The following is a 230,686-nucleotide window of genomic DNA, read 5'->3' as shown; positions in this document are numbered from 1 at the left end:
CCGGCCGCACCCACGGCTGCGGCAGTGCGCCCTTATCTGGCGGAGTTTCTCGGTGACGATCGTGTGGTCGAGATTCCCAAGCTCGCCTGGTGGCCGATTCTGCACGGCATCATCCTGCGCACCCGTCCGGCCAAGTCGGCTGCCAAGTACGCCACCGTCTGGCATGAAAAAGACGGCTCCCCGCTGCTGCACTGGACCACGCGCCAGGCCACCTTGCTGCGCGGCTGGCTGGGCGAGCGCGGCCACAATGTACTGGTGCTGCCGGCCATGCGCTACGGCACGCCATCCATCGCGGCCCAGCTGGATGCGCTCAAGAAAGACGGCGTGACGCGCATCCTGATTCTGCCGCTGTACCCGCAGTACTCGGGTACGACCACGGCCAGCGTGTTCGATGCCGTCTACGACTGGGCCAGGACCCAGCGCCATATTCCCGAGCTGCGTTTTGTCAATCGCTACCACGACGATGCCGGCTATATCGAAGCGCTGGCACAGCGCATAGAAGCCCACTGGCGCGGCCACGGCCGCGGGGACAAGCTGGTCATGAGCTTTCATGGCGTGCCGGAGCGCACCTTGCATCTGGGCGACCCCTATCACTGCGAGTCGCACAAGACGGCACGCCTGCTGGCCGAGCGGCTCAAGCTCGCCTCCGACCAGTATCTGGTGACCTTCCAGTCGCGCTTTGGCAAGGCCAAATGGCTGGAGCCCTATACCGAGCCCTCGCTGATTGCCATGGCTCAGGCCGGCACCCGGCGCGTCGATGTGGTCTGCCCCGGCTTCACCAGCGACTGCCTGGAAACGCTGGAGGAAATCAAGCAGGAAGCGCGTGAAGCCTTTTTGCATGCGGGCGGCCAGCAGTTCGAATACATAGACTGCCTCAACGACAGCGCCCCCTGGATTACCGCGCTCAGCGATATTGCCCAGCAGCATATGCAAGGCTGGCCCACCGGGCGCGAGGACGATGCCCAGCTCAATGCCCGCGCCCGGCACGCCAAGGCGGCGGGCGCGCCGCAGTAGGCGCCCATCCAGCGAACTGGCACGGCATGTGCTGCCTCCGGCAGCATGCATATTCACGCCCGCTCCATTCGCTATTTCGACATGATTCGCCGTTGCGGCTCCATACGGGAAGCCGCACGCCATCTTCATGTGGCTTCGTCGGCAGTCAACCGCCAGTTGCTGCAGCTTGAGGACGAAATCGGCAGCCCGCTGTTCGAGCGCCTGAGCTCGGGCCTGCGGCTCACGGCCGCTGGCGAAGTGTTTTCGCGCCATGTGATCACGGTGCTGCAGGACGAGCACCGCCTCAGCACCGAGCTGGAGCTGCTGCGCGGCGTGCGCCGCGGCTCGGTCAGCGTGGCTGCCGTGGAAGGCCTGAACGCCGATCTGATGCCGGCCGTGCTCACGCAGATGCACAGGCGCTATCCCACGATTCAGATTCATGTGCGCACCTGCGGCTCCCAGCAGGCGGCACAGGCAGTGATTCAGGGCGATGCGGACGTGGGCATAGGCTTTTCGGTCAAGCGCCACGACAATCTGCGCCAGTGCACCATGGGTCGCTTTGCGCTGGGTGCCATCGTGCCGCCCAAACACCCGATTGCCCAGCTGGAGCGCGTGGACTTTGCGCAATGCGCGACCTTTCCGCTGATTCTTCCAACGCCCGAACTCTCGATGCATGACTTGCTGCAGCCCTTGCTGGCGCACCACAAACGTGCATTGCAGGTGTTGCTGGAAACCTCGTCCATCGAGCTGGCCAAGAGTCTGGCCGAACGCGGCGTGGGCATTTTTTTCCAGAGCCGCCTGGGACTGGAGCGCGAACTGCGCGAAGGCCGGCTGGTCCATGTGCCGCTGGATACCCCCACCACGCTGTATTCCGAACTCGGCGTCTATGTGCGTGCAGGACGCACGCTGCCATCGGCACTCGACGCCTTCAACCGCATCGCGGCCGATGCCATAGAAAGCCGCGAGGACGAGGAAAGCGTCGCCCTGCGTGAATGGGTGGCACGCACGCAGACCGCCGCTGCGGCGGCTTCCGCCAGGAGCTGAGCTCGCCCTCTCCCACGCCTGCACCGGCATTGTGCGTATCGCTTCTCGCGAATGCACCAATGCCGTGCAGCGCTTTACCTATCAGCGATTAGCGCTCACATTTTTAGATCACCCCGCAGCAAAAGCTGCGCTATCCAGCACGGACTGCGCTTTCTAAACTGACTCCAGTTCTTCCGTTTCTGGACGCCATTTGTGAGCACCTCTGCCCTCCCCCTCATCGACATCAGCGGCCTGCGCAGCCATGACCCTGTGGATCAGCACCTGGTGGCCGAGCAGCTGCGCCAGGCTTGCGAACAGCGCGGCTTCTTCTATATCACCGGCCATGGCATAGACCCGGCACTGATCAGCAGCCTGTTTGCCGCCAGCCAGCGCTTCTTTGACCTGCCCATGACCGAAAAGCTGGCCGTGGACAAAAAGCTCTCCCGCTGCAATCGCGGCTATGAGCCGCTGCGTGCCCAGACGCTGGAGAGCGGCGCACCGCCCGATCTCAAGGAAAGCTTCTACGCCGGCGCCGAGGTCGCAGCCAACGATGCACGCGTGCTGGCCGGCCGCTTCAATACCGGCCCCAACCAATGGCCCGAAACCCTGCCCGACTTCCGCGCCGTGATGCAGAACTACTACCAGGCCGCCTATGGCCTGGGCGCGACCATCGTGCGCGGCCTGGCCTTGTCGCTGGGCGTGCCGGTCAGCCACTTCGACGGCTACCTCAAGGAGGCCGCCGCGACTCTGCGCCTGCTGCACTACCCGCCCCAGCCTGCCAACCCTGAACCCGGCGAGAAAGGCTGCGGCGAGCACACGGACTTCGGCGGCGTGACCTTGCTGCTCCAGGACGAGGCCGGCGGCCTGCAGGTCTGGGACAAGGACCTTGGCAGCTGGATCGACGCGCCCCCCGTGCCCGGCGCCTTCGTCGTCAACATCGGCGATCTGTTCGCGCGCTGGACCAACGACCGCTATGTCTCCACCTTGCACCGGGTCATCAATGTCTCGGGGCGCGAACGCTATTCCGTACCCTTTTTCTTCACGGGCAACCCGCTGCACAAGGTGGAATGCATTCCCACCTGCCTGGACGAGGGCGAGCAGCCCAGATACCCGGCCGTGACGGTGGAACAGCACCAGATCGAATGCTACCGCCGCACCTACGGTTGACGGAGGACACGATGACAAGCTCACGCAATATGGTGCTGATCCACGGGGCCTGGCAAGGCAGCTGGGCTTTTGCGGCCTGGACGCCGCTGCTGCAGGCCCGGGGCTGGAAGGTGCTTGCGGTCAATCTGCCGGGCAACGATACCGCCGCCGAAGACGACAGCTGTGCCAACCTCGACGGCTACACCGCCCATGTGCTGCGCGTGCTGGAGTCGTTGGACGGCCCTGCCGTGGTGGTCGGTCACAGCGGTGGCGGCATGACGGCATCTCAGGTCGCCCAGGCCGCCCCCGAGCGGGTCAGCGCCCTGGTCTATCTGGCCGGAATGATGCTGCCCAGCGGCATGAGCTATGGCGATGTGATCGCGCAATGCCGCGCCGCCGATCCGGGCTTTGACTACCAGGGCATAGGCCCGCATCTGTCCTGGAACGAGCAGCGCAATGCCAGCAGCGTGCCGCTGGAAGCCGCCATGGCCTTGTTCCTGCATGACTGCCCTCCGACCGCTGCGCTCAAGGCGGCCAGTCGTCTCTGCGTTCAGCCCGAGACGGGCCGGTCCATGGTGAACCGGCTCAGTGCCGAGCGATTTGGCCAGGTGCCACGCATCTATGTGGAATGTCGCCAGGACCGCTCCGTGACGCTGCCGCTGCAGCAACGCATGCAGCAGCTCACACCGGGCGCCAGGCGCATCAGCCTCGATTGCGGCCATGTGCCCCAGCTGGCCTGCCCTCAGGCCCTGAGCGACGCCTTGCTGCCGGTTCTCAATGAGATCCACTCAAGACCTTTCATGAGACTGCGCATGCCGCTCATCAATGTATAGCAACCAATTGCCCCGAATTCGCATTCTTCAGGAGTTATTCATGACGCGCCCCACTACTTTCTTCAAACGTCCCATCCTTGCCGCCATGCTCGTCGCCTGTGGCGCAGCGGCCCAGGCGGCCGACAAGCTCACGGTACAGCTCGACTGGCTGCCCGGGGGCGACAAGTCCTTTGTCTATGCTGGCGTGCAGCAGGGCTTTTTCAAGGACGAAGGCCTGGACGTGAAGATTGTTCCCGGCCGAGGCTCTGCCGATGCCGTGACCAAGGTGGCCTCGGGCTCTGCCGACGTGGGGTTTGGCGGCATCTCGGCGCTGATGATGGCCGCAGCCGAAGGCAGGATTCCCGTCAAGGCCGTGATGTCGCTGTATTCCAAACAGCCCGATGCGCTGTTCACGCGAGCCGACAGCAAGATCAGAAGCCTCAAGGACATGGAAGGCAAGACGGTGGCCATGCCCACCTTCTCCTCGTCGAATGCACTGTGGCCCATCGTGCTGCAGAAGAACGGAGTGGACGCCAGCAAGATCAAGGTCATCAAGTCGGACCCGGCCACGCTGGCTCCCATGCTGGCCCAGGGCCGCGTGGACGCGACCATCAACTGGGTGACCGTGGCTCCGGCCTTCGGCGCCGTGCTCAAGCAGGCCGGCAAGGAGCTGTCGGTCCTGCCCTGGACGCAGTTCGGTCTGGACGGCTATGGCTGGTCCGTCATGGCCAACGACAAGACCATCAAGGAACGCCCCGAAGTGCTCAAGCGCTATGTGCGGGCACTGGGCAAGTCGCTGGAGTTCTCCATCCAGAATCCGCAAAAGGCGGCCGAGTCGCTGAAGGCTCAGGTGCCCGAGGCCGACACTGCCGTGGTCAAGGCCGAATTTGAAGCCTCCATCCCGCTGCTCAGGAACGAGATCAGCCAGCGCGACGGCCTGGGCAAATTCGAGCCCCGGCTGCTGGCTGCCACCTGGGGCTGGGTGGCCCAGTCCATGAGTTACGACCTCAAGAAGGTCGACCCGGAAACACTGGTGGATCGCCGCTTTCTGAGCCAGTAAGTCCGATGCGAAGGCGGCGCAGCGCCGCCCTCGCCCTCCCGCTCTTGTTCTTTCCTTGATCGCCTGCCATGCAATACGTAATCGATCTGAACGCGGTCACCCAGACCTTTGTCTCCAGCGATGGCAGCCCTGTCACGGCCCTGCAGGGCGTGGACCTGCATCTGCGCCGCCACGAATTCGTCTCGCTGATCGGCCCCTCGGGCTGCGGCAAGTCCACCATATTGCGCCTGATTGCGGGCCTGATCCGACCCAGCAGCGGCGAGGTACGCATCTTCGATCTGCCCGTGACCGAACCACGCGACGAGATCGGCATAGTGTTCCAGAAGCCCACGCTGCTGCCCTGGCTCTCGGTGCTGGACAACATCACCTTTCCCATGCGCCACAAATACGGCCATGTGGAAATGAAGGAAGAGGCCCGCGCCCAGCAGTTGCTGGAGATGATCGGCCTCAGGGACTTCGGCCACAAGCGGCCCCACGAGCTCTCGGGCGGCATGCAGCAGCGCGTCGCGATTGCACGCTCCTTGCTGCATGACCCGGACATCCTGCTGATGGACGAGCCTTTTTCGGCGCTGGACGCACTCACACGCGACGAAATGAGCCTGGAGCTGCTGCGCATCTGGAACGAGCGCCCCAAGACCGTGGTCTTTGTGACCCACTCCATCCAGGAGGCCTTGCTGCTGTCCGACCGCATCGTGGTCATGAGCGCCCGCCCGGGCCGGGTGGCCGACATCATCGATGTGCCGCTGGCACGCCCGCGCAGCATGGCCACCCTGGCCGACCCCGTGTTCACCGAAATGGCCAACGAGATTCGTCTCCAGGTCTTCAGCAAACACCCCGCACACGCCTGAAGATCTTCCCGCAGCCCCAAGAGCCCCCCCTATGTCTGCCCTCCTACAACGCCATGCTTCGCTGCTGGTTTTCCTCGCCGTCCTGCTGTTCTGGGAATGCGCCTGCCGGCTGGCGCATATCCCCGAATACATTTTTCCCGCTCCCAGCCAGATCTGGCGCTCTGCTGCCGAGATGGGGTTGCAGCGCTGGCTGGAGCATGTCACTGCCACCTTGCAGGTCGCGCTCATCGGCTATGCGCTGGCGATCGCACTGGCGATTCCGCTGGCCATCGCCATCACGCGCTCGCAGCTGCTGTCGAAAATCATCATGCCCTGGCTGGTGGTGATCCAGTCCACCCCCATCGTGGCCGTCGCCCCCATCATCGTCGTCACGCTGGGCGCCGGCCTGCTGCCCCGTGTGGTCATCACCACGCTGATTGCCTTTTTCCCGCTGGTGGTTTCCACCGCCCTGGGCCTGGCTTCGGTGCCGGCAGAGCTGGTGGAGCTGTCGCGTTCGCTGCGCGCCACCACCAGCCGCCAGTACTGGCAGATTCGCATGCCGTTTGCCGTGCCCTATGTGTTTTCGGCCCTCAAGGTCTCGATCACGCTGGCCATTGTGGGCGCCGTGGTCGCCGAGTTCGTGGCTGCGGAAAAAGGACTGGGCTATCTGATTCTGTTTGCCACCTCCTCCTTCAAGGTGCCCGTGGCCTTTGCCGCACTGGCACTGCTGGTGCTGTGCAGCCTGCTGCTCTATGGTGGCGTGCAGCAGCTGCACAAGCGCCTCTTTCCCTGGAGCCAGAGCACTCCCGCCTGATCAACACAAGGACCGCCGCCATGACAGACCAGAACTTCCCCCCTCAGGGCCTGACGCCCTCTGCCGAACAAATCCAGCGCAATCTGCGTCGCGCTCAGGCCGTGGCCCAGCGCGCCACGCAAATGGGCCACCACCCCTTCGGCGCCGTGCTGGTGGGCCCCGATCAGGAGACAGTGCTCATGGAGCAGTGCAATATCGACACCGTCAACCACGCGGAATCGACCCTGGCGCGCATGGCGGCCACCAACTACACAGCCGAGTTTCTCTGGAGCTGCACGCTCTACACCAATGTGGAGCCCTGCTGCATGTGCGCCGGTACGGCCTACTGGGCCAATATCGGCCGCATCGTGTTCGGCATGACCGAGCACCGCCTGCTGGAATGCACGGGCAGCCATGGCGAGAACCCGACCATGAGCGTCTCTTCGCGCTATGTCTTCGACCATTGCCAGAAGGCCGTGGAGCTGATCGGCCCCGTGCCCGAGATGGAGGCCGAGATCGCCGCCCAGCAGCAAGTCTTCTGGGCGCAGCGCTGAGAACCACGCCAGCAGGACGCTGCCATGCTGCTCACCCATCCCTCGTCACCCCAGGCCGCGCAGGCCCTGGCCCGCAAGCTCGGCAATGCCGCCTGCTTCATCGCCGGGGGCACGCTGCTGCAGCAGTCATGGGCAGAGCCTCGTCTGGCGCCATCGGCCACGCATTTCATCAATGTGATGCACTGGCCCGAGATGCAGCAGATCAGCCTCGGCCCGCAATACCTGCACATCGGTGCAGGCATGCGGCTGGAGGCCGTCCGCCGTCACCCCTGGGTGCAGCAGCACGCGCCCGTGCTCGTCCAGGCCCTGGCTCAGCTCGGGGCCATGGGGATACGCCACCTGGGCACCCTGGGCGGCAATATCGGCTGGGGCGAAGGCGACTGCTGCCCGGTATTGCTGGCCATGGATGCGCAGGTCGAGTTGACGGACGGCAACCTGCAGTCGCTGGCGCAGACGCTCAAGCTCATAGACCGGCCTCTGATGCTGTCCTTCCTGCTGCCGCGCAGCGATGTGATGGAGCCCCGGCCACTGGTGTTCGAGAAGGTCGGCTATCGCGCGGCATTCTCCCCCGCGCGCCTGCGCATGGCCTTGCGCTGGAGCGATGCACAAAAGCGCCTGAGCCTGGACCGCATTGCGGCGGCAGCCCCGGGCATAGGCGTGCACCGCCTGCAAGCCACGGAAAAGCTGCTGAGCTATGCGCAGGAGCTGCAGATCCGCCCCTCCCTCGGCGATATACGCACCACCTGCGAGCAAAGCCTGCCTCCCGATCTGGCCCGGATTGCCAGCCGCCTGATTGCCGGACATTGCGGGCTGCTGGCCTGAACCTCCATGGAATTTCTCACTCCTCATCACATCCGCGAGTTGGGCCTGGAGGCTTTGCCGGTCCGGCCTGATGCCACGGCCAAGCTTGGCGGCAACCCGGGCTTTCTGAGCGACCGCATTCAGCCGGGTCAGCTGCGCGGCGCGATTCTCGGCAGCCCTCATCCCCATGCGCGCATTCTGCGCATCGATACCAGCGCCGCCCAAGCCCTGACAGGCGTCCATGCCGTGGTCACCCATGCCGATATCCCCGGCATCAAGCACTATGGCTTGCGCAAGGTGGATCGGCCCGTGCTCTGCATCGACAAGGTGCACCATGTGGGTGACCCGGTCGCCGCCGTTGCGGCCGTGGACATGGAGACGGCGCGGCAGGCTCTGGCACTGATCCGCGTCGAATACGAACTCCTGCCCCCTGTCTGCGACCCGGTCACCGCCCTTGACGGGACAGCGGCCACCGAGCAGCCGGTCCATCAGGACGGCAATCTGCTGCATGCCTGCAGCCATCGTCAGGGCGACATGTCTGCGGCCCGGGCAGCCACCGTGCACCGGGTGCAGGACAGCTATGTCACGCCGCGCCAGATGCATGCCTTTCTCGAGACCGAAGGCGGTGTGGCCGAGCCCGATGGCGCGGGCGGCCTGCGCCTGTTCTTCGGCGGCCACAACCCCGCGCGGGACAAGCAGGTCATCGCAGACATGCTGGGCCTGCCGCACGACAAGGTTCATGCCGTAGGCACGCCCGTGGGCGGCTCCTACGGCGGCAAGGACGAGCTGACGATTCAACCCATCGCGGCCCTGCTGTCCTGGAAGGCGCAACGCCCCGTGCGACTGCACCTGACACGTCCGCAATCGGTGGATCTGGGCGTCAAGCGCCATCCCATGCAGATCGACATGCAGACCGGCTGCGACGCACAGGGCCGGCTCACCTACCACCAGGTGCAGATAGTGGCCGACACCGGGGCCTACGCCACGCATGGCCCCGAGGTGCTGGATGCCGCGCTCGAGCATGCCCCCGGCCCCTACCGGTATCTGGCACTGGACCTCGGCGCCAGGCTGGCCTATACGAACAACGGCATCGCCGGTGCGTTCCGCGGCTTCGGCGCCGTGCAGGTGCAATTTGCACTCGAGCAGCAGATGGACAGGCTGGCTGCGCTGGTCGGCATGACAGCTGACGCGTTTCGCGCCCTCAATCTTGCCGCTCCCGAGGCCCCCGGCCCGCTGGGCCAGCATGTCGTGCCGTTTGACGGCTCCCAGCGCGCGCTCGATGTCGCCCGCCAGCAGGCGCTGTGGCGCGGGCCGCATCGCTGGGCCAGCGCGGACGGCCGCCATCTGCACGGCGTGGGCCTCACATTGATCCACCGCAGCGACGGCTTTGGCAAGGGCGGCCCCAGTGACTGCCGCATGGAGCTGGCCCTGGCCGCCGACGGTGCGATTGAGCTGCGCTGCGGCTTTACCGAGCTGGGACAGAATCTGGTCGGAACCATACAGAGCCTGGGAGCGCAGCATCTGGGCTGTGCTGCCGACGCCATCCGGCCGGTGCTGGGCGATACCCGGCTGACGCCCGACTCGGGCCCGGTGGCCGCATCGCGCGCCACCACGCTGGTATGGCGCGCCTTGCAGGAGGTGGCCCGGCCCTGGCAGCAAGCCCTGCTCCTGAGCGCCGCAAGGCTGCTGCCTGATGTCCCTCTGCGCTGCGGCGCACGGGGCCTGGAAAGCGCTGCGGGCCTGTGCCTCAGCTACGCCGATCTGGCAAGGGCATCGGGCGAACAAGCGCCCTGTATCTCCATCGACCTGCGCGCCGATGACCCGGAGGGCAACGCGCATGACACCCACTTCGTCTTCGGAGCCTGCGCCGCCATTGCCCAGGTACGCGTCGACACCTGGAGCGGCATGGTCCAGGTGCAGCGGCTGGTGATGTGCACGGCGCTGGGCCCCGTGGCATCGGCTCAGGGCTATCTGGGCCAGATGGAGGGCGGCGCCCTCATGGGCCTGGCCATGGGCACACAGGAGGAGCTGACTTGCCTGGACGGCCACTACCAAGCGCGCAACCTCGACAGCTATCTGATCCCCACGCTGGCCGATGCCCCTGACATGCAGGTGCTGGCGATCGAGAACCTTCCCAAGGGCGACCCCATAGGCCCGCGCGGAGCCGGCGAAATCAGCGTCAATCTGGCCCTGCCCGCAGTCGCCAATGCACTGGCCACCGCACTGCAGCACCCCATCACGCAACTGCCCATGACCCCGGAGCGCGTGATCGCGCTGCTGGAAGTGGGCGCGGAGTCCTCCACACCATGACGACGACCCACATCCCGGAGCACGGCGGCAAGCCACCCGCAGCCAGCGCAAAGGAGGCCTCGGCTTTTGTGCTGCAGCTGAATCTGAACGGCCAGCCAGTCAGCGCCAGCTGCAGCCCCGATACCCGGCTGCTGACCTTGCTGCGCGAGCACTGGCATCTCACGGGGGCCAAGCCCGGCTGCGAAGTGGGACGCTGTGGCGCCTGCATGGTCTGGCTCAACGGCGAGCCCGTGAATGCCTGCCTGCTGATGGCCTATCAGATCCAGGGCCAGACGGTGCGCACCATCGAGTCCGTGGCACAGGACAGCGCCAGCGAACCCGTGCGCGACGCGCTGGCGCGCTGCGGCGGCGTGCAATGCGGCTATTGCACCTCCGGCATGGTCATGAGCATGAGCTGGCTGCACCAGCAGCAGCCCCGCCCCACGGCTGCCGAGGCCGAGGCCCAGATGTGCGGAAACCTTTGCCGCTGTACGGGCTATGGCGGTATCCGGCGTGCCGTGCAGGAGCTGTTTCCTCCCACGCAAAGCGCATGATTTATCGAAATTAATAGCTTCAATCGCTTATCCACCAAGAGATTCAAGCACTTTTAGCCATAAACATCAAAAACCACGCTATTTGCTCGCCGGTTCATGACCCCAGGCAATAAGCAGACAAGTTTTTCTTGGTTGGCCCTGTCGCGGCAAGGCCGGACAATAGAGGCCCTGGGCATAGCCATGCCCCTGACGAATCGGCTTTGCCGACTCCTGCCATGAAACACTCTCTGACACGCTATGCACTGGGTCTGGGCTTGACCCTGGGCGCCAGCAACTGGGCGCTCGCGGCCCAGCCCCTGCTCAACCCCGAACAGCTGCAGCCGCTGCTGCAGCAGGCCGATGTGCGCCTCATCGATATCCGCGACCCCAAAGCCTTCGAGGCCGGCCATATCGCCCAGGCCGCCAATGCTCCCTACGGCAAATGGCGCGGCCCGGCCACCAATCCCGGCGAGCTGCCCGACCAGGCCAAGCTGGTGGCTCTGGTCCAGTCCCTGGGCCTGACGCCGGCCACGCATGCCATCGTGATCTCCAGCGGTGCCGATGCCACGGACTTCGGTGCCGCGGCCCGCGTGTACTGGACGCTCAAAAGCCTGGGCCTCAAGGAGCTGTCCATCGTCAACGGCGGCATGAAGGCCTGGGAGGGCGCAGGCAAGCCCCTGGGCAAGACCCAGGTGCAGATTGCGCCCAGCAGCTACGCCCCGACTTTTGACGCCAACTGGCTGGCCACCCAGCAGGATGTGGGCAAGCATATCGACCTCTCCAATGCAGCCCTGGTGGACTCGCGCCCCGACGCCTTCTATCTGGGCAAGACGCGCGCTCCCGCCGCCAAGCTCTCGGGCACCCTGCCCGGCGCCCAGCAACTGGATTTCAACCAGTGGTTTGTACCGGGCACCTCACGGTTCGTGGATACCGCCAAGGCACGGGAAATCGCCGCCAAGGTCCAGCGCCCGCAAGGCCAGGACATGGTGGCCTTCTGCAACACCGGCCACTGGGCGGCCACCGACTGGTTCGGCCTGTCCGAAATGGCGGGCCTGCCCAATGTGAAGCTGTATGCGGGCTCCATGGTGGACTGGACGCAATCCAAGGACGCACCGCGCATGGCCAACCAGCCGGGCCGCGCCCAGTCATTGGCCTATGACGCCCAGAAATGGTGGGAAAAAACTTTTAAATGACTCCCCTGAGTCGCTTCGCGCCTTCCCCTAGCCGGGCGCCCCCAAGGGGACAACAACTTCGCTGCAAGGCGGCCTTTGCTCGTTGTCTCTGATCTGGGTGCATGCCCTTTGCGGAAAGTGCGTCGCAGTCCTTACCCATCAATTCCATAAAAACACATGAAACGACTTCCCATAACGGCCTTGCTGGCCGTTTTCTTTGGCTGGCTGCTATGGTCGGTCTCGGTGCGTCAGGCGGCGCTGTTTGCCGTCGGCATAGGCCTGGGCGCGGTGCTGGCCGGCAAGCGTTTTGGCTTCACCACGGGCTGGCGCATGCTGGTCGAGGAAAAAGACGGCAGCGGCATCTTTGGCCAGCTGCTGCTGCTGGCGCTGGCTGCAGCCCTGGCCATGCCTTTGCTGGGCCATTTCCCGGAGCTGACGGCAGCTCTCGGCCCACCCAGCATCAGCCTGCTGGTCGGTGCCTTTGTCTTCGGCCTGTGCATGCAGATCGCCGACGGCTGCGGCAGCGGCACCCTCTACAAGGCGGGCATGGGCATCCCCATGAACACCGCCATACTGCCCCTGTTTGCGATCGGCAGCTTTCTGGGCAGCCTGCACCTGGGCTGGTGGCTGGACCTGGGCAACACCGCTCCCGTGGGTCTGGTCACGCAATGGGGCTGGGCTCCGGCGCTGATCGCCACGCTGGCCGCACTGGCCGTGATCGCGGCAGGCGTGGCCCTGTATGTGAAAAAGGCCAATGCCGCCCTGAACCGCCCGGCCAAGCCGCTGCTGGTGCGCAAATGGCTGGTCGGTGCCGTGCTGCTGGCCATCCTGGCCACGCTCAACCTGATCATTGCGGGCCAGCCCTGGGGCGTGGTCTACGGCTTTGGTCTGTGGGCCGCCAAGATCGCCAATGCCACGGGCGCCGTCGATCTGGCCAGCAACTGGTTCTGGAGCCAGCCCGGCAATGCGGCGCGCCTGCATGAGACCGTGCTGCTGGACGTGACCAGCATCACCAATATCGGCATTCTGGGCGGCGCACTGTGGATTGCCGCCGGCAAGCCAGCGGCAGCCAAGGCACTGACAGGCACGCAATGGGTCGTGGCCCTGGTGGCGGGACTGGTGCTCGGCTACAGCTCGCGCCTAGCTTTCGGCTGCAATGTGGGCGCCATGCTCTCGGGCATCTCCACCGGCTCCATCCACGGCTGGATCTGGGTGCCGCTGGCATTTGCGGGCACCATCTTCGGCCTGCGCATCCGCCGCCATTTCGGCTTCTGAGCAAGGAACAATCATGACCTCACCAAACACCTTGCGCACCGTATTCTGGGCCGTGCTGCTCGTCTTTCTGGCCTGGGACTTTCATACATCGCCGGCCATCGACCTGCGCTTCGAAGCGCCGCTGATTGCCGCCGGCTCCGGCCAGGCCGCTCAGGGCGGACATTGCTCCATGCCTGCCGGCAAGTAAGCGCTTCGACCCTACCCGACGCCCTGCCCAAGGATTGGTCAGGGCGTTTTTCTTTGGGGCCTGCTCAGGCCTGGGGCTTTTCCAGCTCGAAGCCCGCAGCCTCCCAGGCCGTCAGGCCACCGCTCAATGGCCGGACGTTGTGAAATCCCGCACGCTGCAATTGCCTGGCCACGCGCGCGGCGGAGATCTCGTCGGGGCAGTCGCAATACACGACCAGGCCATGCTCATGCCGCTCGCGCGGCAGCAAGTGCTCGTAGGCCGCCCTGCCCTTGCCCTGATGCTCCAGCCAGGAGCTGGCACCGGGAATATGACCCTGACCGAAGAGCAGGGGTTCGCGCACATCGATCACCGTCGGCGTGATGCCCTGGGCATTGAGCCCCGCCAGTTCCTCGACCGACATGCGCGGCATCTTCAGCGAGCGCACCACGCGCTGCCTCTGCCACCATTTGCGCGCCACGAAGACTGCGAACGCCACGCACAGCAGCAGCAGCCCCCATTTGCCCAGCGCCGTCAGCACATCGAGCAGATCCTGCACCGTGGAGCTGAACAGCGAGCCCAGAAACACCGCCGAGCCCACCCAGATCAGGGCCCCCAGCGTATCGAACAACACAAAGGTGCGCAGCGGCGTGCCCACCACACCGGCCAGCGCACTGGCAATGGAGGCAAAGCCCGGCACGAACTTGGCCACCAGCAGGGACTTGGCACCCCAGCGTCCATAGACGGACTCGGTCTGGCGTATGCAGGCATCGGGCGAGAGCGAAATGCGGCAGATACGTCCCAGCACCCTGTGCCCATAGGCCCTGCCGGCGTGGTACCAGAGCACATCGGCTATCAGCGCTGCGGCTACCGCAATCACGGTGAGCCAGCCCAGGCGTGCCAGGCTGCCCCCCTCCAGCGCTCCGGTCACCACCAGCACCGGATAGGCCGGGATGGGTGCGCCCAGCTGCTCCACCAGCACATTGAGAAAGACAATGCCGAAGCCGTATTCCCGAATCAGATCCACGACAAAACCCATGACCCACGCTCCTTACCCCTACCAGGGTTAGCCACCGATGCTAGCGAGACGCAAACATCCCCGGAGCTGCGAGGTTGTTGCGCTTCAAGCCTGGTGCAAATGGGACAGAACGGCCTCGAAATGCGCGCTCACATTGAGCGCCGGCGCATGGCCGCAGTCCGGCACTTCCAGCCAGGTCAGCAGACCTCGGGCACCAGGGCCGCGCTGCTGCATCTGCTCGGCCACCGGCTTGAGCACCAGATCGGACTCCTCGCCGCGCAGCAACAGCACAGGCAATTGCAGCGCGTCATAGTGATCCCAGAGCAGATAGTCGTTGTCATGCTCGGTGAACTGCTCGATCATGCGCGGGTCGTAATGCGGGGTGACGCGGCCGTCATCGCAACGGCGCGTGCTGGTCTCGGTCAGCTTGCGCCACTCGAAATCGCTGAGCCAGCCATAGGGCCTGTAGGCCGCGCGGAAAAAGCCTTCCAGCTCGGCGACGGTGTCGAACACCGGCGGCTGGCCCGCGTAGCTCTTGATGCGGGCCAGCGCGGCCTCGGCCAGTTCAGGCGCATTGTCGTTGAGCGTGAGCGTGAGAATGCGGTGCCTGAGATCCGGCTCGAACAGGCCGGATGCGCAGACCGTGCCTATCGCTCCGCCCATGCTGGTGCCCACCCAGTGCACCTGCTGCAGCGCCAGCGCATCCATGAGCTCGCGTGCCAGCCTGGCATAGAAGCGCAGCTGATACTCCTCGCGCGAGTTGCGGCTCCATTGGCTCAGGCCGCGGCCCAGCGTATCCGGGCAGATGACGCGATAGCCTTGCGCAGCAAGAAACTGCGCGAGTGCATCCATGTCGCGGCCCGTGCGTGCCAGGCCATGCCAGGCGATCACCGTAGCCTTGGTCGGGCCTTGCGGCTGCCAGTCAAGGTAATGAATCTCGTAGCCAGCGCAGTTCGCATAGCGGGATGCCGGCACGATGGCCGCAGAAGCGCAGTTGTTGGGCATGGCAGGTTTCAGCATCAAAAAGGCCTCTAGTGCATATGTGATAAGCGCTATCAGCTATCAACTTCGGTAGGCGACCGGCAGCCGTAGCCACCGGCCGGTCATGCGTATCAGTCCGGCACGCGGATGGCTCCGGCACTGACCTCTATCCTGTCGGCCGCTGCCGGCGTGCCGGCAATCAGCGGCAGATTGGCCGGCTGTATGGCCGGTGCCTGGCCCGGGTGGCCACCACGCGGCACGGTGCGCACCACCTGGCTGGGAGGCAGCGCCTTGCCGTTGGCAAGGTGGTCATACATGGCATCGAGCGCGCGGTTCAGATAGACATGCAGCGGGATGTAACGCGTGTCGTAACCCGGCAGCACGGTGGGCAGGCCGATGAAGCTGTCGAAGTGCTGGGCATTCGTGACCTCCACGTAGCTGAGCTTGCTGGCAGCGCCTTCCACTTTCCGGTTGAGCGCCACATAGGGCCGCGTCGTGTGGTTCACGGGCAGCAGCGCATCCGCACGGCCATGGACGATGATGGCCGGCTTGCCCTGCAGATTGCCGTTGCGCCTTGTCTCGTCGACACCGGCCTGCAGCGCCCTGGCGGCGCCATCATTGCCTGTGACGAGATTGCGCAGGCACAGCGCACCCGGCGTGTTCCAGTCGGCCACGCCCGAGTTCGTCGAGACGGAGAGGAAGTCGCGCGCGGCACCGAACTTGCCCTTGTTGTTGATGAGCTGCACCCCGCTCGATGGTGGCACGCCGTTGCCCGTGGAGAACATGCTGGCCAGCGCCTCTGGGGCCAGCGGCGTCACTGCGCCCGCAGCTGTCGCACCGGCATAACTGTAGCCGCAGAGGTTGTCCTTCACGCTGGCGCGCGAGAGCGAGTTGGCAAAAGTGACCGACACGGCCGGCGCCACCTCAAAGGCGGCCAGCGAGGCATGCAGCTCGCTGGACTCCGGTTCCCAGCCATAGTCGCGCAGCTTCTGCAAAGCTTCTTCGGCCTGGGCCGCCGTGGTCGTGGCGTTCAGCAAACCGGCAGTCCTGAGCGCCGCGCAGCGGTTGGGCGCAATCGGCAGAGCCGTGCTGGCAAAACCCGAGGCAAATGCAGCCGCATAGGGCGAGCCGCTGATCGATGCCGCCAGCGAGGCGCAGGGTTGATAGAGGTTGGCATAGCTCGTGAAGTCCACCAGCGTCTTGCCCACCACGGGCAGTGCCGTGCCGCCGCGCTGCACGGTCACGCCGGGGCTGGCGGGCAACTCCACCGCAGGCTCTGACACGGCCACGCCGTCGATCAGCCCCTGCGAGTCCTGCTCGGCGGCGGCAATCGCCGCGCCGCCGCCGTTCGAGATGCTTGATGCAATGACGATGGTGTTGCTCGGTTTGAGCGTCCGCAGACGCTCGCCCAGAATATTGCGGTCCCCATAGCGCTCGTTGAGCACGTAGTAGGCGAACTCCACGGCCTGCAGTGTGGTGCGGCCCCAGTCCTTCTCTGGGTTCTGGCCCGAGTGCGCATGCTTGAAGGCAAAGCGGTTGGGCGTGGCAGTGTTGAAGACGGCCAGTTCGCCAGCCGTGAGCCCCGCATTGAATGCAGCCTGCTTGCCCGCTGCGGCAGCCGTGCTGCGCGTGCCGTCGATCAGCGGCACGGTGTCGCTCATGAGGTCGTGCGGAGCGGCGCCCGTGCCCTTGTCGGAATAAGCCACCGCGCAGCCGCGCTTGAGCCCCCATTCGCCTGTGGTGATGGCGCCGTACACGCCGCGCGAGCCCGAAGCTGTGGCGGTGATGATGCAGGCCTTCCTGGGGTCGAAGCTGTCCGGCACCTGCACCATGAGCGTGACGTTCTGGCGGCCCGTGCCGTCGTCCGAAAACGCGATGTACTCGGTGCCGGCAATCCTGCCTTCGCCGGCCGTCACCCGGCCCTGCGCATCCACATTGGGGCCGTAGAGCGTGCCATAGCCACCCGCTGCCGTCATGTCCAGCATGGCGCGGTAATTGGTGTAGATGGCCAGGCGGCGCAGCTCGGCCGCCGTGGGCTGGAGCGCAATCGCAAAGCCTGGCGCCGTGGCCACGGCCAGGCCGCTCTTGCCCAGGCCCGCGGTCAGCAGATCATCGCTGCTGCCGTCATAGCCCTGTTGCCGCACCGAGCCCAGGTAGCCGGGTTTGGCATTGAGCTCGCCTCCATCGCCTCCCCCGCAGGCGGTCAGCACGGCAGCCGCCAGCACCGCAAGGGCCGTGGGCGGCAAGGCAATCGCATAGGTCTTCTGCATGGGCTTTGTCTCCTGTCGTAGTGAAGGCAGTCAGAGAAGGGATGCCAGGGAAAGATGTCAGGGTTTGCGCGCCGCAGCCGCGCGCAGCCGCCCCACCACGCCGGTAGGGAAGTAGTAGACCGAGAGCACGAACAGCAGGCCCAGCCACAGCAGCCAGCGGTCGGGCGACAGCAGCGCGGCCAGCCATGGCAGGCTGGCGCTGGCCTCGCTGGCCAGGCGCAGCAGGTCCTGCAGATAGCTCTGGGCGATCAGGAACACCACAGCGCCTATCACCGCGCCGTAGATGGTGCCCATGCCGCCGATCACCACAATGAGCAGACAGTCCATCATGATCTCGAACGAAAGCGAGGTATCGGGCCCGTTGTAGCGCAGCCAGACGGCCAGCATGGCGCCGGCCAAGCAGGCGAACAGGGCCGACAGCACGCTGGAGGTGGTGCGGTAGACCACCACGCGGTAGCCAATGGCCTCGGCACGGAATTCGTTCTCGCGGATGGCTTGCAGCACGCGGCCGAACGGTGAATTGACGATGCGCAGCAGCATCAGTACCAGAACCACGGCCACGGCAAACAGCAGGTAGTAGCTGATGATCCTGCCGTCGATGAGGATGCCGAAGATCTCGTTCTCGAACGGCTCGAAGCTGGGCGACAGCCATTCGGGCATCTTGAAGGTCAGGCCATCCTCGCCTCCGGTCCATTCGGACAGCTGCGAAGCCAGGGTCTGAAATGCAGCCGCCACGGCCAGCGTGATCATGGCGAAGAAGATGGCGCGCACACGCAGGGAAAACAGGCCGATGGCCAGGGACAAGAGCAGCGACACCAGCAGCGCCGCCCCCAGTCCCAGGGCCAGCGCCCCCCAGCCCGGCCCCAGCCTGCCTGAGGCAATGGCCACACCATAAGCACCTATGCCGAAAAACATGGTGTGGGCAAAGCTGACGATGCCGGTATAGCCGAGCAGCAGGTCAAAGCTTGCCACCAGCACCACAAAGATCAGCACCTTGGCCGCCACATTGAGCGCCTTGACACCGGGAAAGAGAAACGGCGCCACGGCCAGGCCCGCGAAGATCAGCAACAACACCACGGCCAGCACGCGACTGCGCGGCATGTCGCCGGAGAGCAAACGGTTGAGCATTCTGTTCTCCTTCAGCGGTTGGCGACCGGATAGATGCCTTGGGGACGCCACAGCAGGACGGCCACCATGAGCGCGATATTGGAAAACAGCGCCACCTTGGGCACCAGAAAACCCGCGTAGTTGGCCATCAGTCCCACAAGCAGCGCACCGATCAGCGCGCCGCCCGTGCTGCCCAGACCGCCGATGATGATGACGATGAAGATCAGCACATTGACCTGGGCGCCCATCTGCGCCACCACGTTCTGCTGGTACAGGCCCCACATCACCCCGCCCAGCCCGGCCAGGGCCGAGCCCGCGACGAACACGGCCACGAACAGTCGGCGCACACGGTAGCCCAGGGACTCAACCATCTCGCGGTCCTGCACGCCGGCGCGGATCAGCAGGCCGATCTTGGTGCGCGACAACATGAAGGCCAGCACGGCAAACACGGCGGCGCCCACCAGCACGGCGAAGACCCGGTATTTCTCCACGGCCGCATCGCCCAGCAGCCAGGCGCCCTTCATGGCTTCGGGCAGTGGCAGCGGAATCTGCTGCGGACCCCAGATGACCTTGATCAGCTCCTCGCCGATGATCATGCCGCCCATGGTGATGAGAATCTGCTTGAGGTGCTGGCCGTAGACGGGCCGCACGATGAAGCGCTCGAAGGCCAGGCCCAAGGCCCCCGCCACCAGCATGGCCATCACCATGGCGGGCAGCACGGCCACCAGGTTGCGCCACAGCTGCGCCGAGCCCGTCCAGTCGCCCATGGCACCGAGCACGCTGGTGGCAACGAAAGCTCCGAGAGCGATGAACACGCCATGGCCGAAGTTGAGCACGTCCATGAGGCCGAACACCAGGGTCAGCCCCGAGGCGATGATGAAGATGATCATGCCCATGGCCAGGCCGGCCACCGTCAGCGTAAGCCAGGTGCTGGGAGAACCCACCAGGGGCAAGGTAGCCAGCGCCAGCAGCGGCACCAGCAGCAGCGGCTTGTAATCCAGGTCCTTGCGCATCATGTCTTCACCTCGACGCGAACTTTCATATCCATAGCAGCCTGCGCTTGACCAGCAAGCGCTCGATCTGTTTTTTGCTTTGATTTTGGTAACTTCATAGCGCCAGCCCCAGCAGCGACTGCTGCAGTTCCTCGTCGGCCGCAAGATCTGCCATGCGACCCGCGTGCACGACACGGCCGTTGTCCATTACGGCCACGCCGTCGCCCAGGCGCTTGGCGAAGGCAAGGTTCTGCTCGACCAGCAGAATGCTCACGCCGCTGGCCTTGAGCTGGGCGAAGGCCTCGATCATGTTGTTGATGATGGCCGGAGCCAGGCCTTTGCTGGGTTCATCCACGATGAGCAGATCGCGCGGCTCGACGATGGCGCGCGCCACGGCCACCATCTGCTTTTGCCCGCCGCTGAGCTTGCCGGCCGGGTGGTCCCAGAATTTCTGCACGGCCGGGAACAGCTCGTAGATCCAGTCCAGGCGCGAGCGGTCCATGCGCGCCGCATGCGAGGCCGAGCGTGCAGCCAGCAGCAGGTTTTCCTTGACCGTGAGGTCGGCAAAAATGCCCATGTTCTCGGGCACATAGGCGATGTTGAGCTGGGCAATCGCCGGCGTGGCCAGGCGCGTGATGTCCTTCTGCCCAAAGCGGATGCTGCCCTGCCCGGCCTGCCACAGGCCCATGATGGTGCGCAGCGTGGTGGTCTTGCCCGCGCCGTTGCGGCCCAGCAGCATGGTGACCTCGCCGCGCGGCACGGCCAAATCCACGCCGTGGAGGATGTGATAGGCGCCGATATGAGTGTGCACGCCCTGGAGCTCCAACAGTATCTCTCTCATGGCTGTTCTCCTCTTCCCCCGGACGGAGGAAGGCCGGGCTGGAGGGAAGCGTCAGTGCCGCCAGCGGCATCCTGGGGCGTCAGCCCCAGGTATGCCTGCTGCACCACGGGCGAGGCAATGACTTCGGCCGGTTTGCCGTCAGCCACCAGCGTGCCATTGGTCAGCACGATGATGCGGTCGGCCAGTTCGCGCACCACATCCATCTTGTGCTCCACCAGCAAAATGATCTTGCTGCGATCCTTCTTGAGTTCGCGTATCAGGTCCAGAATCACCGGCGCCTCGTCATGGCTCATGCCCGCCGTGGGCTCGTCGAACATATAGACCTGCGGCTCCAGCGCCATGAGCAACGCCACCTCGAGCTTGCGCTGGTCGCCATGCGGCAGGGCCGAAACCGGCTCATCGCGCCGCGCCCACAACGCCACCTGCTCCAGGATTTGCTGCGCGCGCGCCAGCAATGCACGGTGGTCGCTCCAGATGCTCCAGAGATTCATGCCGCGCCGGTGCGCGCCCTGGCGCGTGGCCTGCACGGCCAGGCGCACGTTCTCCAGCACCGACAGGGCCGGGAACAGATTTGTGAGCTGAAAGGCACGCCCCAGGCCGGCACGCGTGCGCGCCGAAGGCGGCAGGCCCGTAAGGTCACGCCCCTGCAGCGACACCCTGCCCTCCGTGGCCCGCAGCTGTCCCGAGATCAGATTGAAGTAAGTGGTCTTGCCCGCGCCATTGGGGCCGACGATGGCCGTCAGCGTGCCCGGCTCGAAGGAGCAGGTCACGCCGTTGACCGCTACATGGCCGCCAAAGCGGATGGTAAGCTTGTCAGTGGTCAGCATGAGAAATCGGCAAATACAGCCCCTAGCGCCTTACACACAAGCGCATGCAGCTATCAAAAAGTGAACTGGACCTTGCCCGCGCGCTGACCAAGTCAGAGACGCCGAGCAAGAGCCGCCTCGCGGCGATGGCGTCGTTCCCTTCCCATAGCGCGAAGCGCGTAGAGAGAGGGGAAAGCGGCGGGGCCGCCTAGGCGCAGCCGCTCAGGGGGTGATCACCGTCCATTCCGAATCGGAACGTTCATTTCTTCAGGCTTGATCTCGCGCACCAGCTCGGGCACGCCCCAGGCCATGGCCGGATCGTTCTTGATCCTGAAGTGGTACATGCTCTGCATGGCCTGGTGATCTTCCTTGCGGAAGGTCATGACGCCCTTGGGTGTCTCGAAGCTCATGCCTTCCATGGCCTTGATCAAGGTGTTGGTCTTGGTGTCGCCGCCAGTTTTCTTGAGTGCCGTGACGATGGCCATGGCGGCCGAGAAGCCGCCCGCCGTAAAGAAGTCGAGCGGAGCCTTGAACTGCTTGTAGCTCATGGAGACCATGGCTTCGTTCACCGGATTCTTGGGAATGCCGAAGTAATAGTAAGTGGCACCCTCCATGCCCGGCAGATTCTTGTATGCGGCCATGGCGGGCAGTATGTTGCCGCCCGTCGCAATCTCGATGCCGTAGCGCTTGAGGTCCATGTCGACGATCTTGAAGGGGTTGCCGGCACCGGCCCAGACAATCCAGATCACCTTCTTGCCCGGAACATCCTTGAGCCTGTCGATCAGGCGCTGAGCCCCGGCCGTGAAATCGGTGGTGGCTGCAGGCAGATACTCCTCATGCACCAGCTTGCCCTTCTTGACCGCTTCCTTGAAAGCCTTGACGCCGTCGCGGCCGAAGGCATTGTCCTGGGCCAGTGTCGCAATCGTCACGCCGGGCCTGTCGATGGCCACGGCATTGCTGATCGCGTCCTGGCTGGAGTTGCGGCCCGTGCGGAAGATGTACTTGTTCCACTTGTCGCCAGTGATGGAATCGGCCACGGCGGGCTCGACGATCAGGATCTTCTTGTACTCCTCGGCCACGGGCAGCATGGCCAGCGCCACGCCCGACGCGCTGGGGCCGACAGCCAGATCGGCCTTGTCGTCCGAATAGGCGGCGGCCAGCAGGCTCTTGCCCAGATCGGGCTTGCCCTGGTCATCCTTTTCGATAAGCACCAGCTTCTTGCCTGCCACCGTCATGCTGCCGCCCGTGGCGTATTCAAGCCCCATCAGCAACCCGGCCTGCGTCTGTTTGCCGTAGGCCTCCAACGGCCCGGTCTTGCTGTAGACATGGGCAATACGGATTTCGGATTGCGCCAGGGCGCCGGGAACATGAACCACCATGGCCGTCAGAACGGCCGCCTGCAGCAGGCTGCGCTTGTGCATGTGTTGTCTCCTTGAGGATGGATGCGGTGTGTCCGCTTGTCTTTCTATGGTGTGCAGACAGCAGTCTTCGTGCCAGTCTGGTTTTCCTCTGAGTTCTGTTTCAGCTCGCATCCTGGTTGACTGAAAATCAGACAAAAAATGCCTTTAAAAAAGACACTGCATGCTTTTCATACACTTCTCCAGGCTCCACCTCGGCCGAGGTTCAAGCGCCATGAAAAAGGATCACCGAGGTGATCCTTTTAGCTTTCATGCGGCATCGCGTTTTCTGTCCAGCTCCAGCAGTCGCACGGCGTTGTCCTTGAGAATGCCGGGCATGACCTCGGGCTTGAAGCCCGCGACCTCGAAATCCTTCATCCAGCGCTCGGGCGTGATCAGCGGGAAGTCGCTGCCGAACAGCACACGGTCCTTGAGCAAGGTGTTGGCGTACTGCACCAGCTGCTTGGGGAAATACTTGGGGCTCCAGCCCGAAAGATCGATCCAGACATTGGGCTTGTGCAGCGCCACCGAGATTGCCTCGTCCTGCCAGGGAAAGCTGGGGTGGGCCATGACGATCTGCATATCGCCGAAGTCCACGGCCACATCGTCCAGCAGCATGGGGTTGCTATAGGCCAGACGCAGGCCGCCGCCGCACTTCATGCCGCTGCCGATACCGCTGTGGCCGGTGTGGAAGATGGCGGGCAGCTTGTAGTGGTTGATGACCTCGTAGATGGGCCAGGCCATGCGGTCGTAGGGATGGAAGCCCTGCACCGTGGGATGGAACTTGAAGCCCTTGACGCCGCATTCGGTGATCAGGCGCTCGGCCTCGCGCGCGCCCATCTTGCCCTTGTGCGGGTCGATGCTGGCGAACGCCACCATCATGTCGCTGTTCTCGCGCGCGGCATCGGCAATCTCTTCGTTGGGGATGCGGCGGCGACCCAGCTGCGCCTCGCTGTCCACCGTGAACATCACCAGACCGATCTTGCGCTCGCGGTAATAGGCAATGGTTTCGGCGATCGTCGGGCGCAGCGAGCTGCCGAAGTATTTGTCGGCCGCGCGGTCGTACTCCTCGCCATAGCTGTCAAAGGGATTGCGGCAGCTGACTTCCGCATGGGTGTGGAAGTCGATGGCGATCAGATCTTGATGGTTCATGGGTGGGTCTGCCTTGGATATTGAGTCAAATCAGCCTCAAGCGCTTGTCACGCCTGCGGTACCTGCTCTCGAAATTGAATGAAGAAATCAATGCTGGACGGATTGGCCATGGCATCGGGGCTGGCCACCTTGGCGGCGTCCGCGCCCAGCAGCAGCTTGCGCACCGGCACCTCCATCTTCTTGCCCGTGAGGGTGCGCGGAATCTCGGCCACCTGAACCACCACATTGGGCACATGGCGTGCCGAAGCCTTGGTCTTGATGGCGTTCTTGATCTGGGCGGTCAGCTCGCCTGTCAATGCCTGGCCTTCGGCCAGGGTCACGAACAGCGGCATGAAGGAAGGTCGACCCAGGTATTCGAGGTCGACCACCAGGCTGTCCTTGACGGCGTCGAGTTCCTCGACGACACGGTAGATCTCCGCCGTGCCCATGCGTATGCCGAAGCGGTTGATGGTGCTGTCCGAGCGTCCGTAGATCACGGCCGTGCCGCGCTCGCTGAACTCGATCCAGTCGCCATGGCGCCAGCAGCCGGCAAATACGTCGAAATAGCTGTCGTGGTAGCGCGCCCCGCTCTCGTCGTTCCAGAAGAACACGGGCATGGAGGGCATGGGCTCGGTAATCACCAGCTCGCCGACTTCGGCAACCACCTTCTGGCCCTGTTCGTTGAAGGCATGTGCGGCCACGCCCAGTTCGCGGCACTGGATCTCGCCCGCATTGACCGGCAGTATGGGCGCGCAGGCCACAAAGCCCGAGGCGATATCCGTGCCGCCGCTGATCGAAGCCAGCCACAGATCGCTTTTGACGTTCTCGTAGACCCAGGCATAGGCATCGAGAGGCAGCGGCGAGCCCGTGGAGTTGATGGCGCGCAGCTTCTCGAACTGGCGCCCCTTCTTCGGCGAGACGCCATCCTTCATGCTCTTGGTGAGGAAGGCCGCACCGCAACCGAAGATGCTGACTTGGTATTGGTCTATGAAGTCCCAGAGCGCATCGTCGCTCGGCGCCGTCGGGTTACCGTCGGACAGGACCACGGTCGCGCCGGCCAGCAGGCTGCCTATCATCAGATTCCAGACAATCCAGCCCGTGCTGCCCAGGAACATGAAGCGATCGCCGGGCAACACATCGTGCTGCAGGCGATTGGTCTTGAGATGGGTGAGCACGATGCCGCCATGGCTGTGCACCATGGCCTTGGGCAGGCCGGTGGTTCCCGACGAGTAGACCACCCATAGCGGATGGGAGAACGGCAGGCGCTCGAACTGCAGCGGCGCTGCATGGCGCGTTGCATCCGCCCAGCTCATGCAGTCACGCCAGGGCACGGCAGCATGTCCGGCATCGCTGCCGAACAAGGGCCCCGGCACATGAATCACCTGCGCGATATCGGGCAGACCCCGGAGCACTTCGTCCAGCACTTCACGGCGGTCGAACTGCCTGCCGGCATAGGTGTAGCTGTCGGTCGCGAAAATCAGCTTGGGCGCAATCTGCTGGAAGCGGTCCAGCACCACGGAAACGCCCATCTCCGGCGCGCAGCTGGACCAGATGGCGCCGATGCTGGCACAGGCCAGAAATGCCACCACGGTCTGCGGCACATTGGGCAGATAGGCCACCACGCGATCGCCACGCCCTATGCCCAGACCGCGCAGGCTTGCCGCCAGGGCGCCCACATCGCGCTGCAGCTGCTGCCAGGAGACTTCGACTGGAGTCTGGCCCTCGCAGCGCGCAATGATGGCCGGACGCTGATCGCTGGCCTGGCGGAAGATGTGCTCGGCGTAATTGAGCCGGGTTTCGGGAAACCACTCGGCACCTGGCATCTTGCGGCTGGCCAGCACCTGCGTCGGGTCACCATCGGCCTGAATGTCGAAGTAGTCCCAGATGGAGCGCCAGAAGCCTTCGATATCCGTCGCCGACCATTGCCACAGCGCCTCATAGTCGGAACAGTCACGGCCACGGCTGTCGCGCAGCCAGTCCATGTAATGCCACAGGCCGCTTTGCTCCTGCTGTTGCTGCGTGGGCCTCCACAACTCCTGCCCTTGTACCAATGCCATGCTGTCTCCGGACTTAAATTAGATATTTTTTATAACTATAAAAACAAACCAAGTCCTACCCACCAAGGGCAATCCCTAGCATGACTCAGAAATTCAGCTTCTCGAGCCGGTCGTAGAGCTTGGCGCGCGATATGCCGAGCGTCCTTGCAACGGCCAGCTTGTTGCCTCCATGGGCCTGCATCGCGGCCCTTATCGCACGGGCTTCGAGCTCGGCCATCTGCTCGGCAAGCGGCTTGAGCAGATCGCCCGTCGCAGCCATGGGTTCCTGCGCCAGGGGCTGCCGATGCGGAACCTGCAGCTCTACCCCAGACGAGCGCAGCACCTGTGCCAGCAGGCCTGCATCAATGTGCGAGTCATCGCAGCGCATGGCGGCTTGCTCCAGCACATTGCGCAGTTCGCGAATATTGCCGCGCCAGGCCTGTGCGACCAGCAATTCCAGTGCCCCCTTTCCCAGCTCCGGAGGAACCATGTCGTTGCGCAGCGCCAGGTCCTCGCAGAGCATTTCCACCAGGGCCGGGATGTCGCTGCTGCGCTCGCGCAGCGGCGGCACGCGCACGGGCAGCACATGCAGCCGGTAGAACAGGTCTTCCCGGAAGCGCCCGTCGCGCACCATCTGCAGCAGATCCCGAGAGGTGGCGGCCACCACGCGTACATCGAAATGCACGATCTGGTTGGAGCCCAGCGGCTCGATCTCTCCCTCCTGCAAGGCCCGCAGCAGCTTGGCCTGCAGACTGGCGGGCATGTCGCCGATTTCGTCGAGAAACAGGGTGCCGCCATCGGCGAGCTTGAACTTGCCATCGCGCGTCTTGCGGTCGGCTCCGGTGAATGCGCCCGGAGCCACGCCGAAGAATTCGGCCTCCAGCAGCGTTTCGGGAATGGCCGCGATATTGACGCTCACAAAAGGACCGGCAGACCGCGCCGATGCGGCATGGATGGCATGGGCCAGCACCTCCTTGCCGGTACCGGTCTCGCCCAGCAGCAGCACCGGGCTCATGGACTGGGCCGCCCGCCGCGCCTGGCGCTTGACCTCGACCGCAGCCGGGCTGCTGCCCACAAAGCTGGCAAAGCTGTATTTGCTGCGGCGCGAACCTTGTACGGACGCCTGCAGGCTGCGGCTGCGCTGGGCAGCCAGCTCGCGCCGCGCTTCATCGAGATCGCGCTGCAGCATCGCAAACTTGCTGATCAACGGCTGCAAGGTCGTCTCGGGCTGATCGAACAGCACAATGCCGATGGCACCGATCACGCCACCTTCATCGTCATGCAGCGGCAGGCGGCTGACGACAAAGGTTCCGGCGCTGTTGGTCAGCAGATCGATCAAGACCGGCTTGCCGGTCTCCAGCACGCTGCGCATCTGCGTGTTGGGGATGACCTCCTCCACCTTATGCCCGAGAAAATCGCCCACACCGGCTACTCCCAGGCGTGGCAAAAAACGCTCGTAGCCTTTGTTGACCCAGACAATGCGCCCGCTTCTGTCGACCAGAAACATGCCCTGGCTCATTGACGAGAACAGCTGAAACATGGACCGTGCCGCCAATGCATAGATACCGTCGGCATCGTCGGGCAGCTCGCAAGCGAAATCGTTGGGTAGCCGTTGGCTCATTTCCATCATTGCGCCATGGTAGGGCGACATTGCCCCAAAACCATCGGCACAGACCTCCAGCTAGTGCATTCAAACCAATGCTTTAGCCGACCTACATAAAAAAATCCCCTGTCCAGCTCACCGAACAGGGGATATGAATGCAACGGGCTCCATGCGTACAGCACCCGCAGCAGGCTAGGAAACGGGACTCAGGCGGCGCTTGCCTCCCGGGCCTGCTTGGCCTCCGACAGGCGCTTGAGCACACGGGGAATGATCAGCACGGCCAGCACGATGATGATCAGCGTCAGCGACATGGGACGCTGCAGGAAGATCCACCAGCTGCCTTCGCCGATCGACACTGCATTGCGCATCTGCGCTTCCGCCAAGGGGCCGAGGATCATGCCCACCACCACGGGTGCGGTGGGGAAGTCGAAGCGACGCATGATCACACCGAGCAAGCCAATGCCGTAGAGCAGGAACAGATCGAACGCGCTCTGGCGCATGCCGTAGGCACCGACCGTTGCAAAGATCAAGATGCCGGCATACAGCTGGGGACGCGGAATCTTCAACAGCTTGACCCACAGACCCACCATGGGCAGGTTGAGCACCAGCAGCATCACGTTGCCGATATACAGCGAGGCAATCAGCGCCCAGACCAGGGCCGCAGAGCTAGTAAACAGCTGGGGACCGGGGTTGATGCCGTAGTTCTGGAAAGCGCCCAGCAGCACGGCCGTGGTGTTGCTGGTGGGAATGCCCAGCGTCAGCAGCGGAATCAGGGCCGCGGTCACGGTCGCGTTATTGGCGGCTTCCGGACCGGCCACGCCTTCGATGGCACCCTTGCCGCCGAACTCGGCCTTGTCTTCACCCTTGGCCAGCTTCTTCTCGGTCGCGTAGCTCAGAAAGGTCGGGATCTCGGTGCCGCCAGCGGGAATGCAGCCAAACGGTGTACCCAGCAGCGTGCCGCGCATCCAGGCAGGCCAGGAACGCTTCCAGTCGCGCTTGGTCATGTGTACACGAGTCAGCTTGTTCTGAGACTCCTCGACCTTGCCTTCATACATGGCTGCATACAGCACTTCGGCCACGGCAAACAGCCCCACGGCCACCAGCACGATATCGATGCCGTCCAGCAGCTCCATCTTGCCGCCGGTATAGCGCGCCGCGCCAGAGATCTGATCCATGCCTATGCAACCAGCGGCCAGGCCGACAAACAGCGCCGTCATGCCGCGCAGCGAACTCTGGCCCAGCACGGCGCTCACGGTGGTGAAGGCCAGCACCATCAGCATGAAGTACTCGGGCGGGCCCAGCTTCACGGCAAAGTCGGCGACATAGGGAGCGAACAGGGTCACCACTACGGTGGCAAAGGTCCCCGCGACAAACGAGCCGATGGCGGCAGTTGCCAGCGCCGCGCCCGCTCGGCCGCTCTTGGCCATCTTGTTGCCCTCCATGGCCGTGACCATGGACGCCGTTTCGCCGGGCGTGTTCAGCAGAATCGAGGTGGTCGAGCCGCCATACATGGCACCGTAGTAGATGCCGGCAAAAAAGATCATGGATGCCGTCACATCCACCTTGGCGGTGATGGGCAGCAGCATGGCCACTGCCACGGCCGGGCCGATACCGGGCAGCACGCCCACAGCCGTACCCAGGGCACAGCCCACCAGAGCCCACAACAGATTGACGGGCGTGATGGCGGTGGCAAAGCCTGCCATCAAAGCATTGAAGATATCCATTACAGCCACCCCGTCTGAGTCAAGCCAGGCAGATTGATTGCCAGGAACTGAGTAAACATCCAGAAAACGGGCGCTGAAATCAGCAAGCCAGTGATCACATCCTTCACCCAGGTACCGATTTCAGAGGCCTGAGGCTGATGCGCGGCGCGGCGCAGACCTTGCACGGCCAAGACATAGCAAATCGTGCAGCTGAAGATAAAGCCGACGGTTCCAATCAAAGCAGCATTGATCAGCAGACCTGCAGAAACCCAGACAAAGGACAATATATCGGCCTTGGCATGGCCGCCAGGATCCGCCGCATGGCGAAAGCCGCCGCTTCGGGCTTCCCAAATCAGCAGCGCACCGCAAACGGCCAGCACGATGGCGCACAGCCAGGGCAGAAAGTTGGGGCCGACGCCGCCATAGCCCGAATCGGAAGGAATCTGCAGTGCGCCGACGGCCAGGCCAACAGCGACCAGCAGCACGCCCGAACCGACAATGGTTTGTGCTCTTGTGGACGGTACATTGGGGCTTTGCGGCTCATCGGGGTCTGCATAGGCCGAAACCTGTGCGGCCTCCGCTGCCCGGGCCAGATCTTGGAATGAATCAGACATGATGAATGTGTTTGATTTCAATGGTTTTCGGAACCCGTCAGAGCGACCTTGCCAGCAGCTCTCACGGCATCATGGGGTTGCACAAACCCTGGCTTGCGCCGCTAGGGCAAACCATCAATCAGTGCGGGGGAAAAACAGCAGCACACAACGCGATCAGGGCTGAAGTCGCCAGCCCTGTGCCATGTCCTGAAAAGGCCGCTGCAGAACGCAGCGGCCTGGAGATCGTCAGATCATGCCGGACTTGGCCATGGTGGCGCGCAGGCTGGCGAACTCGTCGTCGACGAACTTGCCAAAGGCATCGCCGCTCAGCCAGGCAGGTGTCCAATCATTCTTTTGCAGCGCTTCAGCCCAGGCCTTGCTCTTGGTGGCTTTTTCAATCTGGGCCACCAGCTCGTCGCGCTGAGCCTTGGAAATGCCGGGCGCGCCATACACACCGCGCCAGTTGCCGATTTCCACATTGATGCCCTGCTCCTTGAGCGTGGGAATGCTGGACGCCGCACCCTTGAGACGCTGAGCCGAAGTCACGCCGATGGGCTTCATCTTGCCGGTTGAGATGTATTCTGCAAACTCGCTGAAGCCACTGCCGCCCACAGTGACGTTGCCACCCAGAATGGCGGAGATGGCCTCGCCGCCCCCACGGAAAGCCACGTAGTTGATCTTGGCGGGGTCCACACCCACTTCACGGGCGATCATGGCTGCAGCAATGTGCTCGGTGGAGCCGCGCGAGCCACCGCCCCACTTGATGGAGCCGGGGTCCTTCTTGAGCTGGGCCACCACTTCCGCCATGTTCTTGTAGGGCGAATTGGCGGGCAGCACAAACACGTTGTATTCGCTGGTCAGGCGCGCCAAAGGCGTAGCCTGGCTCAGGTTGACGGGAGGCTTGCCGGTAATGATGCCGCCCAGCATCACGGCGCCCATGACCATCATGGCATTGGGATCGCCCTTGCTGCCATTGACGAACTGGGCCAGACCGATGGCGCCAGCAGCGCCGCCCTTGTTGTCATAAGTGACGGAAGAAGCCACACCTGCGTCCTGCAAGGCCTTGCCCAGGGCACGGCCTGTCGTGTCCCAGCCGCCACCAGGGTTGGCAGGCAGCATCATCTTGATGGCTGCCGCTGCCTGGGCCGACAGGGGCAAAGCACCGGCCGCCGCCAGGGCTGCCAGAGACTTCAGAAACGTATCACGACGCATGATGTACTCCTTATGTAGTTGGTGAGTGCAATCATGGACAGCCTGCCTGTCAAACGGCTGTCCAATCACCTAGGGCTATCCCTTAAGCAAGCCCGGTAGTTTCACGACTTGTCTTCGCATTTGCAGCTCAGTGCTATGTTCGGCAACATGCAATTACTGCTTGTTGAAGATGATTCCGCCATGCGCACCACGCTGCAGCGCACCCTGATGCGCCGCGGGCTGCATGTGGATGTGGCGGCCGACGGCCCCAGCGCCCTGGCCCATTGGCAGACCCGCGAACCCGATGCCGTGGTGCTGGATCTGAGTCTGCCCGGCCTCGACGGACTGCAGGTGCTGGAACGCGCCCGTGCCCTGGGCCTGCGTACACCGGTGCTGATCCTGACCGCGCGCGGTACCGTGGGCGACCGCGTCATGGGACTGAACGCCGGTGCCGACGACTATCTGGCCAAGCCCTTTGACCTCGACGAACTGGAAGCACGCCTGCGCGCCCTGCTGCGTCGCAGCCAGGATAGCTTCACACCCAGATCGGCCTCTGAAGTCATCACCCTGGGCGCATTGCGCTATGAAAAGGAAAGCGGCGCCATTTATCTCGACGACAAGGTTCTGGAGCTGACCCCGCGCGAGCTGTCCATGATGCATGCGTTGCTGGCCCGCCCCGGCCATGCGGTCACCAAGGAGCGGCTGTTCAGTCTTGTCTTCCCCGGCGAGGTCGATGTGCAATACGAGGCCGTGGAAGTCGTGGCCTACCGGCTGCGCAAAAAGCTGGGCGGCACCGGCGTGCAACTGGTCACGCTGCGCGGACTGGGCTATCTGGTCAAGGCCGAGGCCGCGGCATGACAGCCATTTCGGCAAGGACGCGGCCCAAGACAGCCTGGTCGCTGCGGCGCCTGCTGCTCACCGGCATCCTGCTGCCTGTGCTGGCGCTGATTGCCCTCAACGCCTGGAGCCTCTATCAGCAAACCCTGGCATCGCTGCACACGGCTTACGACAGAACCCTGCTGGCCTCGGCCAAAAGCATCAGTGAGCAAATTGGCGTCACGGGATACGACGATCAGGCACAGTTGCGCGCCATCGTTCCCTATTCGGCACTGGAAATTTTCGAGGCTGACAACCAGAGCCGCATGTTCTACCGCGTCTCCACGCTGGACGGACAGTTGATCTCTGGCTTCGAGGAGCTGCCTGTCTGGAACGGCAGGATTCCGCAGCGCCCGCCCTATGCGGCGCTGGTGGACTTCTACGACGACGAGTTTCGCGGCCACCCCGTGCGTGTAGCCGTGCTGCTGCAGCCGGTTGCCAGTGCCAACGGACGCGGCATGGCCGTGATCCAGGTGGCCGAAACCCTGGAACTGCGCGAATCCCTGGCCTTGCAGATTCTGCGTGACACCTTGATTCGTCAGGCCCTGCTGGTGCTGGTCGTCGCCCTGATCGTCATCATCGTGGTACAGCGCGCCACCCAGCCCATACGCCAGCTCAGCCAGGACCTGCAGGGCCGTGCCCAGGGGGATCTGAGTCCGCTGGCTGCGCCCGAGGTCCCGCGCGAAGTCCAGCCTCTGCTGGAAGCCACCAACCAGACCATGCAGCGCCTGCAAGGCCTGCTGAGCAATCAGAAGCGCTTTGTGCGCGACGCCTCGCACCAGCTGCGCACGCCCCTGGCCGTGCTCAAGGTTCAGGTGCAGTCTGCCAAGCGCGGCGATATCCCACCGGCCCAGGCCTTTGCCGAGATTGACGATACCGTGGACCGTGCCACCCGCGTCGCCAATCAGATGCTGGCCCTGGCCAAGGTCGAGCAGCTACGCCAGGAAGACAGCAACCAGAGCAGCGCCATGCTTGCCCAGCTCGACGATATCGTGCGCGACGTGGCGCTGGAGCTGTCACCGCTGATTGCCGATCACGACATGGACTTCGGCATCGAAACCCGGGCCTGCTGCGTGGCCGCCCATGAATGGATGCTGCGCGAGCTGACCCGAAACCTGCTGCACAACGCCATACGCCACACCCCCAGGCACGGGAGTCTGCAGGTCGATGTGCGCGCGCACGACGGCATGGCGCAGCTGAGTATCGAAGACAGCGGCAGCGGCATCGACGATGAACTGGCCCAGCGGCTGTTCCAGCCTTTTTCGGCGGGCAACGCGCGCAGCGGCTCGGGCCTGGGCCTGGCCATCTGCCAGGAAATCGTGCAAACCCTGGGCGGCCAGATCGAGCTGCGCAATCTGCACGACGAACTCGGCCGTGTGCGTGGCCTGCAGGCGCTGATTCAGCTGCCCCTGCACAATGGCGATGCCCAGGACATGGATACTGCTCTGACTTGAATCGCCATCCTTTCACGCCGCAAAATACCGATATGAGTGAAACTGAATCCATGCGTCTGGACAAATGGCTGTGGTGCGCGCGGTTCTACAAGACCCGCAGCCTGGCTGTGGAGGAAATTGGCAAAGGCCGGGTCACGGTCAACAACGCCAATGCCAAGGCCTCGCGTGAAATCCGCCCGGGTGACCATATCCACCTGCGCCAGGGCAATATTCCCAGGGAAGTGATTGTGCGCGGACTCAGCGGCATGCGCGGCCCTGCGCCCGTGGCCCAACAGCTGTACGAGGAAACAGCGCAAAGCATTGCCCAGCGAGAGCAACTGGCCGAGCAGCGACGTCTGGCCCCCGAGCCCGCCGAAGCACTGGCGGCCCAGCACACCGGCCGCCCCACCAAACGCGACCGTCGCGAAATCGATCGCGTGCGCCAGGACCGCAGCGGCTGGGGCGACCGCTGGAGCGCTTCCATCGATGACTGAAAGCCTTCGCCCATGAAGCGCAGGCTGCTGATCTCCACGCTCTCCACCCTTGCAGTTGCAGCAACCGGCACCTTGAGTTGGTCGTGGCTACGCAAGCGTCAGGGTAGTACCGAACGTCGATCCGTGATCCAGACCGTCTTCAGCCAGGCGCTGCCGCCACTGAGCGCCCAGCATCTGCAGCTGATACGCCTGCTGCGGGTGCAGTGGATGCCCATAGAGTCGGGGGCGCCCGGCTTCGATCCCGTGCAGCCCTTTGGCGGCGATCTGTCCACCCTCGACACAGCCCTGCAGGTGCTGCGCAGTCACGATCCTGCTCTGGCCACCCGGCTCTTGGCCGAGGTCTGCCTTTGGCTGCCGGAGTTTGTGGCCACCGCCACCTTGGCGCCCGGTCGCTATGCCTTGCCGCCCGACTTCTCAGGCCAGGCACCAGACAGCAGCTTCGACTTTCGTCCCGAACACCTGACGCTGCTGCATGCCGCCCTGTGGCGAGAAGTCGGTACCGATGACCTGCCTTATGTTTTGGCCGAGGAGGAAGACGGCCAGGCGATCTGGCCCTTGCCCTATATCGATGGCAAGCGGCCGTATGGCGACCGCAGCTACTACCAGATCGATATGGCCGACATTCTGGGCAAGCCCTACGCCAGGAACGCACAGGGCCAGTACATTTTGCCGCCCCAGAAAGATGAGGCGCTCAGGCAACTGCATCTGCAGACCCACGCCGCACTGCAGATCCTGCTCATGCATGGAGTGCCCTCGGGGATTCGCAGCTTGGCGACCTGAGCCGGGGATGGGCTGTGGCAAAGCCCATCTCTCATAAAATATGAGCACTTAGCGCTTTATTACAAAGCTTTCAAAGCTTGCGCAAGCAGCTCTTATTCAAGTAGCAATCGATCATTATCGAGGACGGCCAGACTCGCACCTGCGCCTGGGCTGCTGGCACTCTTTTCATCTCCCTCGGCCTTTTCGCGCATGTCTTCCGCTTTTTCAGCACCGCTTTCCTCTTCCTGCTCACGAATCCCGCCATGGCTGCGCCATGCCGGCATCGCAATGCTGGCCATCAGCAGCGTGGCCTGCTCCGCCAGGATGCCTGCGCCCTCGGCAACGGCCAGCCCCGCACCGCTCATCCAGATCAGCAATCCCACGCGCAGCACCCAGGGCTTCGAGCAATGCCCACAGTTCTTTGCCAACGGCAAAGCTCCCGTGCTCAGCGATCAGCCCAAGCTGCGTACGCTGTGCTATGACGCGTTTGCCGTGCTGCACAGCGGCCAGAGCAAGACCCCCGTCTTCGTCGCTCAGCGCCTGAACAAGGCTCTGGTCGCCGATGCCGACGAAAAGCGCACCAACAAGTTCTACAGCGACGCCCGCCTGCCCCGCGATGAACGCGCCGAGCTGGACGACTACAAGCGCTCCGGCTACTCACGCGGCCACATGGCTCCCGCTGGCGACATGCCGACCGCACAGGCCATGGCCCAGAGCTTCTCGCTGGCCAATATGGTGCCCCAGTCCATCAAGCAGAACGGCGGCCCCTGGGCCCGCATCGAAAAAGACACGCGCAGCTATGCGCAACGGGCCCAGGGCGATGTCTACATCATCACCGGCCCGGTCTTTGATGCCGGTGCAGCCTCCGTCGGCCACAACCAGGTACGTGTGCCCAGCTTTCTCTACAAGCTGGTTTATGACGCTCAGAGCCAGCGTGCCTGGGCGCACTGGCAGGCCAATGATGATGCAGCCCGCGTCACCGAGCCCATCAGCTACGCGGAGCTGGTGCGCCGCACCGGCATCGAGTTCCTGCCCGGCGCTGCGCTGCAAGCCTCGGGCAGGCTCCAGCAGACATCCATGCTCCCTGCGCAGCGACACTGATTTCCCGTGCCCCCAATGAAAAAGCCTGCTGGCGCAAGCCAGCAGGCTTTTTATCTTGCTTGTCTTACTTGCCCGGCTTGAACAATTCCAGCTCATCCGCTGTCAGCCAGCGCCATTGGCCGGGCTCCAGCTCGGCGGGCAGCTCCATGCCGCCGATTCTTCTGCGATGCAGACCTTCGACCCGGTTGCTCACAGCCGCAATCATGCGCTTGACCTGGTGATACTTGCCCTCGGTCAGCGTCAGATCCAGTACATGGCTGTCCACCTGCTCGCAGGCCGCTGCCTTGACGGGCTTGGGATCATCATCGAGCACGACACCATCCAGCAGCCGCTGTATCTGCTTGGCATCCACCGGATGCTTGCAAGTCACCCGGTAAACCTTGGAGACATGCTTTTTGGGCGACGACATGCGATGGATGAACTGGCCATCGTCGCTGAGCAGCAACATGCCCGTCGTATCCTGGTCCAGGCGCCCCACCGCCTGAACACCTTGCACCGCCCCTTTGTTGGGTCGTTGACGCAGCGGAGCCGGCAGCAAGGTATAGATGCTGGGATAGGCCGATGGTTTTTGCGAGCACTCGGTGCCGGCAGGCTTGTTCAGCAGCACATAACCCAGCTCGTGATACTCCCACTCCACGCCTTGCACCCTGAAGCGCAGACCTTCGGGATCCACCTGCTGGGTGGAATCCAGGATCTTCTCCCAGTCAGAGGTCTGCGGGTTCCATATCTCCACCCAGCCTTGCTGCACCAAGCCGGAACACACACGGCGAATGCCAAAGCCCTGTGAATACAACATGTCCTGCAGCTGCATGCTCATCCTTTCCATGTCCGCTACTGCGCAAGCAATATCAAGAATACCGATTGATCAAATAAAAAACCCCGTAATCTTTCGACTACGGGGTTTTCACTGTAAGAGCCTGACGATGACCTACTTTCACACGGGAACCCGCACTATCATCGGCGCAAAGTCGTTTCACTGTCCTGTTCGGGATGGGAAGGAGTGGTACCAACTTGCTATGGTCATCAGGCATAAACTTTTTGTCAGATTGACGGCGCCTCGATTAACTTCTTAATCTCGCTCACCTTCAGTCCAACGAATTCATAGAGTCTTCAATCAGCTTTTCGATTGCGCCTTTTCGGCATAACTAGAACTTACGTTCTGTCTTTTGTTTTTCCAGGCTTACCCAAAGTTATAGGGTCAAGCCGCACGGGCAATTAGTACTGGTTAGCTTAACGCATTACTGCGCTTCCACACCCAGCCTATCAACGTCGTGGTCTACAACGACCCTTCAGGGGGCTCAAGGCCCCGGCAGATCTCATCTTGAAACGAGTTTCCCGCTTAGATGCTTTCAGCGGTTATCTCTTCCACACTTAGCTACCCTGCGATGCCACTGGCGTGACAACAGGTACACCAGAGGTGTGTCCACTCCGGTCCTCTCGTACTAGGAGCAGGCTTCCTCAAATCTGCAGCGCCCACGGAAGATAGGGACCAAACTGTCTCACGACGTTTTAAACCCAGCTCACGTACCTCTTTAAATGGCGAACAGCCATACCCTTGGGACCGACTACAGCCCCAGGATGAGATGAGCCGACATCGAGGTGCCAAACACCGCCGTCGATATGAACTCTTGGGCGGTATCAGCCTGTTATCCCCAGAGTACCTTTTATCCGTTGAGCGATGGCCCTTCCATACAGAACCACCGGATCACTATGTCCTGCTTTCGCATCTGCTCGACTTGTCAGTCTCGCAGTTAAGCACGCTTATGCCATTGCACTATCGTCACGATGTCCGACCGTAACTAGCGTACCTTCGAACTCCTCCGTTACGCTTTGGGAGGAGACCGCCCCAGTCAAACTGCCTACCATGCACTGTCCCCGATCCAGATAATGGATCCAGGTTAGAACCTCAAACGCACCAGGGTGGTATTTCAACGTCGGCTCCATGCGATCTAGCGACCGCACTTCAAAGCCTCCCACCTATCCTACACAGATCCGTTCAAAGTCCAATACAAAGCTACAGTAAAGGTTCATGGGGTCTTTCCGTCTTTCCGCGGGGAGATTGCATCATCACAAACATTTCAACTTCGCTGAGTCTCAGGAGGAGACAGTGTGGCCATCGTTACGCCATTCGTGCAGGTCGGAACTTACCCGACAAGGAATTTCGCTACCTTAGGACCGTTATAGTTACGGCCGCCGTTTACTGGGACTTCAATCAAGAGCTTGCACCCCATCATTTAATCTTCCAGCACCGGGCAGGCGTCACACCCTATACGTCCACTTTCGTGTTTGCAGAGTGCTGTGTTTTTATTAAACAGTCGCAGCCACCAATTTTTTGCAACCCCTTTGAGCTCCGTTTGTACAACTTCACTTACTTGGGGTACACCTTCTCCCGAAGTTACGGTGTCAATTTGCCGAGTTCCTTCTCCTGAGTTCTCTCAAGCGCCTTAGAATACTCATCTCGCGCACCAGTGTCGGTTTGCGGTACGGTCGTCAATAGCTGAAGCTTAGTGGCTTTTCCTGGAAGCAGGGTATCACTCACTTCGTCTGCAAGCAGACTCGTTATCACCCCTCATCTAAGCCTGGCGGATTTGCCTACCAGGCACGACTACAGGCTTGAACCAACATATCCAACAGTTGGCTGAGCTAACCTTCTCCGTCCCCACATCGCACTATTGATCGGTACAGGAATATTGACCTGTTTCCCATCAGCTACGCATCTCTGCCTCGCCTTAGGGGCCGACTCACCCTACGCCGATGAACGTTGCGTAGGAAACCTTGCGCTTACGGCGAGGGGGCTTTTCACCCCCTTTAACGCTACTCATGTCAGCATTCGCACTTCTGATACCTCCAGCATCCGTTACCAGACACCTTCACAGGCTTACAGAACGCTCTCCTACCACTTGCAATAAATTGCAAATCCGCAGCTTCGGTAACTGGCTTAGCCCCGTTACATCTTCCGCGCAGGACGACTCGATCAGTGAGCTATTACGCTTTCTTTAAATGATGGCTGCTTCTAAGCCAACATCCTGACTGTTTTAGCCTTCCCACTTCGTTTCCCACTTAGCCCGTTTTAGGGACCTTAGCTGGCGGTCTGGGTTGTTTCCCTCTTGAGTCCGGACGTTAGCACCCGGTGCTCTGTCTCCCAAGCTGTACTCGTCGGTATTCGGAGTTTGCATAGGTTTGGTAAGTCGCCATGACCCCCTAGCCTAAACAGTGCTCTACCCCCGACGGTAATACTTGAGGCACTACCTAAATAGTTTTCGGAGAGAACCAGCTATTTCCAAGTTTGTTTAGCCTTTCACCCCTATCCACAGCTCATCCCCTAATTTTGCAACATTAGTGGGTTCGGACCTCCAGTACCTGTTACGGCACCTTCATCCTGGCCATGGATAGATCACTTGGTTTCGGGTCTACACCCAGCGACTAGTCGCCCTATTCGGACTCGATTTCTCTTCGCCTCCCCTATTCGGTTAAGCTTGCCACTGAATGTAAGTCGCTGACCCATTATACAAAAGGTACGCCGTCACCCCTAAGGGCTCCGACTTTTTGTAAGCATACGGTTTCAGGATCTATTTCACTCCCCTCCCGGGGTTCTTTTCGCCTTTCCCTCACGGTACTGGTTCACTATCGGTCGATGATGAGTATTTAGCCTTGGAGGATGGTCCCCCCATATTCAGACAGGGTTTCTCGTGCCCCGCCCTACTTGTCTGCAGCCTAGTACCACCGATCGGTTTTCACATACGGGACTATCACCCACTATGGTCGGCCTTTCCATGCCGTTTTGTTAACTGATCGACTATCACTGCAAGGCTCTTCCGAATTCGCTCGCCACTACTATCGGAATCTCGGTTGATGTCTTTTCCTCTGGGTACTTAGATGTTTCAGTTCTCCAGGTTCGCTTCGTGCACCTATGTATTCAGTGCACGATACCTCTTGCGAGGTGGGTTCCCCCATTCAGAAATCTCCGGATCAAAGCTTATTTGCCAGCTCCCCGAAGCTTATCGCAGGCTATCACGTCTTTCGTCGCCTATCATCGCCAAGGCATCCACCATATGCTCTTAGTCACTTGACCCTATAACTTTGGACTCTCTTAGCGAGAATCAAAGCTTGGTGTTCAAAGACTGGTGAGGTCTTGCACCTCACGCGTTATGCCGTAATGTGAATATCTTTGGCTGCATCTTTCAATGCAGCTTAGAGAATATTCGTCATTACTAGATAAATTTGCATTCGCAAAATATCTGTTTTGACGCAATCAAAATGTTGCTGGCGGCACGGTGCACAAACCTTGGTTTGCGCTTTCCACCAGCAACGCTGATTTCGACTCTATGAATTTTTAAAGAACAGCCAATTGATCGACGTTTCGATCAATACAAAAGCAGTCTTTGCAAGACTGCTTTTGTATTGGGAAGCCTTCGATTATAGCACCATTAGCGCTATCATTTTTGGTGGAGGATGACGGGATCGAACCGACGACCCCCTGCTTGCAAAGCAGGTGCTCTCCCAGCTGAGCTAATCCCCCGGGATCCTCTGACCAGATATTGGAATCTTGGTGGGTCTAGTTGGGCTCGAACCAACGACCCCTGCGTTATCAACACAGTGCTCTAACCAGCTGAGCTACAGACCCATTCCATGCAACCCGCTGTTACTCAGCAGGCCACCTGGCTTGTTCCAACAACCGATAAGTGTGGACGTTCAATTTGAAGCAGCATTTTTCCAGAAAGGAGGTGATCCAGCCGCACCTTCCGATACGGCTACCTTGTTACGACTTCACCCCAGTCACGAACCCCGCCGTGGTAAGCGCCCTCCTTGCGGTTAGGCTACCTACTTCTGGCGAGACCCGCTCCCATGGTGTGACGGGCGGTGTGTACAAGACCCGGGAACGTATTCACCGTGACATTCTGATCCACGATTACTAGCGATTCCGACTTCACGCAGTCGAGTTGCAGACTGCGATCCGGACTACGACTGGCTTTATGGGATTAGCTCCCCCTCGCGGGTTGGCAACCCTTTGTACCAGCCATTGTATGACGTGTGTAGCCCCACCTATAAGGGCCATGAGGACTTGACGTCATCCCCACCTTCCTCCGGTTTGTCACCGGCAGTCCCATTAGAGTGCTCAACTGAATGTAGCAACTAATGGCAAGGGTTGCGCTCGTTGCGGGACTTAACCCAACATCTCACGACACGAGCTGACGACAGCCATGCAGCACCTGTGTGCAGGTTCTCTTTCGAGCACCAAACCATCTCTGGTAAGTTCCTGCCATGTCAAAGGTGGGTAAGGTTTTTCGCGTTGCATCGAATTAAACCACATCATCCACCGCTTGTGCGGGTCCCCGTCAATTCCTTTGAGTTTCAACCTTGCGGCCGTACTCCCCAGGCGGTCAACTTCACGCGTTAGCTTCGTTACTGAGTCAGTTAAGACCCAACAACCAGTTGACATCGTTTAGGGCGTGGACTACCAGGGTATCTAATCCTGTTTGCTCCCCACGCTTTCGTGCATGAGCGTCAGTGCAGGCCCAGGGGATTGCCTTCGCCATCGGTGTTCCTCCGCATATCTACGCATTTCACTGCTACACGCGGAATTCCATCCCCCTCTGCCGCACTCTAGCCTTGCAGTCACAATGGCAGTTCCCAGGTTGAGCCCGGGGATTTCACCACTGTCTTACAAAACCGCCTGCGCACGCTTTACGCCCAGTAATTCCGATTAACGCTTGCACCCTACGTATTACCGCGGCTGCTGGCACGTAGTTAGCCGGTGCTTATTCTTACGGTACCGTCATGACCCGGGGATATTAGCCCCAGGCTTTTCGTTCCGTACAAAAGCAGTTTACAACCCGAGGGCCTTCATCCTGCACGCGGCATTGCTGGATCAGGCTTTCGCCCATTGTCCAAAATTCCCCACTGCTGCCTCCCGTAGGAGTCTGGGCCGTGTCTCAGTCCCAGTGTGGCTGGTCGTCCTCTCAGACCAGCTACAGATCGCAGGCTTGGTAAGCCTTTACCCCACCAACTACCTAATCTGCCATCAGCCGCTCTAGTAGCACAAGGCCCGAAGGTCCCCTGCTTTCATCCGTAGATCTCATGCGGTATTAGCTACTCTTTCGAGTAGTTATCCCCCACTACTAGGCACGTTCCGATGTATTACTCACCCGTTCGCCACTCGTCAGCATCCGAAGACCTGTTACCGTTCGACTTGCATGTGTAAAGCATGCCGCCAGCGTTCAATCTGAGCCAGGATCAAACTCTATAGTTCGATCTTGAATTTAAAGTCTTTCGACTGCTCACTCACTTGACGGAATCAAGAAGAATAAATTCTTCCTCATTACTGTTTTTGTGAGCGTTTGATAACTCCGAAGAGTTTTGTTCCGAAGAACTGGCTGCTTGCCCTCAAACGCCCACGCTTATCGGCTGTATTTTTTTAAGGAACCGAGTGCAAAATCAAAAATCCCGATCTTGAATCTCGTTGCTTGCTGCGATCAGCGAAGCCTTCTATTGTAGCACTGTTTTCACAGTACTTTTAAAACGTTTTTGCGTTTTCTTCTCACCCCTCAGCACAAGGAGGGAGAAGAAAACGCCTGGCGTGAGCCAGGCGTTTTGGCGTAAGAGCCTGACGATGACCTACTTTCACACGGGAACCCGCACTATCATCGGCGCAAAGTCGTTTCACTGTCCTGTTCGGGATGGGAAGGAGTGGTACCAACTTGCTATGGTCATCAGGCATAAACTTTTTGTCAGATTGACGGCGCCTCGATTAACTTCTTAATCTCGCTCACCTTCAGTCCAACGAATTCATAGAGTCTTCATCAGCTTTTCGATTGCGCCTTTTCGGCATAACTAGAACTTGCGTTCTGTCTTTTCATTTTTCCAGGCTTACCCAAAGTTATAGGGTCAAGCCGCACGGGCAATTAGTACTGGTTAGCTTAACGCATTACTGCGCTTCCACACCCAGCCTATCAACGTCGTGGTCTACAACGACCCTTCAGGGGGCTCAAGGCCCCGGCAGATCTCATCTTGAAACGAGTTTCCCGCTTAGATGCTTTCAGCGGTTATCTCTTCCACACTTAGCTACCCTGCGATGCCACTGGCGTGACAACAGGTACACCAGAGGTGTGTCCACTCCGGTCCTCTCGTACTAGGAGCAGGCTTCCTCAAATCTGCAGCGCCCACGGAAGATAGGGACCAAACTGTCTCACGACGTTTTAAACCCAGCTCACGTACCTCTTTAAATGGCGAACAGCCATACCCTTGGGACCGACTACAGCCCCAGGATGAGATGAGCCGACATCGAGGTGCCAAACACCGCCGTCGATATGAACTCTTGGGCGGTATCAGCCTGTTATCCCCAGAGTACCTTTTATCCGTTGAGCGATGGCCCTTCCATACAGAACCACCGGATCACTATGTCCTGCTTTCGCATCTGCTCGACTTGTCAGTCTCGCAGTTAAGCACGCTTATGCCATTGCACTATCGTCACGATGTCCGACCGTAACTAGCGTACCTTCGAACTCCTCCGTTACGCTTTGGGAGGAGACCGCCCCAGTCAAACTGCCTACCATGCACTGTCCCCGATCCAGATAATGGATCCAGGTTAGAACCTCAAACGCACCAGGGTGGTATTTCAACGTCGGCTCCATGCGATCTAGCGACCGCACTTCAAAGCCTCCCACCTATCCTACACAGATCCGTTCAAAGTCCAATACAAAGCTACAGTAAAGGTTCATGGGGTCTTTCCGTCTTTCCGCGGGGAGATTGCATCATCACAAACATTTCAACTTCGCTGAGTCTCAGGAGGAGACAGTGTGGCCATCGTTACGCCATTCGTGCAGGTCGGAACTTACCCGACAAGGAATTTCGCTACCTTAGGACCGTTATAGTTACGGCCGCCGTTTACTGGGACTTCAATCAAGAGCTTGCACCCCATCATTTAATCTTCCAGCACCGGGCAGGCGTCACACCCTATACGTCCACTTTCGTGTTTGCAGAGTGCTGTGTTTTTATTAAACAGTCGCAGCCACCAATTTTTTGCAACCCCTTTGAGCTCCGTTTGTACAACTTCACTTACTTGGGGTACACCTTCTCCCGAAGTTACGGTGTCAATTTGCCGAGTTCCTTCTCCTGAGTTCTCTCAAGCGCCTTAGAATACTCATCTCGCGCACCAGTGTCGGTTTGCGGTACGGTCGTCAATAGCTGAAGCTTAGTGGCTTTTCCTGGAAGCAGGGTATCACTCACTTCGTCTGCAAGCAGACTCGTTATCACCCCTCATCTAAGCCTGGCGGATTTGCCTACCAGGCACGACTACAGGCTTGAACCAACATATCCAACAGTTGGCTGAGCTAACCTTCTCCGTCCCCACATCGCACTATTGATCGGTACAGGAATATTGACCTGTTTCCCATCAGCTACGCATCTCTGCCTCGCCTTAGGGGCCGACTCACCCTACGCCGATGAACGTTGCGTAGGAAACCTTGCGCTTACGGCGAGGGGGCTTTTCACCCCCTTTAACGCTACTCATGTCAGCATTCGCACTTCTGATACCTCCAGCATCCGTTACCAGACACCTTCACAGGCTTACAGAACGCTCTCCTACCACTTGCAATAAATTGCAAATCCGCAGCTTCGGTAACTGGCTTAGCCCCGTTACATCTTCCGCGCAGGACGACTCGATCAGTGAGCTATTACGCTTTCTTTAAATGATGGCTGCTTCTAAGCCAACATCCTGACTGTTTTAGCCTTCCCACTTCGTTTCCCACTTAGCCCGTTTTAGGGACCTTAGCTGGCGGTCTGGGTTGTTTCCCTCTTGAGTCCGGACGTTAGCACCCGGTGCTCTGTCTCCCAAGCTGTACTCGTCGGTATTCGGAGTTTGCATAGGTTTGGTAAGTCGCCATGACCCCCTAGCCTAAACAGTGCTCTACCCCCGACGGTAATACTTGAGGCACTACCTAAATAGTTTTCGGAGAGAACCAGCTATTTCCAAGTTTGTTTAGCCTTTCACCCCTATCCACAGCTCATCCCCTAATTTTGCAACATTAGTGGGTTCGGACCTCCAGTACCTGTTACGGCACCTTCATCCTGGCCATGGATAGATCACTTGGTTTCGGGTCTACACCCAGCGACTAGTCGCCCTATTCGGACTCGATTTCTCTTCGCCTCCCCTATTCGGTTAAGCTTGCCACTGAATGTAAGTCGCTGACCCATTATACAAAAGGTACGCCGTCACCCCTAAGGGCTCCGACTTTTTGTAAGCATACGGTTTCAGGATCTATTTCACTCCCCTCCCGGGGTTCTTTTCGCCTTTCCCTCACGGTACTGGTTCACTATCGGTCGATGATGAGTATTTAGCCTTGGAGGATGGTCCCCCCATATTCAGACAGGGTTTCTCGTGCCCCGCCCTACTTGTCTGCAGCCTAGTACCACCGATCGGTTTTCACATACGGGACTATCACCCACTATGGTCGGCCTTTCCATGCCGTTTTGTTAACTGATCGACTATCACTGCAAGGCTCTTCCGAATTCGCTCGCCACTACTATCGGAATCTCGGTTGATGTCTTTTCCTCTGGGTACTTAGATGTTTCAGTTCTCCAGGTTCGCTTCGTGCACCTATGTATTCAGTGCACGATACCTCTTGCGAGGTGGGTTCCCCCATTCAGAAATCTCCGGATCAAAGCTTATTTGCCAGCTCCCCGAAGCTTATCGCAGGCTATCACGTCTTTCGTCGCCTATCATCGCCAAGGCATCCACCATATGCTCTTAGTCACTTGACCCTATAACTTTGGACTCTCTTAGCGAGAATCAAAGCCTGGTGTTCAAAGACTGGTGAGGTCTTGCACCTCACGCGTTATGCCGTAATGTGAATATCTTTGGCTGCATCTTTCAATGCAGCTTAGAGAATATTCGTCATTACTAGATAAATTTGCATTCGCAAAATATCTGTTTTGACGCAATCAAAATGTTGCTGGCGGCACGGTGCACAAACCTTGGTTTGCGCTTTCCACCAGCAACGCTGATTTCGACTCTATGAATTTTTAAAGAACAGCCAATTGATCGACGTTTCGATCAATACAAAAGCAGTCTTTGCAAGACTGCTTTTGTATTGGGAAGCCTTCGATTATAGCACCATTAGCGCTATCATTTTTGGTGGAGGATGACGGGATCGAACCGACGACCCCCTGCTTGCAAAGCAGGTGCTCTCCCAGCTGAGCTAATCCCCCGGGATCCTCTGACCAGATATTGGAATCTTGGTGGGTCTAGTTGGGCTCGAACCAACGACCCCTGCGTTATCAACACAGTGCTCTAACCAGCTGAGCTACAGACCCATTCCATGCAACCCGCTGTTACTCAGCAGGCCACCTGGCTTGTTCCAACAACCGATAAGTGTGGACGTTCAATTTGAAGCAGCATTTTTCCAGAAAGGAGGTGATCCAGCCGCACCTTCCGATACGGCTACCTTGTTACGACTTCACCCCAGTCACGAACCCCGCCGTGGTAAGCGCCCTCCTTACGGTTAGGCTACCTACTTCTGGCGAGACCCGCTCCCATGGTGTGACGGGCGGTGTGTACAAGACCCGGGAACGTATTCACCGTGACATTCTGATCCACGATTACTAGCGATTCCGACTTCACGCAGTCGAGTTGCAGACTGCGATCCGGACTACGACTGGCTTTATGGGATTAGCTCCCCCTCGCGGGTTGGCAACCCTTTGTACCAGCCATTGTATGACGTGTGTAGCCCCACCTATAAGGGCCATGAGGACTTGACGTCATCCCCACCTTCCTCCGGTTTGTCACCGGCAGTCCCATTAGAGTGCTCAACTGAATGTAGCAACTAATGGCAAGGGTTGCGCTCGTTGCGGGACTTAACCCAACATCTCACGACACGAGCTGACGACAGCCATGCAGCACCTGTGTGCAGGTTCTCTTTCGAGCACCAAACCATCTCTGGTAAGTTCCTGCCATGTCAAAGGTGGGTAAGGTTTTTCGCGTTGCATCGAATTAAACCACATCATCCACCGCTTGTGCGGGTCCCCGTCAATTCCTTTGAGTTTCAACCTTGCGGCCGTACTCCCCAGGCGGTCAACTTCACGCGTTAGCTTCGTTACTGAGTCAGTTAAGACCCAACAACCAGTTGACATCGTTTAGGGCGTGGACTACCAGGGTATCTAATCCTGTTTGCTCCCCACGCTTTCGTGCATGAGCGTCAGTGCAGGCCCAGGGGATTGCCTTCGCCATCGGTGTTCCTCCGCATATCTACGCATTTCACTGCTACACGCGGAATTCCATCCCCCTCTGCCGCACTCTAGCCTTGCAGTCACAATGGCAGTTCCCAGGTTGAGCCCGGGGATTTCACCACTGTCTTACAAAACCGCCTGCGCACGCTTTACGCCCAGTAATTCCGATTAACGCTTGCACCCTACGTATTACCGCGGCTGCTGGCACGTAGTTAGCCGGTGCTTATTCTTACGGTACCGTCATGACCCGGGGATATTAGCCCCAGGCTTTTCGTTCCGTACAAAAGCAGTTTACAACCCGAGGGCCTTCATCCTGCACGCGGCATTGCTGGATCAGGCTTTCGCCCATTGTCCAAAATTCCCCACTGCTGCCTCCCGTAGGAGTCTGGGCCGTGTCTCAGTCCCAGTGTGGCTGGTCGTCCTCTCAGACCAGCTACAGATCGCAGGCTTGGTAAGCCTTTACCCCACCAACTACCTAATCTGCCATCAGCCGCTCTAGTAGCACAAGGCCCGAAGGTCCCCTGCTTTCATCCGTAGATCTCATGCGGTATTAGCTACTCTTTCGAGTAGTTATCCCCCACTACTAGGCACGTTCCGATGTATTACTCACCCGTTCGCCACTCGTCAGCATCCGAAGACCTGTTACCGTTCGACTTGCATGTGTAAAGCATGCCGCCAGCGTTCAATCTGAGCCAGGATCAAACTCTATAGTTCGATCTTGAATTTAAAGTCTTTCGACTGCTCACTCACTTGACGGAATCAAGAAGAATAAATTCTTCCTCATTACTGTTTTTGTGAGCGTTTGATAACTCCGAAGAGTTTTGTTCCGAAGAACTGGCTGCTTGCCCTCAAACGCCCACGCTTATCGGCTGTATTTTTTTAAGGAACCGAGTGCAAAATCAGAAACTCTGATCTTAAATCTCGTTGCTTGCTGCGATCAGCGAAGCCTTGGATTGTAGCCTGTTTTTTACCAGACTCAAATCAAAGTTTGAAACTTTTTGTCAAGACCCAGAGGGTCTTGACAAAAAGAAAAAGCCTTTCGGCTTTTTCTTTGATTTGGCGGAAACGGAGGGATTCGAACCCTCGATGAGGCTCTACACCCCATACTCCCTTAGCAGGGGAGCACCTTCGGCCACTCGGTCACGTTTCCGGAATGACGCTATTGTAAACAGCTTTTTTGTTCGTTTTTGGAAAGTTGCGAAAATTATTCGCTTTTGTCCAAACCAAAGGCTGTGTGCAGGGAACGCACGGCCAGTTCCAGGTACTTCTCGTCGATCACGACCGAAGTCTTGATCTCGGAGGTCGAGATCATCTGGATGTTCACGCCTTCCTTGCTCAGAGCACGGAACATGGTGGAAGCCACGCCCACATGGCTGCGCATGCCGATGCCGACGATGCTGACCTTGGCGATATTGGGATTACCCACCACTTCGGAAGCACCCAGTGCAGGAACAACGCTTTCACGCAGCAGCTCCATGGCGCGCTGGTAGTCGCCCTGGCTCACGGTGAAGCTGAAGTCGGTCTTGCCGTCCTTGGAGATGTTCTGGATGATCACATCGACTTCGATGTTGGCATCAGCCACGGGACCCAGGATGGCAGCAGCCACACCAGGGGTATCAGGCACGCCCAGAACGGAGATCTTGGCCTCGCCACGGTTGAAAGCGATGCCGGATACGACAGCCTTTTCCATTTTTTCGTCTTCCTCAAAAGTAATCAGCGTGCCGGACTTGGCTTCTTCTTCCAGATCGATATCCCAGGGCGTGAAGCTCGACAGCACGCGCATGGGCACCTTGTACTTGCCTGCAAACTCCACGGAACGGATTTGCAGCACCTTGGAGCCCAGGCTGGCCATTTCCAGCATTTCCTCAAAGCTCACCGTACCCAGGCGCTTGGCAGCAGGCACCACACGGGGATCGGTGGTGTAGACGCCATCCACATCGGTATAGATCAGGCATTCGGCAGCCTTCAGGGCGGCAGCCACGGCCACGGCCGAAGTATCGGAGCCGCCACGCCCCAGCGTGGTGATATTGCCTTCGGGATCGATACCCTGGAAGCCGGTCACGATCACGACACGACCTGCCTCGAGGTCGGCGCGCACGCGCTTGTCATCGATGGACTCGATGCGAGCCTTGGTGTAGCTGCTATCGGTGCGCACGGGCACTTGCCAGCCTGCATAGCTGACGGATTCCATGCCTTCGGCCTGCAGCGCAATGGCCAGCAGCGCCGAGGATGCCTGCTCGCCAGTGGCGGCCAGCATATCAAGCTCACGATAGTACGAACTCTTGGCGTGGCTGGGAGCCAGTTCGCTGGCCAGACCCAGCAAACGGTTGGTTTCGCCACTCATGGCGCTGGGCACAACCACCAACTGGTGACCTGCCCGAGCCCATTTGGCCACACGCTTGGCGACGTTGCGGATGCGCTCTGTCGAGCCCATCGAGGTGCCGCCGTATTTATGAACGATCAGTGCCATTGGATACTAAAGGGTGACGAAACAGCAGCCACGGCGCAGATCACAAAGGTTTTGGCGCGCCGGCGGTTTTCGTACAGGTAAAAAAACCAAAACCTAGGAATTGTACCAACCGAGACTTGCCCCCTGGCGCTCCACAAAACCTCGCCCCACCTTGATGTGGATGCGGTGCCCTCGCGTAGTGCAAACGCCGAGCTGTGCCATGAGCTGCGCAAGCTGGGCCGCCGTCGGCGTCGTGCCATGCTCGGTGCGCAACCAATAACGCAGGACATTACCCAGACGCAGCTCGCTCAAACTCTGCAGCGCCTTGATGGCAGGCGGTACCCCCACCAGTTGCAGATCTGCCGCCGCCTGCTGGTCCAACAGCTGCGATGCCTGGGCACAATGGGCGCTGCTGCGTGCAAACGTGCTGCGAAATTGCGGAAAGACCTGCTCCAGCACCGGCAGCAGCTGAGCCCGAATGCGATTGCGCGTATAGCCCTGATCGGTATTCGTCGGATCCTCGACCCAGCTCAAGTCCCTCAGCCGCAACCAGTCGCGCAGCGCCTGCCCCGGCACCTCCAGCAAGGGTCTGAACCACTCCAACCCTGCTCTTTGCCAATGCCCTGGCATGGCCGCCAGACCGGCCACACCGGCACCGCGCGAGAGCGCCAGCAGCAAGGTCTCGACCTGATCGTCGGCATGCTGGGCCAGCGCCATGGAGCTCACCGAAGCCAGCGCAGTGCCCTGCGCATCGAGCCAAGGCTGCCGGGCCGCCTGAATCAGGGCCGCATAACGCCCCTGGCGCGCCGCATCTTCGGGACTTTGGCCTTGCACATTGCGCGCATCGATGGCGCAGACCTTGAGGGCAATGCCGTGCCGGGCACACAGTTGCTCACAATGGCGCTGAAATTCATCAGCTGCTGCCTGCAAACCATGGTGCACATGAATCGCCCTCACCTGCCCCGGCCAGCGCGCATGGCAAGCCAGAAGCAGGGCCGACGAATCCGCTCCGCCGCTGAAGGCCACGACCAGTGGCAGCTGCGGCTCAAATGCCGCCATCGCCGCATCCACCCGAGCAGCCGAGGCCCGCAACAAGTCAGCATCTGACTGGGCTTGCATGAACAACAGACTCCCTACTTTAAATTCAATAGCAGCTAGCGCTTACCCAGAAGGGCCTAGAAGCGCATCTCACCCCAAGCCTTTCGGCAAAAACAAATGGCTCCCGAAGGAGCCATTGTGCGCAAGCAGCATCAAGCCTGCGGGATCAGCGGTTGTCAGCCTTGGTGTCGGCAAACTTGCCATAGCTCTGAATGCGGTCGTAGCGACGATCCTGCAGCTCCTTGGGCTTGAGATCGGTCAACTGGCGATAGGCATCGCCCAGCGCGCGCTTGAGGAAGGCACCCATTTGCTTGTGATCGCGGTGAGCACCACCCACAGGCTCGTTGACGATCTTGTCCACCAGACCCAGCGCCTTGAGGCGGTGAGCAGTGATGCCCATGGCGTCCGCTGCTTCCTGGGCCTTTTCGCCGGTCTTCCACAGAATGGAAGCACAGCCTTCGGGACTGATCACCGAGTACACGGAGTACTGCAGCATCAGCACCTGATCTGCCACGGCAATGGCCAGCGCGCCGCCCGAGCCACCTTCACCGATGATGGTGGTGATGATGGGGGTCTGCAGCTGAGCCATTTCGTAGATGTTGCGACCGATGGCTTCGGACTGGCCACGCTCCTCGGCATCGATGCCGGGGAAGGCGCCGGGCGTGTCCACGAAAGTGAACACGGGCAGCTTGAACTTCTCGGCCGTCTTCATCAGACGCAAGGCCTTGCGATAGCCCTCGGGGCGCGTCATGCCGAAGTTGCGCAGTGTGCGCTCCTTGGTATCACGACCCTTTTGATGACCGATCACCATGCAGGGCTGGCCATTGAAGCGCGCCAGACCGCCGATGATGGACTGGTCATCCGCAAAGTGGCGGTCGCCGTGCATTTCGACAAAGTCGGTAAAGCACTCGCGCACATAGTCGAGCGTATAGGGGCGCTCGGTATGGCGTGCGATCTTGGTGATCTGCCAGGGGGTCAGGTCGCTGTAGATGTCCTTGGTCAGCTGCAGGCTTTTCTTGCTGAGCTGATCGATCTCTTCCGAGATATCTACTGCGCTTTCAGTCTGCACATAGCGCAGTTCTTCGATTTTGGATTCGAGTTCGGCAATGGGCTGCTCAAAATCCAGAAAGTTCTTTTTCGCCAACGTATTTCTCCTTGTGCCAGCCTGTTGCAATCCTTGCAATCGGCCAGTGGACAGATGTCATCAAGCCACAGGCTGCGCCTCGAGCGAGCGCCAAATATACCAAGTTGCAACCGTACACCACGGTTTCCAAGCCTCGGCAACTTCACGGGCATCGCTGCGACTGACAGGATCGCCCGAAAAATGATTGAGAGAGATGCCCTGTATCAAACCGGCATCGTCCAGAGGCAGCACATTGGGCCGCCCCAGACAGTAAATCAGAAAATTCTCGGCCGTCCAGCGACTGAGACCGCGTATGGACATCAGCTCGGCAATAATGACTTCATCGCTCATCTGAGCCCATTCATCCATGTGCAGACGGTTCTCGGTGAAGTGCAGAGCCAGATCGACCAGATAGTCCACCTTGCGGGCCGACAACCCCACCGCACGCATATCGTCCACCTTGAGCCTGAGCACCTGCTCGGGCTGCATGGCAGCAGGCAGCCTAGCGAACTTGTTCCACAAGGTCTTGGCGGACTTCGCCGAAATCTGCTGCCCGATAATGGAGCGGGCCAATGTGGCAAAGGCCTGTTCCTGCCCGCAAGGCAGCAGCGCCTGGCTGCCGAGTTGCGGAATCAGGCGCTTGAGCACGCGATCGCGGCGCATGAGCTGACGACAGGCCTCAGCCCAATAGGCGGGCACACCATCAGGCAAATCCAGATGGACCTTTGGAGCAGCTGCTTTGGACGTGACTGCCTGCTTTGCAGTTGTACCCGCAGGCTGAGCAATGGCTGCAGCCCCCAAAGGCGCCACAGGCAAAGGCGCAGCCGGCCCCATGGGCACGGGCAGATCAGCCACCAGCGGCAGCTGTTCAAACTCCATGGTGTCCAGATGCTTGGCCGCACTCATGCGCGACTCTCCGCACTGCTCACACAGTTGATGAGATATTGCATGCAGCCTCAGCCCTTGGCGGCCGCTTCCCAGGTCGTGCCCGCGGCCGAGTCCTTGAGGACAATGCCCTGATCGAGCAGATCCTTGCGGATGCGGTCGGCCTCGGCCCAGTTCTTGGCAGCCTTGGCCTCTGCGCGCGCGGCAATCTGCGCTTCAATCGCGGCAGCGTCCACACCTTCGGCACCGGCCTGCAGAAACTTCTGCGGCTCGGCCTGCAGCAGGCCCAGGCATGCCCCCAGGGCCTTGAGCAAGCCCGCCACCTCGGGCGACTTGCTGCGATTGACCTCGGCAGCCAGCTCGAACAGCACCGCCACGGCCTCGGGCGTGCCGAAGTCTTCATCCATCGCCGCCTTGAAGCGGGCGGCATAGGGATTGCTCCAGTCGATCTGCACCTCGGCAGGCGTCACCAGGTCCAGCGCGGTATAGAGGCGCTTGAGCGCACCGCGCGCATCATCGAGATGCACATTGGAATAGTTCAGCGGGCTGCGGTAGTGACTGCGCACGACGAAGAAACGGATGGTCTCGGCGTCGTATTCCTTGAGCACGTCGCGGATGGTGAAGAAGTTGCCCAGCGACTTGGACATCTTCTCGTTGTCCACGTTGATGAAGCCGTTGTGCATCCAGGTCCGGGCGAACGGCTTGCCGGTCGCACCCTCGCTCTGGGCAATCTCGTTCTCGTGGTGGGGGAACTGCAGATCCGCACCGCCGCCATGGATGTCAAAGCTTTCGCCCAGCAGCTCGCAGCCCATGGCCGAGCATTCGATATGCCAGCCGGGGCGGCCTTCACCAAACGGACTTTGCCATCTCACATCGGCCGGCTCGTCGGCCTTGGCCGACTTCCACAGCACAAAGTCCAGCGGGTCGTGCTTGCCGTCGGCCACAGCCACGCGTTCACCGGCGTTGAGCTCGTCCAGCGACTTGCCCGAGAGCTTGCCGTAGCCCGGAAACTTGCGCACGGCGTAGTTCACATCGCCGTTGCCGGCCTGGTAGGCCAGGCCCTTGCCCTGCAAGCGGGCGATCATGCTCAGCATCTGCGGCACATACTCGGTGGCGCGTGGCTCCAGCGTGGGGCGCTCGATGCCCAGCGCATCCGCGTCCTGGTGCAGCGCATCGATCATGCGATCGGTGAGGCTGCGTATGGTCTCGCCGTTTTCCACCGCACGCCTGATGATCTTGTCATCGATGTCGGTGATGTTGCGCACATAGGTCACCTTGTAGCCGCTCGCGCGCAGCCAGCGCTGCACCACGTCGAAAGCCACCATGGAGCGTGCATGGCCCAGGTGGCAGAGGTCATAGACCGTCATGCCACAGACGTACATACGCACATGGCCCGGCTCAAGCGGCGAAAACGATTCCAGTGCACGCGACAGCGTGTTGTAGATACGCAAACTCATGAATCTTGAAATAGGGAGAGAGGGTGGCGAGCAGCAGCACTGGTCATGCCTGCGATGCATAAACCGTGCCTGCCATTCCCTGAGGCTGAAAAATGCGCACTAGCATCCAGACACATCCCGGTCCGGCCAGACGCCTAAGCGCCGCACACCCCTCAGCTACAATTCTTCGCAGTATAAGCTCCCGCCGCAGCGCAGTTTTGCGGCGCCATGAAAGCACCTACATGCCTGTACGCAACTTGTTCAGTACCGCAGCGCGTGCGGCAGCCCTGGCTGCCTTGCTCGCTGCAGGTAGCGCCCACGCCGACGATTACACGGATGTTGCCCAGTTGCTCAAAAGCGGCAAGACGCAGCAGGCGCTGCAAAAAGCGGACACCTATCTGGCCAAGAATTCACGCGACCCGCAGATGCGTTTTCTGCGCGGCATCGCGCTGAGCAATGACGGCAAGACCGAGGACGCGATTGCGGCGTTTCGCCAGCTGACCGAGGACTATCCCGAGCTGCCAGAGCCCTATAACAACCTGGCCGTGATCTATGCACGTCAGGGCGATCTGGATCGCGCCCGCGCCGCACTCGAAGCTGCCGTGCGCAACAACCCAAACTATGCCGTGGCCCACGAGAACCTGGGCGATATCTATGCCCGCCTGGCCTATCAGTCCTATGCGCAGTCCCTGGCCAAGGGCGGCCGCCCCGCGGCCCTGAACCCAAAGCTCAAGCAGCTCAAGGACTTGCTGCAGCCCGCGACCGCCCTCGCAGCGCCTGCCCCGGCCCAGCCTGCACAGCGCTGAACCCGTTTTTTCCATCACTGCCCTCTTGTGAAGCTGGCCGGTGCCCTCAGCTGCCTCAAGCCTATTTTGGCAGCCGCTGTCCAGCGGCCTTGCCCAAGGCCCACTTACCCAGGAATATGACCATGCTGAATTTCCGTCGAAACAGCCTCAAGGCCCTGTCCGCCATTGCGCTGACAGCCACTGTTTTTGCAATCCCCGGCCTGGCCCAGGCGCAATCCAAGGTGCAGCTCAAGACCAGCATGGGCGATATCGTGGTCGAACTCAACGATGCCAAGGCCCCCAAGAGCGCGGCCAACTTTCTGCAATATGTGCGTGACAAGCACTACGACGGCACGGTGTTCCACCGCGTCATCGACGGCTTCATGATCCAGGGCGGCGGCATGGACGCCAATCTGAACGAGAAGCCCACGCGCGCCCCGATTCCGCTGGAAGCCGGCAACGGCCTCAAGAACGACCGCGGCACGATTGCCATGGCACGCACCAGCAACCCCAATTCCGCCACCTCGCAGTTTTTCATCAATGTGGTGAACAACGATATGCTCAACCCCAAGCCCGACAGCCATGGCTATGCCGTCTTCGGCAAGGTCGTCCAGGGCATGGATGTGGTGGACAAAATCCGCGCCGTGGCTACGGGCAACCGTGGCATGCACCAGAATGTGCCTACGACGCCGGTAACAATCCTCTCCGCCACCGAAATCAAGTAAACAACCCGGCGGCGCTGCCCCTGCCGGGCCACGCCCGCCTCTTTACTCCATCCTCTAGAAAGCACAGACATGAGCAATCCCCAAGTCGAACTGCACGTGACCATCAACGTGGCTGACACTGCAACCCAGGGCGTGATCACCCTGGAACTGGACGCCGTGAACGCGCCCAAGTCCACCGAGAACTTCCTGAACTACGTGAACCAGGGCTTCTACAACGGCACCATCTTCCACCGCGTGATCAAGAACTTCATGATCCAGGGCGGCGGTTTTGCGGCCGACATGAAGCAGAAGGAAACTGCTGCGCCCATCGAGAACGAAGCCAAGAACGGCCTGAAGAACGACAAGTACACGATTGCCATGGCTCGCACCAGCGATCCTCACAGCGCAACTGCCCAGTTCTTCATCAACACCGTGGACAACGGCTTCCTGAACCACACCGCTCCCACCGGCCAGGGCTGGGGCTATGCCGTGTTCGGCAAGGTCGTCAAGGGTGAAGAAGTCGTGGACGCCATCAAGAAGGTGCGCACCACTCGCAAGGGCTTCCACGACGACGTGCCTTTCGACGCCGTGGTGATCGACAAGGCGATCGCGATCTAACCCCCTGAGGCGCTGCGCGCCTTCCCCCCAAGGGGGACGACGGCCTCGCTGCGAGGCGGCTCTTGCTTGCCGCCTCTCGCTCGGGGCCGTTATTGTTTTCAGGCTGCCCACCATCATCACATGACTGAATCTTCAGATCCCCGCACGACGGCTCCTCAGGTGGCGCAGCTGCAAGGCGCACCCGGCTGGCGAGCCATCGACTTTATTTCCGATCTGCATCTGCAGCCTTCGGAGCCGCAGACGGTCGAAGCCTGGCGCAGCTATCTGGCCCGCAGTGCCGCCGACGCCATCTTCATCCTCGGCGATCTGTTTGAAGTCTGGGTGGGTGACGATGCGCTCGATGAGCCCGGCAGCTTCGAGGCCGAATGCGCTGCCGTGCTGCGCGAGGCAGCGCAGCAGCGCCCGCTGTTCTTCATGGTCGGCAACCGCGACTTTCTGGCCGGTGACGAGTTTCTGCGCCGCAGCGGCATGACCGGCCTGAACGACCCCACTGTGCTGCGGTGGGCTGGCCCCAGCATCCTGCTCAGCCATGGCGATGCACTATGCTTGGATGATGTGGAGTACCAGCAATTCCGTGCTGTGTCGCGCTCCGCCGCCTGGCAACAGCAGTTGCTGGCCCAACCACTGGCCGTGCGCCGCGCGATCGGCAGATCGGCACGCAGCGAAAGCGAGCAACGCAAGCAAAGCGGCGCGCCCTATGCGGATGCCGACGCGCAAATGAGCGCCACCTGGATGCAGGCCGCGCAAGCGCCCTGGCTGATTCACGGCCATACTCATCAGCCCGCCGACCACGCGCTGGGCAAGGGACAATGGCGCATCGTGCTCAGCGACTGGCATATCGATGCCGATACGCATCGCAGCGAGGTGCTGCGAGTGACGCCCGAAGGCTGGCAGCGCATGCCGCCCGAGCTGGCCTGATGCGCCGCCCCAGTTGGCGCTATTCAATTCAGAGCTTCTTGCGCATGCTATTCATAGATTTCAGATTTAAAACCATCTAAGATCCATGAATAACAGGCGCCAACAGCTATTAAATTTGCTAGCCTGGCAGGTACGAAAGCCCGCTGCCCACAGAGCTGGAGCACCGGGCTTCTTTGTTTACGGCCAGATCTCAAACCGAGATGGCGGAAGCCGAGCCTACTTGCTTGCGCAGCTCGAACTTCTGGATCTTGCCCGTGCTGGTCTTGGGCAGCTCGCCAAACACCACGGCGCGCGGCACCTTGTAGCCGGCCAGATGCTTTTTGCAGTGGGCAATGATGTCCTCGGCCGTGGTTTCGGCTCCGGCCTTGAGCTCGATGAAGGCGCAGGGCGTCTCGCCCCATTTGGGATCGGGCTTGGCCACCACGGCCGCAGCCAGCACGGCGGGATGGCGATAGAGCACATCCTCCACTTCGATCGAGGAGATGTTCTCGCCACCCGAGATGATGATGTCCTTGCTGCGGTCCTTGATCTGGATATAGCCGTCGGGATGCTGCACCGCCAGGTCGCCGCTGTGGAACCAGCCGCCGCGGAAGGCTTCCTGCGTCGCCTGCGGATTCTTGAGATAGCCCTTCATGGCGATATTGCCCTGGAACATGATCTCCCCCATGGTCTGGCCATCGCGCGGCACAGGCTGCATGGTTTCAGGGTCCAGCACGGCGGCAGAGCGCTGCAGGTGGTAGCGCACGCCCTGGCGCGAGTTCAGGCGGGCGCGCTCGCCGATGTCGAGCAGATCCCAGGCCTCGTGCTTGGCGCAGACCGTGGCCGGACCATAGGTTTCGGTCAGACCATAGACATGGGTGATGTCAAAGCCCATGGCCTCCATGCCCTCGATCATCGATGCGGGCGGCGCGGCCCCTGCCACCATGGCCTTGACGCCTGCGGGCACGCCCTGCTTCATGGCGGCCGGCGCATTCACCAACAGGCTGTGCACAATGGGTGCGCCGCAGTAATGGCTCACGCCATGGTTGCGAATGGCGTCGAAGACTGCCTGCGGCTCCACCCGGCGCAGGCAGACATTTACAGCCGCGCGCGCTGCCACCGTCCAGGGGAAGCACCAGCCATTGCAATGGAACATGGGCAGCGTCCACAGATAGACGGCGTGCTTGGGCATATCCCACTCCAGCACATTGCTGATGGCATTGTTGTGCGCGCCGCGATGGTGGTAGACTACGCCCTTGGGGTTGCCCGTGGTGCCGCTGGTGTAGTTCAGCGCAATCGCATCCCATTCGTCGCCGGGCAACTGCCATTCGAAACCGGCATCGCCTGCTGCCACGAAGCTCTCGTAGTCGATGGCACCGATCTGCTCGGCCGCCTCGCCATAGACGCTGTCCTCGACCTGGATCACATAAATGGGTTCTGTGCCATTGCGCAGTTTGAGCGCCCTGGCCATCAAGGCCGCGAACTCGGGGTCCACGATCAAGGCCTTGGCTTCGCCGTGATCCAGCATGAATGCCAGGGTCTCGGCATCGAGCCGGGTATTGAGCGTGTTGAGCACGGCACCAGCCATAGGCACGCCAAAGTGCGCCTCCACCATGGGCGGCGTATTGGGCAGCATGACGGCCACGGTGTCGTTCTTGCCAATGCCGATTTTCTGCAGGCTGCTGGCCAGCTGACGGCAACGCGCATAGGTCTGCGCCCAGCTCTGGCGCAAGTCGCCGTGAACAATGGCCAGGCGCTCGGGGTAGACCTCGGCCGTGCGGGCAATAAAGCTCAACGGCGTCAGCGCGGCGTAGTTGGCGGTATTCGGGGCAAGATTCAGATCGAAAGAACTTGTCATGTTTGTCTCCTGAGCGTTTTGTACTCCAGCATCGGCCACGCCAGGCTTACAACCGAGCGCCATGCAGGCCTGTTGTGATCGGGATCAAGCAGCTGCGCCCGAAATGGCCACTCCACGCCGGCAAACCGGCATGCAACATGCGCAGAAAACCAGAGCAATGCAAAAGGTCATTCAGCGAGACAGTACTTTCAACAGCTTCTGAAAATCGATAAATTCATTTGAAATCAAACACATGGAATCCTGTTGAAAAATCCCCTCATTCCCCAGGCAGGGCCAACTCATGCAAGTCATCTATAAGACATCATTTATCTGACAGAGCAATCATCAGGACTTCGAATCGCTTTTAGAATGCGCACATGTTTTGAGTACATGACTGCCTGCACTGGCAGTGCAAGACCGGCATCTCTGCCCGCACGGAGCCGGTCGCAAGCCTCAAGACTGAGTGGCGGAGGAGACGTTTTAGAGGAGAGCCTGGCAATGACCCAGGCATCAGGAGACCTGAGCCTGCACCCATGGGTGCAGGCTTTTTTTTGCCCGCCTGCTCCATTCCTGCCACGCCCTCGGCCATTGCCGAAAAAGGCAGAATACAAGGGTGGCCATTCCCCAATCATTCATCCAAGAGTTGCTATCCCGCGTCGACGTCGTCGACATCGTGGGCCGCTATGTGCAGCTCAAAAAGGGCGGCGCCAACTTCATGGGCCTATGCCCGTTCCATAGCGAGAAGTCGCCCTCTTTCACCGTCAGCCCCAGCAAGCAGTTCTTTCACTGCTTTGGCTGTGGCAAGAATGGCAATGCCATCGGCTTTCTGATGGAGCATGCCGGCATGGGCTTTGTCGAAGCCGTGCAGGAGCTTGCCAACCAATGCGGTCTGCAAGTGCCGCAGGACGACATCAGTCCTGCCGAGCGCCAGCGCCAGGCTCAGCAAAAGCAAAAGGCGGAAACACTGAGTGATCTGCTGGAAAAAGCCGGCGAGTCCTATCGCAAGCAGCTCAAGGCAGCTCCGAAAGCCATCGAGTATCTGAAAAAGCGCGGCGTCTCCGGCGAAGTCTCCAAGCGCTTTGGCCTGGGCTATGCCCCTGCAGGCTGGCATGGTCTGGCCAGCGTATTTGCCGAGTACGACAACCCGCAGCTCGAAGAATGCGGGCTGGTCATCGTGGGCGAGGACGACAGCCGCCGCTACGACCGCTTCCGCGACCGGCTCATGTTCCCGATTCGCAATGTCAAAGGCGAGTGCATAGGCTTTGGCGGGCGGGTGTTCGGTGATGAAAAACCCAAATACCTGAACTCCCCCGAAACACCGGTCTTCCACAAGGGCCGCGAACTCTACGGCCTTTACGAAGCCCGGCAGGCCCTGCGCGACATGGGCTACGCCCTGGTCACCGAAGGCTATATGGACGTGGTGGCGCTGGCCCAGCTGGGCTTTGCCAATGCCGTGGCCACGCTGGGAACAGCCTGCACGCCCGAGCATGTGCAAAAGCTGTTTCGATTCACCGATGCCGTGGTCTTCAGCTTCGACGGTGACGGCGCGGGCCGGCGCGCCGCGCGCAAGGCGCTGGATGCGGCCCTGCCGCTGGCGACGGACACGCGCTCCATCAAATTCCTGTTCCTGCCCTCGGAACATGACCCCGACAGCTTCATCCGCGAATTCGGCCCCGAGGCCTTCTCGCGCTATGTAGGCGACGCAACGCCACTGAGCCGCTTTCTCATCGAATCGGCCAGCGAAGGCTGCGACCTGGGACAGACAGAAGGCCGTGCCCACATGGCCAGCAACGCCCGACCGCTGTGGTCGCTGTTGCCCGACGGAGCCCTCAAGCGCCAGCTGCTCTCCGAAATCGCAGCCCTGGCCCAGTTGGACTCGCGCGACCTCACCGATATCTGGGCGCAGGAAACCGCACGCACAGCCCCCATTGCCCGCCGCGCGCCTGCGCCCTCCGGCCCTCAGGCACCGGAATGGGATGCGCCTGCGGCCAACTGGGAAAGCGCCCCCGACTGGGCCGATGCCGCAGCACCGGCTCCCTCCTACCCGAGCCAGGGCAGCGGTGGCAACTGGTCGGGCCGCAAGGAATTCGGTCGCCAGCGCAAACCCTGGGGCAAAAAGGGCGAGGACTGGAACCCGCCGCAGCTGGGCCCGCGCCCCACACCGGTCAGCCGCGAAGACCAGGCCGCACGCCTGCTGATGTGTCACATGGAGTTCATGGAAGAGATGACCCATGAGGATTTCGATGCCCTGGCTCGCTGCAACCAAAGCCATGCCCCCTTGTTCCGTTGGCTGGAGGCTCAGTTCACCGAGTCCGGGCCGCGCTCCTGGGCAGTGCTGCGCGAGCAATTGCAAGGCACTCCCTGCGAACCGCTGGCCCAAAAGCTCATGAGCGGCGCCCATGCCAACCCCGAAGGTGAAGTGGACGAGTTGCGCAAGGAATTGCGCGGCACTCTCAATCTGATTCTGGTAGATCACCTCAAGCGCGAAGAAGCCAAGGCGCTCAAGGAGATTGCTACGGACCCCACCGCGGCAAGACGTTACATTGAGTTTCAACAGCGGCGAAAGAATTTATCTGTAATTATTAGCTCCGCCTCTTGACATCTTTAAAAAAGGTATAATTTAGGGGATATAGGCAAGAGCGACAGCAACACCTCCGACCCGGGCACCGTGAAGAAATCACGTGATGGCAGCAACTGCATGGCCCATTTCTCGCAAGGATTGCATACCAAATGATCGCCCCAACATCTTGCCATGGAGTCTTTGTGCTCCACCGGACAGGCTAGACCTGTTCTTGCGCCAGCTTTCATGGCGTTTGTTTGCATTTTCCGTTTTCCTTTGTGTGTTTGTGTGTGTTCGTACCGTGAGAGGTGTTCATGCCCGTTTCAAAGTCCGTGAAGTCCAAGCAGGCCCCAGAAGCTTCAGCAAAGCCCAAGACCTCTAAAACTTCCACTTCCACAGCAGAGCCCGTGAAAAAGGCCAGTGCCAGCAAGCCTGCTGTGAAGAAGAGTGCTGCATCTGCAGCCGAAGCAAAGAAAGACACCACCGTGGTTACCAAGTCACAAGCCGAACTCAAAGCCATGGCCGATGCGCTGCTGGCGCAGGCAACTCCCAAACGCGGCCGCAAGAAGGCCGAAGAAGACGACGACACAGCGGCCGCTCCCGCCGCCAAGAAGGCTGTCGCCAAAAAGGCCCCTGCAGCCAAGAAGGCCACCGCCGTCAAGGCCCCTGCTGCCAGCGCCGATGCCGACAAGGCTCCCGCCAAGCGCGGTCGCAAGCCCAAGGCCAAGGAGGCCGACGAGGACATGGATGATGCAGACCTGTCGGATATCGACAGCGATCTGGAAGGTGAAGTCGAAGAGGAGGCATCGACCGAAGCGTCTGCTGCTCCTGCCGAAAAGGCCAAACCTCTGCGCATGAAGATCAGCAAGGCGAAGGAACGCGCCTTGATGAAGGAATTCGGCCTGGACGAGACTGTTCTGACCGAAGAGGAAATGAACACCCGCCGTCAGCGTCTGAAGATGCTGATCAAGCTGGGCAAGACCCGCGGCTACCTGACCCACGCCGAAATCAACGACCACCTGCCCGACAAGCTGGTCGATGCCGAAACGCTGGAAGTCGTGATCTCCATGTTGAACGACATGGGCGTGGCCGTGTACGAGCAGACTCCCGATGCGGAAACCCTGCTGCTGAACAACACAGGCCAGTCGGCGACCACCGAAGAAGAAGCGGAAGAAGAGGCCGAAGCGGCTCTGTCCACCGTGGACTCCGAATTCGGTCGCACCACCGACCCCGTGCGCATGTACATGCGTGAAATGGGCACCGTCGAACTGCTGACACGCGAAGGCGAAATCGAAATCGCCAAGCGCATCGAAGGCGGTCTGATGGACATGATGGAAGCCATCTCGGCCTCCCCTGCGACCATCGCCGAAATCCTCAACATGGCCGAGGAAATCCGCGAAGGCAAGGTTGTCATCTCCACCGTGGTGGACGGCTTCGTCAATGCCAACGAGAACGATGACTATGTGGCCGAAGAAGACTTCGACGAATACGACGAAGAAGACGACGACGACGGCAAGGGTGGCTCCAAGGCCCTGACCAAGAAGCTCGAAGAGCTGAAGAACGAAGCCCTGGGTCGCTTTGACTCCATGCGCGAGCTCTTCGACAAGATGCACAAGGTGTATGACAAGGAAGGCTACGGCACCGAGGCATACATGAAGGTGCAGAAGGCCATCACCGAAGAGCTGATGACCATTCGCTTCACGGCCAAGACGATTGAAAAGCTCTGCGATCTGGTGCGCGCCCAGGTGGACGACGTGCGCAAGAAGGAACGCGAGCTGCGCAAGATCATCGTGGACAAGTGCGGCATGCCGCAGGAGCAGTTCATCAAGGACTTCCCGCCCAACCTGCTGAACCTGGACTGGGTCCTCAAGCAAGTGGCGGCAGGCAAGAACTACAGCGCCGTGCTGGAGCGCAACATCCCGCCCGTGCAGGAGCTGCAGCAGAACCTGATCGACCTGCAAGCCCGTGTGGTTGTGCCTCTGGAAGAGCTCAAGCACATCAACAAGCGCATGAACAGCGGCGAGCGCGCCAGCCGTGACGCCAAGAAGGAAATGATCGAGGCTAACCTGCGTCTCGTGATCTCCATTGCCAAGAAGTACACCAACCGCGGTCTGCAATTCCTGGATCTAATCCAGGAAGGCAACATCGGCCTGATGAAGGCCGTGGACAAGTTCGAATACCGTCGCGGCTACAAGTTCTCGACCTATGCGACCTGGTGGATTCGTCAGGCCATCACGCGCTCCATCGCCGACCAGGCCCGCACGATCCGCATCCCGGTGCACATGATCGAGACCATCAACAAGATGAACCGCATCTCGCGCCAGCACTTGCAAGAGTTTGGTTTCGAGCCCGATGCGTCCATCCTGGCAGCCAAGATGGAGATCCCCGAGGACAAGATCCGCAAGATCATGAAGATCGCCAAGGAGCCGATCTCGATGGAAACGCCCATCGGCGACGACGACGATTCCCACCTGGGCGATTTCATCGAGGACGGCAACAACACGGCGCCTATCGATGCCGCTATGCAGGCCGGTCTGCGCGATGTGGTCAAGGACATCCTCGACGGCCTGACGCCTCGCGAAGCCAAAGTGCTGCGCATGCGCTTCGGTATCGAAATGTCCACTGACCATACGCTGGAAGAAGTCGGCAAGCAGTTTGACGTGACGCGCGAGCGCATCCGTCAGATCGAAGCCAAGGCGCTGCGCAAGCTCAAGCACCCTTCGCGCTCCGACAAGCTGCGCAGCTTCATCGACTCGCTGTAACGCTGGCTCTGCGGAACCGGCTCACCGGCTCCTTGAACCTCAAAGCCCCGACCTGCCCCAGGTCGGGGCTTTTTCGCATGCAGCCCAGGTCAGCAAGCCTTCGCTTGCGGCCAAACACACCAAAAGACACATAACGACGGAGACAGACATGAATACCCCCCACGCGAACAATGCCCTGACACGCCGCCGCTGGCTAAGCTACTCCGCTGCCTTGCTGTCTACACCTTTTGCAGCCATCGCCAATCCGCCCCAGCGCCTTGGCACGCAACTGCGTATCGTGATCCCTGCCAACCCCGGCGGCGGCTGGGACCAGACCGGCCGCGCCCTGGGCGCAGTGCTGACCAGTAGCGGCACGGTGGACAAGGTCATTTATGAAAATATCGGCGGCAAGGGCGGCACCATAGGCTTGGCCGAGTACACCAAACGCTATGGCAACGACCCCAACTGCCTGCTGATCGGCGGCATGGTCATGGTGGGCGCCCTGGCGCTGAACAAGAATTCGGCTGCGCTGCAGCAGGTGCAACCCCTGGCGCGCCTGACCAGCGACTATCTGGTGGTGGCCGTGCCCACCGACTCGCCGCTTGCCAACCCCAAGGCACTGGCCAAGGCCATGCGCGAGAACCTGCCGGCACTGACCATTGCCGGAGGTTCTGCAGGCGGTGTGGACCATATGTACGCAGGCATGCTGGCCCGCCTGGCCAAGGCCAATGCGGAGCAACTGCAATACAAACCCTTTGCCGGCGGTAACGATGTGCTCCAGGCCCTGCTGCAAAAGCAGGTGCAGGTGGGAATCTCGGGTTACAGCGAGTTCAGAGAAGCCTTGCAGGCGGGCAAGCTGCGCGCCCTCGGTGTTTCGTCACGCCGTGCCATGTTCGGCATTGCCTCCATGCGCGACCAGGGTCTGGATGCTGAAATGTCCAACTGGCGTGCCGTCTTTACAGGCCGGAATCTGCCGGCAGAACGCACCCAGCAACTGCTGGCTGCTATCGACCATGCAAGCAACCAGGACAGCTGGAAGCAAGCCCTGGTCAGCAATAATTGGAACTCTTCCTGGCAAACCGGCAAGGCACTGCATGAATTTCTGGAGGTCGAAACCTCCACTGCCCAGCTGATGACCTATCTGCTCAAGCTCAAGAGCTGATCCTCTTTGCGAGATAGCCGCATGAACATGGTCAACCACACCGCTACCTCCTCCCGCCTGTCCATTGCCGTCATGGGTGCGGGCTCGGTGGGCTGCTACTTCGGTGCTCTGCTGGCACGCGCCGGCCACCCGGTCACGCTAATCGGTAGAGCATCGCATATGCAGGCCATCAGCCAGCACGGTCTGCGTCTGCAGACGGCCACAGAAGATCTGAACATCCCCATCACCACCAGCACCGAAGCCAGTGCCGTGGCAGGCGCCGATGTGCTGCTGTTCTGCGTCAAGTCCACCGACACAGAAACTGCTGCAGCGCAGATCAAGCCCCATCTGGCGGCACACACCCAGGTGCTGAGCTTGCAGAACGGCGTGGACAACGATCGGCGCCTGCGCCTGGTGCTGGGCCAGCAGCCGGTGGCTGCTGCCGTAGTCTATGTCGCCACCGCCATGGCCGGCCCAGGCCATGTGCGTCACTTCGGCCGGGGCGAGCTGGTCATCGCGCCCTGTCCGCAGGGCGACGAGATTGCACTCCAGTTCAGCGCAGCAAACATCCCCACCCAGACCTCGGACGGCGTGCTGACCGCACTCTGGCAAAAACTCATCATCAACTGCGTGTACAACGCACTCTCCGCCCTCACCCAGCAGCCCTATGGCTGGCTGATCGCGCAGCAGGGTGTACCTGCAGTCATGCAGGATATTGCCGCCGAATGCAAGGCCGTGGCTCTGGCCGACGGCGTGCTGCTGCCGGCCTCCGTGGACGAGGCTGTAGCGGCCATAGCGCGCACCATGCCTCGGCAGCTCTCTTCCACGGCCCAGGATCTGGCGCGCGGCAAGCCTACGGAAATCGACCATCTCAACGGCTATGTGGTGCGACGCGGTCAGGCCCTGGGCATTGCCACGCCGATCAACCGTCTGCTGCAGGTGATGGTGCAACTCAAGCAAATGCCGACACAAAAGCAGGAACTATGATTTCCATAGCTGCTTGTTCTGACAAATCAATGGCTAGAGTCAATTTTTACACCCAGAAACACCTAAGCCAGTACTAACACTTCCGGCATGGCTCGCCACCCCGTCCCGAGGGCTGCTTCAGCTCTGCCCCTATTGCTACAAACCCTGAAGCAAGCGCGTCTTCTCCCTGATTCGTGGCTGACCAGCAACACTTGCGCGCTGTTTGTGGCCTTTATCACTTCAAGGCGTTGCAGTCGAAGATTTGAAGCTACTAAACTTGTAGCAAAATAAATTAACCGCTATAGTCCATTGGACATGGCACTGAAAGCGCCTAGTGCGCCCAGCTCGACAACATCATTGCGCAAGGAGAAGCGTCCATGAGCTCCAAGGAAAACGCCGCCATCAACCAGCTGTTCGAGAAGCTCGAATGCCGCTATGCGCTGCGCGTGCTGTGGGCTTTGCGGGATGGTCATCCCCAGACCTTCCGATTGCTGCAAGACAGTGTGGGCGGCATCACCCCCAACACCTTGAACACCCGTATCAAGGAGCTGCGCGAGTGCGGCCTGCTCGAGCATGGCAGCGACGGCTACACCGTCACCCTGACCGGGCAGGATCTGCTCAAGCGCCTGTCCGATGTACAAGCCTTTGCCAACCGCTGGGTTGCCGCGCGCGCCAAGAAGTAAACCTTGCCGCTGTTGCGGCCGGGGGACTGGCAGCAAGCGGGTGCACCACTATCATCCAAGGGCCCCAAGCGTGCTTGGCGGGCCCTTTTTTCCATCGCCTTTTTCTGCTTTGCGCTGAAAGGAAATCATCATGGCATTCAACACTACTGCCTCCGGCCTGCAATACGAAGACACCGTCGTGGGCGAAGGCGCCGAAGCCAAGGCCGGTCAGAACGTGACCGTGCACTACACCGGCTGGCTCTACAACAATGGCGTGCAAGGCGCCAAGTTCGACTCCAGCAAGGACCGCAACGATCCTTTCGTCTTTCCCCTGGGCGCCGGCATGGTCATCAAGGGCTGGGACGAAGGCGTGCAGGGCATGAAGGTGGGGGGCCAGCGCACGCTGCTAATCCCCGCTGCCCTGGGCTATGGTGCGCGCGGCGCCGGTGGCGTGATCCCGCCCAACGCCACGCTGAAGTTTGACGTGGAACTGCTGGCTGTCTAAAAAACAGGCTGGTTCATCAAAAAAGCGGCTCTCCGAAGCCGCTTTTTTTTCTATGCAAGAGGCCCGGCACAGATGCTGCTTATGTCTCATCCGCCTCGAACAGCACCCTGTGCAACGACGTATAGGCCTTGTCACCCGCAGCATCTCGTATGCGTGGAGCCAGCGCTGCCAGTTGCTCATAACCCATGGCCGCCTCCACCGCCAGATTCAGTCTGAAGCCCTTGAGCCCAAGAGCCCCCGTGATGGACACCGCTATCGGATAGGCTCTCTGGTAGCGTCTCTGTGCGCTGCCAGGGTCGACGTCAGCAGCCGCCAACGATACCGAACTGCTCTTTGAGAGCGAAGATGCATGGGCCTGCGCTGCTGCATCAGCCACGACGGACGACTCTCTTGTGGCCAGCCAGCCCTTGCCGACCAGCGCCAGAATATCGTCCTTGTTCACCCCCAGCGCCGAGGTCGCCTCCAGCACCTGCATGAGGCTGCGACGACCGTCAAACAGCAAAAAGGCCGAGCGCAGCCGCTGGCTCAGATCGGCATGGCGCTCCTTGAAGGCCAGCTGGCCCTCGGGTGTTTTGACTAGATACATCGCCCCTGCCCTCTGTGCATTGAATTGCTTTCCGCCCTGCAGGGTGGCAGCTATGGCTGCAGCTGAAAAGCGGGTTTTCCTGCAAGCCTGATCCGCCCATGCTCCAGATCAGCTCACGGCGGATATTCAGCAGAAAACTGCCTCGAACCCGATCCAAAAGATCGCTGAAGGCCATCAAATCAAGAGTTTTTCAAACTCTCGCCCGCCGCTGCTCCCACCAGCTGACGAGCAATGTGGTGGCAAAGCCCACCGGCACGCCAAACACTCCGGCCGAGATGGGCTGAATACCCCACCATAGCGCTTCGCCACGAAGGACTGACGGCAGCACCCCTTGCAGGCCCGGAACATGAGAGACCATGTAGTAAAGCGTCACGGCCAGGCCCAGCAGCATGCCAGCCACCGCACCACGGCGCGTTGTGCCGCGCCAGAAGATGCCCAGCACCATGGCCGGCACAAAAGCCGAGCCCGCCAAAGAGAAGGAGGCCGAGACCATGGGAAGAATGTCCGAAGAGCGCCGCGCCGCCACAAACGCCGCCGACAGGGCCACCAGCAGCAATGCGAATTTGGAAAGAATCACGCGCTGTTCGGGCGACATGCGGCGCTTGCGCGTATCCAGGCGCTGGCGCTCCTGGAAATAGAGATCCCGCACCAGGGCATTGCTGATGGTCAGCAGCAGTCCGTCGGCCGTGGACAGGGCCGCAGCCAGTCCGCCCGCAGCCACCAGCCCGGAGAGCACATAAGGCATGCCGCCGAGCTCTGGAGTGGCCAGCATGATGAGGTCGGCCCCCATGCGGATTTCGGCAAACTGCAAAATGCCATCGCCGTTGATGTCCTCCACCGACAGCAGCGAGGCGTCCACCCTTGACCACTGCGCTATCCAGTTCGGCAAGGCATCGAAATGCGTGCCAACGAGATTGCTCATGACCTCGTACTTCACCAGCACAGCCAAGGCTGGTGCCCCCAGATACAGCAACCCGATGAAGAACAGCGACCAGGCTACAGAAGTACGTGCGGCAGACACCGAGGGAACCGTGAAATAGCGCGTGAGCAAGTGCGGCAGCCCGGCCGTGCCGACCATCAAGCAGAACATCAACGCCAGAAAGTTGCGCCGACTTTCCTCATAGGCCCGCTGCTCGGCCGGCGAGCCATCCGGATCCCCCGCGAAAGGCTGGCTTTGCAGCGGCATGCCGCCCAGCGGCTTGGCCCGCTCATAGGCCTCGTGCAACTCACGGCTCCAGAGCTCGCGCGCCGCCGCCTCGTCCTTGGGCATGGCGGCCAGCTCCCGGCTGGCGGCCATGATGGCGCCGATATTGCCGCTGCTGGTGCGCAGCTCGCGGATGTGCTCGCTCAGTGCCTGGCGTTCAGCCGCCAGCACATTGGGCACATCGCGCAGCTTGGCCTGCAGCACCTGAGCGCGGGTGCGGTAGGCCTCCAGCACCGACTGCTCGGCCTCTGAGGAAAGCAACTGCTGCTCCATGGCGCCAATCTTGCCCAGTTGCTGGCTATAGGCCAACTGCGCCCAGGGGTTGCCCAGCTGTTTGTAGGCCAGCCAGGAAACCGGCAGCATGAAGGCCAGCAGGATCACCACATATTGCGCCACCTGGGTCCAGGTGATCGCCCGCATGCCGCCGAGGAACGAGCACAGCAGCACGCCGCCCAGCCCCAGCATGATGCCGATCTCGAACTGCACGCCGGTCAGCCGCGCGGCAATCAGGCCCACGCCATAGATCTGCGCCACCACATAGGTGAAGGAACAGGTGATGGCCGCCAGCGCAGCAATGATGCGCGGCCAACGTCCGCCATAGCGCGCCTGAAAGAAATCCGGCACGGTATAGAGATTCATGGCCCGCAGATAGGGGGCAATCAGCATGCCGACCAGGCAGAACCCGCCCGTCCATCCCAGGACATAGGCCAGTCCTCCGGGCTGCGTACCGGTTCCCGAAAAGCCTTGCAGATAAAGCGCGCCGGAGAGGCTGATGAACGAGGCTGCGCTCATCCAGTCGGCAGCAGCCGCCATGCCGTTGTAGAAAGGCGGAATGCGCCGGCCGGCGACGAAATACTCCTCGGCATCGCTGGTGCGCGAGTACACGCCGATGGCCGCGTACACCATCACCGTGGAGAACAGGAAGATGGGCCCGATCCAGTGGCGAGAGAGCCCGCGCTCCTCGGCCCAGAGCATGGTCAGCAGAAAGCCTGCCGTTCCCAGCACATAGAGAAACAGAATGCGATGCAGCCGCCAGTGATAGGCACGGCTCAGAACTGGCCGCTCAGGCATGAAGATCGGAAGTGGCAGAGGAGGCGTCGTGAGCCTCAGCCGCTTTGCGCGCCTCGTCACGCGCCTGTTGACGTTCGAAATAGTCCATGGCCACACAATAGACCACGATGATGAGCAGGAACATCAGGACCGCCCCTTGGGCCGCCATCCAGTAGGCCACGGGCCAGTCGGGCACCAGCGCCTGGATATCGCGTGCAAAGTAGCAGATGCCAAATGAAAATACCACCCAGACCGTCAGCAGCAAGGCCTTGAGTCTCAGGTGGTAGGTATCGTGCAGATCCGGCGGGAAGGTGACTTCCACCGGATTGCCCAAAGCATCGAATGCCTGTCGCGGAGCACCCGAAACAGCATCGTCATGCACGGGCGCGTGATGCGTCTGCATGCCGATGCGCAAGGCTTATTCAGCCAGCTTCTGCCAGGTGGAGACCACGCTGTCAGGGTTCAGAGAGATGGACGAAATGCCTTCATCGGCCAGCCACTTGGCAAAGTCAGGGTGGTCCGAAGGGCCTTGGCCGCAGATGCCCACATACTTGTTCTGGTCGCGGCAGGCCTTGATGGCACGAGCCAGCAGCTTCTTGACGGCGGGGTCGCGCTCGTCGAAGTCGGCGGCCAGAAGTTCCAGGCCCGAGTCGCGGTCCAGGCCCAGAGTCAGCTGGGTCAGGTCGTTGGAGCCCACGGAGAAGCCGTCGAAGTATTCAAGGAACTCTTCGGCCAGCACGGCGTTGGAAGGCACTTCGCACATCATGATCAGCTGCAGGCCGTTCTCGCCGCGCTTGAGGCCGTTTTCGGCCAGCAGCTCGGTCACGCGCTTGGCCTGGCCCAGGGTACGCACGAAGGGGATCATGATCTTGACGTTGGTCAAGCCCATATCCTCACGCACGCGGAGCAGGGCTTCGCATTCCATCTTGAAGGCTTCGCCGAACTCGGCCGAGATGTAACGCGCTGCACCGCGGAAGCCCAGCATGGGGTTCTCTTCCTCTGGCTCGTAGCGGCTGCCGCCGATCAGCTTGCGGTATTCGTTGGACTTGAAGTCGGACATGCGCACGATCACGGGCTTGGGCCAGAAAGCGGCGGCAATCGTTGCCACGCCTTCGGTCACCTTGTCCACGTAGAACGCACGCGGAGATGCATGGCCGCGGGCCACGGACTCGACAGCCTTCTTCAGATCGGCGTCAACGGCGGGGTAGTCCAGGATGGCCTTGGGGTGGACGCCGATATTGTTGTTGATGATGAATTCCAGACGGGCCAGACCCACGCCTTCGTTGGGCAGCTGGGCAAAATCGAAGGCCAGCTGAGGATTGCCCACGTTCATCATGATCTTGGTGGGGATGCTGGGCATCTCGCCACGCTTGACCTCGGTCACTTCGGTTTCCAGCAGGCCGTCATAGATCCTGCCGGTATCGCCTTCCGCACAGGACACGGTCACCAGTGTTTCGGCCTTGAGCAGATCGGTTGCATTGCCGCAGCCCACGACGGCAGGAATGCCCAGCTCGCGTGCAATGATGGCGGCGTGGCAGGTACGGCCACCGCGGTTGGTGACGATGGCCGAAGCCTTCTTCATGACGGGCTCCCAGTTGGGGTCGGTCATGTCGGTCACCAGCACGTCGCCAGCCTGCACCTGATCCATCTGCGAGATGTCGGACACCAGGCGCACAGGGCCGGTACCGATCTTCTGGCCGATGGCGCGGCCTTCGGCCAGCACGGTGCCCGTGCCCTTGAGCTTGTAGCGCAGCTCGGCCTGGCCCTTGGCCTGGCTCTTCACGGTTTCGGGGCGCGCCTGCAGGATGTAGAGCTGGCCGTCGGTGCCGTCCTTGCCCCACTCGATATCCATGGGGCGGCCGTAATGCTGCTCGATCACCAGGGCGTAATGCGCCAGCTGCTGCACTTCCTCGTCGGTCAGTGAATAACGGTTGCGCAGCTCGTGGGCCACATCGGTGGTCTTGACCAGCTTGCCGTCGGCAGCCTTTTCCTCGGGCGTGGCAAAGATCATCTGGATCAGCTTGGAGCCCAGATTGCGGCGGATCAGCGCCTTGTTGCCAGCCTTGAGCATGGGCTTGTGCACATAGAACTCGTCGGGGTTCACGGCACCCTGCACCACGGTCTCGCCCAGGCCATAGCTGGAGGTGATGAAGACCACGTCCTCGAAACCGGATTCGGTGTCGATGGTGAACATCACGCCGGCAGCGCCCTTGTCGGAGCGCACCATGCGCTGCACGCCGGCGGACAGTGCCACCACATCGTGCTCGAAGCCCTTGTGCACGCGGTAGGAGATGGCGCGGTCGTTGTACAGCGAGGCGAACACTTCCTTCATCTTGTGCAGCACGTCTTCGATGCCCACCACGTTCAGGAAGGTTTCCTGCTGACCGGCAAACGATGCATCGGGCAGGTCTTCTGCCGTGGCGGAAGAGCGCACGGCAAACGAAGCGGCTTCATTGCCGGCCTGCAGCGTGATGAAGTCGGCGCGGATGGCGGCTTCCAGATCGGCAGGGAAAGGCTGGTTTTCCACCATGGCGCGGATTTCCGCGCCCACAGCGGCCAGAGCGCGGACATCGTCCACGTCCAGGGCAGCCAGCTTGGCGGAGATCTTGCCGGCCAGACCCTCAAAGGCCAGGAACTCGCGGAATGCATGAGCCGTGGTGGCAAAGCCGGTAGGCACGCGCACGCCCTGGGGCAGTTGCGAGATCATCTCGCCGAGCGAGGCGTTCTTGCCGCCGACCGACTCGACGTCGGTCATGCGCAGTTTTTCGAACGGAACGACTAATGCGGTCGCTTCGAAGAGTTGAGACATGGGAAAGCTCCAAAGGTAAAAAACCGGCACGCTTGCGGCGACTGGGCTGAATGGCCAGGGCACGCGAACCCACGCTGCATCGATGCAGTGCTTTGCTGTTCTGGATGTTGACCGTCAACGAGCATGGGTGGAATTTGGGAATAATGGGCGCAATTGTAGGCCTAGCCATGAACCCTGGCGCGGCTCAAACCTGTTTCAGACTTCAGGGCATGGCATTGCCAGCCCCGCCTCCACCTAATCACTGCGCGCACCATGCATACCCATACGATTTTTGTCATTTCTGACGGCACAGGCATCACGGCCGAGACCTTTGGCACGGCCATCATGGCCCAGTTCGAGAGCAAGCCGAGGCTGATTCGCATCCCGTTTGTGGACTCGATGGACAAGATTCATCAGGCCGTGCGCCAGATCAACCATGTGGCCGAGGTGGAGAAGAGAAAGCCCATCATCTTCACCACCCTGGTCAACCAGGAGATGCTGGAATTCCTTGAAGCCAACTGCAAGGGCAAGCTATTCGACATGTTCGGCACCTTTGTGCGCCCGCTGGAAGTGGAACTGGGCCAGAAGTCGCTGCACCGCGTGGGCCGCTTTGCCGACATCAGCGAGAGCAAGGAATATCTGGAGCGCATGGAGGCCATCAACTACACGCTGGCTCACGATGACGGCCAGACCCATGCCGACCTAAGCGGCGCCGACGTGATCCTGGTGGGCGTCAGCCGCTCGGGCAAGACGCCAACCAGTCTGTACCTGGCCATGCAGTTTGGTCTCAAGGTGGCCAACTACCCGCTGATTCCCGAGGACTTCGAGCGCAAGCAGTTGCCGCCCGCGCTGGAGCCCTACCGCAAAAAACTGTTTGGCCTGACGATTCAGCCCGAACGCCTGTCCAGCATCCGCAACGAACGCCGCCCCGACTCCAAGTACGCCAGCCTGCCCAACTGCCGCTACGAAGTGGCCGAGGCCGAGGCCATGATGCGCAGAAGCGGCATCGAGTGGCTGTCCAGCACCACCAAGTCGATCGAAGAGATTGCCACTACCATCTTGCAGGAAGTGCTGCCACAGCATCTGGGTCATTAAGCCTCCCCCTGAGCGGCTTCGCCGCTGCCCCAAGGGGGCGCAGCCCTCGCTGCGAGACGGCTCTTGCTCGGCCGCCCTTACTTAGCCCGCTCCGGCGTCAAGAACTACGGGTAATGCAGGCGCCATGCATTGCGCCTTGCTCAACGCAGGACGGACTGCTGCGGCAGCACCTGCAGCAGATAGTCCACCAGCGCACGGACCTTGGCTGGTACATATTTACGATCCTTGAAGCAGGCGAAGAAGTCCAGCGGAGCATCCTCGAACTGCAACTGGCCCTTGCGCGCCGGCTTGAGCGTCAGCGGCACCAGCCGCCCCCTGCGCAGCTCCTCATGGACGATGAAGCTACCGGCCCAGGCAATGCCGCCACCGGCAGCGGCGAACTCCACCAGGGCATCGATATCGCTGCCTATGGCCGCAATCCTCTGCTGCGGATCGGTGCGCTGGCCATCGCGCAGAAAGGGCCAGCGCATAAGCCTGCCGTCGCGCTCGCGCCGATACAGCAAGCAGGCATGCTCGAGCAGCTCCTGTGCCGTCTGCGGGCGGCCATGCTGCTGCAGATACTGCGGCGATGCACACAGAATGCGCGGCACCGAGGCCAGCAGCCGCACCGACATGCCGGGCTCCAGCACATCGCGGTAGCGCACGCTGATGTCCACATCTTCCTTGAGCACATCCACATGCCGGTCCGTGATCAGGAGCTCCAGCTCCAGTCGCGGATGCAGCGCGCTAAACGCAGGCAACAGCGGCGCCAGCACATGGCGGCCGAAGGCTGCCATGCAGGCAATGCGCAAGCGGCCTTGCAGCTCTCCATGAATCAGCGAGAGATCGGACTGGGCCTTTTCGAGCTCGTCGAGCACCGGGGCGACGCGCGCCAGATAGCGCTCTCCGGCCTCGGTCAAGGCCATGGACCGGGTGGTGCGGGTGATCAGGCGCGTGCCCAGCTCGCGCTCCAGCCGCGCAATGTTCTGGCTGGCAGCGGCGGGCGAAATGCCCAGCTGGCGCGCAGCCGAGGCGATGGAGCCGCCCTCCAGCGCTTTGACAAAGGTTTCTATGGCTCGCAGATTCGGCATGACTGCGAATGTATCCTCAATTGGATTCGAAAGTTCTGCTTATGAGTGCAACAAGTCCCGGGCCTCTACCGCAGAGAGCCTGTGATGCTTACAGTTCAGCCCTGTTTTCCATCCAGGCATTCGGCCCGAACCGCTGGCAGCCCCTAATCCCGCCGCGACAACGCGCAATGCTTTTCCGACATCGCTTTCATGAATTCTTCTACCAGTTCTTCCCCATCCAGACTTTCGACGCTCAAGCTGCACCGGCGTTACACGCCATTTGTCTTTGCCTTTTTCATGGCCGGCATCATGGCGTTTCTGATGTGCTGCACCATCGTGGCGGCCAATACCGGCTTTGATACCGGCTACGTCCGTCGCGTGTTCAGTGCCTATGCGCTGGCCATGCCGGTGGCGTTCTTCTGCGTGATGATGGTCAGGCCGCTGGTGCTCAAGCTGGTTGCGCTGACCGTGCATACACATTGAACGCCATGTCATGAGCTATTGAATCTGAAGCAGCCTGCGCCTGACTGGCTTCAGAATTCGATTCAATCTACTGAAATTTCAAGCAGTTAGAGCGGCATCTGCTACAAAAATATATTGCAGCGTGCCGTCGCTGCCGCGCACCGGATCGCACTGCATGCCCCAGACCTGGCGCACCAGCGCAGGCTGCAACACATCCAGCACCGCACCGTGGTGCACTCCGGCATCACCGCCCAGCACCAGCACATCGTCGGCATAGCGCAAAGCCAGATTCAGATCGTGAATCACCGCCACCACCCCTGCGCCCTGCTGAGCAGCCCACTGACGCAGCAGGCGCATGGCATGGTGCTGATGGGCCAGGTCGAGAGCAGCGGTCGGCTCGTCCAGCAGCAGCCAGCGCGCCGCGCCGTCGGCGGGCATGCCACCATCTGACCAGATCTGCGCCAGTGCCCTGGCCAGATGGGTGCGCGCCCGCTCTCCGCCCGACAGCGTGTTGATGCTGCGCTGCGCCAGATGGTCGACCCCGGTCAGCGCCATGGCCTGCGCCGGAATCTGCGCCTCCCCGGAGCCGGGCTGGTGACGATGGGGGTAGCGCCCCAGCTCCACCACCTCCTGGGCCGTGAAGTCAAAGGCCACGCTGCAATCCTGGGGCATGACGGAGCGCCTACGTGCCAGGCCCTCCATCGCATGCCCGGACAGCTCCAGCCCGTCGAGTAGAACCTGCCCCGACTGCGGCGCGCGCTCGCCCACCAGCATGGACATCAGCGTGGACTTGCCGGCGCCGTTGGGGCCGAGGATGGCGGTAAAGCGCCCGGCCAGAATCCGCACATCCACCGTCGCCAGGCGCGGCCCCTTGGCCACACCGACGCCCAGATTGCGGCATTCGAGGCTGGACAGCCTGTGGTGCGCACTCATACCTTGCTCCTGAACTGGCGCAGCATGGCCAGAAACAGCGGCACACCGATAAACGCGGTGAGCACACCCAGCGGCAGCTCGGCCGGCTTGACGATGGTGCGCGCCACGGCATCGGCGCTAACCACCAGCGCCGCCCCCAGCAGGGCCGATCCCGGCAGCACCACGCGATGATCGGGACCGGCAATCAGCCGCACCCAGTGCGGCGCGACCAGACCGATGAAGCCGATGATGCCGGTGGTCGCGGTCACGGCACCCACGGCCAGCGCTGCCACCATCACGGCGCGGCGCTTGGTTTTCTCGACGGCCACGCCCAGCAGATTGGCCTGGGCTTCGCCCAGGGCAATCGCATTCAGCGGCCTGGCCAGCGCCAGCGCCGCCATCGTGCTGACGGCCACGGCCGCCGACACCAGGGCCACCGCGCTCCAGCGCGAGGCGCCCAGGCTGCCCAGCAGCCACATCTGCAGATTTCGCAGCTGCTCGTCCGTGGACACAAAACTCAGAAAGCCCAGTCCGGCACCGGCCAGCGCATTGATGGCAATGCCGGCCAGCAGCATCAGGCCGATGCGGGTCGTACCCTGGACCTGACCCAGCACATAGACCACGACGGTCACGGCCAGACCACCGCCAAAAGCCATGGCCACCAAGGCCCAGCTGCCCAGATGACGCGGCAGCCAGGGCAGATAGAGTCCGCCCAGCACGATGGTGACGCCGGCGGCCAGGGCCGCGCCGCTGCTCACACCGATCAGCCCGGGGTCGGCCAGCGGATTGCGAAACAGCCCCTGCATCAATGCGCCTGCCAGCCCCAGTCCCGCGCCGGCCGCCACACCCATGAGCAGGCGCGGCAGGCGGATATTGAGAAAGACCAGATGCTCGGGGCCGGTTTGCACATCTCCACCCCAAAGGCTGCGAATGCCGTCCCAGACGATGCCGGGCAATTGCGCAGGCGCAATCGCATAGGCACCGCTGGCCGCGCCCCAGACCATGGCCAGCAACACCAGAACCGCACCCAGCAGCAGGGCTGCGCTGCGGCTGAGCCGCCCAGCAGGAGTGCGCCAACGTGATGCGACGGGCAGCTCGACTGCTGGCTTTGGCGCCACGCTCCCCATGCTTGCGCTCATGCTCAGGCCACCCACTGCAGAGCGCGCATATGCAGCGCCTGCACAGCGCTGGGCAGACGCGGACCAAAGCCCAGCAAATGGCTGGCTTCCAGTGTCACCAGTGCCTTCTTGGCATAGGCGGGCGTCAGTGCCAGCTCGGGCCGCTTCCAGAACGCGGCCTCGCCACCCAGTGCTTCAATGCCCTGCGTGGTGTTGATGATGACCTCGGGCGCTGCGCTGGCCATGGCTTCGGCAGTCAAGGGCTTGTAGCCGTCGAACTGGTCGATGACATTGACACAACCTGCGTACTGGATCAGCGCATTGGCTGCCGTGCCCTTGCCCGCCACTTGCGGACTGCCGCTGTGCGAGAGCACAAACAGCACGCGCGGCTTGCGCTGGGCCTTGGCCACCTGGGCCTGCACGCTGCTCCACTGCGCTTCTAGCTGGGCCAGCAGCTGGTCGGCTTCGGCCATGCGGCCGGTTTCGCGGCCCACGACCTTGACCTTTTCCTGCACCTCGGCCCAGTTGTGCCTGGCCGCAACCAGCGATACGCGTACGCCTGCCTGACGGATCTGATCGAGCACCACGGGAGGCCCGGCCTCGCTGGTTGCGATCACCGCATCGGGCTTGAGCGAGAGCAGGCCTTCGGCCGAGAGCTGGCGCACATAGCCGACCTTGGCGGTCTTTTGCGCCGCTTCGGGAAACAGGCTGGTGGTGTCGGTGCCCACCAGCAGGTTCTGGGCATTGAGCAGATAGACCACCTCGGTCAGTGCGCCGCTGAGCGACACCAGCCGTTTCGCTCCGGGCGCGGCAGCGGCGGTCTGTGCCAGGGCCGTGCCCGCCACGGCCGCGCCCAGCCATTGCAGACCCTGGCGCCGGGAAATGCTGGCCGTGCTCATACGGCCTCCGCCACAGCAGTCTTGCGCGGCAGGGCGGCCACCAGATCGCGCCAGCCTTGCAGCTCGGGCTGACCGGGCTTGCGTTCGCCGAAGAACATGGCCATGTTGTTGCCTTGGGCATCAAAGGCCTCGACCGAAGTCACCACGCCATCGCTGGTGGGTTTGCGCACCACCCAGACATCGGCGATCAGGTCGGTGCGCAGATGCAGGTTGAAGCCCTTGTCCAGCACATTGATCCAGCGCACGCCATCCTTGCCGTCCATGGGCTGGATATTGCTCACGGGACCGGTGTGGATCTGGATGCAGCCGCTGCTGCCCACAAACACCATGATGGAGACACCGTCCACCGCCGCATCGCCCAGCAGCTGTGCCACCGCATCGGTGCTCAGGCGCTCGCAGTACTGAGGCACCAGACGGAAGGCCTGCTGGCGCTCGGCACCGAACCTGCGCAGCATTTCGAAGAACTCATGCGTGTCCTTCATATCGGTCCAGGCCTGGGTCAGCGCGGGCAAGTCGATCTCGGCGTCGGCCTTGATCGCGGGCTTGGCCGCGGGCTCGCGGAACACATAGCCTGCGGAGGGCTCGGCAAAGCGCTCGACCAGCACATTCCAGGCCGCCATGTCCGTGGCCTCGCGTGCAAACACCTTGTGCACGGCACGGCCGGCGGCGTCATAGAACTGCAGGCTGCGCATGGCGGGGCGATTGCCGTTGGCGGACTCCTCGGTCACGGCAAAACCGGCATGCCAGTGCATGAAGAACAGGCGCAGATCGATCTCGCGGCTCAGCGCCAGACCGACCGGGCCCTGGGCCGATACGTTCTGGTAGATGCCGTCTTTTTCATGCACGGTGGATTCGTTGCGCGTCAGCGCCATCACCGGGCCGCAGGCCTCCAGGGCCTTGAGGATGTCCAGCCATTCGGCGCGCAGCGGCAAAGCCTTGAGCGTGCGTTCATGCTCACCGCCATGGGCGGCGATGACCGCGCCTTCGCTCAGTTGCAGCGCCTCGGCCGCATCCTTGGCACGCAGGCCTTGCTCGCGCTTTTGCGCAAATTGCTCACGAATCTGCACTGCGGTCATGGTCTGGATTTCGGGGGATGTGATGGCGTTCATTGCAGGGTCTCCGGGCTGTGATGCCAGTGTGGTTGTGGGTTGGAAAATTCGTCGTTGGAAGGGGGGGCCGAAGCCTGGGCTTGAGCGCCAGATTCGGACTGAGCCAGCACCTGGGCCACGGTGGCCCAGCGCTGTCCCAGCCGCTGCAGAAAGTGACGCATATCGTCGGAGCGCTCGCTGCCGTCCAGGCCTTCGGTCATGCGCACCAGTTGGTCCGATACGCGCTGGGCCATGGGCGCACGATGCGCCGCACAGCAGCCCTGGCTGAAACCGGTCATCAACGCCAGCACCGTGGCCAGCTGGGCTTCGCCCTCGGTCAGCAGATATTCCTCATCGCGGCTGCCAGAGGCACTCTGGGCATTGGCGGCGTTCTCGAAAACAGACATGGCACACTCCCGCAGTTCTTGAGCAAAAAAGGCGTCCAGCGCTTATTCATCAAGCGCTATCAGCTACAAAATCAGAAGTCCTGAACCAGGGACACGCGCACATTGCGGCCTGGCTGGGTATAGGCATCGGCAATCTGCGTCGTGCGGCTCAAGCCACGCACATCCGCCCAGCGCGAATACTTTTTGTCGGTCAGGTTGTAGATACCCACATTCAGACGCGTGCCTGGACGGATACGCCATTGCGCGCTCAAATCCAGCACCGTCGCGGACGGGCTGAGCAAGGGGCGGCCGGAGGAAAGATCAGGCGCATCCTTGTCTTTTTTGCCTGCCCAGTGCGAGGCGCTGAGCTGCACGCCAACGGTGGATCTGTCATAGCGCACGCCCAGCACCAGTTGCTGCGGCGAGATGGTGTCCACCGGCTTGTTGGTGCTCTTGTCCGTACCCTTGGTGTAGCCATAGGCGGCATTGGTGCGCCAGTTGCCGCCCGCAAACCGGCCCCAGTCATAGTCGGCCTTGAGTTCGAAACCGCTGATATGCACACGGTTCAGATTGACGGACTGGAACGTCGCGGGGTTGTTGCGATCGCCGTATTCGCCCGCAACCTGCACCTGATCCTGGATGAAGTCCTTGTAGCGCCCCGTAAAGGCTGCCGCATCCAGACGCAGCGCATTCATGCGGCCGCGCAGACCCACTTCGAAGGTATTGCTCTTCTCAGGCTTGAGGTCGGGGTTGGGAATGCTCTTGTAGAACATGAACGGGTTCTCGAAGAAGGCATTGATCTGCCCTGCATTCGGTGCTCTGAAACCGGCGGCATAGTTGCCGTAAACCGACCAGGCATCATTCATCTGGAACATGGCACCCAGCTTGGGGGAAACAGCAGAGTCCGAATTGCTGACCGCTGTGCCACCAAACCCTTGCTGCTTGGGCTTGATGCTGTAGTGCTCGGCCCGCAATCCGGGCGTCAGGCTGAAAGCACCATAGTGCAGCTCGGCCTGGGCAAACAGCGCCGTCGAGGTTTCCGTGGTGTCGGGGAAGCGCTTGAGCGGAAAGCTCTCACCGGCAGGTGGCGTAATGCCGTTCTGCTCGTTGACCACCTTGCCGCGCAGATAGTCGACGCCGTAGCTGAACTTGCCGCTGAGGCCATTGCTCCAGCGCAACGTCTTGCCGGCCTGGGCGTGCAGCTGCAGCGCGTCCTCGTCATAGGTCACATCGCGCTCGCGATAGGCCAGAGGCGGGGTGCGGGTTTCGGTCACGAACTCGCGCGAGTCCGAACTCTGGTAGCTGGCCATCAGCTTGATTTCATCAGCCAGTGTCGTATTCAGCTCACGCCACTCACCTTGCCAGCTGGCGCGCCAGCGCTTCATGGTGGTTTGCGCCCGCGAATCCGTCACCGTGGCCGTGCGTGCGCTGAGCAAATCGTAGTCCGCGCGCTTGTCCACGTTTTCCAGCGTGAACACATGCTTTTGCACGGCAGACGGCGTATAGACCAGACGACCCAGCAGCGAATGGCTCTTGTCCTTTTCGGGGTTGGGCGTGGTGCGCAACGCACCCACCACATTGTTGCTGCCCATGCTTTCCAGCGCGCTGGAACGGCCTATGCCAGCAGACACCAGCCAGCTCCATTCCTGGCTGGCGCGCCCTGCAATCGTGGCACCCACGCGCTTGCCATTGTCCGCGCCGTCATAGCTGGCCGAGACACGGCCGCCGATGCTCTTGCCGTCCTTGAGCAGATCATCGGGCTGTACGGTGATGAAGTTGACCAGGCCACCCATGCCGTCCGAGCCATAGAGCGCAGGCACTGCGCCGCGCAGAATCTCCACGCGTTGCACCAGACCCAGATCCAGATAGTCGCGGCCAAAGGAGTTGGCGCTGAAGGTATAGCTGCGCGGCAGGCGCACGCCATCGACCAGCATCAGCACGCGGTTGCCTTCAAGGCCACGGATATTGAAGCCGCTGTTCTGGTCACGCCCCGTGGGTGAGCCGGCCAGTGTGAAACGCGCCGGACTGCGCGGCACGGTCACATTGGGCAGCTTGGCGGCCAGCTCGCGGATGTCGCCGATCTGCTCCTCCTCCATCTGCTTGGCATCGATGACGTCCACCGTCATGGGCAGGCTGTCGGCGTCCTGCTCGTCGCGCGAGGCACTGATGACCACATCGCGCAGCACGGGCGTGCTGCGGTCGGCACGGGCCGCCGCGACCTGGACGGATTCGGAGGATTGCTGCTGAGCCTGGGCCGAAATAGCGGCGCAAGCCAGTGCGCAGGCCAGCGCCAGCGGACGGAGATTGGAGCGTGGCGCCAGCGAGGCGCGGGCGTGCAAAGCGGTGGCGTAAGCCATACCAGAAACCCTCTTTATTCATAGAAATGGACAAGAGCTGGCTTCTGATAGGTACGTCAATGGCCACAGGTCGAAACGTCAGAGGCTTCGCGGCCTGTAGCTGGCACGGCATTGGCTGGCTGAATGGCGCTCAGTATATGCGAATAATTCTCAACTGCAAATAACTTCGTTACAAAACGGGAATTGCGCCCCGACGCAAGGCTGCGATGTCCCCAAATCCGGTGCTTTGAACGCCGCAGTCCCTGACGACCCCGGCGCCCGTTCAAAAGCAAAAAGGACTGCCTAGGCAGTCCTTTTTTGATAGCCATCATCGCTTACCTTGCAAGCGATGAAGGCCGTTTAGTTGCGAATCAGATGATCGAAGGCCGACAGCGCTGCGGTAGCGCCGGCGCCGGCTGCGATCACGATCTGCTTGTAAGGCACCGTGGTGCAGTCGCCGGCGGCGAACACCCCGGGCAGATTGGTCTGCCCCTTGGCATCCACAATGATTTCGCCGAACTTGCTCAGCTCCAGCGTGCCCTTGAGCCATTCGGTGTTCGGCACCAGGCCGATCTGCACAAACACACCTTCGAGCTCCACATGGTGCTCGGCACCCGTTGCCCTGTCCTTGTAGCTCAGACCGTTGACCTTGCCGTTGGCACCCGTGATCTCGGTGGTCTGGGCGTTGGTGATGACGGTCACATTGGGCAGGCTGTGCAGCTTCTTGACCAGCACGGCATCGGCCTTGAGCTGATCGGCAAATTCCACCACCGTCACATGCGCCACCAGACCCGCCAGGTCAATCGCAGCTTCGATGCCGGAGTTGCCACCGCCGATCACCGACACGCGCTTACCCTTGAACAGCGGACCGTCGCAATGCGGGCAATAGGCCACGCCCTTGTTCTTGTACTCGGCCTCGCCAGGCACGTTCACATTGCGCCAGCGCGCACCGGTGGACAGGATCACGGTCTTGGCCTTGAGCGAGCCGCCATTGGCCATTTGCACTTCTACCAGGCCACCGGGCTGCGCAGCGGGAATCAGCTTCTCGGCACGCTGCAGGTTCATGATGTCCACGTCATAGGCACGGGTGTGAGCTTCCAGGGCCGCAGCGAACTTGGGTCCGTCGGTTTCCAGCACGGAGATGTAGTTCTCGATCGCCAGCGTATCGTTGACCTGACCGCCAAAGCGCTCGGCCGCCACGCCGGTGCGAATGCCCTTGCGAGCCGCGTACACGGCGGCTGCCGCGCCGGCAGGGCCACCGCCGATGATCAGCACGTCGAAGGCTTCCTTGGCCGACAGCTTGGCTGCGTCACGCGAGGCTGCACCGGTGTCCAGCTTGGCCACGATTTCTTCGATGGTCATGCGGCCGGAGCCGAACACGCTGCCGTTCATGAACACCATGGGCACGGCCATGATTTCGCGCTCGGTCACTTCCTTCTGGAAGGCTCCGCCTTCGATCACCGTGGTCTTGACCTTGGGGTTGAGAATGGCCATCAGCGACAGTGCCTGAACCACATCGGGGCAGTTGTGGCAGCTCAGGCTCATATAGACCTCGAAGTTGAAGTCGCCGTCCAGTGCCTTGATCTGGTCGATCACGTCCTGCTCCACCTTGGGAGGATGGCCGCCCGTCCACAGCAGGGCCAGCACCAGCGAGGTGAATTCATGGCCCAGGGGCAGACCGGCAAAGCGCAGCTGGGTGGCCGTGCCCTGGCGCTGCAGCGTGAACGAAGGCTTGCGGGCATCGCCGCCATCGGTGCGCAGCGAAATCTTGTCGCTGCGCAGGGACTGGATGGTTTTCAGCAGATCGTGCATCTGTGCACTGGTCTCGCTGTCATCCAGAGAAGCCACCAGCTCAAACGGCTGCTGCACGCGTTCCAGGTAGGCGGCGAGTTGGGCTTTGAGTTGATCGTCAAGCATGGTGGATTCCTTTGAATTTAGAGTTGTTGATGCAATGCAGCAAAGTGCTTTTGAGGCCTTTGCCCGCCCATGAAAGCAAAAACTGGGCGAAAAAAAGCCGGACGGACAGGCAGCACTCGCCTGAACGTCGTCCGGCTTTCAGAGCGCATGCACGCTCAGCCGATAGGTATCAGGCTTAGATCTTGCCGACCAGATCCAGCGAAGGAGTGATCGTGCTGGCGCCTTCCTTCCACTTGGCGGGGCACACCTGGCCAGGGTTGGCGGCGGTGAACTGGGCAGCCTTGAGCTTGCGCAGGGTTTCGGACACGTCACGAGCGATTTCGTTGGAATGCACTTCCATGGTCTTGATCACGCCATCGGGGTTGATCACGAAGGTACCGCGCAGAGCCAGACCTTCTTCGGGAATGTGCACGCCGAAAGCGTTGGTCAACTGGTGTGTGGGGTCGCCAACCAGGGGGAACTTGGCCTTGCCCACTGCGTCGGAGGTTTCGTGCCACACCTTGTGCGAGAAGTGGGTGTCGGTGGTCACGATGTAGACCTCGGCACCGGCCTTCTGGAACTCGGCGTAGTTGTTGGCTGCGTCTTCGATTTCGGTAGGGCAGTTGAAGGTGAAGGCGGCGGGCATGAAGATCACCACAGACCACTTGCCCTTCAGGCTCTCTTCAGTCACGGTGATGAATTCACCCTTGCCGTTGCGGTTCACGTAGGCTTCGGTCTTGAAAGGTTGAACTTGAGTGTTGATCAGAGACATTTGCTGTTTCCTTGTGGTTAGTGTTTGAAGACAGGATGAAGTTTAGAGCGGTCCGCTTAATAAAACCAATCGATTGATTTCATCAAATTGATTTACAAAACCTATCAAACCAGATTCCCGGCTTCTGAAGTCAAGCCGCACCGCTGTGCAGCCCAGCTTTCTATTGTGGGCCGAAACCAGGCAGTTCAAGCCAATAGTCCTTCAATCACGCTCATAGCTTTTGTTGTCATTACTGAGTCAAACCTAGCGAGCGAAGTCCGTCCGGCAATACGTAAGCTAAACGAGAACGCGCATCAGATGCAGCCAATTCGCGCGGGCATGGGCTTTGTTTGATTTGCCTCATAAAGCATGGACAATCGACGCGAACAACAACTGCCCGAGAAGGAGTCCCCCATGAAAGGTGATGCACAAGTCATTTCCTGGCTGCAAGCCCAGCTCAAGAACGAACTGACCGCCATCAACCAGTACTTTCTGCATTACCGCATGTACAAGCACTGGGGCTTCGACAAGCTTGCCAAGAAGGAATACGAGGAATCCATCGGCGAGATGAAGCATGCCGACGTGCTGATGGACCGTATCTTCATGCTTGACGGCCTGCCCAATCTGCAGGACCTGGGCAAGCTGCAGATCGGCGAGGACGTGCCGGAAGCCCTGGCCTGCGACCTGCGCCTGGAGCAAGCGGCGCAGCAGACCATCAAGGACGGCATCGCACACTGCGAATCCGTGCGCGACTATGTTTCACGCGATCTGCTGCAGAAGATTCTGGACGACACCGAAGAGCACATCGATTTCCTCGAAACCCAGCTCGACCTGATCGACAAGGTCGGCACGCAGAACTATCTGCAGTCCCTGATGGGCGAGATCGAATAATTCCGGCTTCACGCTGAAAGACAAAAGCGGCCTCAGGTCGGCATCAGGAAGTCCCGGCTGATGCCGGAGCCCAGATCGTTGACGCGGTCGAGAAACTGCGTCAGATAGGCGTGCAGGCCGGTGGTCAGAATCTCGTCGATGCGACCGTACTGCAGATCGGCCAGCAGGCGCCCGGCCTTGCGCGTGGTTTCCTGCGAATGGTCGTTGGCCACGCGCTCCAGGTTCTTGACCACCTCATGCATGCTGGCCAGCAACGAGCGCGGCATGTCGGCGCGCAGCATCAGCAGCTCGGCCACGCGTTCGGGCGTGATCACATCGCGGTAGACCTTGCGGTAGACCTCGAAGGCCGAGACGCTGCGCAGCAAGGCGCTCCAGTGATAGAAGTCGAAGTTCATCAGGGCGCGACCGCGCGGCATGCCGTGGTAGTCGCGCTCTATGGAATGGAACTTCACATCCAGCAAACGCGCCGTGTTGTCGGCCCGCTCGACAAAAGTGCCCAGGCGCACAAAGTGCAGCGCCTCGTCCTTGAGCATGGTGCCCAGCGACACGCCACGCCACAGGTGCGAGCGGTATTTGACCCATTCGAAGAACTGCGCCGGATCCTTTTTCCAGGCATCCTTGCCGAAGTGACGCTGCAGCGCCAGCCAGGTCTGATTCTGCGTTTCCCAGGACTCCGTGGTCAGCGCACCGCGCACGGCACGCGCGTTCTCGCGTGCAGCCTTCAGACAGGCAAAGATGGAGGACGGATTGGCCTCGTCCGACACCATGAACTGCAGCACCGACTCGCGATCCACCACGGGAAACTGCGCCTTGAAGGCCGGTATCAGCTCGCTGATGGACAGCACGCTCTGCCAGCCACGGTGCGCATCATGAATGGCCTGCGGCAGCATGGCGGTTTCATAGGCCACGCTGAGCATGCGCGCGGTGTTCTCTGCCCGCTCGGTGTAGCGGGACATCCAGTAAAGATGATCGGCGGTACGACTCAGCATAGGCCCTCCTTGGGCAGAGAACCCCGCACGCGCTGAACGCGTGCGCCGTATTCTGGTGAAAAAATGCTTGCCGCATTTTTTTCCGCCCGCTCGGTGTAGCGGGACATCCAGTACAAATGATCGGCGGTACGTGACAGCATCAATGGCCTCCCTCTTGACCTTCCAGCACCCAGGTGTCCTTGGTTCCCCCGCCCTGAGATGAATTCACCACCAGCGAGCCCTGCTTGAGCGCCACACGCGTCAGTCCACCGGCCACCATATTGACCTCGGTGCCCGTGAGCACAAAGGGCCGCAGGTCGATATGGCGCGGCGCTATGCCTTTTTCCACCATGGTCGGGCAGGTGGACAGGGAGAGCGTGGGCTGCGCGATATAACCCGAAGGGTTGCCGACCAGCACGCGGCGGAAGGCCTCGATCTCGGCCTTGGTCGCGGCCGGCCCGATCAGCATGCCGTAACCGCCGGCACCGTGCACCTCCTTGACGACCAGCTCATGCAGGTGGTCAAGCACGTATTTGAGGTCGTCCTCCTTTCGGCACAGCCAGGTCGGGACGTTCTGCAGGATGGGCTCCTCCCCCAGATAGAAGCGGATCATCTCCGGCACATAGGGATACACCGATTTGTCGTCGGCCAGGCCCGTGCCCACGGCATTGCAGATATTGACGTTGCCTGCTCGGTAGGCGCGCATCAGGCCCTTGCAGCCCAGCGTCGATGTGGACCGAAAGACTTCGGGGTCGAGAAAATCGTCATCCACGCGGCGGTAGATCACATCCACGCGGTGCAGGCCCTGGGTGGTGCGCATGTAGACCACGTCTTTCTCGACCACCAGATCCTGCCCCTCGACCAGCTCCACCCCCATCTGCTGGGCCAGGAAGGCATGCTCGAAATAGGCGCTGTTGTACATGCCCGGCGTCAGCACCACCACCGTCGGCTCCAGCACGCCCGAGGGCGCGCTGGCTCGCAGGGTGTCGAGCAGCATGTCGGGATAGTGGGCCACGGGCGCCACGGCGTGCTTGCCGAACAGCTCGGGGAACAGGCGCATGGTCATGCGACGGTTCTCCAGCATGTAGGAAACACCCGATGGCACGCGCAGATTGTCCTCCAGCACGTAGTAGATGCCGTTGCCCTGCTCATCGGGGGCGCGCACGATGTCGATGCCGGCAATATTGGCATAGACATCGTTGGGCACCTGTATGCCTTCCATCTCGGGCCGGTACTGGCTGTTGCCGCTCACCAGCTCCGTCGGAATCAGGCCGGCGCGCACCATGTCCTGGCCGTGATAGGCATCGCGGATGAAGCAGTTGAGCGCCTTCACGCGCTGGGCCAGACCGGCCTGCATGCTGGCCCACTCATGGGCCGGAATGATGCGCGGGATCAGATCGAACGGAATCAGGCGCTCCGTACCGGCACCGCTCTCGTCCTTGTCGCCATAGACGGCAAAGGTGATGCCCACGCGGCGGAACACGATTTCCGCCTCGGCACTGCGGGCACGCAGATAGTCCTGCGATTGCTTGCCCAGCCACTGCGCATAGTCCCGATAGTGGTCTCGCACCGCTGCACCTTCGGCGGGCGAGTTCAGATACATCTCATCGAATGTGCGCATCCTGTCCTCCCTATTTCTGCCGCGACTCGCGCATGCAAGCCGCGGGTTTCAGTTTAGCGACGCCTTGCCAGGCCAGCTGCCTGGCAAGGCGCGAGCCACCCTGCATGTCTGCCTTCCGCCTGAAACGGCGGTACAGCATCAATGCAAGCCCCATGCCAGTTTCTCAGGGCAGGCCCTTGGAGACGGCATGAACATCCCAATAATGCGCCCGAATCAGGCGCTCGCAGTCCAATTTTTCCGGCTGGTCAGAACTCCAGTAGGCCGCGCCGCAGCGATCCTGAGTCACCAACTGGCTGCCCACCGCCCGATAGCGCTGCACCACGGCTGCCACCGGGTGTCCGAAGCGATTCAGATAGCCCGCCTGCACCACCGCCCGGCGCGGGCGCAGCGTACTGACCCAGGTCTCGGTCGATGAAGTCTTGCTGCCATGGTGGGGCACCAGCAGCCAGTCCACAGGCTCGTCCAGACTGGTTTGCAGCAGTTGCTGCTCCTGCGCTGCCTCGATATCTCCGGCCAGCAGGGCCACCCGGCCGCTGGCCGAGCGCAAGCGCAACACGCAACTGCCAAAGTTCGGCTTGGCCTTGCGACCGTTGAGCCAGGCATCTCCGACAGGCGGGTGCAGCACTTCAAACGTCACACCATCCCATTGCCAGTGCTGCCCCTGTGTACAGCGCTGAACCGGAGCCAGGCCCGCCAGTTGCGGGGCTTGAATCACCGAGTCCGAGCCCCAGACTTGCGCGCGAGGCTGAGCCGCCTTGACGGCCAGAGCCCCGCCGGTGTGATCCTGGTCGCTGTGACTGAGCATCATGGCATCAATCTGCATGCCTTGCGCGGCCATCAGCGGCAGGAGCACACGCTCACCGGCATCGCTCTGGCGGCTGTACTGCGGCCCGGCGTCATAGAGCAGACGGTGGCTGGCGGTGCTGACGATGACGGCATTGCCCTGGCCGATATCCGCCGCCAGCAGCTCAAACTCGCCGACACGCGGCCGCGCCTGAGGCCAGAACAAGGCAGGCAGTGCCAACAGGGCGGCCACCAGCCGCAGCCGACCCGGCAAGGGCGCGATCACCAGCAGTCCGGCAGCTATCGCCAGCACGCTGGCCCACCAGGCGGGCTGCGGCAGAACCCAGACCGCCCCGGGCAACCGGGCCAGCCACTGCAACAGCTGCATCAAGGGCAGCATGGCGACGGCGGCAGCGCTTGCCGCCATGGGCAGCACGGCGGCCAGCAAGGCCAGCGGTGTGACCACCAGGGTCACCCAGGGAATCGCCAGCAGATTGGCCAGCAGGCCCACGACGGACACCTGGCCGAACAGCAGCAGTCCCAGTGGCGCCAGGGCCAGCGAGATCAGCCATTGTTCACGCCACAAGGCATGCAGCTTTGCCATCCATCGGCCCGCAGCGCTTTTGCCCTTCGCTTCGGCAGCGCCCGAGCCCGAAGCCAGCAACACGCCGACTGCGACGAAACTGAGCCAGAACCCGGCCTGCCACAACGCCCAGGGGTCGGCCACAACAATCACCGCCAGTGCCAGCAGCCATACACAGGCCCAGGGCCAGCGCACGCCCAGCCATTGAAGCAGCGCCACTACGGCCAGCATGCAGATCGTGCGCTGCGCAGGCAGGCCCCAACCGCTGAACAAGGCATAAGCCGCCGCCAATAACACGCCCATGACCAGGGCCGCGCGCGGGGCAGGCATCCAACGACATGCGCGCGCACTAAGCCTCCATACACGGCCCAAGACCAAGGCTGCCAGCCAGGCAAACATGGTTATATGCAGGCCCGATATGCTCATCAGATGCGCCACACCTGTCTGACGGAACAGGGTCCAGTCCTTGCGGTCAATCGCCTGCTGGTCGCCCACGGCCAGCGCAGCCGCCACGCCCAGAGCGGTCTGAGCATGCTCTGCACCGTCACCTGGCAACCAGCGCTGCAAGCGCAATGCCTCGCCCTGAATGCGATCGCGCAAGCCCTGTCGCCAGCGCTGCAGCGGATATTGGTTTGTCACGGCCAGCAGTTCGGGCGCGGGTTGCTTGCGCACATAGCCCGTGGCCTGCACTCCTTGCTCCCAGGCCAGCAACTCATAGTCAAAGCCGTGCGGATTGCGCGAGCCATGCGGGCGCTTGATGCGTACCGTGAAACGCCAACGCTGGCCGGGACTCAGCGCCAAGCCTTTGGCCCAGTCAGGCACGAGAGGCCGGCTGGCATCCGGCACCTGTCCGAACGGGCCATACCAGGACAGCTCCAGCAGCCTTGGCACGCCTGCATCCGGACTATCGACCACAAAACGCCAGCGCTGGCCGTTGGCCTGGTTCTGCAGCATGGAGACAATCCGGCCTTCCACCTGCAAGTCCACCGCCTCCAGCGCCTGTGGCAGGGTCTGCATCAGATACACATGTGCACGCCAACCCGTCCCCCCCGCCACACAGCAGGCAGCACCCAACAGCATCAGCCACCAGCTCTGCCAGGACCTGCCACGCCATCTGCATGCAAACAGCAGTGTCAGCAAACCCCAAGCCAGCAAGATCTGGTAGAGCGACAGATGCCACAGCCTGGCCTGGGTCACCTGCCATGCAGCGCCCAGCACACAACCCCAGAGCGGCGCCAGCCACGACAGGTGGTGACGCTGAGAGTTTGGAGTCTGATGGAGCGGCATGCTGCCATGCTAGGAGGGAGCGACCAGGCCCAGCATTGCGACTATCCCTGCCCTGTCTCTGACACCAAAACGGCATCAAACACTTGCTCTCATTGTGCGAGCAGCTATCAATTCAAAAGCTATGGCCGCTGTGCCAAGGCGATCAATGCCCGGGCCCGCTGCTGTGTCAAACTTGTCGATCCTTAGCCTCGCACTTTTTGGAGCCGTCATGAGCGTCTATGAAAAACTCAAAGCCCTGAACATCACCCTGCCCGAAGTGGCCATGCCTGCAGCCGCCTACCTGCCCTATATGCAGACCGGCAATCTGGTGTTCCTCAGCGGCCATATCGCCAAGCAGAACGGCCAGCCCTGGGTCGGCAAGCTGGGCGAGAACATGACGACCGAAGAAGGCAAGCAGGCAGCCCGCGCCGTGGCCGTGGATCTGATGGGCACGCTGCAGCATGCCTGCGGCGGCGATCTGAATCGTGTGAAGCGCATCGTCAAGGTCATGAGCCTGGTCAACTCCAGCACCAGCTATACCGAGCAGCATCTGGTCACCAACGGCTGCAGCGAACTGCTGGGCGAAGTCTTCGGCGAAGCCGGCAAGCACGCCCGCAGCGCCTTCGGCGTTGCCCAGATTCCCCTGGGCTGCTGCGTGGAAATCGAGCTGATGGCCGAGCTGGGCTAAGACCCCTGCTCACACACATAAAGTGAGCTGGCACCGCTTGTTATTCATAGACTTCAGATAAAAAACCATCTGAATTGATTGACTGACAAGCGCAAGCAGCTCACTTTATCTTTGCAGCGCGATGCTTGCCGCAAGCATCCCGACCACTCACGAAAGAGCCCCATGCCCAGCACGCAGGCACCCCCACTGGTTCTCAGCATTCAATCCCATGTCGCCTACGGCCATGTGGGCAACGACGCCGCCATGCTGCCGCTGCAACTGCTGGGCATAGAGCCCGTGGCCGTGCATACGGTGCAGTTCTCCAACCACACCGGCTACGGCGAGTTCAAGGGCCAGGTCTTCACGCCCGCCCATGTACAGGATGTGCTGGACGGCCTGCGCGCCCGCGGCGTGCTGGCGCGCTGCACGGCCGTGCTCTCGGGCTATCTGGGCGATGCCGGCGTGGGCGAAGCCATTCTGGCCGCCGTGCAGGAAGTGCGCGCCGCCCAGCCCGGGGCCCACTATCTGTGCGACCCGGTCATGGGCGATGTGGGGCGCGGCGTGTTTGTGCGCCCCGGCATCCCGGACTTTCTGCGCAAGCGCGCGCTGTCCCAGGCCAGCGTCATCACGCCCAACCATTACGAGTTCGAGCTGCTGTGCGGCGGCCAGCCGCTGACCACCATGGAAGCGGCCACCCAGGCGGCCCGAGCCATGCTGACGCAGCTGCATCACAGCCCGTCAGCCATGATCGTCATCACCAGCCTGCGCACCGACGATCTGCCATCCGACCAGCTGGCCACACTGGCCGTGACTGCCGACAAGTCCTGGCTGGTACAGACGCCCTATATCGACCTGCACCCCCTGCCCAACGGCATGGGCGATGTGTTCTCGGCCGTGCTGCTGGGCCATCTGATTCAAGGGCGCGCCGTGGCCGATGCCGTGTCCAGGGCCGTGAGCACCTTGTATGCCCTGGTCTCCCGCACCGAATCGGGGCAGCGCGACCTGCCCCTGGTCGCCAGCCGCGAACAGATCAATCAGCCCTCTCAGATGTTTGAAGCCAGACTGATGACTTCATAAACAGCATCAGGCCACGCACCCAATTGAGACCTTGCCATCGGCCTTGCACTGGCGAGGTGCATGGCAGCATCCCTTACATCAAAGAAAAAGCCGTGCAATGCACGGCTTTTGGACTGTCGCGCTGAATCTTATTCCACGCGCGTCACCGCCTGGGGCTTGAAGCCCAGGTCGGCAGCCTTGCCCTTGCGGCCACGGTTGCCGCGGGCATTGTTGAGGCTGCGGATCTCCAGCGTCTCGGTACGTGCCTTGCCGCCGCGTCCCACGCCATCCAGGCGGATGCTGCGCGTATAGGCGGCCGCGCCGGCCAGCTGATCCTTGTCTTCCAGGCTGATCAGCATCAGGCCGCGCCCGCCCTTGGGCATGGCCTTGAGCTCGGCGATCTCGAAGGTCAGAATGCGGCCGCCCACCGAGGCGCAGATCACATGGCTGGCGGGGTTCAGCAAACCGGCCCCCTGCTCGCCGCCTTCCACATATTCGGCACGCGCATTCATGGGCACTCCATGCACCACCGAAGGTGCGCACAGGGTCTCGCCCTCGCCCAGCGTGACAAAGGCCTTGCCGGCCTTCTGGCGCGAGACCATATCGCCCACGCTCGCGGTGAAGCCATAGGCGCCCGAGCCGGAGAGCAGCAGCTGCGTGCTTTCGCTGCCGGCAAAGTAGTACAGCAGCTGGGTACCGGCTTCGAGTTCGATCATCGTCGTCACGGGCTGGCCGTCGCCGCGTCCGCCCGGCAGGGCCGATACCGGCACCGAATAGACCCGGCCGTTGCTGCCAAAGGCCAGCAACTGATCGACCGTGCGGCACTCGAACGTGCCATACAGACTGTCGCCGGCCTTGAAGCTCAGCGTGCCCGCATCCACGCCATGGCCTTGACGCGTGCGCACCCAGCCCTTTTCGGAAATGATCACGGTCGTGGGTTCATCCACCACCTTGACCTCGGCCACCACCTTTTTCTCCTCGTGGATCAGCGTGCGACGGGCATCGCCGAAGGTCTTGGCATCGGCCTCGATTTCCTTGCAGATCAGGCGGCGCATGGTCGCCTCACTGCCCAGGATGTCCTCGAGCTTGCCCTGCTCGCTGCGCAGCTCCTTGAGCTCCTGCTCGATCTTGATGGCCTCCAGGCGCGCCAATTGGCGCAGACGGATTTCAAGAATGTCCTCGGCCTGACGCTCGGAGAGATTGAAGGCGTCGATCAGGGCCTGCTTGGGTTCATCGCTGGCGCGGATGATGGCAATGACCTTGTCGATATTGAGCAGCACGGCCTGACGGCCTTCGAGGATGTGGATGCGATCCAGCACCTTCTCCAGCCGGTGCCGGCTGCGTCGCGTCACGGTCTGGAAGCGGAAGGCAATCCACTCCTCCAGCATCTGGCGCAGCGACTTCTGCACCGGGCGGCCATCGAGGCCGATGCTGGTCAGGTTGATCGAGCTCGACGACTCCAGGCTGGTGTGGGCCAGCAGCGCCGTGATCAGCTCCGACTGCGGAATCTTGCCGGTCTTGGGTTCGAACACGATGCGCACCGGCGCATCCTTGCTCGACTCGTCGCGCACGCAGTCCAGCACCGCCAGCATGCTGGCCTTGAGCTGGGTCTGCTCCTGGCTCAGCGCCTTCTTGCCGGTCTTGACCTTGGGATTGGTGATCTCCTCGATCTCTTCGAGCACCTTCTGGGCCGACACGCCGGGCGGCAGCTCGGTCACCACCAGCTGCCACTGGCCGCGAGCCAGCTCTTCGATCTTCCAGCGCGCACGCACCTTGAGACTGCCGCGGCCCGTGCGATAGGCATCGGCGATATCGCTGCTGGACGAAATGATCTGGCCGCCGCCCGGATAGTCGGGGCCTGGAATCAGCGCCAGCAGCTCTTCCTCGGGCAGCTGCGGCTTCTTGATCAGGGCCACGCAGGCCGCGGCCACCTCGGGCAGATTGTGGCTGGGGATTTCCGTTGCCAGACCCACGGCAATGCCGCTGGCACCATTGAGCAGCGAGAACGGCAGGCGGGCCGGAAGCTGCTTGGGCTCCTGGGTGCTGCCGTCGTAGTTGGGCACAAAGTCCACCGTGCCCATATCGATTTCGTCGAGCAGCAGGCCGGTGATCTTGGACAGACGCGCTTCGGTGTAACGCATGGCCGCAGCGCCGTCGCCATCGCGGCTGCCGAAGTTGCCCTGGCCGTCGACCAGCGGGTAGCGCTGATTGAAGTCCTGCGCCATGCGCACCAGTGCGTCGTAGGCCGACTGGTCGCCGTGCGGGTGAAAGCGGCCCAGCACGTCGCCGACGACACGGGCGCTCTTGACCGGCTTGGCCGCCGTATTGCCATTCGGGCCGCTATAGCCCAGACCCATGCGGTCCATGGCATAGAGAATGCGGCGCTGCACGGGCTTGAGGCCATCGCTGACATCCGGCAGGGCACGGCCCTTGACCACCGATAAAGCGTATTCGAGATAGGCGCGCTGTGCGTATTGCCCCAGGTCCAGTGCATCGCCAGCGGCTTGTTGAGACAAATCCTGTGTGGTTTGATCGCTCATGAATTCTTTGTGATTTTCCAAATTGCGCCGATCCGGCGACTCAAGGTATTTGCGCGTCCGCGGCCGCAGAGGCCGCGCCCGGCAGAGTCATGCGTATGCGGGAGCCGCCTCGGCCCGCCGAGCCGGCTGCAGCCAGCCGGCCACTCAGGGGCCGCGCTGCCTGCAGCTGCTCGTAGATGCCGGTGACGGCCTTGACGTAATTCATTGTTTCTTTGTAGGGCGGAATCGCCTTGCCGAATTTCTGCACCGCACCTTCGCCCGCGTTATAGGCGGCCAGCACCAGATCGAGCCGGCCCGGGAACAAGTCCATCAGATAGCTCAGATAGCGCGCGCCGGCAGGCACGTTCACGGCCGGGTCGGCCAGCTGCTGCTGCATGCTGCGCTTTTTGCTGGCCGACACGCCAAAGCGCTCGGCCGTGGCCGGCATCAGCTGCATCAGGCCGACAGCGCCCTTGGGCGAGACGGCCTGGGCATCAAAGCCGGACTCCACGGCAATCACGGCCTTGATCAGGTCATAGTCCACGCCGGTTCTCTCGGCCGCCTTCTGCAGATGCGGCCTCACGCTCCTGTAGCGGGGCGAGACCTCGAAAAAGCTCTGCATGCGCGTGCGCGCGTTGAGCCCCTCGGCCGCCGAATCCGGCTTCAGCTGCAGACCCGGCTGGCTGCTGTCATAGAGCTCGCCCTTGAAGAACAGCTTGTAGCGCTCGTCCAGCGCCTCGGCCGCAAAGTGCGTGACGCCGAATTCGTCGACATAGGCCCAGAGATCGGCATGCGCCGCCGGCGCCATGGCCAGCCAGCCCGAGCCTGCCAGCAAGGCAGCTGCCACCGCACGTCGCAAACGCACAGAGGCGAACCCGCCGCGCGCAGGCAGCTGGCTGGGTGAGGCATCGAACATGGGCTTGTGCATGGCTGGCTCCATCGACCGCTAGTGAGCGCTAGTGCAGGCGTTGGCAACGCCCGCCTAGATATCGACCTCCACGGCATCGCCATGCAGCTCCATCAGCTCGCGTCGGGCGGCGGCTTCGCCCTTGCCCATGAGCTTGGTGACGACGGCTGCAGCCTCGGAAAAGTCCATGTTCATGAACTGCACTGCAGGCATGCGACGCGTGTCGGGGTTCAGCGTGGTTTCCCACAGCTGTTCGGCATTCATCTCGCCCAGGCCCTTGAAGCGACTGACCTGGCATTTCTCGCGCGGCACGCCGTCCTTGGCGCATTTTTCGAGAATCGCGTCCAGCTCGCCTTCGTCCAGCGCATAGACCTTGATGGCGGGCTTCTTGCCGCGTGCCGGCACGTCCACGCGGAACAGCGGCGGCAGCGCCACATGGATGTGGCCGGCTTCGATGAGCTTGGGGAAATGCTTGAAGAACAACGTCAGCAGCAGCACCTGGATGTGGGAGCCGTCCACGTCCGCGTCCGAGAGAATGCAGATCTTGCCGTAGCGCAGGCCGGACAGGTCGGGCTCGTCATTGGGGCCATGCGGGTCCACGCCGATCGCCACCGAGATATCGTGGATTTCGTTGTTGGCAAACAGCCGGTCGCGGTCCACCTCCCAGGTGTTGAGCACCTTGCCGCGCAGCGGCAGGATGGCCTGGGTTTCCTTGTCGCGGCCCATCTTGGCGCTGCCGCCGGCAGAGTCGCCCTCGACCAGAAACACCTCGTTGACGCTGGTGTCCTTGCTTTCGCAGTCGGTCAGCTTGCCGGGCAGCACGGCCACGCCGCTGCCCTTGCGCTTTTCCACCTTCTGGCCGGCCTTCTGGCGGGTTTGGGCGGCCTTGATGGCGATCTCGGCCAGCTTCTTGCCCCAGTCCACATGCTCGTTGAGCCAGAGTTCCAGCACCGGGCGCACAAAGCCCGAGACCAGGCGCACGGCATCGCGCGAGTTCAGGCGCTCCTTGATCTGGCCCTGGAACTGCGGGTCCAGCACCTTGGCGTTGAGCACATAGCTGGCGCGCGCGAACACGTCGTCGGGCATCAGCTTGACGCCCTTGGGTAGCAGCGAGTGCATGTCGATGAAGGCCTTGACGGCCTGGAACAGGCCGTCGCGCAGGCCGCTGTCATGCGTGCCGCCCGCCGTGGTCGGAATCAGGTTGACATAGCTTTCGCGCAGCGGCGCGCCATCTTCGGTAAAGGCCACGCACCAGGCCGCGCCCTCGCCTTCGGCAAAGCTGTCGTTGTTCTTGTCGGCAAAGCCCTCGCCCTCGAACAGGGGGATGACGGGCTCGCCATTCAGGCTCTGCGCCAGATAGTCGCGCAGGCCGCCCTTGAACTGCCAGCTCTGGGTGTCGCGCGATTTTTCGTTGACCAGCGAAACGGCCACGCCGGGCATGAGCACGGCCTTGCTGCGCAGCAGATGCACCAGCTCGCCCATGGGCAGGGCCGAGGATTCGAAGTATTTGGCATCGGGCCAGGCACGTACCGTCGTGCCCTGCTTGCGCTCGCCGGCCTGCAGAGGGCGCACCTTCAGCGGCTCGATCACGTCGCCGCCCGAGAACACCAGCGTGGCCACCTGGCCGTCACGGTGCACCTGTACCTCCAGACGCGTGGCCAGCGCATTCGTCACCGAGACGCCCACGCCATGCAGACCACCCGAGAAGCTGTAGGCGCCGCCATTGCCCTTGTCGAACTTGCCGCCCGCGTGCAAACGCGTGAAGACCAGCTCCACCACGGGCGCCTTCTCCTCGGGGTGCAGGCCAAAGGGAATGCCGCGCCCGTCATCCTCCACGCTGTAGGAGCCGTCAGCGTGCATGGTGAACTTGATTTTCTTGCCGTAGCCGGCAAGCGCCTCGTCGGCCGCGTTGTCGATCACCTCCTGCAGGATGTGCAGGGGGTTGTCGGTGCGCGTATACATGCCGGGACGCTGTTTGACAGGCTCCAGACCCTTGAGAACGCGGATCGAGCCTTCGGAATATTCGTTGGACGGTTTGACTGCCATGGGGGCGGATTGTAGTGGCCTCTCCGAATGAGAGCTGGATAAATTCACAGTTGTTTACTCCCAATACTCTTGCACAAAGCCCGAACATCTGTCTTGGCAACGTGTTTTTACCGGGTCTTTATCGCTGCAAATACTCTGAAAACAATAGCATCTACTGCATGCCATTCATGCGTTATGGATGGTTTCAAACCCATATCCATTGCATGGATTGCGCAAGGCGCTCACTTTTTATTTTCCTGCCTGGCTCCCGCGCCGCAGCTTGCCGGTCACGCATTCTGGCAGGCCAGCCTGCCACGCATGTGACGGCCTGTGCAGGCGCAAAACAGCTTGTTTCGTTAAAGTGGTGGCTGACCGCCCCCCAGCCTTTTTTCGCACACACGGCATGACTACAAAGACAACTCAAGCCCCCATGTCCATGGCGCAGATTCTTCTGTGCGGTGGCGCCATCGTCACGCTCTCCATGGGCATACGCCACGGCTTCGGCCTGTGGCTGCAACCCATCACCCAGGAGATGGGCTGGACGCGCGAGAACTTTTCCCTGGCCATTGCCGTGCAGAACCTGTCCTGGGGCGTCCTGGGCATCTTCGTCGGCATACTGGCCGACCGCATCGGCGCCTTCAAGGTGCTGATCGGCGGCTCCATCCTCTATGCGCTGGGCCTGGCCGGCATGGCGCTGTCTCCGAATTCAACGATGTTCCTGCTGACCGCCGGCGTGCTGATCGGCGCAGCCCAGGCCGGCACCACCTATGCCGTGATCTACGGCGTGCTGGGCCGGCAGATTCCCGTGGCGCGACGCAGCTGGGCCATGGGCGTGGCCGCAGCAGCAGGCTCGTTCGGCCAGTTCTTCATGGTGCCCGTGGAGGGCAAGCTGATCGCGCAGTTCGGCTGGTCCAATGCCTTGCTGATACTGGCGCTGTTCGCGCTGCTGATTGCCGCCCTGGCCTTTGGCCTGCGCGAGCCGGGCTTTGGCGGCAGCACGCCCATCAAGCGCGAGCAGACCGTGGGCCAGGCGCTCAGGGAAGCCTGGACCTACCCCAGCTTTCTGCTGCTGATGGCAGGCTACTTTGTCTGCGGCTTCCAGGTCATGTTCATTGGCGTGCACATGCCCAGCTATCTGAAGGACTTCGGCATGGCGCCCCATGTGGCCAGCTATTCGCTGGCCCTGGTCGGCCTGTTCAATATCTTCGGCACCTATCTGGCCGGCAATCTGGGCCAGAAGCTGCCCAAGCGCTATCTGCTGTCGGGCATCTACGGCCTGCGCTCGGTGGCCACCGTGGCCTTTTTGCTGGCCCCGCTCTCGCCCTGGTCGGTCTATGCCTTCTGCGCCGCCATGGGCTTTCTGTGGCTGTCCACCGTGCCGCTGACCAATGCCACCATCGCCCAGATCTTCGGCGTGCAGCATCTGTCCATGCTGGGCGGCTTTGTCTTCTTCAGCCACCAGATCGGCAGCTTCCTGGGCGTATGGCTGGGCGGCTATCTCTACGATATCAACGGCAACTACGACATGGTCTGGTACATCTCGATTGCCCTGGGCATTTTTGCCGCCATCGTCAACCTGCCCGTGCGCGAGGCCGCCATTGTGCGCAGCTCGCCCAGCGCAGCCTGATACCGGAGACACCCCCATGCCGCTCAAACTCTGGCAACGCATCTCCATCTGGTGTGCCGTGCTCGTGCTGCTGCTGGCGGTGTTTGCCCTGTATCTGCAACCGGAATTCATGCTCACACTGGCAGACCAGGTCTGGGCCTGCTTCTGAGTTCTTGGGCAACCGGCCCGGGCGGCATGGCCGGGAGAGAGCATGGCCCGCATCATCATCACCGGAGCCTCGGACGGCATAGGCGCCGAAATGGCACGCCAGCTGGCACAAACCCATGGCAGCCGGCTGCAGCTGACGCTGGCCGCGCGCAATGCCGGCAATCTGCAAGCCGTGGCAGAACAATGCCGGCTCCTGGGGGTGCAGGTGCTGGAAGTTCCCACCGATGTGAGCGAAGAGGCCCAGTGCCGCGCGCTGATCGACGCCGCCGTGCAGCAGTTTGGCGGGCTGGATGCCCTGATCAACAATGCCGGGATCTCGGCCCATGCGCTCTTTGAACAGGTCAGCGCACAAGACCTGGGCTGGTATGAGAGGCTGATGCGCATCAACCTCTGGGGCAGCGTCTGGTGCACCCACGCGGCGCTGCCGCACCTCAAGGCCAGCCAGGGCTCCATCGTCGCCGTGTCTTCGCTGGCCGGCCTGATCGGTGTGCCGGGCCGCACGGCCTATAGCGCCAGCAAGTTCGCCATGGCCGGCTTCTTCGAAGCCCTGCGCATCGAGCTCAAGCCCGCCGGCGTGAGCGTGACCACCGCCTACCCCGGCGTGGTGGATACGCGCATCCGCTACCACGGCTACAACGCCAGAGGCGAGGCCGCAGGCGTCAGCGGCCTCAAGGAAGACGGTGCGATGACGGTGGCCGAATGCGCGCGCCTCATCCTTGACGGCCTGAAGCGCCGTCAGCGCGAGGTGGTGATGACAGGCAAGGGCAAGCTGGGCCGCTTCATCAAGCTGATCGCCCCGGGCATGGTGGAAGACATGGCCCTGGCCGCACTCCAGGACGATGTGAAGCCGCACTGAGCCGACGCCAGCTGCTGCCGATGCAGCAACACACAGGCCATGCAAGGATTTGGCTGCGGGCACTGCTATAGTTTTCGCAAGATGACCAGCCACACCCAGCCTCCCACACCCGCCACCATTCCTGCGACTGCCGCCAGCCACTGCGCGCAGGAAGCTTCTACCTGGATTGCCCGCTTTGCCCATCTGGTACGCCCGCAGGGCTCGGTGCTGGATCTGGCCTGCGGCATGGGCCGCCATACCCGTTTCTTCTCGGCCTTGAATCACACGTTGACCAGCGTGGACAAGGCGCCGGAGGCGACCCGGTCCGTGGCGGATATCGCCGAGACGATTACCGCCGACATCGAGAACAACGCCTGGCCGCTGACGGGCCGCAGCTTTGACGGCGTGGTCGTCACCAACTATCTGTGGCGTCCGCTGTGGCCGCTGATTCTGGACACCGTCAAGCCCGGCGGCGTGCTGATCTACGAAACCTTCGCCCAGGGCAACGAGGCCTATGGCAAGCCCTCGCGCCCGGACTTTCTGCTGGCTCCCGGCGAGCTGCTGCAGGTCTGCGCCGGCTGGAACATCGTCGCCTACGAGCACGGCCTGCTTGAGCAGCCCGAGCGCGTGGTTCAGCGCATTGCCGCCATCCGGCCCGATGGTGCAGCGCTCACGCCTGCCCCATTGCTGCCAGCCTGATGCCCTTTTTGCACAGCGGTCTGACCGGCGCTCTAGGCCCAGGCCTTTGCGAAGCCGCTGGCGCAGGCCCCTGTCCGCGCCTGCCAATGCAGCAAGCGCCCAAGCGATGCCGGCGCGGCCGCGCCCCCGGGCCGCAGGCCTTGGCCGGCCGCAGCGACCAGGACTCGCAACACGGCCGGATTGCCGTCATGGCGTCTGAAACAGACCGGCAATCAACAAACAATATGACGCACAAAAATTAAATATTTCGTCATTTCGTCATTTATCAACAACACTTCGACAAAAACAGAGTTTTGCTAGACACTGTTGACGGCAAACCACTGCCTGCACCCTGTCCCTGTTTGTAGAATTCATTTTTACCGTTTTCTGATTGCGGATATGACATCACCCTCCGTTGCTCTCACTGGCAGCATTGTTGCCCTCATTACGCCCATGCTCGAAGACGGTAGCGTCGACTACCCGTCGCTGCGCAAACTCATCGACTGGCATGTGGCCGAAGGCACCAACTGCATCGGTGTGGTCGGCACCACCGGTGAATCGCCCACCGTGAATGTCGAAGAGCATTGCGAAATCATTCGTGTCGCCGTGGAACAGGCCGCCGGCCGCGTCTCCATCATGGCCGGCTGCGGAGCCAACAGCACGCACGAAGCCATCGAGCTGGCCAGGTACGCCAAGAAGGTGGGCGCCGACAGCCAGCTGCAGGTCGTTCCCTACTACAACAAGCCCACGCAGGAAGGCCAGTACCAGCACTTCAAGGCCATCGCCGAAGCCACTGGCGACCTGCCCGTGGTCCTGTACAACGTGCCCGGCCGCTCGGTTGCGGACATGCAGCATGACACCGTGCTGCGCCTGGCCCAGATCCCCGGCATCATCGGCATCAAGGAAGCCACCGGCAACATCGAGCGCGCTCAATGGCTGATCCGCGACGTGCCTGCCGGCTTCGGCGTCTACTCTGGCGACGACCCCACCGCAGTGGCACTGATGCTGTGCGGCGGCCACGGCAATATCAGCGTGACGGCCAACGTCGCTCCCCGCCTGATGAGCGAGCTGTGCAAGGCCGCCATGGCTGGTGATACCAAGCGTGCCATGGAAATCCAGTTCAAGCTCATGCCCCTGCACAAGAGCCTGTTTGTCGAAGCCAATCCCATTCCCGTGAAATGGGCAGCAGCCCGCATGGGTTTGTGCGGCCCCGCCATGCGTCTGCCCATGACGCCGCTGAGCGAGCAATGCGAAGCAGTTGTTGAGGATGCTCTGCGTAAAGTTGGCGTACTCTGATCGAGTTGCGCTAAGCTAGCGGTTTTTCGCACATAGCTTGAACGCTACCCAAGGACAATCCGCGTGAAACAACAAACAGCACGTTTGAGCCTGCTCAGCATCGCGCTGGGCCTGTCTGCCTGCACGACCACGTTCCAAGAGACCAAGATCGACTACAAGAGCGCGGGCAAGAATCAAGCTCCCTCTCTTGAAGTCCCTCCGGATCTGACGCAGCTGTCGCAAGACTCGCGCTATACCGTCCCTGGTGGCGTGGTATCCGCTGCTGCCATGCAGGCCAATGCCAAGGCCGCCAAGCCTGCCGACAACAACACTGCGGCCAACAAGATTGGCGACGTCCGCATCGAGCGCGACGGTGCCGAGCATTGGCTCGTGGTTGATCGTGCAGCCGACAAGCTCTGGGAGCCCACTCGCGACTTCTGGCTGGAAAACGGCTTCATCTACTCGATGGAAGACCGCCAGCTGGGCATTCTCGAGACCGACTGGGCCGAAAACCGCGCCAAGCTGCCTCAGGACATCATCCGCAAAAGCCTGGGCAAAGTGTTCGATTCGCTCTACTCCACCAGCGAGCGCGACAAATTCCGCACCCGCCTGGAGCGCGAGCCCGATGGCAAGACCCGCATCTATGTCACCCACCGTGGCATGCAGGAGGTCTACACCAGCGAGCGCAAGGACAACACCATCTGGCAACCGCGTCCTCGCGACCCCGAACTGGAAACCGAATTCCTGCGCCGCATCATGGTCAAGCTGGGTGTGAGCGAAGAGCAGGCCTCTGCCGTTGCCAAGGCGGACAAGTCTGCAGCCACCACCTCGACCGGCGCACGCATGGACACCATCAACGGTGTGCCCACGCTGCAGCTGGAAGAAGGCTTTGAGCGTGCATGGCGCCGCGTTGGCGTGGCACTGGACCGCACCGGCTTCACCGTGGAAGACCGCGACCGCAGCCGCGGCCTCTACTACGTGCGCTACGTGGACCCGAACGCCAAGCCTGAGTCCAAGGGCTTCTTCAGCAAGATCTTCAGCCAGGGCAAGGAAGCTGCCGCGCCTCAGAAGTATCAGATCCAGGTCAAGGGTGACGGCAACAAGTCCCAGGTCAGCGTGCTCAATGAGCAAGGCCAGCCGGACAGCTCCACCAACGGCCAGCGTATCGTTCGCATCATCACCGATGATCTGAAGTAAAGAGCGCTGCACTCATACAAAAGCCACCGGGCTCAGCTCTGGTGGCTTTTTTCATGTCCGAACGAATCGAACTTCGGCTCGGGGGCTGCAATGCTCATGGTGCGCTTACCCGCCAGAATCCATTGAGATGCAGGTGCAAGTGCAAGTGCAGGTGCAAGTGCAAACCTTGTGTGACGACACGCACACACAGCTCAAGAATCCGCTGCAAAATCCAGACGCAAAAAAACCGCACCTGAGTGCGGTTTTTTCATGCCCGAGGCCTGGGCCTCAGGCTGGCTGATGCAGCGAATTACTTGGCAGCAGGAGCTTCAGCGGCGGGAGCAGCAGGAGCGTCAGCGGCAGGAGCAGCAGGAGCGTCAGCGGCGGGGGCAGCAGGAGCGTCAGCAGCAGGAGCAGCAGCGTCAGCGGCGGGAGCAGCAGGAGCTTCAGCAGCAGGAGCGGGAGCAGCAGGAGCTTCCACAGCAGGAGCGGGAGCAGCAGGAGCTTCTTCCTTCTTGCCGCAAGCAGCCAGAGCAGCAGCAGCGATCACGGTAGCCAGAATCAGAGAGTTCTTCATGACAGTTTCCTAAATGGTAGGTTCAGCAGACGGTATGCAGATTGCCATTACGGTCAGCCTTTTGCAGCTATTGATCGCTCTGGCAGATCAGGTCAAACGATAAATTCGACTCAGCCCGCATTATAGGTAGTTTTGCCCATTGCTGACTAACACTGACAGCAACCAAACAATTCTGCACAAATCGGTGCGTTCTCATTTACCGGGCAAGCCCATGCTTGCCTTGAGCCACACTGTGGAGCATAAATTTATTCCTGTCAAATCCCTGACAAAGCTTTGATAAAGATTTACATAACCTACACAAAGCCTGCGAAATCAGCAGGAGCCACAGAGGACAAACCCGTAAGTTAGCACGATCGCTGTTACAAGTCCACCCTGTTTCAGTCGCCGGAGCGAACCCAGCCAGCATCAAACCACGACGACAGCAACTCCAGCGCGTCATCGCTGGCAGTTGCCAGATCCTTGCGCGACAGCGCCCGGGTGTCAGCCAGCTTGCGCATCAACGTGGCATCGCGACCGCCAGCCAGATAGCTTTCGCCATTGATGAAGATGTGCCTGGCGTCATACATCATGCGCGTTCGGCGATCCAGCACCACGCTCTCGAACATGCCGTTTTCATCGCCATGCTCGAACCAGACATTGGGCTTGGGATCGCTCAGGTATTCGCCCAGCGCGCGCTCCAGCGCCAGCGGCTCTGCCATGGCCTTCTTCAGTGCCTCGCGGGCAAAGTCATACATGCCTTCAGGAATCAGAGCCGGGTTGCTCACGGCCTCCTGCTTGGGGTCGCGATAAATGACCGGAGTTTCGGGCTCGTCGGGCTCGTCCGACATGCGCAGCAGCAGCTCGCGGCCCAGCTCGCTGCGATCGGGCGAGCGAAAGCCTATCGAATACGTCATGCATTCGCCTTCCGCCACTCCGTCATGCGCCCATTTGGGAGGCAGATACAGCATGTCGCCGGGCTCCAGAACGAACTCTTCCTCGGGCTCGAAATTGGAGAGAATTTTCAGTGGCTTGCCCTGTTGCAGCGACAGGTCTTTTTGACGACCGATGCGCCAGCGGCGCTTGCCCTGGGCCTGCAGCAGAAACACGTCATAGCTGTCGAAATGCGGGCCTACGCCGCCCTGATCGGTGGCAAAGCTGATCATCAGATCATCGAGGCGCGCCTCGGGCACAAAGCGGAACTGCTGCAGCAAATCATGCGCCTTGGCGTCATGCATGTCCACGCCCTGCACCAGCACGGTCCAGCCCGGCTTGGTCAATGCAGGCAGGCTGCGACGGGACAGCGGGCCGTGGCTGAGCTTCCAGTTGTCGCCTTCGAGCTGCTGGATCAGGCGTGACTCCACGCCATCCTCGCCCGCCATGGCCAGCAGTCGGGCGCGCGGAATCGGGGCCTTGAAGCCGGGGATGGCCTGGCGCACCAGCAAGGGCTTTTTGTGCCAGTGGCGGCGCATGAATTGAGAGGCGGTGAGCCCACCCAGCAGGGTGAGCGGCGTATTGATGTCCATGAATACAGTCCTGCTTTCTAAGCAACGGACTGCATTGTCCTATAGGCCTCGAAAACGCTGGTCGGCACAGATCAATGACCGAGCGCTCTGAACTCGGACGGCGACATGCCGGCATAGGCCTTGAAGGCACGGCTGAAGTGCGCGCTGTTGCCAAAACCACAGCCCATGGCAATGTCTGTAATGGTGCGGTGCGCGAGCGCCGGGGAATGCAGCTCCCGCATGCAGAGCTCCAGCCGGCTTTGCTGGATGAAGCCGCCAAGCGACTGGTCTCGCCCCGCAAAGGCGTTGTGCAGATGTCGACGGCTGCAATTGAGTGCTTCGGCCACCTGATCGACCGACAACCCAGGGTCGCGCACATGGCTGGCCACATGCTCGCAGATGCGGTCGTACAGGGCCTGCTTTTGCGTCACCGCCGTGGCCTGCCCGCCAAGTGCCTGCAGGGACAGATGCACCATGTCCACCAGCAACTCCCCTGCGCGGCGTGCCAGCGGTGCCGCCATATTGTCCAGTTCCTGGTAAGTGCTGCGCATGGTCTGCAGAGCAATGCGCGCAATGCCGGCGCTGCCTCCCACCGATCGACCCATGAGGTTTTCCAGACGCAGGCCTCGCTCGGCAATGCTCTGTTTGGGCACCATCATGATCAGATGCTCCGTGTGCTGGGGATTGGCCACCACATAGGGCTGCGAGGTGTCATAGATGGCCCAGCTGCCATTGCTCACGCTGGCCTTGCTGCCGTACTGCTCCACCTCTGCATGGCCGCTCCAGGGCGCGACGATCTTGAGATAGGCCGCTTCGCTGTCGCGCAGACGGTGGCTGTCGCGTATGACGCGGTGGCGCCCGGCATCCAGCTTGGTGAGCATCACATCGCCTGCGTATGCCACGCTCAGATGCCCGTCAAAACAGGTGTCGCCATACAGATCCGTATCCAGTCCCGAGAACAGCTGCGCCATCCAGTCCTGCCAGGCTGGTGCAGTTTCCTTCTCGGGAAGACCATCGGTACTCAGTACCACGGGCGCGGTCATGGGCCTTGACTCCTCGTTGTATCTATCTCTGCCTGTGCCGACAAAGTACATCAATTATCGGTAAGTGAGCACTTTCGTGCTCAGGCCGGAAAGAATCTCCCGCGCTGTATTGAAACTAGTGCAAACCCTAGGCTGCGTGCACGATTCGTCAAACGGTTTGTGCACATTGCGCACAGCATCTTGCCAAGGCTTTTCCTACGATCACTCACACGCCAGTGTCAGGCGAAACACCACAAAAAGTGGAGACAAGCTCGGTGACACAAGCCTTGTGTGAAAGCACCAGCTCCCACTTTTTCAACGTGCAGCAACAAGCAGTGACCGCGGTCACGCGCCCTTGGTAGTGAAGGAAGCGAAGATGATTGAACAAAGCATGCTCATCGGCGGTCAGACCGCACAGGCCAGCAATGGCGCCACTTTCGAGCGCAGAAACCCTCTGGACGGATCGGTCGCCACGCGTGCCCCGGCCGCCACAACAGCCGACGCCGTGCGTGCCGTGGAGGCCGCTCAAGCGGCCTTCCCGGCCTGGGCAGCCCTGGGCCCTACCGAGCGCCGATTGATGCTGATGAAGGCCTCGCAGGCCCTGGAAGCCAAGGCAGAGGCCTTTGCCGCAGCCATGGCGGCAGAAACCGGCGCCTCGGGCATCTGGGCCGGTTTCAATGTGCATCTGGCCGCCAATATGTTTCTCGAAGCCGCATCGCTGACCACCCAGATCAACGGCCAGCTGATTCCTTCGGACATTCCCGGCAGCATGGCCATGGCAGTGCGCCAGCCTGCCGGCGTGGTGCTGGGCATCGCCCCCTGGAATGCCCCCATCATCTTGGCCGTGCGCGCCATTGCCACGCCCCTGGCCTGCGGCAACACCGTGATCCTCAAGGGCTCGGAACTGTGTCCCGCCACCCACGGCCTGATCATCGAAGCGCTGCAGGAAGGCGGCTTGCCGCCCGGCGTGGTGAACTTTGTGACCAATGCGCCCGAAGACGCCGGCACAGTGGTCGAAGCCATGGTGGCCCACCCCGCCGTGCGCCGCGTGAACTTCACCGGCTCCACGCGCGTAGGTCGCATCATCGGCCAGACCTGCGCCAAATACCTCAAGCCCGTCATCCTGGAGCTGGGCGGCAAGGCTCCATTCCTGGTCCTGGACGATGCCGACATCGACTCCGCAGTGGCCGGCTGCACCTTTGGCGCTTTCGCCAACTCGGGCCAGATATGCATGTCCACCGAGCGCATCATCGTGGACGAGGCCGTGGCCGAGGAGTTCATCGGAAAACTGGTGGCCCGCGCCACAACCCTGCCTCTGGGCGACCCTCGCAAAGGCCCTGTGGTGCTGGGCTCCGTCGTGGACATGAACACCGTGAACCGCGTCAACGAACTCATCGATGACGCCGTGACCAAGGGTGCCAGGGTTCTTTGCGGCGGCAAGGCCAGCGACACCCTCATGGCCGCCACGCTGATCGACGGCGTGACTCCCGAGATGCGAATCTTCCGTGAAGAGACCTTTGCCCCGGTGAAGGCCATCGTGCGCGTGCGTGGCGAAGAGCAGGCCATCGCCATGGCCAACGACAACGAGTTCGGCCTGTCTTCCGCCGTCTACACCAGGGACACGGCCCGTGGTTGGCGCGTGGCCGGCCGCATCGAGGCGGGCATCTGTCATGTCAACGGCCCCACCGTGCACGACGAGGCACAGATGCCTTTCGGCGGCGTGAAGAACTCGGGCTACGGTCACTTTGGCGGCCAGGCCGGTATTGACGCCTTCACCGACACCCGCTGGATCACCATGCAGACCACCGCACGTCACTACCCCTTCTAAAGCGTCCAGGACAGCAGTCGTAGCCGGCAGGCATGACTGCTGTCTTCGCTTGAAACCTCCATTGCAGGCATTGGGCCATGAGGCAAAGACCTCAGGTGCAGCGCCAGCATGGGCAAGGCGCGGACCCCAAGCTGCGCCTTGTGTCTGCCGACCCACAGAACCACCGGAGACCCACGTTGAAACATGCCTCCCAACTGGCCCTGGCAGCCCTGCTGTCCGGCCTCAGCCTCGCCGCCTCGGCTGCGGACTCTCACCACATTGGCCCCGGCCAGCGCTTCTACGAAAAGACCTGCGCCAAATGCCATGAAGCCGGCATAGGCCCCGTCATCAAGGGGCGAGGCTTTCCGCCCGCGACCTACGTGATCATTGCGCGCAACGGCATGAACGCCATGCCATCCTTTCGCGTGACCGATATCGATGACGCCACGCTGGAAGACTTGGCAAACTACCTGTCCAAGACAGAGGCTCCCAAGGCTGCCGAGCCGGCCAGGAAGTAAGGAGGACGATGCAATGCAAACCGATCGTCGCACCCTTCTCAAAGGTCTGACCGCTGCAGGTCTGGCTGTCTCCGGCATAGGCTGGGCACAGGCAGCCACTTCCGCTGCGGGCCGTACCGCCAGCGCAGCCACGCGCTCTGCCGAGGTGCTGGCCGTAACCTCCTCCATGCACGCCAGCGCGCTGGACAAGGCCTTTGTAGCCGGTGTTCAGGGCACCTCCCGCAACGCGGTGCACACCGGCCTTCAAGGTCTGGACAGCGCCGCATTCAACCAATTGGGCGAGCTGCTGGCCGACAGTCAGGAAACCCTGTTGCTGGGTCTGCTCGATGACGCCTCGGCCACGCTGGTGCTGGACCTGGTTCGCTCCAGCGGTGGCCGCGTGCTGGCCGTGGAACACCATCGCGTGGACGGCGCCGCCGCCGACTGGGCCCAGGCGCTGGGTCGGTCGCTGGCGTCCGGTCAAGTCATGAACACCACCACGGCGGCAGCAGGCAAGGAAGCCCGCGTGTCCTTTCGCTGCGTAATCTAAGAAACAAGGAAAGCAGAGCATGACAAGCAAATACATGGCCCTGCCCAAGGGTATGAGCGAGAGCAGCTTCGATGCGGCCATCGCCCAATTCAAGAAGGCCCTGGGCGAAGACAATGTGATGATCAAGGACGAGCTGGTTCGTCCCTACACCAAGGTGATGATGGCTGTGCCCACCGAAGAGCACACACCTTCCGCCGTGGTGACTGCCACCACCGTGGAGCAGGTGCAAGAGGTGGTCAAGATCTGCAACGCGCACAAGGTGCCCGTATGGACCATCTCCACCGGCCGCAACTTCGGCTACGGCTCGGCCGCACCGGGCCAGCGCGGCCAGGTGGTGCTGGATCTGCGCAAGATGAACAAGATCATCCACGTGGACCCCGAACTGTGCACGGCCCTGGTCGAGCCTGGCGTGACCTACCAGATGCTCTACGACTACCTCGAAGAGAACAAGATTCCCTTGATGCTGTCGTTCTCGGCACCTTCGGCCATTGCCGGCCCTCTGGGCAACACCATGGACCGCGGCGTGGGCTACACCCCCTACGGCGAACACTTCATGATGCAGTGCGGCATGGAAGTGGTGATGGCCAACGGCGATGTGCTGCGCACCGGCATGGGAGGCGTCAAGGGCGACAAGGCCTGGCAGGTGTTCAAGTGGGGCTACGGCCCGACGCTGGACGGCATGTTCACCCAGTCCAACTACGGCATATGCACCAAGATGGGTTTCTGGCTGATGCCCAAGCCCCCGGTCTTCAAGCCGCTGGAAATCCAGTTCGACGAAGACAGCGATATCTCCGAGATCGTGGAATTCATCCGCCCCCTGCGCATCGCCCAGGTCATCCCCAATTCGGTAGTGATTGCCGGCGTGCTGTGGGAGGCATCCACCTGCAACACCCGCCGCTCGGACTACACCACCGAGCCCGGCCATACGCCCGACGCCATCCTCAAGCAGATCCAGAAAGACAAGCATCTGGGCGCCTGGAATGTCTACGCTGCGCTGTACGGCACCAGGGAGCAGGTCGACGTCAACTTCAAGATCGTGCAGGACGCACTCAAGAAGCTGGGCAAGGGCCGCTTGATCACCGAGGAGATGGCTGGCGACACCCAGCCCTTCAAGTACCGTGCCCAGCTCATGTCGGGCGTGCCCAACCTGCAGGAATTCGGCCTGTACAACTGGCGCGGGGGTGGCGGCTCGATGTGGTTTGCTCCTGTGTCGCAGGCGCGCGGCAGCGAGTGCGACAAGCAGAAGTCGCTGGCCAAGAAGATCCTCAACAAGCATGGCCTGGACTATGTGGGCGAGTTCATCGTCGGCTGGCGCGATATGCACCATGTCATCGACGTGCTCTACGACCGCAGCAACGAAGAGGAAACCAAGCGTGCCAACGCCTGCTTTGCCGAGCTGCTGGACGAGTTCGAAAAGGAAGGCTATGCCGTGTACCGCGTGAACACGGCCTTCCAGGAGCGCGTGGCGCAGAGCTACGGCCCGGTCAAGCGCGATATCGAGCGCAAGATCAAGCGTGCTCTGGACCCCAACGGCATTCTGGCTCCAGGCAAGTGCGGGATAAACATTTGATCTCCCCCTGAGGCGCTTTGCGCCTTCCCCCTCTCTCGCTTTGCTTCGCAATGCGGGAGGGGGACGACAGCCTCGCTGCGCGGCGGCGCTTGCTTGCTGTCTTGCACTTGGGTCACGTCCATGTGGAACACCGCGCTCGTAGCTGCTGACAATTTTTCAAAAGCCACCTGATTTGAAAACGCCAGGTGGCTTTCTTTTTTCCTGATCACTACTCCCTGATCACTACCGAATCAATAGCCGCCAGCGCTTTATCACATTGAGCTCAAGGCCAATTGATGCTTAATTCAGCAGGCTCGATGCCTGCACGCCGGCCCTGAACTGCGCAGGCGTCTGTCCCGTGTGCTGCTTGAACAGGCGGCTCAGATGCGCGCCGCTGGCAAAGCCGCTGGCCAGCGCCAGCTCGGTCAGGGTGCAGTGGCGATTGGCAGGGCTGAGCAGTTCGCGCTGGAACAGGGCCACGCGCTCGGCCCAGATATGCTGGCTGATGGACAGCCGCTCATCGGCAAAGGCGTTGTAGAGATGACGCTTGCTGCAGTTGAGCGCTGCGGCCACGGCATCCACGCTCAGGGCCGGATCGCGCAGATGCTGGCGCACATAGGCCTTGATGCGGCCCAGCAGCAGCTCGCTGGCGCTCAGCGAGGCCGCACGGCCGCAGGCGTCGAGCAGGGACAGCTGGATCAGCTGCAGCAGCGAATCCGTCACATGCTGGGCCAGACCCTGGCCCATGGCCCGGCATTCGGCAAAAGTGCCGCGCATCATGTCCAGCGCAATGCGGGACACGCCTTCGCCGCCGCCCACATAGCGCCCCATGAGGGCGTCGATGGCGCGGCCATGGTCCTCGAAGCGGCTTTTAGGCAGGGTGATGATCAGATGCTCGCACCACTCCGGGTTGAGCACCTCGTACTCCTGCGTGGTGTCGTAGATCAGCCACTGGCCGCTGCGCGCCACGGCTTCGCGCCCGTTCTGGCAGACGCGGGCCTCGCCATGCCAGGGGGCCACGATCTTGAGAAAGTCGGTGCTGCGGCGTGCCATGCTGGCCGAAGTGCGTCGCACGCGATGGCGACTGGCCTCGATCCGGGTCATCCCCAGCGCCCCCAGCTCGAAGGTTCCCAGTCGCGCCGAGAAATGCTGGTCGCCATAGACATCGCTCTCCAGGCCATAGAGCGTGGACATCCAGTGCTGCCAGGCGCCCACGGCTTGGGCACCTTGCATCTCGGTCATCTTCTCGGTCACTTGGTAGGCAGGAATGTCTGGCCGCATCTGGGCTCCTGAAGAAGTAACAGGATGCTTCATTATCCATAGCGACCCGGACCCGGGTCCGGGCAAAACCGGCGCCTCGCAGGGAAATCAGTGTTTACCCACAGACACTTGCATGCACAGACAAGACGCAGTGCACGCACAGACAAGCCCCTTGCGCCGCGATTTCCTACGATGGCCGAAAACCCGGACACCCGTCCATCAAAAGGAGACAAGCATGACATTCGCCGACAAGCGTTTTGTTCTCAAAAGCCTGGTCGCGGCCACGGCCCTGGCGGGTCTGTGCAGCCAGGCCCTGGCCCAGGAGGCGCCCAAATCCATCCGTATCGGCTGGGCCATTGCCAAAACCGGCGTCAACGCGGGCGGCACCTCCGTGACCACGGCGCCCAACTACAAGCTCTGGGTCAAGGAGATCAACGACGCCGGCGGCATCATGCTCAAGGCCTATAACAAGCGCGTGCCCATCGAGGTCATCGAATACGACGACCGCTCCAGCACCGAGGAGGCCGTGCGCGCCACCGAGCGCCTGATCACCCAGGACAAGGTCGACTTCGTGCTGCCGCCCTGGGGCACGGGCTCCAACCTGGCTGTGGGGCCGACCTACGAAAAGCACAAATACCCGCTGCTGGCGGCCACCTCGGTGACCGACAAGGCCCCCGATCTGGCCAAGCGCTGGAAGCATGCCTTCTTCTTCCTGGGCACGGGCGGCGAATATGCCGAGGGCCTGGTCGCCATGCTGGAAAAGGCCAAGAAGGACGGCAAGATCAACAACAAGATCGCCATGATCAACATCGCCGACGGCTTTGGCGTGGAACTGGCCAATGCCACGCGCAAGGCCGCCAAGCAGCATGGCTTCGAGCTGGTCTACGACAAGAGCTATCCGATCGGCACACAGGACATGACGCCCATCATCAACGAGGCCAAGGGCAAGGGTGCCGACACCTTCGTGGCCTACTCCTACCCGCCCGACACCATGCTGATCAACGAGCAGGCCAGAACGCTGGGCCTGGCTCCCAAGGTGCTGTTCACCGGCGTGGGCACGCAGTTCCCCATGTTCAAGGGCAAGTTCGGCGCTGCGGCCGAAGGCGTGATGGCGCCGGGCGGCATCGATGCCGGCAATCCGCAGATGCAGGCCTATCTGAAGCGCTTCAAGGAGGTGACCGGCCAGGAATCGGACCGCTTTGCCAGCCCCATCGTCTACACCTCGCTGCAGATGCTGCAGCAGGCCATCGAGCGCGTGGGCAAGATCGATCGCGCCGCTGTGACCCAGGAGCTCAAGAGCGGCAGCTTCGAGACCGTGCTCGGCCCCGTCAAGCTCGAAGGCCAGATGCTGACCAAGCTCTGGCATGTGGGCCAGTGGCAGAACGGCGAGTTCAATGCGATTGCGCCAACCAACCGGGCGGGGGTTAAGCCCGCGGTGATTCCTAGAAGCACCCCCTGAGCGGCTGCGCCGCTTCCCCTAGCCGGGCGCCCCTCTCTCGCTTTGTTTCGCAATGCGGGAGGGGGACGACAGCCTCGCTGCGAGACGGCTCTTGCTTGCTGTCTCTTTGTTGGGCGGTGCCTATTCAAACACTGCGCTCAGCTTTTAGAACTATCAAAAAAAGAGCTGGTTGCGCATATTTCGCTTTCACTTTGCATTGATTTCATAACAAGAACAATGAATCACCAGCGGCATACGCTATGAATTTAATAGACATCCTTCTCGCTGGCGCCCTGCTGGGCGGACTCTACGGCCTGGTGGCCATGGGGCTGACGCTGCAGTATGGCGTGGCGCGCATCATGAATCTCTCTTATGGGGAGTTTCTGATTGCGCCGGCCTTTCTGGCCTTTTTTGCGGTGAGCAGCTGGGGTATTTCACCGCTGCTTCTGGTGCTGCTGGTGGTGCCGCTGGGCTTTGCCATCCAGTGGCTGATCTATCAGCTGCTGCTGACCCCGCTGGTGCGCCGCGCCAAGGGCGGACCGGCGCTGGAGGTGGATTCGATTCTGGCCACCTTCGGCATGCTGTTCGTCGTGCAGGGCGTCATGCTGGTGATGTTCGGCGGCGACTATCACAGCTACAGCTATCTGGCCGAGCCTGTGGAGATCCTGGGCAGCAAGGTCGCGGCCAACCGTCTGCTGGTGCTGGGCTTTGCGATCGTGCTGGGCGGCGGCCTGTACCTGCTGCTGACGCGCACCCGCGCCGGCGCCGTGGTGCGCGCCGTGTCCGTGGCACCGCAGTTCGCACATCTGGTCGGCATCAATGTGCGCAGCACGGCGGCACTGGCCTATGGTCTGGGCGGTGCACTGGTGGCGATCTGCGGCGTGCTGGTCAGCATGTTCCTGCCCTTCTCGGCCGGCATGGGCACCATGTTTGCCATGAAGGCGCTGATCGTCGTCATCATGGGCGGTGTGGGCAATCTCATGGGTTGCCTGGTCGCCGGCATGCTGCTGGGCTTTGCCGAAACGCTGGTCGCCTCCTTTGTCGACCCCGGCCTGACGCTGGCCGTCAATTACGCGGTGTTCCTGCTGGTGCTGCTGTTCAAGCCCACGGGCTTGTTCGGGAGGGCCGCACGATGAATCTGAGCCATCGCAAGGAAATCCTGATCTGGGCCGCCAGCGCCGCCGTCCTGCTGGGCCTGGCTCTGCTGCCACGCTGGCTGACGGACGAGTACTACCTCTCGCTCATGATCAGCATCCTGATGTACTGCGTGCTGGCCACGGCCTGGGCGCTGTTCTCGGGACCGACGCGCTATATCTCGCTGGCCACCGTCGCCTTCTTCGGCATGGGCGCCTATGTCACCGCCGTGTTCGGCGAGTCCCTGCCCTGGGGCGCCGTGCTGGGCATTGCGGCCGGCGTGGGCCTGATCATGGCCTTGATCGTGGGCCTGTCCACGCTGCGCCTGTCGGGCGTGTACTTTGTGATCTTCAGCTTTGGCCTGGCCGAGCTGGTCAAGCAGCTCGTCACCTGGTGGGAAGTCAACATCACCAAGGATCTGGGCCGCTATGTGTTCGTGGAGATCACCCAGCTCGATATCTACTGGCAACTGCTGGCCATGCTGGCCCTGGTGCTGGCGCTGCGCGCCCTCATCAACCGCTCGCGTCTGGGCCTGGCGCTGCGCGTGATCGGCGAGGACGAGACCGTAGCCACCCATGTGGGCATCAACACCACCACAGCCAAACTGCTGCTGTTCGCCGTCAGCGCCGTGTTCATCACCGTCACGGGCGCCATCATGGCTCCGCGCTGGACCTATATCGACCCCAGCATCGCCTTTGCTCCCGCCGTCTCGTTCCAGACCCTGATCATGGCCTTGCTCGGCGGTGCCGGCGCGCTGTTCGGGCCGATTCTGGGGGCCGTGCCGCTGGTGCTGCTGTTCGAGTACCTGGGCGCCAACTTCCCCAACCATTTCTCGATTCTGCTGGGCCTGGTGTTCATCGTGATCGTGTACTTCATTCCCCAGGGCCTGTCGGGTGTGCTGGCCAAGTTGTTCCACAAGAAGGGAGGCCAGCCATGAAGACCGCCACCCTGCTTTCCGTGCGCGGCGCCACCAAGCGCTTCGGCGGCCTGGTGGCCGTCAACGCACTGAGCTTTGACGTCTATCCGGGCGAGGTCGTGGGCCTGCTCGGCCCCAATGGCTCGGGCAAGACCACGGCCATGAATCTGATCTCGGGCGCCCTGCCCGTCAACGGCGGCGAGATCGTATTCAACGGCAAGCCCATCCACGCGCTCAAAAGCCACCAGATCGCCCGCCTGGGCGTGGCGCGCACCTTCCAGCTGGTCAAGGTGCTGGGCTCCATGAGCTGCACCGACAACGTCATTGCCGGCATGGCCTTCAAGCCCCGGCCTCTGTTTGGCAAACCTGCCGCCGCGCGTGCCCTGCAACTGCTGGAGCAGGTGGGTCTGGCCGAATTTGCGAAGACTCCTGCAGGCGAGCTCACCTATATCAACCAGAAGCGCCTGGAGCTGGCCCGCGCACTGGCGCTGGAGCCACAGATCCTGCTGCTCGACGAATGGCTGGCCGGACTGAACCCCACGGAGCTGCAGCAGGGCATTGTGCTGATCCGGCAACTGCAGGCCACGGGGCTGACGATTCTCATGGTCGAACATGTGATGGACGCCGTACACGCGCTGTGCAGCCGCTGCGTGGTGATGAACGCGGGCACGAAAATCGCCGACGGCCCCACGGCCCAGGTGCTGAAAGAGCCCGAGGTGGTACGTGCCTACCTGGGGGAAGATGTGAGTGCAGATGAAGACCAGCCAGCGGAGGCCCGCCATGCTTGAAGTGCGCAATATCTCGGTGAGCTACGGCAAGCATGAGGCGCTGCACCAGGTCAGCCTCCAGGTGCAGCCCGGCGAGCTGGTCGTCATGCTGGGCGCCAACGGAGCGGGCAAGTCCAGCCTGCTCAAGGCGCTGGGCGGCATGGTCATGCCGCAGGCCGGGGCCAGCGCCCAGCTGGCCGGCCAGGAGCTGATGCAGCTGCCCCAGCATGCCATCGTGCAAGCCGGCCTGGCCCTGGTGCCCGAGGGGCGCGGCGTGTTCGGCGATCTCAGCGTCAAGGAAAACCTGCTGCTGGGTGCCCAGCCCCGGCGCGCCCGCGCCAACGAGGCCCGCAATCTGGAGCAGGTCTTCGCCCTCTTTCCCAAGCTGCGCGACCGCCTGACCCAGGCGGTGCGCACCATGAGCGGCGGCGAGCAGCAGATGGTGGCCGTGGGCCGCGCGCTGATGAGCCAGCCCGACATCCTGCTGCTGGACGAGCCTTCGCTGGGCCTGTCTCCACTCATGTGCAAGGAGCTGTTCGCAGCCCTGGCGCGCATCAAGACGCTGGGCATGGGCGTGCTGCTGGTGGAGCAGAACGCGCGCCAGAGCCTGGCTATTGCCGACCGTGGCTATCTGCTGGAGACCGGGCGCATTGTGGGTGAAGGCTCGGCACAAGAACTTAGCAGCAGTGCTGCTGTCAGACGCGCCTACTTGGGCGGCGAACACTGAGAGATATAGATACCCCCTGAGCGGCTGCGTCGCTTCCCCCTGAGGGGGACGGCGCCTTTGCTGCGGGGCGGCCCTTGCTTGGCGCCTCTTTGCTGGGGCCGCGCCAGATTTCAACGGCATCAACAACAAACCATCAATAGCTCGCGGCTTTCATGGCTACCTTCACTTCTCAAGGAGATTAAAAATGATCGAACAAAAAATGCTGATAGCCGGCCAGGAATGTGCCGCCAGCAATGGCGCAACTTTTGAACGCAGGAACCCGCTGGACGGCAGCGTGGCCACACGCGCTCCGGCAGCCACGACCGAGGACGCGATCCGCGCCTGCGAAGCTGCGGCAGCAGCCTTCCCGGCCTGGTCGCAACTGGGGCCGAACGCCCGCCGCGCGATGCTGATGAAGGCCTCGCAGGCGCTGGAAGCCAAGGGCGAAGCGATTGCCGCAGCCATGGCCGCAGAAACCGGCGCCTCGGGCATCTGGGCCGGCTTCAACGTGCATCTGGCCGCCAGCATGCTGCTGGAAGCAGCTTCGCTGACCACGCAGATCAATGGCGAGATCATCCCCTCGGACGTGCCCGGCAGCCTGGCCATGGCCGTGCGCCAGCCCGCCGGCGTGGTACTGGGCATCGCGCCCTGGAATGCCCCCGTGATTCTGGCCGTGCGCAGCATCTCCACGGCCCTGGCCTGCGGCAACACCGTGATTCTCAAGGGCTCGGAACTCTGCCCCGCCACCCACGGACTGATCATCGAGGCACTGCAGGACGCAGGCCTGCCCGCCGGTGTGGTGAACTTTGTGACCAATGCGCCTGCCGATGCGGGCAGCGTGGTCGAGGCCATCGTGGCCCATCCTGCCGTGCGTCGCGTGAGCTTTACCGGCTCCACCAAAGTGGGCCGCATCATCGGCCAGACCTGCGCCAGGCACTTGAAGCCTGCGCTGCTGGAGCTCGGTGGCAAGGCCCCCTTCCTGGTGCTGGACGATGCCGATATCGATGCGGCCGTGAATGCCGCCACCTTTGGCGCGTTTGCCAACTCGGGCCAGATCTGCATGTCCACCGAGCGCTTTGTGGTGGATAACAAGGTGGCCGACGAGTTCATCGCCAAGTTTGCCGCCAGGGCCCAAAGCCTGCCGCTGGGCGACCCGCGCAAGGGCCCCGTGGTGCTGGGCTCGGTGGTCGATCTGGCCACGGTGGAGCGCTGCAATGCCATGATCGACGACGCGCTGGCCAAGGGCGCGAAAATCGTCTGCGGCGGCAAGGCCGAGAGCACGCTGATGCCCGCCACGCTGATCGACCATGTGACGCCAGCGATGCGCATCTTCCACGAGGAGACCTTCGGCCCCGTCAAGGGCATAGTGCGCGTGAACGGCGAGGAAGAAGCCATTGCCACGGCCAATGACAACGAGTTCGGTCTGTCCTCGGCAGTCTTCACCCGGGATACGGCCCGCGGCTGGCGCGTGGCGGCGCGCATCGAGGCCGGCATCTGCCATATCAACGGCCCCACGGTGCATGACGAAGCCCAGATGCCGTTTGGCGGCGTCAAGGCCTCGGGTTATGGCCATTTCGGCGGCCAGCAAGGCATCAATGCCTTCACCGAAACCCGCTGGGTGACCATGCAGACCGCAGAACGCCACTATCCGTTCTAAAGACCCCCCCTGAGCGGCTTTGCCTGGGCGGCCCCGCCGCTTCCCCCTCTCTGCTTCGCGGAGGGAGACGACAGCTTTGCTGCGCGGCGGCGCTTGCTTGCTGTCCCACACTTAGGTCGCGCCCTAGTTAAAGCTCGCGCCCATCGCTACTGAAATTAAAAAAGCCACCTGATTTGAAAACGCCAGGTGGCTTTCTTTTTTCCTTCTCACTATCTAATCCATAGCTGCTAGCGTTTGATGGAAAAGGGCTTGAGCCTCAAAAATCTCAAAACATGTAATCAGGCAAAATCATCGTCAAAGAAGCCGCCGCCATCGTCCCAACTGCCGCTGTCAAAGCTGGCTGAGTTGTCTATGCTGCCCAGGCCCGCATCATTGGCCAGGCTGGAGGTATTGCCGCTGTCGCCATGCAGGCCCTGGCTGCTGCTGTCCTGCGCCAGCGACTTGCTTTCGCCGCCGCTCTGACTGCCCGAGCCGGCGTGATGGCCGCCCATCAGATTCTCCAGCCCGTTGAACAGAAACATGCCGCCCGCCACGCCGGCCGCAGCCGCTGCGGCATTGCCCAGGAAGCTGCTTCCGGCAGAGGTTACAGGCTGGCCGTAGGCCTGCGGCGCTGCAGCACGCGGCGCCGAGCCACCGCCAAAGAAGCGGTCGCGCCAGCTGGAGGGCTGGGGCGTCGCTTGCGGCTGGTACTGAGGCGGATAGGAAGGCCGGACATTGGCAGCGTGGCCGCCGTCCTCTGCATAAGGCTCGGGAGCGCGGCCGAAGTGCGTGCCCAGGCCGCCCGAGAGAAAACTGCCTGCGCCCTGGCTCTGGCTTTGCTGGGCCTGCTTCACCTGCTGCTGCAGCTCGCCGATCTGCTGCTGGGCCTGCTGAATGGCTTGTTCCAGCATCAAGGTGCGCTGGGCCAGCCAGTAGACCGCATCGGGCGCGGTGCTCAATCCACGGCGCAGCTCGGCATCGGCCTGTGCGTCCTTGGGCTGGCCCTGGGTCAGCGTCAGCCTGGCGCACAGGTCTTGCAGCAGTTGTTGTTCCTGAGGGGTCATGGTGCCTTCCTTTAAGCCCGCAAATTACTTGCAGCAGAGATGGGGTCAGTATGCAGGCCTGCAAGAGCGCCAATGTGAAGGCCGTGCAAGTGCTTTTTGCAGGGTGTAACAAAAGGCCTGTGCTGCAGTTCCGGGCAGCGCATGGGACAATGCCTGCCATTGCGCCACGGCCGTGGCGGCGTTTCAATTTCGGTTGCGGGACTGGCCCGCGGCCCATCAACTGCATACACACACCATGGAAGTTACCCAACAATGCGTGGTCGCCTTGACCTGGACACTGAAAGACACCCTGGGCGAGGAGCTGGACGTGCTGGACGAGCCCGTGGAATTCCTTGTCGGTGGCGATGATCTGTTCAAGCGCATCGAAGAGGCTCTGCAAGGCCACGGCGTAGGCACCACACTGGACCTGCACCTGGAGCCCGAAGAAGCATTCGGCGACTATGACGAGAGCCTGATCTTCCTGGAAAAGCGCGAGTTGTTTCCCGAAGAGATCGAGGAAGGCATGAGCTTCGAGAGCTCGGCCATGCCCAAGGGCACCAATCCCGTGCCTGCCGACCTGCTCTACACGGTCACAGAAATCTATCCCGAGCATGTGGTGCTGGACGGCAACCACCCGCTGGCCGGAATCGCCATCCGCCTGCACCTCAAGATCGAAGCCGTGCGCGAGGCCACCGAAGAGGAAATCGGTCGCGGCACGGCGGGCACGGGCTTTTTCCGTATCGAGCCCATGGCCCCGGGCAATGAAACACTGCATTGACACCCCCTGAGGCGCTTTGCGCCTTCCCCCGATGGGGACGACCGCTTCGCTGCGAGGCGGCGGGACTGCCCAGGCTCTTGCTTGCTGTCACTGAGTGACGCTGCGCCGCAGGTTCAAGCATCACTCATCGCTTCAGGCCAAGAAATAAAAAAGGGACTCCTCGGAGTCCCTTTTGTCATGCGCGCTTGTCTGCTCAGCGACGGAAGATCTGGTTGCCTTCCACACGCACGTATTCGCCGATGCTCAGCTGTGGAGGCTGCTGGTAGTCCAGAGCACGCACGCTGCCGTCCTGCAGTTGCACTGTGACGCGGTAGATATCGCGCACGCTGCCGCCGCCCATGTTGTTTTGCACGGCGTTGCCGGCGAAAGCGCCTGCAGCCACACCGGCGATGGTCGCCAGTGTACGGCCCGAGCCCTTGCCCACCTGGTTGCCCAGCACGCCGCCGATCACGCCACCGGCAATCGCGCCGCCCGCGCCAATGCCGCTGCCGTCCTGCACGCGCACGGTCTCGATATTCATCACACGGCCCTGCTGGGCGTATTGCTGAGGCTGCTGCGAATAGCAGTTGGGGTTGTTGTAGCCGCAGTTATTGGCGGGATAGGTCTGGACCTGGTTGTTGCCCACGGGGTAGGCCTGTGTGCTGCCAGGGTAGCCAGTACCCGAATAAGCACCCTGGGAGTAGCCTCCCTGGTAGCCGCCGCTCTGGTAGCCACCCTGGGGATAGGCCGCGCAGGCCGACAGAGCCGCAACGATTGCGCTCACCATGGCCAACCGGCCCCAGCGTTGATTGATTTGCATGGAAATCTCCTGATTGGCGCATGCACATTCCATGCGCCGCAGTCCCTGTTATGAGTTGCTCTGCAAACCTTGCACGGTCTGCCTTCCCTTGCAACGCGGCACAGGCTCGCTAGGACGACAGCTTTCACATTTGCTCACAATACTTTGAGTAAAGCGCAGCCGTTTACAACTCTTCAAACCATAGCGCCTTGCCCAATACCTGGCTCCTTTTCTCCGCAAACCGTCATGGAATCCACAACGAAAGGGCGCTGACAGCTATCGAATCCAGAGCAAATCCTAGCCCTTGGTGCGTACGCGCAGCACTTCGCCGCTACGGCCATCGACATAGAGCTTCACAAAGCGTCCATCGCTGGCCGTGGCCTTGACCTTGTAGAGGCCGTCATCCCATTCCACTTCCTGGAATTCGCGATAGCCGGCCTTCTCCAGCCGGTCGCAGACATCGCGGATGGACAGGGCCGGCCCGAGCGCCATGCCGCGCACGGCCGCCACCGAGGCCGAGGCACGGTCCGCCACGGAGTTTCCTGCGGCAGCCAGGCAGGTGCCGGCCGACAGCAGGGCCGCGCCTGCGAGCAAGACCGTGCCGCTGCGACGCCGCAGAGAGCGGAATACGGACAGGGAGCCTGAAGACATGGAAAAAACCGGGCTGGGAAGATGGGACATGGAAACTCCTGCAGTCGCTGGGTCGAAGAAAGGGACAAAACACGGCCCGCCAGTGCACAAGCACTGCGCAGCGGGTTGGCGCCGATTGTTCGCAAGTCAGGCTGAACCGTTTCTGAAGCCGCCATTCAGCTTCCGTTCATCGATGCAGGCCTATAACCTTGGCTGCAGAACGCAATCAGACCTCATCACCTCCAACTCCAGCCCTCTCGCCATGTCTTTGTTCAACGCCTCGAATGACCCGCAATCTGCGCACCGCCCACGCCGACGCGCCCTTCACGCCGTGCTGGCCATGCTGCTCGCAACGACAGGCCTTGCCGCACTGAGCCTGTGGCCCGCCACCTCGGATGCCGGCGACAACGATCACGAGCTCGCCCGCCAGGCTCTGCGCCAGGGTCAGGTACTGCCGCTGCGCACGGTTCTGGATCAGGTCGAGCAGCAATACCAGGGCCAGGTCATCAAGGTGGAGTTCGACCGCGAGGACGGCCGCTTTGTCTACGAGATCCGGCTGCTGCAAAGCGACGGCAAGGTGGTCAAGCTGGAGATCGATGCCAGCAACGGCAGCCTCATCAGCATGAAGCGCAAGAAGTGAACCCCGGCATTCAGGAAGGCTGCAGAGCATGCGAATTTTGCTGATTGAAGACGAACCCACGCTGCGCGAGCAGCTGCAGCAGGCCCTGCTGCAGGCCGGCCACACCGTGGAGACGGCCGCCGACGGCGAGACGGCGCAATACCTGGGCGAGGTGGAGAGCTTCGACGCTGCGGTGCTGGACCTGGGCCTGCCCGTGCGCGACGGGCTGAGCGTGCTGCGCGCCTGGCGCGCTCAGGGCCGCTCCATGCCGGTGCTGATCCTCACCGCCAGAGCCGCCTGGCATGAAAAAGTCGCAGGCATGGATGCCGGAGCCGACGACTATCTGGCCAAACCCTTCCACATGGAGGAGTTGCTGGCCCGCCTGCGCGCCCTGCTGCGACGCCTGAGCCCGCATGCCAGCGCACTCTGGCAATGCGGAGCCATCACGCTGGACTCGCGCCAGGCGCGCGTCACCGTCGAAGGTCAGGCGCTCACGCTGACCAGCCATGAATTCAAGGTGCTGGCCCTGCTGATGCAGCGCATGGGCGCCGTGGTCTCGCGCACCGAGCTGTCCGAGCATATCTACCCGCAGGACAGCGACCGCGACTCCAACACCATCGAGGTCTTTGTCGGGCGCCTGAGAAAAAAGCTGCCCGCAGGCTCGATCGAAACCGTGCGCGGCCTGGGCTATCGCCTGGTCGCGCCATCCAACCAAGAATAAAGCCTATGTCCGAGCACACCCTGAACTCCCCCATGACCCAGCAGCCGCCACCGCTGAGCGCTGGCTCCTGGAAGAACTCGCTGCGCCTGCGACTGCTGGCGGGTGCCCTCATCTGGGTACTGGCGGCACTGCTGCTCACGGGCTGGGGCCTGCGCACGCTGTTTGCCGAGCACCTGACCCAGCAACTGCGCAGTCAACTGGTGGCCAAGCTCGACCGGCTCAGCGGCGCCGTCAACTATCAGCCCGATCAGGCCGTCCCGGTCACGGTCTCACCCTTCTCCGGCGACCCCTTGCTGCAGCAGCCGCTATCGGGCATGTACTGGCAGGTGGACCAGCTCGATGCCAGCGGCCAGCAAACGGTTCAGGCCGGCATCCAGCGTTCCCGTTCGCTCTGGGACCAGACCCTGGACTGGCCTTTCTTCAAGGCCGACAAGGTCTGGGAGCCCACCCTGCCCCTGCACGCTCCCGCCAGCTATGGCCATATGTCGGACGGCAATGGCAACACCCTGGTGATCGTGACGCGTACCGTACAGCTGCCCGAGGCCGATGCCCCGCCGCTGCGCCTGATGATTGCCGCCGACGCGGCCATGCTGGCCACGCCGCTGCAGCGCTTTACCAAGATGCTGGTGGCCGCGCTGTGCATGCTGGCAGCGGGACTGATCGCAGCCGTGGTCGTGCAGCTGCAGCTGGCGCTGGCTCCGCTGGCCGCCCTGCGCCGTCAGCTGGCGGCTGTGAGCCAGGGCGAAGCTTCTGAAATCCGGGGCGAGCACCCGGCCGAAATCATGCCCCTGGTGCAGGAGTTCAACCATGTGCTGCGCATGAATGCCGAGATGGTGGAGCGGGCCCGCACCCAGGCGGGCAATCTGGCCCATGCGGTCAACACCCCGCTGAGCATCATGGGCAACGCGGCGGCGCAGCAGGACAGCCCGCTCGCGACCCTGGTGCGCGAGCAGGTCGCCAGTGCCAGCCGCCAGGTCGAATATCACCTGGCCCGCGCCCGCGCCGCCGCTGCAGCGGCGCAGCAGGGCCATGGCCTGCGCACCGCACTGGCCGGCCCGCTGCACTCCCTGGTGCACACCATGGACAAGCTGCATGCGGCGCGCGACATACGCTTCGAGCTGCAGGGGGATGCCACCCAATGGGACTTCAAGGGCGACTCCCAGGACCTGATGGAAATGCTGGGCAATCTGCTGGACAACGCCGGCAAATGGGCCAGGTCGAAGGTAGTTCTTAAGGTTCAGCCGGCAAGCGAGGACAGCCAGCGACTGACGCTGTGCATAGACGACGACGGCCCAGGCATTGCACCCGAGTTGCGCGAGCGCATCTTTGCCCGTGGAGAGCGGCTTGACGAGCAGCGTCCCGGCGCCGGCCTGGGCCTGGACATCGTGCGCGATCTGGTTCAGACCTATGGTGGCAGCATCCAGGCGCTGCCGTCGCCGCTGGGCGGGCTGCGCATGGAGTTGCAACTGCCTGGCGCCAGGCACCAGGACTGAAGTCGATCAAAGACTGCGCAGCACCTGCGCCAGGGTATCGGCCTGGGGGAACAGCCAGTCGGCGAGCAGCCCCAGCGCCACGGCCGCGACCAGGGCGCCGAGCACGGGCTTCCAGCTGATGCGCAAGGCTGCCAGCAGCCAGCCTTCGCGCTCCACCACATACAGGGTTCGGGTCATCAGCAGCGCAAACGCCACCTCTACCGCCACGGTCAGAAACAGATCGGCACCGAATACCAGCCACACCAGCGAGCCCATGCCCGTGACCGCCACCAGCAGGACGGCAAACACCAGCAGCACCGGTACGAGCACCACGGCGCCTTCATCGAGCGCGTCCAGCCCCGACACATCGACATCGGGCAGCTCCAGGCCCGATGACGCAGGCGCGATATCAGGCACGGCGGCACCCTCGTCCCAGTGACCGCCGGCACCGCCGCCGCCGTAGGAGCCTCCCTGCCCGCTCTCAAAGCCCGCAGCATCGGCACTGCCGGATTTGCCACTGGAGCCGGGAACATCGGACCCTACATCGCCCGTATCCCAGTCCCGGCGCAGCATGCAGCCCGCCCACAGGCGCACCAGCAACAGATAAAGCAGATAGCCGCAGGCCAGCGCCAGCCCATAGCGCAACCCCATGCTGTGCACACCGGCATGCAGCAGGCACAGACTGATCAGGGACATGGCAGCCAGACTCAGGCCGCCGGTCAGAGCGGCATGCAGACGCAGCCAGTGGCGTTTTTGCAGGCGCCGCCGCATATGCTGGTCGCGGCCCAGTTGCACCTGGGTCCAGGAGGCAGATCGACGGCGGGTCTGGCGGCTCATGTCACGCGAGGTGCGGGCTTTTTGGCAGGCTTACTGCTTGCCGGTGGAGCCGTAGCCGCCTTCGCCGCGCTCGCTGGCGTCGGCAAAGTCTTCCACCAGATTGAACTGTGCCTGCACCACGGGCACGATGACCAGCTGGGCCAGACGGTCCATGGGCTGCAGCGTGAAGGCGGTCTGCGAGCGGTTCCAGGCGCTGACCATGAGCTGGCCCTGGTAGTCGGAGTCGATCAGACCGACCAGATTGCCCAGCACGATGCCGTGCTTGTGGCCCATGCCCGAGCGCGGCAGGATGAGCGCCGCGTAATGGGGGTCCTTGAGGTGCATGGCCATGCCGGTGGGGATCAGCTGCCACTGGCCGGGCTCCAGCGTCACGGGCGCATCGATGCAGGCGCGCAGGTCCAGGCCGGCGCTACCGGGAGTGGCGTAGGCGGGCAGGTTGTCGCGCAGGCGCGCATCGAGAATCTTTACATCAACATTCATAAGGATCTGGCTAGTCTTGTCTGTCTTGAAACAAGGCCCGTGATCCGGGCCTTGCATTCATTGCGGCAGCTGCCATGCAGCCGCCAGCGGTTTTCCTGAAGGGCGCCATTGTGCCCTCTGCCGGGCAGGCGTCGGCACCTGGCGCCTGTCAACGGCCTTGCAGGCGTTTGAGCACGCCGCCCACCAGCGACATCAGGCCCATGATGGCGAGCAGCACGCCAAAGCCCTGGATGAACTGGGAGAGGATCACCCCGCCCACGATCAGCGCCAGCGAGCCTGGAGACACCCAGGGTTTGCGACCGTTCTGAGCCTTCTGGCCTTCGATCTGGCGCTCCATGGCCCTGAAGCGCTGCTGCGCCTCCTGCTTGGTCACGGCCGCATTGGGGCGCCGTGCAGCAGCCGTGTGCTGGGCCGGTTGACCCGCCGCCGTGGTTCGCGCTCCCGGCATCTGCTGCGCCTGCTCGGCCATGTCGCGCGCCTTCTGCAAGGTGTTGCGCAGCTGGGACATGGGCGAGGCGGCCTGGGAGCCGGGTGTGACGACTGCGGTCTGAATCGCTCCGTCGATGCTGCGCAGCGTGCGGCGGTACTCGGGACTGGCTCGCATCAGCTGATCCACATAGGCCACATAGTCGCCGTTGCGCGGGCCTTCATAGCTGGAGAGATTCATGTTCGGACTCCTGGGGTCACGGGTCAGGGACGCTTGGCGCTCAGGCGCTGCGCAATTTCATCGACCAGCTGGCGTGCCAGCACGTCCTTGCTGGCATGGGGCAGCTCCTTGGAGCCCTGATCGTCGATCAGCAGCAGGGCATTGTCGTCCTTGCCAAAGGTGGCGGGACCGATATTACCCACCAGCAGCGGCACACTCTTGCGCAGCCTCTTGGCGCTGGCGTGCTTGAGCAGATCGTGGCTTTCGGCCGCAAAGCCCACGCAGTACAGCCTGCCCGACCGGGCCTGGTCGGACTGGGCCACACCGGCAAGAATGTCGGGATTCTCGACAAAGTCCATGGCCGGCACATCGCCCGAGCCATCCTTCTTGATCTTCTGATCGGAAAACTCGGCCGGGCGCCAGTCGGCAACGGCAGCCGTGGCAATGAAGATCGAGGCCCCTGCCACCAGGGACTGCACGGCGGTCTGCATCTGGCGCGCCGACTGCACGTCGACGCGGGTCACGCCACGCGGCGTGGGCAGATGCACGGGGCCGGCCACCAGCGTGACCTGGGCACCGGCTTCGCGCGCTGCACGGGCAATCGCAAAGCCCATCTTGCCACTCGAGAGATTGGTGATGCCGCGTACCGGATCGATCGCCTCGAAGGTCGGACCGGCCGTCACCAGCAGATGCTGGCCCTGCAGGCTCTTGGCCGTGAAGTGCGCCGCCAGTTCCTCCATGATTTCCTCGGGCTCCAGCATGCGACCGTCACCGGTCTCGCCGCAGGCCTGGCTGCCGTTGCCCACGCCCAGCACCTGGGCACCGTCGGCCTGCACTTGGGCCAGATTGCGCTGGGTCGCGGGGTGGGCCCACATCTCGCGGTTCATGGCCGGGGCCAGCAGCAGGGGTACGCTCTCCATGGGGCGGGCCAGGCACATCAGGCTGAGCAGCTCGTCCGAGCGGCCCTGCACCAGGCGCGCGATGAAGTCCGCGCTGCAAGGCGCGATGAGGATGGCATCGGCTTCACGGCTCAGATTGATGTGGGGCATGTTGTTGGGTTCGCGCACATCCCACTGAGAGGTGTAGACTGCGCGCCCAGAAAGCGCCTGCATGGTGACGGCCGTCATGAACTGCTCGGCCGCCTCCGTCATGACCACTTGCACCGTGGCACCGGCCTGGACCAGCAAGCGGCACAGCATGGCCGATTTGTAACAAGCCACGCCTCCGGAGAGACCCAGCACCAGATGTTTGCCTGCGAACACGTCATTCATGCTGCGCAATTTATCAGACCTGAGCGGCTTTGCCGCCGCACAAGCATCCCTGTACGCCACGCCGAAATTCGTGGCGAACCTATAATCCTGTTTTACCACCACCAAAAAAAGACATGACCAAGTTCGTCTTCGTCACCGGCGGTGTGGTGTCTTCCCTCGGTAAGGGAATCGCCTCAGCCTCCCTTGCAGCGATCCTCGAGTCGCGCGGTCTCAAAGTCACCCTCATCAAGCTCGATCCCTACATCAACGTGGACCCGGGCACCATGTCGCCCTTCCAGCACGGTGAAGTGTTCGTGACCGATGACGGAGCCGAGACCGATCTGGACTTGGGCCACTATGAGCGTTTCATCGAAACGCGCATGCGTCAGAGCAACAACTTCACCACGGGCCGCATCTACCAGTCCGTGCTGGAAAAAGAACGCCGTGGCGACTATCTGGGCAAGACCGTGCAGGTCATCCCCCATGTCACCAACGAAATTCAGGAATACATCAAGCGCGGCGCGGGCCTTGGCACCGACCACGAAGTGGATGTGGCCATCTGCGAAGTCGGTGGTACCGTGGGCGACATCGAGTCTCTGCCCTTCCTGGAAGCTGCGCGCCAGCTGGCGCTCAAGCTCGGCCCCAACAACTCCGCCTTTGTGCACCTGACCTACCTGCCGTTCATCGAGACGGCCGGCGAGCTCAAGACCAAGCCCACCCAGCACACGGTGCAGAAGCTGCGCGAAATCGGCATCCAGCCCGATGCGCTGCTGTGCCGCGCCAAGCACCAGGTGCCCGAAGAGGAAAAGAGCAAGATCTCCCTCTTCACCAATGTGCCCGAGTGGGGCGTGATCTCCATGTGGGACGTGGACACCATCTACAAGGTGCCGCGCATGCTGCACGAGCAGGGTCTGGACGGCCTGATCTGCGACAAGCTGCGCCTGAACACGCCTCCCACCAATCTCAAGCGCTGGGACGATCTGGTCTATGAGACCGAGCATCCCCAGGGCGAAGTCAAGATTGCCATGGTGGGCAAGTACGTGGAGCTGTCCGACGCCTACAAGTCGGTCAACGAAGCGCTCAAGCACGCCGGCATGCGCAACCATGTGCGCGTGAAGATCACGCATGTGGACTCGGAAACCATCCACGACGCGGATGCCACCAAGCTGCTCAAGGACTACGACGGCATTCTGGTGCCCGGCGGCTTCGGCTCGCGCGGCGTGGAAGGCAAGATCTCCACGGCCAAGTTTGCCCGCGAGAACAAGGTGCCCTACCTGGGCATCTGCCTGGGCATGCAGGTCGCCACCATCGAGTACGCCCGCCATGTGGCAGGCCTCGAAGGCGCCAACTCCACCGAGTTCGATTCGGCCACCCCCAACCCCGTGATCGCCCTGATCACCGAGTGGAAGGACGCGGACGGCACGATCAAGACCCGTGACGAGAACTCCGACCTGGGCGGCACCATGCGTCTGGGCGCGCAGTCTTCCGACGTGCAAAAGGGCACGCTGGCGCACAGCATCTACGGCGACGTGGTGACCGAGCGTCACCGCCACCGCTATGAAGCCAACACCCAGTATCTGGACCAGTTGCGCGAAGCCGGTCTGGTGATCTCGGCCCTGACCCAGCGCGAACAGCTGACCGAAATCGTCGAGCTGCCCGCCAAGGTCCACCCCTGGTACATCGGCGTGCAGTTCCACCCCGAGTTCAAGTCCACCCCCTGGGATGGTCACCCGCTGTTCAACGCCTTCATCAAGGCGGCCATGGACAACAAGGCCCAGCCGGGCAAGAAGGCCTGATTCCCTTCCTTCGGAATCAATCCTGAGAGGAGCTGCCAGCGCTTGAAAATCAATGACTTCAGCATCAAATGATGTTGAATTCATTCAACATAGAGCGCTGGCAGCTTCAGTTTTTGAAGCATGCACGGCGTGCAAAAAGGAACCCACCATGAAACTCTGCGGCTTTGATATTGGTCTGGACAAGCGCTTCTTTCTGATCGCCGGCCCTTGCGTGGTCGAATCCGAACAGCTGCAGATGGATGTGGCCGGGCAACTCAAGGAAATCACCTCCTCGCTGGGCATCCACTTCATCTTCAAGAGCAGCTTCGACAAGGCCAACCGCTCCTCGGGCACCAGCTTTCGCGGCCCCGGCATGGAAAAAGGCCTGGAGATCCTCGCCAAGGTGAAGAAGGAACTGAATGTGCCCATCCTCACCGATGTGCACACCGAGGCCGAAGTGCCTTATGTGGCGTCTGTCGTCGACATGCTGCAGACCCCCGCCTTCCTGTGCCGCCAGACGGACTTCATCCGCGCCGTGGCCCAGTCGGGCAAGCCCGTGAACATCAAGAAGGGCCAGTTCCTGGCCCCGCATGACATGAAGAATGTCATCGACAAGGCCCGTGCAGCAGCGGTGGAAGCGGGTCTGCCCGCAGACAGCTTCACGGCCTGCGAGCGTGGCGCCAGCTTTGGCTACAACAACCTGGTCAGCGACATGCGCTCGCTGGCCATCATGCGCGAAACCGGCGCCCCTGTCGTGTTCGATGCCACCCACAGCGTGCAGCTGCCCGGCGGCAACGGCACCTCCAGCGGCGGCATGCGCGAGATGGTGCCCGTGCTCTCGCGTGCGGCCGTGGCCGTGGGCGTGGCAGGTCTGTTCATGGAAACCCATCCCGATCCCTGCAACGCCCTGTCGGACGGCCCCAATGCCGTGCCGCTCAAGCACATGAAGGCCCTGCTCGAAACCCTGGTGGCGCTGGACGATGTGACCAAGCGCAACGGCTTCCTGGAAGACCACTTCCAGGCCTGAGCATGCATCCACAGCGCATCAGCAGCGACATGACGGCCTTGCTGCAGGCCTGCATGTCCATACGCCCCGGCCGCCCCAAGGCGGGCACCGGCGTCTGAACCGATGATGCACCCCGGCATGACCGACACGATGAAGCGTGGCGTCATGCCTTTTTTGTATCCGCTTTTGTGTCCGAATGCTTGCACAGAAACGTCTTGCGCAAGAAATTCGACGGCTGCAACACGTCAAGGCAAAAGCGGCCCACCAAATTTGTGCACAATAGCCGCCTCAGCCTCTTCCATACTCGTCGCGTGCATGGCGCGCGCGCAGCATGTGGAGAAGAGTCGGCTTCACAATTTTGATAGCAGCTTGCGCTTTATGCACAAGCGCTTGGGCGTGATTTCATGAAAGAAGTCAGCCTGCACGTACCGATTTCAGAAACCCAAAGGAAATGCAATGAGTGCCATTGTTGACATCGTAGGCCGCGAAGTGCTGGACAGCCGCGGCAATCCCACCGTTGAGTGCGACGTGCTGCTGGAATCCGGCGTGATGGGCCGTGCCGCCGTGCCCTCGGGCGCATCCACCGGCTCGCGCGAAGCCATTGAACTGCGTGATGGCGACAAGAGCCGTTACCTGGGCAAGGGTGTCCTGAAGGCTGTTGAGCACATCAACACCGAAATCTCCGAAGCCGTGCTGGGCCTGGACGCTTCCGAGCAGGCTTTCCTGGACAAGACCCTGATCGACCTGGACGGCACCGACAACAAGAGCCGCCTGGGCGCCAACGCCATGCTGGCTGTCTCCATGGCCGTGGCCCGCGCCGCAGCCGAAGAAGCCGGCCTGCCCCTGTACCGCTACTTCGGCGGCATGGGCGGCGTGCAGCTGCCCGTCCCCATGATGAACGTGATCAACGGCGGCGCCCATGCGAACAACTCGCTGGACCTGCAAGAGTTCATGATCATCCCCGTGGGTGCCCCCACCTTCCGTGAAGCCGTGCGCTGGGGCGCCGAAGTCTTCCACGCACTGAAGGCCATCATCCACCACAATGGCATGTCCACCGCCGTGGGCGACGAAGGCGGTTTCGCACCTTCCGTGGAAAACCACGAAGCAGCGATCCAGCTGATCATCGAAGCCATCGAAAAGGCCGGCTACAAGCCCGGCGAGCAGATCGCCCTGGGCCTGGACTGCGCAGCTTCCGAGTTCTACAAGGACGGCATGTACGTGCTGGCCGGCGAAGGCAATATGACACTGACTTCGACGCAGTGGACCGACATGCTGGCCGGCTGGTGCGACAAGTACCCCATCATCTCCATCGAAGACGGCATGCACGAAGGCGACTGGGATGGCTGGAAGATCCTGACCGAGCGCCTGGGCGCCAAGGTTCAGCTGGTGGGTGACGACCTGTTCGTGACCAACACCAAGATCCTCAAGGAAGGCATCGAAAAGCGCATTGCCAACTCGATCCTGATCAAGATCAACCAGATCGGCACCCTGACCGAGACCTTCGCCGCCATCGAAATGGCCAAGCGCGCCGGCTACACCGCCGTGATCTCGCACCGTTCGGGCGAAACCGAAGACAGCACCATTGCCGACATCGCCGTGGGCCTGAATGCTGGTCAAATCAAGACCGGCTCCATGAGCCGCTCCGACCGTATCGCCAAGTACAACCAGTTGCTGCGCATCGAGGAAGACCTGGGTGATGTGGCCGAGTACCCCGGCCGTGCTGCCTTCTACAACCTGCGCTAAAGTGCGCAGCTGAAGTAAGTGCCCGGCAACCGCTTTGCGGCTGGGGTGCTTACCCTTGATTCCACCAGGTTTTTTTATGGTCAACCGCGTCGTCTGCGTCACATTGCTGGTCTTGCTGACCGCCATTCACGCCCAGCTCTGGCTGGGCAATGGCAGCATGGCCTATGTGCACGAGTTGCAGCAGCAAATCAAGGATCAATACGCGGCCAACGCCCTCGAAAAATCGGAAAACGACAGGCTGCAGTCCGAGGTCAACGACCTCAAGGACGGCCTGTCCACCGTGGAAGAAAAGGCCCGTTACGAGTTGGGCATGGTCAAACCCAATGAAATCTATATTCAGGTTTCCAAGCGCTGACCCGGCGCCCGCTCTGCAGCAAAGCCAGCCTCGCGCTGGCTTTGCTGCTCCTGCGCCCGCGGTGGTGCTGCTGGGCGCTCCGCATGCCCTGGCGCGAGGCATGGCGCATGGCTTGCTGCAGGCCCGTCTGGATGCGGGTTTGACCAGCGCCTGGCAGTGCATGGCCCCTGCGGCCGGTGATGAATGGCCGGCCGATGCCCTGGTCTATGTACTGGGACAGGATTGGCGTGATGCCGACCCGGAGCCGGCCATCGCGCAGCAGATCAGCCGATGGCGCGCACTGCTGCACGCACGCGCACAGAGCTATGTGATGCTCTACGGCAAGCCGTCTGCACAATGGCAACAGCTGGCCGCATCTCTCAAGTTCACGGCCCCAACCGCGGACTGGGACTGGATCTCAAGCCAGAACCCCTGGAATTCCAGCCAGAAAATACGCCGCAAAGCCTGCGAGCAATGCGGCGATCCCGAGTGCGAGCTGGCACTGTTCGAGGCCTTGAAAAGCGCCCCCTGAGGCGCCTCGCGCCTTCTCCCCTATCTCTTCCGAGCTGGAAGACACCCGCGCTGCCCCGGCCTGGGCTCTTGCAGGGTGTCGCCACCGCCATCAGAGCTCAATAGCCGCTAGCAGACTGCTCAGTTACTGCACCGAGCTGGAGCTGGGCGGCTGCTTTTGCACTTCGGTGAACAGACGCGCCGCATCGATGGCATCGAACTGGTATTGCTGGCCGCAGAAGTCGCAGCCCACCTCGATCTTGCCACGCTCGGCAACGATGGAATCCACCTCTTCCTCGCCCAGCGACGTCAGCATGGCGGCCACACGGTCACGGCTGCAGGTGCAGGCGAAACGCGGGGCCTGCTCGTCGGCCTGCGGAGCGAAGCGCAGCAGCTTCTCCTCCCAGAACAGGCGCCGCAAAATGGTCTCCACATCCAGCGTCAACAACTCTTGCTGCGTCAGGCTGGAGGCCAGCGTGGCAATGCGGTTGTACTCCTCGTTCAGACCCTGGGCGTCATGCTCGGCCTCTCCGCTTTCGGTGGCCGCAGCCAGATTCGCCTCGCCCTTCACAGGCATGCGCTGCAGCATCAGACCGGCAGCGATCTGATCATTGGCAGCCAGCACCATCACGGTGTCGAGCTGCTCGGACTGCATCATGTAGAACTGCAGCGCATCCGACAGGCGCTCGAAGCGACCGCCAGCACCATCGTTGAGCGGCACCACGCCCTGATAGGGGTTCTGGCCGGGCTGGCGGTCCTTGGGGTCCAGCGTGACGGCGCAGCGGCCCGCGCCATGGGCATTGACCAGCTCCGCCAGCGGGGCCAACTGGCCGCGCAGGGGCAGATTGGCCTCTCCCACCAGCGATGCCGTGGCACGCAGGCTCAGATCCGACTGCACTTCGGCCACGGCCAGTTTGACCGGGCCGTCACCCATGACCTGGAATACCAGCGCGCCATTGAACTTGATATTGGACTGCATGAGCACGCCAGCCGCCGTCATCTCGCCGAGCAAGGTGCTGACGGCCTCGGGGTAGGCGCCGGTATCCTTGTTGCCGGCACGGCGCTGCAGGATTTCCTGCCAGGAGTCAGTCAGGCGAACAATGGCACCACGCACGGGCAGGCCGTCAAAAATGAATTTATGCAGTTCAGACACGCTAATCGATTCCGGTAAAAAGCAGGGCCCTCAGCCCAGCTTGCGCAAGCCGCGCTTGAAGCGGCGAGCATTTTCAACATAGTTCCTGGCGCTCTGGCGCAGACCTTCGATCTGCTCGGGCGATAGCTCGCGCACGACCTTGGCGGGGCTGCCGAGGATCATGGAGCCGTCGGGAAATTCCTTGCCCTCGGTCACCAGCGAGCCTGCGCCCACTAGGCAGTTCCTGCCGATCCTGGCGCCGTTGAGCACCACTGCACCGATGCCGATGAGCGAGCCATCGCCAATCGAGCAGCCATGCAGCATTACTTGGTGCCCAACCGTCACATTGCAACCCACCGTCAACGGTTTGCCGAAATCGGCATGCAGCACGCTGGCATCCTGGATGTTGGAGCCCGCACCGATGCTGATGTTTTCGGTATCCCCGCGGATGACGGTTCCAAACCAGACGCTGGCGTCACGGTCCAGCTTGACGCGGCCCATGACCTCGGCGCTGTCTGCCACCCAGGCGGTCTCGTCGATCTGCGGCGCTACGCCGTCGAGTTCGTAAATTGCCATGTGCTTGTCTCCCAGTGGGTTGCTTCTTTATAGAACCTAGAATTGTAGGGATGGAGTTACGTCATCGCGCGCTAGAGGTCTTGTGTCTTGCGGACCCAGAGCAGAAAGCGGCTGCAGCCATTGCGCTGCATACGCAAAAAGCTCTCTATTCAATAGCAGAAACAGCCCCGGTACCGGTGGTTGCCGAATCAGAGCTGCCCGGCCGTCCGGCCCGACCCGAGCTCAGGCACCACACGGCCGTGGCGCGCCGCTCGCCAGCCACCCTCGAAGGCCGGGCCGTGCTCATCCATGCCATTGCACATATAGAGTTCAATGCCATCAACCTCGCACTGGACGCCATCTGGCGCTTTGACGGCATGCCCGGGCAGTACTACCACGACTGGCTGCAGGTGGCTGCAGAGGAAGCCAAGCATTTCCGCCTGCTGCGCGATCATCTGCGCCAGCATCATGGTCAGGACTATGGCGACCATCCGGCCCACCAGGGCCTGTGGACCATGTGCGAGAAAACGGCAGGCGACATCGTGGCCCGCATGGCCCTGGTACCAAGAACGCTGGAGGCGCGAGGCCTCGACGCCACGCCGCAGATCCAGAACAAGCTGCGCAACACCCATGCGCCCGATGCGCTGGCGGCCTGCGACATTCTGGACATCATCCTGCGCGAGGAAGTGGGCCATGTGGCCATAGGCAACCACTGGTATCGCTGGCTGTGCGAGAAAAACGGCCTAGACCCCGAGTCCTGGTACCTGGAGCTGACAAAGCGCCATGAAGCGCCGCGCCTGCGCCCGCCCTTCAATGAGAAGGCACGCCGCGCCGCAGGCTTCACAGCGACCGAGATCGCCTGGCTGCAACAGATCTAGGTATTTTTTCTTGACTCGAATCAAGAACCACCGGCAAGCAAGGCCCGCGAGCCGAAGTTGTTGGCACAAACGGCCTGAACGCACGAAGCTGACACTATGATCAGCTCGTTCTTACAATAACCGGCACAGCCAACCATTTCCCACACAGACGTCATGCAGCAATGAGTGAACAAACCATAGAGGACCAGGCATTCGCCTCGCCGCGCAACCTGTCCAAAGGCATGATTGCACGCCAGCCCATCGTCAACGGGCTGCAGCAAATCATTGGTTACGAGCTGTTCAACCGCTCGCGCTCGCCCTATGGTCACACCATGGCCTCAGACGCGACGCTGATCTTTGCGGCCCTCACGCATGCTGGAGAGGAAGATCTGGTCGGCACCAAGCTCATGTTCGTGAACTGCACTCACGAAGGTCTGACCGGCGAGCATCTGGAACTGCTGCCTGCCGACAAGGTGGTGCTGGAGATCCCCCCTCTGGGCCATGCCGCCGTGCATGAGGTGGCAGCCCGCCTGCCCACCTTGCTGGCACTCAAGGACCAGGGCTTTCATCTCGCCTTCAACCACACGGTGCTGGAGTCTGTGTATTCGGCCTGGCTGCCGCTGGCCGACTACATCAAGCTAGACCTCTCCACGCTGGCGCCGGACCAGCTTACGGTGCTGGTCAAGTTCGCCAACCGCCACACCCGCGCCGAGTTGATCGCCGAAAAAGTCGAAAGTGCCCACCAGCATGAGCTGGGGCAGCGCCTGGGCATAGAGCTTTTCCAGGGTTTCTGGTTTGCCCGTCCCACGGTGATGCAGACCCGCCTCCTGACCCCGACGCAGCAAAGCATCATCCAGTTGCTGACGCTGGTACGCGAGCAGGCCAGCACCGATGCGATCGAGGAAGTTCTCAAAAAGGACGCAGCCCTGGCCTTCAACCTGCTGCGCCTCATCAACTCGGCCAGCTTTGGCGCCCATCGCAAGATCACCTCTTTCAAGCAGGCCGTGATGCTGCTCGGCCTGAACAAGCTGTTCCGCTGGGCTGCCATGCTGCTGACTGCCGCCCGTGAAGGCGGCCCCCCACCGGCCGTAGGCCAGACCGCCGTGATTCGCGGCCGTCTGATGGAGCTGCTGGCCAAGCACTCGCTGACGGACACCGACGCCGATCTGGCCTTTATCTGCGGCATGTTCTCCATGCTGGACCGCATGCTGGGCATGCCTTTGCCTGCAGCGCTGGCGCTGATCCCGGTGTCCGAATCGGTCTCTGCCGCGCTGCTGCATCATGAAGGCATTCTGGGCGAGCTGCTGATGCTCACCAAGGCCTGCGAGAGTCATGACCAGGAGCAATTCGACCGCAGCGCCTGCAGCCTGGAACTGGAGCACGGGGACATCAATCACGCTCATCTGCAAGCTCTGAGATGGACGGAGTGTCTGTCCGACTGACAGCACTTTTGCCCCACACCCAAGCGATAACCGACATGGATACCTCTGACACCAACTCCTCTTCACCGACCGCCAGCCCCGTTGCAGACAGGGACGAGGCCAATATGGCCAGCATTGCGCGTCAGGCAATCGTCGATGAAAAACGGGATGTGTACGGCTACGAGCTGTTTGACCGCTCGGTTGCACATAACGCACACACAGCAGCATCCGATGCGGCGCTGCTGTTCAATGCACTGTCCTACGCCGGTGCCGAAGCGCTGGTGGGCAAGAAGACGGTTTTCATCAACTGCACCCATGACAGCCTGAGCGGCGGCCACCTGGAGCTGATTCACCCCGACCGTGTGGTACTGGAAGTGCCTGCCCTACCCGTCGACGCCACGCAGGAAAACATCGAAGCCTGTCTGCCCACATTTGCGGCCCTGCGCCAGCGTGGCTTTCGCCTGGCTTTCGACCAGAACCTGCTGCGCCGCAACTATGCGTCATGGCTACCCATGGCCTCCTTCGTCAAGCTGGACATGCAGAGCTTCGGAATCGAGCATGCCGAAAAGCTGGTGAAGTTTGCCCAGACCTACACACGCGCCCAGATCGTGGCCGAGAAGGTCGAGACGGCCGAGCAGTTCGAGCATATGCGGAGCCTTGGCGTGAAGCTGTTCCAGGGCTACTGGTTCGCCCAGCCCCAGCTCGTGCAGGCGCGCACCATCCGCCCCACGCAGACCACCATCATCCAGCTCATCAACCTGGTGCGCCAGCAGGCCAGCACGGAGGAGATCGAAGAGCTGCTCAAGAAGGACCCCACGCTGTCCTTCAATCTGCTGCGCTTCATCAACAGCTCGGGCTTCGGTCTGTCCTGCGAGATCACCTCCTTCCGCCATGCGGTGATGATTCTGGGCCTCAAGAAGCTGTTCCGCTGGGCGGCCCTGCTGCTGACCACCTCACGCGCCGGCGGCACCCCGCCAGCTGTGGGCCAGACAGCCGTGGTGCGCGGCCGCCTGATGGAGCTGCTGACCGCCGAGCTGCTGCCGCCCGAGGAATGCGACCACGCTTTCGTCGTGGGCGTCTTCTCGCTGCTCGATGTGATGCTGAGCCAGCCCATGGCCAAGGCCCTGGAATCCGTGGCCCTGCCCCAGTCCGTGGTTGACGCACTGGTACACAACCAAGGCGTTTTTGCGCCCTTCCTGGATCTGACGCGCGCCTGCGAGTCGGGCGACGAAGCGGCTTTTGCCCGCGCCGCCAATGCGCTGCAGCTGTCCAACCACCAGGTCAACTGGGCCCATCTGCAGGCACTGAGCTGGGCCGACAATCTGGCCAGTGAAGTGATCTGAGCCAATCCGCTCCGCGACCAGTCAGTGCGCTGGTTGAGCACAACGAAAAAGGGCTTGCGGCCGATGTGACCGCAAGCCCTTTTTCATTCAAGAAAGTCCCGATCAGTTGGTCTGGATGCCTGCAGCCTTGATGATCTGGGCGTTGGACCTGGACTCGGCCTCGATCTGCTTGGCAAAGTCCGCAGCCTTGCCGCCGGTAGGCACATTGTCCGTGGCTTCCAGGCGCTGACGGATCTCGGGCAGCGCCAGCGCCTTGTTCACCTCGGCATTCAGGCGAGCCAGCACGGGGGCAGGCACACCTGCGGGAGCGAAGATGCCGAAGACCGATGTGGTGTTGGCGTTCTTGTAACCCAGCTCAGCCAGCGTGGGCACCTGGGGCAGCGAGTCCAGACGCGCCGGAGCCCCCACGGCCAGGGCCTTGAACTTGCCGGCCTTGATGTGCTGCATCACGGCCGGGCCGGCATTCGTGGACAACACCTCGAACTGTGCACTCAGGCCGTCATTGAGCTGCTGGCCACCGCCCTTGTAAGGCACATGGGTGATCTGCACCTTGCCCTGATCGGCAATCTGCTCGAGCATGATGTGGCCCAGCGACGCCAGACCGGCCGTGGCCCAGCGGACATCGCCGGGGTGGGCCTTGGCCTGGGTCATCAGCTCGGGAAAGCTCTTGACTGCCAGACGGGTCGTGCCCAGCAGCAGCACGGGCGAGTACATCACGCTGACCACGGGAACGATATCCTTGTGCGGGTCGAACAGCGGCTTGCCCAGATGGGGGCTCAGCGTCAGCGGGCTGATGGACGAAAAGCCCAGCGTATAGCCATCGGGGTTGGACTTGGCGACTTGATCCAGGCCAATCGCGCCACCCGCGCCGGCCTTGTTGTCGATCACCACCGACTGACCCAGCGACTGCGACAGCTTTTCACCCAGTGCACGGGCCACCACATCGCTGACACCACCGGCAGGGTAGGACACCACCAGACGAATGGGACGGCTGGGCCAGCCAGCCGCGTCGGCTTTGTCGGCCGCCTGGACATTCAGGGACAAGGTGGCAGGCAGCACGGCTGCCAGGGCACAGGTCAGCATGCTGCGACGCAGAAAGTTAGTCATCACTCGAAATCCAAAAATCAAGACCTGCATTTTTGACCAAAGTGAATTCCCCGGTTGATTTGGACGACGATTCGTCAATTCATTGGACGTAAAACATCAAAATAAAACTACAAACATTCAAATAGACCAGCACTTCAGTCGACCAACATCTTCATCGATGTGTCGCAATGACGCCCGCAAGGCTTGCCGCTAGACTGCAGCAATCTCCACAAAGAAAGCGCCCCATGGCAGAAAAGCAACCTCTATCACGTCGCTCCATCTTGCTGCGAAGCGGTGCTGCAGGCGCTGCGCTGGGCGCCATGGCTCTACCCGCCGCGGCCGCACGCAAGGCCTCCCGCACCTGTGTGCTCGATGGACTGCAACCCTCAGTGCTCACCATCAGCGGCCCCGGTGTGCAGGCCAATCGCGGCAAGCCGCAGGCCGTGGCGGACCGCATGCTGATCATCCATGGCTATCTGTTCGATGCAGCCTGGTCCTGCGGCATGGATGCACTCAACAGCCTGGAGCAGCAGACATTCAGGACCACGCTTGAATACGACGAAGCCGAGCACAGCCTGCAAGGCCCGCTGCTGGAGCAGGTCCTGCAGGCCGCCGGCGTGGATGTAGGCCAGGCCATGGCGCGCGGCCTGCAACTGACCTTGCAGGGCATAGATGGCTATCGCAGCCAGATACCACTGGCCCAGGCCGTGCGCTGGCGCATGCTGATCGCCACCCAGCTGGACGGCGTGCCGCTGGCCATGGGCGGCGTGGGCCCGCTCTGGGCCATTTTTGCAGCCCATCAGATTCCGGAGCTCGGCCAATTGCCCGTCAAGCAACGCTTTCCTGCCGCCGTCTGGGGGCTGTACCACCTGCAGCTCGGCAGCGCGACAGCCTAGGTAGCGGCTCAGCCGCGCGGGTGATGCTCGGCATGCAGAGCCTTGAGCCGCTCGCGCGCCACATGGGTGTAGATGGTGGTGGTGGAGATGTCGGCATGCCCCAGCAGCATCTGCACCACGCGAAGGTCGGCACCATGGTTGAGCAAATGGGTGGCAAACGCATGGCGCAGCGTATGTGGCGACAGCGGCGAGTTCACACCTGCAATTTGCGCGCATTTCTTGACGATGACCCAGAACATCACGCGACTCATGCCCGCGCCGCGCTGGGTCACAAACACCTCCTCGGTCTGCTGCCCTCCCAGAATCACGGCACGCGCCTGCTGCAGATAGCGCTCCAGCCAGTGCTGCGCCTCCTGGCCGAACGGCACCAGCCGCTCCTTGCGTCCCTTGCCCGTCACGCGCAGCACGCCCGAGCGCAAGTCCAGTTCATGCACGCGCACGCCCACCAGCTCGCTGACACGCAGTCCGCTGGCATACATCAGCTCCAGCATGGCGCGATCGCGCAAGCCCAGCGGGCTGTCCACATCGGGCGCATTGAGCAGGGCCTCCACCTGCTCCTGGGTCAAGGTCTTGGGCATGCGCTGCGGCTGCTTGGCCGCCAGCATGCGCACCGTGGGGTCGGCAGCGATGCGCTTTTCACGCAGCGCCCAGTGAAAGTAGCGACGCAACACCGTCAGCCTACGGTTCGAGGAGGTGGCCTTGGTGTCGTCTACACGGGCCGTGAAATAGCCCTGCAGATCGCCTTCCAGCGCAGCATCCAGCGCCTTGGGCGGCTGCAGCCGCGCCAGCCAGCGCGCAGCCGCCGTCAGGTCACGCCGATAGGCGGACAGGGTATTGCGCGAAAGCCCGTCCTCCAGCAACAGGGCATCGATGAACTGATCGAGCGCATGCTGGCTCTGCGGCAAGGGCTGCGGCCAGTCATCGGGAATCTGCGGTTTGCGGGCTTTTTTGGGGGCGTCGGACATGGGGCTAGCGTACACGCTGACGAAGGCCGTGCAGGTTTGAAGGCGGGCCCATGCGATATGGAGCTACTGGTCAGATCGCGGGCCAGAGGCAACCCATGCTCGAAGTTGGCCGTGGAGTAAGCTCAGGGCGGACAAACTCAGACTGAAGACGGATTGGGAGACATGGGACGAGAGTACAAAATCAAATGTGTCGTACCAGGCAATTACGATCCCACTGCGCTGCGTGGAAGGTTGCCAAACCCGAGCAATCCAGAAGTGATGGGCGAGATCTACAGCTACGCGATAGGGTCGGACGGTTTCTATTTCATCGACCACCTAGCGGATCGCACTGTCGCGGCCGTAGCGTTGCAAAGCCTCCTCGATGAGGCACTTGGACTCAACGACGCTGTCGAGCTCACCCAGCTTTAGCCCATCCACTTCGCCTGCCGTGGCGCAAACGGCCCTGAGCCGCCGCCTGATCCGGCCGGAAACGGGTACTCAATGCTGAAGCCGAGCCACAAGCGACAGCTTGCCGAAGTGAGCCGGCTTGAGAGAATGCCTGGATCCCGCCCAGGTCGCCATCTCGCGCCGATATGCACACAGCCTCCGGCGCGGTAGTGACTGCTGCTGGCGAACAGGCTCTCCTGGTACTTCTGGCGCAGATGCCTCATATCGAGATTCGATTTCGCAATCCGGCCTCGGCCCGCCTTGAAGCTCAAGGCCGCATCTTTGTGCAAGGCGCAGAAGACCGCCCAGACCATCGGCTGATGCACCTCGCTCCACGCATCGGCATGAGCTTCTGCAACCTCCGGCAGCCTGGACAGTTGCGGAAACAGACCGCCACCGCCAGTCACTGGCTTCCCATCTGAAATCGCTATCCGCGATGGCCAGAACCGCAACGTTTCACGCCGCACCCTCTTGAATTTGATTGCTCGGGTGGATAGGGAAACCTCATGCCGTGCAGACGACAGCGGTACTAGCCCGCATCAGGCGCTTGCAGTCCAGATTGGCACCCAAAGTAACGGCAGACAGGGCTGGAAGCCCGGCTTTTTCGGCATATGCACTGCATGGCCATACGACACGCAATGAAGCGGCATCGGCCTGAGTCACCTAACAAGCGCCTGGCTGTGCCCTATGGTAGGCAACAAGCGCGTTCGCATGTCCATGACCGATGCCGTGCTCGAGCTTGAGATGTGCGACCTGCTCCATATGTTTTTTATCGCGCAGCTCATCGAGAATCTTGAGCCAGTGCGTGATCGGCTTTCCATAGGCCTTCTCGATGGAAGGGAAGTAGGACGCGGGTCCTTTGATCTTCTGTTCACTTGTCATGCACACCTCCGATGACTGGATAAAGAATCTGACGCAAACATCCGACAAACCGTGCTCAATGCCTTGGACAATGAGCACATTGATGCTTCTTTGGCTTGTTCACCCTCACCCGGTCTTGTTTTCCTGTATCGATTGGCTGCTCAGGGCCGAAATCAGCCCGCCTCATCGCCCTGTCCCGGCCCTCGCATATAAAAACAAAGCCCGAATGGCCTCAAAGGCCATTCGGGCTTGCGGTATCCGCTACTGCATCGGCAGCAGATCAGTTGCTTAGTCCAGTGTCAGCTTCTGCTTGGCCACGACCTGCTTGTAGGTTTCGAACTCTTCCTTCAGTTCCTTGGCGAATTCCTGAGGAGAGTTGCCCACCACCAGCGAGCCGGTGTCTTCGATACGCTTCTTGACCGCAGGGTCCTGCAGCACCTTCTTCACAGCGGCATTGATCTTGTCGACCATGGCCTTGTCCATGCCCTTGGGACCCAGAATGCCATAGGAAGCCATGCGATTGACCTGGGGCAGACCCACTTCCTTGAAGGTGGGCACGTCAGGCAGCACGGCCAGACGCTGGGGAGCTGCCACGGCGATGGCCTTGAGGCGGTTGTCCTTGATGAAGGGCAGCGCCGAAGGCAGGTTGTCCAGAATCATGGGGATCTGGCCGGCAACCGCGTCGTTCAGGGCCGGGCCCGCGCCACGATAAGGCACATGGGTCATCTGGATGCCGGTCAGCGACTTGTACAGCTCCATCAGCATGTGCTGGATGCCGCCCGTACCGGACGAGCCATAGGAGTACTTGCCGGGATTGGCCTTGAGTTCGGCCTCGAAAGCCTTGTAGTTCGCCGCGCCGGGGAACTTGGGGTTCACGGCGATCACATTGGGCGTGGCCGCAATGTTGATGATGGGCGTGAAGTCCGTCAGCGGGTTGTAGGGAGTCTTGGGGTTGATGGCCGGATTGGTGGCCATGGTCGACAGCGTGGAAATGCCCAGGTTGTAGCCGTCGGGCTTCTGACGCGCGGTTTCCTGCGCACCGATGACGCCGCCGCCGCCGCCCTTGTTGTCCACCACCACGGACTGGCCCAGCTCCCTGCTCAGCGGCTCGGCGATCACACGCGCAATGATGTCGGTCGTGCCGCCTGCGGCAAAGGGCACCAGCAGCTTGATGGGCTTGGTGGGGTAGTTGGCCTCAGCCAACACACCAGTCGAGAAACCTACAGTTGCCAGAGCCATTGTCAGGCCCACGCACATACGACGATTCATGAAGGGGTCTCCTTATGAGTTCTGAAATTAACGGCTGATGGTACGTGCCGCAAAAAACCCGACACATTCTTGTTAGCCCTGATTTCTCAGTAATTACCCTAGATTCACAGCATTTCCTTGAAGCGCATCAAAGTTCAGCGCGAATGAAACGAGCGACAACAGTAAGTACTACTACATAGAAACTTGGCGACAGCTTTCTCTCAGCAAACCTATGACCGGCCCTATGCTTACAGGCCGTGAACTATCTAGAACTGCTTTTTCCCGATTTCGCGCTCATCGTGCTGGGCTATGTGCTGTGCCGTTTCACGCCCATCAACCGCAGCGTCTGGCAAGCCGTGGAGCAGCTCGTCTACTACCTGCTGTTTCCGGTGCTGCTGTTTCACTCCATCACTCGCAACCCGATCCAGTGGGGCGACGCCAGTCAATTGCTGGCCGCCGGTGTGCTGGGAGGCCTGCTGGGCATTGCGCTGACCTACAGCCTTCCACACCTGCCGTTTCTGGGCCGGCGCATCGATGCACGCAGCTATGCGGGAGCAGCGCAAGTGGCGTTTCGCTTCAACTCCTTTATCGCGCTGGCGCTGGTTTCGCGCCTGGCAGGGCCGGACGGACTGCTCTATGTCTCGGTGCTGATCGGCGTGTCCGTGCCGCTGTTCAATGTGGCCGCCGTCTGGCCCATGGCGCGCGGCAGCGGCCAGCATTTTGTCGGGCATCTGATGCGCAACCCGCTGATCATCGCCACCGTCAGCGCCCTGCTGTTCAATGCCGCCGGACTGAAGATTCCGGCCTTGCTGGAAGCCCCCGTGGCCCGTATCGGCGCTGCCTCGATCGCCCTAGGCCTGATGGCCGCCGGCGCCGGTCTCAAGCTCAGTGCACTGGCCAGCAACAAGCTGCTGGCCAGCGAGTTGCTGCTGATACGCCATGCCATACAGCCGCTGATCGCCTTTGCCATGGTTCAGCTGTTCCACCTCAACCAGCCGCAGGCGATTGCGCTGATGGCGTTCTCCAGCCTGCCTACTGCCTCGTCCTGCTATGTGCTGGCTGTGCGCATGGGCTATGAAGGCTCGTTTGTGGCCAGTCTGGTGTCGCTGTCCACGATGCTGGGCGTGCTCAGCCTGCCCTTCGGACTCTGGCTGATCGGCATTTGAATTTGATAGCTTCTTGTGCTTACTGGATAAGCAATAAAGGTCAATTTCACTAAAAGTCAAGCACGCTGGGCCAGCGCCCAGGCCACATGCTCGGCCACCACGGGGTCGGGATGATCGGCCCGGCTCTGCAGTGCGGCCCTGAGTTCGGGCCTGCCGGTTTCGCGCCAGGCATTGCCCAGGGCCACGGCCACATTGCGCAGCCAGCGCGCATGGCCAATGCGGCGAATGGGGCTGCCCTCGGTCACTCGCAAAAACGTGGCTTCATCCCAGGCCAGGAAATGCACCAGCTGAGTGCCAGCCAGTCCGGCGCGGGCGTCGAAGTCCGGCAAGACGCTGGGATGGGCAAACTTGTTCCAGGGACAGGCCAGCTGGCAGTCATCGCAGCCATAGATGCGGTTGGCCATCAAGGGCCGCAGTTCCTCGGGAATGCTTCCCGCATGTTCGATGGTCAGATAGGAGATGCAGCGCCGCGCATCGACCTTGTGCGGCGCGATGATGGCGCCCGTGGGGCAGGCGTCGATGCAGGACGAGCAACTGCCGCAGTGCGCCGTGACTGCGGCGGTGGGCTCGAGCGCAAAGTCCACATAGATCTCGCCCAGAAAGAACATCGATCCGGCCTCGCGGCTCAGCACCAGCGTGTGTTTGCCGCGCCAGCCCTGGCCGCTGCGGCTGGCCAGCTCGGCCTCCAGCACCGGGGCGGAGTCGGTAAAGGCACGGTGGCCGAACGGGCCTATCTCCTGTGCGATGCGTTCAGCCAGCTTCTGCAGGCGGTTGCGCAGCACCTTGTGATAGTCACGGCCTCTGGCGTAGAGGGAGACAATGCCTTCTTCGGGACGCTTGAGCCGCTCCCATTCCACGGCCTGCCAGCCGTCCCCGGTCTCGCGCGGCAGATAATCCATGCGCGCGGTGATCACGCTCACCGTGCCGGGAACTAATTCCGCAGGCCGGGCTCGTTTCAAACCATGGGCCTGCATGTAATGCATCTCGCCATGAAAGCCCTGCGCCAACCATTGCAGCAAACCGGGCTCTGCCGAGGACAAATCCACGCCCGCCACGCCGATTTGGGAGAATCCCAGCTCGCGAGCCCAAGCTTGCATCAAAGGAACCAATTGACTGCTGCTCAACATACTCCCCGAATTGTAGGAAGCGAGCCCACACCGGCGCTGGCGCAGCGCCAGATACTCTGGCAGAGCGAACAGGATACCGAGCGCTTCGCCCGGCAACTGGCCGCCCTGCCCGAGCTGCGCAACGCCTATGTGACTCTGCATGGCGACCTGGGTGCGGGCAAGACCACGCTGGTGCGCCACTGGTTGCGCGCCCTGGGCGTGCAGGGCCGCATCAAGAGCCCGACCTATGCGGTGGTGGAGCCACATGAGGCCGGCGATCTCTCGATCTGGCACTTCGACTTCTATCGCTTCGACGATCCGCGTGAATGGGAAGATGCAGGTTTTCGTGACATTTTTGCCAGCGCCGGACTCAAGCTGGCAGAATGGCCCGAAAAGGCTGCAGCGGTTACACCTGTTGCGGATATAGCTATCCATATCGAAGCAATTGACGATGTGCAGCGACAGGTGACGCTCAAGGCCGGCACCCCCGCAGGCTGCACCGTGCTTGAAGCATTGACGGCATGAGCAAAACAACTTCCTCCACGGCTTTTCCGGATCTGCCCCGACCGGGCTCTTCCCGACCAGGTCTTTCCCGCCGCAATCTGCTGCAGGCAGGCGGCGTGGTTCTGCTGCTGGGCCGCCAGCATATTGCGCAAGGCGCAAGCATCGTGGCCGTGCGCGTCTGGCCCGCCCCCGACTACTCGCGTGTCACGCTGGAATCCGATATTCCGCTGACGGCCAAGCCGGTCTTCGTGCCCAGCCCGCCGCGGCTGGCCGTCGATATCGAGGGCCTGGATCTGAACCCGGCGCTCAAGGAACTGGTGGCCAAGGTCCGCTCCGACGACCCCAATATCGCCAGCATCCGCGTCGGCCAGTTTGCACCTGGCGTAGTGCGCCTGGTGATAGACCTCAAGCAGGAAGCCAGGCCCCAGGTCTTCACGCTGGCCCCGATCTCGCCCTACAAGCACCGGCTGGTGCTGGATCTCTACCCCGCCAAGGCCGTGGATCCGCTGGAAGCCCTGATCAGCGAGCGCCTGCGCGATGCCGGCAGCACGGCCGCCGCGCCGGCACCACACAACCCTGCCATCACGACACCACCCCCTGCAGCGATTGCGACAGCCCCCGCGGCCGACCCTCTGGGTGATCTGATTGCCCAGCGCAACCAGCGGCCCAGCGCGCCAGCACCGGCTCCCGCAGTAATTGCACAGGCTCCGGCACCGGCTCCCGTGCCGCCGCCACCGGCTCCCGCGCCACGCCCGGCACCGGCCCCCAGGCCTGCACCCAATATTGCCACCTCGCAAAGCACGGACCGGATCATCATCGTGGCACTGGACCCCGGCCATGGCGGCGAAGACCCCGGCGCCACCGGTCCCAGCGGCCTGCGTGAAAAAGACGTGGTGCTCAAGGTCGCCCATCTGCTGCGCGAGCGCATCAACAACTCACGCATCGGCGGCAGCCCCATGCGCGCCTTCATGACGCGCGATGCCGACTTCTTCGTGCCCCTGGCCACACGCGTGGAAAAAGCCCGCCGCGTCCAGGCCGATCTGTTCATCAGCATCCATGCCGATGCCTTCACCACCCCCGCGGCGCGCGGTGCCAGTGTGTTTGCGCTCAGCGAACGCGGCGCCTCGAGCACGGCCGCCCGCTGGCTGGCCAACAAGGAAAATCAGGCCGACCTCGTGGGCGGTCTGAACGTGGGCGGACTGCAGGACCAGCATGTGCAGCGCATGCTGCTGGACATGAGCACCACCGCCCAGATCAAGGACAGCCTCAAGCTGGGTACCTCGCTGCTGGGCGAAATCGGCGGCATGGCCAAGCTGCACAAGGCCCGCGTGGAGCAGGCCGGCTTTGCCGTGCTGAAGGCGCCCGACATTCCCAGCGTGCTGGTGGAAACGGCCTTCATCAGCAACCCCGAGGAGGAAGCCAAGCTGGCCTCTGCCGCCTACCGCGAGCAACTGGCCGATGCGCTGATGACGGGCATACGCAAGTACTTCGCCCACAACCCGCCCCTGGCGCGCAGCCGATCGGTTTAAGTGCGTGCTTACACAAAACAGCCGTGCTGGCTGTCAGCCGACAAGCCGGCTTGATGACAGTCGCCAAGCCTGAATGACACAGGCTTGGCCCTCTCTCCTACCTGAAAGCCAGGGCAAAAGGTTCAAGATCAGGGCATGTTCTTATGAAAGCTGGCCTCTACGGCAGCTGTACAGGAGAGACCTCATGAAACTGCGAACTCTTGCCATCACCGTGTCTGCAGCCTTCACGCTTGCCATGGCAGGCTGCTCCACCTCGCCCACCAATGCCCAGATCGGCACCGGTGTCGGCGCCGTCGCTGGCGGCGTGGTCGGTGATGCACTGTTTGGTTCCACTTTGGGCACCGTAGGCGGCGCCGCGGCAGGCGCGCTGATCGGCAACGAGGTAGGCAAGCGCAAATAAGCGCCTCGATCCGATCTGAATGCCCAAAAAAGAAGCCCCGGCATGCCGGGGCTTTTTCATGGGTCAGCGCTTTTCTGGTCGGCGCAAAGCGCAGCCAAGAGCACAGATCAGGCGGTCCTGGCCTTTTCGGCCTTGCCGGCGCGCCAGGCACCGAAGATGGCGATCAAGCCGGGCACCAGGATCAGACCCCAGATGATTTTTTCGAGATTGTTCTTCACCCACTCCATATTGCCGAAGAAGTAGCCTGCGGCGCTGATGCCCACCACCCACAGCACGGCCCCCACGACATTGAACAGGCTGAACTTGGCGCGGCTCATATGGGCCACACCGGCCACGAAAGGTGCAAAGGTGCGGATAAAGGGCATGAAGCGCGCAAGAATGATGGTCACGCCGCCATAGCGCTCATAGAAGTTGTGGGCCTGGTCAAAAGCCTTGCGGTTGAACCAGCGCGAGTCCTCCCACTGAAACACCTTGGGGCCCAGGTAGCGGCCTATCGTGTAATTGCTCTGATCGCCCAGGATGGCTGCTGCCAGCAGCACCACCACCGCCAACGGGTAGCTCATGTAGCCGGCACCGCACAGCGCGCCGACGATGAACATCAGCGAGTCACCGGGCAGGAAAGGCATGACCACCACACCGGTTTCGACAAACACGATGATGAACAGCAGGGCATACACCCAGGGCCCATAGGCCACGACAAAGGCTTCCAGATGCTTGTCGATATGCAGGATGAAGTCGATCAGAAACTGAATGATTTCCAAAACACGGTCCTCAAAAATGGATTGGCATACCGGCGTATGCCGGCCAGTAATGTACTGCGCCCCCAAAGCCCGCAGATGCTCCACCCCTTGCTGGAGTGCCATGTTTTTGAGAGCAAACTCACAGCTGCTTGCAGACTGCAACAAGGCCGGCCCTTTAATGCTGGTTTGTTACAAGTTTTGATAAAACTAAACGTCAACAATACGTCAGCTTGCCATTTCTGCTGGCACAGTAGAGATGTGTCGCCGCAAGCCGTGCATTGCAAATCACGACATCGGCCCCCTGGCCAACAAAGTCCGGCGTCTCCAGCCTCTCGCATGTGCAGGAGTGGGCACAGAGACCAGACCGCTTTCCATAACTAGCACGACGAGAGGAATACGAACATGAAGACATTCACCATGCGCTATGGCAAGGCCCTGACTCTGGCAGCCGCATTGACCGGCGCCCTGGCACTGGGCGGCTGCGCCCATGGCCCCAGCCGTCAGCAAGTCGGTATCGGCGCAGGTGCCGTGGCCGGCGGTGCAGTGGGCAACGTGCTGTTTGGCGGTCCCGTGGGCACCATCGGCGGTGCTGCCGCCGGTGCGCTGATCGGTAACGAACTGACCAAGGGCGGCTACCGCCGCCACTAAGCCCTGCGTCCGCGGGCTGAACGAAGAGCTGCCAGAAATACTCCGGCAGCTCTTTGTATTTTCGCCCCTCAAAAAACTCACTTGCCGGCCGGTTTGTACAGCCGCCTAGAATGGTTGCCGTGAACGCAACCAGCCCCGAACTCTCCCCCTCCTCTACCGAAACCACCGACCAGGCTGCCCCGGTGCGCCGGCCGATTCGCGACCTGCCCGACGAGCTGATCAGCCAGATCGCTGCCGGCGAGGTGGTCGAGCGCCCCGCCTCCGTGGTGCGCGAACTGGTAGACAACGCTCTGGACTCGGGCGCCGGCCAGATCACCGTGCGCCTGCTGGCCGGCGGTGTGCGCCTGATCGCGGTGGAAGACGACGGCTGCGGCATCCCTCGCGACGAGCTGCCCGTGGCCCTGCGCCGCCATGCCACCAGCAAGATCAGCGATCTGCACGATCTGGAAACCGTGGCCACCATGGGCTTTCGCGGCGAGGCACTGGCCGCCATTGCCTCGGTATCGGAAACCTCCATCTTCTCGCGCCCCGCAGGTCAGGACTCGGCCTATCTGCTGGATGCACGCAGCGGCGAGCTGCGCCCCGCCGCACGCAACCAGGGCACGACCGTGGAGGTCAAGGAGTTGTTCTTCTCCACGCCCGCGCGCCGCAAATTCCTCAAGACCGATGCCACCGAACTCGCGCACTGCATAGAGTCCGTGCGTCGCCACGCGCTGGCCCGCCCCGATGTGGGCTTTGCCATCTGGCATGAAGGCAAGCTGGTCGAGCAATGGCGCGCCGCCGGCAGCACGCCCGACGAAGCCTTGTCGCGCCGCCTGGCCGATGTGCTGAACGACAAGTTTGTCGACAACTCGGTGGCCGTCGATCACTGGGCCGGCCCCGTCCACGTCACGGGCCGCGCCGGCATCCCGGACGCGGCGCGCTCGCGCCCCGACCAGCAGTTCTGCTATGTCAACGGCCGCTTTGTACGCGACAAGGTATTGACACATGCGGCCCGCTCTGCATACGAGGACGTGCTGCATGGCAACAAGCAGCCGGTCTATGCGCTCTATATCGAAATCGACCCCGCACGTGTGGATGTGAACGTGCATCCCACCAAGATCGAGGTACGTTTTCGCGACAGCCGCGAAGTCCACCAGGCCGTGCGCCACGCGATAGAGAACGCGCTGGCCACGCCGCGCGCTGCGGCCGTGGTCGAGGCGGCTGCCCAGGAAGCCGCACGCCAGCCCGGCCTGATCGACGAGAGCACTGCCACACCTGTCGCAGCCAAGGCCACGACCAAGCCCGCAGCAACCCCAGCCTGGCCGCAAACCCGCATGAGCTTTGGCGAACCCGCCATCGGCAATCCCGTGCGCGATCTGGCCAAGCTCTGGGAGCCCATGCGCGAAGCCACTGCGGAAGCCGCACCCGCGCCCCAGATGGCGACGGCGTCTCCGGCTCCGGCACCAGCAAGTGCCGCAGCAGCGACACCTGAAGCGGCCACTGGCGCGACCACGATCACCAACACCACGGCCATGCCAAGCCCGGTGCCTCAGCCCGAGGACGAAGGCATCAGACTGCGCCCTTCGGGCCAGTCCAGCTACTTTCAGCGAAAAGCGCCAGCCCCCCAGATGCAGGAAGCGCCAGCCGCTACGGAGATCGTTGCCAATGCAGCAGTTGCAGCCCCGGTCGAACCGGCTGCGGCCACGCACACTGCCGAACATGCCGCAGCGCCTGCAACGCAACCACCCGTAGCGGTTGCGGCAGACAACACCCCCGTCTGGCCGCTGGGACGTGCCGTGGCCCAGCTGCACGGCGTCTATATCCTGGCCGAGAACAGCCAGGGCATGGTCATCGTGGACATGCATGCCGCCCATGAACGCATCGTCTACGAACAGCTCAAGAATGCCGTGAATACGGAAAATGGCGATGAACAGATTCCCAGCCAGCCGCTGCTGATTCCCGCCACCTTTGCCGCAACGCCCGAGGAAGTCGCCACGGCCGAAGCCCATGTCGAGACCCTGCTGACCCTGGGCATGGAGGTCTCGCCCTTCTCGCCCAAGACCCTGGCCGTGCGGGCCGTGCCGGCCACGCTGGCCCAGGGCGATGCCGTGGAGCTGGCGCGCAGCGTGCTGGCCGAACTGGCCCAGCATGACGCAACCACCGTGGTGCAGCGCGCGCGCAACGAGATTCTGGCCACCATGGCCTGCCACGGTGCAGTGCGCGCCAACCGCAAGCTCACGCTGGACGAGATGAATGCGCTGCTGCGCCAGATGGAGGTGACCGAGCGCTCCGACCAGTGCAATCACGGCCGCCCCACCTGGCGTCAGCTCAGCATGAAGGAGCTGGATGCGCTGTTTCTGCGCGGGCGCTGATGGCCCGGCGGCAACAGCCGCCAAATAGCCGCTACATTGCCGGTATCGACCAAAACAGCGGGCCGGACGATCTGCGCACCCGCTTGCCATCCGCAGTCATGACCCCCAGCCCCTTCACCCCGGAACCCGCCGAAGCCCATTCCTTCATCGCCCGCGTGCGTGCGGCCCTGCCGCAGCTGCCGCCCTCGGAGCGGCGGCTGGCGGAATTCCTGCTGGACTTCCCCGGCAATCTGTCGAGCTATGCGGCTGCCGAGATGGCCAAGCTCACAGGGGTCTCGAATGCCACGGTCACGCGCTTCATACAGCGGCTGGGCTATGAGGGCTACGAGGATGCACGCCGCCATGCACGCGCTCAGGGCGACAACGGCTCGCCGCTGTTTCTGGCGGCCGCATCGGCCCAGGGCAAGCCCACGGCGGATGTGATTGCCACGCATCTGCGCCAGGCCTCGGAGAATCTGGCCGTCACCATCGGACAGATTTCGGCACAGCAGCTGGAGGACATCGCCACGGCCCTGATCGGCGCGCGCCAACTGTTCTTTGTCGGCTATCGCCAGAACCGCAACTTTGCAGCCTATCTGCGCTGGCAGCTGCTGCAGGCACTGGAGATGCCCAGCCAGGTCATCCCCGGCGCCGGCGAGACCCTGGGCGAATATGCGGCCCAGATCGGCGAAAACGATGTGGTGGTGATCTTTGCCCTGCGCCGCAGCGTGCGCGTGGTCAGCGAGTTCGCGCGCCAGGCCAGGCTGCTGGGCGCCCGCCTGATCTGCATCACCGACCATGCCAGCCCGGCCCCCGAGGCGGACTGGCTGCTGCGCGTACAGACCTCGGCGCCGGGACCGCTGGACAACCACACGGCGCTTTTCATGCTCTGCCACCTGATTGCCACCGCTACCTTGCAGCAAAGCGGGCAGCCGGGCCGCAGACATATGGCGGCCATAGAGACCAGCCACGATGCGCTGGACGAGATGCTATGAAATCAAAAGCTTGTTGCGCTTGTTATTCATAGATTTCAGATATTTTTCAATCTGAAATCCATGATTGACTGGCGGTAAAAGCTCTTCAATCAATAGCATCCAATAGTCATCATTGGGTGACGGCGAGCGTCAGGCCCGCCAGCGCCGCCTGCACTGCGGCCACCACCGGCGACAGCACCGGCACCTGAAAGCGTGGCGCCAGCCACAGCGCGGCTTCGGACAGCGGGCCGCCGCCGATCACCACGGCCTGTGCGCCATCGCTTTGCACGCATTGGGCCACGGCATCGCCCAGGCGCTCGCACTGCAAGGCCGGGTCCGCAGCCAGCGCCAGCGGCTCGCCCTGAGCAATGCGCGTGCCGCAGAACCAGGGCGTCAGGCCCAGCGCCGCGACCGAGGCGGCAATCGCAGCCTCCAGCCCCGGCGTGGTCGTCGCAATGCCAAAGCGACGCGGGCGGCCCTGCTCATCCTGTGCGGCCTGCCGCATGGCGGCTTCGCCAATGCCGAAGGCGGCAACCCGCTCCGGCAGGGCCGCGCGCAGCAACTCCAATCCGGGATTGCCGAACGCGGCCACGATGATGGCCCGGCCAGCCTGGCTGTCATCGCCCTGGGCAAAGGCCAGGCCCAGCCGCAGCACCTCCTGCTCGGCGATCTTCAGCCCCGCCTCGTCGGTAATCATGGCCGCTCCCCGCTCGGCCGTCGCGCCGTGCAGCAGCACGCCGGGCGGTAGACAGGCCCGCGCCTGTCTGAGCATCAGCGCCGTGGTCTGTTGCGAGGTATTGGGATTGATCAGCAGAATATGCATGCCAGCCTTCATGCCGCGCGCTCCTGGGCAGCAGCGACCACGCCTGCAGCAGCGGCCGGCTCCTGCTCGGCATGGGATTCCCCGCCAGCGCCTTCCTCGATGGAGCGGCCAAAGGTCTCGGGGGCAAACTGCACGGCAATCGCAAAGATGAAATACATGGCCGCGATCATGCCGAACATTCCGGAGACTCCGTGCAGGTCGAACATCCTGCCCGCCAGCACCTGGGACATGGCGCCGCCAATCGTGCCCAGCGCCAGCAGGAAGGAGGTTCCCAGCGCACGGATGCGCGTGGGGTAGAGCTCGGGCGCAAAGATCCAGATGGAGGTATTGAGCGTCAGCACGCAGAACTGGAACAGCGCACCGCAGACCAGGATCATGGCCACGCTATCGGTGAAGTTGCCAAACGCCAGCCCCGCAAGGCAGGCGGCAATCGCCCCTACCGTCAGCACCCGCTTGCGCGGGAAGTAATAGCCCATGGTCGATGCTGCGATCGCACCAAGCAGACTGCCCATCTGCATGACGATGGTGAAGCTGAAGCTCTTGGTGATGGAATATCCCTGGGCGACCAGAATCGTCGGCATCAGCGTGAGCACCGAGAGCTGCGCGCCAAACGTCATCCACGAAGCCACGCCCACGGCAATCGTGCGCCGCGCATAGCCGCCCCTGAAGATGTCGGTGAAGGAGCTGCGCTGCACGGTCTGCGCGGCAGCCGTCTGCGCTTGTGCGCTGCCTGGGCTGATGAACTCGCGCAGTTCGTACTGCGCATTGGCCAGCTTGCCGGCCGCCAGCATGCTCAGCACCCGATTGGCTTCCTCGACCCGGCCCTTGGAGAGCAGAAAGCGCGGCGTCTCCGGCACGAAGCGGCGGTAGAACACGATGAAGATGGCCGGCATGACCAGACAGCCGAACAGCCAGCGCCAGGAATCATCGCCGGGGAACAGCGTGAACACGCCCAGAGCAAAGGCCGGCGCCAGCATATTGCCGAGGCCGCCGCCACCCACATTGATGAGACCGACTGCCGTGCCGCGAAAGCGGGCCGAGCAGAACTCCGCCAGCATGGTCACGGCCGTGGTGATTTCTCCGCCCAGACCAAAGCCCACGATGGCACGCGCCACGGCCAGGAAAGCGTAACCGGGTGCCAGTGCGCAGCCGACTGCACCCAGCGTGAACAGCGCCAGGTTCACATTGAGCATGAAGCGCCGCCCCATGCGATCGGCCAGGTAGCCCGACAACAGGCGCCCCATGGCGGCGGCAAAGAAGGTGATGGTGTTGAGAAAGGCAATGTCCGTCGCGTCCAGCCCCCACTGCTGCCGCAGCAGAGGGCCGACCAGGCCGACCGCGTTTTGCTCGAACACATCGAAGAGCACGCCGCAGACCACCAGAAAGATGATGCTTTTGTGCGAGCGCGTCACGCCGATCTGGTTGAGCGCATTTTCCAGCTGCTGCATCTGCGCCGCACTGGCCTTGCCTGACGCCGAGGGCGTCACGGGGATCTCACCTGCCATATCCACCTCCTGTGTGTTGATGACCGCCCAGGCGCTGGGCCGGTAAGCTGCATTTGAAATTTATTTTTCATATTTGAAATTATGAAAACATTTTTTCAAATCCATGTTTACCCAGCCCCTGATGATTGGTGAAAGAGGCCATCCCCAGGCTCATGTGACTGCCGTGATGAAAAAACAATTTCACAACTGCAGGTTACGTGCCTGAAATCACATGCACCACAGTGGTGCTATCACAGATCGGGTACAGCGAACGAATGGCGCAGGGTTTCACGACACGAAAAACTCCCGCAGCAGGCTGAAAGAATGTTTTTACGACAGAACGATGAAAAATCCTTTACTTCAAATGCACCATCCAAGTGCCTGAAAACTAATAATAAATGCGAATTCAATGTTCCAAGTTTGGGCATGAACGCACCAGAATTGCGCTCTCATGCACCGAATCCATGCATGACGGCATAACTTTTTGGCATAATTTTGGTTTCGCGAGTTTCAGCGCATTCCTCTGTCCCTGTCAGAAAGTTCTCTATGAAGTACGAGTCCGTAGGCCAATTCCTGGAAGAAGTGGCACAACGCAACCCCGGTCAGCCCGAATTCCTGCAAGCCGTCACCGAAGTGATGGAAAGCCTGTGGCCCTTCATCGAGAAGAATCCCAAGTACGCCGAGCACGCCCTGCTGGAGCGCCTGGTCGAACCCGAGCGCATCATCCAGTTCCGCGTGAGCTGGACTGACGACAAGGGCCAGGTGCAGGTGAACCGCGGCTTCCGCATCCAGCACAGCATGGCCATCGGCCCCTTCAAGGGCGGTCTGCGCTTCCACCCCTCGGTGAACCAGTCCGTGCTGAAGTTCCTGGCTTTCGAGCAGACCTTCAAGAACGCACTGACCACGCTGCCCATGGGCGGCGGCAAGGGCGGCTCCGACTTCGACCCCAAGGGCAAGAGCCCTGCCGAAGTCATGCGCTTCTGCCAGGCTTTCGTGTCGGAACTGTTCCGCCACGTGGGTCCCGACACCGATGTGCCCGCTGGCGACATCGGCGTGGGCGGCCGTGAAGTGGGCTATATGGCCGGCATGTACAAGAAGCTGTCGAACACTGCAGCTTCCGTATTCACGGGCAAGGGCCTGTCCTTCGGCGGCTCGCTGATCCGCCCCGAAGCCACTGGCTACGGCACCGTGTACTTCGCCCGTGAAATGCTGGCCACTCGCGGCCAGTCGTTTGAAGGCAAGACCGTGTCCGTGTCCGGTTCGGGCAACGTGGCTCAGTACGCCGTGGAAAAGGCCATGGAGCTGGGCGCCAAGGTCGTGACCGTGTCCGACTCCTCGGGCACCGTGTATGACGCCGCCGGTTTCACCACCGAGAAGCTGGCCATCCTCATGGACGTGAAGAACCACAAGTACGGCCGCGTCAGCGACTACGCCAAGCTGGTTTCCGGCGTGGAATTCCTGGCCGGCAAGAGCCCCTGGTCCATCAAGGTGGACGTGGCCCTGCCCTGCGCCACCCAGAATGAACTGAACGAAGCCGATGCCAAGACCCTGATCGCCAACGGCGTGCTGTGCGTGGCTGAAGGCGCCAACATGCCTTCCACCAACGAAGCCGCCCGCGCCTTCGAAGCTGCCGGCGTGCTGTACGCACCCGGCAAGGCATCCAACGCCGGTGGCGTGGCTACTTCGGGTCTGGAAATGTCGCAAAACTCGGCCCGCCTGTCCTGGCCCGCTGAGGAAGTGGACGCCCGTCTGCTGCAAATCATGCAAAGCATCCACGCTGCTTGCGTGAAGCACGGCAAGCGCGAAGACGGCACCATCAGCTACATCGACGGCGCCAACATCGCTGGCTTTGTGAAGGTGGCCGACGCCATGCTGGCACAAGGCGTGATCTGAGCGTCAGGCGCTCGGCACTCGCAAGAAAGGCCCTTCGGGGCCTTTTTTCATGTCCTCGGCCAGACGGTGAAACAACGGCTTGAATGCCTTGCCTGCACAGCGCTCTAGGCCCTCACGCCCAGTCTCATCCAGCGTATCAGGAGCTTCTCGACCTCCAGCAAAAGCAGCAGGGCAACACCCAGCCCTATCGCCAGCAATCCGGCCGCCAGGTCGACAGGACGGCTGTCGAACAGCGCCTGCATGGGCGGCGTGTAGGTGAACAGCAGTTGCACCAGGGTGACGCCGGCCACGCCCAGCAGCACTGCCGGGGTGCCCAGGACGCCGCGCAGGCTCAGCGAAGTTCCTTGCGTGTAGCGCACGCTGAACAGATAGAAGATCTCCATGATCACCAGCGCATTGACCACGATGGTGCGAGCCAGTTCGACCGAGTCGCCGCGACGCAGCGACCACTCGAACATGCCAAAGCAGCCCAGCGCGAACAGCACCGAGACCAGGGCGACGCGCCACAGCAGATAGGGCTGCAGCAATTGCTCGTCCGGCGAGCGCGGCTTGCGCTGCATCAGCGTGGGCTCGGGCGGCTCGAAGGCCAGCGTCAGGCCCAGGGCCACGGCGGTGACCAGATTGACCCAGAGAATCTGTACCGGAGTGACGGGCAGGGACAGGCCCAGCAGAATCGCCACGACGATGACGATCGCCTGACCGCCGTTGGTCGGCAAGGTCCAGGCAATGACCTTGCGCAGGTTTTCGTAGACGGTGCGCCCTTCCTTGACGGCGGCGACGATGGTGGCGAAGTTATCGTCGGCCAGCACCATGCCGGCGGCTTCCTTGGCGGCCGCCGTGCCGGTGATGCCCATGGCCACACCGATGTCGGAACGCTTGAGTGCCGGTGCATCGTTGACGCCATCCCCGGTCATGGCGATGACGCTGCGATCGGCCTGCAGGGCCTGCACCAGGCGCAGCTTGTGCTCGGGGCTGGTACGGGCGAATACCGTGGAGGCTCTGGCCACGTCGATCAGCTGGGCATCGTTCAGCCCGTCCAGCTCATGCCCTGAGGTAACTCGGATGGTGTCGGCCAGCGCCAGCTCCCTGGCAATGGCGGCAGCGGTGGCAGCATGATCGCCGGTAATCATCTTCACGGCAATTCCGGCGCTGCGGCATTCGCGCACGGCCTCCTTTGCCGACTCTCGCGGCGGATCTATCATGCCCAGTACGCCAAGAAGAGTGAGGTCCTTGATGTCGGCCATATCAACCATGTCCCGACCTTCAGCCGGGACCCGGCTGGCCAGGCCCAGCACACGATAGCCTTTGGCGGCCAGGGCATCGATCTGCTCCAGCCAATAGGCTGCATCCAGCGCCTGCAGGCCTTCGACACCTTGCTGGTCGCGGCACATGGAAAGAACCTGTTCCGGAGCCCCTTTGACGAAGACAACGGCTGGAGCATCAACTGGGCGGTGCAGAGTGGCCATGTAGCGGTGGACGGCATCAAAGGGAACTTCGTCAAGTCGGCGCCAGTCCTGACGCAGGCGCTCCACATCCAGACCGGCGCGCGCAGCCAGTGTCACCAGCGCGCCTTCCATGGGATCGCCTTCGACTGTCCAGGCCGTACCTTCGGCATGTCTTACATGGGCGTCGTTGCAAAGTGCCGCGCCCGTGGCGAAGTGCAGCAGTTGCGGATGCAGCGCAGGCTCAATCTCCTCGCCCGCCAGGGTGAAACGCCCCTGGGGCGCATAGCCCTCGCCTTCTATGTCGAAGCTGGCACCGGGCAGCACCACGGCGCGCACGCTCATTTCGTTGCGTGTCAATGTTCCGGTCTTGTCGGAGCAGATGACCGAGACGGCGCCCAGTGTTTCAACCGCCGGCAGGCTGCGCACGATGGCATAGCGTGCTGCCATGCGCTGCACGCCAATGGCCAGCGCAATCGTCATGACCACGGGCAGGCCTTCGGGGATGGCCGATACAGCGATGCCCACCACGGCGATGAAGGCATCGGCTGTGTCGTAATCGCGCACCCATAGTGCGAAGCAGAACATCAGCGCGGACAGGCTCAGTATGGTGATGGTGAGCTGGCGCGCGAAACGGTCCATCAGCCGCGTCAGCGGGGTGGCCAGCGTCTGCACCGAACCCAGCATGGTACTGATCAGACCCAACTCGGTACGCGGGCCCGTGGCCACCACCACGCCCAGGCCTTGCCCGGCAGCCACCAGGGTGCCGGAGTAGGCCATGGAAAAGCGGTCGCCCAGGGCGGCATCGACCGCCACCGGATCGGCCGACTTGTCGACTGCGACCGATTCCCCGGTCAGCATGGCCTCGTCCAGCTTCAGGCTGCTGGCGCGCAGCAGCCGCACATCGGCCGGGACGCGGTCACCGGCCTCGAGCAGCACGCAGTCGCCGGCAACCAGTTCCTCTGCAGGCACCGCCATGCGCAAGCCATCGCGCAGCACATTGGCGCGGCTGGAAACCATGGCCTTCACGGCGTCCAGCGCCTTCTCGGCACGGCCTTCCTGCACGAATCCGAAGACTGCATTGATCAGTACCACCGCGAGGATCACCCCCGTATCGACCCAATGCTGCAGCAGTGCAGTAACGACGGCCGAGCCCAGCAGCACATAGATCAACAGATTGTTGAATTGCGACAGAAAGCGCGCCAGCGTGCTGCGTGAAGCGGCGGCAGGCAGGGCATTGGGGCCCTGCTGCTGCAGGCGCTCACGGGCCTGGTCGGAGCTCAGTCCGGCGGCAGTCGATTGCAATTGAGCGAGTGCGGCATCGCTAGCCAACGCGTGCCAGGCGGCAACGCGGTTCTGTTCCTGCATCTGAGACTCCCTGACGATTCAACTGAAACGCTTGTGAGCCGGATCTGTGCCCGGTTGGCTGGCTGCCGCGGAGAACGCGCCGTTGCATGGTATGCGCTCGACAGGCCTTGCCACTGACTATAAGCAGGAATATCGATCATTGATTGACTGCAACGGGGTGATTGCCTCCGCCAGCCAACACTGCAGCGAAATCGGACTTTCAATCTCGGCAGTGCTCCCTGCAACCGGTTCAGCCAGCTCTACCGGCGCGAGACACTGGCTAAAAATCAGTTGAACTGCTGGTTTTCATGGATTCCTCCTCATATTAAATCTCATGACAATCAATTAAATTTTGTTGAGCAATTCAACATCAATTACTGAATCAACCTTCGCCACAAATCATTGTGGGACTTATGAATCCAGACCGCGCCACTCTTTCCCGCCGACTTTGCATCGCCTGTGCCATGACCAGCCTGTTCGCAGGCGCGGTGCAGGCACAGGATGCCTATCCCAGCAAGCCCATCCGCATCGTGATTGGCTATGCCCCGGGCGGCTCGGTCGACATGGTCGGCCGCGTGGTCGGGGACATACTGGCCAGGCAGTTGAACGCCACCGTCGTGGTCGAAAACGTGCCGGGCGCCGCAGGCGTGGTGGGAGCGCAGCGCGTGGTGTCGGCCAAGCCCGACGGCTACACCTTGCTGGCAGGCTCCAGCAACGAAATGGCGGGCACCAAGTTTGTGAATGCCGCGCAGAAGTACGATCCGGCTGTGGATCTGACCCCGGTGAGCCTGACCGCCCTGGCCCCTAATCTGTGGGTGGCCGGAGCGCATGTTCCTGTCAAAACCGTGGATGACTTCGTCAAACTGGCCAAGGCCAACCCTGGCAAATACAGCTACGGTAGCCCCGGTATTGGCTCGACACCGCATTTTTCGGGAGAGCTGATCAAGAAGACTGCGGGTGTCTACCTCGTGCATATCCCCTACAAGGGCTCTCCGGCCATGACCAGCGATCTGGGCGGCGGGAATCTGGACTTCGCCATCCTCTCGCCCACCGCTGCAGCTCCGCTGGCGCAGTCCGGAAAAATAAGGATTCTCGGCGCAACCACAGCCACCCGCATCGCCACGCTCAAGGAGGTTCCGGCGCTGTCGGAACATCCCGCGCTCAAGGGCTATGCCTTGAGCGGCTGGTTCGCCCTGGCCGCCCCCAAGGGCTTGCCTCCGGAAGTGTTGGCCAAGCTGCAAAAAGCGATACAGGCAGGTCTTGCCGACCCGGCCATCCGCCAGAAGCTGGAAGCCGCAGGAACCCCGCCCGCCAAGGGCAATGAAAGCCTTGCCCAGGTGATGCGCACCGACATGGACAAATACTCCGAACTGGTGAAATTCGCGAGGATCACGGGCGACAACTAAGGCAGCGGCCTGCAGCGCCATATGCTTTCCTGCCCGCACGGGCTTGCATCACCGCGCCCGGGTTTGTTTTCGGCGACCCTGCGACTAGGGCTGCCCCCATGGCATGCCCGCGCTCCTTCCCGGTAAAAGTGACAGGTTTCACAACTTGTTTCTGTAAAAACCTTGGAGGGTAATTTCATGTCCTTGATTCACCGCGCCAGCTTTTCGACCCTGCTTTGCAGCAGCGCCTTCATGCTGTTCAGCCAGAATGCCCTGGCCCAGGCTGCTGCACCCCAGCCGAGTGCGGCCCAACCGGGTGCGGCCCAGACCGGAGGCCTGTCCCGGACCATGGTAGGCAAGGCGGATGTTTCGGTACCGGGTCGCGAAGCCGTGGTAGCCAAGGTGGAGGTCGCCCCAGGCTCGCGCGCGGGCCGCCACACTCACCCCGGCGACGAGATCAGCTATATCAGCGAGGGCGAGGTCGATCTGCTGATCGACGGCCAGCCGCCGCGCACGCTCAAGGCCGGCGAGACCTTTGTCGTGCCCGCTGGTGTGATTCATGACGCACACAACGCCAGCAATGGCACGGTCAAACTGATTGGCGTGTATGTCGTGGAAAAGGGCAAGCCTCTGGCCACACCGGCCCCTTGAGCACCACACGGCTTCGACCGACCAAGACAAGGCCGCAGTCCATCGCTGCGGCCTTTGTTTTTTGCTCGACTCTTCTTCTGTAGGATCAACCCACATGAAGCACACCGTTACCGCCTTGCTGCTGGGGGCAGCCTGCAGCTTGAGCCTTGCCGCATCGCCCACGCCTGCCGCGACTCAGGAGATCGAGTACCTGATCGGCCACCTCAAAGCCTCGGGCTGCGAGTTCCAGCGCAATGGCAGCTGGCATGACAGCGCCAAAGCCGCCGAGCATCTGCGCGGCAAATACGACTATCTGCTCAAAAAGGGCTGGGTGGCGACGGCCGAGGACTTCATTGCCCGCGCAGGCACGGAGAGCAGCATCAGCCACAAACCCTACCAGGTGCGCTGCAGCGGCAAGGAGGCCGAAGCCAGCGCCAGCTGGCTGCAGGCCGAGCTCAAGCGCTACCGCAACCGCCAGTAGCGCTCAGCACCCCGCCTCAGCCTGCGCGCTTGACGGCCGCATCGCACCAGCGCTGCGCCACCTGGGGCGAGGTGCTGCAGACGGCATCGTGCGTGACCGTGGTCACGGCGCGTTCCAGCAACTGGATATCGGCTTCGTGCTGGCGTGCCACATGCGGGTCTTCAAAGAAGATGGCGCGGTGGCAGCGCTTTTCCAGAACCAGATCGGCAATCTGCGCATCGCCGCCCAGCGGACCGCTGTTGTAGCGGTCCACCCAGGGCTTGTCGGCAGGCCAGCCCTTGCTCCAGGCCATTTCGTTGAGTTTCTGGCCCGTGGTGCCGGTACCCACACGGCGGCGGTAGCGGCTGAGCAACTCGAAGTTGTGTGCTGCAAAGTCCAGCATGGTGGGCTTCATGGCATCGTGGGCAATCAGCGCCAGCGTCTGGTTTTCGTAGTCGTGAAAGCGGTCGGCATTGCGGTCACGCGCCAGACCGGCGTGAATGCGCTCCATCTCTATCCAGTCGCGCGTGGAGGCCACGGTGGAAAGAAAAGGCTTGCCGTGAATCACGCACTGGCGCTTCAAGGCCAGGGCTTCGGGGAAGATGGACGAGGGGTCCACCGGGTCCATCAGGTAGATGGCGCCATCAAGAGTGCGCTCGTCACCCTCCATACCCACCACCTCGGCCACCAGCCTCATGAGCCCGCCCTCGCGGCCGTAGGGATAGCGCACCAGGCCCTTGTAGCCCTGGAGCATGCTGGCCGCCGTGATGGCGTCATAGGTGCGGCCCACGGTATGAAAGCCCAGCTTGAGCTCGCGAATTCCGGCCTCGCAAGCGCGCAGCAGGGCAAACAGCGCAGCGTCCTCGGTTTGGTGGTGGAGTTTGTTGGCGGCAAGACCCAGGCAGATCGACATAGTGAACTAATCCTTCAAACAGGCTTCAAACGCTCGCAAACTCTGCGCAACCAGCTATGCATTTGCGGCTTGAAACACCCGCAAGAATATCGCCAATTCATGCACTCCAGATGACTGGGGCCGGGTCAGACAGCCATACTTGCACAGCACTTGACAGCCGCTTTCTTCAGCCGCTCTTCTTCCCATGCCCCAAACCTCACGCTTCTGGAGCCCTCGCCGCATCGCGGCAGCACTCGGTCTGGCCTTGCTGCTGGCACTCGCGAGCTGGGGCATGCGCGAACTCGATGCCAGGCAGCGGGTCTGGATTTTTCAACCCAGCGACCGCAGTTGGCCCGGAGCCAACACGGCCGGCATGCAGGAGCAATGGATAGACTTTCGCAGCCGCGACGGCAGCGCCGCCAGGCTGCATGCCCTCTGGATGCCTTCCGGCAATGCACAGGCCCCGCTGCTGCTGTTTCTGCATGGAGCGCGCTGGAATGTGACGGGCTCCTCGCCACGCATACGGCGCCTGCAGGCCATGGGCTTTTCGGTGCTGGCCGTGGACTACCGTGGCTTTGGCAAGAGCAGCCCGGCCCTGCCCTCGCAGGCCTCTGCCGCCGAGGATGCGCGCGCCGCCTGGGACTGGCTGGGCCGCCAGGCCGCAGGCAGGCCGCGCTATATCTTCGGCCACTCGCTGGGCGGCGCCATCGCCATCGATCTGGCCAGCTCCGTCAAGAATGAAAGCGGGGTGCTGGTCGAGTCCACCTTCACCAGCATTCCCGATGTGTTCGACTCCATGCGCTGGGGCTGGTTGCCCGTGAACTGGTTGATCACGCAACGCTTCAACTCGGTCGACACCGTGGCGGACATCGGCTCGCCGCTGCTGGTCGTGCACGGTACGGCCGACCCGCTGATTCCGGCCCGGCTGGGCCAGCAACTGTTCGATGCGGCGCGCGAGCCCAAGCGCCTGATCCTGGTCGAGGGTGCCAGCCACCACAACACCCAGTCCAAGGCGCTGGTGCAATACCGCCAGGCACTGCATGAGCTGTTCGGCCTGAATCCGCGCTGAGCGACATCGTCACATACTGTCTCGTCAGCATACGTAGCAATGGACTGGTTCTGATAGCCTGTCTGGCTATGTCTGCGCCGCCTGCCCTGAACTCCAAGCCAAATCTTGCTCAATCCCTTGATGAGCAAGCGAAGAGTGCTCCTGAATCCGCAGTCTTCGTGATTCTCACACTGGGGCTGCTGCTGGGTCTGCAGCCGCTGGCAACCGACCTCTATCTGCCCGCCCTGCCTCAGCTGCAGCAAGGTTTTGGCGCCCATGTCTCGCAGGCCCAGCTGACACTGACCGGCTTTTTGCTGGCCTTTGGCTGTTCGCAGATTCTTTGGGGCCCGCTGTCGGACCGGCTGGGCCGCCGCCCGGTCTTGCTGCTGGGCATCAGCGGCTATGTGATCGCCGCCCTGGGCTGCGCCAGCGCCCAGAGCATGGAGGCATTGATTGCCTGGCGCAGCCTGCAAGGCGCCGCACTGGGCGCCGGTGTGATGTGCGCGCGTGCCGTGGTGCGCGATCTCTACGCACCGCATATGGGCGCGCAAGTCATGTCCAAGGCACTGACAGGCCTGGGCGTGCTGGCCTTTCTGGCCCCCATCAGCGGCAGCCTGCTCGTGGGCTGGCTGGGCTGGCGTTCCACCATGCTGGCCCAGGCCTTCATGGGCTGCCTGGCCTGGCTGCTGGTGGTGCTGCGCTTCAGGGAGTCGATTCCCCAGCGCAACCCGCAGGCGCTGCAAGCGGGCAATCTGCTGCGCACCTGGTCGCGCATTGTGCGCAACCCCATGTTCCAGGCCTACAACCTGCTGACCTGCTTCAGCTATGCGGGCCTGTTCACCAATCTGGCTGCCTCTTCGTTCACCTACATCAACGTGCTGCATATGGAGCGCACGCAATACGGGCTGATGCTGGGCGGCAACGCGCTGTGCTATATCGCCGGCACCTTTGCCTGCCGCCGTCTGCTGCGCAGCATGAGCGTGCGGCGCGCCGTGGCCGTGGCGGGGGTGCTGTCGCTGACGGCAGGCTCCCTCATGGGTCTGGCGGCCCTGGCCGATCTGCGTAGCATCTGGGCCTATGCCCTGCCCTTCTGCCTCTACCAGATCGCCCACGGCATTCACATGCCCTGCGGACAAAGCAATGCCATCGCGCCTTTCCCCCAGGCGGCGGGTACGGCCTCGGCCATCAACGGCCTGGTGATGATGCTCATGGCCTTTGCCATGGGGCATTGGCTGGGACTGAATCTGGATGCGGACTCCACCATGCCGCTGGCCTTCGGCATCTGGTTCTGGTCGGCCTGCACGGCCATCACGGCATGGACGCTGGTACAGCGTTTTGGCATCAGCAAATCATGATTTGAAATAAGATGATTAGGTTATTTGAAAACCAATTTTTATTATTTTTATTTTTATAGAGATTTTTTGAGAATGCCTGGACTGGCCAACGCGCCGCACTTTTGTGATCTCCAGCCATGCATTCCCGCCGCTCCTTTCTGCAGCAATCACTGCTCGCCGCCAGCTCCGCTGGCTTCTCCCTAAACTCTCTGGCCAAAGCCGCCGAGATCTCCGCCGTGCCTCAGGCCAGCCGCATTCTGGTGGGCTTTGGCGCAGGCGGCGGCATCGATCTGCTGGCACGCGTGCTGGCCGAAAGCATCGCCGCACAGCTGGGCAAGAGCCACTATGTGGTGGTGGACAACAAGCCCGGCGCCAACGGCCAGATTGCCGCACAGACTCTGCTCAACGCCCCCAGCGACGGCAGCACCTACCTGATCGCTCCGCTGATCACCCCGGTGCTATCGCAGATCGTCTACAAAAAGCCCGGCTACGATCCTGCACGCGACTTTTCTCCGGTAGGTCTGCTCGCGCATTTCCAGTTCGGCCTGGCCGTCCCCGCCAGGCACCCGGCGCGCAACATTCAGGAATATGTGGCCTGGCTCAAGGCCAACCCTGAGAAAGCCAACTTCGGCAGCCCTGCCGTGGGCAGCCTGCCGCATTTCTTCGGTCTGCTGCTGGGTGAAGCGGCGGGCGTCAACATCGTGCATGTGCCCTACAAGGGCGGCCCGGCCATGATGACCGATCTGATCAGCGGCCAGCTGGCCTCAGCCATCCAGACCACCAGCGAGCTCGCTCCGCTGCACAAGGAAGGCAAGGTGCGCATTCTGGGCACCTTCGGCAGTCAGCGCGGCCGTGAGCTGCCCGATGTGCCGACCTTTGCCGAAGCCGGCTACCCCAAGGCCACAGGCAGCGGCTGGTACAGCCTGTGGGCACGCAAAGGCACTTCACCCGAAGCCATTACCGCCGTCAACCGCGCCGTCAACCACGCGCTGCTGGACCCCAAGCTGCAACCCAAATGGGCGGAGCTGTCCCTGCAGCCCGACCCGCGCACGCCGCAGGCACTGGAGCAGCTGCGCGTGGCCGAAATCGCCAAATGGCGTCCCGTGATCAGCAACTCCGGCTTTGCCATCGAATAAGCAGAGAGACCGACTCATGACCGCACCGAATATCGTTTTCATCCTGGCCGACGATCTGGGCTGGGCCGACCTGGGCGTCTATGGCGCCACCGATTTCAAGACCCCGCATCTGGACCGCCTCGCCGCCCAGGGCGTGCGCTTCAATCAGGCCTATGCCAACTCGGCCGTCTGCTCGGCCACACGCATTGCGCTGATCACCGGGCGCTATCAGTATCGGCTCCAGGCTGGGCTCGAAGAGCCGTTGGCACGCCATGGCGCACAACTCGGCCTGCCTGCCGATCACCCCACGCTGCCATCGCTGCTCAAGCAGGCCGGCTACGACACGGCATTGATAGGCAAATGGCATCTCGGCAAGCCGCCCTCCTATGGCCCGCAGCGCAGCGGCTACGACTATTTCTTCGGCAACCACAGCGGTGCCATCGACTACTTCACGCACAAGCCCGGCGTCGGCGAGCAGTTCAGCCCCGACCTCTGGCAAGGCAACGAGCCCCTGGAGCGCACGGGCTACTACACCTATATCCTGGGTGATGAAGCCACGCGCTATGTCCATGAGCGCAAGGGCCAGGACAAGCCTTTTTTCCTGTCGCTGCACTTCACGGCACCGCACTGGCCCTGGGAAGGGCCCGACGACGAGCATGTCGCGCACAACATCAAGGACCTGTTCCACTACGACGGCGGCAGTCTCAAGAAATATGGAGAAATCGTCGAGGCGCTGGACAAGGCCGTGGGCCAGGTGCTGCAGGCGCTCGATGACACCGGCCAGGCCGACAACACCATCGTCATCTTCACCAGCGACAACGGCGGCGAACGCTTTTCCAAGTCCTGGCCTTTCACTGGCCAGAAAACCGAGCTGCTCGAAGGCGGCATCCGCGTGCCCACACTGCTGCGCTGGAGCGCCCGCATCCGGCCCCAGGTCCAGGAACAGGTCATCGCCAGCTTCGACTGGCTGCCCACGCTGCTGGCCGCTGCCGGTGCCAGGCCGCACCCCGACTTCCCCAGCGACGGCCAGAACATCCTGCCCATACTGGAAGGCCGTGCGACCAATACCGAGCGCAGCCTGTTCTGGCGCTACAAATCCCAGGCCCAGCGTGCCGTGCGCAAGGGGCCCTGGAAATACCTCAAGATCAACGACAACGAGTTCTTGTTCAATGTGGAGGAGGACGCCCGCGAACGCGCCAATCTCAAGGAGCATCAGCCAGCAATCTTTGCCGGGCTGCGCAGGCAGTGGGAGGAATGGAACGAGCAATTGCTGCCCGTTACGGCCGAAATCTACAGCCACGGCCTCTCGCCCGATATTCAGGCCGACCGCTATGTGCCGGCACGACTGAGCCGAGGCTAGGCAGGGCACTAAGCCCCGCCGCTGCCGCAAGGCGGCAGGCTGCGTTATCCTTCACAACCAGCAAGAACCAATGACCGGCGGTCATTGGTTCTTGTGCTTTGACCTGTACGGATTTCGCCCCATGACTGCTGCCCACGCCCTGCCCTGTATCGCCATTGCCGGCCCCACTGCCTCGGGCAAGACTGCGGCGGCGCTGGCACTGGCCGAGCGCCTGGCACAGCGCGGGCAGAAGGCCGAGATCATCAGCGTGGATTCCGCCCTGGTCTACAAGGGCATGGACATAGGCACAGCCAAGCCCACGGCAGCAGAGCTGGCCGCCGTCCCGCATCACCTCATCGACATCATCGATCCGCTGCAGGCCTATAGTGCGGCCGAGTTCGTGCGCGACACGCAGACCCTGGTTGCCGAAATCCGCTCCCGCCAGGCCATACCGCTGCTGGTGGGCGGCACCATGCTGTACTTCAAGGCGCTGATGGACGGGCTGGACGATATGCCCGCGGCCAACCCCGAAGTGCGCGCCATGCTGGACGCACAGGCCGCCGAACTGGGCTGGCCCGCCATGCATGCCAGACTGGCCCAGGTGGACCCCGTCACCGCCGCACGCCTGGCCCCCGGCGACAGCCAGCGCATTCAGCGCGCGCTCGAGGTCTGGCAGGTCTCCGGCAAACCGCTTTCGAGCTTTCACACGAGCAGGAGCAAGACAGGCCCTGCAGAACAGATGGGACTTGCAATGCTTTTCTCGCTGGAGCCTGCAGAGCGAGCCTGGCTGCACCAGCGCATTGCGCTGCGCTTTGATCTGATGCTGGAACAAGGCTTCCTCGACGAAGTGCGCAGCCTGCGCGCGCGCGGCGATCTGCATCTGGATCTGCCCTCGATGCGCTGCGTGGGCTATCGCCAGGCCTGGGAAGCGCTGGACGCGTTGGAGGCCGATCCCGGCAAGCCGCTGGACATGGCAGGCCTGCGCGAGCGCGGCATCGCCGCCACACGCCAGCTGGCCAAGCGCCAGATCACCTGGCTGCGCTCCATGCCCCAGCGCCATGCCATTGCCTGCGATGCGCCCGGCGCCCAGCAGCAACTGCTGGATGCCGCCATGGCGGCCATTGACGCGGCGCAGCAAGACGCCAGCTAAGAAGCACGACCGCAGCCGCCCATCGTTAAGATCGCTGCATGGCTGCCACCGACTCATCCCATGCCCATCCGCTGCTGCAGATCAGCGACCTTGCCAAACGCTATGGCGAGGGCGAGGCCCAGACCACGGTCTTCGCGCAGGTGAGTTGCGAGATCGCCGCCGGCGAGTTTGTCGCCATCGTCGGCAACTCAGGCGTGGGCAAGTCCACCTTTCTCAACTGCCTGGCCGGGCTGGACAGCTGGCAGCAAGGCCGGGTTCTGCACAACGGCACGGATCTGTCCATACTCGATGAAGCCCGGCGCGCCATCTGGCGGCGCGCGCATCTGGGCTTTGTGTTCCAGGCCTTTCATGTCCTTCCCCATCTCGATGTGGCGCAGAACGTTGCCCTGCCGCTGATGCTGCTGGGCCGCATGGACGTGCAGGGGCAGCAGCGCGTGCAGCAGGTGCTGCAAGCCGTGGGACTCGCGGGTCTGGGCCAGCGCCTGCCCCAGCAGCTCAGCGGCGGCCAGTTGCAGCGCGTGGCCATAGCGCGTGCCCTGGTGCATTCACCGCCTCTGCTGCTGGCCGATGAGCCCACGGGCAATCTCGATCCGTCCACTGCCCAGCAGATCATGGATTTGCTGCTGCAGCAAACCCGCGACAACGGCACGGCGCTGGTACTGGTCACCCATTCCGCAGACGCGGCCAGACGCGCCGACCGCGTTCTGCGACTGACGGCCGATGGCATGCAGGCCGAACTCTCGGTGTCGCAGCAAACATCGCTAGGCCTGTGACTTCACGCCCCCCGCTTCTTCTGCTGCTGACCAGCTTCTCCTGGCAGGAGCTGCGCCAGCATCCCTGGCGCACGGCCACGGCGCTGATTGCCATCATGCTGGGCGTGGCGCTGGGCTTTGCCGTCCATGTAATCAACCAGTCGGCGCTGGACGAATTTTCCAGGGCGGTGCGCAGCGTCAACGGCCAGCCCGATCTGCAACTGCACGCCATGCAGGGCGGCCTGCCGCTGGCGCTCTATCCCCAGGTGGCTCAGACCCCGGGCGTCGCCAGCGCCGTGCCCTGGGTCGAAACCACGGTGTTGCTGTCCGGCAGCAACGCAGACCCGCAGACGCGCAGCACGCAAGGGGCAGCGCAGGGCGTGAGCTTGCGTGTGCTCGGCAGCGATGCCCTCAAGTTAGCCCCTGTCGCCCCGGCACTGATGCCGCGCCTGTTTGAAGGCGGCAACCGGCTCGATCTGTTTGCTCCCGACGCCGTGTTTCTCAATGCCGCCGCCTTGCAGGCCCTGCGACTGAGTCCTGAACAAGCCGTCAACGCCCCCATGCAATGGCTGCTCAATGGCCAGGCCCAGCAGTTGCGCATTGCGGGTACGGTCGCCGCCAGCGGCGCACCGGTCGCAGTCATGGACATTGCCGCACTGCAGCAGAAGCTCGGCCTGTTTGACCGTATCGACCGGCTGGACCTTTTGCTGACCGACAGCGCCAGCCGCAGCCAGGTGAGCACCACCCTGCACGCATTGACGGCCTGGCAAGACCAGATACTGATCCAACAGCCCAGCGACGATCAGCAGCGCGTGGGCGAGATGTCGCGCGCCTACCGCGTCAACCTCACGGTGCTGGCGCTGGTGGCCTTGTTCACGGGAGCATTTCTGGTGTTCTCGGTACTGGCGCTCAGCGTGGCACAGCGCGCGCCGCAGTTTGCGCTGCTGGCCGTGCTCGGAGCCACGCCTCGCCAGCGCATGGCACTGGTGCTGCTGGAAGCGCTGGCACTGGGGCTGATAGGCAGCCTGGCCGGCATCGCGCTGGGTACGGCGCTGGCCTGGCTGGCGCTGCAGGTGCTGGGCGGCGATCTGGGCGGCGGATTCTTTGCCGGCGTGCAGCCTGCCCTTCACTGGAGCCCTGTGGCGGCGCTGGTCTTCGGTCTGCTGGGCCTTGCCGCCACACTGGCCGGGGCCTGGTGGCCGGCACGCGCTGCCATGGATTTGCCGCCAGCGGCCACGCTCAAGGGACTGGGCAGCACGCATGAGAGAGCGCCGCGCCTGTGGCCCGCTGTGGCACTGCTTGCAGCCAGCCTGGTGCTGGCCTTTATGCCGCCGGTCGCAGGTGTCCCGCTGGCCGCCTATATGGCCGTGGGCCTGCTGTTGCTGGGCGGCATGGCAGCCCTGCCCTGGCTGCTGGGGGCTGTGCTGGCACTGGTGCCCAACGCCTTCTCGCACCAGCCGCTGGCCATGCTGGCGCTGGAGCGCGCGCGGCGCATGCGCCACGCCACTACCGTGGCCGTGGGCGGCGTGGTGGCCAGTCTGAGCCTGGCCGTGGCCCTGACGGTGATGGTCACCAGCTTTCGCGGCAGCATGATGGAATGGCTGGACGCCGTGTTGCCCGCTCCCCTGTATGTACGCGCCGCCGGCGGCTCCAGCCGTGTCGATGCGGCCCTGCTGCCGGCCGATGCGGCGCAGCGCCTGGAGCAGCTACCCGGCATAGAACGAGCACAGGCCATGCGCAGCAGCCCACTGGTACTCAGCCCCGAACGCCCGGCCCTGAGTCTGCTGATTCGACCTCTTCAAGGGCAGCAGGCCATGCAGCTTCCCTGGGTGGAAGGCCCAATCCATGAGACACGCCCAGGCATTGCCGTGCACATCAGCGAAGCCGTGGCCCAGCTCTACGGCCTCAAGCCCGGCGACAGCTGGCCGCTGCTTTCCAAGGCTTTCAGCCTTCAAACCCATGACCACCAAACGCGGGAAGCTTCTTTTTACATAGCATCCGTGTGGCGCGACTATGTGCGTCAGTTCGGTGCCGTGGCCCTGGACTGGAAGGACTATCTGGCGCTGGTGGGTCATGCAGGCAATGCAGCGCAGATCAGCGAGATCGCCGTCTGGCCGAAGTCCCAAAGCCAGCTGTCAGGCACCGATCTGCAGGCAGCGATAGAGCAGGCCCTCGGCACGCCGGGGCAGTCGCCTCCTGCGCTGGAGTTTGTCAGCAGCCAGGCGCTGCGCGAGCGCTCCCTGCGCATTTTCGATCGCAGCTTTGCCGTCACCTACTGGCTGCAGGCTGTGGCCATAGGCATAGGCCTGTTCGGCATTGCCGCCAGCTTCAGCGCCCAGGTGCTGGCCAGGCGCAAGGAGTTCGGACTGCTGGCCCATCTGGGCCTGACGCGCCGCAATGTGCTGAGCGTGGTCGCCGCCGAGGGTCTGGCCTGGACCCTGCTGGGCACCATCGCCGGCACGCTGCTGGGCCTGGGCGTGGCCGTGATCCTCGTGCATGTGGTCAACCCGCAGAGCTTTCACTGGACCATGGAGCTGCGCCTACCCCTGCTGCGCCTGCTGGCACTGGATGCTGCCGTGGTGCTGGCAGGCGTCATCACCGCCTGGCTGGCCGGACGCCGGGCCGCCAGTGCCGACGCGGTGCTGGCCGTCAAGGAGGACTGGTAGCTATACCTGCACCCCTGTCAGCGTTTTTCACATGATTGACCCATGGCGCGGCGCACAATGAAACCTTAATCGCTGCGAGGAGTTCGTATGCAAATCCAGCCCTATCTGTTTTTCGATGGCCGCTGCGAAGAGGCCCTGGATTTCTACCAGGCCGCTCTGGGGGCCGAGATCACCATGCTGATGCGCTACAAGGATGCTCCGCCGCAGCCCGAGTCATCGAGCCAGCAAGGCTGCGGCCCAGGCCAGATGGATCCCGAAAAAATCATGCACGCCAATGTCCAGATTGGCGAGACGCAGATCATGGCATCCGACGGCATGAACGGCGGCAAGCCTGACTTCAAAGGCTTTTCTCTGTCTATCACCGCGCCCAGCGAGAATGAGGCCGACCGCATCTTTGCCGCCATCGGTCAGGGCGGCAAGGTACAGATGGCGCTGGACACCACGTTTTTTGCGCGTCGTTTCGGCGTGGTGACCGACCGCTTCGGGGTCAGCTGGATGGTGATCGTTCCCCTGGTCGATATAGGCTGAGCCCGCGCAAAGCAGGACCTCGGTTCCGTGGCGTTGCGCTGATCGGCTGGGCGACAATGGGCCATGCCTTATCAGCCCACGCCCTCCCAGCCTCAACAGCCGGCACTGCTGGCCCTGTCACGCAGGCAGTCCCTGCAGAGGCTGGCTGCTGCCGGCCTGGGCTGGGCGGCTCTGGGCCTGCCTCTGCCAGCCTCGGCTTTGCCGCTCAAGACCCTGCAGTTTCCGCGCGACTTTGGCAGCCACCCGGATCTGCAGACCGAGTGGTGGTACATCACCGGACAGTTGCAGGCCGGCGGCAAGCCCTGGGGCTTTCAGCTGACTTTCTTTCGCTCGCGCGTCGAAGCCGCGCAAGGCCTGCAATCGGCGCTCGCGGCCAAGCAGTTGATCTTCGCCCATGCGGCCCTGTGCGATGTCGAAGGCCAAAAGCTGCGCCATGACCAGCGTATGGCGCGCGCGGGCCTGGGTCTGGCCGGGGCCAGCGAAAACGATACCGATGTGCATCTCAGCGACTGGTATCTGCAACGCCGGCCCGTGCAAGGCCAAAGCGCCGCTCAGGCCAGCCGCTACCGTGCCTTGCTGAGAGCCCAAGACTTCACGCTGGATCTTGAATTTGATGCCACGCAGCCACTGCTGCTGCAGGGCCGGGACGGTCTGTCACGCAAAGGCCCGCGTGAGGAACAGGCCAGCTACTACTACAGCCAGCCTCAGCTCAAGGTCAGCGGCTCCATCACAGTGGGCGGGCAGCAACTGCCTGTGCAAGCCAGCGCACACAACCGCGCCTGGCTGGACCATGAATGCAGCGCGGCCATCATGGACCCGGAAGCCCAGGGCTGGGACTGGATAGGCATGAATCTCGATGACGGCAGCGCCCTCACGGCCTTTCATCTGCGCCGACGCAATGGATCGGCGCTCTGGGCCGGTGGCTCATTCCGCGCGCCGAACCAGAGCGCGCAAATATTTGCCGCCGATCAGGTACGGTTCAAACCGCTGCGCCACTGGAACAGCCCGCACAGCAAGGCCAGCTATCCCGTAGCCTGGAGCGTGCAGACGCCCGCGGGCCGTTTCGAGGTTCATGCGCTGGTGGACGACCAGGAACTGGACAGCCGCGCCAGCACTGGCGCCATTTACTGGGAGGGTCTGTGCGAGCTGCGCAGCATCGGCGCCGACGGCAAAAGCGTCCGCGTAGGCAGCGGTTACCTGGAAATGACCGGCTATGCGAATGCGCTAAGGCTTTAGATCAGCCCTGCTCCTTGCAAACCAGAGCATTGAGCTGATTGAGCAGCAACTGCAGATGGCGCTCGCGCAAGTTGTCGCCCAACAGGTCGACCTGCAGCAGGCTCTGCCAGGTCGCAGCATGATCCACGCGGAAGCCGGACAGGGCCGAAATCAGATAGTGGACATCGACAGCGGTCAGCTGATCCTTGAACAGGCCCTGCGCCACGCCGCGCTGCAAAATGCGCTCGATCGGCTCCAGCGCCGCCTTGCGCAACAGCTCGGTCTTGGAGATCTGGCCCAGCATCTCGCCGCCCTGGAAATTCTCCTGCAGCACCAGACGCGTGAACTCCTGGTTCTGCTCGTGATACTCGAAGCTCCTTTGCGCCAGCGCATGCAGCGCCTGCAAGGGCTCCAGCGCATCGAGATTGAGCTGCTCCTCCGACTCGCGAATATCCGAGTAGCTCTGCTCGATGACCGCGAGGTACACGTCCTTCTTGTTGCCAAAGTAGTAATAGAGCATGCGCTTGGCGCAGCCCGCCTTGGCGGCAATGCGTTCCAGCCGCGCTCCGTCATAGCCGTAATTGGCAAACTCGGTCTTGCCCGCGTCCAGCAGGGCTCGGCGCATATCGGCCGATGCCTCGTCTGCCGAAGGCTGCTGGCTCAGTGAATTTTCAAGACCTTGCTGCTCGCTCACGACCACATCTCCTTTGACTCAAGCGCGCCAGCGTAACACGCAGCGCAGGCATGAAAAAAGGCCCCCACGTTTCCCACTGCGTGTGGTCGCTGCCCTCCCAGAGGGGCGCTTTTCATCTTGAGGCTGCCCGGCGATGAAAAAAGCCATGGCTCTGACGAGCCATGGCTGTTCGGTTCAATGCCTGCGTCGCTTATTTGCCGCTATCGGGCAATGCGTAGGCAATCACATAGTCACCGCGGTCGGGCGACTGACGGGCACCGCCGGCCGAGATGACCACATATTGCTTGCCGGTCCTGGGTGACTTGTAAGTCATGGGGCCGCCCTGGCTGCCAACTGGCAGTCGGCCCTTCCAGATCTCCTTGCCTGTGGCGCTATCCCAGGCACGCAGATAGTAATCCTGCGTGCCGGCAAAGAACACCAGACCGCCCTGGGTCGCCAGCGTACCGCCCAGTGTGGGCAGGCCAACAGGCATGGGCATGCGCATCTTGATGCCCATGGGGCCTTGATCCTGCACCGTGCCCACGGGCACCTGCCAGACCACTTTCTGGGTCTTCATGTCGATGGCGGTCAACGTGCCGAACGGAGGCTTCTGGCAAGGAATGCCCAGAGGCGACATGAAGCGATCCTTGATCACCGCATAGGGAGTGCCTCCCAGCGGCACCTGACCCATGCCGGTGTTGGGCGCTTCACCGCCGTCGGACAGCTTGTCCTTTTTCTGCTGGGGCATCATCTGCACCCACAGGCCCAGACGCATGTCGTTCACAAAGATCAGATTGTTGCCGGGATCCGCAGACAGGCCACCCCAGTTCATGCCGCCCAGCGAACCCGGGAAGCTCAGCGACACATCGGTACCAGGCGCGGTGAACAGGCCTTCATAGCGCATGGACTTGAACTTGATGCGGCAGATCAGTTGATCCACCGGCGTCGCGCCCCACATATCGGCTTCGGTCAGGGTCTTGGTGCCGATCTGCGGCATGCCCACGGACAGAGGCTGGGTCGGGGCATACTTTTCGCCGGGAATATGACCGGGCTTGACGGCAATGTCTTCCACCTTGGTCAGCGGCTTGCCGCTGTGGCGGTCCAGCACAAAGATCTGACCGGCCTTGGTGCCGACCACCAGCGCGGGGGTCGTCTTGCCATCCTGCACAGGGAAATCGATCAGCGTGGGAGCCATTGGAAGGTCGAAGTCCCACAAGTCGTTGTGCACGGTCTGGTACACCCATTTCTCCTTGCCCGTGGCGGCATCCAGCGCGAGGATGGAAGCACCGTACTTCAGGTCCGCTGCAGAGCGCGTGGCGCCATACAGGTCCACCGAGGCCGATCCCATGGGCAGGTACACAGTATTGGAGCTGGGATCGTAAGTCGTTCCCGCCCAGACATTGGCCGATGAGCGGGTGTAGGTCTCACCGGGCTTGAGCACTTCATTCGGTGTTGCTGAGCCGGAGTCGAACGCCCAGCGCTGTGCGCCGGTCATGACATCGAAGCCGCGAATCACGCCACCTGGCATGTCCACCTGCACGTTGTCGGCCACGCGACCGCCGATCACCACCGTGGTGCCGGCCACCGTGGGGGCCGATGTCAGGGTGTAGAAGGCGGGATTGGAGACATTGCCAATGCCCTGCTTGAGGTCAACCACGCCGTGATCGCCGAACTCGCTGCACAACTCGCCGTTGTCAGCGTTGATGGCAAACAGACGTGCATCGATGGTGTTCATCAGAATGCGGCGCTTGCAGGCGGCGCCAGCAGGCAGGCTCACCGCCTGCACGGGAGTCGATCCCGGCACGCTGGGCTGAGCCAGTACGGCATCCGCATCAAAGTAGGCCAGTCCGCGGCAGCGCTCCCACACACCGCCCACATGGGAGTTGGTGTCATGACGCCACAACTGCTTGCCAGTGTCGGCGTCGAGCGCAATCACGTTGTTGCTGGGCGTGCAGACAAACACCTTGTCGCCCACCTGCAGCGGCGTGGTCTGGTCTTCAGCACCGGCGCCTGTGGACTTGGGTACGTCGCCGGTGTGAAAAGTCCAGGCCACCTGCAACTGGTTCACGTTGTCCACGTTGATCTGATCCAGCGCGGCAAAGCGGTCGTTATTGCTGCTGTTGCCGTAGTGGCTCCAGTCCTTCTGCTCGCCGGCAGCATCCACGGGCTTGCGTGCCACGGCAGGCTGGGTCTGCACCTCGGGGTGAATCTGGAACATGGACACAAAGGCCGCCATGCCAGCCACCAGCATGACCGCAGCTGCAGCAAATGGCAGCTTGCTGGGCGACGCCTTGCCCTGCTCACCAGCCTTGCGCAGCAAGGGCATGCTGGCCAGCACCACAGCGGCAGCAAAGGTCAACGCCAGCAAACGCGAAATCAGGCTCCAGTAATCCAGACCCACTTCGGCCAGCGCCCACAGCACGGTCGCGCCGAAAGTGCTCAGGTAGAACCATGCGCCACTCACGCGGCGGCGAATCAGTTGCAGGCCGGACAGCAGCAGTCCCAGGCCAGCGAGCAAGAAGTACCAGCTGCCGCCCAGGCTGATGAGCTTGCCACCGCCTATCAAGAAGAACAGGCCGGCAAGCGCCAGCGCCGCCCCCAGAACCCAGAGCCAGATGCGCGCAGCCAAGGGCTGAGCCTGCTCCTGATGTGTCATATCGAACCTCGAACTGTATGAGCCCGCGCGCGCACCGGCCTCCGGTGACGGCTAGGCATTTTTTGGATGAGAAAAAAAGTCCATTGTTATGAGAAATAAAGTCCATCGCTTGCAAACGTGTACCAGCAATTTCAGAAATCTCTGAAAATTTCTCCCCATGATCTGATTCATGGCAATAAAAAAGGCCGCAGATGCGGCCTTGGTAGGGAGAGTGAAGCGCCTTATTTGCGGCGCTGCAGCCAGGCGATCAGCTCGCCCATGATGCCCTTGCGGAACAGCAGCACGCAGAGCACGAAGATCAGGCCGGTGACGATGGTGACGGACTCGCCCAGCGTGCCAAACCATTCCACTCCCGTGGTGTGCGCAAGAAAGGTACCGAACTCGCCGATCTTGTTTTCCAGTGCCACGACGACGGCCGAACCCAGCAAGGGACCGGAGAGGGTTCCCAGACCACCCATCAGTGTCATCAGAATCACATGCCCGGAGGTGGTCCAGTGCACATCGGACAAGGTGGCAAAGCCAAGCACCAGGGTCTTGAGGGAACCGGCCAGACCCGTCAGGGCCGCAGAGATGACAAAGGCCAGCAGCTTGAAGCGGTTGACGTCATAGCCCAGCGAGATGGCACGGGGCTCGTTCTCCTTGATGGCCTTGAGCACCTGCCCGAACGGCGAGTGGATGGTGCGCACGATGAGCAGAAAGGCCGCCGCCACGATGATCAGCGCCACGTAGTACATGACCAGGTCGCTGCTCAGATCGATCACGCCGAACAGCTTGCCGCGCGGCACACCCTGCAGGCCGTCTTCGCCGCCGGTGAACTTGGCCTGCAGTGCCACAAAGAACAGCATCTGCGCCAGCGCCAGCGTGATCATGGAGAAATAAATGCCCTGGCGGCGAATGGCCAGCCAGCCGAAGATCAGGCCCAGCAGAGCGCCGACCAGCGTGCCCAGCAGCATGCCGATCTCGGGCGTGAAGCCCCAGGCCTTGATGCTGTAGCCCGCCACATAGGCCGCGCCGCCCAGAAAAGCCGCATGACCAAAGGACAGCAGGCCCGTATAGCCCAGCAAGAGATTGAAGGCTGAAGCAAACAGTGCAAAGCACATCAGCTTCATGACAAAAACGGGATAGGCACCGAGGAAGGGCGCGACGATCAGGCCCAGCAGCAGCAGGCCGTAGCCCACGGGGGCAATGCGTTGAACAAGCGTCTTGGATTTCATGTCGTGCCCCTCTTATTTTTCTTTACCGAACAAGCCAGCGGGGCGAATCAGCAAAACAATGACCATGATGAAAAACACGACGGTGGACGATGCCTCAGGCCAGAAAACCTTGGTCAGCCCTTCGATGACACCCAGCGCCAGACCGGTGAGGATGGAGCCCATGATGGAGCCCATGCCGCCGATCACCACCACGGCAAACACCACGATGATGAGGTTCTGCCCCATCAGCGGCGTGACCTGGTAGACGGGAGCTGCCAGCACGCCGGCAAAGGCCGCCAGTGCGGCACCGAAGGCATAGGTCAGCGTGATCATCACGGGCACGTTGACGCCGAATGCCTCGACCAGGCGCGGGTTTTCGGTGCCGGCACGCAGATAGGCGCCGATGCGCGTCTTCTCGATCACAAACCAGGTGGCCACACACACCACGATGGAAGCCACGACCACCCAGGCACGGTAATTGGGCAGGATCATGAAGCCCAGATTGGTCGCGCCTTCAAGCAGCTCTGGCGTGTCATAGCCCAGGCCCGAGACGCCGTAGACGGAGCGGAACACCCCCTCGATCAGCAGCGACAACCCCAGCGTCAGCAGCAGGCCGTAGAGATGATCGAGCTTGTAGATCCAGCGCAGCAGAAAGCGCTCGATCAACACCCCCAGAATCCCCACCAGCACCGGCGACAGGATCAGCATCACCCAGTAGTTGATGCCGAAATAGCTCATGGCCATCCAGGTGCACATGGCCCCCAGCATGAACAGGGCGCCATGCGCAAAGTTGATGACATTGAGCAAGCCGAAGATCACGGCCAGGCCCAGACTCAGAATTGCGTAGAACGAACCGTTGACCAGCCCCAGAAGGAGCTGGCTCATCAGGCCGGGCAATGAAACGCCGAAGATTTCCATGAGAGATACGCTGGTGAGGGTGAGGTCTGCATCAAACCGGTAGCGCTATTACTTCCAGAGCGCGCACTTGGTTTCGGCCTTGGTGGTCCAGACCGTATCGGCAGGCAACTTGGTCAGCACCTTGAGGTAGTCCCAGGGTTTGGTGGATTCGCTGGGCTTCTTGGCTTCGACCAGATACATATCGTGGGCAAACGTGCCGTCGGGACGGATCACGCCCTTGCCGTAGAAGTCGTTGATGGGCGTGCTCTTGAGGTGGGCCATCACCTTGTCCGCATTGGTGGTCTTCACCGCTTCCACGGCCTTCAGGTAGTTCATCACAGCCGAGTAGTCGGCGGCCTGCACATCGGTAGGCATGCGCTTGGTCTTGGCAAAGAACTTGTTGGCGAACTTGCGCGACTCATCGTTCATGTCCCAGTACCAGCTGGTGGTGTGCAGCAGGCCTTCGGTGTTCTTCAGGCCCAGGCTGTGGATGTCGGTCAGAAAGACCAGCAGACCGGCGGTCTTCATGGTCTTGTTGATGCCGAACTCCTTGGCGGCCTTGATGGCATTGATGGTGTCGCCGCCCGCATTGGCCAGACCCAGGATATGGGCCTTGGAGCTTTGCGCCTGCAGCAGGAAGGACGAGAAGTCCGAGGCATTGAGCGGGTGCTTGACCGAGCCCAGCACCTTGCCGCCCTTGGCGTTGATGACCTTGGTGGTGTCGGCTTCCAGCGCCTGGCCGAATGCATAGTCGGCCGTCAGGAAGAACCAGTCCTTGCCGCCGCGATCCACCACCGCGCCGCCCGTTCCCTTGGCCAGGGCCACGGTGTCGTAGGCGTAGTGCACGGTATAGGGGTTGCACTGCTCGTTGGTCAGCGCGGAGGAACCCGCGCCGCTGTTGAAGTGAACGCGCTTTTTCTCGTTGGCGATCTGGGAAACCGCCAGTGCCGTGCCGGAATTGGTGCCGCTGAAGACCATGGAGATGCCCTGCGTATCAATCCATTCGCGCACCTTGGAGGCGGCGATGTCGGCCTTGTTCTGATGGTCTGCGCTGACCAGCTCGATGGGCTGGCCCAGGGCCTTGCCGCCGAAGTCGTCGATCGCCATCTGCATGGCGACGGCACCGTTCTTGCCCTCCACGTCGGCGTACAGGCTGGACATATCGGTGACGAAACCGATCTTCACCTTTTCCTGGGCCTGGGCCAGGGGGCTGGACAGACCGGCCACGGCCAGCATGCACGAGAGAACGCTCAGTTTTGCTTTCATCTTTATCTCCACGGGTTGGGTCTTTGTTGTGAACGAATGGGAAGTGCTTGAAGGCTCAGACGCCCAGCAGCTCATTGAGCACGGACATCTTCTCGTCCAGTTCGCTGGCTCCGAAGCGCAGGGCAACATGGCCGTGCTCGACCACATAGAAGCGGTCGGCCAGCGGCGCGGCAAAGCGGAAGTTCTGCTCCACCATCACCACGGTGTAGCCCTTTTCGCGCAGCGTGGTGATCATGCGAGCCAGGGTCTGGACGATGACGGGGGCCAGGCCTTCGGAAATTTCATCAAGCAGCAGCAGGCGCGCGCCCGTGCGCAGGATCCGCGCCACGGCCAGCATCTGCTGCTCGCCGCCCGAAAGGCGCGTGCCCTGGCTGTTCCTGCGCTCATAGAGATTGGGGAACATCTGATAGATCTCGTCGATGCTCATCCCCGGCTCGCTGGTCTTGAGCGGCGGCGGCAGCATCAGGTTCTCTTCACAGGACAGGCTGGAGAAAATGCCGCGCTCCTCGGGGCAGTAGCCCACGCCCAGGTGGGCGATCTTGTGCGTGGGCATGTGAATGGTTTCCACGCCATTGATCCTGATCGAGCCCTTGCGCGACCCGGTCAGCCCCATGATGGCGCGCAGCGTCGAAGTGCGCCCCGCGCCATTGCGGCCCAGCAAGGTCACCACCTCGCCGGGATTGACCACCAGATCCATGCCATGCAGCACATGGGATTCGCCATACCAGGCATTGAGTCCCGAAATTTCCAGCGCCGGAGTACTTGTCTTATTCATTCGTATCACTCAAATCAAGCATGCGCAAAAGCCAGAGGCAGCAAGCAAAGGCCGCCCTGCGGCGAAGCTGCCGTCCCCCTCAGGGGGAAGCCGCGTGAGCGGCATAGGGGGAACATTCAATGCGCCCCCTGAAGCTGTCCGTCCGTGGTCCCCATATAGGCTTCCATCACCTGCGGATTGCGCGAAACCTCTTCGTAGCGCCCTTCGGCCAGAACGGCGCCGCGCTGCAGCACGGTGATGCGATCGGCGATGGTGGCAATCACCTTCATGTTGTGCTCCACCATCAGGATGGTGCGGCCGGCAGAAACCTTCTTGATGAGCTGGGTCACGCGGTCCACGTCTTCATGGCCCATGCCCTGTGTGGGTTCGTCCAGCAGCATCAGCTCGGGCTCCATGGCCAGCGTGGTCGCAATTTCCAGGGCGCGCTTGCGTCCATAGGGCAGGTTTACGGTCACTTCGTCGGCCAGGTCCTGCAGCCCGACTTCGGTCAGCAACTCCATAGCGCGGTCGTTGAGCTGATTGAGCGTCTTTTCGCTGGTCCAGAACTGGTAGGCCGTGCCCAGCTTGCGCTGCAGGCCGATTCGCACGTTCTCCAGCAGGGTGCAGTGCGGAAAGACGGCTGAAATCTGAAACGAGCGAATCACGCCGCGTCGCGCAATCTGTGCCGGCGCCTCGCGGGTAATGTCCGCCCCGTTGAACTGGATGCTCCCGGAAGTGGGCTCCAGAAACTTGGTCAGCAGATTGAAGCAAGTGGTCTTGCCCGCGCCATTGGGCCCGATCAGCGCGTGAATGGAGCCACGCTGCACGGCCAGATCCACCTTGCTGACCGCGGTAAAGCCTTTGAACTCTTTGGTGAGTTGCCTGGTTTCGAGAATAAGGTCGCTCATGCGCTGGCCGTCAGTCCTGAATGCTGCAAAACAAAGAGGGCAGCACCTTGACGTGCTTCCTCTGCCTGAGCGGCATCTTGGTCTTTCATGCTGCAGTGCCGCAGCGGGAAACTCCTAGGAATGAAAAGCCGTCGGACTTATGCTTTCCCTAATCCTCCATAAAACAAATGGCAACAAGAGAAGTAATTACAAACTTCAAACTCATCGCAACTGCAAGTCGAGCCAGAGACAGCGGCATCCCCAGGAATATCAGCATCCACTTCAGAATCCCTAGGAAAGCTTATGTCTTATATATATTGCGCTATCAATATTAATAAGACTGGGCGAAATGCCCCCTCATCGCACAGCGCTCCCCAGATTGGCCCTGATGCCGTAAACCCTGAGTCGCTCAATTCCCACTGGAGTAACCGGGTTACTAGCCCAATGCTCGCAAATATGCTTGCCATTTGTCGCCCTTAAAAACCAAGGGCGACAAAGAGCAGCCATATCGCTATTAATTTAAAAGCTGCTTCCGCTTTTCTCATATGAGTTTCACGTTCCTCTATCCCTGAAGCAAATACTTAGCCAGCGATAACAGCTATCAAATTATTCAGCAATCGATGCCTGAGACCATGTCTGCAAGACCTGTCGCGCTGCTCTTGAGTTCCTGCCTGAAAACGCATGGAATAAAACCCCTTGCAGAACTGTTTACTGCAGGTCAACCACAAGGAGAGACCTTATGTTTCGCATCGCTTCTCTGACGCTAGCTTCCGCCGCCCTGTTGGCAGCCTGCTCGACCGGCTCGGTCACTTCGGCAAAATCCCCTGCCACCACCCTCAACGGCGTGCTGGTCGGACCGACCCAGATGACGCTCTACGTCTTTGACAAGGATGCCGCAGGCTCCGGCAAAAGCGTCTGCAACGGCGGCTGCGCCACCAACTGGCCACCTTTGATGGCCCCCGCGAATGCGGCGCCGATCGGCGACTGGAGCGTGGTGATGCGCGACGACGGCAGCAAGCAATGGGCTTACAAGGGCCGCCCCCTCTATCACTGGGCCAAGGATGCCAAGCCCGGCGACATGACGGGTGACGGCTTTCTCAACAATAGCTGGCATGTCGCCAAGCCTTGAGTGAAGGTCGACGCCGCCCTGGTCCATATTCCCCGCCTGCGCCGCTATGCGCGTGCGCTGGCGGGCGATGCTGCGCTGGCAGATGATCTGGTGCAGGACACCCTGGAGCGCGCCTGCCAGAAGTGGGCCATGTGGCAGCCGCCGGCCGCCGCCTCGGCCGAGCAGGTGCAAAAGGCCTTGCTCAGCTGGCTGCTGACCTTGATGCACAACCTCTACGCCAATCAGTGGCAGCAGTCCTCGCGGCATCGCATGGTGGCGCTTGACGAGGCCCAGGACACGCCCCATGACCCCATGCCCAGACTGGCGCTGCAGCTGGATCTGGAACGGGCCCTGTCCCATCTCACGCCGCAGGCACGCGAGGTGCTGCTGCTGATCGGCATGGAGCAGTTCAGCTATGGCGAAGCCGCGCAGATGCTGGGCGTTCCCGTGGGAACGGTGATGTCGCGCCTCTCGCGCGCCCGCGAGCAGCTCAGGCGCCTCATGGAAGGAGAAAGACCCGCGACAACCGTGTTGAGGGCTGTCAAATGAAGGAAAGTGCAATGACACCCCAGCGCCCCGATGAAACCACGCTGCATGCCTGGGTGGATGGAGAGTTGCAGCCCGATGCCGCTGCGAGCGTCGCGCAATGGCTGGCCGAACACCCCGAAGAAGCAGCGCGCATGGCCGCCATTCAGGCCCAGAACGCGTGCCTTCAGGCTCTGCATGCGCAATTGCTCGAAGAGCCGGTCCCGCCCCAGCTCCTCCGCCCCCTGCAAAAGCCGGCGCTGCAGTGGCGCTGGCAACATGCGCTGGCCGCAGGCATCATGCTCAGCGTGGGCCTGGGACTTGGCTATGGAGCAGGCCAGCAAAAATCCGGCTCGCTGCCGGCCGACACGACCGTGCAGTTGCCGGGCTTTGTCCGCGAGGCAGCAGCTGCCCATGCCGTCTATGTGCCCGAGCAGCGCCACCCCGTCGAGGTCGCGGCACAGCAGCAGGCGCATCTGGTGCAATGGCTGTCCAAGCGGCTGGGCGTTGCGCTCAAGCCGCCGGTGCTGGAAGCCCAGGGCTTTCATCTCATGGGCGGGCGGCTGCTGCCCGGGGAGACCGGCCAGGCCCGCGCCCAGTTCATGTACGAGGATCAGGCCGGCCAGCGCGTCACCCTGTATGTCTCGGTTCTCGATCCCAAGACGGCAACCGCTTCTGCCCCCGCCTCGTTTCAGTGGAGCAGTGACGGCGCAAGCCATGGCTTTTACTGGATAGATGGCCGGCAAGGCTATGCCTTGAGTGCCTCCCTGCCGCGCGAGCGCCTGCAGGCTCTGGCCAACGCGGTCTATCAGCAGCTGAACTGAAGCCGCAGGGCGCTGACCGGAAGCGGGGTTGTCCTATTGCAGGCTGCCGCTGCCGCCTTCACCGCTGGCCGACTCGGGCAGGGCCAGGGGCAGAACGCCAATGCCCTCTTCCAGCAGCTCCATGGCCTCCCGGGCACTGGTCTGACCGCGAATGGCGCGTTCCTCGGTTTCACCGTAGTGAATCCGACGCGCCTCTTCGGCGAATTTTTTGCCGACGTCCTCGGTATTCTGTGCAACCTGGCGCGACCACTGCATCCAGGCCGCTTGCATGGACTGGAGATGTGCCCGCGCCTCGGCGCTGATCTCGGGTACGGCGACGGAAAGCTCCGGCGCTGCGGCAGGAGCCGGTTTTGCAGTCTGGGCAGCTTTGGGCGGCTGTGCACCGAGATTGAGACGGGGAGCACTCAAGCGCTTGGTCACATCACTGTCGCCGCAAACAGGACATTCCACCAGCTTGCGCTGCAGCTGATTCTGAAAATCATCTTCCGAGGCAAACCAGCCTTCAAAGACATGGCCTGCAGGGCAGTGAAGATCAAGCACTTTCATGGCGCCACTCAACCCTTGCGGTGAACCAGATAGCGATAAACGAAGCCGGGAAATGCCAGCGTCAAAAACAGCGTAGCAGTAATGGCATAGAACTCCCAGCCTTGGGGAGATATCTGACCGGCGCGACGTTCCAGCAGCAAGCCCAGGCCGCCCACCAGCAGGTACAGGGCAATCATTTCCAGCAGGCGCACCCACAGCGGCTTGCGACCGGCCATGACGGGGCCGATGATGCCCAGACGCTGGTTGATAAAAGGCAAATTGGCTGCCACAAGGGCAGCCAAGATGATGAGCCAGATAGAGGCGGTTATAGACACAAAGCCATTCCTAGAAAAAGCGATGAGGGCATCAAGCCCTCATCACGTTCGTCTTATCAGGAAGCCAGGGCACGCACAACGGCGTCAGCGCACAAGGCCATCAGACCGCCGGGCAGGATACCCAGCAGCAGAACCAGCGCACCGTTGATAGTCAGCACAACGCGCACATCCAGAGGGGCAGACACGCTGGTAGCAGTGATTGGAGCATCAAAGTACATGACCTTGACCACGCGCAGGTAATAGAAGGCGCCGATCAGCGACATGATCACGGCGAACACTGCCAGACCGATGTACAGGCTGCTGCCCGAAGCGACCAGTGCCTGCAGCACGGACAGCTTGGCGTAGAAGCCGACCAGCGGAGGAATACCGGCCATGGAGAACAGGCAGATCGCCATCACGCCGGCGTACAGCGGGCTGCGCTGGTTCAGGCCGGCCAGATCGGCGATCTCTTCGCTTTCAAAGCCTTCGCGGGCCAGCAGCAGGATCACGCCGAAGGAAGCCAGGGCGGTCAGCACATAGGTCACGATGTAGAACATCGCCGAGCTGTAGGCGTTTTCGACGGTGGCAGGATCAACCTTGCCGTCCACCACACCCGACATCAGACCCAGCAGCACAAAGCCCATCTGGGAAATCGTCGAGTAAGCCAGCATGCGCTTGAGGCTGGTCTGCTGCAGACCGGCCAGGTTGCCGATGAGCAGCGAGCAGACGGCCAGCACCATCAGCATCTGCTGCCAGTCGATGGCCAGCGGCAGCAGGCCGTCCACCAGCAGGCGGATGGTCATGGCAAAGGCAGCCAGCTTGGGCGCGCCACCGATCAGGGCGGTGATGGCGGTAGGTGCACCCTGGTAAACGTCGGGCACCCACATGTGGAAGGGAACCACACCCAGCTTGAAGGCCAGACCGGCGACCACGAAGACCAGACCGAAGACCAGCACCTGGTGCTTGATTTCACCGGAATTGATGGCCTTGAAGACCTGTCCGATATCCAGCGAACCGGTGGCGCCGTAGAGCATGGACATGCCGTACAGCAGGAAACCGGAAGCCATGGCACCCAGAACGAAGTACTTCATGGCGGCTTCGACGGACACGGTGTGGTCGCGGCGCAGAGCCACCAGCGCATAGCTGGACAGTGTCAGCAGCTCCAGGCCCAGATACAGGACCAGGAAGTTGTTGCCGCTGATCATGATGAACATGCCCAGCAGCGCCAGCATGGACAGTGTGAAGAACTCACCGCCGCGCAGCATGTCGCGCTCGGCCGCATAAGGGCGGCCGTAGACCATGGTGATCATCACGGCGATAGTGGCAAAGCACTTGAGCCAGTTGCCCATGGCGTCCGAGACAACCATGTTGCCCCAGCCGTAGAAGGTATTGCCGCTCGCGGCGTACATGCCTTGCATCACCGCCACGACAAGCAGGGTGAGCATGGTCAGAACATAGGTGCCGGTGCGACGGGCGCTATTGACGCCCAGGTCCACCAAGGCAATGACGCAGGCCATGACCAGGAGAGTGATCTCCGGGTAGATCGCCAGCCAGCTGATGTTGTCAATCATCTCGTGTCTCTCGTTTCAGTCTGGTCAGTTGAGCTTGCTCACAGCCACATGCTTGATGAGCTCTGCCACAGACACATCCATCACATCGGTGAAGGGCTTGGGATACAGACCCATGACCAGCACGGCCGCGGCCAGCAGACCCAGCACCAGGAATTCGCGGCAGTTGATGTCCTTGAGTTCAGCCACATGGTCGTTGGCCACGGCACCCAGGTACACGCGCTTGTACATCCACAGGGTGTAGGCAGCGCCGAAGATCAGAGCGGTTGCAGCGCCCAGACCAATCCAGAAGTTGTATTGCACGGCACCCAGGATCACCATCCACTCGCCGACAAAACCGGCGGTTGCGGGCAGACCGCAGTTGGCCATGGCGAACAGCAGGGCAAAGGCAGCGAACTTGGGCATGGTGTTGACCACACCGCCGTAAGCGGCGATTTCGCGCGAGTGAACGCGGTCATACAGCACGCCGATGCACAGGAACATCGCGCCGGACACGAAACCGTGGGCAATCATCTGCACCAGGCCACCGGAGATGCCCAGGTTGTTGAACATGAAGAAGCCCAGGGTCACAAAGCCCATGTGCGCCACGGACGAATAAGCCACCAGCTTCTTCATGTCCTTTTGCACCAGAGCCACCACACCCACATAGATCACGGCAATCAGCGACAGCGTGATCATCAGGCCCGACCACTCATGCGCCGCATCGGGAGCAATGGGCAGAGAGAAGCGCAGGAAGCCATAGGCACCCAGCTTCAGCATGATGGCGGCCAGCACGGCGGAACCGCCGGTAGGGGCTTCAACGTGAACGTCGGGCAGCCAGGTGTGGACCGGGAACATGGGCACCTTCACCGCAAAAGCGGCGAAGAAGGCGAAGAAGATCAGCGTCTGTGCGGTGCCGGACAGGGGCAGCTTGTGCCAGTCCAGGATCTCGAAGCTGCCGCCCGACTGGGTGTACAGATAGATCAGAGCGACCAGCGTGAGCAGCGAGCCCATCAAGGTGTACAGGAAGAACTTGAAGGCTGCGTAGATCTTGTTCGGACCACCCCAGATACCGATGATCAGATACATCGGGATCAGAGTCGCTTCAAAGAACACATAGAACAGCATGCCGTCCAGAGACGCGAACACACCGATCATCAGACCCGACAGGATCAGGAAAGCGGCCATGTACTGGTTGACGCGCTCGGTGATGTTGGTCCAGGAGGCGATCACCACGATGACGGTGATGAAGGCCGTCAGCGGCACAAACCACATGGAGATGCCATCCACGCCCAGGTGGTAGTGGATGTTGAAGCGCTCGATCCAGAGCGCGTTCTCCACAAACTGCATATTGGCAGTCGTGGTGTCAAAGCCGGTGACCAGAGGAATGGTCACCGCAAAACCGATCAGCGCACCGATCAGTGCCAGCCAGCGCACCGCGTTGGCCTGCCCTTCTTTGCTGAAGGCCAGCAGGAGGGCGCCAAAAGCAATCGGCACCCAGATAGAAAGACTCAACAAACCCATTTTTGTTCTTCCCCTACTACTTGTTGAGCCACACGAAGTACGTCATGAGGGCAACGATACCCAGCAGCATGACCAACGCGTAGTGATAGAGATAGCCTGTTTGCAGGCCGCGCACCCACTGACCGAACTTGGCCATGAGCTTCCAGGAGCCGTTCACGATGGCGCCATCAATGATGGCCTGATCGCCGGCCTTCCAGAAGAAGGTACCGAAGGCACGGGAGCCGCGGGCGAAGATGTTCTCGTACACCCAGTCCACGCCGTACTTGCCTTCCAGAACCTGGTAGAGACCAATCTTCTTGGAGAAAGCCATGATGGCGGCAGGAATCTCGGGCTTGACCATGTAGAACACATAGGACACCACCACACCGGCCAGAGCCAGCCAGAACGGTGCAGCCGTGAAGCCGTGCAGTGCCATGGGCACCCAGCCGTGGATCTTCTCGGCCAGTTCGGCCATGGCGCCGTGCTTTGCGCCATCGACATGGATCACGTCCTTGAAGAAGTCGCCAAACAGCATGGGCATCAGCGCAATCGCACCGATCACCACCGAAGGAATGGCCAGCAGCACCAGGGGACCGGTCACCACCAGAGGCGACTCGTGGGGCTTGGCATCGTGGCCATGGCCGTGGTCGTCATGACCGTGGTGGTCATCATGGTGGGCATCGGGGTTCTGGTCGTAGCGCTCCTTGCCGTGGAAGACGATGAAGTACAGGCGGAAGGAGTAGAAAGCCGTGATGAACACACCAGCCAGCACTGCAAAATTGGCAAAGCCGGCAGCAGGCAGGTTGGAAGCGTGAACCGCCTCGATGATGGCATCCTTGGAGTAGAAGCCCGAGAAGAACGGCGTGCCGATCAGTGCGAGGTTACCCAGCAGGAAGGTGATCCAGGTGATGGGCATGTACTTGCGCACGCCGCCCATCCAGCGGATGTCCTGATTGTGGTGCATGCCCATGATGACGGAGCCGGCACCGAGGAACAGCAGCGCCTTGAAGAAGGCGTGGGTCATCAGGTGGAACACGGACACCGAGTAGGCCGACACACCCAGAGCGATGGTCATATAGCCCAGCTGGGACAGCGTGGAGTACGCAATCACGCGCTTGATGTCGTTCTGGATGATGCCCAGGATACCCATGAACAGCGCTGTGATGGAGCCGATCACCAGGATGAAGTTCAGCGCAACATCCGACAGTTCATACAGAGGAGACATGCGCGACACCATGAAGATGCCGGCCGTCACCATGGTCGCCGCGTGAATCAGCGCGGAGATAGGCGTGGGGCCTTCCATGGAGTCCGGCAGCCAGGCGTGCAGCGGGAACTGGGCCGACTTGCCCATCGCGCCGATGAACAGGCAGATGGCAGTCACAGTCACCAGCAGCCAGCCCGTACCGGGCAGCTGGGTGTTCTGGATCTCTGGCAGCTTGGCGAAGATTTCAGAGTAGTTCAGCGTGCCGGTGTAGGCAGCAATCAGGCCGATACCCAGAATGAAGCCGAAGTCACCCACGCGGTTGACCAGAAAGGCCTTCAGGTTCGCGAAGATGGCCGTGGGCTTCTTGTAGTAGAAGCCGATCAGCAGATAGGACACCAGACCCACGGCTTCCCAGCCGAAGAACAGCTGCAGCAGGTTGTTGCTCATCACGAGCATCAACATGGAGAAGGTGAACAACGAGATATAGGAGAAGAAACGGTTGTAGCCGTCATCCTCTTCCATGTAGCCCATGGTGTAGATGTGAACCATCAGCGACACAAAGGTCACCACGCACATCATCATGGCCGTGATGGAGTCGATCAGGAAACCGACTTCCATCTTCAGGCCACCGACAACCATCCAGGTGTAGATGGTTTCGTTGAACTTTGCGCCGTCGAACACGACAGCCTTGAACGTGAGGGCCGACAGGACGAAGGCCAGGAGCACGCTCAGAATCGTCAGGGAACTGCTGCCAGTGCGACCAATCTTGTTGCCGCCAAAGGCCGTGCCCCAGATACCCGCGAGTGCGGAGCCGACCAGCGGTGCCAACGGCACCGCAAGCAGCATGGATGCAGAAAGGGTTTGACTCATTTCTTGAGAACCTTGCAAGTTACGGCGGACTCAACCCTTGAGGGCGTTGAGATCTTCCGCATCGATGCTTGTCTTGTTACGGAACAGCAGCACCAAGATCGCCAGACCGATGGCCGATTCAGCAGCAGCCACTGTCAGGATGAAAAATACGAACACCTGGCCGTGCATGTCGCCCAGATAGCTGGAAAACGCGACAAAGTTCATGTTCACGGCCAACAGCATCAGCTCGATGGCCATGAGCAAGACGATCAGGTTCTTGCGGTTCAGAAAGATGCCAACCACGGAGAGTGCAAACAGCATGGCACCCAGCGTCAGGAAGTGGCCCAAAGTCAGCGTCATGCTTTTGTCTCCACAGCAGGCGCTGCAGCCGCGGCTTCAGCGTCAGGTTTTTGTGCAGGCTTGGTGCTGTCGACCTTGACCAGCTTGATGCGGTCAGAGGCGCGTACACGAATTTGATCCGCAGGGTTCATGGCCTTGCTGTCCTTGCGCTTGCGCAGCGTCAGGGCAATTGCGGCAATCATGGCCACCAGCAGGATCACGGCCGCAATTTCCACGGGATACAGGTATTCCGTGTACAGCAGCTTGCCCAGAGCCTGTGTGTTCGAGTAAGGAACGGTCTGGCCGGCTGCATTGACCATGGTCGCACCAACAGCCTTGGCGTCTTCGACGTCGCCGAAACCGCCCATCAGCACCATGCCCATTTCAAAGGCGATCAGCACACCGATCAGGGCTGCAAACGGGAAATGCTTCCAGAAGCCGCGGCGCATGGAGTCGATACGGATATCGAGCATCATCACCACGAACAGGAACAGCACCATCACAGCGCCCAGATAGACCAGCACCAGAGCGATGCCGAGGAATTCAGCCTTGAGCAGCAGCCAGATGGCAGCAGCTTGCGAGAAGGCCAGAATCAGATTGAGCACGGCGTGCACAGGGTTGCGAGCCGTGACAACCCGGAAGGCTGCAAACAGCAGCACGACCGAGAACAGATAGAAAAAACCAGTTTTGGCGTCCATGGATCGAATCTTTTCAAGTGATCAAGGAGCCGCTTCAGCGGTACTTGGCATCTGCTGCCTTGTTGGCAGCGATCTCGGCTTCATAACGGTCACCCACTGCCAGGAGCATGTCCTTGGTGAAGTAGAGATCACCGCGCTTTTCGCCGTGGTATTCGAAGATGTGCGTCTCCACGATGGAGTCCACCGGGCAGCTTTCTTCGCAGAAGCCGCAGAAGATGCACTTGGTCAGATCGATGTCATAGCGCGTGGTACGGCGCGAGCCGTCGTCACGCACATCGGACTCGATGGTGATGGCCATGGCAGGGCACACGGCTTCGCAAAGCTTGCAGGCAATGCAGCGCTCTTCGCCGTTTTCGTAACGGCGCAGGGCGTGCAGACCACGGAAGCGTGGCGACTGAGGTGTTTTTTCCTCAGGGAACTGCACCGTGATCTTGCGACGGAAGGTGTAGCGGCCAGTGAGGGCCATGCCCTTGGCCAGTTCCCAGAGCATGAAGCTCTTGAGGAAATCCTTGAAGGAGAAAGGTGTTGCAGCTACTGCAGACATACGTACTCCGCTTATTTCCAGATGTTCCAGGGCGAGTACAGCCAAGCACCCACAACCACCAGCCACACCAAGGTGACGGGAATGAAGATCTTCCAACCCAGACGCATGATCTGGTCATAACGGAAGCGCGGGAAGGTAGCGCGAATCCAGATGAAGCACGACACCACCAGGAAGGTCTTGATCGCCAGCCAGATCCAACCGGGGATGAAACCCAGGAAGTCGAACGGAGGCAACCAGCCGCCCAGGAACATGATCACGGCCAGGATGGAGACCAGCCACATGCTCGCGTATTCGGCCAGGAAGAAGACCGCAAAGCCCATGCCCGAGTACTCGACCATGTGACCTGCCACGATTTCGGCTTCGCCTTCGACCACGTCAAACGGGTGACGGTTGGTTTCGGCAACGACCGAGATCAGGTAGACGATGAAGATGGGCAGCAGAGGCAGCCAGTTCCAGGACAGGATGCTCATGCCCATGGATGCGAACTGGCCTTGACCCTGGCTCATCACGATGGCCGAGAGATTCATGCTGCCCGTGACCATGATGACCACCAGGAAACAGAAGCCCAGCGCGATTTCGTAGCTCACCATCTGAGCCGAGGCACGCAGCGCGCCCAGGAAGGCGTACTTGGAGTTGGAAGCCCAGCCCGCAATGATCACGCCATAGACTTCGATGGAAGTGATGGCCATCAGCAGCAGCAGGCCCGCGTTCACGTTGGCCAGAGCCACATCGGGAGCGAAGGGAATCACCACCCAGGCCGCCAGGGCCGGCATGATGGCCATGACGGGGCCCACATAGAACAGGCCCTTGGCAGCTGCCGTGGGCTGAATCAGTTCCTTGGTCAGCAGCTTCAGGCCGTCAGCCAGAGGCTGCAGCAGACCCGACGGACCCACGCGGTTGGGGCCCAGACGGATTTGCATGAAACCCAGCAGCTTGCGTTCCCACAATGTGAGGTAGGCCACGGCACCCATCAGGGGAGCCACGATGGCCACGATGCCGAGCAGAATCCAGATGACGGGCCAGGCCACATCGGTCCAGAAAGGAGCAGCGGACAGGCCCGCACCCCAGGCTTTCAATGCGTCGATCATGCGGCGCCTCCCTCACGAACCTGACGAGCGTCAGCCGTCAATTGCAGCGACGTAGCGCGGCGCACGATGCTGTCGAGCTGGTAAATGCTGGCGACTGCAGGTGCAGTCACATTGCCGGCGGGCACTGCGCTCACGGCCTGGGCCGCGTTGCTCAGCACATTGGCAGGCACTTGGGCAGCGCTGCCGGTGGCCGCAGCCAGCACGTCCTGCGACGTCTCATAGTCAATGCCCGGCACACCCATCAGGTTGGCCAGCACGCGCAGCACCTTCCATGCGGGACGTGTGTCGGCCAGAGGCTTGACCACGGCGTGGAAGCTCTGCAGACGGCCTTCGGCGTTGACGAAGCTGCCCGAGGTTTCCGTGAACGGAGCAATGGGCAGCAGCACATCGCTGAATTCCAGATTGGCCTTGAAGGGGCTCAGTGTCACCACCATCTCGGCCTTGTTCAGACCGGCGATGGCTGCCTTGCCGGCAGCGCTGTCGAACTCGGGCTCGTTGTTCAGCAAGATGGCAGCCTTCAGGCCACCGTCAATCATCTGAGCCGCATTCAGACCGTTGCCAGCAGGCATGGCCTTGACCCATTGCGCGCCCACGGTGTTGGCAGCTTCGGTCAGATAGCCCACGGCAGCGCCAGTCTGCTCGGCAACCCAGCTGGCCAGAGCCAGCAGTGCAGAAGCCTGAGCATGGTGCGCTGCGGCATTGCCCAGCAGCACAGCCTTTTGCTCGCCGGCCAGCAATGCAGCGGCAATCGCCTTGGCTTCATCATGGGCCTGACCGGCCACGGGTGCCGAGACACCCTTGGCTTCGGCCACGGCAGCAGCCACATCGGCCAGAGCCTGAGCCCAGTCGCCGGCAGCAACCACCGAGGCGTTGACGAGCAAGGCCCAGTCATGGACGCGATCATTGATGGCGAAGACCTTGCAGCCCTTCTTGGCAGCCTGGCGAATGCGCTGTGCGAACAGCGGATGGTCCTTGCGCAGGTTGGAGCCCACGATCAGAGCCGACTGCAGATTGCTCAATGCAGCGATGGGCAGACCCAGCCACTGCACGCCTTGCGTGGCAGCGAACTCGGCATTGCGCAGACGGTAGTCGATGTTCTCGCTACCGATGCCGCGCACCAGCTTGCCGGCCAGGAACAGCTCTTCCACCGTGCTGTGAGGGCTGACCAGAGCGCCGATGGCACTGGCGCCATGGTTGCTCTTGATCTGCTGCAGGCCGTTGGCCACATATTCGAGAGCGGTCTGCCAGTCGACTTCCTTCCACTCGCCACCCTGCTTGAGCATGGGCTTGGTGAGGCGTTCGTCGCTGTTCAGCGCTTCATAGGAGAAGCGGTCGCGGTCAGCAATCCAGCATTCGTTGACTTCTTCGTTCTCGAAGGGCACAACGCGCATGACCTTGTGGTTCTTGACCTGAACGATCAGGTTGGCGCCTGTGGAGTCGTGCGGAGCCACCGACTTGCGGCGCGACAGTTCCCAGGTACGGGCGCTGTAGCGGAAGGGCTTGCTGGTCAACGCGCCCACGGGGCAGATGTCGATCATATTGCCCGACAGCTCGGAGTCCACGCTATCGCCCACCACGGTGGTGATCTCGGAATGCTCGCCGCGGTGAATCATGCCCAGCTCCATGACGCCGGCCACTTCCTGGCCAAAGCGCACGCAACGGGTGCAGTGAATGCAGCGGCTCATTTCCTCCATGGAAATCAGCGGCCCCACGTTCTTGTGGAACACCACGCGCTTTTCTTCTTCGTAGCGCGAAGAGCTGCTGCCATAACCCACTGCCAGATCCTGGAGCTGGCATTCGCCGCCCTGGTCGCAGATGGGGCAGTCCAGCGGGTGATTGATGAGCAGAAACTCCATCACCGACTGTTGTGCCTTGATGGCCTTCTCGCTCTTGGTGCGCACGATCATGCCTTGCGTCACTGGCGTGGCGCAGGCGGGCATGGGCTTGGGAGCCTTTTCCACATCCACAAGGCACATGCGGCAGTTGGCCGCAATGGATAGCTTCTTGTGGTAGCAGAAGTGAGGAATATAGGTGCCGGCCTTCTCGGCTGCATGCATGACCATGCTGCCTTCAGTCACCTCGACCTTTTTTCCGTCCAGTTCAATTTCAACCATATGCTTGTCTCGCGATCAGGCGCTCATGCAGCCTGTTTGGAAGCGTTCTGGATCTTCGCTTCGAACTCGTGGCGGAAGTGCTTGATCATGGCGCGAACCGGCATGGCTGCCGCGTCGCCGAGCGCACAGATGGTGCGGCCCATGATGTTCACGGATACCGAGTCCAACAGCTCGATATCTTCCGGACGGCCTTCGCCGTGCTGAATACGGTTCACCACGCGCCACAGCCAGCCCGTACCTTCACGGCAGGGCGTGCACTGGCCGCAGGACTCGTGCGAATAGAAGTACGACAGACGCAGCAGGCACTCGACCATGTCGCGCGAATCATCCATCACGATCACTGCACCCGAACCCAGCATGGAACCGGCCTTGGAGATGGAGTCATAGTCCATCGTGCAGTCCATGATGATGTCGGCAGGCAGCACGGGCGACGAAGAGCCGCCGGGGATCACGGCCTTGAGCTTGCGACCGGTGCGCACACCGCCCGCCAGTTCCAGCAGCTTGCTGAAAGGCGTGCCCATGGGAACTTCGTAGTTGCCAGGCAGGTTCACGTCGCCGCTGACCGAGAAGATCTTGGTGCCGCCGTTATTGGGCTTGCCGCATTCCAGATAGGCCTGGCCACCGTTGCGGATGATCCAAGGAACGGCTGCGAAAGTCTCGGTGTTGTTGATGGTCGTGGGCTTGCCGTACAGACCGAAGCTGGCGGGGAATGGCGGCTTGAAGCGAGGCTGGCCCTTCTTGCCTTCCAGCGATTCCAGCAGCGCGGTTTCCTCGCCGCAGATATAGGCGCCAAAGCCATGGTGGGCATGCAGCTGGAAGCTGAAGCTGCTGCCCAGGATGTTGTCACCCAGATAGCCGGCCGCGCGGGCTTCTTCCAGGGCTGCTTCGAAGCGATCATAGACTTCGAAGATTTCGCCGTGGATGTAGTTGTAGCCGATGCTGATGCCCATCGCGAAAGCGGCAATGATCATGCCTTCGATCACGATGTGCGGGTTGAACATCAGGATGTCGCGGTCCTTGCAGGTACCGGGCTCACCCTCGTCCGAGTTGCAGACCAGATGCTTCTGACCGGGGAACTGGCGGGGCATGAAGCTCCACTTCAGCCCCGTGGGGAAGCCTGCACCGCCACGGCCGCGCAGGCCGGATTCCTTGAGCGTCGCGATGACCTGATCTTGTGTCAGACCTTCGCCGCCATCCTTGCCCAGCAGCTTGCGCAGGGCCTGATAGCCACCGCGTGCTTCATAGTCCTTGATGGACCAGTTGCTGCCGTTCAGATCTGCATAGATCTGAGGGTTGATGTGACGATCGTGGAAGCAGGTTTCATTGCCGGTCGATGCGAACTTGGCCAGCACGGCATTGGCGGCAGGATTGTTCAGAATCGTGCTCATGCCTTGCCCTCCGCTGCGCGCAGGCCGTCGACCAGCTCGTCGAGCTTTTCATTGCTCATGAAGCTGCACATGCAACGGTCGTTGACCAGCATCACGGGCGAATCGGCGCAGGCGCCCAGGCACTCGGACTGCTGCAGCGTGAACAGGCCATCCTTGGTGGTCTCGCCCATCTTGATGCCCAGCTTGTGCTCCAGGTGGTGCAAGGCCTTGTAGCCGTCGCGCAGCTGGCATGGCAGATTGGTGCAGACATTGAGCTTGTACTTGCCAACGGGTTGCTGGTTGTACATGTTGTAGAAAGTGGTGACTTCGTGCACCGCAATCTCGGCCATGCCCAGGACTTCGGCAATCACTGCCTCGCTTTCCTGGCTGACCCAGCCCTGCTCCTGCTGCACGATAGACAGGCAAGCCATGACGGCAGACTGTTTCTGGTCAGCCGGATACTTTGCCACCTCACGCGCAAAGCGTTCTCTGGTCGCTTCGGTAATCATCGGTCAACGTCTCCAAACACGATGTCCAGGGTACTGAGCACCATCACGGCGTCAGCCAGCATATGGCCACGGCTCAGTTCATCGAGAGCAGCCATGTGCGCAAATCCTGGTGGACGAATCTTCAGTCGATAGGGCTTGTTGGCACCATCGCTGATCAAATAAATGCCGAACTCACCCTTGGGATGCTCGACGGAAGCATAAGCCTCGCCTTCGGGAACCTTGAAGCCTTCGGTAAAGAGCTTGAAGTGGTGAATCAGCTCTTCCATGTTGGACTTCATGGCTTCACGGCTTGCGGGCGCAACCTTGTGATTGTCCGTGATCACCGGGCCGGGATTGACACGCAGCCAGTCCACGCATTGCTTGATGATCTTGTTGGACTCGCGCATCTCGGCCATGCGAACCAGATAGCGGTCGTAGCAGTCGCCCGTGGCACCCACCGGAATATCGAAGTCCAGCTTGTCGTAGACCTCGTAGGGCTGGGTCTTGCGCATGTCCCAGGGCAGGCCCGAGGCACGCAGCATGGGACCGGTCAGGCCCAGATTGATGGCACGCTCTGCAGACACCACACCGATGCCGACGTTACGCTGCTTCCAGATACGGTTGTCGGTCAGCAGGGTTTCGTACTCGTCCGCGCACTTGGGGAAGCGCTGCGTGAAAGCGTCGATGAAGTCCAGCATCGAACCCTTGCGGTCTTCGTTCATGGCCTCCATGGAGCGCACATTGCGCACCTTGCTGGCCTTGTACTGGGGCATGCTGTCCGGCAGATCGCGGTACACGCCACCAGGACGGAAGTAGGCCGCGTGCATGCGTGCACCCGACACCGCTTCGTACATGTCCATCAGCGCTTCACGCTCGCGGAAGCTGTAGATCAGGATGGTCGAGCTGCCGGCATCGTTGCCCGAGGAACCCAGCCACATCAGGTGATTCATGATGCGGGTGATTTCCGAGAACATCACACGGATGTACTGGGCGCGGATGGGCACTTCGATGCCCATCAGCTTTTCGATGGCCAGGCAGTAAGCATGCTCGTTGCTCATCATCGAGCAGTAATCCAGGCGGTCCATATAGGGCAGCGACTGGATATAGGTCTTGCTTTCGGCCAGCTTTTCGGTCGCGCGGTGCAGCAGACCGATGTGCGGGTCGGCGCGCTGCACCACTTCGCCATCGAGCTCCAACACCAGACGCAGCACACCGTGCGCTGCCGGGTGCTGCGGACCAAAGTTCAGGGAATAGTTCTTGATTTCAGCCATGGTCTTCCGTCAAAAGGCGACGCGCGCCTTTAGTGCAGGCCTCCGCCATAGTTTTCTTCACGAATGATGCGCGGCGTGATTTCGCGCGGCTCGATCGTGACGGGCTGGTACACCACACGTTGCTGTTCGGCGTCGTAGCGCATTTCCACGTGACCGGACAGGGGGAAATCCTTGCGGAACGGATGGCCGATGAAGCCATAGTCAGTCAGGATTCGGCGCAGGTCTTCGTGACCTTCGAACACGATGCCGAACAGATCGAAGGCTTCGCGCTCGAACCAGTTGGCCGAGTTCCAGATCGGATTGATCGAAGCCACCACGGGGAAATCGTCATCGGCACAGTACACGCGCACACGCAGACGCTGGTTCAGCGTCAGGGACATCAGATGGGACACCACGGCAAAACGCGGACCGTCCTTGCCGACTTCCGCATAAGTGGAGTAGTCCACGCCGCACAGGTCCAGCAGCATCTCGAACTGGCAGTCCGGAGCGTTGCGCAGGATCTGCATCACGTCCAGATACTGGCCGGCAGACACTTCCACCGTCACTTCGCCGTAGGCCAGAGTGACAGAGCGCACCTTGTCACCCAAGGCAGCCGTAACCACATCCCGAAGCTTTTCGGGGTGAATAGCAATTGCAGTCATCTCAGCCCTTTAAACGCGAGCGATGGTGTGGGTACGACGAATCTTCTGCTGCAGCTGGATGATGCCGTAGATCAGCGCTTCCGCTGTCGGAGGGCAACCAGGCACATAGACGTCGACGGGAACAATGCGATCGCAACCGCGCACCACCGAGTAGCTGTAGTGATAGTAACCACCACCATTGGCACAGGAGCCCATGGAGATGACCCAGCGCGGCTCGGACATCTGGTCATAGACCTTGCGCATCGCGGGAGCCATCTTGTTGCACAGCGTACCGGCAACAATCATCAGGTCAGAGTGGCGGGGGCTGGCACGGAACACTTCGGAGCCGAAGCGACCGATGTCATAGCGGGCAGCAGCAGCGTGCATCATCTCCACCGCACAGCAGGCCAGGCCAAATGTCATGGGCCAGATCGACCCTGTCTTGGCCCAGTTCACCACCGTGTCATAACTGGTGGTGACGAAGCCTTCCTTCATCACGCCTTCGATCATCGTGTTTCCTCAGAAAAGCTGCTTATTCCCAATCCAGGGCGCCTTTTTTCCACTCGTAGGCAAAGCCCACGACCAGAATGGCCAGGAAAATCAGGACAGCAACAAAACCCACGCCGCCGACATCTTTGAGTGCGACAGCCCAGGGCAGCAGAAATGCGATTTCCAAGTCGAACAGAATGAACAGGATGGCGACCAGGTAGTAGCGCACATCAAACTTCATTCGAGCGTCTTCAAACGCCTCGAAACCGCATTCGTAGGGGGAGTTCTTGGCAGCATCAGGGCGGTTTGGACCCAGCACGTAGCCGAGCACCAGGGGTACAACACCCACAGCCATGCCAATAAGAATGAACAGAAGAACGGGAAGGTACTGATCGATGTTCATCGAGTGGGCCTTGTTATGAAAACATGCCTCACCGATCACTGCCTGATCAGCAGGGCAGGTTTTTAGTTATGTGTTGGTGCCGTCGGCGAGACTCGAACTCGCACAGCTTTCGCCACTACCCCCTCAAGATAGCGTGTCTACCAATTCCACCACGACGGCTTCGTCTCAAAGTCCGGCAATCTCTGGAACCTTCGTTGCAAAGATTCTGATCCCCAGACAATCCCTAGATTCTAGCCTGAAAAACCCCACTCTTCGGGGTTCTTCAGGATTTTCTCAAATTATTTTGTTGGGATCTGGGCTGCGCCCTCTGCAGGAGCAGCAGGAGGCACGGCTGTATCACCAGCAGCTGCGGGCGGCACATTGGCAGCAGGCGCAGGAGCCGACACAGGAGCAGCGCCCTCAAGCACACTGCCCGAGCTCACTGGGCGAGCGTTGCCCAGATAAGCCAGTGCCAATGTCGCAACAAAGAACACCGTGGCCAGAGCGGCCGTGGAGCGCGACAGGAAGTTGGCACTGCCCGAGGCGCCAAACAGGCTGCCCGACGAACCACTGCCAAAGGAAGCACCCATATCGGCACCCTTGCCGTGCTGCATGAGGATGAGGCCGATCATGCCCAGAGCGGCCAGCATCTGGACCGCGAGAATGACGCTGGAAAAGACGTTCATATCAAAACCTAAAAGTCTGAATCATTGCGCACCGCACCGAAGTGCGGCGCAGACGAATTATTGCGCTGCCGCAATAATGGTGAGGAAATCCGGGGCCTTGAGAGCAGCGCCACCGATCAGGCCACCGTCAATATCGGCCTGAGCCAGCAGCTGCGCCGCATTGCCGGCATTCATGCTGCCGCCATAAAGCAGGGGCACGCGGTCAGCCTTGTCGCTGGCCGCCGCCAGCTGCGCCCGCAGCACGGCATGCACCTGCTGGGCCTGCTCGGGAGTGGCAGTCTTGCCGGTGCCAATGGCCCAGACAGGCTCATAGGCCACGACCAGCTCGCTCACGCAGTGGCCGACCTGATGAATCACGGCTGCCAGCTGACGCTTGACCACGGCCTCGGTCTGACCCGCTTCACGCTCCGCCAGGGTCTCGCCCACGCAGACGATGGGCGTGATGCCCTTGGCCAGCGCGGCCTGGGCCTTGGCAGCGACCACGACATCGGTCTCGCCATGATACTGACGACGCTCGGAGTGACCGACCAGCGCATAGCGCACGCCGAACTCCTTGAGCATGGCGGCGGAAGTTTCGCCCGTGAATGCGCCCTGCTCGTGCTGGGAGACATCCTGTGCGCCCACTCCAATGGAAGTACCCGCAAGTTCCGCCTGGACCTGAGCCAGATAGGGCGCAGGAGCAGCCACGGCCACGCCCGCCTTGTTGTCAGCAGGCAAGCCCTGCTTGATGGCCTGCAGCAAAGCGGCATTGGCAGCCAGGCTGCCGTTCATCTTCCAGTTGCCAACAATGAGTTTTTGCTTCATGTTTCCCAAGTCAAAACGATTTTTCCGGTGTGCTGGCTGGATTCCATCAGCGCATGAGCCTGCGCCGCATCAGCAGCATCGAATTCACGATAAATGGCTGGGCGCACCTTGCCGGACTCCAGCAGGGGCCAGACATTGCGCTTGAGCGCCTCGGCGATCGCCGCCTTGAAGGCCACGGAGCGCGGGCGCAAGGTGGAGCCGGTCACGGTCAGTCGCTTGCGCAGCACCAGGCCGGCATCGAACTCGGCCTTGACGCCGCCCTGCACCGCGATGATGACCAGACGGCCATCAGGAGCCAGGCATTGGACTTCGCGCGCCACATAGCTGCCGGCGACCATGTCGAGGATGACGTTGACGCCCTCGCCCGCCGTGATGCGCTGCACTTCTGCCGCAAAATCCTGTGTCTTGTAGTTGATGGCGTGGTCGGCACCGAGCTTGAGGCAGTCATCACACTTGGCATCACTGCCTGCCGTGACAATGACCGTCGCGCCCCAGGCCTTGGCCAACTGAATCGCCGTCACGCCAATGCCGCTGCTGCCGCCCTGCACCAGCAATGTTTCGCCGGGCTGCAGAGCTCCCCGGTCGAACACATTGCTCCAGACCGTGAAAAAGGTCTCGGGCAAGGCAGCCGCCTGCACGTCGCTGAAGCCCGCAGGCACCGGCAGGCACTGGTCCACGGGCGCAGCGCAGAAGCTCGCATAGCCGCCACCAGCCACCAGCGCGCAGACGCGGTCGCCAAGCTTGAAGCCCGCCTTGGCCATGGCCGCCTCGTCGCCCGCCACGATCACACCCGCCACCTCCAGCCCCGGAAGATCGGAGGCTCCGGCAGGCGGTGCGTAATGGCCTTTGCGCTGCAGCACATCGGGGCGGTTGATGCCGCTCGCTGCAACGCGAATCAGCACCTCCCCCTCAGCCGCCACCGGCATGGGACGTACACCCATGCGCAGCACGTCTGGCGCACCATAGCTGGTGATTTCCACCGCTCGCATTGTGTTGGCTTCCATAGTCAGGCTTTGCTCTATCAAAGAAATCAGGCTCAAACGCTTATGCAGAAAGCGCTAGCAGCTACAAATCAGGATCAGCCAGCAAACGACAAAACAGGAGACCGCCTCACGACGGCCTCCTGTCAGCCATTACTGCTGCTGTTGCTGCTGCTCGTCAGCGGCTGCGCGGTTTTCACGTGGCTCGCGGTTCTCGCGGGGTTCGCGATTCTGGCGAGGGGCACGTTCGCGGTACTCGCGATCGCCACGGGGTTCACGCGGCTCGCGCTCGGGCATACCGGCGGGACGCTCGGTCAGTGCCTTCATGGACAGCTTGACACGACCCTTGTCGTCGGTTTCCAGAACCTTGACCTTGACCACTTGACCTTCTTGCAGGTAGTCGGTGACCTTTTCCACGCGCTCGTGGGCGATCTGGCTGATGTGCAGCAGACCATCCTTGCCGGGCAGCAGGTTGACCAGGGCACCGAATTCCAGGATCTTAACGATCGGGCCTTCGTAGATCTTGCCGATCTCGACTTCGGCCGTGATCTGCTCGATACGCAGCTTGGCGGCCTCGGCCTTGGCGCCGTCGGTGGCGGCGATGGTGATGGTGCCGTCTTCCTCGATGTTGATCTGGGTGCCGGTCTCTTCGGTCAGCGCACGGATGGTGGCGCCGCCCTTGCCGATCACGTCACGGATCTTCTCGGGGTTGATCTTCATGGTGTAGAGCTTGGGCGCGAAGCTGGAGACTTCGGTCTTGGCTTCACCCATGGCTTCCTGCATCTTACCCAGGATGTGCATGCGCGCTTCCTTGGCCTGAGCCAGGGCGACCTGCATGATTTCCTTGGTGATGCCCTGGATCTTGATGTCCATCTGCAGGGCAGTGATGCCGTTGGTCGTACCGGCCACCTTGAAGTCCATGTCACCCAGGTGATCTTCGTCACCCAGGATGTCGGTCAGCACGGCGAACTTGTTGTCTTCCTTGATCAGACCCATGGCGATACCGGCCACATGCGCCTTCATGGGCACGCCGGCGTCCATCATGGACAGGCAGCCGCCGCAGACCGAAGCCATGGACGAGGAACCGTTGGACTCGGTGATTTCCGACACCACGCGGATGGTGTAGGGGAATTCTTCCTTGGTCGGCAGGCAAGCGGCCAGAGCGCGCTTGGCCAGACGGCCGTGGCCGATTTCGCGGCGCTTGGTCGAGCCCATGCGGCCCACTTCGCCGGTGGCAAAGGGAGGCATGTTGTAGTGGAACAGGAAGCGGTCTTCGAACTCGCCAGCCAGCGCGTCGATCTTCTGAGCGTCGCGCTCGGTACCCAGCGTGGAGATCACCAGGGCCTGGGTTTCACCACGCGTGAACAGTGCGGAGCCGTGAGTGCGGGGCAGCACGGAGGAACGGATCTCGATGGGACGCACGGTACGGGTGTCGCGGCCGTCGATACGGGGCTCGCCCGCCAGGATCTGCGAACGCACGATGCCGGCTTCGATGTCGAACAGCATGCCTTCAACCTTGACGCCGTCGAACGCCACGCCTTGCTCGGTCAAGGCGGCCTTGACGTCGGCGTAGGCAGTGCGGCAAGCCAGGGTACGCACCTGCTTGTTGCGCTCCTGGTAAGCGGCGCGCAGCTTGGCTTCACCCAGCTCGACCACCTTGGCGATCAGCGCTTCGTCCTTGGCGGGAGCAGTCCAGTCCCATGCGGGCTTGCCGCCTTCGCGCACCAGGTCATGGATGGCGTCGATGGCGATCTTGCCTTGCTCGTGGCCGAACACCACGGCGCCCAGCATCACTTCTTCAGGCAGTTGCAGGGCTTCGGATTCCACCATCAGCACGGCGGATTCGGTACCAGCAACGACCAGATCCATCTGCGAATCCTTGCGCTGGGTCTGACCGGGGTTCAGCACGTATTCGCCATTGATGTAACCCACGCGGGCTGCACCAATAGGGCCGTTGAAAGGCAGGCCCGACACTGCCAGGGCAGCGGAGACAGCAATCATGGCAGCGATGTCGGCGTCGACTTCGGGGTTCAGCGAGATGGTGTGGATGACCACATGCACGTCGTTGTAGAAGCCTTCGGGGAACAGGGGACGGATGGGACGGTCGATCAGACGCGAGGTCAGAGTCTCCAGCTCGGAAGGCTTGGCTTCGCGCTTGAAGAAGCTGCCGGGGATCTTGCCGGCGGCATAGGTCTTCTCGATGTAGTCAACGGTCAGGGGGAAGAAGTCCTGGCCGGCCTTGGCGATCTTGGAACCCACGACAGTGGCCAGCACCACGGTGTCGTCGATGTTGACCAGCACGGCGCCGGAGGCCTGACGGGCGATTTCGCCGGTTTCCATGGTGACCGTATGCTGGCCCCACTGGAAGGTCTTGGTAACTTTGTTGAACATGGTCATGGTGACTCCTTTATGAATAGCTGGATGCGCCCATCCAGTCTTGATTTGGAGTGCAAACAGAACACGATGCCATTCCAGTGTTGCGCTACGCGCTATAAATAGTGCAGCATTGGAATGACACAGCTTCGCTCTGCTTTGCGAACTCCGAAGTAAAAAACGCCTGAGCTAGGCAATCTAACTCAGGCGTTTCGATCTTTCACCGTGCTTACTTGCGCAGGCCCAGCTTGGCGATCAGTGCTGTGTAGCGGTCAGCGTCCTTGGACTTCAGGTAGTCCAGCAGCTTGCGGCGGCGGCTCACCATGCGCAGCAGACCGCGACGACCGTGGTGGTCCTTGGCGTTAGCCTTGAAGTGGGGAGTCAGTTCGTTGATGCGAGCTGTCAGCAGAGCCACTTGCACTTCGGGGCTACCAGTGTCGTTTTCGGAACGAGCATTGGCCTTGACAACTTCAGCCTTCTTATCGGCAGCGATCATTTTGTTTTCCTTAGGATTTGGCACTCGACGAGGAGCACCTTGGTTACTTGCGCCAAGGCTGGAAAGGCCTCAGCGTGCGTCTTGCACCATGCAAAACCCAGCGATTATATCAAGAGGCTGTCCAGCCCGGCAAAGCACCACTCAAGGCCAGTCGGCCATGCTATTGGCGTCTGGCCTTTCCCTCTGGTTTTGCCGGCTTTGCCAAACCAGCCCGCAAGCAGACAATGAACCCGTCCACCGCCCTGCTCACCACTACTGAGGATGCCCCATGGCCCGCCGTCAAGCTTGCTCCTCACTTCAGCAACTGAGCATCACCGTAACTTTAGTCGCTCTGATCCTCGCACTGCCCACGCACAATGCCGAGGCCGGCGGGCGCAAAGGCAGCAAGAGCCAGAGCAACAAGGTCAAAATTCAGAACATCCGCAGCAGCTCCGACGAAAGCGCAGCGGAGCGAGACAGGCGTCTTTACCGAGAGTGCAAAGGTAGACCCAACTCAGGAGCTTGTGCCGGATACACAAACAAACGCTGATAGGCATAAGTAGTCAAAACTGATCATGCCCAGCCAGCCGCGCCAGGATACGTAGATCTGTGCCAACAGTTGCCACCTCGTGGAACTCCATGGCCACCGCTTGATCAAGACTGCTAAATGGACCGATAGAAGCCCATTCCATCCCCGCGCCAAGTAACTTTGGAGCAATATAAGCCAGCACCTCATCCACCAAACCTGCCTTCAACAAAGCAGTATTCAATCCCTGGCCGGCTTCGACATGCAGCTCATTGATTTCACGATTAACCGCAAGATCATTCATTAAAAATGACAAATCTACCTGCCCATCTTGATTAGCAGGAGCACTGACAACTGTGACACCCGCGCCTTGAAGTTCTTTGATTTTTTTTTCATCAACAGAGACTGTATAAACAATAGCTTGGCGATTTACATGAAAAATGGAAGATTTTACCGATGCCTTGAGCTGACTATCAACAAGTACCAGCTTTGGCTGTCTTGGTGTCTCGAAGTAGCGCACATCCAGTCGCGGATTGTCTGCAAGCACGGTTCCAACACCCGTTAAAATTGCACATGCCCTGGCACGCCACTCATGTCCATCACATCTGGCATCAGAAGACGTAATCCATTTACTGACACCATTTTCCAATGCCGTCTTCCCATCCAATGAGACTGCGATTTTGGTTCGAACCCAAGGTCTTTTACGCAAAATTCGGCTTAAAAAACCCAAGTTGAGCTCTCGCGAAAGCTCCCCCCCAATACCAACACTCACATCAATACCAGCAGCTCGCAATCGCTGGAAGCCTTGACCAGCCACATTGGGGTTGGGATCCTCCAAAGCAGCAACGACACGCCCGACCCCAGCTCCAATCAACGCATCACAGCAAGGTCCTGTACGACCAAAATGAGCGCAGGGTTCCAAAGTCACATAGGCAGTGGCGCCACGTACATCGTTTCCTCGCTGCTTTGCATCATTGAGAGCAACAACCTCCGCGTGCGGCCCACCAGCCTCCTGTGTTGCACCTTCACCCAATACAACACCATTCTTACCAAGCAACACACAACCTACGCGAGGGTTAGGCGATGTTCGATATAAGGCCCCATGCGCCAAATGCAAAGCACGGCGCATCAACTCAGCATCATCGATCGCGTTCATAGGCACTTTCTCAGCAGACCTCTTCAAAATTCCCGAAAATCACACCGAACCTCATTTCCAGCAGTACTCCAACGCCGCTTTATCAGATGAAAATTTTGAAGAGTCATAGTTTTTCGGAGTTTTTCTTCCATATTGATCCACATCCAAATTACCACATTTATCCGCAGCCATTGAAGAACCATTTTTTCGAGCCAAACTCAAGACAAAGCTTTCAGGCGTTGCCTGATCCACATTCACACTAATCACGTACTGAGCACTACCATCACCCGGCGGCGGAGATTGCTTTAAATTCACGGGAAAAATATCACTCACTGTCTTGCTACTTCCCCGAATGCTGTAATAGCTGTAATTTTCTGAATAAAATCGCTCCATCCATTGTTGAGCCATCAGCATATTCGACTTAGCTTGCGCCCTCTTTGCCTTGGCCATATATTCTGTGTAAGCAGGATATGCGATCGTAGACAGTATGCCGATAACTGCAACAACAATCATTACCTCTATCAAGGTAAATCCGCTTTGAACTATAGATTTTCTCACGGGTAAGTCCTCAATCCAGAAATCTCTCGCCATTGCAAACGAGGGGCATTGCTATAGCACAGCGGAAGATTGGTCGCCCGCCCCACAATATTGACCGAACGCTGTCCAGCCCCACAAACAGGCGCATCTTTAGAGCATTCGCCTCCCGTGCAAGTACAGCCGGCATCGCCAGCAACACACGCAACCTTTGGAGGCCTCAAGCTATTGCGAAAGGGCCCGCCGACCTTGGGATCACTAATAGCAATTCCTGCAATATTTTCATAGAGACCATTGACATTGATCACACCCAGTGTCGCTCTGTCCGGCATCCCGGAAATAGGATCAACGGCATACAGCATATTTCTAGGCATATCACTACAGTCTGTAGATTCTTGGTTTTTTGGTTTTGTACCCACAAAAACAAAAACACCCGCATCATACAAAGGATCACTTACAACAGCCTCACCATTGCCTGGCAAAGGAATAGTCCAGCCATCATACTTACTCCAGTCCATAGCATCTCCCGCCTTGGCCGAGACCGAGCCATCAGAGTTCTGCACAAATTTTCTGCTCAAAATTCTGGCATTCGGTAAAGCCTGGCCGCGATCCCAGATGCCAAATGCAGCCTGATTAATAGCCGTACTCCCAAAGTCGCCCGCTACAAAAGCATTGCCAGTTGCAAAATTCACCATAACACCACCTCTGGCCATGTACACAATCTGCGGTGCAGTTGTGATGGGCAAAGGAGTGACCTGCGCCTGACCATTGACCATTTTTCTATCATTGGCGGTAAACAGCGGTATTGCTGCTTTGGAGGTCGTAGCTTCATCACTAAATGCAGGCTTCCATTTCAACGCATCTGAATCGCTGATATTCACCTTCCAAATATTCCCCTTCAAATCACCCGCATAAACTACATCTGCAGTGCCATCACCATCCAGATCCTCCCAACGAGGACTTGACAGACCGTTCCCAGAACCTGCATCCAGAACAATTTTCTTGTAACGACCAGACCAACTGCCTGCACTTGGCCCATCTACATACAGAAGATACAAAACCGCTTTACCAGAAACCGACCTTTGGCCATTCCCGATAATCATGGCGAACTTCCCATTATTCAATCTTGCAATCGGAGAAGCTTGATTGGACGATCCATGAATGGTCACATCCCCAATCTGATACCCCATATCTGCATCATCAGCGGAAGTAAACTGCCATTTAAAAATACTTGAAGCATTACGCTCCGTCAAATTGGAAATATTGCTTGCATCCAAGGCAAATACTGCTCGACCACCTCTACCCAGGGAGCCGAAAAGATAGGTCCTCCAATCTGCTCCCACCTTGACGTCTGCCGTATATGGATTCCCGTCAACATATGCCCAAACAGAACCTGGCGGAGTCACCTGCGCCGCATTCACAAAATTGGTGCCACTCAATTTCGTGACAACACCATCACCTCGCTGAAGCGGAAGCTCTGCAAGCCTGTTCGCAATGGCTCCTGGCACATAAGAAAAAATTTCTTCACCTGTATCAGAGGCAAAAGCATGCAGCATGCCATCATTGGAACCAACCCAGATTGCAGTTTTTCGAGACCTTTGCGCATTATAGTAAGTCGAATATCCATCAACATTACCCCAAGTTGCAACCGGGCGCTGCTGTAGCCACGGAGAGCTACTAATAATAGGTCCAAGCATATTACCACCGCGAACTCGCAACCCCCCAGCCCCTTCCAAGCTCTGATCGCCACGAATATAGTTAATCAGCAACTGCGCATTGGCATCACTTAGCTTATTTTTGCTCGACGTAGTGATCAAGCTCTTATAGCTGCTATTCATGCTGGCCCAGCGAAATGCCAGACCCGAGGCGTTTCCATCATTGGTAATTATTTCACGAGTGCCCCCAAAATTATTGGCCACCTTTTCCTGTAACTTCTTGCTTGCCTCCCAAGTAGCAGAGTTACCGAAAGTACCATTTTCCTGAATTTTATAGGCCTCCAACTCGCCATTCAGTGCATTACTGTCAAATTTCACCGCATATTTAAATGCACCCTCAACCAGAACAGGAGCAGACATTGCAGGTGCCGCATTAGAGGTATTCGCCATGGCCTCCAACGCACGTCTTAATTGATTTTCGAGAATTTCCGGCCTGCGTGCGAGGAAGTATCCGTCAGGAACACCATCAGAACCATTCGATCCATCTGACTTGTAATGATCCCATGCATCCTGATTCTCTGGCAAAGGTATTTCCGCATATGTTCCATCAGAATTTTTACGACTGGAAGCAAAATATCCATATTTCGCTGCATACCACAAAGGATCCTGTAGCAAAGCGTCACTCACCCCCTGCATCTGAAAAACTTTAGTCACTGGATAGTCTTTATCGACCACGGTCATGTCACCTGAAGACACATTGCACTCAGAATTTCCAGTCAACGTTTTTCCATCGCACAAATAACCTTCTGCCCCCTTCAACATCTTCTCATCTGTTTTGTGCCTATGGGTCAAATATCGGCCATCCTTATCGGTACCCATGATACTGAATCCATGGGTTCCCGTAAATCCCGCACCCACATTAATAATATCAGTAGTCACATTTATGCTATAACCGGTCGAGCTCTTCGAATCATTAATAATATCGTATCGAATAAAACCGGCGATATCCATATCGTAGTCGCCACCAAACAAGGCGTCGTTCCAGGTGACCACAAATGTCCCATACATAGGCCCCGAGCTAATGGACTGAAAAGTCAGCATAGCACCAGGCATGGTCTTCGAGCCGCCAGAATTCCAAAGGCTTTCAGGCGTTATATAAACATATTTTCTCGGATTTGTATTTGGAATTGGAACTTCAATACGTGCGACACCACCCGCCAACGAGGCAGCCATGGTTTTTACCTTTAGCGCATCCTGAACGAAACCTAGATCTGAGGGCGGATTCGTGATATTTCTAATCTTCGAAGTGTTAGCATAAAGCGCAGCACCAGCAACCTGATAAGTGCCACCAATCGCAGGCGCTTCAGGGCATATTCCTGAAACACTCGATAATTGGCTCACCGTTTTTTTGGAGCAAGTCTGTCCAAAGCTAGCGCTCCCATCAACAGATCCAACAGAACGTTGAGTTCCGTGAATTCCCTCTCGGTCACCAATCGTATTCACATAGCTATTTAAACTTCCTTTCCGATTAGGAAGTGTTTCAAAAGGAGTACCGGCCCCTGCATCAAAGCTCAGTGCACTGCTGGACAAGGCCAGCGTATACATGGGCCTGCATATTGGATTTCCGTACATCCCTGTTCGCCTTGCATTACTGGTGGAAAGAGGATCATTCCATCCAACAACACTCAAACCCTTAGCCGTATCCTTCGTTGTGGTTGCAGGATTTGTGGAATTCTTCCCGGAAAAATACTGCAATGCCTGTACAACCATCTCACCAACAGGATTACCCCAAGCAGATAATGTTCCATCCACCATTTCATTAGGTAATTGATTATTGGATCCATCATAATTACTACTATTACGGCCGTATAAAACAAAGCCATCCATTGACTTTATTGCTCCATTTCCCGTAACTCGACCATCACTTAAAACTTTAGAACAGCCAGCACCAGTGGAGTGGCAAAAAACTCCATTTTCCTGGTTGATTTCATCGGAAAAATCCCCCATGTTTCGTCTTAATGCACCGGCCGTTAAATTATTATCATAGCTACCAGTAATCACGCCAAACTCCGAACGAGCCGCGCTATTCACCGTGCTGCCAAGACCAAATTCTTGAAAAATTCCATAAGGCTTAAAGTTTGTCGAAGAAGTTGCAGGAAAGGCTTGACAACGCTCCTCACCCAACAAAGACGGGTTGCACACACGAACACGAACATTCAAGTCCGATGCGGCAGCACTACTCATGGCATAGTCACTAGTTGACGTTGGTTGATTCTCTTCATGAGCAATACCTCCATTGCCCTTATTTACATCCTTAAAATATCTAGATAATTTTTTACCGAAAGTCGTTCCATTCCATTCACAAACAGTTCCGTTTACAGTGCCCCACATGCGGTAATTTCCTTTTGCCAGCCGCATAATTGGATTTCCACCCTCCCCCATCACATCAGAGCGATTGCAAATAGTCAATCCAGAGTAAACCCCGTTATTACTACCCGATGTTTTCGTCAAACTACTTACTGTAAATGGCGTGTAATCACGAATATCGCTCCCAACATAATGCTTCACAAAAGAATGGGAATCCTTGGAAAGATTCGCACGCTCCAATACGGTCGTTGTTACCAGGGATGAATTAGCAGCCTGAACACCATCCTCGAAGCGCTTCCCCCCATAAAGCATTTTTCTAATGACATCAATTCTGGTCATCGTTGCCCAATTGAGGAAATTTCCACTCCACAGAGATTTACTACTCGGACAGGTATAACGACCATCATTTGTTTTTATGGACAGACTATCAGGTTCAAATCTTGAGTTGGAGGTGTAGCTATAACATTTAGAGGAATCAAAATATCCATAGTATTTAAAGGACGGCTTAAATGTCGTATCCAACACCCCATCATCATCTATATCTTCAAAATCAGTATATATTGGACCAAAAAGAGTATGATCCTTGGATGTAGCCAGCATCATCATTGGCTTGCTTGAAGTACTGGCAATATTGGGAGGAATTGCTGCCTGCGGCTCAGAAACCAGCGCCGCAGCGGCATCAGACGTGGCATCGGCTGTCGCATATATGGCATAACTGACAAAAGCCATTCCGATTAGAGATGCCAATGCTATATTTATTTTTTTCATTACCATTTCCTCTTCATGGGAAAAATACCGTCTGCAATACTACCTGGGTATTTGCAGAATAGCCAAATCCACGCGCCGTAATTCGGTACATAGCAGACCATTGATTGGCTTTCTGCCCCTGCGAACTAACTTGTGTTTCATTCAAATTAATCCGTACATTTTTTCTTCGAAAGTACTCAACAATATATTCGGGTTGCCTCGCAACACCTTTTAATGCAGCGGCCCCTGTAAACGACCCCAAAGGCACACCACCTGTAAAATCACAATTGGCTGCGGTTGATGGCACACGCTGAGGTTTTTCCGAAAATACGTTGTTCCATAAACCGCCCTTACTGGAAGGCCACCAGACTTCGCCGCCAACCGCTTTGGACCAATCGGCAGTCGTATACAGGCTGTCCGCCATCAAGCAGAGACCTTTGCGGCAATCGGCAGTGAAATCGTTGCTGGTTATTTGCCAATCGCCCCTGGAACAGGACGCATTATTTGCGACATTCGGTGCAGGATTAAAAATATCACGCTCAGCATCACGTAGCGCGGTTTCAGCAGCTTCTCTTGCAGCTTCTTTATCAAGCTGATTTCTGGCCATTCCCTCGGAAAGAATTGATTTTCTTACCCCCCAAACACTGACGCCAGTTAAAAGCACTAAAAACAGCAAGACCATGATTAATGCCATGCCTTTTTGTCGCTGAGGATTTAATATTTTCATTATTTTCAATCCATTAATAACTTTGCTTCAAATTATTTCTTACACCAAAAACCTGAACAAATCTATGAATAGATTGACCTACAGGCAGATTTTTAATTTCATCATTGCAATCAACATAAGTTGCAATCTTCCCTGCAGCATCTTCCAACCTCGTCCCCCCCCCTTGGGTCTCGGTTAGAACACATACTCGTACGGCAATCACTCGTTGCCAGCCATCCATTAACTGCCCATTTATTTTTTCCTTACCCATTCCAGAAACTTCAGTTGCTGAATAAAATTTATTTACACTCATGGTTTTTTCTTCTGAAAAAACCCCATAACGAAATCTCATATCCTTTAAACCAAAAATAATTGGTTGATAAATACTTACCTCACCAAATTTATTGCCCCCATTACCGGAGCAGCCAAGACTTTTTGTGGAAACGTCGCTCCCATCCACATAACTCTTTAGATCACTGAGAGCATACCTATTGGAAACAAATAACGGAAGTTTTGGGGCCAAACCTTCCTTATTTCCATCATTAATTCGAAACTGGTTAGAAGGATCCTTACCAACATCTGATCCCGTGCAGTCCTTTTTTGAACCAGTCAACCCCATACCATCGGCCGTAAAATAATTAATCACAATGGAATCTGATTGATTGGAATCCACTGTTGATGGGCATGTTGCCGTAGCAACGTTGAATTTACCCCCATCGCAACCATATATGCCTGTCATATATGCGGCAGGCGGCCAATTATTGGTGATATCTTGCCAGTCCGTGGATCTTCTCGGTTCAGACTGCAAAGGCGGATATGTGTCATACATACCAGTCTGGGTAACATCACCAATTTCCGGAGAAAATGATGCTGGATAGAAACCAGCATTCAAAATATCTCTCCCTAGAAGTTGCAGCACAAAAACTCCAGTTTCCCGACTTTCGCTTTGCCTTTCGGAGGCTCTTTGACTTTTTGTTGTATTCAGATAAATCAAAGCTGCAGCAGCCACGACCAGCAAGCTAATCGCCATCGCAACCATTAGCTCAACCAGCGTGACTCCAACCTCCCTGTTTTTTAACTTATTGACCATACAATCACCTGTTTCTTATGGAAGGAACGACATGCGTAAACAGCGAACACCTGCAGGCACCTCAGCACCCTCAGGACAGCAGTTATGAACAATTAGTTCATCATCGCCACCAGAGCATACTGCTGCCTTGGTTAGTTTTTTTTCTAAATTATCACCATTTACCTTGTTTTCCGTAAATTCCTTATCCATCCACATAATTGTGACGTCAAAGCCTTTTTTCCTATCCCCTGTAACGAATGCAGCACCTTGAGGTAGATCATCCTTTACTTTTTTTCGCCAGACCAGCATGTCATATACAGCTCGTTCATTAGCACTACATTCATTTTCACTACATTCTTTTGAAATATTCAAATCTGCAGAAACTTGCTTAATCCATGTACTCTTCAATTCATACACAGAAGGCAATTCTGCGGAGGTTGGATCATAACTGGTACCTGCAGCTGTAGGATTCACTCTAACCCGCTCTGTAAAATCCAAGAAAATCTGTCCTACCGCCGCATTAGCTTGAGTGTTTATTTTATATTTTGCTGTTGCAGCCTGTAGACCTGCGACCCCAAGCAATCCCAGTGAAAAAACCAATATAGCAACAAGCATCTCCACCATGGAAAATCCACTCTGTTTTTTCATTTTCTCGTTACATCCAATAACATTATTTATAATTAGAGCAAGAGTTATTACCAGGAATTAATCTAGTTCTTCCTAGCGCATCCAAACAAATATTAATTCCATATTTTTTTGTATTGATATTATTAGATGTTTGATATATCAAGTCCAGTTCAGTTGCATTGCTCAGCGCGTTGTACCCGCGAGAATTAAAACTAATTTTTCTTACCGCCGGAGATGACTGACTTTGAATCAAAATGTTTGGATCACCATCTTGCCTAACAAAAAAAACATCGTTAGATTTTTTTGGACTATTCAATGATGAATCGCAGTCCAAATTTAAAAAAATAATCCATCCTTTTTGCCAGTCATTTTCACCCTTTGTATCGCACGAGGGTGCGTCAGCATTAGTCGTCGTACTTAGACACATGGTTGTGCATATGTTTTTATTGGCCGCCTCATTACGAGCTCGCAATACACTAGCTTGAAATTCTCCCGCTGCGCTGCTCATAGCACTTCGAACCATGAAGTCTCTGACGGATGGTGCAGCCAATGCAGATAGAACAGCCACCATCGCGATGACAACTAACATTTCGATCAGCGTAAAGCCGCGCGCCGTAGATCCAAGCATATGAATTTGATTACAAAAATATGTTTGATTGTTGCAATTTTTTCTAAAAAAATCTTGCCTTTGGGTACTGTTTTTTGACCGTTCATCTATAAGAAAACATCATCCCAGACATCGAACTCCACGGTATAAATCAGGAACGACCAGAGTCTTGTCGAACAAAAAATGTAAGAAATCTGCTTTTTTATGCTGTTCGCCCCTAAACCTTATTGGCTTTTATTATTCAGCATCCTCCTGACCGGCTGCGCTGCACCACTGCCCAAGAATGTGGAAAGGCCGGTCTCCGAGGCTCTGCCCAAGCCACAAGAGACCAGTCTGGGTGCCATGATCACCCGGCTGAAGCCGGCCCGCTCAAAGCCAGACGCCTCGGCTTTTGCCTTGATCTCCGGCCCCAAGCATGCCCTCAGCAGCCGCATGGCACTGGTGGAAAACGCACAGAAAACGCTGGATCTGCAGTACTACGCCATCCATGCAGACCAAAGTACCGGGCGACTGCTGCGCGCCGTCGTGCAGGCGGCCCGGCGCGGCGTGCGTGTACGCGTGCTGCTGGACGACTTCCACAGCACGGGGCCGGACGCGCAGGTCATGCGCCTGGCTTTTGTGCCCAATGTGGAGATGCGCATGTTCAACCCGCTGGCCGGCTCGCGCGCCTCCACCATCGGCCGAGCCTGGACCTTGCTGACCGACTTTCAGCGCGCGCAGCAGCGCATGCACAACAAGCTGTTTGTGGCCGACAACACCCTGGCCGTGATTGGCGGGCGCAATCTGGGCGATGCCTACTTTGACGCCTCCAATGAAGGCAATTTTGTCGATCTCGATGTCTTGACCGGCGGCCCGGTCGTCAAGGATTTGTCGCGCAGCTTCGACCGCTATTGGAACAATGTGCGCGCCTACCCCGTGCAGTCGCTGATCAGCGAGCCGGACTTGCTCAAACTCAAAAAGCAGTTTGAACAGGAAGACGCCAGGAGTGAAGCCGAGCATGCCCGCAACACCACTGTCCCCAGACCGGAACCCGAAGACAGCCCGTTGAATCTGAACCAGATCCCATGGATCTGGGCCCAGGCCATGGTACTGGCCGACAGCCCGACCAAGATTCCTGCTGAAGGAGCGGAGCGGACTGCCGCCGATGAGTCATTCGAAGCAGCAGTGCTCAAGGCCGACGACGCCACCAACCTCCCCCCCTTGGCCGCACCGGCGCTGAATGCAGAGTCGGTGGTCGATGGTCTGCTGGCTCTGATTCGCTCTGCCAGGCGGGACTTGCTGGTCGTTTCGCCCTACTTTGTACCTGGGCCGGAGATCATGGATGCCTTTCGCACCGCACGCAGCAAAGGCGTACGCATCCGGGTACTGACCAACTCTTTGGCTTCCAACGATGCTCCACTGGCACATGCCGGCTATGCCCGCCACCGCAAGGCACTTCTGGAAATGGGCATCGAATTGCACGAAATGCGCAGCGAAGCAGCCAGTGTCAGCTCCGCCCTGCGCGCAGGCGGCACGGGCTCCAGCGGAGGCAGTTCCGGTGCTTCGCGGGCCATGCTGCACACCAAGCTACTGGTCATAGACGGACGTCTGGTCGCCGTGGGCTCCATGAATCTGGACATGCGCTCACGCCTGCAGAACACCGAGATCGCCGTGCTCATTGCCAGCCGCCGCTTCAGCCAGCTGGCCGGAGACAGCATCGATGAAAGCCTGCCCGAAAACAGCTGGCGGGTGGACCTGGATCCCAAGGGGCAGCTGGTCTGGCGTGCGCCGCAGGACAGCGGACTCGCGGACTCCTACTCGGAGCCCGATGCCAGCCTGGGTCTGCGCCTTATGCTGCAGCTGCTCGGGCCTCTGGCTCCGGACAGTCTGCTTTAGGCGTGGTTTGCGGCCAAGCCCATTCTTTCTGCAGATCACGCTGTGGCAGCGCCTGCACCCAGTCGCTGATGGCGCGTTGATCGGTCTGGGTGCGCACCTCCTGATAAGCCAGCTCGGCCTCGGGAAAACGTCTGCGCATGAGGTTGAGCCACTGTTTGAGGCGACCCGCACGCTGGCGCGGCTCCAGATCCTCGCAGACCATATGCCAAAAACGCTGCACCTGAGGCACCAGCACCAGCCAGTCAATGCCAGCGACCGTGCTGACGCTGCCGTGCTCCACGGCGCGGCGCACGGCCAGGGCCAGACCCGGGTCGGCCACAATGCCGCGCCCGAGCATCAGATCGTCGCAGCCCGAAACTTCGCGGCAGCGCAAGGCCTCTTCCACAGTCCAGATCTCGCCATTGGCCACCACATTCACGCCCACCGCATCGCGGATGCGCGGAATCTCTTCCCAATAGGCCGGCGGACGATAGCCGTCCAGCTTGGTGCGTGCATGGACGACGATCTCACAGGCACCGCCCTGCTCCATGGCCTGGGCGCATTCGGTCATCAGCGCCCGGTCGTTGAAACCCAGCCGCATCTTGGCCGACACCGGCATCTGCGCGGGCACTGCACGGCGCACGGCGTCCACCACGCGCACGATCTGCTCGGGATCCTGCAGCAGCGATGCACCGCCGCCATGGCGGTTGACCACCTTGGCCGGGCAGCCGAAATTCAGATCGATGCCCTCGGGCCCCAGGCGCGCCAGATTGGCTGCGTTCTCGGCCATGCTGACGGGGTCGGAGCCCAGCAGTTGCGCCCGCACCGGCACCCCGGCCAGCGTCCTGCTGCCGTTGCGCAGCTCGGGCATGGTACGCAGATAGACCTTGTCCGGCAGCAGCGAGCCGCTGATGCGAATGAACTCGGACACGCAACGATCCGCGCCGCCCACCCGGGTCAGCACATCGCGCAACACAAAATCCAGCAGCCCTTCCATGGGCGCAAGCAGCAGTCTCATTTCAGATTCAAATCAGATTGACCTGTAGCGCTTATTCAGAAAACGCCAGCAGCTATTAATTCAGAAGCAATTGGCAAGCTTTGGCAGTAATGACTGGCCGATCCACTGCGAATTGGCGCAGATTCACACCAGTGTCATCGTCAACTCATGCAATAGCGCATCCGCACTTGTAATGCGCCAGACAGAGCCAGCCATGATCTTGCAGAAAACCGCCAAGGCCCAGGAGGAACTTCAGCCCGGATCGCGCCAGCTGCCGCAGCGCGCGCGCTCCCTGCTGTTGCTGGCCGGCGGCAAGAGCATGGAAGAACTTGCCGCCATGTTGGGCAGCGATCATGCCGCACTGGCCCAGCAATTGGTGGAGCAGGGATATCTTCAGCTGGTGCCAACCAGCGGCTCCAAAGAGCGCAGCCTGGCCACTCATCGAGCAATCCCTCTGGCCAAAGCTGGAGACAGCCCGGCCACACCTGCCCTGGCGCCAGCCGAAGAAGCCACCGATTCGACACCAGTCATCAATATGGCGGGTACCCGCATGTATTTATTCGATATGTGCGAGCGCCTGTTTGCCAACCGCCATGAGGCCCTGGCCCAGACATTGCGCACCCAGCTGCGCGAGGCCAGAGACCTGAACAGCTTGCGCAGCGCCGGTATCAGCCTGCTGACTGCGGTAGAGGAATATGCGGGCGAAGAACGCGCACATTCGCTGCGCGAGAGACTGGCGGCCCTGCTGGCACATGGCGAAGCCGCCGATCCAATCTGCCAGGAACTGCAAGGCGCAGCGGCCTAGCAGCCTGTCTGTCAGCCGGCTTTGGCCAGACGCCAAAGCGAGGTCACTTCGGCAGAGCGCGCAATGTGCAGAGGATCCTCTCGATCCTGTACCTTGCCATGGTGCGGGCGAACATCCTCACGCCCCAGCACCTTGAGTCCGGCGGCGTCAATCCAGCCCAGCAGCTCGTCACGCGTACGCAGCTTCAGATGCTCAGCCAGGTCGGAGATGATGAGCCAGCCTTCGCCACCTGGGAGCAGGTGCGCTGCCAGCCCTTGCAGAAAGCCGCGCAGCATGCGACTGTCTTCGTCATAAATCGCCTGATCGAGCACCGATGCTGCCTTTCCCGGCAACCAGGGCGGGTTGCAGACGATCAGGCCGGCCTGCCCTTGCGCAAACAGATCGGCATGCTGCAGCTCCACCCGGGAAGCATGACCCAGGCGCTGCAGATTCTCGGAGGCACAGGCCAGCGCACGCTCGCTGGTATCGGTGGCGACCACCGACTTCACGCCGCGCTTGAGCAGCAATGCCGAGAGCACGCCCGTGCCGACACCGATATCCCAGGCCTGCTCCAGACCGGCGGCGGGAATGCTCGCACGCGCCACCAGATCGAGATACTCGCCGCGCACGGGCGAGAAAACACCGTAGTGCGCATGAATGCGGGCGCCATCCAGGGCAGGAATCTCCACCCCCTTCTTGCGCCACTCATGGGCGCCGACCACACCCAGCAGATCGCGCAGCGGCACCAGCACGGACTGCGCAGGTGCTTCGGCCGGAACGGCGCCCCAGGCCTCGGAACAGGCCTGACTCCAGTCCGGAGCCCGGCGCAAGGCGCAATGCCATTGCACATCCAGCTCGATCAGAATGCTGGCCAGCATGCGTGCGCGCTGGGCCTGGGACTGGCGGTACAGATGAAAAGCGTGGGGAAAGCCTGCTGCTGCAGGACTCTTTGCCGGGCTCTTGCGGCGCGACTTCTTGTCCAGCCGGCGGCCCAGTGCCAGCAGCAGCTGACGCGCATTCTGAAAATCACCGCGCCACAGCAGCGACGCACCTTCGCTGATATGGCGAAACGCCGTATCAGCGGGCATGGTGTCATCGGCAACTTCGATGCGGCGGGGCTTGGGCAAGCTGCTTTCGCTGCGCCACAAAGCCGTATGGGCCTGGGCTTGCTCCTGCCATTGCAGCAGGTCGAAAGCAGATGCGGGAGCGCAGACTGAGGCCGCGAGCTTGCTATTGGGAGACGTCACGGCCTGTCTTTCAGTGAGTGCTGAACGCTGTGATCAGCCGTTCAGAGGACGCTTGACGCGCACTTCTTCAATCTTGATACTGCCAATCACAGCCGTCTTGGCCGTGGACATTTCACGCTTGAAACCTGCCATTTCATGGAAACGCAGGGCACGCTCGTTGCGCAGCGGAATCCAGGCTGTCACATTGGTGCAGCCTTCTTCCAGCAGACCATCTCGGGCGGCATCCCACAGGGCAACGCCAACACCTTGGTTCCAGTGCGAAGGGGCTGCATAGATAGCCCAGATCTCGCCGGTGGTCTGGCGGGACTTTTCATCACGGGAGCGGTCAAAGCCGACAAAGCCAACGATCTTGTCGCCGTCAATGGCGACCTGGACCTGTGGCTCACAGTATTCAATAGCTTCGCGCCAGTAAGCCTGGCGCTTTTCAACCGAGGACATGGCCTTCAGTTGATCATCGGGAACCAGACCTCGATAAGCCTCCAGTGCGGAAGCAGTATGGATCTGGGCAATCGCTTTTGCATCGCGAAGAGTAGCGGGACGGACCTGGATACTAGACATGGAAAAACCGGGGCGGAAACATGTAAGAATAGAAGGGCGTAATTGTCTACAGATTCAGAGTTTTGGCACGCGGTGCAGTGGTTAGCCATTTGCTCAACTGCGGCTGTTCGCAATTTCTTGCTATGGCGCAATCTATGTGCTATGCGCTCCACTAAGCAGAGCAGCAAGCCCGCAACCATCAATGGTTTGCGTCACATTTGATGACAATCTGGCAAGCGCTCACGACAGCACCGGAGCGCTCAATCCCTGTGCGACGGCCAAGAAATTTCAGAGCCAGCGTCGCATGAAGGCCATCACCCGGTCGAATTTTTCCCCGAACGGCGGGTACAGCAGGGAAGTCGCCGCCCAGCGCGACTGCACGAAAACCGCCTTCTGGTGCACAAAGCGCAAAAAGCCCTGCTCTGCGTGATAGGCACCCCAGCCGCTGTCGCCGACACCGCCGAATGGCAAGTTCTCATGCGCCACATGCAGCAAGGTGTCGTTGACACAGACGCCTCCGCTGACGGTGCGCATCAACACCGCATTGCGCTCGGCCTCGTCGTTGCCAAACCAGTACAGCGCCAGCGGGCGCGGGCTGGCGTTGATGGCATTGATCACGTCTTCGATATGCTCGTAGGAGATCACAGGCAGGATGGGGCCGAAGATCTCTTCCTGCATCAGTTGCATCTCGCCCGTGGCGCCGAACACCAGCGCCGGAGCGAACTGCCTTTCCACGGCCTCGCCCCAGGCCGTGGTATCACCGTCCGCAGCAGGGGCAGCCGCTTCATGCATCCAGTGCACCTGCGCACCCAGGCTTTGTGCCTGGCGCAGCATCTGCTTGAGTCGTGCCAGATGGCGCTTGCTGATGATGGCCGTGTAATCCGGGTTGCCCGAGATGCGCGGATACAGTTGCTGCACCGCCGCCTGATAGGCCTCGGCAAACTCCTGCTCCTTGCCGCGCGGCAGCAGCACATAGTCGGGAGCGATGCAGGTCTGCCCGGCATTGACCAGCTTGCCATACGCCACCTTGAGCGCAGCGGCCTGCATATCGCAGTCCTGCGCAATGATGCAGGGCGACTTGCCCCCGAGCTCCAGCGTGGTGGGCGTCAGGTGCACGGCTGCCGCCTGCGCCACACGCCGCCCCACGGCTGTGGAGCCGGTGAACAGCAGATGGTCGAATTGCAGACCCGAGAACTGCGTGGCCACGGCCACGTCCCCCTCGATCACGCAGAACTCTTCGGGTGCAAAGAACTGGGCGACCAGTTCACCCATTTTTGCCGAGGTATGCGGCGTCAGCTCGCTGGGCTTGAGCATCACGCGATTGCCTGCCGCCAGCGCCGTGATGGCCGGCGCCAGCGATAGCTGCAGCGGATAGTTCCAGGGCGAGATGATGCCCACCACGCCCAGCGGCTGGCGCTCCACCCAGGCCTTGCCGGGCTGCAGCATCAGCGGCGTGCGCACGCGCTGACGCCTGCTCCACTTGGGCAGATGCTTGAGCGTGTGCCGGAGCATATTGCGCACCAGCATCAGATCCAGCATCTCGGTCCAGCGCTCGGAGCGCACGCCAAAGTCCTGCTCCACCGCCGCGCACAAGGCCGGGCCGTTCTCGTCCAGCATCTTCTGCAGACGCAGCAGCCTCTCCCGGCGCACCAGCAAAGGTACATCGACCTGCGTGCGGCTGGCTTGGTACTGCAAGTCAAAAATGCGGTGCAAGTCCATGTAGTTCATGCCTGTCTGAAAATCCCAAGATCACAATCCCGACCATACCGCGAGACTGCGTAAACACAGCGTAAAAAAAGAGCCTGATGCAACACTGCACAGGCTCTTGTGTGTTGACCGCGAAACCAGCCTGCGGCCCTTTGCTGCCTCACTGGCTCCAAAGTATGAAGCCTGTGTAAGCGCTTGTCATCACGACTCGTGCACCTCGCGCGGCTGCACATCGGTCACATCGCCGGTGCCGGGCAGAACGCCGCGGCGCCCGCGGGCTTCACGCGCATCCTTCTTGGCATCGGCATTGCCCGACGATTGCGCCATCCACTCGGCCCCCGAGCGATACACCGTCTGCCAGCCGGCAAAAGGGCTCATGGCGCCCATGCTCATGGGCACCACGGGCTGGCCCGTGAGTCTGGCCCACAGGGCGCGCACACCCCAGGCCAGGGCAATGAGGCAGGCCACGGCCATCAGGCACAGGAAGAACACCAGGCCCACCAGCATCAGCATGATGCGGACGGCCCAACGGGTTGCAGTGGCGGCGAAATCGTTCAAAGCAATACCTCTTTCTAGGGTTCGGGACCTCAGGCAGTGCCTGCGGACTCGAACCGGAACACCCCGGGATCATTCACCGGGTCGACTGTCACAGCTATCGTACTCTTGGGCGGGAACTTTCCCTCGAGTAACAACTTGGACAGCGGGTTTTCAATACGCTGCTGGATGGCGCGCTTGAGCGGACGGGCACCGAACACTGGATCGAAGCCCACCTTGGCCAGCTCGGCCAGGGCCTGCTCGGACACCTGCATGCTCAGCTCCATCTTCTGCAGACGGCTTTCCAGCAACTTCAGCTGAATCCTGGCAATCGCCTCGATGTTCTTGGCATCCAGGGCATGGAAAACCACGGTTTCATCGATACGGTTCAAGAATTCGGGTCGGAAATGGTTTTTAAGTTCCCCCCAGACCGCTTCCTTCACATCATCGGCATCCTCGCCAACCATGGCCTGTATCAAATGTGAGCCGATATTGCTGGTCATCACGATCACGGTGTTCTTGAAGTCCACCGTGCGCCCCTGGCCATCGGTCAATCGACCATCGTCCAGAACCTGCAGCAACACATTGAAGACATCGGGGTGGGCTTTTTCCACCTCGTCCAGCAGCAGCACGCTATAGGGCTTGCGGCGCACGGCTTCCGTCAGATAGCCGCCCTCTTCGTAACCCACATAGCCGGGAGGCGCACCGATCAAGCGTGCCACAGAGTGCTTTTCCATGAACTCACTCATGTCAATACGCACCAGATGGTCCTCGCTGTCGAACAGGAATCCTGCCAGCGCCTTGCACAGCTCGGTCTTGCCCACGCCCGTGGGGCCGAGGAACAGGAAGGAGCCGGTGGGACGGTTGGGATCGGACAGACCCGAGCGCGAGCGGCGGATGGCATTGGCCACGGCCGAGATCGCCTCCTCCTGGCCCACCACGCGCTCGTGCAGCTTGTCTTCCATGTGCAGCAGCTTGTCTTTTTCGCCCTGCATCATCTTGGCCACGGGGATGCCCGTGGCACGGCTCACCACCTCGGCGATCTCTTCGGCACCGACCTGGGTGCGCAGCAGCTTGTTGGCCGTTGCGCCGTCCTGGCCTTCTTCCTTGGCCTGGGCTTCATGCAGCTGCTTCTCGAGTGCGGGCAGCTTGCCGTACTGCAGCTCGGCCACCTTGTTGAAATCGCCCTTGCGCTTGAACTCCTCGATCTGTATGCGCAACTGATCCACTTCCTTGCGGATCTGCTCCGAGCCCAGCGCACTGGCCTTCTCGGCCTTCCAGATTTCCTCGAGGTCGGCGTACTCGCGCTCCAGGCTCTCCAGCTCTTCCTCGATCAGCTGCAGACGCTTTTGCGAAGCCTCATCCTTTTCGCGCTTCATGGCTTCGCGCTCGATCTTGAGCTGAATCATGCGGCGCTCGAGCTTGTCCATTACCTCGGGCTTGGAGTCCATCTCGATCTTGATCTTGGCCGCAGCCTCGTCGATCAGGTCGATGGCCTTGTCGGGCAGAAAGCGGTCGGTGATATAGCGATGGCTCAGCTCCGCAGCGGCAACGATCGCGGGGTCGGTGATGTCGACGTTGTGATGCGCCTCGTACTTCACCTGCAAGCCGCGCAGAATGGCAATCGTGTCCTCCACCGAAGGCTCGTCCACGATGACCTTCTGGAAGCGGCGCTCCAGAGCGGCATCCTTTTCGATGTACTTGCGGTATTCATCGAGCGTGGTCGCACCAACGCAATGCAGCTCCCCGCGCGCCAGTGCGGGCTTGAGCATATTGCCGGCGTCCATGGCGCCATCGGCCTTGCCGGCGCCCACCATGGTGTGGATCTCGTCGATGAAAAGAATGATGCGGCCTTCGTCCTGTGCGATTTCCTTGAGCACGGATTTGAGGCGCTCCTCGAAGTCGCCGCGGTACTTGGCACCGGCCAGCAGGCCCGCCATGTCCAGCGACAGCACGCGCTTGTTCTGCAGGCTCTCGGGCACCTCGCCGGCCACGATGCGCTGGGCCAGGCCTTCGACAATGGCGGTCTTGCCCACGCCGGGCTCGCCGATGAGCACGGGGTTGTTCTTGCTGCGGCGCTGCAGCACCTGGATGGCGCGGCGGATTTCATCGTCGCGGCCGATCACGGGATCGAGCTTGCCGCTGCGGGCGCGCTCGGTCAGGTCCAGCGTGTATTTCTTGAGCGCTTCGCGCTGGCCTTCGGCTTCTGCACTGTCCACGTTCTGACCTCCTCGCACGGCATTGATGGCCGCTTCCAGGCTGGACTTGCTCACGCCGCTTTGCTTGAGCAAGGCACCGGCACGCGTGGCCGAGCCTGCGGCATCGGCCAGCGCCAGCAGAAACAGCTCGCTGGCGATGAACTGGTCACCGCGCTTGAGCGCTTCCTTCTCCGAGGCCTGCAGCAGGCGGGCCAGCTCGGAGCCGACCTGCACATCGCCTTGCTGCTGCACGCGCGGCAGATCAGCCATGGCCTGTTCGGCCAGGTTCTTGAGTTGTTGCACATTGCCGCCGGCGCGCTGCAGCAGCGCGCGCGGGCCGTCGTCCTGGCGCAGCATGGCCACCAGCAGGTGCAGAGGGTCGATGGTGGATTGATCAGCACCGAGCGCCAGGGACTGCGCGTCGGCCAAGGCTTCTTGGAATTTGGTCGTCAGTTTGTCAATTCGCATGGTTTGTCGCTTTCGCTCCAATCAGATTCATTGCTGATTTATCTGATAGCCAGGTGGTGAATTTCAAGACCGGAAAGGGCAATAAAGCGGCGCAGAAGACGGCAGCAAGCCTGTGATTTGACAAAGATCAAACAGCGCCCTGCGCCAGAGGCCAGATTCGAGCATCGCGCGTCAAAGCCAGATCCAATGTAGGCGCAAACCCACAATGCGCAAGATTGCAGCCCCATACCTGTCAGAGTCAACAAACCCGGGAGCCACCAAGAACCATAGCGACTTACGCTTTATACATCAGCGCCAGAGGCATTTTTATTCATAGATTTCTCAAGAGCATGCACCGATGCACACGATCGGGCGCCACCAAGCCTGGGCCGACAGGGCTCCGATATGGGCCAGCGCTCGGACGGCTGCTGTCCTTACTGCCACCGTGCCAGCGCCTGTTCGTCGCTGACACGAGCATCCACCCAGCGTGCGCCCTGCCCGGTCTGCTCTTTCTTCCAGAACGGCGCTTCGGACTTCAGATAGTCCATGATGTATTCGCAGGCCTCGAAGGATTTGCCGCGGTGGGCGCTGGTCACGGCCACCAGCACGATCTGATCCATGGGCTGCAGCAGGCCGATACGGTGAATCACGCGCGCGCCATAGATGCCAAAGCGCGCCACGGCCTTGTCGATGATGGCCTCGATCGACTTCTCGGTCATGCCGGGGTAGTGCTCGAGCTCCATGCTGGAGACGGCATCGCCCTCGTTGCGGTCGCGTACCGTGCCGACAAAGCTGCAGACCGCGCCCACGCGTGCATCGCCGGCGCGCAAGGCGGCAATCTCGGCCGAGAGGTCAAAGTCCTGGGTCTGAATGGATACACGTGCTGCAGTCATGCCTGCATTGTCGCAGGCCAGCATGGGCATGTCTGGCGCATTAGCATTGGGCCATGGCCACACAAACCATCAATCTGCCGGAGTACACGCTGTACCCTTCTCCGCGCAATGAGCACCGGATGATTTTCGAGTTCCAGCTCTTTGTGCCCTATCCCTATGAGCTGATCCACCTGCCCGACTACAACTTCAAGGGCAAGGCCACGCTGTTTGCCGCCCACCGCAAGCGCGACAACAAATCGGGCCAGCTCATTACCTGCGAACTGGCCGTGGACATCGAGCGTTTCGAGCGCCTGTTCGAGCCGAGCTAAAGGTCAAGGCCCTATGGACGACACCAGCCAGATTCAGCCGCCGCCCAGCTTTGCCGAGCTGTTTCGCACGCGCAGCGGCAAGCTGTCCGCCCCAATTGCCGAGGTCGTCGCACGCTATGAGCTGTGCGAAGACCTGGCAAGCCATCTGACCGAACAGGCACAGACGCTTTATCACTCGGGAAATTCCTCAGAAGAGCAGGTACTGCTGGGCATGCATGCGGGCCTGGCCCCGGAGGGCTCGGTCGTCACAGCGCTTGAAGCGGGCTGGATCGTGCAGCGCCTGGCCGAGCTGCTGGAATGGCGTGCACCGCAGTTCCCCACGCCTACAGACCCGGCCTGAAAGCCCGGACGGAACCGGTTTTCAGCGCTCTCGGACCAGCATTTGTCGCTTCAGATTTCAGGAACCTCGTCCACTTCGGAGCAGATCAGAAGGCTCCGGCAGGCGCATTGAGACGCTGCCAGGCCAAGGCCCGCCAGGCAGGCGTTCCATAGCCGGCGACCAGATCGCGCCCTATGACGGCCCAGGCCGGGTCGACCGGGCTCAGACCCAAGGCCTCGATGAACGGCGCTTGCACGATGAAGCACTGGCGCCGATAAGGCAGCAAAAAGCCATCCGCCTGCTGCGCAAGCACGCTGCGCGCCTGTGCATACTCGCTGAACCAGATGTGCAGAAGAATGCCGCTACGCGGCACATGCCAGAAGCCGCCCATGTCATCTCCCGGTGCCGCCAGCGCTCCCAGCACCAGGCGCGCCTGCTCCCAGCCGGCAAAGCCAACCTCGCGCGCAGCCTGATGCAAGTGGTCGCGCAATGTGGCCGATCCCGCAGCCCCCTCGCGACGCGCACGGCTCAAGCGAACGCGGGCACGCACCTTGATCTCGTCGACCAGGGCCTGCGGCGACACGCGTTCCGCAGCAGAACTTGCCCCCATGGCCGGACCCGGTGGGTCAATGGCTGCAGCACCAGCGGACAGCAGTTGGCCCGAGCTCATGGCATTCACGGCTTCGCTGCTCATGGCTGCACCCCTTGCAGCTCTTGCTGCCACAGGGACAGCAGGGCCTGAAGTTCGGCGTCATAGTCGAACAAAGGGTCGTCGCGTTCCTTGATGCGGTCCAGTACTTCAAAACGGAATGCCTGTGGGCCGTGGTGGGCCCAGGCCTGGGCCAGTGCCACATCGCGCCGGGAGCCATTGCTCAGCTCGAACCGCAGGCGGTTGAGTATTGCGTCCACATTGCGGCTGGCACCCAGGCGCAACAAGTCGGCGGCATCGCAGCGCACCGCGTAGATGCCCATGGCGGGGAACGCCTGTTTGTAGTCCCGCGTCAGCGCGCGCCGCGCCTGGGGATGGAGAGATGAAGTCATGACAGTGCTCCAGGTTGCATCGGAGCCTCCCGCGCTGGGCCCTTAGAACAACCATGGTCTGACAGAACATCGAATCGAGCGTGAACACGCTATCGAAAGCAAGGGTGAGAGCCTCTTGTGCGGGCAGGCGCCCCTTAGCACCCGTGAGCAGCGATTCTAGTGCAAGCGCCTCAGGCCTGCTTGGGCGTCAGGTGCTCAGTCAGGTGCTCGACCAGCTTGCGCCCGAAAGCCACATCGGGCTGCAGACCATAGAGAATGCGATAGACGATGGGTGCCACCAGCTGATCCAGCATGGTATCCACAGCAGGACCCGACTCGCCGCGCGCCCGGGCCCGGCCCAGCACGATGCCGAGCTGATCGCGGATGATGTCCACGCAGGCGCAGGTCACCTGATCTTCCTGGGTCGCCACCAAGGTATCGCGCAGCAAGGTGCGCCCCAGAGGCGAGCCCATTTCCTCGATGTATTGCTCGGTCCAGGCCTGCAGATCGCCATGCAGGCTGCCCGTGTCCGCCGGCTCGGCAATGGGACGGATGCGCTCCAGCGCCACATCGGCCAGCAGTTGCGGCAGATCGCCCCAGCGGCGGTACAGCGTGGAAGGCGTGACGCCGGCTTCGGTGGCGATCAGGGGAAAGGTCAGCTCCTCGCGCGGCATGCACTCCAGCAGTTTCCTCACCGCCTGATGCACGCTGGCCTGTACACGG

At 61.2% G+C, this 230,686-nt stretch carries 203 protein-coding genes, 6 tRNA genes and 6 rRNA genes (2 of these 215 cut by a window edge); 93 read left to right on the top strand and 122 right to left on the bottom strand.

Annotated features, from left to right (window positions below):
- The 14 genes from hemH to CTR2_RS06420 all read left to right on the top strand — a co-directional run.
- On the top strand, positions 1-1,014 hold the 3' portion of the coding sequence (gene hemH / locus CTR2_RS06485; RefSeq protein WP_087086060.1) for a ferrochelatase. It extends 84 nt beyond the left edge of the window; 1,014 of the gene's 1,098 nt are visible here — the last part of the coding sequence; the start codon falls outside the window, past its left edge; its stop codon occupies positions 1,012-1,014.
- A 45-nt stretch (positions 1,015-1,059) separates the two neighbouring features.
- On the top strand, positions 1,060-2,037 hold the full coding sequence (locus CTR2_RS06480; RefSeq protein ID WP_003057523.1) for a LysR family transcriptional regulator: 978 nt from the start codon (positions 1,060-1,062) through the stop codon (positions 2,035-2,037).
- A gap of 192 nt (positions 2,038-2,229) precedes the next feature.
- Positions 2,230-3,183: an isopenicillin N synthase family dioxygenase gene (locus CTR2_RS06475; RefSeq protein WP_003057525.1), complete on the top strand. Its 954-nt coding sequence runs from the start codon at positions 2,230-2,232 to the stop codon at positions 3,181-3,183.
- An 11-nt stretch (positions 3,184-3,194) separates the two neighbouring features.
- Positions 3,195-3,995: an alpha/beta fold hydrolase gene (locus tag CTR2_RS06470; protein WP_087086106.1), complete on the top strand. Its 801-nt coding sequence runs from the start codon at positions 3,195-3,197 to the stop codon at positions 3,993-3,995.
- A gap of 40 nt (positions 3,996-4,035) precedes the next feature.
- Positions 4,036-5,034: an ABC transporter substrate-binding protein gene (locus tag CTR2_RS06465; protein WP_087086061.1), complete on the top strand. Its 999-nt coding sequence runs from the start codon at positions 4,036-4,038 to the stop codon at positions 5,032-5,034.
- A 68-nt stretch (positions 5,035-5,102) separates the two neighbouring features.
- On the top strand, positions 5,103-5,882 hold the full coding sequence (locus CTR2_RS06460; protein WP_087086062.1) for an ABC transporter ATP-binding protein: 780 nt from the start codon (positions 5,103-5,105) through the stop codon (positions 5,880-5,882).
- Between the two features lie 31 nt (positions 5,883-5,913).
- Complete coding sequence (locus tag CTR2_RS06455; RefSeq protein WP_053283020.1) at positions 5,914-6,675, top strand: ABC transporter permease; 762 nt, start codon at positions 5,914-5,916, stop codon at positions 6,673-6,675.
- Positions 6,676-6,695: 20 nt separating this feature from the next.
- The gene (locus CTR2_RS06450) at positions 6,696-7,208 is read left to right on the top strand and encodes a nucleoside deaminase (protein WP_087086063.1); all 513 of its coding nucleotides are present in this window, start codon (positions 6,696-6,698) and stop codon (positions 7,206-7,208) included.
- Between the two features lie 24 nt (positions 7,209-7,232).
- Complete coding sequence (locus CTR2_RS06445) at positions 7,233-8,030, top strand: FAD binding domain-containing protein (RefSeq protein ID WP_087086064.1); 798 nt, start codon at positions 7,233-7,235, stop codon at positions 8,028-8,030.
- A gap of 6 nt (positions 8,031-8,036) precedes the next feature.
- The gene (locus CTR2_RS06440; protein ID WP_087086065.1) at positions 8,037-10,319 is read left to right on the top strand and encodes a xanthine dehydrogenase family protein molybdopterin-binding subunit; all 2,283 of its coding nucleotides are present in this window, start codon (positions 8,037-8,039) and stop codon (positions 10,317-10,319) included.
- Positions 10,316-10,852, top strand: coding sequence for a (2Fe-2S)-binding protein (locus CTR2_RS06435; RefSeq protein ID WP_087086066.1), 537 nt, complete (start codon positions 10,316-10,318; stop codon positions 10,850-10,852). Before CTR2_RS06440 ends, CTR2_RS06435 begins: the two co-directional genes overlap by 4 nt.
- A 215-nt stretch (positions 10,853-11,067) precedes the next feature.
- On the top strand, positions 11,068-12,024 hold the full coding sequence (locus CTR2_RS06430; protein WP_087086067.1) for a sulfurtransferase: 957 nt from the start codon (positions 11,068-11,070) through the stop codon (positions 12,022-12,024).
- A gap of 156 nt (positions 12,025-12,180) precedes the next feature.
- Positions 12,181-13,278 (top strand): YeeE/YedE thiosulfate transporter family protein, encoded by a 1,098-nt coding sequence (locus tag CTR2_RS06425; RefSeq protein WP_087086068.1) that lies wholly within the window; start codon positions 12,181-12,183, stop codon positions 13,276-13,278.
- A gap of 13 nt (positions 13,279-13,291) precedes the next feature.
- Entirely contained in the window at positions 13,292-13,465 is a 174-nt protein-coding gene (locus tag CTR2_RS06420) for a hypothetical protein (protein ID WP_176391784.1), read from the top strand.
- A gap of 64 nt (positions 13,466-13,529) precedes the next feature.
- On the opposite strand, the gene CTR2_RS06415 is transcribed toward CTR2_RS06420, so the two are convergent.
- From CTR2_RS06415 to CTR2_RS06350, 14 genes are all read right to left on the bottom strand, one after another.
- Positions 13,530-14,480, bottom strand: a complete 951-nt coding sequence (locus CTR2_RS06415) for a VTT domain-containing protein (protein WP_034410255.1) — start codon at positions 14,478-14,480, stop codon at positions 13,530-13,532.
- Positions 14,481-14,564: 84 nt separating this feature from the next.
- Positions 14,565-15,479 (bottom strand): alpha/beta fold hydrolase, encoded by a 915-nt coding sequence (locus tag CTR2_RS06410; RefSeq protein WP_087086069.1) that lies wholly within the window; start codon positions 15,477-15,479, stop codon positions 14,565-14,567.
- Positions 15,480-15,571: 92 nt separating this feature from the next.
- Positions 15,572-17,710, bottom strand: a complete 2,139-nt coding sequence (locus CTR2_RS06405) for a D-(-)-3-hydroxybutyrate oligomer hydrolase (protein WP_087086070.1) — start codon at positions 17,708-17,710, stop codon at positions 15,572-15,574.
- Positions 17,711-17,767: 57 nt separating this feature from the next.
- Positions 17,768-18,838 (bottom strand): branched-chain amino acid ABC transporter permease, encoded by a 1,071-nt coding sequence (locus CTR2_RS06400; RefSeq protein ID WP_087086071.1) that lies wholly within the window; start codon positions 18,836-18,838, stop codon positions 17,768-17,770.
- An 11-nt stretch (positions 18,839-18,849) separates the two neighbouring features.
- Positions 18,850-19,833: a branched-chain amino acid ABC transporter permease gene (locus CTR2_RS06395; RefSeq protein ID WP_087086072.1), complete on the bottom strand. Its 984-nt coding sequence runs from the start codon at positions 19,831-19,833 to the stop codon at positions 18,850-18,852.
- A gap of 91 nt (positions 19,834-19,924) precedes the next feature.
- Entirely contained in the window at positions 19,925-20,650 is a 726-nt protein-coding gene (locus CTR2_RS06390) for an ABC transporter ATP-binding protein (RefSeq protein ID WP_087086073.1), read from the bottom strand.
- Positions 20,647-21,477: an ABC transporter ATP-binding protein gene (locus tag CTR2_RS06385; protein ID WP_087086074.1), complete on the bottom strand. Its 831-nt coding sequence runs from the start codon at positions 21,475-21,477 to the stop codon at positions 20,647-20,649. Before CTR2_RS06385 ends, CTR2_RS06390 begins: the two co-directional genes overlap by 4 nt.
- Positions 21,478-21,689: 212 nt before the next feature.
- Entirely contained in the window at positions 21,690-22,877 is a 1,188-nt protein-coding gene (locus CTR2_RS06380) for a substrate-binding domain-containing protein (protein ID WP_087086075.1), read from the bottom strand.
- A 246-nt stretch (positions 22,878-23,123) separates the two neighbouring features.
- The gene (locus tag CTR2_RS06375) at positions 23,124-24,005 is read right to left on the bottom strand and encodes an amidohydrolase family protein (protein WP_034357944.1); all 882 of its coding nucleotides are present in this window, start codon (positions 24,003-24,005) and stop codon (positions 23,124-23,126) included.
- Between the two features lie 47 nt (positions 24,006-24,052).
- Positions 24,053-26,041, bottom strand: coding sequence for an acetoacetate--CoA ligase (locus CTR2_RS06370; protein ID WP_087086076.1), 1,989 nt, complete (start codon positions 26,039-26,041; stop codon positions 24,053-24,055).
- An 85-nt stretch (positions 26,042-26,126) separates the two neighbouring features.
- The gene (locus CTR2_RS06365; protein WP_087086107.1) at positions 26,127-27,641 is read right to left on the bottom strand and encodes a sigma-54 interaction domain-containing protein; all 1,515 of its coding nucleotides are present in this window, start codon (positions 27,639-27,641) and stop codon (positions 26,127-26,129) included.
- Positions 27,642-27,829: 188 nt separating this feature from the next.
- Positions 27,830-29,347, bottom strand: a complete 1,518-nt coding sequence (locus CTR2_RS06360) for a tripartite tricarboxylate transporter permease (protein WP_003068815.1) — start codon at positions 29,345-29,347, stop codon at positions 27,830-27,832.
- Positions 29,347-29,940, bottom strand: coding sequence for a tripartite tricarboxylate transporter TctB family protein (locus tag CTR2_RS06355; protein WP_087086077.1), 594 nt, complete (start codon positions 29,938-29,940; stop codon positions 29,347-29,349). Before CTR2_RS06355 ends, CTR2_RS06360 begins: the two co-directional genes overlap by 1 nt.
- Before the next feature lie 225 nt (positions 29,941-30,165).
- Positions 30,166-31,131 (bottom strand): Bug family tripartite tricarboxylate transporter substrate binding protein, encoded by a 966-nt coding sequence (locus CTR2_RS06350; RefSeq protein WP_087086078.1) that lies wholly within the window; start codon positions 31,129-31,131, stop codon positions 30,166-30,168.
- Positions 31,132-31,266: 135 nt separating this feature from the next.
- On the opposite strand from CTR2_RS06350, the gene CTR2_RS06345 reads away from it, so the two are divergent.
- Genes CTR2_RS06345 through CTR2_RS06330 form a run of 4 tightly spaced genes read left to right on the top strand, consistent with a single transcriptional unit; the run spans position 31,267 to position 34,693 of the window.
- The gene (locus CTR2_RS06345) at positions 31,267-31,968 is read left to right on the top strand and encodes a response regulator (RefSeq protein WP_087086079.1); all 702 of its coding nucleotides are present in this window, start codon (positions 31,267-31,269) and stop codon (positions 31,966-31,968) included.
- Complete coding sequence (locus CTR2_RS06340) at positions 31,965-33,440, top strand: sensor histidine kinase (protein ID WP_087086080.1); 1,476 nt, start codon at positions 31,965-31,967, stop codon at positions 33,438-33,440. The genes CTR2_RS06345 and CTR2_RS06340 overlap by 4 nt, the downstream gene beginning before the upstream one ends.
- Positions 33,441-33,472: 32 nt before the next feature.
- The gene (locus tag CTR2_RS06335; protein WP_034362959.1) at positions 33,473-33,913 is read left to right on the top strand and encodes an RNA-binding S4 domain-containing protein; all 441 of its coding nucleotides are present in this window, start codon (positions 33,473-33,475) and stop codon (positions 33,911-33,913) included.
- Positions 33,914-33,925: 12 nt separating this feature from the next.
- A complete protein-coding gene (locus CTR2_RS06330; protein ID WP_087086081.1) occupies positions 33,926-34,693 on the top strand; it encodes a hypothetical protein in 768 nt (255 codons plus the stop codon).
- A gap of 92 nt (positions 34,694-34,785) precedes the next feature.
- On the opposite strand, the gene CTR2_RS06325 is transcribed toward CTR2_RS06330, so the two are convergent.
- Positions 34,786-34,971, bottom strand: a complete 186-nt coding sequence (locus CTR2_RS06325) for a hypothetical protein (protein WP_176391773.1) — start codon at positions 34,969-34,971, stop codon at positions 34,786-34,788.
- Between CTR2_RS06325 and CTR2_RS06320 the strand changes: the two genes are divergently transcribed.
- A complete protein-coding gene (locus tag CTR2_RS06320; RefSeq protein ID WP_087086082.1) occupies positions 34,961-35,773 on the top strand; it encodes a DNA/RNA non-specific endonuclease in 813 nt (270 codons plus the stop codon). The two genes, CTR2_RS06325 and CTR2_RS06320, sit on opposite strands and share 11 nt — an antisense overlap.
- Before the next feature lie 64 nt (positions 35,774-35,837).
- Here CTR2_RS06320 and CTR2_RS06315 read toward each other — a convergent pair whose 3' ends face one another.
- The 17 genes from CTR2_RS06315 to cysS all read right to left on the bottom strand — a co-directional run bounded on the left by CTR2_RS06315 (position 35,838) and on the right by cysS (position 54,008).
- Positions 35,838-36,584 (bottom strand): 16S rRNA pseudouridine(516) synthase, encoded by a 747-nt coding sequence (locus CTR2_RS06315; RefSeq protein ID WP_087086108.1) that lies wholly within the window; start codon positions 36,582-36,584, stop codon positions 35,838-35,840.
- 104 nt (positions 36,585-36,688) lie between these two features.
- Positions 36,689-36,801 (bottom strand): 5S ribosomal RNA (gene rrf / locus CTR2_RS06310).
- A 166-nt stretch (positions 36,802-36,967) separates the two neighbouring features.
- Positions 36,968-39,845 (bottom strand): 23S ribosomal RNA (locus CTR2_RS06305).
- Between the two features lie 371 nt (positions 39,846-40,216).
- Positions 40,217-40,292 (bottom strand) — tRNA-Ala (locus CTR2_RS06300).
- Positions 40,293-40,320: 28 nt separating this feature from the next.
- Positions 40,321-40,397: transfer RNA gene (locus tag CTR2_RS06295), tRNA-Ile, on the bottom strand.
- 93 nt (positions 40,398-40,490) lie between these two features.
- Positions 40,491-42,023 (bottom strand): 16S ribosomal RNA (locus CTR2_RS06290).
- A 352-nt stretch (positions 42,024-42,375) separates the two neighbouring features.
- Positions 42,376-42,488, bottom strand: a 5S ribosomal RNA gene (gene rrf / locus CTR2_RS06285).
- 166 nt (positions 42,489-42,654) lie between these two features.
- A 23S ribosomal RNA gene (locus CTR2_RS06280) occupies positions 42,655-45,532 on the bottom strand.
- A gap of 371 nt (positions 45,533-45,903) precedes the next feature.
- A tRNA-Ala gene (locus CTR2_RS06275) sits at positions 45,904-45,979 on the bottom strand.
- Positions 45,980-46,007: 28 nt separating this feature from the next.
- Positions 46,008-46,084: transfer RNA gene (locus CTR2_RS06270), tRNA-Ile, on the bottom strand.
- 93 nt (positions 46,085-46,177) lie between these two features.
- Positions 46,178-47,710: ribosomal RNA gene (locus CTR2_RS06265) — 16S ribosomal RNA — on the bottom strand.
- The 16S, 23S and 5S rRNA genes sit together here with 5 tRNA genes alongside, the layout of an rRNA operon.
- 343 nt (positions 47,711-48,053) lie before the next feature.
- Positions 48,054-48,146 (bottom strand) — tRNA-Ser (locus CTR2_RS06260).
- 54 nt (positions 48,147-48,200) lie between these two features.
- Entirely contained in the window at positions 48,201-49,466 is a 1,266-nt protein-coding gene (locus CTR2_RS06255; RefSeq protein ID WP_003057587.1) for an aspartate kinase, read from the bottom strand.
- A gap of 93 nt (positions 49,467-49,559) precedes the next feature.
- Positions 49,560-50,564, bottom strand: a complete 1,005-nt coding sequence (tilS, locus tag CTR2_RS06250; RefSeq protein WP_409021384.1) for a tRNA lysidine(34) synthetase TilS — start codon at positions 50,562-50,564, stop codon at positions 49,560-49,562.
- A gap of 145 nt (positions 50,565-50,709) precedes the next feature.
- Positions 50,710-51,687, bottom strand: coding sequence for an acetyl-CoA carboxylase carboxyltransferase subunit alpha (locus tag CTR2_RS06245; protein ID WP_003057594.1), 978 nt, complete (start codon positions 51,685-51,687; stop codon positions 50,710-50,712).
- Between the two features lie 60 nt (positions 51,688-51,747).
- The gene (locus tag CTR2_RS06240) at positions 51,748-52,572 is read right to left on the bottom strand and encodes a Fe-S cluster assembly protein HesB (RefSeq protein WP_087084684.1); all 825 of its coding nucleotides are present in this window, start codon (positions 52,570-52,572) and stop codon (positions 51,748-51,750) included.
- A gap of 50 nt (positions 52,573-52,622) precedes the next feature.
- Positions 52,623-54,008 (bottom strand): cysteine--tRNA ligase, encoded by a 1,386-nt coding sequence (cysS, locus tag CTR2_RS06235; protein ID WP_087084685.1) that lies wholly within the window; start codon positions 54,006-54,008, stop codon positions 52,623-52,625.
- A gap of 221 nt (positions 54,009-54,229) precedes the next feature.
- Here cysS and CTR2_RS06230 point away from each other — a divergent pair, with 221 nt between their 5' ends.
- The 4 genes from CTR2_RS06230 (at position 54,230) to CTR2_RS06215 (ending at position 57,012) form a co-directional block, all read left to right on the top strand.
- Complete coding sequence (locus CTR2_RS06230; RefSeq protein WP_087084686.1) at positions 54,230-54,793, top strand: tetratricopeptide repeat protein; 564 nt, start codon at positions 54,230-54,232, stop codon at positions 54,791-54,793.
- A 122-nt stretch (positions 54,794-54,915) separates the two neighbouring features.
- Complete coding sequence (locus CTR2_RS06225; protein WP_087085217.1) at positions 54,916-55,497, top strand: peptidylprolyl isomerase; 582 nt, start codon at positions 54,916-54,918, stop codon at positions 55,495-55,497.
- A 69-nt stretch (positions 55,498-55,566) separates the two neighbouring features.
- A complete protein-coding gene (locus tag CTR2_RS06220; protein WP_087084687.1) occupies positions 55,567-56,094 on the top strand; it encodes a peptidylprolyl isomerase in 528 nt (175 codons plus the stop codon).
- A gap of 120 nt (positions 56,095-56,214) precedes the next feature.
- A complete protein-coding gene (locus tag CTR2_RS06215; RefSeq protein WP_087084688.1) occupies positions 56,215-57,012 on the top strand; it encodes a UDP-2,3-diacylglucosamine diphosphatase in 798 nt (265 codons plus the stop codon).
- A gap of 190 nt (positions 57,013-57,202) precedes the next feature.
- Here CTR2_RS06215 and CTR2_RS06210 read toward each other — a convergent pair whose 3' ends face one another.
- Positions 57,203-58,849 (bottom strand): acyl-CoA synthetase, encoded by a 1,647-nt coding sequence (locus tag CTR2_RS06210; RefSeq protein WP_087084689.1) that lies wholly within the window; start codon positions 58,847-58,849, stop codon positions 57,203-57,205.
- Positions 58,850-59,441: 592 nt separating this feature from the next.
- Between CTR2_RS06210 and dnaG the strand changes: the two genes are divergently transcribed.
- The 6 genes from dnaG (at position 59,442) to CTR2_RS06180 (ending at position 67,403) form a co-directional block, all read left to right on the top strand.
- Positions 59,442-61,427, top strand: coding sequence for a DNA primase (gene dnaG / locus CTR2_RS06205; protein WP_087084690.1), 1,986 nt, complete (start codon positions 59,442-59,444; stop codon positions 61,425-61,427).
- 275 nt (positions 61,428-61,702) lie between these two features.
- Entirely contained in the window at positions 61,703-64,150 is a 2,448-nt protein-coding gene (gene rpoD / locus CTR2_RS06200) for an RNA polymerase sigma factor RpoD (protein ID WP_087084691.1), read from the top strand.
- Positions 64,151-64,298: 148 nt separating this feature from the next.
- Positions 64,299-65,291: a Bug family tripartite tricarboxylate transporter substrate binding protein gene (locus CTR2_RS06195; protein ID WP_087084692.1), complete on the top strand. Its 993-nt coding sequence runs from the start codon at positions 64,299-64,301 to the stop codon at positions 65,289-65,291.
- A 21-nt stretch (positions 65,292-65,312) separates the two neighbouring features.
- Complete coding sequence (locus CTR2_RS06190) at positions 65,313-66,257, top strand: ketopantoate reductase family protein (protein ID WP_087084693.1); 945 nt, start codon at positions 65,313-65,315, stop codon at positions 66,255-66,257.
- Between the two features lie 356 nt (positions 66,258-66,613).
- On the top strand, positions 66,614-66,919 hold the full coding sequence (locus CTR2_RS06185; protein WP_003057624.1) for a winged helix-turn-helix transcriptional regulator: 306 nt from the start codon (positions 66,614-66,616) through the stop codon (positions 66,917-66,919).
- A 130-nt stretch (positions 66,920-67,049) separates the two neighbouring features.
- Positions 67,050-67,403, top strand: coding sequence for an FKBP-type peptidyl-prolyl cis-trans isomerase (locus tag CTR2_RS06180; protein WP_003070674.1), 354 nt, complete (start codon positions 67,050-67,052; stop codon positions 67,401-67,403).
- Positions 67,404-67,482: 79 nt separating this feature from the next.
- Here CTR2_RS06180 and CTR2_RS06175 read toward each other — a convergent pair whose 3' ends face one another.
- The 4 genes from CTR2_RS06175 to ppsA all read right to left on the bottom strand — a co-directional run bounded on the left by CTR2_RS06175 (position 67,483) and on the right by ppsA (position 73,052).
- Complete coding sequence (locus CTR2_RS06175; RefSeq protein ID WP_087084694.1) at positions 67,483-67,989, bottom strand: hypothetical protein; 507 nt, start codon at positions 67,987-67,989, stop codon at positions 67,483-67,485.
- 190 nt (positions 67,990-68,179) lie between these two features.
- Positions 68,180-70,264: a VC_2705 family sodium/solute symporter gene (locus CTR2_RS06170; protein ID WP_087084695.1), complete on the bottom strand. Its 2,085-nt coding sequence runs from the start codon at positions 70,262-70,264 to the stop codon at positions 68,180-68,182.
- Positions 70,257-70,646 (bottom strand): DUF4212 domain-containing protein, encoded by a 390-nt coding sequence (locus tag CTR2_RS06165; RefSeq protein WP_254913427.1) that lies wholly within the window; start codon positions 70,644-70,646, stop codon positions 70,257-70,259. Before CTR2_RS06165 ends, CTR2_RS06170 begins: the two co-directional genes overlap by 8 nt.
- Before the next feature lie 15 nt (positions 70,647-70,661).
- Entirely contained in the window at positions 70,662-73,052 is a 2,391-nt protein-coding gene (ppsA, locus tag CTR2_RS06160; RefSeq protein ID WP_087084697.1) for a phosphoenolpyruvate synthase, read from the bottom strand.
- A gap of 252 nt (positions 73,053-73,304) precedes the next feature.
- Between ppsA and ppsR the strand changes: the two genes are divergently transcribed.
- Complete coding sequence (gene ppsR / locus CTR2_RS06155; RefSeq protein ID WP_003057637.1) at positions 73,305-74,126, top strand: posphoenolpyruvate synthetase regulatory kinase/phosphorylase PpsR; 822 nt, start codon at positions 73,305-73,307, stop codon at positions 74,124-74,126.
- Positions 74,127-74,266: 140 nt separating this feature from the next.
- Here the strand turns inward: ppsR and CTR2_RS06150 are convergent, their stop codons facing one another.
- Positions 74,267-75,196, bottom strand: coding sequence for a LysR family transcriptional regulator (locus CTR2_RS06150; RefSeq protein WP_087084698.1), 930 nt, complete (start codon positions 75,194-75,196; stop codon positions 74,267-74,269).
- Between the two features lie 189 nt (positions 75,197-75,385).
- On the opposite strand from CTR2_RS06150, the gene CTR2_RS06145 reads away from it, so the two are divergent.
- Positions 75,386-75,658 carry a DUF2798 domain-containing protein gene (locus CTR2_RS06145; RefSeq protein ID WP_087084699.1) on the top strand — a complete coding sequence of 91 codons (273 nt, stop codon included), beginning with the start codon at positions 75,386-75,388 and terminating at the stop codon, positions 75,656-75,658.
- Between the two features lie 78 nt (positions 75,659-75,736).
- Here the strand turns inward: CTR2_RS06145 and CTR2_RS06140 are convergent, their stop codons facing one another.
- The 8 genes from CTR2_RS06140 to ahpC form a co-directional block, all read right to left on the bottom strand.
- A complete protein-coding gene (locus tag CTR2_RS06140) occupies positions 75,737-76,570 on the bottom strand; it encodes a heme ABC transporter ATP-binding protein (protein WP_087084700.1) in 834 nt (277 codons plus the stop codon).
- The gene (locus CTR2_RS06135; RefSeq protein WP_087085218.1) at positions 76,567-77,676 is read right to left on the bottom strand and encodes a FecCD family ABC transporter permease; all 1,110 of its coding nucleotides are present in this window, start codon (positions 77,674-77,676) and stop codon (positions 76,567-76,569) included. The genes CTR2_RS06140 and CTR2_RS06135 overlap by 4 nt, the downstream gene beginning before the upstream one ends.
- Before the next feature lie 14 nt (positions 77,677-77,690).
- Positions 77,691-78,566: a heme/hemin ABC transporter substrate-binding protein gene (locus tag CTR2_RS06130; RefSeq protein ID WP_087084701.1), complete on the bottom strand. Its 876-nt coding sequence runs from the start codon at positions 78,564-78,566 to the stop codon at positions 77,691-77,693.
- Complete coding sequence (locus CTR2_RS06125) at positions 78,563-79,675, bottom strand: hemin-degrading factor (RefSeq protein ID WP_087084702.1); 1,113 nt, start codon at positions 79,673-79,675, stop codon at positions 78,563-78,565. Before CTR2_RS06125 ends, CTR2_RS06130 begins: the two co-directional genes overlap by 4 nt.
- The gene (locus CTR2_RS06120; protein ID WP_149354759.1) at positions 79,672-80,061 is read right to left on the bottom strand and encodes a hypothetical protein; all 390 of its coding nucleotides are present in this window, start codon (positions 80,059-80,061) and stop codon (positions 79,672-79,674) included. Before CTR2_RS06120 ends, CTR2_RS06125 begins: the two co-directional genes overlap by 4 nt.
- A 71-nt stretch (positions 80,062-80,132) precedes the next feature.
- Positions 80,133-82,397: a TonB-dependent hemoglobin/transferrin/lactoferrin family receptor gene (locus CTR2_RS06115; protein WP_087084703.1), complete on the bottom strand. Its 2,265-nt coding sequence runs from the start codon at positions 82,395-82,397 to the stop codon at positions 80,133-80,135.
- Between the two features lie 339 nt (positions 82,398-82,736).
- A complete protein-coding gene (gene ahpF, locus CTR2_RS06110; protein WP_087084704.1) occupies positions 82,737-84,293 on the bottom strand; it encodes an alkyl hydroperoxide reductase subunit F in 1,557 nt (518 codons plus the stop codon).
- Positions 84,294-84,468: 175 nt separating this feature from the next.
- Positions 84,469-85,044: an alkyl hydroperoxide reductase subunit C gene (gene ahpC / locus CTR2_RS06105; protein WP_087084705.1), complete on the bottom strand. Its 576-nt coding sequence runs from the start codon at positions 85,042-85,044 to the stop codon at positions 84,469-84,471.
- A gap of 393 nt (positions 85,045-85,437) precedes the next feature.
- Here ahpC and bfr point away from each other — a divergent pair, with 393 nt between their 5' ends.
- Positions 85,438-85,914: a bacterioferritin gene (bfr, locus tag CTR2_RS06100; RefSeq protein ID WP_003070634.1), complete on the top strand. Its 477-nt coding sequence runs from the start codon at positions 85,438-85,440 to the stop codon at positions 85,912-85,914.
- A gap of 32 nt (positions 85,915-85,946) precedes the next feature.
- Here bfr and CTR2_RS06095 read toward each other — a convergent pair whose 3' ends face one another.
- From CTR2_RS06095 to CTR2_RS06080, 4 genes are all read right to left on the bottom strand, one after another.
- Positions 85,947-86,903 carry an alpha-E domain-containing protein gene (locus CTR2_RS06095; protein ID WP_003057653.1) on the bottom strand — a complete coding sequence of 319 codons (957 nt, stop codon included), beginning with the start codon at positions 86,901-86,903 and terminating at the stop codon, positions 85,947-85,949.
- A complete protein-coding gene (locus CTR2_RS06090; RefSeq protein ID WP_003070632.1) occupies positions 86,897-87,043 on the bottom strand; it encodes an alpha-E domain-containing protein in 147 nt (48 codons plus the stop codon). The genes CTR2_RS06095 and CTR2_RS06090 overlap by 7 nt, the downstream gene beginning before the upstream one ends.
- On the bottom strand, positions 87,043-88,503 hold the full coding sequence (locus CTR2_RS06085; protein WP_087084706.1) for a circularly permuted type 2 ATP-grasp protein: 1,461 nt from the start codon (positions 88,501-88,503) through the stop codon (positions 87,043-87,045). The genes CTR2_RS06090 and CTR2_RS06085 overlap by 1 nt, the downstream gene beginning before the upstream one ends.
- Before the next feature lie 163 nt (positions 88,504-88,666).
- The gene (locus CTR2_RS06080) at positions 88,667-91,156 is read right to left on the bottom strand and encodes a DNA internalization-related competence protein ComEC/Rec2 (RefSeq protein ID WP_087084707.1); all 2,490 of its coding nucleotides are present in this window, start codon (positions 91,154-91,156) and stop codon (positions 88,667-88,669) included.
- Between the two features lie 208 nt (positions 91,157-91,364).
- Between CTR2_RS06080 and CTR2_RS06075 the strand changes: the two genes are divergently transcribed.
- On the top strand, positions 91,365-91,823 hold the full coding sequence (locus CTR2_RS06075) for a RidA family protein (RefSeq protein WP_003064600.1): 459 nt from the start codon (positions 91,365-91,367) through the stop codon (positions 91,821-91,823).
- Positions 91,824-91,985: 162 nt separating this feature from the next.
- Complete coding sequence (gene pdxY / locus CTR2_RS06070; RefSeq protein ID WP_087085219.1) at positions 91,986-92,879, top strand: pyridoxal kinase PdxY; 894 nt, start codon at positions 91,986-91,988, stop codon at positions 92,877-92,879.
- A 128-nt stretch (positions 92,880-93,007) separates the two neighbouring features.
- On the opposite strand, the gene parC is transcribed toward pdxY, so the two are convergent.
- From parC to CTR2_RS06055, 3 genes are read right to left on the bottom strand one after another with little or no spacing between them, the layout of a single operon-like run.
- Entirely contained in the window at positions 93,008-95,398 is a 2,391-nt protein-coding gene (parC, locus tag CTR2_RS06065) for a DNA topoisomerase IV subunit A (RefSeq protein WP_087084708.1), read from the bottom strand.
- Between the two features lie 40 nt (positions 95,399-95,438).
- On the bottom strand, positions 95,439-96,305 hold the full coding sequence (locus tag CTR2_RS06060; protein ID WP_087085220.1) for a lytic transglycosylase domain-containing protein: 867 nt from the start codon (positions 96,303-96,305) through the stop codon (positions 95,439-95,441).
- A 54-nt stretch (positions 96,306-96,359) separates the two neighbouring features.
- Positions 96,360-98,330, bottom strand: coding sequence for a DNA topoisomerase IV subunit B (locus tag CTR2_RS06055; RefSeq protein ID WP_087084709.1), 1,971 nt, complete (start codon positions 98,328-98,330; stop codon positions 96,360-96,362).
- A gap of 409 nt (positions 98,331-98,739) precedes the next feature.
- Here CTR2_RS06055 and CTR2_RS06050 point away from each other — a divergent pair, with 409 nt between their 5' ends.
- The 6 genes from CTR2_RS06050 to bamC all read left to right on the top strand — a co-directional run bounded on the left by CTR2_RS06050 (position 98,740) and on the right by bamC (position 104,068).
- Entirely contained in the window at positions 98,740-99,936 is a 1,197-nt protein-coding gene (locus CTR2_RS06050) for an MFS transporter (protein ID WP_087084710.1), read from the top strand.
- 16 nt (positions 99,937-99,952) lie between these two features.
- The gene (locus tag CTR2_RS06045) at positions 99,953-100,084 is read left to right on the top strand and encodes a hypothetical protein (protein WP_003064585.1); all 132 of its coding nucleotides are present in this window, start codon (positions 99,953-99,955) and stop codon (positions 100,082-100,084) included.
- 42 nt (positions 100,085-100,126) lie between these two features.
- On the top strand, positions 100,127-100,939 hold the full coding sequence (locus CTR2_RS06040) for an SDR family oxidoreductase (protein WP_087084711.1): 813 nt from the start codon (positions 100,127-100,129) through the stop codon (positions 100,937-100,939).
- 39 nt (positions 100,940-100,978) lie between these two features.
- A complete protein-coding gene (locus tag CTR2_RS06035; RefSeq protein ID WP_087084712.1) occupies positions 100,979-101,617 on the top strand; it encodes a class I SAM-dependent methyltransferase in 639 nt (212 codons plus the stop codon).
- A gap of 378 nt (positions 101,618-101,995) precedes the next feature.
- Positions 101,996-102,892, top strand: a complete 897-nt coding sequence (dapA, locus tag CTR2_RS06030) for a 4-hydroxy-tetrahydrodipicolinate synthase (RefSeq protein WP_087084713.1) — start codon at positions 101,996-101,998, stop codon at positions 102,890-102,892.
- 63 nt (positions 102,893-102,955) lie between these two features.
- Positions 102,956-104,068: an outer membrane protein assembly factor BamC gene (gene bamC, locus CTR2_RS06025; RefSeq protein WP_034361860.1), complete on the top strand. Its 1,113-nt coding sequence runs from the start codon at positions 102,956-102,958 to the stop codon at positions 104,066-104,068.
- A gap of 289 nt (positions 104,069-104,357) precedes the next feature.
- Here bamC and CTR2_RS06020 read toward each other — a convergent pair whose 3' ends face one another.
- From CTR2_RS06020 to CTR2_RS06010, 3 genes are all read right to left on the bottom strand, one after another.
- Positions 104,358-104,624, bottom strand: a complete 267-nt coding sequence (locus tag CTR2_RS06020) for a hypothetical protein (protein ID WP_034359978.1) — start codon at positions 104,622-104,624, stop codon at positions 104,358-104,360.
- A 377-nt stretch (positions 104,625-105,001) separates the two neighbouring features.
- Positions 105,002-106,126 (bottom strand): JmjC domain-containing protein, encoded by a 1,125-nt coding sequence (locus CTR2_RS06015; protein ID WP_087084714.1) that lies wholly within the window; start codon positions 106,124-106,126, stop codon positions 105,002-105,004.
- Positions 106,127-106,197: 71 nt separating this feature from the next.
- Positions 106,198-107,148: an AraC-like ligand-binding domain-containing protein gene (locus tag CTR2_RS06010; protein WP_012837380.1), complete on the bottom strand. Its 951-nt coding sequence runs from the start codon at positions 107,146-107,148 to the stop codon at positions 106,198-106,200.
- Between the two features lie 355 nt (positions 107,149-107,503).
- Between CTR2_RS06010 and CTR2_RS06005 the strand changes: the two genes are divergently transcribed.
- The 4 genes from CTR2_RS06005 (at position 107,504) to CTR2_RS05990 (ending at position 111,551) form a co-directional block, all read left to right on the top strand.
- On the top strand, positions 107,504-108,955 hold the full coding sequence (locus CTR2_RS06005) for an aldehyde dehydrogenase (RefSeq protein ID WP_087084715.1): 1,452 nt from the start codon (positions 107,504-107,506) through the stop codon (positions 108,953-108,955).
- A 77-nt stretch (positions 108,956-109,032) separates the two neighbouring features.
- Positions 109,033-109,452, top strand: a complete 420-nt coding sequence (locus CTR2_RS06000) for a c-type cytochrome (RefSeq protein ID WP_254913430.1) — start codon at positions 109,033-109,035, stop codon at positions 109,450-109,452.
- A gap of 13 nt (positions 109,453-109,465) precedes the next feature.
- The gene (locus CTR2_RS05995) at positions 109,466-109,981 is read left to right on the top strand and encodes a hypothetical protein (protein ID WP_087084716.1); all 516 of its coding nucleotides are present in this window, start codon (positions 109,466-109,468) and stop codon (positions 109,979-109,981) included.
- A gap of 19 nt (positions 109,982-110,000) precedes the next feature.
- Positions 110,001-111,551 (top strand): FAD-binding oxidoreductase, encoded by a 1,551-nt coding sequence (locus tag CTR2_RS05990; RefSeq protein ID WP_034378834.1) that lies wholly within the window; start codon positions 110,001-110,003, stop codon positions 111,549-111,551.
- Between the two features lie 279 nt (positions 111,552-111,830).
- Here the strand turns inward: CTR2_RS05990 and CTR2_RS05985 are convergent, their stop codons facing one another.
- Positions 111,831-112,811: an AraC family transcriptional regulator gene (locus CTR2_RS05985; RefSeq protein WP_087084717.1), complete on the bottom strand. Its 981-nt coding sequence runs from the start codon at positions 112,809-112,811 to the stop codon at positions 111,831-111,833.
- Positions 112,812-113,025: 214 nt separating this feature from the next.
- On the opposite strand from CTR2_RS05985, the gene CTR2_RS05980 reads away from it, so the two are divergent.
- The 6 genes from CTR2_RS05980 to CTR2_RS05955 all read left to right on the top strand — a co-directional run bounded on the left by CTR2_RS05980 (position 113,026) and on the right by CTR2_RS05955 (position 119,408).
- Complete coding sequence (locus CTR2_RS05980; RefSeq protein ID WP_087084718.1) at positions 113,026-114,249, top strand: amino acid ABC transporter substrate-binding protein; 1,224 nt, start codon at positions 113,026-113,028, stop codon at positions 114,247-114,249.
- A gap of 239 nt (positions 114,250-114,488) precedes the next feature.
- Positions 114,489-115,364 (top strand): branched-chain amino acid ABC transporter permease, encoded by an 876-nt coding sequence (locus tag CTR2_RS05975; RefSeq protein WP_087084719.1) that lies wholly within the window; start codon positions 114,489-114,491, stop codon positions 115,362-115,364.
- A complete protein-coding gene (locus CTR2_RS05970) occupies positions 115,361-116,299 on the top strand; it encodes a branched-chain amino acid ABC transporter permease (RefSeq protein ID WP_087084720.1) in 939 nt (312 codons plus the stop codon). Before CTR2_RS05975 ends, CTR2_RS05970 begins: the two co-directional genes overlap by 4 nt.
- Positions 116,296-117,066, top strand: a complete 771-nt coding sequence (locus CTR2_RS05965; protein WP_087084721.1) for an ABC transporter ATP-binding protein — start codon at positions 116,296-116,298, stop codon at positions 117,064-117,066. Before CTR2_RS05970 ends, CTR2_RS05965 begins: the two co-directional genes overlap by 4 nt.
- Positions 117,059-117,772, top strand: coding sequence for an ABC transporter ATP-binding protein (locus CTR2_RS05960; protein WP_087084722.1), 714 nt, complete (start codon positions 117,059-117,061; stop codon positions 117,770-117,772). Before CTR2_RS05965 ends, CTR2_RS05960 begins: the two co-directional genes overlap by 8 nt.
- 184 nt (positions 117,773-117,956) lie before the next feature.
- Positions 117,957-119,408, top strand: coding sequence for an aldehyde dehydrogenase (locus CTR2_RS05955; protein ID WP_087084723.1), 1,452 nt, complete (start codon positions 117,957-117,959; stop codon positions 119,406-119,408).
- Between the two features lie 278 nt (positions 119,409-119,686).
- Here CTR2_RS05955 and CTR2_RS05950 read toward each other — a convergent pair whose 3' ends face one another.
- Positions 119,687-120,451: a DUF2076 domain-containing protein gene (locus tag CTR2_RS05950; protein ID WP_087084724.1), complete on the bottom strand. Its 765-nt coding sequence runs from the start codon at positions 120,449-120,451 to the stop codon at positions 119,687-119,689.
- A 235-nt stretch (positions 120,452-120,686) separates the two neighbouring features.
- Here CTR2_RS05950 and CTR2_RS05945 point away from each other — a divergent pair, with 235 nt between their 5' ends.
- A complete protein-coding gene (locus CTR2_RS05945; RefSeq protein ID WP_003076357.1) occupies positions 120,687-121,208 on the top strand; it encodes an FKBP-type peptidyl-prolyl cis-trans isomerase in 522 nt (173 codons plus the stop codon).
- Positions 121,209-121,401: 193 nt separating this feature from the next.
- Here CTR2_RS05945 and CTR2_RS05940 read toward each other — a convergent pair whose 3' ends face one another.
- Together CTR2_RS05940 and CTR2_RS05935 are read right to left on the bottom strand one after the other, a co-directional pair.
- On the bottom strand, positions 121,402-122,007 hold the full coding sequence (locus CTR2_RS05940; RefSeq protein WP_003064528.1) for a glycine zipper 2TM domain-containing protein: 606 nt from the start codon (positions 122,005-122,007) through the stop codon (positions 121,402-121,404).
- A 276-nt stretch (positions 122,008-122,283) separates the two neighbouring features.
- Positions 122,284-122,667, bottom strand: a complete 384-nt coding sequence (locus CTR2_RS05935; RefSeq protein WP_087084725.1) for a PepSY domain-containing protein — start codon at positions 122,665-122,667, stop codon at positions 122,284-122,286.
- A gap of 289 nt (positions 122,668-122,956) precedes the next feature.
- Between CTR2_RS05935 and CTR2_RS05930 the strand changes: the two genes are divergently transcribed.
- The 3 genes from CTR2_RS05930 to CTR2_RS05920 are packed head-to-tail and all read left to right on the top strand — an operon-like array spanning position 122,957 to position 125,449.
- Positions 122,957-123,256, top strand: a complete 300-nt coding sequence (locus CTR2_RS05930) for a PepSY domain-containing protein (RefSeq protein WP_087085222.1) — start codon at positions 122,957-122,959, stop codon at positions 123,254-123,256.
- 28 nt (positions 123,257-123,284) lie between these two features.
- On the top strand, positions 123,285-123,956 hold the full coding sequence (locus CTR2_RS05925; protein ID WP_087084726.1) for a response regulator transcription factor: 672 nt from the start codon (positions 123,285-123,287) through the stop codon (positions 123,954-123,956).
- Positions 123,957-123,961: 5 nt separating this feature from the next.
- Positions 123,962-125,449 (top strand): sensor histidine kinase, encoded by a 1,488-nt coding sequence (locus tag CTR2_RS05920; protein WP_087084727.1) that lies wholly within the window; start codon positions 123,962-123,964, stop codon positions 125,447-125,449.
- Between the two features lie 6 nt (positions 125,450-125,455).
- On the opposite strand, the gene CTR2_RS05915 is transcribed toward CTR2_RS05920, so the two are convergent.
- The 4 genes from CTR2_RS05915 to coaBC form a co-directional block, all read right to left on the bottom strand.
- Entirely contained in the window at positions 125,456-126,265 is an 810-nt protein-coding gene (locus tag CTR2_RS05915) for a hypothetical protein (protein WP_087084728.1), read from the bottom strand.
- Between the two features lie 30 nt (positions 126,266-126,295).
- On the bottom strand, positions 126,296-126,745 hold the full coding sequence (dut, locus tag CTR2_RS05910) for a dUTP diphosphatase (protein ID WP_087084729.1): 450 nt from the start codon (positions 126,743-126,745) through the stop codon (positions 126,296-126,298).
- Positions 126,746-126,893: 148 nt separating this feature from the next.
- The gene (locus CTR2_RS05905; protein ID WP_087084730.1) at positions 126,894-127,412 is read right to left on the bottom strand and encodes a hypothetical protein; all 519 of its coding nucleotides are present in this window, start codon (positions 127,410-127,412) and stop codon (positions 126,894-126,896) included.
- A 23-nt stretch (positions 127,413-127,435) separates the two neighbouring features.
- Positions 127,436-128,662 (bottom strand): bifunctional phosphopantothenoylcysteine decarboxylase/phosphopantothenate--cysteine ligase CoaBC, encoded by a 1,227-nt coding sequence (gene coaBC, locus CTR2_RS05900; protein WP_087084731.1) that lies wholly within the window; start codon positions 128,660-128,662, stop codon positions 127,436-127,438.
- A 113-nt stretch (positions 128,663-128,775) separates the two neighbouring features.
- Here coaBC and CTR2_RS05895 point away from each other — a divergent pair, with 113 nt between their 5' ends.
- The 5 genes from CTR2_RS05895 (at position 128,776) to CTR2_RS05875 (ending at position 134,031) form a co-directional block, all read left to right on the top strand.
- Positions 128,776-130,437, top strand: coding sequence for a CTP synthase (locus CTR2_RS05895; RefSeq protein WP_087084732.1), 1,662 nt, complete (start codon positions 128,776-128,778; stop codon positions 130,435-130,437).
- A 148-nt stretch (positions 130,438-130,585) separates the two neighbouring features.
- Positions 130,586-131,443: a 3-deoxy-8-phosphooctulonate synthase gene (gene kdsA / locus CTR2_RS05890; protein ID WP_003057718.1), complete on the top strand. Its 858-nt coding sequence runs from the start codon at positions 130,586-130,588 to the stop codon at positions 131,441-131,443.
- Between the two features lie 435 nt (positions 131,444-131,878).
- Positions 131,879-133,165 carry a phosphopyruvate hydratase gene (gene eno, locus CTR2_RS05885; protein ID WP_003057720.1) on the top strand — a complete coding sequence of 429 codons (1,287 nt, stop codon included), beginning with the start codon at positions 131,879-131,881 and terminating at the stop codon, positions 133,163-133,165.
- 76 nt (positions 133,166-133,241) lie between these two features.
- Complete coding sequence (locus tag CTR2_RS05880; protein ID WP_003064503.1) at positions 133,242-133,520, top strand: septum formation initiator family protein; 279 nt, start codon at positions 133,242-133,244, stop codon at positions 133,518-133,520.
- Positions 133,489-134,031 (top strand): hypothetical protein, encoded by a 543-nt coding sequence (locus CTR2_RS05875; protein ID WP_238707577.1) that lies wholly within the window; start codon positions 133,489-133,491, stop codon positions 134,029-134,031. The genes CTR2_RS05880 and CTR2_RS05875 overlap by 32 nt, the downstream gene beginning before the upstream one ends.
- Before the next feature lie 123 nt (positions 134,032-134,154).
- Here the strand turns inward: CTR2_RS05875 and hslO are convergent, their stop codons facing one another.
- Entirely contained in the window at positions 134,155-135,162 is a 1,008-nt protein-coding gene (gene hslO / locus CTR2_RS05870; protein ID WP_087084734.1) for an Hsp33 family molecular chaperone HslO, read from the bottom strand.
- Between the two features lie 30 nt (positions 135,163-135,192).
- Positions 135,193-135,717: a gamma carbonic anhydrase family protein gene (locus CTR2_RS05865; protein ID WP_087084735.1), complete on the bottom strand. Its 525-nt coding sequence runs from the start codon at positions 135,715-135,717 to the stop codon at positions 135,193-135,195.
- 50 nt (positions 135,718-135,767) lie between these two features.
- Between CTR2_RS05865 and CTR2_RS05860 the strand changes: the two genes are divergently transcribed.
- The 3 genes from CTR2_RS05860 to CTR2_RS05850 all read left to right on the top strand — a co-directional run bounded on the left by CTR2_RS05860 (position 135,768) and on the right by CTR2_RS05850 (position 139,317).
- Positions 135,768-136,574, top strand: coding sequence for a ferritin-like domain-containing protein (locus CTR2_RS05860; protein WP_087084736.1), 807 nt, complete (start codon positions 135,768-135,770; stop codon positions 136,572-136,574).
- 161 nt (positions 136,575-136,735) lie between these two features.
- Positions 136,736-137,995, top strand: coding sequence for an EAL and HDOD domain-containing protein (locus CTR2_RS05855; protein ID WP_003064492.1), 1,260 nt, complete (start codon positions 136,736-136,738; stop codon positions 137,993-137,995).
- Positions 137,996-138,030: 35 nt separating this feature from the next.
- Positions 138,031-139,317 (top strand): EAL and HDOD domain-containing protein, encoded by a 1,287-nt coding sequence (locus CTR2_RS05850; RefSeq protein ID WP_087084737.1) that lies wholly within the window; start codon positions 138,031-138,033, stop codon positions 139,315-139,317.
- Between the two features lie 102 nt (positions 139,318-139,419).
- Here CTR2_RS05850 and CTR2_RS05845 read toward each other — a convergent pair whose 3' ends face one another.
- Positions 139,420-140,424, bottom strand: coding sequence for a Bug family tripartite tricarboxylate transporter substrate binding protein (locus tag CTR2_RS05845; RefSeq protein WP_087085223.1), 1,005 nt, complete (start codon positions 140,422-140,424; stop codon positions 139,420-139,422).
- A gap of 224 nt (positions 140,425-140,648) precedes the next feature.
- Between CTR2_RS05845 and CTR2_RS05840 the strand changes: the two genes are divergently transcribed.
- Positions 140,649-141,299, top strand: a complete 651-nt coding sequence (locus tag CTR2_RS05840; RefSeq protein WP_087084738.1) for a molybdopterin-dependent oxidoreductase — start codon at positions 140,649-140,651, stop codon at positions 141,297-141,299.
- An 8-nt stretch (positions 141,300-141,307) separates the two neighbouring features.
- On the opposite strand, the gene xerD is transcribed toward CTR2_RS05840, so the two are convergent.
- A complete protein-coding gene (gene xerD, locus CTR2_RS05835; protein WP_087084739.1) occupies positions 141,308-142,264 on the bottom strand; it encodes a site-specific tyrosine recombinase XerD in 957 nt (318 codons plus the stop codon).
- 162 nt (positions 142,265-142,426) lie between these two features.
- Between xerD and CTR2_RS05830 the strand changes: the two genes are divergently transcribed.
- A complete protein-coding gene (locus tag CTR2_RS05830; RefSeq protein ID WP_087084740.1) occupies positions 142,427-142,672 on the top strand; it encodes a hypothetical protein in 246 nt (81 codons plus the stop codon).
- A gap of 164 nt (positions 142,673-142,836) precedes the next feature.
- Positions 142,837-143,112, top strand: a complete 276-nt coding sequence (locus CTR2_RS05825; RefSeq protein WP_176391733.1) for a hypothetical protein — start codon at positions 142,837-142,839, stop codon at positions 143,110-143,112.
- Positions 143,113-143,353: 241 nt separating this feature from the next.
- On the opposite strand, the gene CTR2_RS05820 is transcribed toward CTR2_RS05825, so the two are convergent.
- Positions 143,354-143,572 carry a DUF4287 domain-containing protein gene (locus CTR2_RS05820; RefSeq protein WP_087085224.1) on the bottom strand — a complete coding sequence of 73 codons (219 nt, stop codon included), beginning with the start codon at positions 143,570-143,572 and terminating at the stop codon, positions 143,354-143,356.
- Positions 143,573-143,839: 267 nt separating this feature from the next.
- Positions 143,840-144,820 (bottom strand): tripartite tricarboxylate transporter substrate binding protein BugE, encoded by a 981-nt coding sequence (locus CTR2_RS05815; protein ID WP_087084741.1) that lies wholly within the window; start codon positions 144,818-144,820, stop codon positions 143,840-143,842.
- Between the two features lie 236 nt (positions 144,821-145,056).
- On the opposite strand from CTR2_RS05815, the gene CTR2_RS05810 reads away from it, so the two are divergent.
- Positions 145,057-145,965, top strand: coding sequence for an AEC family transporter (locus CTR2_RS05810; protein WP_087084742.1), 909 nt, complete (start codon positions 145,057-145,059; stop codon positions 145,963-145,965).
- Between the two features lie 56 nt (positions 145,966-146,021).
- On the opposite strand, the gene queG is transcribed toward CTR2_RS05810, so the two are convergent.
- Entirely contained in the window at positions 146,022-147,062 is a 1,041-nt protein-coding gene (queG, locus tag CTR2_RS05805) for a tRNA epoxyqueuosine(34) reductase QueG (RefSeq protein ID WP_087084743.1), read from the bottom strand.
- A 12-nt stretch (positions 147,063-147,074) separates the two neighbouring features.
- On the opposite strand from queG, the gene tsaE reads away from it, so the two are divergent.
- From tsaE to CTR2_RS05790, 3 genes are all read left to right on the top strand, one after another.
- Entirely contained in the window at positions 147,075-147,596 is a 522-nt protein-coding gene (gene tsaE / locus CTR2_RS05800) for a tRNA (adenosine(37)-N6)-threonylcarbamoyltransferase complex ATPase subunit type 1 TsaE (RefSeq protein WP_087084744.1), read from the top strand.
- Positions 147,593-149,104 carry an N-acetylmuramoyl-L-alanine amidase gene (locus tag CTR2_RS05795; RefSeq protein WP_176391734.1) on the top strand — a complete coding sequence of 504 codons (1,512 nt, stop codon included), beginning with the start codon at positions 147,593-147,595 and terminating at the stop codon, positions 149,102-149,104. The genes tsaE and CTR2_RS05795 overlap by 4 nt, the downstream gene beginning before the upstream one ends.
- Before the next feature lie 184 nt (positions 149,105-149,288).
- On the top strand, positions 149,289-149,504 hold the full coding sequence (locus CTR2_RS05790) for a glycine zipper 2TM domain-containing protein (protein WP_003064466.1): 216 nt from the start codon (positions 149,289-149,291) through the stop codon (positions 149,502-149,504).
- 107 nt (positions 149,505-149,611) lie between these two features.
- Here the strand turns inward: CTR2_RS05790 and CTR2_RS05785 are convergent, their stop codons facing one another.
- A complete protein-coding gene (locus CTR2_RS05785) occupies positions 149,612-150,265 on the bottom strand; it encodes a DedA family protein (RefSeq protein ID WP_003064464.1) in 654 nt (217 codons plus the stop codon).
- Positions 150,266-150,646: 381 nt separating this feature from the next.
- On the opposite strand from CTR2_RS05785, the gene CTR2_RS05780 reads away from it, so the two are divergent.
- The 3 genes from CTR2_RS05780 (at position 150,647) to CTR2_RS05770 (ending at position 154,220) form a co-directional block, all read left to right on the top strand.
- A complete protein-coding gene (locus CTR2_RS05780; RefSeq protein ID WP_034365143.1) occupies positions 150,647-150,892 on the top strand; it encodes a hypothetical protein in 246 nt (81 codons plus the stop codon).
- Between the two features lie 110 nt (positions 150,893-151,002).
- Complete coding sequence (gene mutL, locus CTR2_RS05775) at positions 151,003-153,246, top strand: DNA mismatch repair endonuclease MutL (RefSeq protein ID WP_087084745.1); 2,244 nt, start codon at positions 151,003-151,005, stop codon at positions 153,244-153,246.
- 98 nt (positions 153,247-153,344) lie between these two features.
- Positions 153,345-154,220, top strand: coding sequence for a MurR/RpiR family transcriptional regulator (locus CTR2_RS05770; RefSeq protein ID WP_087085226.1), 876 nt, complete (start codon positions 153,345-153,347; stop codon positions 154,218-154,220).
- 109 nt (positions 154,221-154,329) lie between these two features.
- On the opposite strand, the gene CTR2_RS05765 is transcribed toward CTR2_RS05770, so the two are convergent.
- Both CTR2_RS05765 and CTR2_RS05760 read right to left on the bottom strand, forming a co-directional pair.
- The gene (locus tag CTR2_RS05765; RefSeq protein ID WP_087084746.1) at positions 154,330-155,034 is read right to left on the bottom strand and encodes an aspartate/glutamate racemase family protein; all 705 of its coding nucleotides are present in this window, start codon (positions 155,032-155,034) and stop codon (positions 154,330-154,332) included.
- Positions 155,031-156,527, bottom strand: coding sequence for an MFS transporter (locus CTR2_RS05760; RefSeq protein ID WP_087084747.1), 1,497 nt, complete (start codon positions 156,525-156,527; stop codon positions 155,031-155,033). The genes CTR2_RS05765 and CTR2_RS05760 overlap by 4 nt, the downstream gene beginning before the upstream one ends.
- Before the next feature lie 525 nt (positions 156,528-157,052).
- Between CTR2_RS05760 and gdhA the strand changes: the two genes are divergently transcribed.
- A complete protein-coding gene (gene gdhA, locus CTR2_RS05755) occupies positions 157,053-158,399 on the top strand; it encodes an NADP-specific glutamate dehydrogenase (RefSeq protein ID WP_003064453.1) in 1,347 nt (448 codons plus the stop codon).
- Positions 158,400-158,503: 104 nt separating this feature from the next.
- On the opposite strand, the gene CTR2_RS05750 is transcribed toward gdhA, so the two are convergent.
- Positions 158,504-161,209 carry an HAD-IC family P-type ATPase gene (locus tag CTR2_RS05750; protein ID WP_087084748.1) on the bottom strand — a complete coding sequence of 902 codons (2,706 nt, stop codon included), beginning with the start codon at positions 161,207-161,209 and terminating at the stop codon, positions 158,504-158,506.
- 443 nt (positions 161,210-161,652) lie between these two features.
- Between CTR2_RS05750 and CTR2_RS05745 the strand changes: the two genes are divergently transcribed.
- The 3 genes from CTR2_RS05745 to CTR2_RS05735 all read left to right on the top strand — a co-directional run bounded on the left by CTR2_RS05745 (position 161,653) and on the right by CTR2_RS05735 (position 163,684).
- Positions 161,653-162,594 carry a Bug family tripartite tricarboxylate transporter substrate binding protein gene (locus tag CTR2_RS05745; protein WP_087084749.1) on the top strand — a complete coding sequence of 314 codons (942 nt, stop codon included), beginning with the start codon at positions 161,653-161,655 and terminating at the stop codon, positions 162,592-162,594.
- Between the two features lie 177 nt (positions 162,595-162,771).
- Positions 162,772-163,224 carry a cupin domain-containing protein gene (locus tag CTR2_RS05740; RefSeq protein WP_087084750.1) on the top strand — a complete coding sequence of 151 codons (453 nt, stop codon included), beginning with the start codon at positions 162,772-162,774 and terminating at the stop codon, positions 163,222-163,224.
- Between the two features lie 94 nt (positions 163,225-163,318).
- Positions 163,319-163,684 (top strand): YfeK family protein, encoded by a 366-nt coding sequence (locus tag CTR2_RS05735; RefSeq protein WP_046461253.1) that lies wholly within the window; start codon positions 163,319-163,321, stop codon positions 163,682-163,684.
- Between the two features lie 16 nt (positions 163,685-163,700).
- On the opposite strand, the gene CTR2_RS05730 is transcribed toward CTR2_RS05735, so the two are convergent.
- Positions 163,701-164,576 (bottom strand): methylglyoxal synthase, encoded by an 876-nt coding sequence (locus CTR2_RS05730; RefSeq protein WP_012837335.1) that lies wholly within the window; start codon positions 164,574-164,576, stop codon positions 163,701-163,703.
- A gap of 184 nt (positions 164,577-164,760) precedes the next feature.
- Between CTR2_RS05730 and CTR2_RS05725 the strand changes: the two genes are divergently transcribed.
- From CTR2_RS05725 to CTR2_RS05685, 9 genes are all read left to right on the top strand, one after another.
- Complete coding sequence (locus CTR2_RS05725; protein WP_087084751.1) at positions 164,761-165,624, top strand: alpha/beta hydrolase; 864 nt, start codon at positions 164,761-164,763, stop codon at positions 165,622-165,624.
- A 158-nt stretch (positions 165,625-165,782) separates the two neighbouring features.
- Positions 165,783-166,958 carry a multidrug effflux MFS transporter gene (locus CTR2_RS05720; protein ID WP_087085227.1) on the top strand — a complete coding sequence of 392 codons (1,176 nt, stop codon included), beginning with the start codon at positions 165,783-165,785 and terminating at the stop codon, positions 166,956-166,958.
- A gap of 116 nt (positions 166,959-167,074) precedes the next feature.
- Complete coding sequence (locus tag CTR2_RS05715) at positions 167,075-168,073, top strand: tripartite tricarboxylate transporter substrate-binding protein (RefSeq protein ID WP_087084752.1); 999 nt, start codon at positions 167,075-167,077, stop codon at positions 168,071-168,073.
- A gap of 16 nt (positions 168,074-168,089) precedes the next feature.
- Complete coding sequence (locus CTR2_RS05710) at positions 168,090-169,412, top strand: sulfatase family protein (protein ID WP_087084753.1); 1,323 nt, start codon at positions 168,090-168,092, stop codon at positions 169,410-169,412.
- Between the two features lie 121 nt (positions 169,413-169,533).
- Positions 169,534-170,541: a tRNA (adenosine(37)-N6)-dimethylallyltransferase MiaA gene (gene miaA / locus CTR2_RS05705; protein WP_087085228.1), complete on the top strand. Its 1,008-nt coding sequence runs from the start codon at positions 169,534-169,536 to the stop codon at positions 170,539-170,541.
- 38 nt (positions 170,542-170,579) lie between these two features.
- On the top strand, positions 170,580-171,314 hold the full coding sequence (locus CTR2_RS05700) for an ABC transporter ATP-binding protein (RefSeq protein ID WP_087084754.1): 735 nt from the start codon (positions 170,580-170,582) through the stop codon (positions 171,312-171,314).
- A complete protein-coding gene (locus CTR2_RS05695) occupies positions 171,311-173,959 on the top strand; it encodes an FtsX-like permease family protein (RefSeq protein ID WP_087084755.1) in 2,649 nt (882 codons plus the stop codon). The genes CTR2_RS05700 and CTR2_RS05695 overlap by 4 nt, the downstream gene beginning before the upstream one ends.
- A gap of 87 nt (positions 173,960-174,046) precedes the next feature.
- A complete protein-coding gene (locus tag CTR2_RS05690) occupies positions 174,047-174,487 on the top strand; it encodes a VOC family protein (protein WP_012837327.1) in 441 nt (146 codons plus the stop codon).
- Positions 174,488-174,550: 63 nt separating this feature from the next.
- A complete protein-coding gene (locus tag CTR2_RS05685; protein WP_087084756.1) occupies positions 174,551-175,723 on the top strand; it encodes a lipocalin-like domain-containing protein in 1,173 nt (390 codons plus the stop codon).
- 1 nt (position 175,724) lies between these two features.
- On the opposite strand, the gene CTR2_RS05680 is transcribed toward CTR2_RS05685, so the two are convergent.
- From CTR2_RS05680 to CTR2_RS05650, 7 genes are all read right to left on the bottom strand, one after another.
- Positions 175,725-176,396, bottom strand: coding sequence for a TetR/AcrR family transcriptional regulator (locus tag CTR2_RS05680; RefSeq protein WP_087084757.1), 672 nt, complete (start codon positions 176,394-176,396; stop codon positions 175,725-175,727).
- Positions 176,397-176,586: 190 nt separating this feature from the next.
- Positions 176,587-179,031, bottom strand: a complete 2,445-nt coding sequence (locus CTR2_RS05675) for a membrane-bound PQQ-dependent dehydrogenase, glucose/quinate/shikimate family (protein ID WP_087084758.1) — start codon at positions 179,029-179,031, stop codon at positions 176,587-176,589.
- A gap of 221 nt (positions 179,032-179,252) precedes the next feature.
- The gene (locus tag CTR2_RS05670; protein ID WP_087084759.1) at positions 179,253-180,245 is read right to left on the bottom strand and encodes a branched-chain amino acid ABC transporter permease; all 993 of its coding nucleotides are present in this window, start codon (positions 180,243-180,245) and stop codon (positions 179,253-179,255) included.
- A gap of 12 nt (positions 180,246-180,257) precedes the next feature.
- Positions 180,258-181,142, bottom strand: coding sequence for a branched-chain amino acid ABC transporter permease (locus tag CTR2_RS05665; RefSeq protein ID WP_003057801.1), 885 nt, complete (start codon positions 181,140-181,142; stop codon positions 180,258-180,260).
- A 48-nt stretch (positions 181,143-181,190) separates the two neighbouring features.
- Positions 181,191-182,387, bottom strand: coding sequence for an ABC transporter substrate-binding protein (locus tag CTR2_RS05660; RefSeq protein WP_003076472.1), 1,197 nt, complete (start codon positions 182,385-182,387; stop codon positions 181,191-181,193).
- 55 nt (positions 182,388-182,442) lie between these two features.
- Entirely contained in the window at positions 182,443-183,162 is a 720-nt protein-coding gene (locus CTR2_RS05655) for an ABC transporter ATP-binding protein (RefSeq protein WP_087084760.1), read from the bottom strand.
- Between the two features lie 116 nt (positions 183,163-183,278).
- On the bottom strand, positions 183,279-184,049 hold the full coding sequence (locus CTR2_RS05650; protein ID WP_003057809.1) for an ABC transporter ATP-binding protein: 771 nt from the start codon (positions 184,047-184,049) through the stop codon (positions 183,279-183,281).
- Positions 184,050-184,767: 718 nt separating this feature from the next.
- Here CTR2_RS05650 and CTR2_RS05645 point away from each other — a divergent pair.
- From CTR2_RS05645 to CTR2_RS05635, 3 genes are read left to right on the top strand one after another with little or no spacing between them, the layout of a single operon-like run.
- Positions 184,768-185,157 (top strand): COG4315 family predicted lipoprotein, encoded by a 390-nt coding sequence (locus CTR2_RS05645; protein WP_087084761.1) that lies wholly within the window; start codon positions 184,768-184,770, stop codon positions 185,155-185,157.
- Entirely contained in the window at positions 185,158-185,685 is a 528-nt protein-coding gene (locus tag CTR2_RS05640; protein ID WP_087084762.1) for an RNA polymerase sigma factor, read from the top strand.
- An 11-nt stretch (positions 185,686-185,696) separates the two neighbouring features.
- A complete protein-coding gene (locus CTR2_RS05635; RefSeq protein ID WP_087085229.1) occupies positions 185,697-186,485 on the top strand; it encodes an anti-sigma factor family protein in 789 nt (262 codons plus the stop codon).
- A 33-nt stretch (positions 186,486-186,518) separates the two neighbouring features.
- Here CTR2_RS05635 and CTR2_RS05630 read toward each other — a convergent pair whose 3' ends face one another.
- The 22 genes from CTR2_RS05630 to rpsO form a co-directional block, all read right to left on the bottom strand.
- The gene (locus CTR2_RS05630) at positions 186,519-187,031 is read right to left on the bottom strand and encodes a DUF1178 family protein (protein ID WP_087084763.1); all 513 of its coding nucleotides are present in this window, start codon (positions 187,029-187,031) and stop codon (positions 186,519-186,521) included.
- An 8-nt stretch (positions 187,032-187,039) separates the two neighbouring features.
- The gene (locus CTR2_RS05625) at positions 187,040-187,345 is read right to left on the bottom strand and encodes a DUF2818 family protein (RefSeq protein WP_003076486.1); all 306 of its coding nucleotides are present in this window, start codon (positions 187,343-187,345) and stop codon (positions 187,040-187,042) included.
- A gap of 56 nt (positions 187,346-187,401) precedes the next feature.
- Entirely contained in the window at positions 187,402-188,895 is a 1,494-nt protein-coding gene (nuoN, locus tag CTR2_RS05620; RefSeq protein WP_087084764.1) for an NADH-quinone oxidoreductase subunit NuoN, read from the bottom strand.
- Between the two features lie 24 nt (positions 188,896-188,919).
- Positions 188,920-190,395: an NADH-quinone oxidoreductase subunit M gene (locus CTR2_RS05615; protein WP_003064396.1), complete on the bottom strand. Its 1,476-nt coding sequence runs from the start codon at positions 190,393-190,395 to the stop codon at positions 188,920-188,922.
- A 16-nt stretch (positions 190,396-190,411) separates the two neighbouring features.
- A complete protein-coding gene (gene nuoL / locus CTR2_RS05610; protein ID WP_176391735.1) occupies positions 190,412-192,448 on the bottom strand; it encodes an NADH-quinone oxidoreductase subunit L in 2,037 nt (678 codons plus the stop codon).
- A 30-nt stretch (positions 192,449-192,478) separates the two neighbouring features.
- Positions 192,479-192,787, bottom strand: a complete 309-nt coding sequence (gene nuoK, locus CTR2_RS05605) for an NADH-quinone oxidoreductase subunit NuoK (protein ID WP_003057821.1) — start codon at positions 192,785-192,787, stop codon at positions 192,479-192,481.
- A complete protein-coding gene (locus tag CTR2_RS05600; protein WP_003076492.1) occupies positions 192,784-193,464 on the bottom strand; it encodes an NADH-quinone oxidoreductase subunit J in 681 nt (226 codons plus the stop codon). The genes nuoK and CTR2_RS05600 overlap by 4 nt, the downstream gene beginning before the upstream one ends.
- Before the next feature lie 34 nt (positions 193,465-193,498).
- Positions 193,499-194,008 carry an NADH-quinone oxidoreductase subunit NuoI gene (nuoI, locus tag CTR2_RS05595; protein ID WP_003057824.1) on the bottom strand — a complete coding sequence of 170 codons (510 nt, stop codon included), beginning with the start codon at positions 194,006-194,008 and terminating at the stop codon, positions 193,499-193,501.
- 11 nt (positions 194,009-194,019) lie between these two features.
- A complete protein-coding gene (gene nuoH, locus CTR2_RS05590) occupies positions 194,020-195,096 on the bottom strand; it encodes an NADH-quinone oxidoreductase subunit NuoH (RefSeq protein ID WP_003057825.1) in 1,077 nt (358 codons plus the stop codon).
- A complete protein-coding gene (gene nuoG / locus CTR2_RS05585) occupies positions 195,093-197,210 on the bottom strand; it encodes an NADH-quinone oxidoreductase subunit NuoG (protein ID WP_087084766.1) in 2,118 nt (705 codons plus the stop codon). Before nuoG ends, nuoH begins: the two co-directional genes overlap by 4 nt.
- Before the next feature lie 23 nt (positions 197,211-197,233).
- A complete protein-coding gene (nuoF, locus tag CTR2_RS05580; protein WP_003057828.1) occupies positions 197,234-198,598 on the bottom strand; it encodes an NADH-quinone oxidoreductase subunit NuoF in 1,365 nt (454 codons plus the stop codon).
- A complete protein-coding gene (gene nuoE / locus CTR2_RS05575) occupies positions 198,595-199,086 on the bottom strand; it encodes an NADH-quinone oxidoreductase subunit NuoE (RefSeq protein ID WP_003057829.1) in 492 nt (163 codons plus the stop codon). Before nuoE ends, nuoF begins: the two co-directional genes overlap by 4 nt.
- Positions 199,083-200,336, bottom strand: a complete 1,254-nt coding sequence (locus CTR2_RS05570) for an NADH-quinone oxidoreductase subunit D (RefSeq protein ID WP_003057830.1) — start codon at positions 200,334-200,336, stop codon at positions 199,083-199,085. The genes nuoE and CTR2_RS05570 overlap by 4 nt, the downstream gene beginning before the upstream one ends.
- Before the next feature lie 29 nt (positions 200,337-200,365).
- Positions 200,366-200,977, bottom strand: coding sequence for an NADH-quinone oxidoreductase subunit C (locus tag CTR2_RS05565; RefSeq protein WP_003057831.1), 612 nt, complete (start codon positions 200,975-200,977; stop codon positions 200,366-200,368).
- Between the two features lie 9 nt (positions 200,978-200,986).
- Positions 200,987-201,466, bottom strand: a complete 480-nt coding sequence (locus CTR2_RS05560) for a NuoB/complex I 20 kDa subunit family protein (protein WP_003057832.1) — start codon at positions 201,464-201,466, stop codon at positions 200,987-200,989.
- A gap of 22 nt (positions 201,467-201,488) precedes the next feature.
- Positions 201,489-201,848, bottom strand: coding sequence for an NADH-quinone oxidoreductase subunit A (locus tag CTR2_RS05555; protein WP_003064381.1), 360 nt, complete (start codon positions 201,846-201,848; stop codon positions 201,489-201,491).
- 74 nt (positions 201,849-201,922) lie between these two features.
- Positions 201,923-202,007 (bottom strand) — tRNA-Leu (locus CTR2_RS05550).
- Positions 202,008-202,126: 119 nt separating this feature from the next.
- Positions 202,127-202,513: a preprotein translocase subunit SecG gene (secG, locus tag CTR2_RS05545; protein WP_087084767.1), complete on the bottom strand. Its 387-nt coding sequence runs from the start codon at positions 202,511-202,513 to the stop codon at positions 202,127-202,129.
- 57 nt (positions 202,514-202,570) lie between these two features.
- Positions 202,571-203,317, bottom strand: coding sequence for a triose-phosphate isomerase (gene tpiA / locus CTR2_RS05540; RefSeq protein ID WP_087084768.1), 747 nt, complete (start codon positions 203,315-203,317; stop codon positions 202,571-202,573).
- The gene (locus CTR2_RS05535; RefSeq protein WP_034349079.1) at positions 203,314-204,321 is read right to left on the bottom strand and encodes an NAD(P)H-quinone oxidoreductase; all 1,008 of its coding nucleotides are present in this window, start codon (positions 204,319-204,321) and stop codon (positions 203,314-203,316) included. The genes tpiA and CTR2_RS05535 overlap by 4 nt, the downstream gene beginning before the upstream one ends.
- Positions 204,322-204,450: 129 nt before the next feature.
- A complete protein-coding gene (gene pnp, locus CTR2_RS05530; RefSeq protein WP_087084769.1) occupies positions 204,451-206,694 on the bottom strand; it encodes a polyribonucleotide nucleotidyltransferase in 2,244 nt (747 codons plus the stop codon).
- A gap of 205 nt (positions 206,695-206,899) precedes the next feature.
- Positions 206,900-207,166: a 30S ribosomal protein S15 gene (gene rpsO / locus CTR2_RS05525; RefSeq protein WP_003057844.1), complete on the bottom strand. Its 267-nt coding sequence runs from the start codon at positions 207,164-207,166 to the stop codon at positions 206,900-206,902.
- Between the two features lie 268 nt (positions 207,167-207,434).
- Here rpsO and CTR2_RS27520 point away from each other — a divergent pair, with 268 nt between their 5' ends.
- On the top strand, positions 207,435-207,695 hold the full coding sequence (locus CTR2_RS27520) for a hypothetical protein (protein WP_087084770.1): 261 nt from the start codon (positions 207,435-207,437) through the stop codon (positions 207,693-207,695).
- 13 nt (positions 207,696-207,708) lie between these two features.
- Here CTR2_RS27520 and ribD read toward each other — a convergent pair whose 3' ends face one another.
- Genes ribD through CTR2_RS05490 form a run of 7 tightly spaced genes read right to left on the bottom strand, consistent with a single transcriptional unit; the run spans position 207,709 to position 217,139 of the window.
- Positions 207,709-208,827 (bottom strand): bifunctional diaminohydroxyphosphoribosylaminopyrimidine deaminase/5-amino-6-(5-phosphoribosylamino)uracil reductase RibD, encoded by a 1,119-nt coding sequence (ribD, locus tag CTR2_RS05520; RefSeq protein WP_254913432.1) that lies wholly within the window; start codon positions 208,825-208,827, stop codon positions 207,709-207,711.
- A gap of 51 nt (positions 208,828-208,878) precedes the next feature.
- Positions 208,879-209,364, bottom strand: coding sequence for a type IV pilin protein (locus CTR2_RS05515; protein WP_176391736.1), 486 nt, complete (start codon positions 209,362-209,364; stop codon positions 208,879-208,881).
- Positions 209,361-214,130 (bottom strand): pilus assembly protein, encoded by a 4,770-nt coding sequence (locus tag CTR2_RS05510; protein ID WP_087085231.1) that lies wholly within the window; start codon positions 214,128-214,130, stop codon positions 209,361-209,363. The genes CTR2_RS05515 and CTR2_RS05510 overlap by 4 nt, the downstream gene beginning before the upstream one ends.
- 13 nt (positions 214,131-214,143) lie before the next feature.
- The gene (locus CTR2_RS05505) at positions 214,144-214,836 is read right to left on the bottom strand and encodes a pilus assembly PilX family protein (protein WP_087084772.1); all 693 of its coding nucleotides are present in this window, start codon (positions 214,834-214,836) and stop codon (positions 214,144-214,146) included.
- A gap of 13 nt (positions 214,837-214,849) precedes the next feature.
- Complete coding sequence (locus CTR2_RS05500; protein ID WP_087084773.1) at positions 214,850-215,905, bottom strand: PilW family protein; 1,056 nt, start codon at positions 215,903-215,905, stop codon at positions 214,850-214,852.
- A gap of 15 nt (positions 215,906-215,920) precedes the next feature.
- Positions 215,921-216,532, bottom strand: a complete 612-nt coding sequence (gene pilV, locus CTR2_RS05495) for a type IV pilus modification protein PilV (protein ID WP_087084774.1) — start codon at positions 216,530-216,532, stop codon at positions 215,921-215,923.
- 22 nt (positions 216,533-216,554) lie between these two features.
- The gene (locus CTR2_RS05490) at positions 216,555-217,139 is read right to left on the bottom strand and encodes a GspH/FimT family pseudopilin (RefSeq protein ID WP_087084775.1); all 585 of its coding nucleotides are present in this window, start codon (positions 217,137-217,139) and stop codon (positions 216,555-216,557) included.
- A 183-nt stretch (positions 217,140-217,322) separates the two neighbouring features.
- Here CTR2_RS05490 and CTR2_RS05485 point away from each other — a divergent pair, with 183 nt between their 5' ends.
- Positions 217,323-218,993 (top strand): phospholipase D-like domain-containing protein, encoded by a 1,671-nt coding sequence (locus CTR2_RS05485; protein WP_087084776.1) that lies wholly within the window; start codon positions 217,323-217,325, stop codon positions 218,991-218,993.
- Here the strand turns inward: CTR2_RS05485 and CTR2_RS05480 are convergent.
- Entirely contained in the window at positions 218,947-219,990 is a 1,044-nt protein-coding gene (locus tag CTR2_RS05480) for a tRNA dihydrouridine synthase (protein WP_087084777.1), read from the bottom strand. The two genes, CTR2_RS05485 and CTR2_RS05480, sit on opposite strands and share 47 nt — an antisense overlap.
- A 172-nt stretch (positions 219,991-220,162) precedes the next feature.
- Between CTR2_RS05480 and CTR2_RS05475 the strand changes: the two genes are divergently transcribed.
- Complete coding sequence (locus tag CTR2_RS05475; RefSeq protein WP_087084778.1) at positions 220,163-220,774, top strand: hypothetical protein; 612 nt, start codon at positions 220,163-220,165, stop codon at positions 220,772-220,774.
- An 11-nt stretch (positions 220,775-220,785) separates the two neighbouring features.
- Here the strand turns inward: CTR2_RS05475 and CTR2_RS05470 are convergent, their stop codons facing one another.
- The 6 genes from CTR2_RS05470 to CTR2_RS05445 form a co-directional block, all read right to left on the bottom strand.
- Entirely contained in the window at positions 220,786-222,000 is a 1,215-nt protein-coding gene (locus CTR2_RS05470; RefSeq protein WP_087084779.1) for a methyltransferase, read from the bottom strand.
- Between the two features lie 33 nt (positions 222,001-222,033).
- Positions 222,034-222,558, bottom strand: a complete 525-nt coding sequence (locus CTR2_RS05465) for a GNAT family N-acetyltransferase (protein WP_034348967.1) — start codon at positions 222,556-222,558, stop codon at positions 222,034-222,036.
- 267 nt (positions 222,559-222,825) lie between these two features.
- On the bottom strand, positions 222,826-224,265 hold the full coding sequence (locus CTR2_RS05460) for a coniferyl aldehyde dehydrogenase (protein WP_087084780.1): 1,440 nt from the start codon (positions 224,263-224,265) through the stop codon (positions 222,826-222,828).
- Positions 224,266-224,445: 180 nt separating this feature from the next.
- Positions 224,446-224,802: a hypothetical protein gene (locus CTR2_RS05455; protein WP_087084781.1), complete on the bottom strand. Its 357-nt coding sequence runs from the start codon at positions 224,800-224,802 to the stop codon at positions 224,446-224,448.
- Positions 224,803-224,831: 29 nt separating this feature from the next.
- Positions 224,832-227,444, bottom strand: a complete 2,613-nt coding sequence (gene clpB / locus CTR2_RS05450) for an ATP-dependent chaperone ClpB (protein WP_003057865.1) — start codon at positions 227,442-227,444, stop codon at positions 224,832-224,834.
- Positions 227,445-227,857: 413 nt separating this feature from the next.
- Complete coding sequence (locus tag CTR2_RS05445) at positions 227,858-228,316, bottom strand: molybdenum cofactor biosynthesis protein MoaE (RefSeq protein ID WP_043006337.1); 459 nt, start codon at positions 228,314-228,316, stop codon at positions 227,858-227,860.
- Positions 228,317-228,369: 53 nt separating this feature from the next.
- On the opposite strand from CTR2_RS05445, the gene CTR2_RS05440 reads away from it, so the two are divergent.
- On the top strand, positions 228,370-228,624 hold the full coding sequence (locus CTR2_RS05440) for a hypothetical protein (RefSeq protein ID WP_003057869.1): 255 nt from the start codon (positions 228,370-228,372) through the stop codon (positions 228,622-228,624).
- A 13-nt stretch (positions 228,625-228,637) separates the two neighbouring features.
- Complete coding sequence (locus tag CTR2_RS05435) at positions 228,638-228,964, top strand: hypothetical protein (protein WP_087084782.1); 327 nt, start codon at positions 228,638-228,640, stop codon at positions 228,962-228,964.
- An 85-nt stretch (positions 228,965-229,049) separates the two neighbouring features.
- On the opposite strand, the gene CTR2_RS05430 is transcribed toward CTR2_RS05435, so the two are convergent.
- The 3 genes from CTR2_RS05430 to CTR2_RS05420 form a co-directional block, all read right to left on the bottom strand.
- Entirely contained in the window at positions 229,050-229,637 is a 588-nt protein-coding gene (locus CTR2_RS05430) for a hypothetical protein (protein ID WP_087084783.1), read from the bottom strand.
- On the bottom strand, positions 229,634-229,984 hold the full coding sequence (locus CTR2_RS05425) for a GIY-YIG nuclease family protein (RefSeq protein ID WP_087084784.1): 351 nt from the start codon (positions 229,982-229,984) through the stop codon (positions 229,634-229,636). The genes CTR2_RS05430 and CTR2_RS05425 overlap by 4 nt, the downstream gene beginning before the upstream one ends.
- Before the next feature lie 170 nt (positions 229,985-230,154).
- Positions 230,155-230,686: the 3' portion of a TetR/AcrR family transcriptional regulator gene (locus CTR2_RS05420; protein ID WP_254913435.1), read on the bottom strand. Its footprint extends 47 nt past the window's final position; the window shows 532 of its 579 coding nt (coding positions 48-579); the start codon falls outside the window, past its right edge; its stop codon occupies positions 230,155-230,157.

This window comes from Comamonas thiooxydans, from assembly GCF_002157685.2.
In the GTDB taxonomy this organism is placed as follows: domain Bacteria; phylum Pseudomonadota; class Gammaproteobacteria; order Burkholderiales; family Burkholderiaceae_C; genus Comamonas; species Comamonas testosteroni_H.
The sequence above is the reverse complement of the archived record's forward strand: the minus strand, read 5'-3'. Positions and strand labels throughout refer to the sequence as shown.

Coding starts and splice junctions, on each gene's coding strand:
- CTR2_RS06480 (WP_003057523.1), top strand. CDS start 1,060: ATGCATATTCACGCCCGCTCCATTCGCTATTTCGACATGATTCGCCGT.
- CTR2_RS06470 (WP_087086106.1), top strand. CDS start 3,195: ATGACAAGCTCACGCAATATGGTGCTGATCCACGGGGCCTGGCAAGGC.
- CTR2_RS06465 (WP_087086061.1), top strand. CDS start 4,036: ATGACGCGCCCCACTACTTTCTTCAAACGTCCCATCCTTGCCGCCATG.
- CTR2_RS06460 (WP_087086062.1), top strand. CDS start 5,103: ATGCAATACGTAATCGATCTGAACGCGGTCACCCAGACCTTTGTCTCC.
- CTR2_RS06455 (WP_053283020.1), top strand. CDS start 5,914: ATGTCTGCCCTCCTACAACGCCATGCTTCGCTGCTGGTTTTCCTCGCC.
- CTR2_RS06450 (WP_087086063.1), top strand. CDS start 6,696: ATGACAGACCAGAACTTCCCCCCTCAGGGCCTGACGCCCTCTGCCGAA.
- CTR2_RS06445 (WP_087086064.1), top strand. CDS start 7,233: ATGCTGCTCACCCATCCCTCGTCACCCCAGGCCGCGCAGGCCCTGGCC.
- CTR2_RS06440 (WP_087086065.1), top strand. CDS start 8,037: ATGGAATTTCTCACTCCTCATCACATCCGCGAGTTGGGCCTGGAGGCT.
- CTR2_RS06435 (WP_087086066.1), top strand. CDS start 10,316: ATGACGACGACCCACATCCCGGAGCACGGCGGCAAGCCACCCGCAGCC.
- CTR2_RS06430 (WP_087086067.1), top strand. CDS start 11,068: ATGAAACACTCTCTGACACGCTATGCACTGGGTCTGGGCTTGACCCTG.
- CTR2_RS06425 (WP_087086068.1), top strand. CDS start 12,181: ATGAAACGACTTCCCATAACGGCCTTGCTGGCCGTTTTCTTTGGCTGG.
- CTR2_RS06420 (WP_176391784.1), top strand. CDS start 13,292: ATGACCTCACCAAACACCTTGCGCACCGTATTCTGGGCCGTGCTGCTC.
- CTR2_RS06415 (WP_034410255.1), bottom strand. CDS start 14,480: ATGGGTTTTGTCGTGGATCTGATTCGGGAATACGGCTTCGGCATTGTC.
- CTR2_RS06410 (WP_087086069.1), bottom strand. CDS start 15,479: ATGCTGAAACCTGCCATGCCCAACAACTGCGCTTCTGCGGCCATCGTG.
- CTR2_RS06405 (WP_087086070.1), bottom strand. CDS start 17,710: ATGCAGAAGACCTATGCGATTGCCTTGCCGCCCACGGCCCTTGCGGTG.
- CTR2_RS06400 (WP_087086071.1), bottom strand. CDS start 18,838: ATGCTCAACCGTTTGCTCTCCGGCGACATGCCGCGCAGTCGCGTGCTG.
- CTR2_RS06395 (WP_087086072.1), bottom strand. CDS start 19,833: ATGATGCGCAAGGACCTGGATTACAAGCCGCTGCTGCTGGTGCCGCTG.
- CTR2_RS06390 (WP_087086073.1), bottom strand. CDS start 20,650: ATGAGAGAGATACTGTTGGAGCTCCAGGGCGTGCACACTCATATCGGC.
- CTR2_RS06385 (WP_087086074.1), bottom strand. CDS start 21,477: ATGCTGACCACTGACAAGCTTACCATCCGCTTTGGCGGCCATGTAGCG.
- CTR2_RS06380 (WP_087086075.1), bottom strand. CDS start 22,877: ATGCACAAGCGCAGCCTGCTGCAGGCGGCCGTTCTGACGGCCATGGTG.
- CTR2_RS06375 (WP_034357944.1), bottom strand. CDS start 24,005: ATGAACCATCAAGATCTGATCGCCATCGACTTCCACACCCATGCGGAA.
- CTR2_RS06370 (WP_087086076.1), bottom strand. CDS start 26,041: ATGGCATTGGTACAAGGGCAGGAGTTGTGGAGGCCCACGCAGCAACAG.
- CTR2_RS06365 (WP_087086107.1), bottom strand. CDS start 27,641: ATGAGCCAACGGCTACCCAACGATTTCGCTTGCGAGCTGCCCGACGAT.
- CTR2_RS06360 (WP_003068815.1), bottom strand. CDS start 29,347: ATGGATATCTTCAATGCTTTGATGGCAGGCTTTGCCACCGCCATCACG.
- CTR2_RS06355 (WP_087086077.1), bottom strand. CDS start 29,940: ATGTCTGATTCATTCCAAGATCTGGCCCGGGCAGCGGAGGCCGCACAG.
- CTR2_RS06350 (WP_087086078.1), bottom strand. CDS start 31,131: ATGCGTCGTGATACGTTTCTGAAGTCTCTGGCAGCCCTGGCGGCGGCC.
- CTR2_RS06345 (WP_087086079.1), top strand. CDS start 31,267: ATGTTCGGCAACATGCAATTACTGCTTGTTGAAGATGATTCCGCCATG.
- CTR2_RS06340 (WP_087086080.1), top strand. CDS start 31,965: ATGACAGCCATTTCGGCAAGGACGCGGCCCAAGACAGCCTGGTCGCTG.
- CTR2_RS06335 (WP_034362959.1), top strand. CDS start 33,473: ATGAGTGAAACTGAATCCATGCGTCTGGACAAATGGCTGTGGTGCGCG.
- CTR2_RS06330 (WP_087086081.1), top strand. CDS start 33,926: ATGAAGCGCAGGCTGCTGATCTCCACGCTCTCCACCCTTGCAGTTGCA.
- CTR2_RS06320 (WP_087086082.1), top strand. CDS start 34,961: ATGCTGGCCATCAGCAGCGTGGCCTGCTCCGCCAGGATGCCTGCGCCC.
- CTR2_RS06325 (WP_176391773.1), bottom strand. CDS start 34,971: ATGGCCAGCATTGCGATGCCGGCATGGCGCAGCCATGGCGGGATTCGT.
- CTR2_RS06315 (WP_087086108.1), bottom strand. CDS start 36,584: ATGCAGCTGCAGGACATGTTGTATTCACAGGGCTTTGGCATTCGCCGT.
- CTR2_RS06255 (WP_003057587.1), bottom strand. CDS start 49,466: ATGGCACTGATCGTTCATAAATACGGCGGCACCTCGATGGGCTCGACA.
- tilS (WP_409021384.1), bottom strand. CDS start 50,564: ATGCAAGCCCAGTCAGATGCTGACTTGTTGCGGGCCTCGGCTGCTCGG.
- CTR2_RS06240 (WP_087084684.1), bottom strand. CDS start 52,572: ATGAGTGCGGCCAAGCATCTGGACACCATGGAGTTTGAACAGCTGCCG.
- cysS (WP_087084685.1), bottom strand. CDS start 54,008: ATGAGTTTGCGTATCTACAACACGCTGTCGCGTGCACTGGAATCGTTT.
- CTR2_RS06230 (WP_087084686.1), top strand. CDS start 54,230: ATGCCTGTACGCAACTTGTTCAGTACCGCAGCGCGTGCGGCAGCCCTG.
- CTR2_RS06225 (WP_087085217.1), top strand. CDS start 54,916: ATGCTGAATTTCCGTCGAAACAGCCTCAAGGCCCTGTCCGCCATTGCG.
- CTR2_RS06220 (WP_087084687.1), top strand. CDS start 55,567: ATGAGCAATCCCCAAGTCGAACTGCACGTGACCATCAACGTGGCTGAC.
- CTR2_RS06215 (WP_087084688.1), top strand. CDS start 56,215: ATGACTGAATCTTCAGATCCCCGCACGACGGCTCCTCAGGTGGCGCAG.
- CTR2_RS06210 (WP_087084689.1), bottom strand. CDS start 58,849: ATGACAAGTTCTTTCGATCTGAATCTTGCCCCGAATACCGCCAACTAC.
- rpoD (WP_087084691.1), top strand. CDS start 61,703: ATGCCCGTTTCAAAGTCCGTGAAGTCCAAGCAGGCCCCAGAAGCTTCA.
- CTR2_RS06195 (WP_087084692.1), top strand. CDS start 64,299: ATGAATACCCCCCACGCGAACAATGCCCTGACACGCCGCCGCTGGCTA.
- CTR2_RS06190 (WP_087084693.1), top strand. CDS start 65,313: ATGAACATGGTCAACCACACCGCTACCTCCTCCCGCCTGTCCATTGCC.
- CTR2_RS06185 (WP_003057624.1), top strand. CDS start 66,614: ATGAGCTCCAAGGAAAACGCCGCCATCAACCAGCTGTTCGAGAAGCTC.
- CTR2_RS06180 (WP_003070674.1), top strand. CDS start 67,050: ATGGCATTCAACACTACTGCCTCCGGCCTGCAATACGAAGACACCGTC.
- CTR2_RS06175 (WP_087084694.1), bottom strand. CDS start 67,989: ATGTATCTAGTCAAAACACCCGAGGGCCAGCTGGCCTTCAAGGAGCGC.
- CTR2_RS06170 (WP_087084695.1), bottom strand. CDS start 70,264: ATGCCTGAGCGGCCAGTTCTGAGCCGTGCCTATCACTGGCGGCTGCAT.
- CTR2_RS06165 (WP_254913427.1), bottom strand. CDS start 70,646: ATGCAGACGCATCACGCGCCCGTGCATGACGATGCTGTTTCGGGTGCT.
- ppsA (WP_087084697.1), bottom strand. CDS start 73,052: ATGTCTCAACTCTTCGAAGCGACCGCATTAGTCGTTCCGTTCGAAAAA.
- ppsR (WP_003057637.1), top strand. CDS start 73,305: ATGCATACCCATACGATTTTTGTCATTTCTGACGGCACAGGCATCACG.
- CTR2_RS06150 (WP_087084698.1), bottom strand. CDS start 75,196: ATGCCGAATCTGCGAGCCATAGAAACCTTTGTCAAAGCGCTGGAGGGC.
- CTR2_RS06145 (WP_087084699.1), top strand. CDS start 75,386: ATGAATTCTTCTACCAGTTCTTCCCCATCCAGACTTTCGACGCTCAAG.
- CTR2_RS06140 (WP_087084700.1), bottom strand. CDS start 76,570: ATGAGTGCGCACCACAGGCTGTCCAGCCTCGAATGCCGCAATCTGGGC.
- CTR2_RS06135 (WP_087085218.1), bottom strand. CDS start 77,676: ATGGGGAGCGTGGCGCCAAAGCCAGCAGTCGAGCTGCCCGTCGCATCA.
- CTR2_RS06130 (WP_087084701.1), bottom strand. CDS start 78,566: ATGAGCACGGCCAGCATTTCCCGGCGCCAGGGTCTGCAATGGCTGGGC.
- CTR2_RS06125 (WP_087084702.1), bottom strand. CDS start 79,675: ATGAACGCCATCACATCCCCCGAAATCCAGACCATGACCGCAGTGCAG.
- CTR2_RS06120 (WP_149354759.1), bottom strand. CDS start 80,061: ATGTCTGTTTTCGAGAACGCCGCCAATGCCCAGAGTGCCTCTGGCAGC.
- CTR2_RS06115 (WP_087084703.1), bottom strand. CDS start 82,397: ATGGCTTACGCCACCGCTTTGCACGCCCGCGCCTCGCTGGCGCCACGC.
- ahpF (WP_087084704.1), bottom strand. CDS start 84,293: ATGCTTGACGATCAACTCAAAGCCCAACTCGCCGCCTACCTGGAACGC.
- ahpC (WP_087084705.1), bottom strand. CDS start 85,044: ATGTCTCTGATCAACACTCAAGTTCAACCTTTCAAGACCGAAGCCTAC.
- bfr (WP_003070634.1), top strand. CDS start 85,438: ATGAAAGGTGATGCACAAGTCATTTCCTGGCTGCAAGCCCAGCTCAAG.
- CTR2_RS06095 (WP_003057653.1), bottom strand. CDS start 86,903: ATGCTGAGTCGTACCGCCGATCATCTTTACTGGATGTCCCGCTACACC.
- CTR2_RS06090 (WP_003070632.1), bottom strand. CDS start 87,043: ATGCTGTCACGTACCGCCGATCATTTGTACTGGATGTCCCGCTACACC.
- CTR2_RS06085 (WP_087084706.1), bottom strand. CDS start 88,503: ATGCGCACATTCGATGAGATGTATCTGAACTCGCCCGCCGAAGGTGCA.
- CTR2_RS06080 (WP_087084707.1), bottom strand. CDS start 91,156: ATGCCGCTCCATCAGACTCCAAACTCTCAGCGTCACCACCTGTCGTGG.
- CTR2_RS06075 (WP_003064600.1), top strand. CDS start 91,365: ATGAGCGTCTATGAAAAACTCAAAGCCCTGAACATCACCCTGCCCGAA.
- pdxY (WP_087085219.1), top strand. CDS start 91,986: ATGCCCAGCACGCAGGCACCCCCACTGGTTCTCAGCATTCAATCCCAT.
- parC (WP_087084708.1), bottom strand. CDS start 95,398: ATGAGCGATCAAACCACACAGGATTTGTCTCAACAAGCCGCTGGCGAT.
- CTR2_RS06060 (WP_087085220.1), bottom strand. CDS start 96,305: ATGCACAAGCCCATGTTCGATGCCTCACCCAGCCAGCTGCCTGCGCGC.
- CTR2_RS06055 (WP_087084709.1), bottom strand. CDS start 98,330: ATGGCAGTCAAACCGTCCAACGAATATTCCGAAGGCTCGATCCGCGTT.
- CTR2_RS06050 (WP_087084710.1), top strand. CDS start 98,740: ATGTCCATGGCGCAGATTCTTCTGTGCGGTGGCGCCATCGTCACGCTC.
- CTR2_RS06045 (WP_003064585.1), top strand. CDS start 99,953: ATGCCGCTCAAACTCTGGCAACGCATCTCCATCTGGTGTGCCGTGCTC.
- CTR2_RS06040 (WP_087084711.1), top strand. CDS start 100,127: ATGGCCCGCATCATCATCACCGGAGCCTCGGACGGCATAGGCGCCGAA.
- CTR2_RS06035 (WP_087084712.1), top strand. CDS start 100,979: ATGCAAGGATTTGGCTGCGGGCACTGCTATAGTTTTCGCAAGATGACC.
- dapA (WP_087084713.1), top strand. CDS start 101,996: ATGACATCACCCTCCGTTGCTCTCACTGGCAGCATTGTTGCCCTCATT.
- CTR2_RS06020 (WP_034359978.1), bottom strand. CDS start 104,624: ATGAAGAACTCTCTGATTCTGGCTACCGTGATCGCTGCTGCTGCTCTG.
- CTR2_RS06015 (WP_087084714.1), bottom strand. CDS start 106,126: ATGGACATCAATACGCCGCTCACCCTGCTGGGTGGGCTCACCGCCTCT.
- CTR2_RS06010 (WP_012837380.1), bottom strand. CDS start 107,148: ATGACCGCGCCCGTGGTACTGAGTACCGATGGTCTTCCCGAGAAGGAA.
- CTR2_RS06005 (WP_087084715.1), top strand. CDS start 107,504: ATGATTGAACAAAGCATGCTCATCGGCGGTCAGACCGCACAGGCCAGC.
- CTR2_RS06000 (WP_254913430.1), top strand. CDS start 109,033: ATGAGGCAAAGACCTCAGGTGCAGCGCCAGCATGGGCAAGGCGCGGAC.
- CTR2_RS05995 (WP_087084716.1), top strand. CDS start 109,466: ATGCAAACCGATCGTCGCACCCTTCTCAAAGGTCTGACCGCTGCAGGT.
- CTR2_RS05990 (WP_034378834.1), top strand. CDS start 110,001: ATGACAAGCAAATACATGGCCCTGCCCAAGGGTATGAGCGAGAGCAGC.
- CTR2_RS05985 (WP_087084717.1), bottom strand. CDS start 112,811: ATGCGGCCAGACATTCCTGCCTACCAAGTGACCGAGAAGATGACCGAG.
- CTR2_RS05980 (WP_087084718.1), top strand. CDS start 113,026: ATGACATTCGCCGACAAGCGTTTTGTTCTCAAAAGCCTGGTCGCGGCC.
- CTR2_RS05975 (WP_087084719.1), top strand. CDS start 114,489: ATGAATTTAATAGACATCCTTCTCGCTGGCGCCCTGCTGGGCGGACTC.
- CTR2_RS05970 (WP_087084720.1), top strand. CDS start 115,361: ATGAATCTGAGCCATCGCAAGGAAATCCTGATCTGGGCCGCCAGCGCC.
- CTR2_RS05965 (WP_087084721.1), top strand. CDS start 116,296: ATGAAGACCGCCACCCTGCTTTCCGTGCGCGGCGCCACCAAGCGCTTC.
- CTR2_RS05960 (WP_087084722.1), top strand. CDS start 117,059: ATGCTTGAAGTGCGCAATATCTCGGTGAGCTACGGCAAGCATGAGGCG.
- CTR2_RS05955 (WP_087084723.1), top strand. CDS start 117,957: ATGATCGAACAAAAAATGCTGATAGCCGGCCAGGAATGTGCCGCCAGC.
- CTR2_RS05950 (WP_087084724.1), bottom strand. CDS start 120,451: ATGACCCCTCAGGAACAACAACTGCTGCAAGACCTGTGCGCCAGGCTG.
- CTR2_RS05945 (WP_003076357.1), top strand. CDS start 120,687: ATGGAAGTTACCCAACAATGCGTGGTCGCCTTGACCTGGACACTGAAA.
- CTR2_RS05940 (WP_003064528.1), bottom strand. CDS start 122,007: ATGCAAATCAATCAACGCTGGGGCCGGTTGGCCATGGTGAGCGCAATC.
- CTR2_RS05935 (WP_087084725.1), bottom strand. CDS start 122,667: ATGTCCCATCTTCCCAGCCCGGTTTTTTCCATGTCTTCAGGCTCCCTG.
- CTR2_RS05930 (WP_087085222.1), top strand. CDS start 122,957: ATGCTGCTCGCAACGACAGGCCTTGCCGCACTGAGCCTGTGGCCCGCC.
- CTR2_RS05925 (WP_087084726.1), top strand. CDS start 123,285: ATGCGAATTTTGCTGATTGAAGACGAACCCACGCTGCGCGAGCAGCTG.
- CTR2_RS05920 (WP_087084727.1), top strand. CDS start 123,962: ATGTCCGAGCACACCCTGAACTCCCCCATGACCCAGCAGCCGCCACCG.
- CTR2_RS05915 (WP_087084728.1), bottom strand. CDS start 126,265: ATGAGCCGCCAGACCCGCCGTCGATCTGCCTCCTGGACCCAGGTGCAA.
- dut (WP_087084729.1), bottom strand. CDS start 126,745: ATGAATGTTGATGTAAAGATTCTCGATGCGCGCCTGCGCGACAACCTG.
- CTR2_RS05905 (WP_087084730.1), bottom strand. CDS start 127,412: ATGAATCTCTCCAGCTATGAAGGCCCGCGCAACGGCGACTATGTGGCC.
- coaBC (WP_087084731.1), bottom strand. CDS start 128,662: ATGAATGACGTGTTCGCAGGCAAACATCTGGTGCTGGGTCTCTCCGGA.
- CTR2_RS05895 (WP_087084732.1), top strand. CDS start 128,776: ATGACCAAGTTCGTCTTCGTCACCGGCGGTGTGGTGTCTTCCCTCGGT.
- kdsA (WP_003057718.1), top strand. CDS start 130,586: ATGAAACTCTGCGGCTTTGATATTGGTCTGGACAAGCGCTTCTTTCTG.
- eno (WP_003057720.1), top strand. CDS start 131,879: ATGAGTGCCATTGTTGACATCGTAGGCCGCGAAGTGCTGGACAGCCGC.
- CTR2_RS05880 (WP_003064503.1), top strand. CDS start 133,242: ATGGTCAACCGCGTCGTCTGCGTCACATTGCTGGTCTTGCTGACCGCC.
- CTR2_RS05875 (WP_238707577.1), top strand. CDS start 133,489: ATGAAATCTATATTCAGGTTTCCAAGCGCTGACCCGGCGCCCGCTCTG.
- CTR2_RS05865 (WP_087084735.1), bottom strand. CDS start 135,717: ATGGCAATTTACGAACTCGACGGCGTAGCGCCGCAGATCGACGAGACC.
- CTR2_RS05860 (WP_087084736.1), top strand. CDS start 135,768: ATGGAGTTACGTCATCGCGCGCTAGAGGTCTTGTGTCTTGCGGACCCA.
- CTR2_RS05855 (WP_003064492.1), top strand. CDS start 136,736: ATGAGTGAACAAACCATAGAGGACCAGGCATTCGCCTCGCCGCGCAAC.
- CTR2_RS05850 (WP_087084737.1), top strand. CDS start 138,031: ATGGATACCTCTGACACCAACTCCTCTTCACCGACCGCCAGCCCCGTT.
- CTR2_RS05845 (WP_087085223.1), bottom strand. CDS start 140,424: ATGACTAACTTTCTGCGTCGCAGCATGCTGACCTGTGCCCTGGCAGCC.
- CTR2_RS05840 (WP_087084738.1), top strand. CDS start 140,649: ATGGCAGAAAAGCAACCTCTATCACGTCGCTCCATCTTGCTGCGAAGC.
- xerD (WP_087084739.1), bottom strand. CDS start 142,264: ATGTCCGACGCCCCCAAAAAAGCCCGCAAACCGCAGATTCCCGATGAC.
- CTR2_RS05830 (WP_087084740.1), top strand. CDS start 142,427: ATGGGACGAGAGTACAAAATCAAATGTGTCGTACCAGGCAATTACGAT.
- CTR2_RS05825 (WP_176391733.1), top strand. CDS start 142,837: ATGCACACAGCCTCCGGCGCGGTAGTGACTGCTGCTGGCGAACAGGCT.
- CTR2_RS05820 (WP_087085224.1), bottom strand. CDS start 143,572: ATGACAAGTGAACAGAAGATCAAAGGACCCGCGTCCTACTTCCCTTCC.
- CTR2_RS05815 (WP_087084741.1), bottom strand. CDS start 144,820: ATGAATCGTCGTATGTGCGTGGGCCTGACAATGGCTCTGGCAACTGTA.
- queG (WP_087084743.1), bottom strand. CDS start 147,062: ATGCAAGCTTGGGCTCGCGAGCTGGGATTCTCCCAAATCGGCGTGGCG.
- CTR2_RS05795 (WP_176391734.1), top strand. CDS start 147,593: ATGAGCAAAACAACTTCCTCCACGGCTTTTCCGGATCTGCCCCGACCG.
- CTR2_RS05790 (WP_003064466.1), top strand. CDS start 149,289: ATGAAACTGCGAACTCTTGCCATCACCGTGTCTGCAGCCTTCACGCTT.
- CTR2_RS05780 (WP_034365143.1), top strand. CDS start 150,647: ATGAAGACATTCACCATGCGCTATGGCAAGGCCCTGACTCTGGCAGCC.
- mutL (WP_087084745.1), top strand. CDS start 151,003: ATGGTTGCCGTGAACGCAACCAGCCCCGAACTCTCCCCCTCCTCTACC.
- CTR2_RS05770 (WP_087085226.1), top strand. CDS start 153,345: ATGACCCCCAGCCCCTTCACCCCGGAACCCGCCGAAGCCCATTCCTTC.
- CTR2_RS05765 (WP_087084746.1), bottom strand. CDS start 155,034: ATGAAGGCTGGCATGCATATTCTGCTGATCAATCCCAATACCTCGCAA.
- CTR2_RS05760 (WP_087084747.1), bottom strand. CDS start 156,527: ATGGCAGGTGAGATCCCCGTGACGCCCTCGGCGTCAGGCAAGGCCAGT.
- gdhA (WP_003064453.1), top strand. CDS start 157,053: ATGAAGTACGAGTCCGTAGGCCAATTCCTGGAAGAAGTGGCACAACGC.
- CTR2_RS05750 (WP_087084748.1), bottom strand. CDS start 161,209: ATGCAGGAACAGAACCGCGTTGCCGCCTGGCACGCGTTGGCTAGCGAT.
- CTR2_RS05745 (WP_087084749.1), top strand. CDS start 161,653: ATGACCAGCCTGTTCGCAGGCGCGGTGCAGGCACAGGATGCCTATCCC.
- CTR2_RS05740 (WP_087084750.1), top strand. CDS start 162,772: ATGTCCTTGATTCACCGCGCCAGCTTTTCGACCCTGCTTTGCAGCAGC.
- CTR2_RS05735 (WP_046461253.1), top strand. CDS start 163,319: ATGAAGCACACCGTTACCGCCTTGCTGCTGGGGGCAGCCTGCAGCTTG.
- CTR2_RS05730 (WP_012837335.1), bottom strand. CDS start 164,576: ATGTCGATCTGCCTGGGTCTTGCCGCCAACAAACTCCACCACCAAACC.
- CTR2_RS05725 (WP_087084751.1), top strand. CDS start 164,761: ATGCCCCAAACCTCACGCTTCTGGAGCCCTCGCCGCATCGCGGCAGCA.
- CTR2_RS05715 (WP_087084752.1), top strand. CDS start 167,075: ATGCATTCCCGCCGCTCCTTTCTGCAGCAATCACTGCTCGCCGCCAGC.
- CTR2_RS05710 (WP_087084753.1), top strand. CDS start 168,090: ATGACCGCACCGAATATCGTTTTCATCCTGGCCGACGATCTGGGCTGG.
- miaA (WP_087085228.1), top strand. CDS start 169,534: ATGACTGCTGCCCACGCCCTGCCCTGTATCGCCATTGCCGGCCCCACT.
- CTR2_RS05700 (WP_087084754.1), top strand. CDS start 170,580: ATGGCTGCCACCGACTCATCCCATGCCCATCCGCTGCTGCAGATCAGC.
- CTR2_RS05690 (WP_012837327.1), top strand. CDS start 174,047: ATGCAAATCCAGCCCTATCTGTTTTTCGATGGCCGCTGCGAAGAGGCC.
- CTR2_RS05685 (WP_087084756.1), top strand. CDS start 174,551: ATGCCTTATCAGCCCACGCCCTCCCAGCCTCAACAGCCGGCACTGCTG.
- CTR2_RS05675 (WP_087084758.1), bottom strand. CDS start 179,031: ATGACACATCAGGAGCAGGCTCAGCCCTTGGCTGCGCGCATCTGGCTC.
- CTR2_RS05670 (WP_087084759.1), bottom strand. CDS start 180,245: ATGAAATCCAAGACGCTTGTTCAACGCATTGCCCCCGTGGGCTACGGC.
- CTR2_RS05665 (WP_003057801.1), bottom strand. CDS start 181,142: ATGGAAATCTTCGGCGTTTCATTGCCCGGCCTGATGAGCCAGCTCCTT.
- CTR2_RS05660 (WP_003076472.1), bottom strand. CDS start 182,387: ATGAAAGCAAAACTGAGCGTTCTCTCGTGCATGCTGGCCGTGGCCGGT.
- CTR2_RS05655 (WP_087084760.1), bottom strand. CDS start 183,162: ATGAATAAGACAAGTACTCCGGCGCTGGAAATTTCGGGACTCAATGCC.
- CTR2_RS05650 (WP_003057809.1), bottom strand. CDS start 184,049: ATGAGCGACCTTATTCTCGAAACCAGGCAACTCACCAAAGAGTTCAAA.
- CTR2_RS05645 (WP_087084761.1), top strand. CDS start 184,768: ATGTTTCGCATCGCTTCTCTGACGCTAGCTTCCGCCGCCCTGTTGGCA.
- CTR2_RS05635 (WP_087085229.1), top strand. CDS start 185,697: ATGACACCCCAGCGCCCCGATGAAACCACGCTGCATGCCTGGGTGGAT.
- CTR2_RS05630 (WP_087084763.1), bottom strand. CDS start 187,031: ATGAAAGTGCTTGATCTTCACTGCCCTGCAGGCCATGTCTTTGAAGGC.
- nuoN (WP_087084764.1), bottom strand. CDS start 188,895: ATGATTGACAACATCAGCTGGCTGGCGATCTACCCGGAGATCACTCTC.
- CTR2_RS05615 (WP_003064396.1), bottom strand. CDS start 190,395: ATGGGTTTGTTGAGTCTTTCTATCTGGGTGCCGATTGCTTTTGGCGCC.
- nuoL (WP_176391735.1), bottom strand. CDS start 192,448: ATGAGTCAAACCCTTTCTGCATCCATGCTGCTTGCGGTGCCGTTGGCA.
- nuoK (WP_003057821.1), bottom strand. CDS start 192,787: ATGACGCTGACTTTGGGCCACTTCCTGACGCTGGGTGCCATGCTGTTT.
- CTR2_RS05600 (WP_003076492.1), bottom strand. CDS start 193,464: ATGGACGCCAAAACTGGTTTTTTCTATCTGTTCTCGGTCGTGCTGCTG.
- nuoI (WP_003057824.1), bottom strand. CDS start 194,008: ATGTCTGCAGTAGCTGCAACACCTTTCTCCTTCAAGGATTTCCTCAAG.
- nuoH (WP_003057825.1), bottom strand. CDS start 195,096: ATGATCGACGCATTGAAAGCCTGGGGTGCGGGCCTGTCCGCTGCTCCT.
- nuoG (WP_087084766.1), bottom strand. CDS start 197,210: ATGGTTGAAATTGAACTGGACGGAAAAAAGGTCGAGGTGACTGAAGGC.
- nuoF (WP_003057828.1), bottom strand. CDS start 198,598: ATGAGCACGATTCTGAACAATCCTGCCGCCAATGCCGTGCTGGCCAAG.
- nuoE (WP_003057829.1), bottom strand. CDS start 199,086: ATGATTACCGAAGCGACCAGAGAACGCTTTGCGCGTGAGGTGGCAAAG.
- CTR2_RS05570 (WP_003057830.1), bottom strand. CDS start 200,336: ATGGCTGAAATCAAGAACTATTCCCTGAACTTTGGTCCGCAGCACCCG.
- CTR2_RS05565 (WP_003057831.1), bottom strand. CDS start 200,977: ATGACTGCAATTGCTATTCACCCCGAAAAGCTTCGGGATGTGGTTACG.
- CTR2_RS05560 (WP_003057832.1), bottom strand. CDS start 201,466: ATGATCGAAGGCGTGATGAAGGAAGGCTTCGTCACCACCAGTTATGAC.
- CTR2_RS05555 (WP_003064381.1), bottom strand. CDS start 201,848: ATGAACATCGATCAGTACCTTCCCGTTCTTCTGTTCATTCTTATTGGC.
- secG (WP_087084767.1), bottom strand. CDS start 202,513: ATGAACGTCTTTTCCAGCGTCATTCTCGCGGTCCAGATGCTGGCCGCT.
- tpiA (WP_087084768.1), bottom strand. CDS start 203,317: ATGAAGCAAAAACTCATTGTTGGCAACTGGAAGATGAACGGCAGCCTG.
- CTR2_RS05535 (WP_034349079.1), bottom strand. CDS start 204,321: ATGGAAGCCAACACAATGCGAGCGGTGGAAATCACCAGCTATGGTGCG.
- pnp (WP_087084769.1), bottom strand. CDS start 206,694: ATGACCATGTTCAACAAAGTTACCAAGACCTTCCAGTGGGGCCAGCAT.
- rpsO (WP_003057844.1), bottom strand. CDS start 207,166: ATGATCGCTGCCGATAAGAAGGCTGAAGTTGTCAAGGCCAATGCTCGT.
- CTR2_RS27520 (WP_087084770.1), top strand. CDS start 207,435: ATGGCCCGCCGTCAAGCTTGCTCCTCACTTCAGCAACTGAGCATCACC.
- ribD (WP_254913432.1), bottom strand. CDS start 208,827: ATGAACGCGATCGATGATGCTGAGTTGATGCGCCGTGCTTTGCATTTG.
- CTR2_RS05510 (WP_087085231.1), bottom strand. CDS start 214,130: ATGAAAAAAATAAATATAGCATTGGCATCTCTAATCGGAATGGCTTTT.
- CTR2_RS05505 (WP_087084772.1), bottom strand. CDS start 214,836: ATGAAAATATTAAATCCTCAGCGACAAAAAGGCATGGCATTAATCATG.
- CTR2_RS05500 (WP_087084773.1), bottom strand. CDS start 215,905: ATGGTCAATAAGTTAAAAAACAGGGAGGTTGGAGTCACGCTGGTTGAG.
- pilV (WP_087084774.1), bottom strand. CDS start 216,532: ATGAAAAAACAGAGTGGATTTTCCATGGTGGAGATGCTTGTTGCTATA.
- CTR2_RS05490 (WP_087084775.1), bottom strand. CDS start 217,139: ATGCTTGGATCTACGGCGCGCGGCTTTACGCTGATCGAAATGTTAGTT.
- CTR2_RS05485 (WP_087084776.1), top strand. CDS start 217,323: ATGCTGTTCGCCCCTAAACCTTATTGGCTTTTATTATTCAGCATCCTC.
- CTR2_RS05480 (WP_087084777.1), bottom strand. CDS start 219,990: ATGAGACTGCTGCTTGCGCCCATGGAAGGGCTGCTGGATTTTGTGTTG.
- CTR2_RS05475 (WP_087084778.1), top strand. CDS start 220,163: ATGCGCCAGACAGAGCCAGCCATGATCTTGCAGAAAACCGCCAAGGCC.
- CTR2_RS05465 (WP_034348967.1), bottom strand. CDS start 222,558: ATGTCTAGTATCCAGGTCCGTCCCGCTACTCTTCGCGATGCAAAAGCG.
- CTR2_RS05460 (WP_087084780.1), bottom strand. CDS start 224,265: ATGAACTACATGGACTTGCACCGCATTTTTGACTTGCAGTACCAAGCC.
- clpB (WP_003057865.1), bottom strand. CDS start 227,444: ATGCGAATTGACAAACTGACGACCAAATTCCAAGAAGCCTTGGCCGAC.
- CTR2_RS05445 (WP_043006337.1), bottom strand. CDS start 228,316: ATGACTGCAGCACGTGTATCCATTCAGACCCAGGACTTTGACCTCTCG.
- CTR2_RS05440 (WP_003057869.1), top strand. CDS start 228,370: ATGGCCACACAAACCATCAATCTGCCGGAGTACACGCTGTACCCTTCT.
- CTR2_RS05435 (WP_087084782.1), top strand. CDS start 228,638: ATGGACGACACCAGCCAGATTCAGCCGCCGCCCAGCTTTGCCGAGCTG.
- CTR2_RS05430 (WP_087084783.1), bottom strand. CDS start 229,637: ATGAGCAGCGAAGCCGTGAATGCCATGAGCTCGGGCCAACTGCTGTCC.
- CTR2_RS05425 (WP_087084784.1), bottom strand. CDS start 229,984: ATGACTTCATCTCTCCATCCCCAGGCGCGGCGCGCGCTGACGCGGGAC.